Below are 176,550 nucleotides of genomic sequence, written 5' to 3' on the forward strand. Positions count from 1 at the left end.
AGAAAAGTACTCGCCGGACAAATGCTGAATATAATAAAAGAAACAAAATGAAAAAGATTATGCTAGTCTTCGGCACACGTCCCGAAGCAATAAAAATGGCTCCGTTAATCAAAGAATTTCAGAAACATCCTCATCTGTTCCAAACAGTCGTTTGTGTTACCGGACAACACCGGGAGATGTTGGACCAGGTCCTTCGCATCTTTGACATACATCCTGATTATGACTTGAATATTATGAAGCAGGGACAGGACCTGTATGACGTTACAGCCCGCGTACTTACCGGAATGAGAGATGTGCTGAAAGAATTCCGTCCCGATCTGGTGCTGGTACACGGCGACACAACCACGTCGACAGCGGCAGCACTGGCTGCCTTTTACCAGCAGATACCGGTCGGACATATAGAAGCCGGATTACGGACACACAATATATACAGTCCCTGGCCGGAAGAAATGAACCGGCAACTGACGGGTAGAATAGCATCTTATCACTTCGCTCCGACAGCCTTAAGCAAAAAAAATCTATTGGAGGAAGGAATAGATGAGAAGCAGATTACAGTAACAGGTAACACTGTCATAGATGCCTTGTATCACGTAGTCTCAGAAATAAAAAACAAGGATGAACTGAAGCAACTACTTGCCAGTGAACTGGAAAAGTCCGGTTATAAAACCTCCCGCCTGTCAGAACAAAGTAACCGGAAATTGGTTTTAATAACAGGTCATCGCCGGGAAAACTTCGGTAACGGTTTTATTTCTATGTGTAAAGCGCTCAAAACATTAGCAATCAAATACCCGGAGATAGACTTTGTCTATCCGATGCACCTTAATCCGAACGTCAGGAAACCGATAAAGAGTGTGTTTGGAGATATCCGTCTGCCAAATCTATTCTTCATCGAACCATTGGAATATCTGCCATTCGTCTACCTGATGGAACAGTCTGCTATTGTATTGACAGATAGCGGCGGTATTCAGGAAGAAGCACCCGGACTGGGAAAACCGGTCCTGGTAATGCGCGATACCACTGAACGTCCGGAAGCGTTAGACGCCGGAACTGTAAAATTGGTAGGAACAGATTTTATCAGGATACTCGATGAAACATCCCGATTAATTGAGGATAAAAAATATTACGACCAAATGAGTAAAGCCGTGAATCCTTATGGAGACGGTTTGGCTTGCCAACGAATTGTTACTAAAATAAAAGAGATTCTATGAAGACTTTAAACAAATGCATTCTTTGTTTCTTTTGCTCATTGTACTCTATCCTGGCAATAGCCCAGGTTCCGCAGGAGTTACTTGATAAGGCCAAGGCTGCCGGCATGACAGAAGAACAGATACAGCAGGAAATTACCAAACGTATAAACAGCAGCGGGACGAAACAATCAGTAATCCCGGCCAGCGAACAACCGGTAACCGACCGGATCATGATAACAAATGAGATCCCTCCTATCGACATACAACGGAAAGATAACACCTCTGAAGACAGTCTAAAAAACCAGGTCTTCGGACGTGAGATATTTTCCAATAAGAACCTGTCTTTTGAACCGAATATGAATATGCCTACTCCCAGAAATTATCCATTGTCAGCCGGTGATGAAGTACTTATTGATGTATGGGGGGATTCGGAGTTAAACCTGAAGCTGACTTTATCACCCGAAGGAACAATCATCATCCCCAATGTAGGGCCAGTCGCTTTAAGCGGGCTGACAATCGAAGAAGCTGAAAACCGGATCAAGCAAGAGTTGGGAAAAATCATGTGGAACCTGGTAGACGGAAAAGAGCCGAATACATTTGTCTCGGTCGGACTAGGGAAAATCCGGAGTATCAAAGTAAATATTGTAGGAGAAGCGGTTGCACCGGGTACCTACACCTTATCTTCGCTAGCCTCCTTGTTCAATGCTTTATACGCAGCAGGTGGGGTGAACGACATCGGTTCCCTCCGCAATATCCGGGTATATCGTGATAATAAGGAAATAGCCAATCTGGATGTATACGATTATCTGCTTAACGGAAAATATGATACCAATATCCGGCTGGAAGACAATGATATGATTATTATCGAACCTTATGAGCAACTGGTTAACACACACGGGAAAATAAAACGTAACCGTACATTCGAACTCCGTAAAGGAGAGACATTGGAAGAGCTGCTGAAAATGGCAGGGGGATTCACCGGAGACGCTTTTACAGAAGACGTGACAATCAAACGGAAATCTGGTTCCCGTTATCAGATTGCTACCGTAACCGCTGAAGAATTTCCTACATTTGTCCTTCAGGACGGCGACTCCCTGTTAGTAGACTCCGTAATCCCCTTTTATGACAACCGGATCACGATTACCGGTTCTGTATGGCGTCCCGGAGAATATGAATTAAGCCCGAAAGTTCATACCGTCAAACAATTGATCAAACAGGCGGCTGGGCTAAAAGGAGATGAATTTATAGGCAGGGCGCATCTTACCCGTCTGAATCCCGACTTCACCAGTACGGTTATTGCCATAGATATACAAGGTATAATGAACGGGGAAATCCCGGACATGGAATTACAGAAAGAAGACAAATTATATATACCTTCTTTATTTGAACTCCGGGAACCTTATACCGTCAAAGTCGGCGGAGCAGTCAATAACCCGGATACAGTTATTCCTTTCAGCAAAAATATGACGGTGGAAGATGCCATCATTCTTGCCGGAGGACTACAGGAATCCGCCTCGACAATCAATGTTGAAGTAGCCCGCCGGATCAAGGATCCTACGGCTGATAAAAGTACGAACCTGGTTTCCAAAGTATATACTGTTGCATTGAGCGATGAACTGCAACTGCCATCCAAATCATCCGGGGCCCATGCTGATACACTTTTTACTCTTGAACCGTTCGACGAAGTTTTTGTCCGTTTCTCTCCAGGATATGAAAAACAGGAAGTCGTAAAAGTAAATGGGGAAGTCACTTTTGCCGGTGACTATGCTTTACCTTATAAAAACACACGCCTGAGTGATATTATCGCTCAATCGGGAGGAGTAACTCCGGATGCTTATGTGAGAGGAGCTAGTTTAAAACGCCAGTTGACGGAAGATGAAATCCGCCAGGTGGAAACATTGTTGCAACTAAGTAATAACAACAAGCAGAGTAAGGATTCTATCGCCCTGTCGCTTACCAATATAAAGAACTATTCTGTCGGAATAGATTTACAACAGGCACTTGCCCACCCGAAAAGTACCTATGACCTGGTTCTCCGTGACGGGGATATCATTTATATACCTCAGTTACAGAGTACAGTGAAAATCAGCGGGGCCGTTACCTATCCGAACAGTATCACATATACCAAAGGAATGTCCGTCCGCGATTGCCTGTCACAGGCCGGAGGATATAACGATACTTCCCGCAAATATCCGATTGTAATTTATATGAACGGAAAAGTAGCGACCACCCGTAAAGTTGGTATTTTCTTTAAACGTTATCCAAAGATCGAGCCGGGTTGTGAAATAGTCGTTCCAAGTAAAAGCCAACGTGACAGAAGGGCGAACCTGGCTGAAATACTCAGCATCACAAGTTCCACGACTTCTATCGCTGCCATGTTGACTTCATTGATAAATTCTCTCAAATAAACTTTGTAGTAAAGGATGATAAACAAGAGTGAAAAAAAGACTGATAAGACAGAATTAGATATAGATATTATAGCCGTTATACAGTTCTTATGGTCAAAAAGAAAACTATTTCTGAAAAGTAGCGGAATAGCGGTGATTATAGGACTTGTCATTGCATTCAGTATCCCGAAAGAATACACCACAACCGTCAAACTGATGCCCGAAACAAACAATACGGCAAGTAAGATGGGGAATCTCGGAGGACTGGCAGCCATGGCTGGAATAGATATAAACAGCGGAAACAGCCAGGATGCTATTTCACCCGAAGTTTATCCGGATATTGTTCACAGTACTCCGTTTCTTCTGGAACTTTTCCCTCAGGAAGTAACGAATAAGAAGAAAACGTTGAAAATGTCTCTGTTCAATTATCTGAAAGGACATCAGAAAGAGGCATGGTGGAATCTGATCATACAAGCCCCGCTGAAAGGTATCTCCTATCTCGTCGAAATGCTGGGAGATGAAGATCACCAGCCTGACAAGATAGATCCTTTTTTTCTTACCAAAGAGCAAAAAGATATCATAAAGAAATTACAGGAACGGATATCGATCTTTGTAGATAAGAAAACGCAGGTAGTAACCGTTTCCGTCCGGATGCAGGATCCGGTTATCTCAGCACGAGTAACGGATAATGTAGTGGAAAAATTGAAAAAATATATCACCAACTACCGGACACAAAAAGCAAAAAAAGATCTGGAATTTACAGAGAAAGTACTAAAAGAGGCTCAGGATGCCTACTATAAAGCCCAACAAACGTATGCCGCATTTGAAGACGGTAATAAAAATATCGTTTCAGCCAGTTACCGGACAGAGTTAGAACGGTTGAAAAATGAGATGACACTGACATTCAATGTCTATAACACATTAGCGCAAAAACAGGAACAGGATAAATTGCGGGTACAGGAACAAACACCTGTCTATACCATTATAGAACCTGCTTCCGTCCCCCTGAAAGCTTCAACACCTAAAAAAGTACTGATCCTTATCGGTTGTATTTTTCTTGACCTGATAGCAATAAGCGGATATGTACTGATCAGAGACAGGCAAATATTCTGATCAGTACATATTCTTGTAGTCGGAGTTACGACCGGCTGATCTGCAACCCCTTATCGGAAAGGCTCATCTCAACGAAACGGGCATTCGGATTATGCGGCGAAGCAGTCAGCTGCCTGCGTATTTGTAAGGCCGCATCCGGATCTTTAGCGACGATATACAGATAACCGCCTCCACCTGCTCCGGGTAATTTATATCCCAAGGCATACTCTTTAATCTGGGTGATAAGTGCCTCTACTGCCGGAGGATTTGTTCCGGAATCGAGTGCTTTCTTTTGTTCCCAGGTCTTTGCGATAAGTTTGCCGTAGGTTTCAAAATTACCGCATTGGATGGCTTCAAACATATCCAGGGCATGTGTTTTCATTTCTGAGAGTAGGCGGAGATGAGTAGCACTGTTTAGGAACATCCCCTGCACGATCTCAGCCAGGATATTTTTTGCCGTACGGGTTATACCGGTATAATAAAGTAAATGACAGCCCTGATATTGCGAGTCTGTAAACAAATATTCCGGCAACCAGCGCACGGAAGGATTCTGGTTGAATCCCTCTCCTGTTTGTAAAAGTTTCAGACCGTGCAATACTCCGCCATACTGATCCTGCCAGCCTCCGCCGGTTGTCAGCAATTGTTCCAAGATCAATGTACGGTACCCTATCTTACTTTTATCCCAGGCCAGACCGCAAAAATCAGAGATTGCACCCAGAACCGTTGCTGCCAGGATAGAACTGGTACCAAGTCCGGAACCGGCAGGAATAGCCGCCAGTAAAGTTACCTCCAACCCGCAACCGAAACTCCTCAACTGATCTTCCAGCGAAGGATAATGCTCTGCTGAAAATTCCGGGACAAACCCGGCAAGTGCCAACGCAGCTTTCGGTATAGAGAAAGGAGAACCGATCTTTTTATAATCATGCAATTCATCCCAGGTTGAAACAACCTCCATAGCCCCCAGGTCTATGGAACGTAAAATAATTTTATATTCTTTCGATGGCTTGACATATACTTGCAACGGTGGCTGGCCATTCAGTTCGATAGCTACATTAACCACGTTTCCCCCGGCATACATACAGTAAGGAGGTGTGTCAGTCCATCCGCCAGCCAGGTCGATACGTACCGGACTACGTCCCCAAACAATCTGATCGCGATAGACATTCAGGAAAGGAGATTGCTTTTCACGGGAAACAGACCCGATCAGTCCTTCTCTCAACAATGAAAAAGCATCCTGTTGTTCCTCTTCATAAGGTTTCCCTTCCAGTTGCAATACACGAGCCCGGAACATCCGGTTATGTATCCGTTTCATTAAAGGAACTTCAGAGGAAAGCACCTCAGGTAAAGCCAGATTTCCACCGGCAAATTCACGTGCAGCATCAGCAAGGTCCAACTGATAGAAGACACTTTTCTCGTGATTAGCGGCCAGCATCGGCCAGTTGGCATAACGGAACTTTTCACGTTGGGCAAACAACCGATCCAGATTCGCATAATCAGATAATTCATTCGCCGACATTTTCCGGGAAGTTTCCCATATCTTACGGCCATTTTCCAGTCCGGGTTCGGAAACCATCCAGCGTATTACCAGTCCTAATTCGTCCACATTTTTACAAACGGGGAACAACGGGGCATTCTGTAAATCATCAAAAGGTTCGAATGTTACTCCCCTATCCTTTACCCATTGAATGACAGGACATCCCATGAAAAGCGTTTTCTCATTGTCAGATGCCCCTTTAAACGGATCATTAAAACCATAAGGACGTGCAGCCCAGTCTTGCTCACCGACCGGAACGACATCGATACAAACACCGGAGGGCAGATCCAATTCCCAGTTATTTGCCGGGACACCGGTTATTATATGGCGGTTATCCAGTTTCCAATTCTTTCCTATATAACTGTTTTCAATCCATAGCTCAGAGTTCTCGGCTGTCAGCGTCAAATCGATAGCTGCATTCTGCACGAACATGGCCGGGTGAGGTTTAACCTTCCGGTGCATAATTGCCCGCTGGTCACGTACCAGATTCTGAACGGCTAGTGTGGAAGAGATCAGTTCACGACTCGTGCCATAATGGTAAAACTCTCCTCCTTCCAATGGTAAAATAGCCACACTTAACTGATTCAGTTCAGTATCGGCAATACGGGGATGTTCTCCCAATGCCAGTCCAAATTCAGAATACAAATCGTAAGATTTCATAGTCTTCCCGTCGGCTGTATAAGAATGTTTCATCAGCAACTCCATTGCCCGGTCGCTAAGTAACCAAACCCCTATATCCATCAGGAAAAGATGTGTCTGTGCCAACTTCCCCAAATCATCCAAAGAAGGCTTCTGAAGCATAAAGTCCAGTTTATCGGGCGTCTGCCGGTCCGACACAAACACACCATGGTTGGTCGCCAAGGCAGGATCGACCCACAATCCGTAACAAACAACATCCACCTCCGGAATATCCTGTAACGGCTCACTGTTTCTTATATACACATCACCACTGGCAATCAGGGTATGGAGTGAATCCGGCGCTTTATGCATGATCTCCTCATATAAAGGAAGTTGCAGGGATAGCAGATTTTGTGATAACTTTTGCCCTCTCGCCCATCTGAAAACAGGTATCGGAGTCAAAATCTTTCCCGACGGGGCATATCCAGGTAACCGCCGGCTTTGACCTCCGGCATGCAACAAAATTCTTTTTTCTTTTGCCAGCCATTCCTTTACAGGTATTTGAGGTGCTTCATTTTGCCGGCATGCTTCGATCAACCAGGTTGTACCACCACCGGAACCAAGCCGTGCCCCTACCGGGTCGGAAGTACAAAACCATTCATCCACATTTACTTTCGCTATCTTGTGGAAACTATTCACCAAATTGGGCGGTAACGATAATAATTTCTTCATATTTATATATGTATCAGGAAACGATGAAATCATTCCTGCCTAGTTATTCTATCTTTATCACAAAAGTAGTTTTTCCTTCCATTATGATCACACGTAAGTTAAATTTTAATTTAATTTTACCATTCAATATGCCATTGGTTTAAATTATTATATTCATATTTGTAGTGAAAAGCAACTTACATATCCAGTTGACGATAAAAAACGTTGGTTTTTACTAATCACCCCCTATCATTTAGTTTTCTAACGTATCTTTAGTTATTCATTTAATATTCAATTGTATGATATACGGTTATGTAAGAGTCAGTACGGATAAGCAGAGTACTGAAAATCAGCGATTTGAAATTGAAAAGTTCGCAAAAGCCAAAAGCATGCGTATTGATCGCTGGGTAGAAGAAACAATCAGTGGAACAACAGATGTTGCAGAACGGCAACTAGGACGGTTAATCAAGCAAATCCGTAAAGGAGACATCTTGATTACAACTGAGTTATCCCGTTTAGGTCGTAACCTGATGCAGGTTATGAGCTTCCTCCATCAATGCATGGAGAGAGACATTTTCGTGATAACAGTAAAAGAACGCTATGAGTTGGGAAACAACATCAACAGCAAAATCCTGGCCTTTGCTTTCAGCCTGAGTGCCGAGATAGAACGTAACCTGATTTCTCAACGTACAAAAGAAGCGTTGGCACGAAAGAAAAAAGAAGGGACAAAACTAGGTCGTCCCAAGGGGGGAAAGTCGGAACAGTACAAACTGTCCGGTAAAGAAAATCTCATTCGTAAACTTCTGGAAGAAAAGAAAACCAGATTGTACATCAGTAAAAAGTTAGGAGTAAACAGACAAACTTTAAGAGATTTCATGAGGATGAACCCGGAGTTAGACTGATTATAGAAATATTAAGTTTTTTGTCGCCCGAAGAACATGTGTCCCAATTGTTAAACAATGCAATCCAGGTGAATAAAATCTAAGCTAAATTGTTTATTTATAGTTGTTTGTTCTAAATACATAAGAAAAATGTGTATTGAAACATCTAATATTAATACTGTTTGTGTTCTGAAGGAATATTTTATCCACCATTACACTCTCATTATGAAAACATTAGATACAATTATCGATCAACAAAAAATTAATTTTTAATGATTCACATATCAGAAGCAAATAACAGGCCGTCTTCGGACAAGACAGACATTTTTTTGAGAATAAAAAAAGAGATTGTAAAAATTACACCAAGAGAAAAAATTCAAGGAATAAAGTGATATGGATATAAGTATTTAAGTTAAAAGCTAAGAAGTTATTCTATTAGGCGCAGCAAGGAATAGAAAGAACAAGAACTCTGGGATTCTACTTTAGTAAATAATTACTTGTGTATTGAGAAAACTTCATTTTTTCATCTCACTTTTACACATTATTATACTATAATTTAACTAATTGTGAATAAATATACTATCTTTGGGATAAATTGCGCTAGTAGAAATATTCGTTGAACCTTATAAAAAGAAAAGAGTATGGAAAGAACACTTGTAATATTAAAACCATGCACCATCCAGCGAGGTCTGATTGGTGAAATAATTGCCCGTTTTGAAAAAAAGGGATTGATACTGGAAGGCATGAAAATGACCTGGTTGACGGATGAGATTTTAAGCGAACATTACGCTCACCTGAAAGAAAGGTCTTTTTTCCAAAGGGTTAAAGACGCAATGGCTGTATGCCCTGTGATTGTTTGTTGCTGGAAAGGAGTCGATGCGGTAAATGTAGTGCGTACGCTGGCCGGATCAACCAATGGAAGAAATGCCGCTCCGGGAACCATCCGCGGAGACTACAGCATGAGTGTACAGGAAAATATCGTACATGCCTCCGATTCACCGGAAACAGCCGCAATCGAATTGAAAAGATTTTTCAATGAGGATGAATTATTTAGTTATGAGACAAAAAACCTGCTCAGTCTTTATGCAAACGATGAATTCTGAGAGATAAAGTAAACAAAAAGCCGGAAAAGAGAAATCATAGACTCTTTTCCGGCTTTTTTATTTCTACGATATCATCCTATCCTCCCGAACCGGATGAACAACCTCATTACTAATCTAAAAATCTAATACCATGAAAAACACACTACATTATATAAACAAGCCCATTCCATGAAATGTTCCGAAAAAATAAAGAAATTACTTGCAGTTGTATTATTCCCGAATTGGACCTATATTTGTACTGTATTTTAAACACGAGTACAGACAAAAAATTAAAAGAAAACAATATGCACAGTTGGTTTGAATGTAAAGTCTCCTTTGAAAAAGTATTGGAGAACGGAATGCAAAAGAAAGTAACAGAACCTTATCTGGTCGACGCCCTCTCTTTCACAGAAGCGGAAGCCCGTATCATCGAAGAAATACGCCCGTTCATATCCGGCGAATTTACTGTTACTGACATCAAACGTGCCCGTCTTTCAGAATTGTTCTTCAACGAAAACGGCGACCGTTTCTACAAAATTAAAGTATATTTCATCACACTCGATGAAAAAAGCGGCGCTGAAAAGAAAACGGCTGCACAGATGCTTGCACAGGCTTGCACACTGAAAGAAGCCATCGCCGTACTGGAAGAAGGCATGAAAGGCACCATGGCCGATTACACAATCGCTTCAGTTACAGAAACCATGCTGATGGACGTATTCCCTTTCTCCGTCAATGATGACAAAACGCCCAAATCAGGAGAAGAACTGATTGCCGAACAGAAAAAACAGGCTGAGGACAAAGCACAGGAAGCATGAGTATCTCCCAGAACATAGTACAGTTAAAGGCATCGCTACCGGCAAACGTCACATTGGTAGCCGTGTCCAAGTTTCATCCGGCAGAAGCATTGATGGAGGCCTACAATGCTGGCCAGCGTGTCTTTGGCGAAAGCAGGGCACAGGAGCTGACGGCTAAACAAAAAGTACTACCGGGTGATATCGAATGGCATTTTATCGGTCCGCTGCAAAGCAATAAAGTAAAAGATATTGCGCCATTTATCCATACAATCCATAGCATCGACTCGCTGAAATTATTACAGGAAGTAAATAAACAAGCCGCAAAAAACAACCGTATAATCCGTGTATTGCTGGAGATACATGTTGCTCAGGAAGAGACCAAACACGGACTAAGTCCTGACGAGTGCCGTGAGCTTCTGCAAAACGAACAACTTGCCGAACTAGGCAATATTCAGATATGCGGATTGATGGGAATGGCAACCTATACCGATGACATTGCGCTCATCGAACAGGAATTTCACATCTTACATGAACTTTTCAGCGAATTAAAAGCTATATATTTCATAGGAAATGATAATTTTGCAGTACTATCTATGGGAATGAGCCACGATTATCCGGTTGCCATTCGCCAGGGTAGCACCATGATACGGGTTGGAACCAGTATTTTCGGCGAACGCGAGTACTAACACATTAAATTGAATCTGACATGATTGACATTAAAACCCAATATGCGGGACTAACACTTCGTAATCCGTTAATTGTAGGAAGTTCAGGTCTGACAAACAACCCTGAGCGAAACAAGGAATTCGAAAAGGCAGGTGCCGGAGCGATTGTTCTCAAATCTCTTTTTGAAGAACAAATTGAAATGCAGAGCGATTCGCTTATGCAGGATTCAGACTATCCGGAAGCTGCCGATTATATCCGCGGTTATGTAAAAGCAAACCAGGTAAACAACTATCTGGAACTGATAAAAAAGACAAAAGAACAGTGTACTATTCCTATCATTGCCAGCATCAACTGTTACAAGTCTGATGTGTGGATCGATTTTGCCCGCCAGATAGAGCTGGCAGGAGCCGACGCACTGGAACTGAATGTCTATTTTCTTGAAACTAGTCTGGAATACAATCCCGACGAGATTCGTGACCTTTACGTCAACATCATCCGGAAAGTAAAGGAAACGGTTTCAATACCCGTTATCATGAAAATCGGGAAGAACGTCGGAAACATTCCGGCACTGGTTAATACATTAAAGGTTAACGGGGCAGATGGCGTAGTGATGTTCAACCGCTTTTACCAGCCGGACATCGACATCAACAATATGCAGATAGTATCGGGCAACGTATTCAGCAACCATTCCGACCTGAGCGACACAATCCGCTGGACGGCAATCATTTCAGGTAAGGTTCCCGGAATAAGCATCGCTTCGTCAACCGGTATCCACGATTGGGAAGACGTTATCAAATGCCTGTTGGCAGGAGCTTCTGCCGTACAGATGTGCAGCGCATTATATACTCATGGCGGCGAAATCATATCACAGGTACTTACTTGTATTGAAGAATGGATGCACCAGACACATTATCAGAATCTGGCACAATTCCAGGGTAAACTGAATTATGCCAATATCCCCGATCCGGCCATGTATGAACGTTCACAGTTCATGAAATACTTCTCAAACAGAGACTAAGAAACAAATCTGATAAAACAGAAAAGAGACAGGGTTCCAGCCTTGTCTCTTTTTTATTTATTCCTTAATCATTGTCAGAAGCATTTTAAAACGTTGCACCGCTGTTAAAGCATGCGGTACATTGGCAGGAAGCACCAACGACTCCCCTGCTTTCATCCGGGAATGATTTCCATCGACAACGATTTCCATTTCACCTTCCAGTATTTGTACCAGAGCATCAAAAGGTGCGGTATGTTCACTCAGTCCTTCCCCTTTATCAAAAGAAAACAGAGTAATGTTACCTGCTGCACTTTTCACGATTTGTTTGCTGACAACCCCACCCGCTGAATAATCAACCAAATTGCTTAAATCGACTACAACTCCTTTTTGAAATAATTTTTCCATATCTTTTCTATTTACTGGTTTATAATAATCCATTCTGTTTTTCTTAAAACAACAGATGAAAAACATTTGTTCTCAACTACCCTTCAACAAGCCGGATAAAATATTTTCCACTAAACAATATCAATATTAAAAATATTATCTATCTTTGCATCATTAATAAAGAATACGACATGGAAGCAATCTGCGTAATCAAAGACATATACAAAACATTATATCAGTTTGAAAAGACTTTTTCAGACGTTCATGAAATTACAATCAACGAAGCAATGCTACTTTGCTGCCTGAAAGACAATCAGCCCAAATCAGCAGGCACCATCTGTGAATATATCGGATTATCGAACTCACGTGTATCCAAAGTAATCACTTCCGTTGAGAACAAAGGCTTTATCGACCGTACGATGAGTAAGGAAGATAAACGGCAGATGTTCTTTTCTCTTACCCCGAAAGGAAAAGAAAAAGTACAGAAAATGATGAATGCCGAATTACGTTTCGACGGCCTGTTCGGAAAACTGCAACAATGTATGGAAAAGGGATAATCCCTTTTTTTACTTATTTATTTTCCATTAGAAAATATGTATAATAACAATAATAAAGAAAGTAAGATGAAATATTTAGTAATCGGAGGAGTAGCCGGCGGAGCAACAGCCGCCGCACGTCTGAGAAGAATGGACGAAAATGCAGACATTATCCTGTTTGAACGGGGCAAATATGTATCATACGCCAATTGCGGGCTACCTTATTATATCGGTGGCGTCATTGCAGAGCGTGATAAACTGTTCGTACAAACCGCCGAAGGTTTTACCGCCCGTTTCAATATTGATATACGGACCGAGCAGGAAGTTACCGTTATCCATCCCAAAGAAAAAAACGTAGAAGTGAAGAATCTCCGCACCGGACAGTCTTATACCGAAAGCTATGACAAACTGGTGCTCTCTCCGGGAGCCGAACCTTTGCGTCCCGGCATCGAAGGTATCGACAGCAAAAAGATATTCACCCTACGCAACGTACCCGATACCGATACGATCAAAAAGTATATAGACCGGGAGCATCCCCGCCATGCAGTAGTTGTAGGCGGCGGATTCATCGGACTCGAAATGGCCGAAAACCTGCACGACCAGGGTCTTGACATCGCCGTTGTCGAGATGGCTAACCAGGTAATGGCTCCGCTCGATTATTCAATGGCCGCTATCGTACATCAGCAACTGATTGAAAAAAAGGTAGACCTGCGTCTGGAAGACGGCGTATTACGTTTTGAAGAGACGGACGGAGGTATCATCGTCCACCTGAAGAGCGGCAAACAGATTCCGACAGACCTGGTTATCCTCAGTATCGGTGTACGCCCTGAAACAAAGCTGGGCAAAGAAGCCGGACTGGCCATCGGAACCCTGGGAGGGATTGCCGTAAACGATTATATGCAGACCTCCGACCCGGACATTTATGCCCTGGGAGATGCTGTCGAAGTGCTCAATCCGGTAACAGGCAAACCGGCTTTAATCCCGCTGGCTGGTCCGGCGAACAAACAGGGACGTATCGTAGCCGATAATATCGTATTCGGCAATCGCGAAACTTATAAAGGTACGATAGGCACTTCTATTGCCAAAGTGTTTGATATTACGGTCGCTGCCGCCGGTGCCAATGCCAAGTTACTGAAACGGGAAGGCATCCCCTATCAGTCATCATACACCCACTCGGCTTCGCACGCCGGTTATTATCCGGGAGCCGTTCCGATGTCTATAAAAATAGTATTCTCACCGGACAACGGACAGTTATACGGTGCCCAGATTGTCGGATTCGACGGAGTAGACAAACGAATCGAAATGCTTGCCCAGGTAATACAACGCAAAGGAACAGTCTACGACCTGACCGAACTGGAACAGGCCTACGCACCTCCTTATTCGTCAGCCAAAGACCCCGTCAACATGGCTGGTTATGTTGCAGAAAATATCCTTACCAAAAAGGTCGAAACCATTAACTGGCGCGACATAACACAGCTGGGCAGCAATACCCTGTTGGTCGATGTACGCACTGCCGACGAATATAACCTGGGTTCCATACCGGGAGCTATCAATATCCCGGTCGACGAACTGCGCAACCGCCTGCCGGAACTGCCAACCGACAGACCAATCGTAGTGACTTGTGCCATCGGATTACGCGGATATCTGGCTTACCGCATTTTGGTTCAGCATGGTTATAAAAATGTAAAGAACCTGTCGGGAGGATTCAAAACATGGAGTGTAGCGACAGCCGGAATAGCTTCCAAACAAACAGAAGGCAATTCCCAAACAGCAATGACACCAAAAACGTCTACCGCCGCCGCATCTTCTTCTCCCTCACAACAGACTATCCGGATTGATGCCTGCGGTCTTCAATGCCCCGGTCCAGTCATGCAGCTGAAAAAACATTATGCTGAGATAAATACAGGTGACCGTCTTCTGATAACCGCCACCGACCAGGGATTCGGGAAAGATGTAGCCGCCTGGTGCAATATGACCGGAGCACAGCTGGTCGGAGTTGAGAATAAATCGGGAGTCATCCATGCCACAATCGAAAAAGGCGAACCTAAAAGTTCCTGTAAGATGGTGAACGGTACGGACAACAAGACGTTGATTGTATTCAGTGACGACCTGGATAAGGCCCTTGCCTCCTTCGTTATTGCCAACGGAGCCGCCTCGACCGGCAAGAAAGTAACCATGTTCTTCACTTTCTGGGGACTGAATGTCATCAAGAAACGGCAGAAACCGTCTGTTTCAAAAGATATATTCGGCAAAATGTTCGGTTGGATGCTTCCCGCCCACAGCGGTAAACTGAAACTATCGAAAATGAACATGGGTGGTGCCGGAAGTTGGATGATGCGCCTCATCATGAAGAAAAAGCATATCGACAGCCTGGAAAGCCTCATCGCTCAAGCCGCTGAGAATGGTGTCGAAATGATAGCCTGCACCATGAGTATGGATGTGATGGGTGTCAAAAAGGAGGAACTGATGGACAATGTCACACTTGGCGGAGTAGCCACTTATCTTGAACGGGCGGAAGATGCAAATGTAAACCTGTTCATCTAAACATTTCGGTTATTTTCCAAAGGGTATATATCCCATAAAAAAAGCATATATGTTTTGCGTTTAAAACATATATGCTTTGCTTACAAAAGTCCCTTATTTTGATTTCAAAAGTCCTATGCTTTTTTCTTGACAAATAAAGACCTCTATTTCAGGGGCAATGTCGTTACGTCGACATCCGGAGCTGTTCCATTCGGCTGACGTGTAAAAACAGATTTGAACTCTGTATTATCATTGAAGAAACCGCCGTTACGGAGGAAGAACATATTATCTTCCACCCCACCGGCATAATCCTGACGGACACCGGCACGGGCGGTGGCATCATAAGTGAACATGCCTTCGGTAAGTTCTTTCCACTCTCCTTTAGCCGTACGGGCCCATTGGTTTCCAAAATGGACACTACGTTCCAGATAACCTTGCCCGGGCATAAAGTTTTCAAGGAAAGAATGTGCTCCGGTGTACCATGCGTTTGTCTGCGGCCGCAGAAAACCGGCTATCAATCGCCACTCGCCTTCTTCAGGAGCAAAGAACCAGGCATAATAGGCCGTATTCCCTTTACCGTCCGGATGAACACGGGTAATGACACGATAAGTTTGTCCGGCTTTCCAGGGATATTTCAGATAACTCTGTCCCCCCGACCCTTCGTTACCGAACTCTCCGATATGTACATCTTTTCCCTGCGCCAGCAGCTTGATGCGGTGGTCTTCCGGTATCGCTTTCGGGTCGTCCGTTTCAAACGGGCTCCATACGGAAAACAAGACACGGCGTTCCGCATCGCTATTCGCCTGGATACCGCAATAACCTTCACCGAAACCATTCGTCATAAAATAACTGCCAATCTTATCTTCTCCCTCCGGAACCGTTATTTCATTGTAGAAATATTCGATCGATTCTTCCGGTAATGTATATTTCATATGTACGGAAGGTCCGCGCATTCCCCAGTAAGGTTCAAAGTTACGCACAAAATAAAGAGGTTCCTGCGCAGCCGGCCCGTCTATCAGCAGTTCGGAGATATTGGCAAACTGAGCGCCTTCTTTCTCTTCTCCCTGCAAATCCACACGGATATACCCCGGTTCCGTAACGGATACCTTCCCTACCGGAATAACCGTTTCCTCTGCTTCCGTCACTTTTACGGTAAAACTTTTACCACCGAAAGTTACCTTTACAGTCGACGGTCCGTCTGCCGCTTTCCCTTTCAGGAAAAGATTCAAATCACCGGGCTGGCTGGTTTTAAACCACGCCGACAAGACGGCATCCGTCCCCGTCCACGATTTGATACCATCGGTCGAAACCTTCGCACTCTCTTTTCCGGCAGTCACATAAGTGTTTCCGCCTAACGGAACCGATACCGCCTCAGCCGAAGGTTCCATCTGCTTACTCTGGCAGCTGCACATCAGGACAGCTATGCCGAACAGGATAATTTGTTTAATCTTATTCATTCTTATTTTAGATTTAAAGCAAAAACGGGACAGAAGTAAACCTCGCTACTTTCTGTCCCGTTTTTCTATTTATTGTCCGTAGATAAACTAAGGTAATTATTTAATCATATCGAAACCTGTATAAGGAATCAACGCTTTCGGAATGCGGATACCTTCAGGTGTCTGATTGTTTTCAAGCAATGCAGCAACGATACGCGGCAAAGCCAAAGCACTGCCATTCAGTGTATGGCACAGTTGTGTCTTTTTGTTCTCATCACGATAACGGCATTTCAGACGGTTAGCCTGATAATTATCGAAATTGGATACGGAACTTACTTCCAACCAACGTTTCTGAGCTTCCGAATATACTTCGAAGTCGAAGCAAAGAGCGGCAGTGAAACTCATGTCGCCACCACACAGACGCAGGATACGGTACGGAAGTTCCAGCTTCTGGAGCAGGCCTTCCACATGGTCCAGCATTTCCTGATGAGACTGCTTAGAATGTTCCGGTTTGTCGATACGAACCAGTTCCACTTTAGAGAACTCGTGCAGACGGTTCAAACCGCGTACATCTTTACCATAAGAACCGGCTTCGCGACGGAAACATTGTGTATAGGCACAGTTCTTGATAGGCAACTGTTTTTCATCGATAATCACATCACGGTAGATATTGGTTACCGGCACTTCGGCAGTCGGTATCAGATAAAGGTCGTCCACTTCACAATGGTACATCTGTCCTTCCTTATCCGGAAGCTGACCGGTACCGAAGCCGGAAGCGGCATTTACCACGGTCGGCGGCATGATTTCCATATAACCGGATTTGCGTGCCTCATCCAGGAAGAAGTTTATCAAAGCACGCTGCAACTGAGCGCCCTGTCCTTTATAAACCGGAAAACCGGCACCTGTAATCTTCACACCCAGGTCGAAGTCAATCAAATCATATTTTTTAGCCAATTCCCAATGAGGCAGTGCGTCCTTCGGCAGTTCTGTTTCCATACCACCCATTTTTTCTACCACATTGTCCTCAGCAGCAACGCCTTCGGGCACTTCATCGTAAGGCACATTCGGAATTGTATAAAGCAGGTTCTGCATCTCTTCCGCAGCCTGGTCCATTTCTGCCTGAATGCCCTTGCTCAGTTCCTTGATTTCGGCAACACGCTTTTTAGCAGCTTCGGCTTCTTCTTTTTTGCCTTCTTTCATCAGGCCACCGATTGTTTTCGACAGCGAGTTAACCTCTGCCAGGTTTGTATCTAATTGATTCTGTGTACTACGTCTTTTATCGTTCAGTTCAATCACCTTAGCGATGCTTTCTTTTGCACCCTTAAAGTGTTTCTTCTCCAGACCACGAATCACGCGGTCTGTTTCTTCCGTAATCATTTTAAGCGTCAACATACTTGCTCTATGTTTATTTATTTTGAAATGCAAAGATACATAAAAAAGCAACTTCCGCTCAGATGTTTACAAAAATATCTCACTTCACCCGTCCTCCCGTTATCCAGCTCCGGGTATAATAGGGTTCGCTCAGGCTACTGACCATTACTCCCCTGGAAGTACTGGTATGGATAAACTTCCCGTTCTTCAGATAAATTCCTACATGGTTAGGCGTCTTTTTCTTGCCTCCTCCTGTTTTAAAAAACACCAAATCGCCTTCCTGCAATTTGCCACGACTGACCTTCTTACAATTATATTTCAGCATATCCGCCGACGAACGTGCCAACTGTTTTCCATAAACCTCGCGAAACACAATCGCCACAAACCCGGAACAATCCACGCCCCGCTTGGTACTTCCTCCCATCCGGTGAGGTGTCCCCAGCCATTTCGCCCCTTCATTATAAAGAAAGATATTATCATCCGGCGTAATACGCACACCATATAAACGTGACAATTCCTTCGGCCCTTTAAAATCAGCCGGAAGCGCCACACGTTTCTTACTGCCGCAGGATGTCAGGACCAGTACAAACAAAAACAGCCAAAGGCTGAATATAGGATTTTTATATATCATGATTTATTTATTCTCTTTCTGTAGTTGGAGCAATACGATGAACCGTTTCTTTTACTTGCTTTACAACATCTACCCCATCTCATACTTATTAGGATTGATTCTTATAATGCAAATATACATATTTTTCAACACCATTCGAAAAGTTTTTAGAAAACACCATCACATTCCAACGATCGATTCAAAGTAAGGATTCAGTTTGTGCTGGTTATAATTAGCTTCCGCTATCATTTTTGAAGAGTTTGCATAACAATACTCACATTTATGCGGACAGGTATATTTGTTCAACCCCATCAACCCTCTCGCCAGATACTCCATATCATCCTTCTCAAAAAGCCGGTAATTAATATGATTCTTTTCCAGATTCGCTTTTACCTTCTTATATTCCAGAATATCAGCAAAACTGAATACCAGCTTCTTCGTATACCCTTTTAACTGATTTCCGATACGCTCAACCTTTTCCAGTAAATCATCTTTAGAAATCCGGTCAGTCAGCACCATCGGGTCAAAGCGCCAGATAACCCGGTCGCTATCCAGACGGTCAACCAATCGTTTAAACGTATCTATCAACTGACTTATTCCTTCTCAAAATACAATTGTTTTTAATTGCAAATACAACTGTTTTTGTTTCTAAATACAATTGTATTTGTATTCAAATACTTAAGTCTATGAAATAGAGAACATTTTGAATATTTGTTTTCTTAGAGTTGAAAGAAGATTATTTCACCTACTGACATACTGTTGTCACCACAATAGTCTATATTTGTAACCTTACTATCAATATTGCAAAATGAAAACAGAAAAGCCATTAGTAGACAAAGATTACGTATTAGATAAAATTGAAAGTTGGACATTTGTCGAAATACCGGAAATCCCAATGCCTAAGACTCCTTTTGGAATGCTAAAAGTAAAAGGAAAGATAGATAACTATGAATTTTCCAATGTACACCTGATGCCTATCGGAAACGGACATATAGGTCTGGCTGTAAAATCGGAAATAAGAAAAAAAATAAAAAAGCAAGCTCCTGATATCGTACATATTACACTGTATGAAGATAATACGCCATTAATAATACCCGAAGAATTATTGTTGTGCATGGAAAATGAGGAAGGCCTCTTAGATAAATTTGAAAAATATAAGCATGGTCAAAAAAAAGCATTTATAGATTGGATTAATTCTGCAAAAACAGAACAAACCAAAGCCAACCGCATTGCCAAAACGATAACAATGATACAAAAGAATGAAAAGATTTAACAGTAGAAACCTGATCGATAGAATACGATCCACTCCTGACTCTTATGGAAATATCACCTGATGATAAATCCATAAAAGACTGGAGCGAACGTAAATGGGCGTTATGACAGGACTTTACTTCAAAAACATAGGCAAGTGAACAATAAAGACTATATCCAAAGTCTGTACATACTTTCTCTTGGATACGAATTACTCCGTCTTTATAGACTTCACCGGATTGTTGAGAGCCGCTCTTAACGATTGGAAACTAACCGTCAGCAAAGCAATCAGGGTTATCAGCAAGGCCACTCCTGCAAAAATATCCCAACCGAGTGTAATCCGGTAGGCATAATCCTTCAGGTAGTGGTTAGCGGCATATAAAGAGACAGGAATACCTATTACAAAAGAAATAAGTAAAAGTACCATATACGCTTTTCCCAACAAAAATAGTATATCTATTATTTTAGCCCCCAATACTTTGCGGACACCAATTTCCTTTGTTCGCTGTTCGGCAGAAAAGGCACTTAATCCCAGTAACCCCAAACAGGAGATAAAAATTGCCAGCATGGCAAATAAGGCAGACAACTTTTCTACCAGATGTTCATCCTCAAACAAATCATCGAAACGGTCGGTCATAAAGGTCGGCTCAAACGCATGATAGGGTGTAAAAGAACGCAATACCGTCTGTACCCGCCCTATCGCTTCATACGTATCGATATCCGGTTTCAGACGAACAAACAATATATACGTTCTTTGAGGATCATAGAAAAACAAAGCAGACGCCGGCTCAAGTGTATAAAAATCATCGAACACGAAATCTTTCATAATACCAACTATCTCCCATTTGTGATCAGGCGACTGGCCGATTTGTCCTCCTACACGGCCTTCCCTTCCCATTCTTTTTGCCAGAGTCTCATTGATAAGGATTCCTGCCCCTCCCTTATTATTTTTCTTAGCCGGATCGATATCCGTTCCGTCAAGCAGTTTTATCCCGGCAGCATCTATCAAACCTTCCGACACAAAATTAAAAGAAATATAGGCATCATCTTCCGGATCTTTTCCATTCCAATACCAGGGATTGGTACGCATACTCGATTTCAGAATCGGACTGGCTGAAAACCCACAATTTTCTACTACACCGGTATTGATCAGCTCATTCCGCACAGCCGAAGACGCATTACACAATTCTTCGGTAGCCGGAAAACTTACCAGATTTTCTTTTTTTATTCCGATATCCCGTTTTTGTACCAGCTGTATCTGAAGATAAATAACGAAAGTACTACAAATCAGGATAAATGCCATCGTAAATTGAAAGATAACCAACCCCTGACGTATCCATGCGGCACTTCCCCCTTTACTCACTTTCTGCATTTTCAGCGTAGTCAACGGATTGAAAGAAGACAGATACAACGCCGGATAACTACCGGCCAGAAAAGTACAAAACAATCCGATCGCCACCAGTCCGGTCACAATCGTCGGATCGAGCAGACTAAAGGATAATTGAACGCCTATAAATTCATTAAACCAGGGAAGACTCAGCCAGATCAATCCGACCGACAGCAAAAGAGCTATCGATGTTATCAACCCCGATTCTACCAGAAATTGCCGGATCAGGTGTTTTCGTTTGGTTCCGAAGGTTTTCCGCACTCCGACTTCCAACGCCCGTTTTTGGGAACGTGCAGTCGATAGATTCATAAAATTGATACAGGCAATCAAGAGTATCAACACTCCGATCAGAAAGAAAAGGGAGACAGTCTTTATGTAGCCGCCACCAGTTTCTATCCCATCTTTAAACTGACCATACAAAAGCATTTTATTAAGAGGATAAAGGAATATCTGAATACTCTCACAAGCCGGCCCGGCTTTACGAAAAGCGAGTCCTTTCAGCTTCTCATTCAACTGCTCCAGATCCACTCCCGGTTCCAACTCGACATAAGTTTGCAGCCAGGAAGCCCCCCATTCGTTTACATTAAATACTTTTTTCATTTCCTCTACGAAGACACGAAAAGGTATCAGCCATTCAAATTGGAACGAAGTATTATCGGGCATATCCTCAAACACACCCGTTACTTGATATATAACTCCTTCATGAATCAACCCCTTTCCTATCGGATCTTCTTTGTTATATATCTTTCGAGCCATCGACCGGCTGAGGACAATGGAATATTGCGGTTCGAAAACGGAAGAGGCATCACCACTTATGAACTTCATACCGATCAGATTAAAGAGAGTGGAATCGGCATAAGCTCCCTTTTCTTCAAAAGAGTCTGTTGTATTTTCAGGGACAAAAACGACTGGCTGAGCACTATATCTGCTACAACTCTTCACTTCCGGAAATTCGTCCTCCAAAACTTTTGACAGCATAGAATTTGATTCGAAGCTTGTTATACATTCATTCGAGACAGGAAAATAATGAGATGCACTGACATATATATTTCGGGAATTAGGGATTGCCTTGTTGAAATTCACTTTACTTTCCACCCAGAGAAAGATAAGTGCAGCCGAAGTAATTCCGATTGCCAGCCCCAGGATATTCAGAAAACTATATATTTTATTCCGGAAAATAATCCGGAGAGATCTTCTTATATTCATTGTGTAAGTTTTTTAGTTTGCGGTATAAGCTAATTCTTTCAGGAAATTTTCCGAAACAGGTTTCCCATCCAGCATATGAATAATCCGGTGGCTGTAACGGGCATCGTGTTCACTGTGTGTTACCATAACGATCGTGGTTCCGGCATCATTGAGCATAGTCAGCAGATCCATTATTTCCAAGCCGTTGCGACTATCCAGGTTTCCGGTTGGTTCATCTGCAAGGATCAGTTTCGGATCATTGACAATTGCCCGGGCAATCGCCACACGCTGCTGTTGTCCGCCCGAAAGCTGCGACGGGAAATAGTTACGGCGATGATTGAGAAGGACGCTTTTCAAGGCTTTCTCTACTTTCATTTTGCGGAGGGAGGCTTTCATTCCACAATTTTCCAACGGCAATTCGATATTCTCAAATACAGTTAACTCTTCTATCAGATTGAAATTCTGGAAAACAAAACCGATATTCTCCCTTCGCAAATCGCAACGTTTGTCTTCATTTAATCCGGTAACCTCAACCCCATTAAAAAGATAGGAACCCGAATCAGGATCGTCAAGCAATCCCAGTATATTCAGTAAAGTAGACTTTCCACATCCCGACGGTCCCATAATGGCAACAAACTCATGTTCCTTTACATGAAGCGACATATTATCCAAAGCAATTGTCTCCACCTCTTCCGTCCTATAGACTTTCCTCAAATCATTTATTCTAATCATAGTCTTATGAATAATTTAGCATGTTACATATAAATCCGGAACAATTGATATGCCAAAACAGCAATCCCCAATATATTAACCCATTAACAAAACGACCGCCCTTGAATAGTGTCCATAAACGGACACCTTATGTCTGCCTACAGACAAAAAACAGGAACAGCTTGGGCATTCACTTCATTCTTGATATATTTGCAACCTACTAACAAGAGTAATTATGAACTTACACCAGGCAAATATACTGATTGTTGATGATGATAAAGACGTTCTGACCGCCGTACGTTTTTTGCTGAAGATGGAAGTGAAAACAATACTGACAGAAACAAACCCGGACAACATTCATAAGCTGGTCACAGAGAATGACATAGACATTATTTTGTTGGATATGAACTTCAGAAGCTCCATCAACACCGGCAACGAAGGTCTGTTCTGGCTGAAAGAAATAAAGAAACGGAAACCTTCCCTGTCAGTCATTATGATTACAGCCTATGCAGATATAGACCTAGCCATCAAAAGCCTAAAAGAAGGGGCCGCAGACTTTATCGTCAAACCCTGGCATAACGAGCATCTGCTGAATATCCTGTCGGAGACACTTCGGAAACAGGCAACTCCAGACAGTAAAGAGAAAACAAATAAAAGAAATACTGATATAGAGATTATCGGAAACTCGGAAAGCATGCAGCTTTTGTTCCATAAATTGCAAAAGATAGCACCTACCGATGCTAATATATTGATCCTGGGAGAAAACGGAACAGGAAAAGATCTTGTTGCCCGCTACATCTATCAGTCATCCCTTCGCCGGAATCAGCCATTTGTAAAAGTAGACGTAGGTTCCCTGACGGAAACCCTTTTCGAGAGCGAACTTTTCGGACATAAAAAGGGAGCATTTACAGATGCGCGTGAAGATCGTACCGGTCTAATCGAGGCGGCAGACAAAGGAACACTTTTCCTGGATGAAATCGGAAATATAACTTTGCAACAGCAGGCCAAACTGCTGACCGTGCTGCAAAACCGTGAAGTGACCCGCCTCGGAGCCAATACACCGATGCCGGTAGATATCCGTCTGCTGTCAGCAACCAACCTGCCATTACGGGAGTTAGCCAACGAAGCAAAGTTTCGTAAAGACTTGATTTACCGGATCAATACAGTAGAGATAACCGTACCGCCTCTACGTGAACGAGGCGAAGATATCATCCTGCTGGCAGAACATTTCCTGAAAATGTATGAGAAAAAGTATTTCAAACAAAAGTTCCGTTTAGCCGACTCAGCCAAAAAGAAACTGATGTTGTATCATTACCCCGGCAATGTACGCGAACTGCAATACACCATAGAAAGAGGCGTTATCATGGCCGACAGCGATGTGCTGAAAGCGGAAGACATTACCTTCTCTCCCTTAGAGCAACAGGAAGAAAATGCCCAACCGATACCGACACATAATCTGGATGATCTGGAGAAGACAGCCATTGAACAGGTCATTCAAAAACATAACGGAAACATATCGCAAGCGGCGAAAGAACTGGGATTAACCCGGGGAGCCTTATACCGCCGGCTAGAAAAACACGGACTATGACGATCGCCCTATCCATCCTAATCGTTATACTTCTGCTATATATAATATATGTACGCAGGAAAACAAAACAGGATATCGACGAATTTGCCGAGTCCATCATTAACAGAGATTTTTCAAGGAAATATCCCCGGTTCCAGTCTATCGCGGATACCTTCGTGAATCTGGCAGCCGAGAAAGAAGCGCAGCAGCATTACCTGAAAGAGATGCTGGAACTGGTCGATACTGGTATCCTCGCCTATGATATGGAAACCCATGAATCACTATGGATGAATGACTCTTTTACGACCCTGCTCAACATTCCTCATATCAAGAATATCAACTGGCTGAAAAAGCAAAACGAAAACCTTTTCAATGAACTGCTCGATATCCCGGTAAACAAAAGTACCCTGATAACGATCCATGCCCGAAAACAAACCATCAAAACAATGACAAACGCTTCCGTCTTTCAAACCGGAGGAAAAACCTACAAACTGATCGCATTCCATAATGTAAGCGCAACGATGGAAGAAGTCGAATCGGGTGCCTGGAAAGGATTACTCAATGTAATGACTCATGAGATTATGAATTCTATCGTCCCCGTCTCATCCCTCTCGGATACGCTCAGAAGAAAAATACATACATTGAAAGAAAATGTATCCGAACCGTCTACTACGGATCTAGAAGATATGGAACTGGCGATGGACACAATTCACCGGCGAAGTGAAGGCCTACTGCGCTTTGCCGAAACCTATCGCAATCTAAGCCAAAAGATAGTACCTGATATGAAATCATATAATCTCTATAATTTGCTGAGTTCTGTTCATTCCCTGATGAATCCTTCCCTTCAACAAAAAGGGATCGCTTTCACGCTAAAAACAAACGCTCCGGAAGTTACCGCCTTTATGGACAGGGATTTGATAGAACAGGTTATCATCAATTTTATAACCAATGCCACCTATGCCACAAGTGAAAAAGAGAATCCGCAAATACATCTTTTCTCCGGGTATGACTCAGAAGGACATCCTTACATCACCGTTGCCGACAATGGCAAGGGCATCCCCGACTCAATCCGCGACAAGATTTTCATTCCATTTTTCAGTACCAAGAAAAACGGCAACGGCATCGGCCTGAGCATTTCCCGGGAAATCGTCAAACTGCATAACGGAAAGCTGCACGTGCAAAGCCAGGAGAAAGAAGGAAGTGCCTTCACTATTTTATTCAGTCCCTAAGCCAGCATTTGTTTCATTAGGAAGAAACAAGTGTTTCTACCGCATGAAACAGTTGTTTCCCCTGCATGAAACAGGAAGCGAAACCACATAAAAAAAGCGAAACCTCCTTTCGGAATTCCGCTTTTCTTATTTTCTTCGAGTAAAGCTATCTTATGCTTCTGCTACAACTTCCTGGATAGAAACGAATGATCTGTTTTCTTTACCTCTACGGAAAGTAACAACACCATCTTTCAATGCATACAACGTATGATCTTTACCGATACCAACGTTTACGCCCGGATGATGAACTGTACCTCTCTGGCGAACCAAAATGTTACCAGCTTTAGCAACTTCACCACCAAAAAGCTTAACACCTAATCTTTTACTTTGTGATTCACGGCCGTTCTTTGAACTACCCACACCTTTCTTATGTGCCATTTCTTCTTTTCTCCTTTAAACGTTAAGCAACAATTTCTTTAATACTCACTTCAGTGAACTGCTGACGGTGACCGTTCAGTTTACGATAACCTTTTCTTCTCTTCTTGTGGAAGATCAGCACTTTATCACCTTTTACCAGCGGAGACAGTACTTCACATACTACCTTTGCGCCTTCTACTGTAGGAACACCTACTTTTACATCACCATTGTTGTCAACCAACAACACTTTGTCAAACTCAACAACAGCACCGCTTTCTGCGTTCTGAATGTGCTGAACGAACAATTTCTTACCTTCTTCAGCTTTGAACTGTTGTCCGTTAATTTCTACGATTACGTACATCTGTCTTTTTATATTTAAACAGGTTATGTCCCGGGGGTGGATACATATTCCATATCACTTGTTTACCCTCTGCGGAATTTCAGACTGCAAAAGTACTGTTTCCGAATATATTATGCAAGAATTGTCGTAATTTTTTTATCTAAAACTTTTTCAATTCCTGATACAACCGTTGCACCGGCAACCCCATTACATTATAGAATGAGCCGTTGATAGCCTCTACCCCGACATAACCGATCCATTCCTGTATCCCGTAACTACCGGCTTTATCGTACGGACGGTATTTATCTACATAATAGATAATGTCATCCTTTTCAAGTTTGGAAAAGGCGACTGCCGAAGAGACGGAAAAAGAAACCGTTTTCTGTTTAGTCGTCAGGCAAACGCCGGTGATGACTTCATGTACATGGCCCGACAGGTGGCAAAGCATCTCGATTGCTTCCTCACGGTCGGCCGGTTTACCCAGGATACGACCCGGTTGTCCATAAGTGACGACAATCGTGTCAGCCGTAATGAGCAATTCGTTATCAGTCATTTTTTCCAGATACGCTTCTGCCTTTTTACGGGCGATATAAGCAGGTATCTCGTCTGCCGTCAAGTCATCAGGATATGATTCGTCAATGCCGGGAATTACTTCGACCTCGAATTTGAGGTCAAGTCCGGCCAATAATTCTTTTCGCCGGGGTGAGTTAGATCCCAGCACGATTCGGTAATGTTGTAGGTTAGTCAGCATAATTATTTTTCATTGTTATTACCATCCGAACGCTTCTGCGCTCATCCAATGGCCTTGTGCTTTCATTGTTTGTTCTATCACATCGCGGGCAACACCCTCACCCCCTTTGCATAAGGAGATATATTTCGCTATTTGCTTGATTTCCGGGGCTGCATCCGCCGGAGCAACCGGCAAGCCTACCCGCTTCATCACATCATAGTCGGGGATATCGTCTCCGGCATACATGACTTCTTCAGGCGTCAATCCCGTCTTTTGCAGGAAATCATTGAAATCGTGTATCTTTACGGCACTCCGCATATATATATGTTCGATACCCAAGCGGGAAAAACGGATTTGCACAGCCTCCGTATAGCCACCGGTAATAATCCCGACCTGGTAACCTTTCTTTACAGCCAGTTGCAGGGCATAACCGTCTTTGATGTTGACTGTGCGCATCGGATCGCCGTTGGGATGAAGTGATACCACATCGCACGACAGCACACCGTCTACATCAAACACAAACGCTTTTATCTTTGTCAGGTCATAATTGATACTACTCATTTTGGGCCTCCTTATGTATACTTTGGCTAAGAAGCCGGTAGATCGCTTGCATATCCGGATCGTCCAGCATAGCCAGGTGTTTATTGATCACATTTTCATCATACCGGATTGCGGGCCCGGTCTGAGCCGCAGCAGGCGGCATGGAATGTATTTTCGATACTGTCTCATCGATAAGCGGCAAAAGGACATCTGCCGGAATGGATTCGTTTTCCAGTAACTTATAAGATAATGTATAAATATGATTGGTAAAATTACAGGCAAAGACAGCCGCCAGATGCAAACTCCGGCGTTTTTCCGAAGACATGAAACGAACATTCTCAGAAAGAGCGCTGGCTATATTCTTTAGATAATCCGCATTCTTATCCGTGTTTGCTTCCAGAAAAATGGGAATCACATCAAAATTCACATTCCTCCCCTTACTGAATGTCTGCAAAGGATAAAGGACTCCGAAACGTTGGGCATATCCTTCAAATACGCTCATCGGCATACTTCCCGCCGTATGGACCCACATACCGTTATTCGGTTTGACCTTCGATATTACATCCGACAAGACAGTATCCTTCAGTGAAAAGACATACAGATCGCCATCTTCCTGCAAAGCGGATAAATCATTCGTCCACGGACACCCCAGTCGTGTTGCCAACTGACGGGCACTCGCCTCTGTATGGCTGTACACCTGACCAATCTGCATACCAACCCGTTGCATGGCGAGCGACAAACGTGTCGCCAGATTTCCGGCACCGATAAAAACTATTTTCATGCTTCCTTGTTTTCTTCCGGCATTTTATAAGTGCCCAGGTGAATCTTTTCCCATTGCAAATGAGCTTCGTCAAACGGTTTGCGTTCCTGGTCCTTATAACCGAAACCGATAATCGAGAGCACCTCCAGCTGATAAGGAATATCCAGCAGGCTACGGACATACACATTGGCATCCGCATCATCTTCCGTTTGCCGGTTACGTATCTGGCACCAACAGCTGCCCAGACCCAGATCTTCCGCCTGAAGCTGCATATAGATAGAAGCGATCGAGGCGTCTTCCACCCAGACATCACTATCCATTACATTCGCCATCACCACAACAGCCAGTGCACAACCTTCAAGAAACGAAGCTCCGGCCGGCTTACAACCAGCCAGTTTTTTCAACATTTCCTTATCTTCCACCACAACGAACTGCCAGGGATTTTTACGCTTGGAAGCGGGTGCCATCAATGCTGCCTTTAAAATCATTTCGACTTGTTCAGGTGAAAGCAACTGGTCGGTAAACTTACGCGTGCTTCTTCTATTCTTTATCAGTGTTGCAAAACTCTCCATTTTTATCTTATTTTGTAGCTGTTAATTAATCATCTTCATTCTGTAAGGAAGATATTTCTGAACAGGACAAAGATAAATATTTTTTACACGCTGAATATACGCTTCCTTCATTTTTCGCGTTAGTAAAGCTATAACATTATTAATTATGAAGATTCGTGCGATAGCTGCACTGCTATTTATATTAGTCTCAATCAGCGCTTTTGGACAAAAGCATGTTAAAATCACGGGATATGTTCGGGATGCCGACGGTAGTCCGCTTGAACTTGTGCTTGTTCAGATAAAGAATACGCTGAACGGGGCAATGACCAATGAAAAGGGTTACTATTCGATCACCACGTCGCCGGGCGATTCCGTAGCGGTTATTTTTTCTTGCCTGGGATATAATAAGGCAGAACGTATTCTACCCAGCTTGCAACAGGACATGCGGCTGAATGTACAGATGAACTACACGAGTATCGATCTGGGGGAAGTTGTTGCTGTAGGTACCCGTTACCAAACCAGTACCCTTCAAACCATGAATGCAGACCGTGTCAAGCTCCTCCCCGACCCTGCCGGCGGAAGCATTGAAAGCCTCGTGGTCACTTTTGCCGGAGTTTCATCCAGCAACGAATTAAGTTCCCAATATTCGGTTCGCGGCGGTAGTTACGATGAGAACATAGTATATGTAAACGGCCTGGAAGTATTCCGCCCGTTACTGATCCGTTCCGGCCAGCAGGAAGGTCTGAGCTTTATCAATCCCGACCTGACCGAAGCGGTCAATTTCGCAGCCGGAGGATTTGAAGCACGGTACGGAGATAAAATGAGTTCTGTTCTTGACATCACCTATAAAAAACCCAAGTTATTTGAAGGATCGGCCTCCGCCAGCTTACTGGGAGCAAACGCCTATGTGGGCAGTTCCATCGGCAAGTTCACACAAATAACCGGTGTTCGTTATAAAACAGGACGTTCGCTACTAAAAACAATGGATACGGACGCCGAATACCAGCCGGATTTCGTCGATCTGCAATCATACATGACTTATCAGTTAGCTCCGAAATGGGAAGTAAACTTTCTGGGGAACCTGGCGTCCAACACGTTCAAATTCACCCCGCATAAACGGGAGACAAACTTCGGTACGGTAGAAAACGCCCAACGGTTTGAAGTGTATTTCCCCAACAGCCGTGAGCGGGATAAGTTCCAGACAATCTTCGGCGCACTGACCTTGAAACACAATCCGAACGAGAAAACAGAACTGGGCCTTCAGGCATCCGCTTTCTCCAGCAAGGAAATAGAAACCTACGACATCACCGGTGAATACTGGCTGGGCGATGCAACAACAGAAAACGACAATAACCAGAATGCCCTTGAAATAGCCCGCTACCATGAGCATGCCCGCAACCGTTTAAGTTCAACCATCATGAATGTAGGACATTACGGCAGCAGCAAGATCAAAAACAACACACTGAAATGGGGAGCTACCGTACAGATGGAAAAGATAAACGACCGCATCAGCGAATGGGAAAAACGCGACTCGGCAGGTTATTCACTTCCTCAAACGGGGAACGGGGTAAACGTGATCTCCAATCTTTATTCAGACAATGATTTGTCGACTACCCGGGTATCGGGATATTTGCAGGATGTTTTCAAGTTCCGTACCAAGCAAGGTATGTTCACACTCATCGGCGGTATCCGCGGGAGCTACTGGAGCTATAACAAAGAATTCATTTTCAGTCCGCGCGTTTCTTTAGGTTTTATCCCTAATTTCGATCAGAATCTGACCTTTCGTGCAGCGACAGGTATCTACTACCAGTCACCGTTCTATAAAGAATTACGAACCACCGTGCAGGATGCCGCAGGCAATGATATTATCGAACTGAACAAAGATATCAAATCGCAACGTTCCATCCATTTCATTCTCGGTGGCGATTATACGTTCCGGGCAGCCGACCGTAACTTTAAAGTCAGTGCCGACCTCTATTACAAGAAACTGGACGACCTGATTCCTTACACCGTCGACAACGTAAAGATCCGGTACTACGGAGAGAACTGTGCCAAAGGCCATGCAATGGGTATCGATGTTAAATTCTTCGGTGAATTTGTACCCGGAACCGATTCATGGATCAGTTTCTCGCTTATGAAAGCAGAGCAAACAATCCGTGACATGGTAACCGTTCCCATGCCCAACAGCCAGGGATATAACGTATCGTTATTCTTTCAGGATTATTTTCCCGGATACAAACGTGTAAAACTGAATCTGAAAGGCGTCCTCTCCGGCGGACTTCCTTTTATTGCACCACGCACGAAATACGAAGATGTGAAGAGTACTTTCCGCACGCCGGCCTACAAACGTGTCGACCTCGGTTTCTCTTACCAGCTGGCCGGAGGAACCGATGCGATCATGGACCGCGGCGTCTTTCGTCACCTGAAAAATATCTGGATCGGAGTGGACGTATTTAACCTGTTCGATATAAAAAATGTCAGTTCCTATTACTGGATCACCAACATCGACAACCAGCAATATGCTGTACCGAATTACCTGACAGGCCGACAACTCAATGCACGACTGATTGTCGATTTCTAAGAATATGCCAATAAGATAATTTGCCAATATGCCGATAAAAAACAGGATTTGCCAATGAGAAGTCAAGGCTTTCATTGGCAATTTTGCATATTAGCAAATTGCCAAATTATTATTAATGAAATATTTCTTGATTCTTCAAAAAGAATGTACCTTTGCCATCAAAACAAAAAGCATTTATCAATTATTAAATTCTTATTGACATGGAAATTACACATATTGAACATCTGGGAATTGCAGTAAAAAGCATCGAAGCTTGTCTGCCGTATTATGAAGAAATTTTAGGCATGAAATGCTACAACATCGAAGAAGTTGCTGACCAAAAAGTAAAGACTGCGTTCTTTAAAGTAGGCCAAACAAAAATCGAATTACTTGAACCGACCAGCGAAGACAGCACTATCGCCAAATTCATCGAAAAGAAAGGCGAAGGTATTCACCATATCGCATTTGCTGTACCTGATGTACAGGCTGCATTGGACGAAGCTGAATCAAAAGGTGTCAAACTGATCGACAAAGCTCCCCGCGGTGGTGCAGAAGGTCTGAACATTGCATTCCTTCACCCGAAATCAACTTGCAGCGTATTGACTGAACTTTGCATGCCGGGTAAAAAATAATTAATCAGTTCATTTCTAACAACAAATCAGAAATACAATGAGTAACCAACTTGAAAAAGTAAAAGAGCTTATCGCTCTTCGCGAACAAGCCCGTTTAGGTGGTGGAGAAAAAAGAATCGAATCTCAGCACAAGAAAGGCAAGTACACAGCACGCGAACGTATCGCCATGTTGCTTGACGAAGGTAGTTTCGAGGAGTTTGATATGTTCGTTCAGCACCGTTGTACTAACTTCGGTATTGAAAAAACAAAATTCCTGGGTGATGGTATCGTAACCGGATATGGTACGATCGACGGCCGTCTGGTCTACATCTTCGCACAGGACTTCACCGTATTCGGAGGAGCTTTGTCAGAATCACTGGCCATGAAGATTTGTAAGGTAATGGATCAGGCCATGAAGATGGGTGCCCCTGTCATCGGCTTGAACGACTCAGGTGGAGCACGTATCCAGGAAGGCGTTAACGCCCTGGCAGGATATGCTGAAATCTTCCAGCGTAATATCCTTGCATCCGGTGTTGTACCTCAGATTTCAGGTATCTTCGGTCCGTGTGCAGGTGGCGCAGTTTATTCTCCGGCGCTGACTGACTTTAACATCATGACACGTGGTACCAGCTACATGTTCCTGACAGGTCCGAAAGTAGTAAAAACAGTTACCGGTGAAGACGTAACTCAGGAACAACTGGGTGGCGCAAGCGTACACACAACCAAATCGGGTGTTGCCCATTTCGCTGTCGACACAGAAGAAGAAGGTCTGCAACTGATCCGCAAATTGCTCAGCTTCCTTCCGCAGAACAACCTGGAAGAAACTCCGCTGATCGAATGTAAAGACCCGATCGACCGTCTGGACGATGTATTGAACGACATCATTCCTGACAACGCTAACCAGTCATATGACATGTATGAAGTAATCGGCACAATCGTTGACAACAACGAATTCCTGGAAGTACATGCTGATTATGCTAAAAATATTATTGTTGGTTTCGCACGTTTCAACGGCCAGTCTGTTGGTATCGTAGCTAACCAGCCGAAAGTAATGGCTGGCTGTCTGGACAGCAACGCTTCCCGTAAGGCAGGCCGCTTCGTTCGCTTCTGCGACGCTTTCAACATTCCTTTGGTGACATTGGTAGACGTACCGGGATTCCTTCCGGGAACAGGCCAGGAATACAATGGTGTAATCCTTCACGGAGCCAAATTGCTTTACGCTTACGGCGAAGCAACTGTGCCTAAAATCACTGTTACATTGCGTAAATCTTACGGTGGTGCTTACTGCGTGATGAGTTCTAAACACCTGCGTGGCGATATGAACTACGCATGGCCGACAGCTGAAATCGCAGTTATGGGTCCGAGCGGTGCTGTAGAAGTTATCTTCGCAAAAGAAGTTGCCGCATCCGAAGATCCTGCAAAAGCAACAGCCGAAAAAGAAGCAGAATACAAGAAGGCATTCGCTAACCCGTACAACGCAGCTCAATACGGTTATATCGACGATGTAATCGAACCGCGTAATACCCGTTTCCGTATCATTCGTGCTTTACAACAATTGCAGACGAAAAAGTTAAGCAATCCTGCTAAGAAACATGACAATCTGCCTCTATAATTCTTAAAACAGGAAAATGAATATGACTAACAAAAGATTTGGAGTATTGCTGCTGTTCATCCTGCTCGTATCATTCGGGGCACAGGCACAGCGTGCAACCTCCATGCGAATAAATGAAGTGCTGGTCATCAACGAAGATAATTTCGTTGACGACTATGGCAAACGTCACGGCTGGATAGAATTATTCAATACTTCTGCCGGAACGGTTAATATTGCAGGTTGTTTCTTGACAGACGACAAGAACAATCCTAAAAAATATCCGATCCCCAAGGGTGACGTACTAACTCAGATCCCCCCCCATCAACACACTCTGTTCTGGGCGGATGGTGAACCTAACCGTGGTACTTTTCATGTCAATTTCACGTTAGACCCGTCAAAAGAAAATTATATAGCACTTTATGACGCCGATGGTAAATCCTTGATCGACGAAATAACAATTCCGGCTGCACAAAAACCGGATGTTAGCTATGGTAGAATTATTGACGGAAAAGAAGAATGGGCACAACTCACAAAAGTGACTCCCAGCACAAACAACCTGACGTTAGATTCTAACGAAAAGATCGAAAACTTTAAGACAAATGACTCTTTGGGTATCGGTATGACTATTACAGCTATGGCTGTTGTTTTTCTAGGCTTGCTCCTTCTTTTCCTGATCTTCAAACAAGTCGGAAAAGCAGCTATCGCAGCCAGCAAACGTAATGCTCAGAAAGCAGGGGCACCTGTTAATGTAAATACACCGGACGAAGTTTCGGGCGAAGTTTTTGCAGCAATCGCTACAGCTTTGTATGAAATGAGTGATGACAATCACGATATCGAACATACAGTGCTTACAATCCGCAAAGTTCGCCGTGCATATTCTCCATGGAGTTCTAAGATCTATAGTTTACGTGAAACTCCCAGAAAGTGATTATCTCTAAAAACAAACAAGAATGAAAAGTTTTAAATATACCATCAACGGTAACGTATATAAAGTACACATCAATTCAGTGGTCGACGATATCGCTGAAGTAGAAGTAAACGGTACTCCTTATAATGTAAAAATGGAGAAACCGGCGAAAAAACAAATGGTTACACTCAAACGCCCGGCACAGGCTCCTACTACAGCCAGCGGCGAACCGGTTGTTACTCGTCCGGCAGCATCTACAACCCAGGGCGCCGTTAAAACTCCGCTTCCAGGTGTTATCCTGCAAATCAAATGCAATGTAGGCGACACTGTGAAGAGAGGACAAACTTTACTTATCCTCGAGGCTATGAAGATGGAAAACAACATCAACGCTGACCGCGACGGTAAGATTATTGAAATTAAAGTACATAAGGGAGACTCCGTACTGGAAGGTGCTGATCTCGTCGTAATCGGATAAGAGTATGCAAGAGAGTTTTTTATCATTCCTGGGTGACAACCTACAGTTGTTCCTCACCTATACAGGAGTATATAATGCAACTCCGGGCCATATCATTATGATATTGGTTGGTTTGCTCTTTATATTCCTTGCGATTAAATATGAATTTGAACCCATGTTGCTGATCCCTATCGGATTCGGTATCCTGATCGGTAACATTCCTTTTAAAGATGCAGGGCTTCAGGTAGGTATCTACGAACAAGGGTCTGTACTTAACATCCTCTATCAAGGGGTAACCTCCGGATGGTATCCGCCGTTGATCTTCCTCGGTATCGGGGCGATGACCGACTTCTCCGCTTTGATTTCCAATCCAAAGCTGATGTTGATCGGTGCTGCCGCCCAGTTCGGTATCTTCGGTGCTTATATTATCGCTCTTCAGATGGGATTCGAACCGAACCAGGCCGGTGCTATCGGTATTATCGGTGGTGCTGACGGTCCTACGGCTATCTTCCTGTCTTCCAAGCTGGCCCCTAACCTGATGGGTGCTATTGCGGTGTCGGCCTACTCATATATGGCATTGGTACCTATTATCCAGCCGCCGTTCATGAGACTGCTTACAACAAAGAAAGAACGTCTGATCCGTATGAAACCGCCGAGAGCCGTTTCTTCTACAGAAAAGATCATCTTCCCGATCGTAGGTCTGTTGCTGACTTGCTTCCTTGTACCTTCAGGTCTGCCCTTGCTGGGTATGCTGTTCTTCGGAAACCTGTTGAAAGAAAGTGGCGTAACCCGTCGTCTGGCTGAAACAGCCCGCGGTCCGCTGATCGATACAATCACCATCCTGTTAGGTATCACAGTAGGTGCTTCTACACAGGCAACTCAGTTCCTGACACTGAACTCTATCAAGATCTTCGGTTTAGGTGCGTTGTCATTCGTGATTGCAACCTGTGCCGGTGTATTGTTCGTTAAGTTCTTCAACCTGTTCCTGAAACAAGGCAACAAGATCAATCCGCTTATCGGTAATGCCGGTGTATCTGCCGTTCCCGACTCAGCACGTATCTCTCAGGTTGTAGGTCTGGAATATGACCCGACCAACTATCTGTTGATGCACGCCATGGGTCCGAACGTAGCAGGTGTAATCGGTTCTGCTGTAGCAGCCGGTATCCTGTTAGGATTCTTAGGATAATAAAACAAGTGACAGTTGATAGATGGCAAGTGACAGATAAATAGAATCTTTTCTAAATCTGTCAACTGTCACTTATCAACTGTCAACTTTTTATACATTTTGTTCGACCTCCATCGGATTTGTTTCCGGATTAGTTACTTCTTCCAATGTCGTCCCCACAAACAACCATACCATCAAAAGGACAATCGCAATAATAACCCCGATGATCAACCATAGATTTTTCTTTTTCATACCTTCGTAATTCTGATTTTGTTTTATATGAGCATAAAACAACAGAAACAAGTCTTTGGTTTAAAAAGATCTATGAGTAAAATACGAAACCTACTGCCATACTATCATAGTTGACAAATATTCATCCGATTACAAATGATTTAGCACCATACTCTCATACGCAATTCATATAATAATAGACTGTAAAACACAAAGCTGGAATACTTTCTCAAACATTGTTTTATTTGCCGGAATAAACTAACTTTGTCTCTATATCTTAAAAAGTATCCAACATGAGCCAAGTAAAAGGAATACCATACGGAATATCTGATTTCAAACGGTTGAGAAACGAAAACTTTTATTACGTAGACAAGACGATGTATCTGCCGCTGATCGAAAAGATGCCCAGCTACTTGTTTCTTATCCGTCCCAGACGATTCGGAAAAAGTCTGTTCCTTAGCTTGATGCGTACATATTATGATATATTGCAAAAGGATAATTTCGAAAAGTATTTCGGCGATTTATGGATTGGCAGCCACCCGACCGACCAGCGCAACCGCTTTCAGGTGCTTTACTTCGATTTCTCAAAAGCCGGTTGTTCGCAACCGGGAACCGATATGATGACCAGCTTCAACGACTATTGCGGTCTGATCATCAATCAGTTCGCACATGAATATGCATCCTATTACGATGCCGATTATAAAGCTACGATCGAAAATATAGCAAGTGCCAAAGCAAAACTGTCGTACATCGAGATAAAAGCAAAAGAAAAAGGGTATCCGCTTTATCTTATCGTAGACGAATATGACAACTTCACAAACGTCATACTGAGTGAACACGGACAGAAAATGTTTCACGACCTAACACATGCCAGCGGTTTCTACAGGGAATACTTTAGTTCAAAGGGATGTTCGACCGGATTTTCCTGATGGGGGTCAGTCCTATCACTTTGGATGATTTATCGAGCGGTTATAACATCAACTGGAATATCTCGACTGACGAAACTTTTAACGCAATGATGGGATTCGATGAAACAGATGTTCGTGAAATGTTTCATTATTACCGGCAAAACGATATGCTGACAGGAGACATAGATACAATGATCGCAGAAATGAAACCGTGGTATAATAATTATTGTTTCGCACGAATGGCATTGGATAGTGACCGGGGGTTCAATTGTGACATGATTTTGTATTATTTACACAATCAGGTAAATTTCCACCGTGCCCCGGAAGAGATGGTAGACAAAAATATTTGCATAAATTACAGCAAACTAAAAAAGCTAACCGGTATCAACCATAAAAGTTTACACGAAGATAGCTGTATGAATACTATCAAAGATATTGTCGCAAAAGGAGAAGTGCTAGTCGACCTGCACACCTCTTTCCCGGCTGAAAAAGTAATGGATATCGATAATTTCCGAAGTCTACTTTATTACTACGGACTGCTTACTATGTGCGGTACACACGGAAAACTATTAAAAATGTGTATCCCCAATAATTGCGTACGTGAACAATACTTTGGTTTCCTGCGCGATTATTATCAACAGTTTCATACAATAAACCTTTCTCATCTGAAAGATTTAATAGACGACTTCGCTTACGACGGCCAATGGAAACCGTTTTTCGAATCCATCGCCCTTGCCTATCGTGAAAACTCTTCCGTACGTGATGCTATGGAAGGAGAAAGAAATCTGCAAGGCTTTCTGAAGGCATATCTGGCACTCGCTTCTTATTATCTGGTAGAACCGGAACTGGAAATGAATTACGGTTACTGCGATTTCTTTTTATTACCTGACAAAAAGCGGTATCCCGATATCGGACACAGCTACATATTGGAGTTAAAGTACGCTGGACGTACCACCACCGACACGGAACTCGAAACGCAAGCAGAAGAAGGACGCCGCCAACTATTACAATACAGTAAAGACAAAATCGCTTTACAGTTGGCCAAAGATACAACGCTCCACTTGATACTGCTTCAATTCCGGGGTTGGGATTTGGTTAAGTGTGAAGAAATAGCTTCCTGCTAACAATCTTCACCGGATGATAGCTTTCAAAACGCTATCATCCCAACACCTTATTCTTAGCGATTGTTGCCTGAAATTCTTTCAGGTAGAACGGCTCAAAGTAGGCGACATCCTCAAATCGACTTTCGGCAAATGCTTTTTCAGACAAGGTTACCATATTAACAGCCAACGGGTGGATATTATCAATAAAGAGCGCATTCGGAGAAGTAATCACCTCCCGACATTTGGCTGCACCGTTCCCAAAGAAACAAACTTTCCCTTTTTCCAGCCAGGAAGCATAAGTTTCTGCATCTACAATATCAGCAGACGTTTCGCGAACCGTCTTCAAATTAACATCATAGATAGCTGCATACACCTCCATCCGACGGGCATCGAGCATGGCGCAATACAAACAGTCGGACGCATTATTTTGCTGTTCCAATGCGGCAACAGCCAACACTTCCAGCGTAGGAATACTGATCAGAGGTATGCCGTAACCGAAACACAAACCTTTGGCTACCGATACGCCGATACGCAATCCGGTATAAGATCCCGGACCGCTGCTGACAGCTACTGCATCCAGCTTCAATCCTTTTTCTTTGGTCACCGCAATAGCCTCTTCCACATAAACACCCAACAAAGCGGCATGCGACGGACCTTCAAATGAACTCTTTTCAAAAAGCACCTCACCATCAGCCGATAAAGCGACGGAACACACCGAGGTTGATGTTTCAATATTTAAAATACAAGACATAATAGTTGACAGTTGACGGTTGACAAGTGACAGATATTTTTCAATAGAACTCCGCTGTTCATCAACCGGATTAATTGGTCGCAAAAGTACAAAAACGTCTTTATACGAATGAGAAAATAACGAACTTTTTCTCTATCAGGACGAAGAATTATCAACTGTCAACTGTCAACTATCAACTGAATAAGCTATCTTTGCACAAATTTTTAGAACAATGATACAATCAATGACTGGATTCGGTAAGGTTACAGCCGAACTTCCTTCAAAAAAGGTAACCGTAGAAATAAAAGCACTCAACAGCAAACAACTGGATTTATCAACCCGCATCCCTTCTATCTACAAAGATAAGGAAATGCAAATCCGTAGCCAGCTGCTTCAGTCGCTTGAACGGGGTAAGGTCGATTTCAGCATTTATATCGAATATATAGGAAAAGATACTCCTACCCAGATCAACCTTACCGCTTTTGAAAGTTATTACAGCCAGGTTAAGGATATTGCAGAAAAACTGAATATTGCACTTCCGGCTGACTGGTTCCAGACATTACTAAAAATGCCGGACGTTATCAAATCTGAAATTGTAGAAGTAGACGAAAGCGAATGGGAAGTTGTTTTCAATGCGGTAAAGGGAGCCATCAAACATCTTTGTGACTTCCGCATCCAGGAAGGCGCCATGCTGCAAAAGTTATTTGAAGACAAAATCGGTAATATCGCCCGCCTGCTGACCGAAGTGGAAGAATATGAAGGCGAACGCATCGAAAAGATCAAAGCCCGTATCATGGATAACCTCGAAAAGGTAGCCAACCAGGATTACGACAAGAACCGCTTCGAGCAGGAAATGATCTATTACATCGAAAAACTGGATGTGAACGAAGAAAAGAACCGCCTCGACAACCATCTGAAATATTTCATCAGCACGATGAAAGACGGACACGGACAAGGCAAAAAGCTCGGTTTCATCGCTCAGGAAATGGGCCGCGAAATCAACACGCTCGGTTCGAAAAGCAACCATGCGGAAATGCAGAAAATTGTCGTTCAGATGAAAGACGAACTGGAACAAATCAAGGAACAGGTACTAAACGTATTATAATATGGCTGGTAAATTAATTATATTCTCCGCCCCGTCAGGCTCAGGTAAATCAACCATCATCAACCATCTGCTAAAACAGAACCTGAACCTGCATTTCTCTATCTCGGCAACAAGCCGTGCACCGCGCGGAACAGAACAGAACGGTGTGGAATATTATTTCCTGACTCCCGACGAATTCCGGGCCCGTATCGCTGCCGGTGATTTTTTGGAATATGAGGAAGTATATACCGATAAATACTACGGCACATTGAAAAGTGAAGTGGAACGCCAACTGAACGAAGGCAACAATGTTATATTCGATGTGGACGTTGTCGGCGGATGCAACATCAAAAAGTTTTATGGTGACCGTGCTCTTTCAGTATTTATCCAGCCGCCCAGCATCGCCCATCTGCGTGAACGTCTGGAAGGTCGTGGCACGGATGCTCCCGAAGTGATCGACAGCCGTATCGCAAAAGCGGAATTCGAACTGGGATTTATTCCTCATTTCGATGTCTGCATCGTAAACGACGACCTTGCGACAGCACAGGCCGAAGCAGTGGAAGTTATAAAAGATTTTCTGTCTAAAGAATGAATAACAACAGACAATTATCACGTAAATGGGGATATATTTTCGCACTGACCGGAATCGCGGCATTGGGAACCTGCATTGCAGGCCTCATTTATAAAGAATATCTCATTGCATTTGCAACCGGACTCGTATTCGGCGTACAGGCATTCAACTTTATAATGTGGAAGAAACAACGGTAAAGGAAAACAACAAACTGAAAACCGGAATCTTTTCCGGTTCTTTCAACCCGGTTCACATCGGTCATTTGGCCCTGGCCAACTGGCTGTGTGAGTTTGCGGGGCTGGATGAACTCTGGTTTGTTATCACGCCTCATAACCCGCTGAAGAAACGCGACGACCTGATGGATGACCGGCTCCGGCTCGAACTGGTCGAAGCTGCCATTGCCGGATATGCTAAATTCCGTACCAGCGATATCGAGTTTACGCTTCCCCAACCGACTTACACGATAGACACTTTACGTACCCTCGACCGTACATATCCCGACCGCGAATTTCATTTTATAATGGGAGCCGACAACTGGTCGTCAATCAATCGCTGGAAAGAATCGGAAACGTTAATTACCAGCTACCCTATCCTGATTTATCCGCGTAAAGGATACGAAATCAACATCCCCGACAACCTTCCCGACATCCGTAAAGTCGATGCTCCGCTGATGGAAATATCCTCCACTTTTATACGCGAATCACTGGCAGCCGGCAAGGATATACGTTTCTTCTTACCGGAAGCAATACGTAACCATAAGTGCTTTTCTAATATATAATTAAGTAAACTACTACTCACTTTTATCCTATAAGTGAGAAAAATTTTGTACTTTTGCGCCGTATTATACAAAATAATAGCGTAATGAATCTATTAGAACTGAGTGAACAGGAAATCATAAGACGCAATAGCATGGAGCAATTGCGCCAAATGGGGATAGAACCGTATCCCGCTGCTGAGTACGTAACAAACGCATATTCCAAAGAAATAAAGGCATCTTTTAAAGACGATGCAGAACCCCGTCCTGTAACTATTGCAGGCCGTATCATGAGCCGCCGTATTATGGGTAAGGCTTCATTCATGGAGTTGCAGGATTCGGAAGGCAGAATACAGGTATATATTTCCCGTGATGATATCTGCCCGGGTGAAGACAAAGATTTATATAACGTCGTTTTCAAGAAGTTGCTCGATATCGGAGACATTGTAGGAATCAAAGGTTTTGTATTCCGTACGCAAATGGGTGAAATCTCCGTCCATGCACAGGAATTGACGGTATTATCCAAATCACTCAGACCGCTGCCTATCGTTAAATACAAAGACGGTGTAGCTTATGACGGATTTAACGATCCCGAACTACGTTACCGTCAGCGTTATATCGACCTGATCGTAAACGATGGCGTAAAGGATATTTTCATGAAACGTGCAAAAGTGATCAAAACAATGCGCGCCGTACTCGACGAAGCCGGATATACGGAAGTAGAAACTCCGATCCTTCAGTCTATCGCCGGTGGTGCAAGTGCACGTCCGTTTATCACGCATCATAATTCATTAGATATTGACCTTTATCTGCGTATCGCTACCGAACTGTATCTGAAAAGACTGATCGTCGGCGGTTTCGAAGGGGTTTACGAAATCGGGAAAAACTTCCGTAACGAAGGTATGGACCGGACGCACAACCCGGAATTTACCTGCATGGAATTGTATGTCCAATATAAGGATTACAACTGGATGATGAGCTTCACGGAGCAGCTGCTGGAAAAAATATGTTTGGCTGTCAACGGTACATGCGAAACCGTAGTCGACGGCAAGACTATCAGCTTCAAAGCTCCTTTCCGTCGCTTACCTATCCTGGAAGCCATTAAGGAAAAGACCGGCTACGACCTGGAAGGCAAGAACGAAGATGAAATCCGTTCAATTTGTAAAGAATTGAAGATGGAGATCGACGAAACAATGGGTAAAGGCAAGTTGATCGATGAAATCTTCGGAGAGTTCTGTGAAGGTACATTCATCCAGCCGACATTCATTATCGACTATCCGGTTGAAATGAGTCCGCTGACTAAAATGCACCGCAGCAAACCGGGACTGACCGAACGTTTCGAATTGATGGTGAACGGAAAAGAGTTGGCAAACGCTTACAGCGAGCTGAACGACCCAATCGACCAGGAAGAACGTTTCAAGGATCAGTTGAAGTTGAGCGAAAAAGGGGACGACGAAGCGATGTTCATCGACCAGGATTTCTTGCGCGCACTGCAATTCGGTATGCCTCCTACATCCGGTATCGGTATCGGTATCGACCGTTTGGTCATGTTGATGACCGGCCAGACTACTATTCAGGAAGTATTGTTCTTCCCGCAAATGCGTCCGGAAAAAACAGTAAAGAAAGATGCTGTCGATAAATACGTAGCATTAGGTATCGATGAAGCCTGGGTGCCGGCATTACAGAAAGCCGGTTATCTGACTGTCGACACGCTGAAAGAGGTGAACCCTAACAAGCTGCGCCAGGAACTTTGTGAGATGAACAAGAAGTATAAGCTGGAACTGCAAAATCCTGCGGCCGAAGAAGTGGAAGCATGGATTGCCAACGCAGCCAAATAAAAGGGAATGCTATGAAATTACCCGGTAAAATTGCAATAATGGGAGGTGGTAGCTGGGCTACCGCCTTAGCCAAGATTGTACTTTCTACACAGGATAGTATTAACTGGTATATGCGCCGGCAGGACCAGGTTGACGACTTTTTAAAGACAGGACATAACCCCAGTTATCTGTCTGCCGTAAAGTTCGACACGGACAAAATAAAATTCTACACGGATATTAACGATGCGATTAACGATTCCGATACGCTAATCTTCGCGACTCCATCTCCGTTCCTGAAACAACATTTAATGAAGGTGACAACCCCGCTGAATGATAAATTCATCATCTCGGCCATCAAGGGGATTGTACCGGACGAGAACATGCTGATTGCCGACTATTTCACGGAATATTATAATGTACCTATGGAAAACATCGCAGTAATCGGCGGTCCGTGTCATGCGGAAGAGATTGCGCTCGAACGTCTTTCCTATATTACATTAGCCTGTTCCAATATCGACAATGCACGTGCCGTCGCCCATGTATTCCAGAATCAATATCTGAACAACTATTGTTGTAAAGATGTTAGAGGAATAGAATATGCTTCTGTTTTAAAGAATGTATATGCGATTGTTGCCGGTATCTGTCACGGGATGAAATATGGAGACAACTTTCTGGCAGTATTCATCTGTAACGCAATCGAAGAAATGCGTAATTTCCTCAATTCCGTACACAGCCTGGAACGCGACGTAACCGACTCGGTTTATCTGGGAGACTTGCTGGTGACAGCGTATTCCCGTTTCAGCCGTAACCGTACGTTCGGGACGATGATTGGAAAAGGATATTCCGTCAAGATTGCCCAGCTGGAAATGGAAATGATTGCCGAAGGATACTACGGGACCAAATGTATCCACGAGATAAATGAAAAGTATAAGGTAAACATGCCGATTCTGGACGCCTTATACGATATATTATATGAAAGAAAATCGCCGACTACCGTTATACGGCAGTTGACAGAAACATTTAAGTAGGTATGAAAAACATCAGTATTAACATTGACAAAGCACTGGGCGCTGTTACAAAAGAACAGGTTTACGCACAGGAAGCCAAGGCAAACGAATGTATTGCCACTTTACATAACGGAAACGGAGCTGGTAACGATTTTCTGGGTTGGTTACATCTCCCCTCTTCTATCACGGATGCTGAATTAACAGACATCGAGAACACGGCCAACGTGCTTCGTTCTAAATGTGAAGTTATCGTTGCCATCGGTATCGGCGGAAGCTATCTCGGCACAAAAGCCGTTGTCGAAGCATTGAACAACAGTTTCGACTGGTTGCAGTCTGACCGTAAGAACCCGGTTGTTCTCTATGCCGGACAGAATATCGGCGAAGATTATCTGTATGAGCTGTGTGAAATACTGAAAGGTAAACAATTCGGTCTGATTAACATATCCAAATCGGGAACAACAACAGAGCCTGCCCTGGCATTCCGTATGCTGAAGAAGCAACTGGAAGACGCAGTCGGCAAGGAAGAAGCAAAACATCGTATTGTTGCCATTACTGATGCCAAAAGAGGTGCCCTTCGCACATTGGCAGACCAGGAAGGTTACAAGACATTTATCATTCCTGATAATGTAGGCGGACGTTTCTCCGTACTGACTCCGGTCGGTTTGCTGCCTATCGCAGTAGCTGGTATCAGTATCCGCGACCTGGTTGCCGGTGCCGTATCTATGGAAAAGGCTACAGGTATTGAAATTCCTTTCAATGAAAACCTGTCGGCTATCTATGCTGCAACCCGCAATGAATTATATAAAAGCGGCAAGAAGATTGAAATCCTTGCTAACTTCCATCCGAAACTTCATTACATCGGCGAATGGTGGAAACAGTTGTACGGCGAAAGCGAAGGTAAAGACGGAAAAGGTATTTTCCCGGCTTCTGTCGACCTGACAACCGACCTTCACTCAATGGGCCAATGGATTCAGGAAGGCGAACGCATCATCTTCGAAACAGTTATCTCTGTTGAAACTCCTTCACACAAAGTTGAAGTCCCAACTGACGAAGCCAATCTGGACGGCTTGAACTTCCTTGCCGGAAAACGTGTAGACGAAGTAAATAAGATGGCAGAACTGGGTACTCAGCTGGCACACGTAGACGGTGGTGTTCCAAACATCAAAATCACGATGCCGGAAGTAAATGCTTATTACATCGGCCAGTTGTTCTACTTTTTCGAGAAAGCCTGTGGAATCAGTGGTTATATGCTGGGCGTTAATCCGTTCGACCAACCGGGTGTCGAAGCATACAAAAAGAACATGTTCGCGCTGCTGAACAAGCCAGGGTATGAAAAGGAAAGCGAAGCAATCCGCAAGAAACTATAATAGTTGACAGAAACAGTTGACAGATGACAGTTATTTCGGCTTTCAGCCGAGTGGTTTCGCGAAGCCTAACTGTCACTTGTCAACTGTCAACTGATTTTACATTCTATACCGTATCCCCGCCATTGCCGTTCCCATGTGGCCGAAGCCGACTTCTACAAAACCTGCAATCTGGCGTCCTACTTCGATACCGATAGGGGAAACCTGATACATAAAGAATGCCTTAACCTTTGTTTCTTCATCCGGTTTGTTCTCGTCGTTTATAAAAGAGGCTTTTGCTGTTGCAATGGCTACACCTGCATTCAAACGGGAATATAATGTAATAAAATTATAATTATACCAGTTATACTTAAATGAAGGACAGATGGAATGAAAAGAACTTACGAAATCGCCGACAATCTTCTCATTGGCAATAATACGCTTATCGCTGTTTGTATAAGAATAAACCAACCCGATTCCCCATTCTTCATCCGGATAAAAGATATAACTGATATTCAACGCACCGAACTTACCTTTATCATCATATAAATTGACCGATTCGGTAGAAGGGTCAAAGTAATTTTCATAATGATGCAACAGGTCAGCTGCCGGAAGACCACCATAACTCAAAGAAACTTCATGCTGCAAGTCGGTCCAGTCCTGGGCCTTGCTCTGAAAGCAGACAACGAACAGCATCATCGCTAATACTAGTAAAATCTTCTTCATGCTCATCAGTTTTTATTGTTATTACCATACCCGGTTTTACGGGTTGTTCACATCAAAGATAGGAAATAAGTATAAGAAATTTCGTAACTTTGCAAAGATTATTAAGGATATAAATAAAATGATACAAGAAGCTATCAACCGTTATCTGCTTAGGACTAAGCAGAATTCTCTTTCTCCCAAAGCTGTACTTTTCGATATGGATGGTGTCTTATACGACTCCATGCGTTTTCATGCCCGTGCCTGGAACGAAACAGCGATACATCATCAGCTCCAGGCTAAAGAGGAAGACTTTTACATGTTTGAAGGCCGTACCGGTGACAGTACGATCAACGAATTGTACCAGCGTACCTTTCAGCGTGATGCGACCGATGAGGAAAAACGGGAACTATATGAAGAGAAAGCAACACTTTTCAATAAATATAATGATGGTAAAGCAATGACAGGCGCCGCAGAAGTACTGGCAGCCGTTAAAGCGAACGGACTACAAACATTAGTCGTGACCGGTTCCGGCCAGCACAGCCTGATTAACAAACTGGAACATACCTATCCCGGCTGTTTTACCCGCGAAAAGATGGTTACGGCTTTTGACGTAAAATATGGCAAACCTCATCCCGAACCTTATCTGATGGGATTGCAAAAAGCCGGAGTCCATGCCAACGAAGCATTTGTCGTAGAAAACGCCCCGATGGGTGTCGAAGCCGGTGTTGCTGCGGGCATCTTCACGATTGCAGTCAATACCGGTCCCCTCCCCGACAAAGTGTTATTGGATGCAGGCGCCGATTTACTGTATCCGGATATGGCAAGCCTGGCAAAAGACTGGGATAATATAATGAGGTGTATAGGATAGAGCTTTTAATATCAGTTATTGCCCCGATTTAATCATCGTAACTATACACCAATTTATCCTGTTGGATGAATAAAAGAATTCATTTTTATTTCCGTATAATAATATCCTAAAACTTTTTGTACAGAGGTACGTCTAATTAGATTTTGACGTACCTCTGGCAAAAGGATCATTAGATGTCTGACACAATCTACCAGTTTATTTATTCATATAATTATAATCATACATTTGAATTATATGACCTCCATAATCCTTGCGATTCACTAATCGTCCATAATTATCGTATTCATAATTTATTTTTATTCCCTGAGGATCTATCATCGAAATAACACCTACCAACGGCTTATAGACATACGTAGTTACCATCACACCTGGTAAGGAACTTCTTAAAGCATCAATCGGTGATATATTTGGACTGGCCGATGAAGCTATAGAATTGATTGTGTTTACCCCACCAGAAATCGTTTGCACCACCTGATCATAAGTTGCATTTTCTATTTTTCCCACGATATACTGATAATTATATCCCCACAAATATACAACCTTCTTAGAGTTATCTTTAGATACATATAATACATTTCCTTTTGAATCATAATTATGATAAGTAATTCTCGTTTCTTTGGGACCAGTCCCCTGCTGTTCTATAACATCTGAAGGCGCAATAAACGAATTTGCCCAAGAAGAATAAGCCGTTTGAGTTTCCTGTAGAAACTCGTTATTTATATAAGTTGTTGTAACAATGACAGGAGAAAGCATGTTCTTTTCCACCATACTCTTATAAATAGTTGTATTTATATCTTTAGGGTATTTAAAATTCTTTTTCAACACAGAACCATCACTCCTGGTTTGTTGAAGAGAGGTTATTTCATACTGGTTATCCAACCGGTCATAGGCATAAGTTGTAGTCTGAATTACAGATTGCCCACCAAAATAACTTATATCTTCTACTTTGGTCAGTTTAACCAATCCGGTTTCTGCTGTAATATCAGAATACTGAAACAATTCATTTGTAGATACTTTTGAATTATTATAAGGAGATGGTAAATTATGATTAGCAGGAAGAAAGTTTGGATATGATTTAAAACCAACTACACCACTTTGTTTTTTATATGTCGTATAGGTATAATTTATTCGTTTTGCTAAAGAGAATGAACTCCCTATTTTGGTATAAATGTCCTTACGTGACATTCTTCCTCTTGTCCATCCCCTATCAATAAACATATAGTCAAATTTAGGGATAAACTGATATCCACCCGAATAAACACTAGGAATTATGCACGGAGATTGACTGATGTATTCAACATCATTTGATGAATAAAGATAATAATACTCTGTTTTACCATTACTTACTTGCGGCGTTCCTTCAAACTCTATTACCTTCCCATAATATACAGAAGCTCCACCACTATGTGACAATGGTACATTCGGCTCAGACATATAATAATCGTATAACAACATTTCCGTACCATAAATAGTACTTGATACGCTTTTACCTTGTGTATATAATGCTCCTTGAATTTGTGACCATCCTGTCATATTATTCATTCCTTGTTCATATTGATAACTATGCACTTCTGGAGATGCATCCGATAGAGAATAAGAAGTAAGACTCTGTATCCGAAGTCCTCCTGCTGCATTTCCCGAAGAATATTTATTACCTTCATACTTAAATTCAGTATATCCTCCTGTCGGATATGTTATTTTCTTTAGAATACATGCCTGAGTATAAGTTGGATTCACTGATCTGTCAGCCTGTACTTCCTTCAAATTATAGGATTGCTTTCTTGCATATGTAAAATAATTCTTATTGGTAGTAACACCATTATAATATCCCCAATAATCCTGTCCGAAATACCTTTGTTTATCACCTGTGGCATAAGGTGTTATTGATAATGCATCTAAATATGCGGGTAATAATACACTTGAATTATAATCTAGATCATATATTCCCACTACACTACGTTGATTATTCAGAAGTTTAACTTTATTCAATTTCAATCTGTAATTATAACTTGCATTATAGTTTGTAGCAGGTTGTACCTGACTGAAACTTAAAACAGTTGAAGGAGAAAAATACCCATGTTCCAATGAATAAGCCTTTACCAATTGACTATTATTTTTAATATCAATGCCAGTCAATCTGTATTTTCTGCGGTCAGCTCTGTCTCCACTGTAGTTAAAGATAATAGTTCCATCTGGAAATTTAATTGATTTAACCAATAACGTATTATCGACTAGTGAATTTTGGGTAGCACATTTTAAATTACTTAAGTTCGGGGTATTCTGCGGAACCTCTAATACATAGTTCACATAACGATCGATATAAAGAGTATTATCCGTCATATATTCAAAATCAATCTCCCGATTATCTGTTGTTTTTATCCAAGTCAAATACCAACTGGATGTATACTTATTTTCTGTTGCTTGAATACTACTAAATTCCTTACTCTCAAATCCATAAATTGTTCCATCACTTCCTGTTATTTGAAACACATCTCTGCCCGAATCGTACCTAATATTATTATTAGTTAAAGGTATCTGGATCAGATTGTTATTTATATCAAATCTAAAACTTCCGGACATGCCTGCTACATTATAATAATAAATATCAGATTCAGAGTCATAAGTTCCGGTAAGACCCTGACTATAAATATTATCTAAATGATTAAGCCTGACATCCTCAGAAAGATTTACAGCCCATTGTTTGTTATGAATTGTTCCAGAAGCACCAAAATTTTTATCTGGAGCACCTTTTACTGAACGCGTTATAACCCCTCCGGCATTCAGGACCCATCCCAAACCGACCGTTGTAGAAATATCATTCACTTTTATACCAGAAGCATGATAAGAAATTGTTATCGGCACACTGGTCAAAGGCAGCTGAATTGTATAAATCGGAATATCAATTTGAACTAATCCGTTATACAAAGACACTGGATATTGTCCATATTTTCCAAGAGCTGCAGCATCCGGAGAAGGAGGTACGGATGGAAGAGACAAATCTTCTGATCTCATTATATTGAAATTGCAGAAGATCATAATCAGTAGATAAATAAATTTTGTCTTCATGGTTCGTTTCATTTTATTATTAAGGAAAACACATAATCAAACGTAAAATCACATCTTCAACCTACTATAACAGCAAGTAGAATCCTCAACAATACTAAAATGACAAATATAAAAATATTTTTAGTAAAAAATATCATTAAAACATATTTGTTTTAGAACACATCTTTATATACTTTTTTATACCCAATAGCGACTAAATCTATCTTTCAACAGATATATAACTCAATAAAATATTTTTCCATATATTAAATTCAGATTTTATGATGATTCATTTTAATATTTTGATTAATTTTGTAAACAAAGATATTTGTTATCATATTCAGGATATCATAGCAAACAAACTTTTAAGATACAAGAGACAAATTCATATTTATCATTTATCTAATATTTTGAATCTTATGAAAAAAAACGATCTCTCTTTTAAAGTATTAATTCTATTGTTGACTTTATATCTCCCCCCCATTTATCTATCTGGGCAAATAGACTGGTCTACAAACCGCCCCCGTAGTGGAGATAAAGTAATAAAAAAACAAATTAATTACATTGAACCTGGAGAATCAGGTGAAAATGTAACATGGGACTTAAGTCGATTGGAAGATACCGATACAAAATTCATCCAAAATTATACCTCTCCAAAACTAATTGCAGACAGTATTTATATAATGGGGACGGATACCTTTTTAAAAGAAGATGTATTGCCGGAAGAACTGGTCATTGGCATCGAAAATTACACCGTTTACTATTATCGCGTCCGCAATGAAGGAATTACTTTACTAGGATTTGAAAATCCGGTAACAGAAATACATTATCAAAACCCTTTGTTACAAATCAATTACCCGTTCAATTTAAACGATTGTGATAGTATGACATTTGAAACGACAGGACTTTATTCAAAGGAATTGCCTTTAAAATCACTCGGAGACATCCGCATAGAATCGGATGCCAAAGGACAAATCATTTTGCCTTCAGGGGATACACTATATAACGTATTACGCATGAAAACCATCCAGAACATTCGCGATACCTCATCAATGAATATGACTCAAACATCCTATAATTGGTTCGCTGAAGGTTATCGTTATCCCGTGTTGGAAACACTCCACACGGAAAATAACACAAGCGACGGTACGCAGGAAGTATTTAGAACCTCTTTCTTCTATCCTCCCGAACAACATCAATATTTAGAAGATGATATAAACAACCAGCAAGTATTGAATCGTTCCTCTGAAAAAGGAACAGTCCCCCCATCCTCCATTGCCCCCGGCTTTGCCGATTACTCAATCAAAGGAGACGGATGGGGTTGCAATGTCTATCCTACTCCCATCGAAACAAATCTGAATCTGGAATACAAAACAGAGAAAGAGGCTAAGGTAAAAATTTCACTCTACGATATGGGAGGTAAATTACTCTATTTATCCCCCACCCGACATCAGCAATCCGGTTATTATACGGACTTAATCGATTGCCGTAGTCTGACAACCGGCAACTACGTGTTGAGGATTATGGTCGGAGAAGAAGAAATGAGTCGTATTATCACTAAAAAATAAAACAGCTATGAAAAGTCGAATAATAATCCTGTTTAGCTTGTTATCCACCGTTTTTATGCAATACTCACAAGCTCAAACCAGCAGCCAAAATTATATCAGGACACGTACCATGACGAATGAAAGCGGAACATCATTCGTGGAACAAGTTGATTATTATGATGGATTAGGACGACTTCTAGAGACTGTGCAAGCGAAAGCCGGAGGTAATTCTCAAGATTTGATCGTATTGACTGATTACGACAGTTATGGCCGTAAAGATAAAATTTGGCTTCCGGTAGCTGTAAACACCAATAACAGCAATTACGTTGCTCCCTCTACACTTCGCAGTAACGCGCCAGGTTTTAATGCCAACGACAGCAAACCTTACTCACAAATTATTTATGAAGCATCACCGTTAAACCGGACAATGAAAGAGTTCGGACCTGGAAACAACTGGTACGCCAACAACAGGGCGATCCATACTACATACCTGACCAATAACAGTAGCTATCCGTGTGCTTTGTTTTCTTCCTCGAGCAACGGCACAACAATCAGTATTACACGTTCAGGGACTTATGCCAATAACACTTTATTTGTTACTAAATATCAGGATGAAGATAATAATATCAGTTACGAATTCAAAGACAAACAAGACCGCATCTTATTAACAAGACAGGTCAATGGTTCGACTAATTTCGATACATATTATATATACGATGATTATGGTAATCTGAGAGTAGTTTTATCACCTTTAGCTTCCGATGTTTTTACCAGCAATACTACATGGAACGAATCCAATGCAACTTTACAAAAATATGCTTATCTATACAAATACGACAACCGCAATCGGTGTATCGCCAAAAAATTGCCAGGTGCAGATTGGACGTATCATGTGTATGATAATGCAGACCGACTAATCTTTAGTCAAGACGGGGAACAACGTTTACGCAGCGAATGGAGTTTTAACATTCCGGATAGATTCGGACGTATCGCCATCAATGGCATTTGCAAAAACTCGTTCAGTTATAGTAGTAATCCTCTAAATGGGAAAGTGATCAATGCAGTCTGGGCTACTAATGGAACAGGAACTTACAAAGGTTATAATCTGGAAGGAGGCATTAGCCTAACGAATGCAATCATTCAAAATATCAACTATTATGACTCTTATGAATTTATTGGAAAAAACAATGTACCTTCCTCATTGACATTTGAATCCCGTAGCGGATATGCCACCACATATTTATCAACACCGAAAGGACTTCTAACCGGACAAATTACATCGGAACTGGGAAATAACAGTACTTTGTATTATTCAGTCAATTATTATGACTCCCGAAGCCGCCTGATACTGAACAGATCGACCAACCATCTGGCTGGAATCGATAAAGAATTTCTATCATACGCTTTCGATAATAACGTTGAAAAACGGTGCCACATACAAACTGTCTCAGGAAAGACCCAAACGGAGGAATATGCTTATACCTACGATCAGGCCCGGCGTCTAAAAAACACTTCTCATACATTAAATGGAGGTAGTTCGCGAATGTTATCGGAAAAAATTTATGATGATTTGGGACGCCTTCAAAGTGAGAAACTAGGAGGTTTCGATATGTTGAAAGCAGCCTATAACTATGATGTCCGTAATCGTCTGATAAGAAATTGGTGTGCTCAAATGGGGGAAGTACTGACCTATACATACGGTAGTAATGTCCAAACACAATCTATTGCCCTGGGAACCGGTACCCGTATATATGAATATGCCTATGATGGTTTATCCCGTGTGACCAGTGGAGCTTACACCTCCGGCCCCGGTGATTATACATCATCTTATAGTTATGATAAAAACGGAAATCCTTTGACGGTAAAGCGTAACGGACTAATCTCAACAGGAGTGTTCGGAATCGTGGATAACCTGACTTTCAGTTATGATGGAAATCATATTGTAAGCATTAATGATGCTGCAGGAAATATAGCCTATAATTTTTCGCACGATTTTAAAAATTACAGTAATCAATCCGTGGAATATATCTATAATGCAAATGGCTGCATGACAAAAGATTTAAACCGTGGAATTTCGGAGATTCAATATAATTCATTAAATTTACCAAGTCGTATAGATATCAAAAGTCCAGTAGGTGAAGCTCGCAATGAATACCTCTATAGTAGTGATGGTCAAAAGTTGCGTGTGAAGCACAGCTGGAATCCTAATTATTCGTCAAGTCCGATCATCGGGTCGGGAGTGACGGTCTCTTCTTTGAGCTCAATCGAAACTACAGATTATATAGGTGATTACGAATATGTCAACAATACGTTGAAACGAATCCGTACCGAATATGGTTATATCGAAGGCGGAGTCTATCATTTTTATGTAAAGGATCATCTGGGTAGTAACCGTTTAGTTGTTTCTGAACCGATGAGTTCCCAGGCCGTAAACTACTACCCATTCGGAATGGCGAATGGCGACCAACGTGCAGCCGACTTGCAGTCATATAAATATACTGGTAAGGAGCTGGACATGAAACAAGGTCTGAATTTGTATGATTATGGGGCGAGGTATTATGATCCTGCAAGCTGTCGTTTTACAACAATGGATCCAATGGCAGAAATGTATTATTCGATCAGTCCGTATGCTTATTGTGCAAATAATCCGCTGAATGCGGTAGATCCTTCAGGGATGGCTATTGACTGGTATGGTTTAGATGAGTTTACAGGAGTATTGAAAAAAATAAAAGAAACAACCGATGATTTTGATTTGATAAAGTCAGGAACTTTTGATCAAAAGGATAATTTTCTAGAAAATAATTCAGTAGACCCTCTAAAAATATCAAAAGGACAGCTAATAGGATCACTTCATCAAGATATATCAAATAAAAAAATAACCTTTAATAATATTGAAGAAGGAGTAGATTTTATGAAATTTGTTTCATGGAATTCTTATAAAGAGACAAATGCGTGGGCTTACAAAGAAAATAACTCAGAGAAATTGGACATTGGAGCATGGGATAAAAATACAGAAAAAAAATCCTTTCAACCTTCTTATCCTCGAAATCCAATCTTTAATATTCATACACATCCAGGTACAAGAGATGGGTATGGAGGAGAGTCTAGACCCTCTACTTCTGATTGGGAAGCGTACAGTAAACATCCTTATAACACATATTACATTTTAACACAAAAACATGGTTTAATTATTTACGGAATAATAAATGGAGTCAAGGGATATTTTACTCCACTGAAAAAAAACACCCCTAAACATTTAGCAAAATTCCGCTTAAAATAAAAAAAAAATGAAAAACATCCTATTGTATAATTTAAAAATATTATTAATATTATATTTTCTGTTCTCTTGTGATTCACAATCAAAAATTGAAAATGAAAAGACATTAAAAGAAATATCTTCGATATTTATAGAAGAAAATGGAGTTGAAATGATCAAATGGATGATGATGGATAGTATAAATGTTATGAAGGTTGCAATAAAGAAAGAGGAATATTTAACCTCAAATGAGACACAACCACCTCCTGTTGGAGAAGAACCAATAAAATTTTTTTACCCTAATTTGAATTTATATACATTTTATTATAGCATGGGAGTTGTTGAAGGTGATGACAATCTGCCTTCTAATATGTTTTATGTAGATGGTTACCCTATTTTTTTATATGATGATAAAAAACCTTTTATGGATAAAAAAAATATACCACAATATTTATATAGATATAAAAAAATATGGGTTAATGATGATTATTGGTTGGTTGCCATTTGTCGAAAAAGTCAAAAATACATAATATTTAGGGAGTACTGGAAATTAGGAGATGAAGCACTAGATAAACTTAAAAAATTTAATGACAAGTGTTTTGATGTCAGCTAATTTATTGCAATCTTTTATAAAACATAAAACAAGTCGTTAAAAATAGATATTTAAAAGTGTTTGGTTTTCTATATTCAAAAGAGACTACAATCTTTTTTAAGCAACCAAGGAGCAAATAAGAACTGGTTTTACACTTCTGTAAAAGGTATTTTTCCGGGATTTACAGTAGATTATGATTACAACACCTCTGGGATTTTTACGACAAATGGATATTGAATTTTCAGACATAGAGATTAATATATTAAATGGTAGAGGAGGGGAAGATATCGTCCCATTAAATAGAGTAAATAATAAGAGAATGAAAACATTAACGATAGAAATAGTTAGTCCACCAGATAAAGAAAACCTGGTTGCAGAAATTTGGCAAGATGATCAAATGATTGCAGAAATAAATCAAGAAAAAGAAACACTTGAATTGGAAATTTATATTAACAAAACTGGTAAAATAAAATTAGAATTTAACAACTTTATAGACACTCTAAAAAAAGCAAAAAAGATACTGAGTGGGGGATAACCAATTTCTCGTTAAATATGACTCTTATAAAGAGACAAATGTGAAGGCTTACAAAGATAATAATACAGAGAAATTGGATATTGGAGCATGGGATGATGACAAATAGCAGAAATTGAATGAATATTCAAATAGACAAAAAGGAGTATTTAACACCAAGAGATACACCACCTCCCCGAGTAGGAGAAGAGCTAACTAAATTTATTTCTAATACATTGGACTTATATATATTTAATTACACTATGAGTTGTGTTGAATGTGATAATGATCTTCCTTCAGGCTTATTTTATATAGATGGTTATCCTGTATTGTTATATGATAATAAAAAAACATCTATACAAAAGAAGATGATTGGTTGGTTGCTATTTATCGAATAAAATCAAAAATATATAATATTTAGAGAGTATTGAAAATCAAGAGATGAGGTATTAGATGAATTAAAAAAATTTGATAGCAAGTACTGTGAAAGTAATTAATTTATTGTCTTCTTTACTTGAAAATGAGCGACACTAGATATTACGAATATGTCAACAATACGTTGAAACGAATCCGTACCGAATATGGTTATATTGAAGGCGAAGTCTATCATTTTTATGTAAAGGATCATCTGGATAATAACTGTTTGGTTGTTTCTGAGCCGATGAGTTCCCAGGCAGTAAACTACTACCGTTCGGAATAGCGATTAGCGTGCAGCCGACTTGCAGTCATAAAATATACAGGATAAGGAACTAGACATGAAACAAGGTCTGAATTTGTATGATTATGGGGCAAAGTATTATGATCCTGCAACCTGTCGTTTTACGGCAATGGATCCAAGGCAGCTATCACATTAGGTTTACCTCCCAGTTTAGTACGTATAGGACAACAATATATAAAATTTCAGCCATAAAAAATATTATGATAACAGTTTTATTTACTCTGTTTTATGCTATAAGTATGGCACAGACAAATTGCTCTCAGGACTCTACAAGGTATTTAGATGCATATAATTATATTATTCAAGAATCTGCAAATCAAGAAAAAACAATAGAAGTATCAGACTCAATTGTAGATTTAGATAGATTTTGGTTTTCGCAGGATATCGCAGATTATCCTACTGAAAAGGAAATATTGGGTTTGTAGAAAAACAACGATGCCGAAAAATTTATTGTTTTTTTCAAAAATAGAAGATAATGTGTTTAGGGCGGATCTCCTCCCTTATAAACAACAATTTAATAAGTTTGATTATAAGAAAATGACTATCCAGAATGTTGGACAAATCTACCTGTTCATCTTTAATAAAGATGGTTCTCTCAAATTTGCTTTTAGCCATGAGATAACTTTTGATTAGTTGACAAATCTGTGTTTTGACCTTATCAGAACTAAATAAACAGACAAAAAATCGATGGTCTGGAAATGATTATAAAATATGAAAAAAGTAATATTATATAGCTTGAATATATTGACTATTTTATCTTTTGTATTGTCTTGTGATTCGCAAATAAAAGTTAAGAATGAAGACACACTAAAAAAAATATCTTCAAAATTCATTGAAGAGAACGGGGTTGAAATGATCAAATGGATGATGAATGACAGTATAAATCTTATGAATATTGTAATATATAAAGAAGAATATTTAATTTCTAAAGACACACCACCTCCCCCTCCATTAGGAAAAGAACCAACTAAATATATTTTTCCAGCATTGGATCTATATTTATTTTATTATAGTATGGGATGTATTGAGTGTGATAATTGTTCTCTTCCTGCAAGTTTATATTATATAGATGGCTATCCGGTCTTATTATATGATAAGAACAAACCTTCTATAGAAAAAAAGAAGTGCCACAATATTTATATAAATCTAAATATTTACATACAAAAGAAGTTGATTGGTTAGTTGCTATTTGTCGAAAACGTCAGGAATACATAATCTTTAAGGAGTATTGGAAATTAGGAGATGAGGTGTTAGATGAACTTAAAAAATTTAATGATAAGTGCTCTGAAGATAATTAATTTGTTGTCTTCTTTCATAAAATATGAGACAAGTCATTCGAAATAAATATTTAAAAGGGTTTAGCTTTTTATCTCTAAGAGAGGCTCTAACCTTTTTAGACAACCAAGGAGTGAATAAAAGTTTATCTCTTGAGGAAACATTTGGAGAAAATTACTACTGTTATATATGCTATCATTCATTGACACAAGAGATATTATTTTCTTTATCTTTTAGCAGTGATGAAAGTGAAGATAATTTAAATATTATGTATTGGAATGATCTGATAGTCCTAGATATAGGAAAAATAATTTATTTAATTGACGATTTTTTAGAAATAAGATCGTCAATTGAAATCACAACACCTTTGGTTGGGTTATATGTAATAAACGACGAAAGATTACTTGTATTGGAAGAGGCTTTTGTAAGAGTAATAAACAACAAAGGAGAAGTTGTAAGAGCCGAATTGACAGACCTTATAGAGGATTTCAGCGTAAAAGATAATTTATTGTTTATACAAACAAATGAAGAAAATAAAATAATTGAATTAAATTAAAATAGGATATTCAACAAGAACAAACATATAGATAATTACGTTAAAATAAAGCTTTAGCAATGATGAGTTTATTAACTGCAAATTATATTCCTTGAAATGACCTCTACGTTGGATATTTTAGTAATCAGCTTAACAACAGTTCCATCTACTCGTTCCAATCTAAATTGACCCAGGAGTTTATGTAGATTAAAGTAGAGCCCTATAGGGCTGATTACAAACATCATATATATTTTATCATTTGCCACATATCAAACAAAAAAGCTGACATATTACTTTTTTTGATAATTATAATTATACGTTTTAACAATTCTCTTGATATTATTATCCAAAATATATGTTTCTTTCAATTGACCAAAATCATCGTAAGCGTAGTAAGTTGTAAGACCTGACGGATCAGTTTGAGAAGCCATCCCCACAAAAGGCTTGTAAGTATAAGTCACAACTATAGCTTTAGGAAGTGCTTTCTGCAAACTACCATCCCTCAATTTCGTCTCATTCGGTATAGATAATACAGAAAGTGCATCAGCGCTAGTTATAGAAAAAACAGTCTTTATGGCTGATTCAACTTCATTGAAAGTCGCATTTTTAATTTCAGCTATTTGATATTGATTATTATATGACCAAAGATAAACCGTTTTCATTCCATCAGCAGTTGTAAACTGACGTATATTACCTTTAGTATCATAAAGATTGTATGTTATATCTGTATGCAAATTATTTATCCCGGAGGTAGATGACTGAATCTTCTCCGGCAAAATAAGATTATTTGTCTTTGATATATCTCTAAAATAATTATTTTTTTTCCGATCTATTTCCTTGTTATTATAAGTAGTTATTGATTCTATAACAGAGGATAGTCTATTTTGAAGTATCATTTCAGGAAAAGGTGAGGTTGTATAATTATAAGGATAAGTATATTGGTAGGTATACACGTCCGCTCCATTCAATCTATTTTCTACTTTCATCAACTGATTATTAGAATCGTACTCATATACGTTTGTAACAGTTACAGGATTATTATTTTCAAAATATTTTTTCATCTGTTCCTCACCAAGAAGATACTTATAAGTAAATATTTTATATGCACCTCCAAGAGCTACTTGACTAGACACAGTCTCTAAGGGACTCAACAGGCGAGAAATAAAAAAATCAATATATTTTATTGACTGATTAGATAATTTCTTATATTTCAAAAGTCTCTCATTTAATAATGAACCTTCCCTATTATATATCTTTACACTAATCAATTTTCCTCTTTCCAAATGTTTTGAAGAAACCGGAATATAATTGTTAAGAATATTTGCAAGCCCTAATCCTTTGACAGAAGAGATTGGGTGAAACGTTTCATTAAGTCTAGACAGGGGCATTTCATCTAGATGAGATTCTCCCCAAATATCTGAATTAAAATTCGTAAACTTATACTCTGTATATCCATTTATATTTCCATTATTATCTTCCTGCGATTCAACAATTGTCGAATATCCAACATTATACCCAGGTTTACAATAAATATAATTATTAAAACCATTTGTTGAAAACAGGTCAAACTCTCTTACATAATTATTATCTCCTAATGGAACAATTGATCTATAAGCCTTTATCCGTTGGACATACTTTGGTAAAGACGAAATAATACCTGAGTTTGAACCCGATTTAGTTCTAGGATTAAAAGAGTTTACATAATAATAATTTTTTGCATTATGAAATGTTCCATCTTCTAAATAATTTGAAATTCTTTTTACTCTAATTCCTCCCGGATATATCAAATTTTGAGGTTGATAGTTTTCGATCATAGTCTTCTGACTCGTCAAAGACATATACCGATTAACTTGATGTGTTTCATAATCAAATATAACATACCCTCCTACTGGGTAACTTATTCTCTCCAAAATTTCTGATTTAAAATAAGCGCCTGATTTATCAGGTTCTCTTGACGCTCTAAAGCTTTCTTCAACACTAGCATCTAAAAAATCATTCGAATTTACTGTATAATATTTAAAAAAACCATCTTTTAATACGAATTGATGATCTTTCCCATTATAAAAACCCTGATGATCACCCAAAGAAGCCCAATAGTCAGGAAATCTCCCAGTGTTATATTTAAACTCATATTTAGCGACAGAATTGTTACTTAAGTCTCTTTTTTTCATACTCAATAGTTTCAATCTGTCATTTTCTGTATTAGTATACTGAAAAATATATTCAAAGCTGTTATTAATGTTTACTTTAGACAATTGTTCCCACTGTATCTCGGAGAATGCTTTAATAAATGGATTACTACCAAATTTATCTATAAATACATTTTTTTCTCTTATCCCCGGAATAATAGTATTACTGTATTTCTTTTGTATGCTATTTTCATATGTAAAATCTATATCAAAAGAATTGTATTTGATTGATTTTAAAAGGCAAGACATAATCAGATCCGAAGAAACATACTGACTAGCATATGTTTCCATAAAATTAGATTGATATAAAAGGTTATAAGTTATATCCATTTTAGGTTTGGATACTACATAATTAAAACTGATAGTTTCTCCTGTATAAAGAATAATTTTTGACAGATGCCAACTAGTTGCGACGGGTCTGTCACCATCAATCCGAACTAAAGGTTCAAAATAGGCGTATGTATAATCAATTGCAGAAGGATTATCACCAAAGATAAACACTGTTCCATCTTTAGCAGTCAACTTGAATTCAAAAAAAGAACTGATTCCCTGATACGATTTTGGTTGATTTATCGGAGATCTCGCATTTGACAATGTTTTAATTGTATACTCAATTTTAAAATCATCATCCGACAATATTTGCCACTGACCATTTTCATTTAAATAAAAGCTCCCATTATATCCTAGAAAATCAAAACTAAATATATCCGGATAATAATCTTCACTTCCGCGGCCAAGAAGGTTTTTGGTATTGATTTTTGATGCGGCTAACTCCCATACAAAATTCTCTTGGTTCCATTCTCCTTTACCCCATTCGTCAAACCCATAAAGTTCCTGCATATTTTTAGATTCCCTTTCATTATAAAACTTATAGTTTTGCCATATGAAACCTAGCTTTATAGGTGGATTACTTATAGTATATCCATCAATCGGAAGAAATGCAAATTCATCAGGATGCCCCTTTACAGTCCTATGTATAGCCCCTCCAGCCTGAAGAGTCCATCCTAAACCAACTATACCTGGATGAATATTAGGTTTAACTTTATTCAAATTATATTGAAGACCTATCGGAATTCTAATATTTTTAATCTTTAGTTCATATAAAGGAATATCTATATGCAAATCTCCAGTATACATGTCAACGCCAAGATCATTCGTTGTAGAGATCATATTGGTTAGTGCAACTTGCGGAAATATCCCATACTCATTTTTACTCTGTGAGGAAATAATTGAACCCTGTCCAACTACATTTAATCGAATCATCAATAAAAAGAATATAAAAATACTATTTTTCACATGTTTCTTCATAATATCAATACTATTAATGTTGGACTAAAAAACAAAAAATTCCTATCACTTATATTTCCTGTATTACAATTATATTATTACCAGAATAACGCATATAAAGATAAATATAAAAAAAGAGATTAATACATCTATAATGAATATATTTCAGTCTATACTCAATTATTATATAATAATAATGTATAAAGTATGATACAATGAGGAAACATTTGTCACAAAAAAAGGTTACTTGTATGAAAGCAACCTTTTTTGTGACAAATTCATAAATAATCACTTTACATAATTCGCCTTGTTCAGGAAGTTGAAACTTTCTTTACAGCTGGCTACAGGATCATTGTTTGTATATTGTTCTACTTCAACGTACCAGTCTCTTACATTGTTTGCATACATCTGGTCAAAGATCGGTTTGAAGTCAATCTTACCGCTGGCACCGATTTCCATGTCATCCTTAATATGGATCGTCTTGAACTGGCTCGGACGGGATTTCAGATAAGCCACGGGATCACCACCACCTTGTGTCACCCAATAAACATCCATCTGGAAGAATACATGATTAGGACTTACATTGTCCAGCAAGAAGTCGTAGATCAACTTATCTTCTATCTTACGGAATTCAAATGCATGGTTATGATAACCGAAAGCAATACTGGCTGCAGCCGTTTTGTAACCTACCGTATTGAAATAATCGCAATACATCTTCAGGTCATCCAAGGTTGTTTCATCATTCACCGGCATCCAGGGCTGAACCATATATTTAACCCCCAATTCGTTGTGAGCAGCAATTGCCTGGTCCCACCAGTTCATTACTTCTGCTTCCTTTTCTTTGGTAAAAGCCTGTCCCAAATGGGCACTTGTACACTTCATACCCAAGTCGTTACACATTTTCTTAAATTCAGCAGGAGCTAAACCATAAATTTTACCATTGTCATAACCGGCTGTTTCTAAATTGGTATACCCCATTTTAGATGCTGTTTCCAACACTTTTTGAATGCCTTCGTCTTTTACAAGGTCTCTCAAAGAATATAACTGTAAACCGATATGTTTCTTTTCGGCACAAGAAGATAACAACTGAGGTGCAACTAAACCTCCCGCAAGCAACATTGAGGCTTGCTTTAAAAAGTCACGTCTGTTCTGCATAGTACTAAAAATTAAGTTTGATTGAGAATTTGTACAAAAGTAAGACTATATTCGATGGATTCTAACATTATTTCGTTAAAATCAATAAAAAGATAAATTACTTTTGCCTTAACATTCGTTGCATCTTCATGTATCGATATTGTTTTATGATCAATTTCCGGCTACGCATAATCTGATACCTGTAAATAATGCAAGCTGTAATAAAATAGATACCGGCCTGTATCCAAAGCGTACGGTATTCGTGAGCCACTTCATTTAAAGAGGCTCCTGCCGTATTGATACGGATAAATCCCTGTATTCCAGGTGTGGAAGGAAACAGATAGCCAACCGCTTTCCAGAAGGGAGGTATCGCTTCTTTGGGCCAGGACACGCCGGAGATAAACAACAGAATAACCGAAGTAAAGACAAAGACCAGCATCGGCGCCTCACGGCTTGTCATAAAACCGGACAAGGTCATCGACAAAAAGATGGACGCGAACAGATAAGGCAGAACAAACAACATAACAGTCCACGGCTCTCCCACCTGCGGCAATGAAAATAATTTCGGAACCACCCCTAATGCCCAGATACAAACGACTATATATAACAATATATAAGTAAGCGACTTGCCGAACACGATACGCAACGTCCCATTAAAATGACGGCTTATCGGAACCAGGCTGTGGAAACGGTTCTTTTCGCGTGCCGTTCCTCCCAACATACCGATACCCAGAATCAGCGTCTGCTGGATAACCAGAATAAGGATAGCCGGCACAAGGAAGCTGGCAAACCCGTTCTGCGAATTGAACAGGGCTACCGATTCATACGGAATAGGATTGATCGTTATCTTTTCCTGTTCTATCGTCGACGACGGATTATTCTGCGCCCGTAGTTCTTTTCCTATCTCGAGCGAAACTTCAGTCGTTGCCAACAGGAAGGCTTTATAAAACAACAAAGCACTCATATCACAATAAAGCGAAACCGTCGCCTGCTTTCCTTTATGTATATTTTTGCTGAACTCACTGGGGAAATACAGGATTCCGTATGCTTCTTTCGCATCCATCATCCGTTTTGCCTCTTCCATATCCGAACAGACGGCAACAACCTTTACATCTGCCGTTGCATCGACCTTCCGAATATATTCGCGACTCAGATAAGAATCCGACTGGTCCACCACCACCATCTTGGCATTGTGAACCACCTCATTATTATAGATAAACGCATACAAAAGCGGATAGATGAAGGGGACCAGGAAGAAAAAGATCATGACTCCCGAATCCTTGAAGACGTTCTTCAATTCATCCTTCCAGATAAAAAAGGTATCCAGTATACCTTCTTTAATTATATATCGTAAACGATGTTCTCTTTTCATTACTTTCAGTTTTACGGAATATACTTAAAGTACAGCAACGCATTCTTCAGGTTCTTTCCTATCAAGAACGGTAAGATAAGGAAGCCAGCCAACCAGACATATTCACTCCATGAATAGAACAAATCCCTACCGTTCAACGCCTGATCCACATAAATCAGAAAATAGTGACGAAGCGGGAACAGGTCGCTCAATGCCTGCAAAGTCGGATCCATCCCTAACACGGGAAAAGAAAATCCGACAATAGAGAAAGCAATCATACCGAACAAACTGGCAAAACTCAATCCCAGACGCAAAGTTGGCAACACACCGATCATAAACACACCGACAGCCTGCGAAGCCAGCACCAACAGGATTATTGCCGATATCATCGGCATCCAACCACTATTCAGCGGGAAAGCATTGAAACCGTACAAAGCGGCACAACACATCAACGCCACAAGAGTAAAAATAACAGTTTGCGGGAGTAACTTCCCCAACAGACTAGTCGTCAAGGAGTTCCCTCCCGTCTGCAGCCACTGGCGGGCGGTCGAATATTTTATTTCTGTACCGATACTGAACACCGTCACCAGGAAGATCATCAACTGAAGCACGCCCGGCAAAATCGTGTTATTCAGATAGACGGAATAGTTCAGCCAGGGATTACCGATCGCATGAGTATCCACTACTACCGGCTGAAGCTGTCCCATAATCTGGTCGGTCGTATATCCTTTCGCCAGTCCGGTCTGCAAGCCGACCGAAGCACCAGCCAGGACAGACATGGTCTTCATATCCCTGAAAAGCAGGGAAGCTGCGATTAGATAAGTACCGTTCGTATAGAAAGACAATGTAGGTTGTTTTCCCGTTGTTGCCTCCACTGCAAAGTTCTTCGGTATATAGAAAATACCGTATATGTTTCCTTTTTGCATCTCCCGGCGAGCATCATCGAACGTAGCGGTCTTATAAACAACCTCCGTCTGTTCAAAAGCATCCAACTGCCGGATCAGGTTACGGGAAGTGGCTGAACCATCCATATCGACCACGGCAATCGGCAGATTGGTTGGCAAGCCATCTTGCATCAGTGACAGGAAGAAGACGACACAGAGAGCCGGAGCGATCAGCATACAGAAGAAATAGATCGGCTTCGATGTAAGCCGCTGTATCTCCCGCTTCGCCACATTCCAGATACTATGTAAACTCTGCTTCAATGTCATAATATTTCGTTTCCTTTTTTCTTCATTACGACAGACATTCCGGGACGTAAGTCTGCTATTTTTTCCTGCGGACGGGCACGGACTTCAAAGGTCTTCGAATCGAATTGTCCGGTTGTCTTTGTAGCTTTCCAGGCAGCATACGAACCCATGTCCTTCATATAATATACTTTCAGCTTTACCGGCTTATTGTCGAGTGCCGGAATAAAAGCATTCAGTTCGGAACCGATCTTGATATCCTTCAACAGGTCTTCACGAACACTGAATGATACCCACATATCGTTCAAATCCGTAATATTCATAATTGGCGCACCGGTACCGACCAACTCTCCCACTTGTGGGAAACGTTCGGATACCTCTCCGTCGATAGGTGAAACCAAAGCCGACTCTTTCAAATAAGATTCCACTTCGGCAACAGCGCCGCCGGCCTGTTGAACCAGGGCAGCCGCAGCAGCCTTATCTTCCGAACGGGCACCGTCCCGAGCCATATCATACTGTGACTTAGCCGCTTTTTCGGTAGCGACCATCGCTTTATAGTTTGCCTCAGCCTCATCTCTTTTCTGAGCAGACATGACTCCCTTGTCATATAAGTTCTGAACACGGGTATATGATTTTTTGGCAATCTCCAAACCTGCTTGTGCCTTCTGCCACATCTCGTAAGCACCGGCTATTTCCTGTGCACGGGCTCCTTTAAGAGCTTTGGCATTCTGTGCTTCGGCAGCTTTTTGAACGGCTTCTGCCTGTTGCAGTTTTGCCAGGACTTCCGGAGTATTCAGATACACCAACGTATCACCGGCTTTTACTTTATCTCCTTCATCAAAACGATACATTTCGATTCGTCCGGGTACTTTTCCGGAAATACGAACCTGATTGGCTTCAGCCTGCCCCATAATAATATCGTCGGGAGGAGTAAGCAAAAAGAAACCGGTCAATGCGACTAATCCAATCACGACCAATACCGTGATAAATGCCAACATCATGTTGCTGATCGAAAACTTTTTATTCTCGTTCATCTTTGTATATTTTTATTGTTATTACTTCTGTTTATCTACCGACAGTTTACCCATTGCCTTCGACAGGTAAACTTCCGTTAATTTCACTTCTATCTGAGCATCAATCAGGCTGGAACGTGCCGATACCCAAGCCGTCTGAGCTTCCATCAGGTTTAAGGCCGGAATAACACCTTCCTCAAAACCCAGATTGGCATGGCGAAGGTTCTCCTCCGCATTCTCCATATTCCGCGAAGAAGCGGTCAGTTTCTTATTGGCTTCATTCACCTTATAAACGGATTGGTTTACCTGCAACTCAACCTTTTCGCGGGCTTCCATCAGTTGCAACATCTGGATACGTGTCTCAGCACGGGCGGAGTTTCTTTTATAAGTACCCTCCCACCAACCGGACAAAGGCACTTTCATCATCACACCGACATTAAACATTCCGGCAAATTCATTCTTAAAACCGTTGAAAGCATTCGGGTTCGTTACCAGATAGTTGGCCGACAAAGCCACATTGGGTAACATGTCCGCCAGGACTATCCGTTCTTTCTTCTGATAAATCTTAGCTGCCAGTTCCAGGCTTTTCAACTCATCGCGATTGGCAAACGCTTCATTCACATTTGCGGTAGCATCACTGGAATGGACGGGGAAGTTCTCTATATTTTCATCTGCCAGCGCCAAAGGTTCATCTAATGGCAAACCGCAAATCTGGGAGAGCAGCATACGCGACAAAGCCAGACCGTTATCCACTTTCGTCTGCGCCATTTCCGCCTCATTCAGTTTTACCTTTACCGACAGTCCATCTGCCTGGGTGGCAACTCCTTCGGCGATCATGGCTGTCACGTCACTGTCCATCTTCCTGAGTAACCCGACATACGCATCGGCCAGCTTTTTCTTATTGACCAGCGAAATCACCTGCCAATAAGTTTCGTCGGTTTTATAAATGACTTCCTGCAATTGGAGGTCGTTCATCGACTCGGCCAATTCACGGGCATATTTGGTAATCTGATTATAGGAGACAATCTTTCCTCCCATAAAGACCGGTTGAACCAACGAAACGCCTCCCACCCAAATATTCTGCACATCCAGATGTTGCACATCGTCAATTCCTCCCATTAATTGTCCGAAAACAGGAAGTTGGGCTAGCGGTCCCAGGGCGGAACCGAGTTTGGCACTCAAAGCGTCCATATCCAGCAGATTGATATCTTTCTGATTCCACATATATCCTCCCATAGCGGAAAGCTGCGGAAAATATTTAGTAAAAGCCGCTTTGCGTTCTTCATTGGCCGCCTTTACCTTTTCGCCGGACATCTGTAATTCCTTATTATTCTGAATAGCTAAGTTTCGACATTCTTCCAATGTCAAAGTCTGTTGGGAACTTGCATAACCAGAACAGACCAACAATCCTACTAATACAATAATCCGTTTCATCTTTTTATTGTTTTTTCATCCGGAGACTTTATTTTACCACTAAAACAACTTATCACCTTTATCTAAATAAAAAACAACCGGTTATCTCCTATTGTTTATATTCGATAAACCTATATTCTTCGTACACAAACAAAAGTACGATTTATCGGTGCAAAAGTACTGGTTTAGTTTAAATATAAAATTGAATTAATTCAATTAAAGATGCGTTTTTTCAGCTTGCAGTACCAGGCATTGCTGATTCCCATATATTGGGCAATATATTTGTCGGGAACACGCTGCATGATCCACATGTAATGATTATAAAGGTATTTGATAAATTCTTCTGCCGTACACGACTGACGGATGGCAAACATAGAATAAAGTTTTGATATGATAGTCAGCATCGCATTCTGGTAATACGATGCAAATAGCGGATAACGCAGGGAAAGGTCCTCGATATGGGTACGTGATAGCCTTAGCAGTTCACCGGCTTCGAGCGCCTTAATCTCGAACTCGGAAGGCGCCTGGGTAAAATAACCGATAGCGGAAAGGAAAGGATATTGATAGTCGGATGAAAAACCGGTTACGCATTCATTGCCTTTTTCGCTTACATATAAATTAATGAACAGTCCTTTATTGATGAAGTAGGCATCCTGACAAATCTCACCGGTACGAAGCAGGTAATCCCCTTTATCGACAGCAACCACTGTAGTGATATTCTTCAGTTCACTCACAAAGACTTCGTCGCGGGCCAGAGATTCCGGGAGATCCGCTAAAAACTTCGCTAAGTGGCCGTCTGTTTCCATTCGTTAATCTTCCAACGTGAAGTTTCTCTTCCCGATCAGGTTTCCGTCAATAAAGATATCTACACGGTAAGTTCCCGGAGAAAGAAATTCTTCGATATCCCAATACATGGTAACGGGATATTCTTCCCCGTCATATTCGATCAGTTTCTTCATCGAGTAGTTGATATCCTTTCCTTCGAAGGGGAAAACATCGGCACGGCTCTTTACCAGCACATCATCGTCCGGTTTCATAATACGCACATATACAGTCTTCTCACCAACGGGAGCGGTAATATTCTTGGCGATACGGAAATCGACTACGAAACGTTCCATACGTTTGATCTTCTTTGCCAGCTTTCCACGCGAATTGACCGGAGTAACCGTGATGCCGGTAGCATCCAGGCGGCTTGCAATAGTAACGCGTTCTGCCAACTTTTCTTTTTCTTTCTTCAGGGTAGCAGCTTGCGATGTGGCACGCTGGTATTTCTGAACAGCTTCTTTCTTTTCTACCTGCAACTGTTCGTTCGCTCGGTTCAAAGAGTCGATCTGAACAACATAATTACGCATGATCTTACGAAGCGTTTCCAGTTCTTTCTTCAGACGGGCAATTTCTTTGGTATTTGTCGCCTTCACCGTACGGAGTTCTTCCATCAGGCGCTGAACCTTTGCCTGCTCTGTGGATAACAAATTCATCAGGGAATCATTGCCTACCTTGAACTGGTATCCCTCATATTGCATAGAGAGTTCATTAAACTCATCTTCAAGCGTTTGCTTATCCAGGTCATAAGCCTCAACCAAATCATTCATCTGCTGTTTCTGCTGATAAATATAATAACCTGCACCAGCGATAATCAGTATCAACACGACTACCGCCATGATTAATAATGAGAGTTTATTTATTTCCTTCGTTTCTTTCTTTTCTGTATCCATACGGTTCCTTCTAAAAATGAACGTACAAAGGTAATGTTTAATCAGATGTATTAAAACATATCCTGTCCGTTTATACATTTTTTAAGAACTTAACCATCCTTTCAACATATACCGACACCTTTTTAGTTTCATTCGGATGAAAATACAGTTTCTTTCGGGAGAAAACACAGTTTCTTTCGAATGAAACTTTTGTGAAATCATAAAAAATATATTGAAATCTCCTCATCAATACCTTTATATATAGGATGAGCTTTACAGATTTTCTAAATAAAATTACTACCTTTGCGCCACTCAATTAAATAATAACACTGCATGCACGAGAAACTTATTATTCTTGATTTCGGCTCGCAAACAACTCAATTGATTGGCCGCAGGGTCAGAGAGTTAAACATGTATTGCGAGATCCTTCCCTACAACAAATTTCCGCATGATGCAACCGATGTGAAAGGGGTTATCCTTTCAGGAAGTCCTTACTCCGTTTACGACGAAAATGCTTTCAAGGCAGACCTGAGCGAGATTCGTGGAAAGTATCCGATTTTAGGTATTTGTTACGGGGCTCAGTTTCTGGCTTATACATCCGGAGGCAATGTGGAACCGGCCAACTCACGTGAATACGGACGTGCCAATCTATCCTACATTAATAATGAAGATCCTCTATTGAAAGGCATCGACACCGGTTCTCAGATCTGGATGTCTCATGGAGATACAATCACTGTATTGCCGGATAACTTCAAAGTGATCGCCAGCACCGACGATGTGAAAGCGGCAGCTTATCATGTAGAAGGCGAACAGACCTGGGGCGTACAGTTCCATCCGGAAGTATTCCACTCTACAGACGGTACAAAGTTATTAGACAATTTCCTGAATATCTGCGGATGCGCCAAAGACTGGACACCGGCTTCTTTCATCGAGTCGACGGTTGCCGAACTGAAAGAGCGACTAGGTGACGACAAAGTGATCCTGGCCTTATCGGGCGGCGTAGACTCTTCCGTTACAGCGGTATTGCTGAACAAGGCGATCGGCAAAAACCTGACCTGTATCTTCGTAGACCACGGTTTGCTGCGTAAGAATGAGTTCGAAAACGTAATGAAAGATTACGAACACCTGGGGTTGAACGTGATCGGAGTAAACGCAAAAGATAAATTCTATAAAGAACTGGCGGGGGTTACCGAGCCGGAACAAAAACGTAAGATCATCGGCAAAGGTTTCATCGACGTATTCGACGAAGAAGCTCATAAGCTGAAAGATATCAAATGGCTGGGACAAGGTACGATCTATCCGGACGTTATCGAGTCTTTATCCATCACCGGAACAGTCATCAAGAGTCATCATAATGTAGGCGGACTGCCTGATACGATGAAGTTGCAACTGGTTGAGCCGCTTCGCCTTCTTTTCAAGGATGAAGTTCGCCGTGTCGGTATCGAACTGGGCATGCAGCCGCATCTGATCAAACGTCATCCGTTTCCCGGTCCTGGTCTGGGTATCCGTATCTTAGGCGATATCACACCAGAGAAAGTACGTATCTTACAGGATGCCGATGATATTTATATGTCGCTGATGCGTGAATGGGGTTTATACGACAAGATCTGGCAAGCCGGAGTCATCCTGCTTCCTATCCAGTCGGTCGGTGTTATGGGTGACGAACGTACCTATGAAAATACCGTTGCCTTGCGTGCCGTAACTTCTACCGATGCCATGACAGCCGACTGGGCACAACTGCCTTACGAGTTTCTGGCAAAAGTATCCAACGAGATCATCAATAAGGTAAAAGGTGTGAACCGCGTTGTGTACGACATCAGTTCCAAACCACCAGCAACTATAGAGTGGGAATAAAAAATCACAAGAAGGATAATCTAATTAACTTAATAATTTTAGGAGGAATACGATGAAACAAGATATGATCGTTATTTTAGACCTGGGAAGTCATGAAAATACGGTATTGGCAAGAGCAATCCGTGCATTGGGTGTTTACAGTGAAATTTATCCTCACGACATCACAGTAGAGGAACTGAAAGCACTGCCGAACGTAAAAGGTATTATCATCAACGGTGGTCCTAACAATGTGATCGACGGCGTTGCCATAGATGTAAATCCGGGTATTTACTCGCTGGGTATCCCCGTAATGGCTGCCGGCCACGACAAAGCATTATGTGAAGTAAAACTGGGTGAATTCACCGACGATATAGAAGCTATCAAAGAAGCTGTGAAGTCTTTCGTTTTCGATAGCTGCAAAGCGGAAGCGAACTGGAATATGACAAACTTTGTCAACGACCAGATCGAACTTGTCAGACGTCAGGTAGGCGATAGAAAAGTCCTGTTGGCCCTGTCAGGCGGAGTTGACAGTTCGGTTGTGGCTGCCTTGCTTCTGAAAGCGATCGGCGATAAACTAGTTTGCGTACATGTAAACCATGGTCTGATGCGTAAAGGTGAATCGGAAGATGTAGTGGAAGTATTCAAAAATCAGTTGAATGCGAACCTGATATATAAAGATGTTACCGACCGTTTCCTGGATAAACTGGCAGGAGTTGCCGATCCGGAAGAAAAACGCAAGATTATCGGTGGCGAATTTATCCGTGTATTCGAAGAGGAAGCTCGTCAGCTGGATGGCATCGATTTCTTAGCACAAGGTACGATCTATCCGGATATCGTGGAAAGCGGTACAAAGACTGCCAAGATGGTAAAATCTCATCACAACGTAGGCGGTCTGCCCGAAGACCTGAAGTTCGAACTGGTTGAACCGCTGCGTCAGTTATTCAAAGACGAGGTTCGTGCCTGCGGTCTGGAACTGGGCTTGCCTTATGAAATGGTTTACCGTCAGCCGTTCCCTGGTCCCGGACTGGGTGTACGTTGTCTGGGAGCTATCACCCGTGACAGACTGGAAGCTGTTCGTGAAGCTGATGCCATCTTACGTGAAGAGTTCCAGCTTGCCGGACTGGACAAAAAGGTATGGCAATATTTCACTGTTGTTCCTGATTTCAAATCAGTTGGCGTACGGGATAATGCCCGTTCTTTCGACTGGCCTGTTATCATCCGCGCTGTCAACACCGTAGATGCCATGACAGCCACCATCGAACCGATAGACTGGCCTATCCTGATGAAAATCACCGACCGTATCCTGAAAGAAGTAAAGAACGTAAACCGCGTTTGCTACGACATGTCCCCGAAACCCAATGCGACTATTGAGTGGGAATAAGATATAGGATTTAATAATATGAAAAGGAGTTGTGTCGAAGGATGCAACTCCTTTTTTATATTATCTATAGCAACCTTCCTCCTTTACAAAAAACAATCGAACAAATATTATCCGATATAGACAATCATTCATAACCCAGGAATGACAAATATATTTTCTTTGTTTTATAGGGGGCAGCAAAAAGTTTGTCATAACTCATTTTCAGCAGATTACAAAGAAAGCAGCTTACAACCAGGGGTAAAAAGTACCTACTTTCGCTCTCGAGTTTGTCATAATTAACATTTATCATTTTTATATCACTCCAATAAAGATCAAAGCAGGTTGCATTTCACTAATAATGAGTTTATCTCCTTTATGGATATAGACTCCCGGTCACTTTTATCATAAATAGTAACCAAATTGATTACACCTTCATCTAAAGATGTTTTTATTAAATAAGTAATAACCCTGGCACCTCCACTTTTTCCCTTATTCTTAGAACAAATGCGCATACGTATCTTCCGGATATTATTACCCAAAGAAATACCTAATTCAGGATTTTCCAGCAACTCATTCTGCAAAACTGATAAATCATCCTTCATCGAAGGATATCGTTTAGCAAGAAGTTTTGCTTTTTCGGCAAAAACCGCCGTCGGTATGATTTTAAAGTTCATCGATTAAATCCTGAAGAGTTTTCTGTTTGCCCTGGATATGCCCGGCTTTTCGTTCTCCTAATTCTCTCAAACCGTCAATAACAGACTCATGTACCATATAAGTCTCCTCTTCTTCCAATTCAACACATACTGAAACCGAATTACTAAGAGCACGCAAATAACGCAAGGCTTTGTCCAATAGTTCCTCACCCTGAAGGCCCATAATTGCTTCCACTGCTTCCATTTTTAGTATAGCCTCACGAGCATTTACATAAACGGCAACAGGCTCTGATACATTTTCCACTGTTGGATCTGGCTGTGAATATGGTTTAGCTTTCTTCATGCTATAATCTATTTATTTCTTTACAAAGATAGAGATATTCGTTTATTATTCACACGTCTGACAATTTTTAACCCAGCTTCTCCCTCCTATTTTTTCCCGACAATCTTCAGAAAACGTCCGGAAGTAATATTCACTTCTTTTATTTCGAAATAATCTTTTAACTGCGTAGCACTCACCCGTTTATTAACAGGCAGACCGACTTTGCGGTAAGCAGCCGTCAGGATTACAGACAAATCTGAACGCGAATAGGTCTCTCCTACCCGGAACTGCTTCTCCACGATCTCCTTCAGTTGCTGCTTTTTACGGAAGACAGTGGTGCCGGCTTCCTCTACTGCCCGTTTGATTTCGCTGTCTTTGAAGTCGACACTCCGGATATAATCGGCACCTTTGCGGAGGTAACATTCATGGAACATGCAATCGTATTCGGAAGAAAGGATACGCGCCAGGTAACGGCTGTAACGGTCCTGGTCTTTCTCGTCGGGAGAAAAACGCAGGTAAGCGATCCGTTCGAACTGCTCGAGGAGAAATATACGACGCTGTTTACGGCTGGTCTGCCGATGACGTGCCAAACGGTCGTTGTCGGTCAACGGATACTGTTTGTCTTCATGCGTCACCTCAAAAAACGGGACATCCCGGTAGGCATTGAACAAACTGTCCGCCGAGCGGTACAAGCTCTTTACCCGTTCCTGCTCACGGAAATTATCCTGCCGGAAATAATTATCCTTTCCATTCTGATAGACATACTGCTGATAGGTAAGATTGACGGCTGCCTCCATATACGTCTCCCGGTATCCGCGCCGCTTATCCTTTTTACTCTTTTCCCTGATCTCCGTCATGGCCAGCCGGGCACTCTCCAGCCACTCGTCTACCTCCGACGCATTCATTGCCTCCAGCGACGGCTTGATACTGGTTATATGCGTCAGGCTGCGAAAACCGTTACGGAAACGGCCGGCTATCTGTATCGCTTCCGTCCGCGGATCGATCACCGACTGCTCCGCTCCGTAAAGGTCGGAAAGCAGGATGATATCCGGCTTACATCGCACATCGATATCGACTGCCGAAAAGAAACGGCTGGTGAAAAAGTTATACCGTTTCAACTCTTCGATCCGGTCGTGCATGCTCCGGTCTTTCACATGCCTCAGCTTCGCAATGCCCTGGGTACTACAAAAAGTAGCAGAGTTTTGCAACTCCGCCATATCCTTATAAAGCGATTCGATCGTATCGATGGAATTGACGAAAATACAAACTTTACTCTTACATTCGGGCAGCACTTCCGCCAACGCTTCCACCACATTATTGGTCGTAATCAGACGGAGCGGCTTGCGATACGGATAAGCCGGCTCGATACGTAGTTCGGTGAAACCATGTTCCTCAAACCTCGGATCGCGGGGCAGGATCGGCGTGGCACTGACAAATGCCATCTGCCGGAAAAGAAAAAAGTCGTCGAGCGGCGCCTCTATCGTCTCGCGGAAATCGTTATCCTGGATAATCTTCTCGCATTCGTCGAACAACATGAAAAAGTCCTTATACATATCGACACCTTCATCCTCCATCGCCTGCTTTACCTTCCAGAAACTTTCGGGTGTCACCATGATCTTGCAGCAGCCGGGATATTTGCGGATATGGCGCGCCACCTCATCAGTCTTGACACCGCGGTAAATACCCAGCAGGTTCTTATGTTTCTCCATCTTCCCGACGATCACCGGCACGTTCGGTTCGATGATAATAGAAGAACGGGGAGACATGATCTCGCAATAGGTAGCTCCCAATCCGGGCAATACCTTGTTCAGTATCACCCGTGTCGGTATATTTTCTTTTCCGTGGCGACGAAGGGCATCCGACAGATACTCCCCTTTCCGAATATCCAGTTTAACGGTACGTATCATCACATTATTCCCTTTCAAATTGTACGGACCTCAGGCGTTGCATGAGTTCGGGTGAAACTTTAAACACGACATCTTTCACGGAGATAGATCCGGCGCGTATCTCTTTGGGATCTTTGACCAGCCTCGACTGTGCCGTCAAAGTAAATGTTCCCAGCCCACTGATCGACACGCTGTTGCCATCTTCCAGCAGGCTGATGATCCCTTCTTTGATTTGTTCGATTGCTCCGAGCATAGCGGCGCTGCGGAATCCATGATCGCCGGTCACATAAGAAGCCAGTCCTTTTGAATCGACATTGTCCGAACGGATCACCTGCGGATAGAAGCCGTCTTCGATATCTTTGGAGAGATTGGTCGGGCGTTTGCGTAGTCTATATTTTACAGCCATTGTTTTGTATTGCTTAAGGTTATTCTTCCAAAGATAGGACATATAATCGAGAAAAAGGCGGTTCCCGATGATTAGTTATGAAAAAAGGCAGCCAGCCGGATTATCACCCCGGTGACAATGGAATATCATCGGGATGATGTCGGGACGTCACCGAGGTGACAGTTTGCAAAAGTAATAGGCTTTGCCGTTAAAGTATTAAGCTTTTAGGGTTAGATACTATAGCTTTTGAGGTTAAGGGCAAAAGGGTATGATCTATTGAATACCAGACATGCTTATTCTTTTAAAAGTGGCATTTGATTAAGCATATTTTTTATTTTTATTGCCACACGGGGCATTGGTTCAGCAATTGTTAAACCAACTACGTCATATTCTTTTGCTATATCGTTTATCACCCTTACGACGGTTTCAATCTTTAGTCCATCAGGATCAGTGCCAATGGCTGCAATAATCTCAGCCGGATCTAAAGCATCCAGATCAAAATGAATAACCACTTTCGAAGCACCGGTAGTTTTAAGCCAATCAAGAACAGCCGTACTATTTTGAGCAACATGGGCAGGCGAAAGGCTCTCTACACCGATTTCCTCCTGACGCTCTTTTGAAGCGTTTGTATCATTCCAGGCACGCAAACCAACAATAATCGATTTTGACGGATTGAGTTTAGCGGGAAACAGATCTACAATCTCCTTGTCACCCATACCAAAACAAGCGGTCAATGCCATTGCATGATAACCTGTATAACTATCACCGGGTAAATTTAAGTCGGGGTGAGCGTCTATCCACACAACCGCAACATCATCAGGATATTTTTCTGCCAGGTAGGTAAACGGCACCACACTAACCGAGCACTCTCCTCCAAGTGTCACAATACGGTCGGGATTTTCTCTTCTAATCAAATCCAAAGCATCTTTACTTTGTTTAATAATAGCACGATAACCGCTAATACCCTTTTCCTCTTTGTGACTTTCCATATCGAGAGAAATGGGGACTTCAACAGTTTGTTGCTTACTTTCGGGTGCAAGCACTTGCAGTAACTGCGCCCCAAGAAAATAACCACGTGAAACATCATTGGCGGGAATGTCGGGCATCCAGCTTGCAACCACTCCTCCCTGCCATTGAGGATAGATTAAGCGAAGTGTTTTAGAATTTGTTTTCATCTCATTCGATTTTGCATAGGTTGTGCCTATAATAAGGCTAAGCACAACAAATAATAAGAACTTGTGTTTCATTTTTAATGCAAAGTTACTGTGTATATACAGATCACACAAGTACTGATAAACCCTCATCCCTATTATTGAGCAAATAGAAAAGTGGGGAGATAATTTTCGACCTCAAATGAAAGAAATCCTTGGAATAGAAGAATAGAAAAATACGTTTCAGGATGACAAAAGCAATAACTCAAGACCTTGTCTTAGCCGATGTCCTATACTCATTCGGTGAACATCCGATAACCCGTTTGAAGGCTCTGCTGAAATATTGGGGATATTGATAACCCAACGCATAAGCAACGTCACTGATCGACTTGGACGGATCGGCTAATAGTTCTTTGGCAACAGCCATCGTTTTTACCAAAATATATTCCTGGGCGGACGTTCCGGTTTCTTTCTTGATTAAGTCACTTACGTAGTGAGACCTTATATTCCGGCGGTTGCCTGGGGAGAAGTTTCTTTCTATTCATGGATGGGATCGACTACCACCAATCTGATCAATCTGCTGACCGCTTATCTGTGGGTAATCATTGTAATAGAAGTTTATCGTTCACAAAAAGTACAACGGGCCGTAGAACCGTTGGTCAGTTACGGCCGTATGGGGTTGACAAACTATATCGTACAGTCTGTGGCCGGTGTCTTCATCTTTTCCGGTTTCGGATTGGATTGGAGTCATTTGGGAGTTTTCCAGAGCGTATTGGTTTGCCTTGCTTATACAGGCATACAAATCGCAATTAGTCATTATTGGCTGAAAGGTTTCCGATATGGCCCAATGGAATGGCTGTGGAGAACGGGAACCTATATGAAATGGCAACCGCTGGTACGCTAACTGTAAGTTTTTATATCTCCATCTGAAAAAACATCGTTCCGCTGATCATCAAGTATCACCGGAACGATGTTTTTTTGAAATCACTTTATCTCTTTGACCACCCGGCAAGGATTCCCTACCGCCAGTACATTCGATGGAATATCTTTTGTTACCACACTGCCGGCACCGATCACGGTATTATCACCGATGGTTACTCCCGGCAGGATATTTACACCGGCACCGATCCATACATTATGTCCGATAGTTACGGGACGGGCATATTCAAGACCACGGTTTCGCTGCTCTGCATCCAACGGATGACCAGCGGTATAGATACCAACGTTCGGGGCGATAAAAGCATTGTCACCGATACAGACCTTAGCTCCATCCAGAATAACCAGGTTTACATTGGCATAGAAGTTCTCTCCTACTTCAATATTATATCCGTAATCACAAGCAAAAGGCGGTTCGATGATCAGGTTGTTTCCTGTTTTACCCAAAAAGGATTTCAGCAATTGCATCTTTTCTTCCTGCTGAGAAGGGCGCAGACGGTTATAATCGTAAAGCTGTTCTTTCGCTTTCTCACGATCCGACAACAATTCAGCATCGTAGTTGGCATCATACAACAAACCCTGACGGCATTTTTCTTTCTCTGTCATCTTGTTTATTTTATTTGTTATAACCGAATCCTTATTTCCTGTCGGTCACTAATTCAGTACATGTATCGTATGACAAGCCACCAACGCAGCTGTCTCCGTACGAAGACGGCTCTCTCCTAATGAAATAGGTTCAAAACCCTGCTGTAAAGCCAGTTCTATCTCTTCCGGGCTGAAGTCTCCTTCGGGGCCGATCAGTACTAAAGCGTTTTCACCCGGACGATACGTTTGTTTTAATAATATTTTATCTCCATCCTCACAATGAGCAATAAACTTACGACCGTCAAAAGGTTGGCTGACAAATGATTTGAAATCAGTCATTCCTTCCAGCTGGGGTAGTGTCGCCTTTTGCGACTGCTTCATGGCACTGACCAGGATCTTTTCCAGACGGGCTGGTTTTATCTCCCGGCGTTCTGAGAAACGACAATTCAGGCAGGTAATGGCATCAATACCGATCTCGGTCGCTTTCTCTGCAAACCATTCCATCCGATCCATATTTTTTGTCGGAGCAACTGCGATATGAAGGTGGAAGTTCCATAAAGCCGGTTGCTGCCAACTCTCCAGAATGGACACTTCGCAATGTTTATGATGGGCACGACTGATAGCCGCCTTATAAAAAGTTCCTTTACCATCAGTCAGTAAAATTTCATCGCCTTCGGTCAGACGAAGTACACGAATACAGTGACCTGCCTCCTCTTCCGGCAGTTCCGGATTCACTGCAATATCCGGCGTATAAAATATCTGCACGTCTCTTTAATTTTCAATTTATAATTTTCAATTACCCGAGTATCATCCCTATAATCGTGGCTGACAACACAGAAACCAAAGCACCGGCAATCATGGCCGGAAAACCGAAACGGGTTATCATTTCCTTCTTCTCCGGAGCCAGCACTCCCATTCCGCCTAACAGAATCCCGATAGACGAAATATTAGCAAAACCACATAATATATAGGTAGACATTAAAATCGACTTTTGATACATGAACATCCCGGCATCTTTCCACTCCTGCAACTGGAAATAAGCCACAAATTCATTCAGGATCGTTTTCTGTCCCAGCAAAGAACCGACAAGCATAATATCCGGTGACGGAATACCGATCAGCCACATAAAAGGAGCCAGAATAACTCCGAGAATAAACTGGAACGTCAATCCCTGCGCTTTACCGTCAGTCACCGAAACGATCCATTCATTCAAACCGGTATAACGCCCCAGCAATCCTTCCAGAAGATAATTCGCCAAAGCGACCAGCGCAATGAATACCAAAAGCATTGCAGCTATATTGACCATCAGGCGAATACCGGTAGATGTTCCGGCAGCCAAGGCATCCAAAGCCGTCGGATGGGAACTTCCTTTTTCCAAAGTGGCTGCCTGATCAACGGCAACTTCCGTCTGCGGACAAAGCATCTTTGCCAAAACGATCGAGCCGGGTGCAGCCATCAACGACGCCGAAATCAGATGCTTGGCAAACAACACCCTGGCTACAAGGTCACCCCCCGATAACATACCAATATAAGTTGCCATAACCGTTCCGGCGATAGTCCCCATTCCGGACACCATAACCAGAAAGATCTCCGACTTATTCATCGCCGGCAAGTAATTCTTAATAAGCACGGGAGATTCAGTCATACCCATAAATATATTTCCGGAGGTAACTAATCCTTCCGCACCCGATATATTCATAAACTTTCGTAGCAACCAGGAAAAAGCTCCCACAACACGCTGGATAATTCCCCAGTAATAAAAGAGGGAAACCAATGCTGAAAAGAAAATGACAACCGGTAATGAATGGATCAGGAATATAAACCCATTACTTTTGGTTGCGTACGGTCCTAATAAAAAGCCAACTCCCGCCTGGGTAAAGTCCATCAGTTTAATGAACGCCTTCCCCATCCATTCCAAAGCTGTTCCCACGAACGGTATATAAAGAACTGCCAGGGCAAATATGACCTGCATAATCAATCCACCTCCTATCAACTTCCAGTCGATACGTTTCCGGTCATAACTCAAGGCATATGCCACAGCCAGAACTGTCACGATCCCCAGTATTCCACGTAAAAGGGATTCCAGACTAATCCCGCTCTGTTGATCTATCATTTGGCACTTCCCTCCTCTTCTTCACGACGGCGAATCTCGTCTTTGTACATCTTTGCATACTCATAGTTCTCATCAGCTACAGCTTCTTCCATCCGTTCGCTCAATTCTTCTTCATCCAGAAGAGAAAGCCATTTCTTCAATTCCGCCTCATCTTCTATATCTTCCGGTTCTTTGTCCAGCAAAGCATAATCGTTGTCATCCATTTCATCCGGCATCGAGGATTCTTCCAGCACGACTCCGCATTCTGAAACGATATGTTCTGTCGTATAGATGTCGCATTTCACCCGAAGAGCAATTGCAATGGCATCCGATGTCCGTGAATCGAGGCGTACCTGAGTTATGCCATCATCAAACAACAGCTCGGAATAGAAAACACCGTCTTCGAACTTATAAATGAAAACCTCCCGTAGCTGAATGCCGAAAGCCTGGGCAAAAGTCATAAATAAATCATGAGTAAGAGGCCTGGGAGGCGTAATATGTTCTAATGCAATAGCAATGGATTGTGCTTCCGATGTCCCTACTATAATAGGTACGCGACGAGCTCCGTTTTCTTCCGCCAGTATCAGGGCATATGCTCCCGACTGAATCTGGCTATTAGTCAGCCCTTGAACCCGTAATTTTATTTTTGTATCCACACCACATAAATTTTATAGTACTGATACAAAAGTAATATTATTTCGGAATTAAAAGAGGGAAAGTGGACAAATGATGATCGGTAAAGTCTATAAAAAAGAAAAGGTTGTCATCCCGACAACCAATCTTCATTGCTAACCTTAAATCTAATACCATGAAAAACACAGTGCAAATATAAGCACTTTATGTTATTCAGCATAGTTTTATAGCACAATTCATACTTATTTTAGCAATAATTTAGTAGAACACCTTATTTGACAAGGTATATTAACAATCAATTCTTATCTTTCATATATTCATCCGCTTTCTCCTTCATCCGTTCAACACGTTTAGCTGTTTCAGGATGGCTTGAAAACATCTGGCGAAATTTGGATGATTTCGGTGCATCTTCACTCAAACTCATCAGTTTATTCAATGAATTATGCATGCTGTACGGATCAAGGCCATTGGCTACACTAAACTCAAAGCCGTAATCGTCTGCTTCATTTTCCTGTTTTTGAGAATATTGTGCACCGGCCAATGCTGTTGCCAGGTCGCCTAACTGGGAATCCGATAATTTAGCTACGACATCACTGGTTGCTCCTGCGGCATTTTTTGCAGCCGAAGTCAGATAAGCGTTCTTCATGGCATCTTTCGAATCGGAATGGAGCACATGACCGATTTCATGTCCGATAACAGCCATTACTTCATTGTCGTCCATCACTTTCATCAATCCGCCGCAAACACGGACACTACCGTCGCCACAGGCAAAAGCATTTACGTCGATAACATTGTATACCTTAAAATTCAGATCCAGTCCGTCAACTTTGATATCCTTTGTCAGACGTTCCAGACGCTGTCCCATCTCCGTATCGGGGCCGGCCACTTCATTATGGGTATCCATCCATTCGATATATTCACGACTCATGGTCACTATATCGGCATCACTAAGTGTGATAGCCTTAGCAACATCGGTAGCGGCGCTAACCACTTTCTTGGTGTTAATTGTTTTCCCTCCGATTTTAAACTGCGCAGAAGCAGTCAGGCTGACACCAGCCAGCAAGATTACTGATAATAACGTTGTTCTCATACTCAATTTGTTATTTACATACATTAGTTTGTTTGCATTTGCATAAATTCCATCAACTGGTTAAATGTGACATCTTTTAGTATAACTTTTTTCGTCTTATCCAACAGGTAAAGGGTTGGAATTGCTTTCAGATCATATATCTCATCATTTTTAAGGCTTACCGTATTATCATAGGAGTTTATCCAGGCTGCCGGTACATCAGGGATATGTTTCCGCCAGGCTTCCAGATCCTCATCGGGATAGACAGCCAGAATCTTTAGTTTCTTATCAGACATCATCCGGCCGATCAACGGATCACCCGACAACTGTTCCGTAATTTCTTTACAGGCATGACAATCCGGATTGTAGAAGAATAACAAAAGATAATCAGCCTTTACATTATATAATGTACCGGTTTTCCCATCAGCCAAGGTATAAGTAAAGTCGATTGCCGGCTCACCTACCCTGTTCTTTAATGCCAGTTCCAGTAAATGGGCAGGACGGATTTTATTTACTTCATCGAGGACCGGTGCGGCCAGGACGGATTCGAGTACAGGGATATACAAAGATTCATCGCGCATCGGAGAGTTAGGATCGTAAAGATACTTTTCATACAGACCGGCCATATGAGCAAAGAAGCTGCTGTCAGCCGCAGCCTTGTGCATCATACCTTTGATGGAAGAGGTCGCAACTTCCGGAGTCACATATTTCATCAGGTCGATATAGTTGGTAAGTGCCTGTTCCGTAATATCCGGCAGATGGATATACGCCGTATCGGTAAAATCAAATTTATCCCAATAATGCTGGACCAGATATTTGGCTCGTTCGCCCGGATCGGTAATCATACTGGGAACGGCAACCATTTCAAAGGTTCTCGGCGTTGTATCCTCTTTCTCTGTTTTTGCTGTCTGCTGGCCGTGACATGAGTTAAAAATCAACGCAAATGCCAGCAAGCAAAGTATTCTGACTATCATATCTTTATGTTTTTACATGCAAATATAATAGTTACTACAGTTTCAGATATCACTTTAGCCAATTATTTTATAGAGAATCCCTCCTGACTCTACTTTATAAATCAAAAAGTCAGGAGGGAGGGAGCGGTTAACATTCAATTTTAACGTATAATCACCTTTTCGGTTTTTTGCCGGTTGCGGGTGGTTACAGTAACCAGAGTAACTTGTTCAGGAATAAACACATCGAGAGAAACAGTACTTTGACGAATAGCTTGCTTATTATATATCAGTCTACCGTTTAAAGCATGTATTTTTACAGATTCAATCGGATCATCAACAGAACTGCTTACTACGACCCGGCCGTTGCTGACAGCAATACGTATATCCGAATCCGGAATGTCATTCTCCTCTATTTCACCTATCCGCAGGAACAACCGTCCTTCTACAAAACCTGTCTGATTATCAAATGTATATTCAGGATTCTCCCTCATATTCTGCAATGTTCCCGTAAAAGTATCCTGCAGATAAATATCCTGAGCCGTATCAAAAGTTTCCATTCCGGATAAGCGAAGGGTCAACTCACCTTTGACATCGGTACGGATACCCAGTTCAATGGGTTTCGATAAATCGCCCAATGTACGGATAGAAGCCGCCTTTCCATCCAGTAACGTATATAAAACAGCCGGTTCTGTATTCTCTTCCGAAAAGAGAGTCCACATATCTTTGCGTGCATTATACCGGTTTTCTTCAAGCGGAACATATTTCAGACGAATATGACTCTGGGCTACCTGATTCCTCAACACGTCCATCTTCAGCGTTGCCTCTTCCATTCTGCGGGAGGAACGCAGGGTGATGTCAGACGTTGTTGTCGACATCATGAAATTGAATTGAAGCTCAGATATCTGTCCTATCTTTTCTACAATAAAGGATTGCATAGGTGCAATAAGATACGGATCATTTGAAAAAACCCCTGGGTTATAAGCTTCAAACGTTTCATTATCCGTCCATATATAATAACCGCCAGTTATAGCCTGATTGGCTGCTTTAAATTGATTGAAATTCAGATGTGACATAAAAGGATTGCCTAACAAAGCTGTCGTATAGCCTGTTTGATCGTTTTTCACAGTCACATTAAAGTTCTTATTTTCATTATCTAATGGTCGGTTACCTTCCATCTCTTCTATACACTGCTCATAAGTAAACCGCCCTATACCGGTACGATCCATTGTCTTTGTTTCGCCCAGATAAACACCATGATAATTCCACATTGAATAGGTAACGCTATCCTTTGGGAAACGGAAAGACTGCAGTTCTGCTTCGATGTCTTCTCCATCATAGACTCCGATAGCATATCCGAGCCCCAGAGACAAATCTTCGGTCAGCGTATTGAAAGGATTCGAGAAGTCGCCTGTCACCTTTGCCGGTGTATCTTGTGTCTGTGGATTGGTGGTATTATATTTCATCATATAAACTGTTGGATTCTGACGCTTTATATTTCCTTCGACAAAATAATCACCGGAATACATTGCACGTAAAGGAGCCGAGACAGTATACCAACGACCTGGTTTCACATCAAGATCCACTTCTGCAAATCTGTAGTTCAAATAATTCGTACGAGCCACTCCGCCCCCCATCTTGAAGGTTATCGTATCGCAAGCTGGGCGGAGAGAAAAGAATCCGTCATTCTGCTTTTCTTTCTGTTGATTCAGATATAACTGACTATTGGTATAATCATTTACCACATTCAATGAGTCTACTGTCGGCTTTATCAACAGAGGATAATGACCTAACAGATTGGTTTGATCCACTTTGATTGATTCATTGGGGATGATCACATTAGTACAGTATCCGGGTACACCGTTGTCCCAGTTTCTGAAATCATTCCAGTTGTTTGCTTCACCATTACCGGTCCAGGTGGTTACTTTGGGGAATAGTACAAACTCATGCATAGAAGCCTCAGTACATCCCACGGAATTATTGGCAGTCAACGAAACCGTATAAAATCCCGGAGCATAATCGTCCAACTTTATTTTCAAAGCTTTTGCTGTAGTATCGGAAACGACCGTCCCACCGACCATCCAGGTATAACTTGCATAAGGATTATTATCACTCACTTGCGTATCCTGGTTGGTTATAGTGATATACCCGTCTCTATCTACATCGGAATAGCAGAAAGCTGTTCGGTTACCGGCCAGCGAAGGTGTAGGAATCTTATCTATAGAGGCTGCAAAAAGTAATTCACGAGGCTCTGACACAGCCATACAGGCATAATTCGGAATACCGGCAAAACCTCCCGACTGAGCTACTACTAAACGATAATATCCATTGTTGGCTGCTGTAAAAGGGTAGATTTCGAATTTTGATTTATCAGTCGTGATCACTCCTGAAGTCACCTCTCCGATAACACTGGCAAGGGGTTGCCACGGACCATCTTTTCCGGTAGGACTAAACTCCCATCGATAGTCCAAATAGTTTCCTAAGGTACCGTCATCCGTATAAGTTCCTTTCAGGATAAGCACTCCCTCATCTTCTGCACAAACATAACCGTTTACAGACGGCACGAGGGTCACGGGAGGGATAACCAGATAAATTTCAATATCATCCATCAACACATCATTTCCCCCTCCGGTACCAAAGTTGTTATTGACAACTTCCAGAGTTATACTGGTTACATTCTCCGGAACAAGGAACCTGAATCCGAATTGTCTCCAATTATTACCTTCCCCATCAAGCATATTTCCGGAAAGATATTCTGCTAATATATCTCCTGTTTCTGTGTTTGTCAATATAAATTTAAGATTCACTTTCTCCAGTCCGTTCCATTTTACAAAGCTGGTAAACCATCCTGTAATAACTAATTCGATATTACGGCATGAGCCCAGGTTCGTTAATTGATGAGTATAGAAACGTCCGGGAGTCTCTGTAGCGTTTACAGCGACCAAATAACCATGAGTTTCATTAGGCTGGTCTTCATAAATATGGTCTGTCATAGCCATCCAGCCATTAGAACTCCCTGCGGGACTTTTCTTCGTAATCATATAACCGCCTTCCGGCAAATTGCCATCACCGGATTTATACTGTTCGTAATCAATCGTAATATAATCGATTGGCTCTTGTTTTATATTCGGATCTCCGGGAACTGTTCCCCCAAAGTTCTCCCTGTGTATACGGCGGGCATTTGCCGGAGAAATAGCAGCATCTACGCTACCACACAAATAACCAGGCAGTAAATAGTATGCGACTCTCTCATCCAAAAGGGGAACTCCGTTCATATCACATATCTCTACCCAATAGGTTCTTGCTTTAAACTGTCCGCCTGTATTTCTTTCGTTCTGGACAGACAGGGTATGTGTCTTTCCGTCAGACAGTATTACAGGATCCTCTATGGCTTGCGTAGAAGAATATTTCTGATCATAATCATACTCATCCTGATCAGGCAGTAGATCTTCCGTACCTCCGTCTTTACTAGTGTACCATTTATACGTAACTCCAGTTATTTCTGGGGCCTCCATATGAATAAGCGAAGGCAAATAACCTGGTTCACCCAAACTCACCATTCCTGGAAGATATTCACCACTTCCCCTATAAACTGTAGCTTGATCTTTCGTCATGTTATCCGGACATACGAAATAGGTTTTCGATTTAGATGCATCTTCCGGTATAAATTTAACCGAATCAGAATAGACAGATACATTATCTCCTGTTACCACAAAACGATAATAAATAGTCTCATGAATGGCATTTGTTGTATAATCGGTCGTAAAATTTCCATTTCCGACAATACCGGTAGCTCCCGTTCCACTACTATTGATCCACCCTCCGGTCTCAAGACGTTGCTGCCATTGATAGGTGAGCGAGCCTGTCAAACTACCGCAGGCATACCCCCCTGTCAGGGTTTCTTTCTTACCGGATAACACAATCATCTCCGTCTTTGTTGGTGTAAATATCTGTGCCGGGCTCAATAATTTTATTTCAATATCATCCAATGCAACCCCCTTACCCCAGTCCCAGGCTCCTTCCGTAAATAGGGAAAGTGTAGCGGTAGTAGCACCTTGCGGTACAAAAAAGTCAAATCCATATTGTTTCCAGAGACTATTACTTCCTCCGCGAATATCTCCTGTCGTATATTCTTGGGTATCTCCGTTATCGAAACCGACAAGAAATTTGAAATTCTGCTTGGTATTGGTGTTTTTCTCCAGATTGGCAATCCAGGCTTTAAACGATAGTTTCGAACCACCACAAAGATTGGAAAGCGTCGTTTTATAAAATGGCATACTTTCACCATCCGACGTACCCCTGGCGTGAACCAGCAGAAAGTAACCGTCTTTACAACTGGAATGATCTGTTACATCCGTATTCCAGTTTGTCGTACTTTCAGAATTATCCTCATTTGTCCAGTAATTCAGGTATACTTGATTCGTTATTATATAGTTACCGCTGCCGGGGTTGGGTCTTACGATTCCCTCCGACACCTGGGTATATTCATATCCGGGAATAACATATTGATTGTCGGCTTTATAAATAAAATCCTGTGTAGAACCACACCCTCCAAAGTCTTCTCTGATCAGGTAATTGGCATCCCGAAACAGTCGCACAGGTTCTGAGGCCAGAGCTTCCGTAAAATCTGTATCACCACCATTCCCCTTGATTACCAACACTCTGTAATAGTAACCGTCTACCACCGCTGGTATAGTCCCGGTAAAAGTTCCGCTGTTACCTGTCGCCGTACCGTCCGATCCTGCAATATCTGCCCATCCATTACCATCGGCACTTCTTTGCCACCTGTAATTGATAGAAGGACTGATATATTTATAATCCACCATAAAATCCACATTGAAACCGACAGTACTTCCCGACACTGGAGATTTGATAGTTATAAATGATTCATATCCGGTGAGGGAGATATCATCTAATCCAAGCCACAAATTATCACCTACAGATGATATACGTATTTTAATATCATCGTCCTGATAACTAAGAGGAATGTAAAACAATAATTTTCTTTCTTCCCATTCGTCGCTTACCTTAAACTTTGCAGAGTCCATCACAATACCTCCAGCATCTTCAACTTCCAACTTAAACTGATAGGGAAGAGTATCGACCCTCCCCCACAAGGCAACCTGCCATGTACTGAGAGAAAAGGTTTGTCCCAACATGTCTGTTGTTACCGGAATACTGGCTTCATAAACAGTCTTCTCTGTATTTGTACGGTTCACAGCGTACATAAAATAACCTTTTGAATTGTCTCCAGGGATACTGTGATCCTCAAAGCCACCTTTACCGCCACCGTCTCCGTCTCCCCAATTCCACTCTACACCCGGAAAACCGGGGATAGACAACTTCCATCCGGCCAGTTTTGTGATTGCATAAGTGGCAGCGCCTCCCTGATCCAGTTTAATCGGTCTTTCCCCGTAAGCTTGTTCGGCTTTGTCCCTGTTGTAGGCTCTGTCATCGGGGAGTCCGTAAGTAAAATCCGTTGTTATTGTTGGATGCGGACCAGCAGCAAGCCACCAGTCGCCCGAAGCTCCTGCCTGGTTTGTCGAATCGGTAGAGGGCCAGTTTCCACCAAAGTCCTCCTTCAACAGATATTCGACCGCTGTGTACTCTACAGTAACTATATCCGAATACAAAGTTTTACTACCTGCCGTGACTACAAGCCGGTAATAGACAAGACCTTCCATACTTTCCGCCGCAGGAGTGAATTCTGTTGTAAAAGATGTTCCATTAGCTCCTCCTGTCGCTCCCGTACCAGTGGCCTGAACCCAAGAACTACCGTCATATTTCTGCCATACATAGGAATAAGCTTCACTTCCTAAAGGATTGTTATATTTTGCCAGAAAAGGAGCAGCAACCTGTGTGTTGACTTTCGTATAGGTGTATAAAGAAGCAGGAGATGCCATCTGTATCGCCTTCATGTTCACCGTTATATCATCCACCCCAAATTTGTGCTTCTTATTTTCATATCCATATTTATCAACAAGACTGAAAGTAATCGCTCCATCCTGGGTAGCTGTAACAGAATGAGACCAATAAATCCATCCGCCATTCGAATTTGCATAGTTGGCCGAAGTTTTAGCCTGACCGCCAAGTCCGGTTCCCGTAGCTTGTATTTCAAAATTATATCCGCCATCCACATCGTCATAATAAACGCCAAACTTAACAATCTCTCCTTTCTTTACATAAGAGATTGTAGCAGCATAGATTTTTTTAGGATCGGTACCTGCTTCCTTCACGACAAAAAGATAATATCCGGTTCCTGTGGTATGATCGGGATGTGGCCATTGTGGAGGTTCACCGTGACCAACAAGGTTTGAATTTTTAGTAATGATACATTTTCCGGCATCATCGGCCATAGGTACAGTGGCAGCATACGTGAAATCATAGTAACTCCATATTCCCGGATTAGGATCTATGTAGTTACCGCTAAATTCGGGTCTCTCAAAATCTTCATTGATAACGTTTACTTTTGTTGCCTGTTGTGCTTTCACCTGTCCACCGACCAATAATAGTCCCAGAAATACGATGAGTTGCATCTGCTTAATACAGATTGTCTTTTTTGAAATATTTGTCATAACCCTTATGCTTATTTAGAATATGATTGACTGATTTCTGATCAGAATATTCGAGTTACTTTTTACCTCCGGTACAGCAGACCGGGTAACAGTCTCTATAAACTCTGGTTTGGACTCCAGCAGAACAGGCGATCCGATAGAGATCATTTTTTCTATATTCAGTTTGTACCAGTTATTCCGTACCACACCGAAACGTCCGTATTTTCCGATACCTTGTGCTTCTGCAACGGAAAAATGTTCTATTGGTACCTCATAATACATTTCACCGTTTTTATAAAATGAAAGATTGGCAGATTCTGCCGGTTTTTCGTTTCTCCAATTAGAAAAGTTAAAATCAGGATGGTCCTCTTTAAATTGTCTGATCGCTTCGAGAATACCCTTCCGAAGATATATATGAATATGTTCTGTTGTAGAGGCCGAGGCGTAGATCTCCACATCCTCCGGACGGAGAATAAAAAAAGTGGTATTGTCTTTATTATAATTATTGTATTTATAATTTTCGATATCCGTATTTCCTCCTTTAAATACAAAGAACCCCTCGATCGGTTTTAACGGAAGCTCCGGATTCACCTCTGTACTCTTCTCACCAAACTGCTCTCTTTTAAGAACCGCTTTAAAGATAACCCTAGTCACGACATCTTTCTTTTGTTCATTTTGAACCATGGTATTTTCGGGTATGTACACCGGTTGAGTGTCTCCCTTTTTCCATGACCAGTAATTATAATATTTATAATCGGAGAGTTGAGGATACAGCTTTTTAGCCGTACTATTGGTACCCGGATTTAATTCTGTGCCATCCAATACATAGCTGAAATTTTGTTTTTTCGCATCTGTTCCTGAAAAGCCAGAGAAGTTAGGGTCTTCAGCGTAAAAATATTCCCGGTCGATATCTCCCTGTTCTTCGATTACCGTTCCTCCGGCTTTATATGTAAGATGTCTGAGCCAATAGCTTTTTTTATTGACTACATCGATTTCCCAGGTAAGGTCAGTTGCAACCATATAACGCACCCGATCGGAAACAAGTCCCAGGCCATCATATGTATGAAGATAAGGTTTGGCACTACACTGTTTCGTTTTCCGGTTAAATGTACCGGTGCAACCTTGCACCGGACATTTAATACAATCTTCCGGTATATCGTATCCTTCATCACCCCAGGGAGCTTCTGATTGGTTATTATAATCCAGCAACATCACAAATCGTCCGTAGGGAGCTACTGCAGTAGATTTGGTATTTGCGGTACCAGCATAATCACAAGTGACTTTTGCTGCCACACGTTCCAGATTGATGAAAGCCGGATTGTTCTCTGCTTTTTCTTTAGTAGCATAGAAGTTTCCGGGTATTAGTTCGACAAGTTTTTGGGAATTCATCATCAGGAAATAAGCCGGTTCTTCGTATGTTCCCTCTTCTCCGATCACGGTACGGGAACGGAACATACCGATAGTAGTATTGAATGCAACATCCAATGCGGTGACATGTTCTCCTTTTTCCGTTTTTGCCTTAATCGAATCATTGGGATTGATCACGATTAGCATATCATAATTGCTCCGTTCAAATGTGCGTGCTATTGTCTGAATGAAGATTCTGTTCCCATCAGTGGTCCAATTATAGAGATCACTTCCGGTAACTTTAAAATCATTGTTATCGGGCTGCACCTGTATATCCAGATCCAGACAATATTTAACAACACCACCTTCATAGAGAACCATTCTTACTCCATCTATCAGTATTTCTGAAATACTCCCCCTGTCTACTCCTTCATAGGCTTTCGTACCCATATAATCATTTGGCAAAGGTATTCTCATTGCCAGCGAAAACATATTCCCTGTACCGCTGGGAATACTTTCTTCTGGGATATTTCCAAGATCATCGATAGGGGTTTCTGTACCCGTACAAGAGACAAGCCATAAGGCTAATCCCAACATCAAAAAAATACGATATACATACTGCTTCATTCTTCTTTCACTAAAATTAATCGCTTAACACGCCCGGTAGAATTTAAGTAAACCAGGTTTCCGCACTCACAACTTCAAACTTTATCTATATGCTGTCAAAGTTCTATCCCCTGCCCCCTTTCCACCCAGGGAAGAATAGTAAATTCAACAGATAACCAAGATTTATCTTTGTCATCCGGTTCGGGTCTGTCTTTCGGTATTTCACCCGTACCATAATTCTTTATACTGGTCAGTAACAGATTATACCAACTATTGCGGACAACTCCATAGCGACCATATGCCATAGACTCACTTTGAAGTTCGTCTCTGAAATGGCGGATAGGCACATAGTAATAATTAGGTGCACCTGCCGCAAAAAAACTTACTGTTCCATTCGATTTAACAACATCTTTCGACGTATCGGGAACGTCTGTATATCCATTAAAGTCCTCAGAACCTTTCATACGATCCAAAATAGCAGGTAAAACAATAATACTGGCATTTGTAGCCTCCTCGGTAAGTACCTTCCATGTTTTACCAATACTGGTAATAATTGTCTCCGGATTATTATAAGCTGCATGAATCTGCTGTATATCCGTAAAAGTGAAAGCCATATTACGAAATAAGAAATATGGAGCACCCGGTAGTAAGGATGTGCCAAAATACGTTGTTTTAGGAGTTATAACCGCAGATATCAGAACACAGGTAGTTACATCCTCCCATTGCTCCGATGCGACCATTGTGTTTTCTGTGACATATGTTTCAGTAGGTTCATCAGATGTTGAAGGTTTAAAGGGAAGAGCTATAGTTCCGGATTTATAAATAAATTCATTTGTAAGCGAAGCTATAAGATTTGGATTACGACTATGGCTGAATCCATTCCAGTTAGGATCTGTGGCATACATATATATTCGATTCGTCGCAATAGCGACTTCAGGGATTGTTTGTGTAACAACACCGGATGAAATAGAGTTTTTGTCAAGCATAGGAGCCGCATTTCTCATCCAGAATGTTTTCCTGTTAATAACATCGACATCCCATTTAATCTCACCGATATTCGCACCCAGTGTCGCCGAAGCGGCATTAAGATTATCAGCTACGCTCAAAGTCACTTTAGCCACTGCACGTTCAACGTCTAATTTTACAGGTGCAGCTTCAGCCTTGGCCTCGGTATCATAAATATCACTCTTATCCACCTCAACTAAGCCAGCAAAGTTACTCATCAAAAAGTTGTCCCTTATCTGTTCTCCCATAGTAAGCTGGTCAACAGTGACTTCAGCCGCAGCAGTCATAATACCTAATTTTTCACCTTTGCCCGTTAAGCCCTTCAGTACGGCAGGAGGATTAATAAATACCGTAAGTTTATAATTATCTTTTATAACTTCCTTCGCTTTTATTCTGTATGTAGTAGTATTCGTCCCCTGTAATATACTGTGGATGTCATTACCCGGCGAAGTCGGAGTACCTATATCCGTCAGCACAAACTGATACTTCACCTCACTAGTAACCGGATCATCACCATTATACAGGACAATCAGGATTGACTTCACTTTATTTTCATCCGCAGTTCCATAATGCAGAGAGTCCAGAGTTTTTGTCTCCGTACCGCGAACACTGCTATTGCTCAGTACAAGGGAGATATAACCAACCGGGCCGTCATTATCGTCTGTTTTACCCTGATCGTTTATTTCATTAGAGCAGGAAGTAAAGATTGCTCCAGCCATCAAAATAGTCAAAACTATTTTTTTGATATATATAATTTTTATAAGAATCCTCTTAATTACGCAAGCTATCATATAGTTTTTACTCTATCTAACCGTTCCAGGTTATGAATAATCATTTCTTGCAGACATGGGAGGATTTCTCCTGGTGTTCGTACTGATAGTTATAAAACTAAAATCAGGCATTTATGCCTCTACTAAAGCACCTCGATACTTTTTCGACTTTTCTAAATTTCTATTAGTGGATTAAAAACAATATTCATTAATGTGGTCTCCACTCCATGTCGCATCCATTAAACACTCATTTTTTACTCTCAATCAAATAACAATTCCTTACTTTGCTTTGTTGAGTATCAGACAAACTTAGATAAAAAGACAGATTAAAACGTACCTTATAAAAAAGTTTTTTATTTATCCTTGTTTGCTATAATAATTTAAGACTACTGTCTTAATGTAGACAAAGATAATATATAGATGTCTTTATAAAGATGTATTGAACTTAAAAAAGGTAGAAATTCAGCAATTTAATATCTATTTGCTTTTGTTAATTATAAACAAAATTGTCGACAGTTATCAGTAACATGACTGAAAACTATCGACAATCGATTTATTGGGAATATAATTTTGTCTAGTATCTATGCTAAACAAATTACATCAGGTTCTATTAAGTTTTTTATTTAATACGTCCCGTGCCATCCAGAAAGTTCAGGTAAGCCTTCTGGCCTGCCGATACGCTTATGGCTTCAGGATCACCTCCGTTCTTCCGGTATTCTATTTTATTGTTCAGGACAATAAACTCACTGCGCCACCAGTCGGTAGACGGCAACTTAACACACATACGTAATGTGCCACCGGCAACAAAAGCAGGTGAAACAAATTCACCTTCCCCGGAAGGTACTGTAAATTTACGGGCTTCATCAAATGTATCCCAACCGCCGGATGGATCACCGGTCACATAGACATTGGGAGTAAGAAATTCAAGCGTATAAACCAGATTCTTTCCATCTACAACAGTTGTCACTACCAAAATATACCAGCCGGCATTTTTAACACCGATATTCTGTCCGCCACTGCCGTCATCTACACCGGACACTCCGGCTAAAGAGGCCGATGCCGCCGGAACAAGACCTTCGGAATAAGCGACCTGATTACCGTCCCATAAAGGTTGCGCATTGAACTTCATTTCGTTATTACCGCCAAAATACTGCATGGACCAGAATTTACCCGGAGTATCCGTTACCGGGATCATTTCAACCCATTTACCCCAACTGCTTCCGGAGGCAAAATCACCTACCAGGTACATCTGTCCCGGCAAAGTGACAGGAGGTTCCACATTATAACCCAACACTTTCGGTAGTTCGATGACATTGGACGTGATTTGTCCCGCTCCATTATTCGTAAGGGAAGCGTTCAAACGAATATAAACCGGCATGGGTGTCTCCGGCAATTCGGTATTATCGTTCGAAGCCTTCCACAAATCCAACAAAGCCATGGCAAAGTCAACGGCGTCTATATTCAACTCTGGCAGTGGGTAAGCCGGGGATAAGGTGGCATAATTTGCTTTTGTACCGGCTGCCTCATCGGCCTCCTTAAAAGTTTCTTCCAGAGAGAGCTGTACTTTATAGGTGGTAGAAGCCACGTATCCGTAATTAGGTTGCGTACAGGTCAGTTCAATGGAAGAAAGATTCTTCAGATCATATACTTCATTTGCCTGTGCCGGTGTATTCAGGTTGAACTCAGTTGGTTCCTGAAAAACCGGATTATCGTCTCTGTCTTCTCCGCAACCGGTCCAGCATAATGAACCGGCTAAAAGGAGCACATATATATTCAGTTTCTTCATTTGTTTACAGATTTGGAAGTTATTATTTTAATGATTCATATCCCGGGTTTTGCACCAGGTTCGGATTGGCTGTCAGGTCGCGGTCGCTGATCGGATAGATATTGAAGCGACTGTCGATATTTGCAACGCCTTCCAGTGTACCCCCTTTATATGCCCAGGCATAATCCTTAGTGAATTTTCCGAAACGTACGAGGTCGGAACGACGCTGTCCTTCCCAATATAATTCGCGGGCACGTTCATCGAGAATAAAATCAAGAGACAGGTCAGAGGCTGTAATATTGGCACTCTTATCACCGTTAGCACGTTCACGCAGTTGGTTTACATACTCAACGGCCTGTTCCTTATTGGTTCCGGCAGCATTGCGTACGGCACATTCCGCATAAATCAGGTAGATGTCTGCCAGACGGAACAACGGGAAGTCGGTGTTCGGATCGGGTGTCGGAGTTACTGCTGCGCCGTCCCAGCCCAGATTCGTAAATTTATGGCACAGGTAGCCGGTGTTCCAGTCCTGCATTTTCGATTCAGGAGTACGCGTTCCGGCACCATCATAGAAAGCATAACGTTTATCTTTCTTAATCAGGCTGCCGTGGCTGTCGGTTCCCGCATCCGGACTTTCGTTGAAGAATCCGATCATCTGCTGTGTCGGCTTCAGGCAAGTCCACGAAGAAGACATTCCGAACCAGGTCTGGTCCATATCGCCGCCATAGGCAGCAGCTGTCAGCATAATTGTACTACCATAGCTTTTTGCATTGACATTATCGAAAGGAATCGCGTAGATAATTTCATTCTTATGCATACCCGTCAGATGGTTTTCACCACAGAAGAGGTTGGCATAATTATCTTCCAGACCGAACCCGGCGTCAATTACTTTCTGGGCATATACAGCAGCCTTGTCATACATCGGTTTGCCGGTATAAACTTCTGCATTCAGATACATTTTGGCAAGAAGCGTGTTAATAACCGGTCTGGTTACACGACCGTACGTTACCATAGAAGGCGTTTCGTCCAGATTACCATTTTCGGAAAGATCGATCAATTCGGCTATGATCTTGTCAAACAATGCCTCCGCCCCTATCTGTGACGGTTTCCACGACTTATCGTCTGTCGGGCTGTCATCCCAAACAACACCCGGATTGCGATAAAGGTCGATCAGGTAATAATAATTCATTGCCCGGAGTCCGCGCACCTGGTCACGATATTTCTGAATATCCGGAATGTCGCTGTCTGCCGCATAAACGTCCAGGAATTCCTTGCAGTAACGAACATTCAGCATGGCACGCTGGTAGAATGAATAAGCATAAGGCAATGTATAATCCCAATTCAGCTGACATAACTCCACAATACCTTCGTCTGCCCAGTTCCAGATCGCTTCATCGGAAGGGAACAATTGCAAGGAGAGCAATCCGCGGAGAAAAACCAGCGAACCCTGGTCACCCCCCTGCAAGTCCGGTTCGACATTCGTATCGGAAGAGTTTCCCGACAAGCCGAAACCGGAATAGATTTTAGCCAGAAAGGACTGGCAGTCGGCTTCATTATGGATAGAACTGCTGGATTTATCCAGTATCGGCTCCTGATCGAGGTCGCCCAGACAGGAAGTAGCCCATACACAACATAAAGAGGCAAGGCCCAATGATATATATTTTTTCAGTTTCATGATAGATGCATTTTAGAAATTGATGTTAACTCCGAATAATACTGTTATCGGACGCGGATATACGTTGTTATCCATACCGTCGTTCACTTCAGGATCGAGACCGTCATACTTGGTTATGATGATCGGGTTCTGCACGGTTGCATAAAAGCGGGCATTCCAGCTACTTTTGATAAACTTGTCGACATTATATCCCAATGTAATATTGTCGATCTTCAGAAACGAAGCATTCTGGATATAGTAATCCGACAAACGCTGGCGTGACTGGAATCCGGTTTTCAAAGCTGATATAGGTTTATTGCTCAACGCATTGTTCCCAAACAATTCGTTGACGCCCAATGCTGCATTGGCGGCCGTCGAGTTGAAATTGTAATTGCCCAGGCTGACACGTCCGTTGAAACCTAAATCCCACTGCTTATACGTGAATTTGGAGTTGAAGCCCATCAACACGTCTGCGGTCGGTTTCTTATAACGATAGAGGTCGTTATCGGTAATTACACCGTCACCGTTACGATCCACATACTCACCTTCGATCGGGTTTCCGTCGGCATCATACACTTGCTGGAAAACATAGAATGTACCCGGAGCATAGCCGACGCTATGGATCTTCAGACGCAAACCACCGTCACCACCTGTCGATTCAAAGCGTTTACCCGGTGAGTCGGAATTATCGTTATAAGTCAGTTCCGTAATTTTTGTCTTGTTGTAAGCGATATTGAATCCCAGGTCCCAACTAAAGTCACGACTTACTATCGGACGGGTATTGATAGAAAATTCAACCCCTTTGTTTTCGAGCGAACCGATATTCGAAACAACATATTCGGCAAAGTCAGTTCCGGCCGGCACATTCACTTCCGCATTGATAAGGTCTTTTGTCTTACGGATATAACCATCCAAAGAACCGGTAATACGGCCGTTCAGGAATCCGTAATCGATACCGACATTATAGGTCGTCGTTGTCTCCCATTTCAGATTCGGGTTGGCGGCAGTCGGTGCCAATACATTTATCCAGGTCACATTTCCGGCAGCATCATAAACAGGATACATGGCTCCCCCTTTTCCTTCCCGGTAAAATGAAAGATACGGATAATCGCCCTGGTTAATATCCTGCTGCCCGGTAACACCCCAGCCTAAACGCAACTTCAATTCATCCAGGCTACTGAAATCTTTCATAAAACCTTCTTCATTCATCTTCCATCCCAAAGCCAGCGAAGGGAAGAGTCCCCAGCGTTTATCTTTGGCAAAACGGGAAGAGGCATCATCACGCAAGGTGAAAGTCAACAGATATTTATCCATCAACGAGTAATTCATACGTCCGTAGAAAGAGGCCAGTACATATTTGGTATCTGTTTCCTTATATTCGTTGCTTACGGTCGTATTCTGTCCGAACGTTTCCGGCTTGCGCGACAAATAATAAGTCACATTATCCGTCTGCGTCTGGTAACTCTGATAAGAATAACCAGCCATGATGTCGAAACGGCTGGCTACCGACGGTAGTTCTTTGGAATACTGTGCATAGAAATCAAACAGTTTGTTTTTATGTGTACTATTATAGATACGGTTACTTCCGGTGGCGTCATCGTCCGGCTGATAAGAACCGGGAGCATTCGGATCTATATATTTCTTTCCTTCCACAGATGTATAATCGATACCCATATTCATATTAAAGCGTAAATCCGGCAAGAAGTGCAGTTTGTAATCGAACTGCGCATTTCCGATAAACGACTTGGCTGTCGAACGGTCATCGACCATTTCCAACATAGAAACAGGGTTGACTCCGGCTGAGGTCGCTCTGGTGCCGTCCGGTGTGTAATCGCCGGTCCAGGTAAAATAACCTCCGTATTTACTGCCGTTTGTTACCGGCTTGGTCGGGTCGAAGCTAACCGCGCTTCCCAAAGCACCCGTATCGGCAAAACGGTTTTTGATATAAACGCCTTTACCATTCAGGTTTACATTCAGGTGATCCTGAAAGAAAGAAGGAGTCAATGAAACACTTCCGGTATATCGCTGGAAATTAGATGTTTTCAGAATACCATTCTGATCAGTATAACCGAAAGAGACACGGTAAGGCATAAATTCTTTGACGGAACCGTAGGCACTGATATTATGGTCGGTCGAAATTGCCGTACGCAACACTTCATCCTGCCAGTCTGTGCTGACATTCGGGAAGAGATTCAACGCATTCAACATACCCTCCGTCGTGTTCGGAGCATTTGTGATATAATCACGGTATTCATCCCCGTTCATTACATCCACTTTATTACGTTTCGTGCTGACAGACACATTACCGCTGTAATTGATCTTGACACTACCGCTCTTTCCTTTTTTCGTTGTAATGATGATAACACCATTCGAGGCACGGGAACCGTAGATTGCAGTAGCCGATGCATCTTTCAGGACTGTAAAAGACTCGATATCAGAAGGGTTTATCGTACTCAGGGGATTGCTCAACCCGTCCGGGGCACTGTTACCCATAATCACACCGTCGATAACCACCAACGGATCGTTTTTAGCAGACAGGGAAGAACCGCCACGGATACGGATCGAAGAAGAGGAACCCGGTTGTCCGGTAGAAGAGGCAACGGATACACCGGCCACCTTACCCATCAACATATCCTGGGGACTGACCTGCAAGCCACGGTTCTTTTCATCCGGTTTAATGGCAATAACGGAACCGGTAGCATCATTCTTCTTAACCGTACCGTATCCGATCACGACAACATTCTCCAACATCTGGGAATCTTCTGCCAGAATAATATTCATATCAGAAGCAGCAGGCAACTCCTGCATCTTATATCCGATAAATGAAACAGAGATAATATCGCCTTTAGAGGCAGACAACAGAAACTTACCGTCTATATCGGTAACGGTCCCGTTCGTCGTTCCCTTTATAATAACATTCGCCCCGATAACCGGTTCTCCTGTAGAATCTTTCACAACTCCGGTCACTGTCATTTGCTGGGCAAAAACAGAAACGGACATACACAAGCCTGCGATCAGCATCAACAGTGCTTTAAACCTTAAACGTTTCATGTGCTTAAATTTAAGTTCTTTACAAGTTTACTTAATAACCTTAACAATCCTTTTACCTTATAGATTTTTTAACCCTTTTAACTCTTTCGGGTCGCTCACTTCCTGAATGCTGATGGCAAAGCCGCCGCCACTGGCTGCGTTCAAATTCAATTTGCTTTTGCTTGTCAACACACCTTTCTTTATAGTATATGCCTGCGGATTATTTTTCCAGTCGGCATCTTTAGCATCAGCATAAACTACGGCCACATATTTCTTTCCCGGATCGAGGAAGTCGAAAGACAGGCGGGATTCGTGTCCGTTCTCATCGGCCGTACAGCCAACGAACCAGTTACCTGTTCCTTTTGCTTTGCGGGCAATCGTGATATAATCGCCCGGCTCTGCTTCCAGGTAAAGCGATTTGTCCCAATCGAGAGCGACATCTTTAATAAACTGGAAGGCATCGGCATACTGTTCGTAATGTTCGGGGACATCGGCTGCCATCTGGAGCGGACTGTACATCGTTACGTAAAGTGCCAGCTGGCGTGCCAGTGTCGAACGAACCTGTGATGTGTTCGACGGATTCATCGCGCTGCAATGTGTTTCAAAGATACCCGGCGTATAATCCATCGGGCCACCGATCAGACGGGTAAAAGGAAGAATCGTTGTATGATCCACGTTATTACCTCCAAATGATTCATATTCTGTTCCGCGGGCCGATTCATTACCGATCAGGTTCGGATAGGTACGGCACAGGCCGGTCGGGCGTGTTGCTTCGTGAGCATTTACCATGATCTTGTAGTCGGCTGCTTTCTTCACTGCATACAGATAATGGTTACACATCCACTGTCCGTAATGATGTTCTCCGCGGGGAATGATATCGCCTACGTAACCGCTCTTTACACTGGTATAACCATTGTCTACCATGAACTGATAGGCTTGATCCATATGACGTTCGTAATTACGGACGGAAGCGGATGTTTCGTGGTGCATCATCATCTTTATTCCTTTGCTGGCTGCATAACGATGAATTTCCTGTACGTCAAAATCAGGATAGGGAGTAACAAAGTCGAATACATAGTCTTTGCTCTTGCCGAACCAGTCTTCCCAACCTTCGTTCCAACCTTCCACCAGGACGGCATCGAAACCGTTGGCTGCCGCAAAGTCGATATACCGCTTTACGTTCGTTGTATTGGCAGAGTGACGGCCGTTAGGTTTTGTTTTTGAATAATCGGTTTCCCCTAGTTTCACGCTGCTCAGTTCGTCGGTATAAGCCCATGTTCCTTTGTTGGTAATCATATCCCACCATACACCGATATATTTAGTCGGCTTGATCCAGGATACATCGTCCAGCTTACACGGTTCGTTCAGGTTCAATGTGATGCGGGATGCCAGGATATTACGGGCATCATCGCTTACGATAACCGTTCTCCACGGTGACTGGCAAGGTGTCTGCATATATCCTTTATCGCCTTTTGCATCCGGTGTCAACCATGATTCGAACGTCATCGTTTTGTCATCCAGATTCAGATGCATACAGGAATAATCAACTAAAGCGGCCTCATGCAGGTTGATATATAATCCGTTATCCGATTTCATCATTAACGGAGTCTGTACACCGGTCTGCGAGAAAGGTGTTTGTGATGAGTTGGGAGTAACAGCTTCTTTCATCAAACCGCGGATCTCGCTCAGGCGAGAGGTCATGGTACTATATTCCTGTGTATCGTAATCGCCCGGCAACCAGAATGTCTTATGGTCGCCTGCCATAGCGAACTGCGACTTTTCTTCCTTGATCACGAAGTAGTTCAACTCTTTCTGTTGCGGGAATTCATAACGGAAACCCAGTCCGTCGTTGAACAGGCGGAAGCGAACCACGATAGATCGGTCGTTGGAAGGTTGTTCCAGCGTTACAGCCAGTTCGTTGTAATTATTACGGATTTCTTTTTCCTCGCCCCAAACCGGTTGCCAGATTTCATTGAAGCTGGAAGTACGAGTATCCTTTATCCGGAAACCGTCATACAGATTCGTTTTCTTATCCAGTGCATCCACGTCCTTGCGTTGCTTGAACTCAAAGTCGACGGCGGCATCCGCATCTTCTTTCTTCAATTCCAATCCCAGATGGCTGGGTTTGATCACTTCTTTCCGTTTATAACTCAGGTCATAAACCGGTGCACCCTTTTCATCCAACCGGAAGTTCATTTCCAGGTTTCCGTCAGGCGACAACAATTGCTGTGCATAACTGATCGTGCTGCATCCGAGCAGGGCGATCCATATTAATACTTTACTTCTCATGGTGTTATTATATGATTTAATTAACTTTTCCGAATTCAAGGATCAGTACGCCTTTACCTTTCAGCGGTAAAGAGGTCTGCAAATCGATCTGCCGATCATTCAACAGGTCGTAAGCCCGACGGGCGGGAAGCACTTCCTGATAAGGAGCCAGATCGACCGTGCGGCCGGCATCAGAACCGTTCAGGAAAACGACAACGGAATGATTTCCATACTTACGTTCGTAAACGTATACTTCGTTCTGCGTAATAAAATGTTTGAACGAGCCTTTGGCTATCGCATCATTGCCTTTTCGCCAGTTGAGCAACTTACTTATATATGTATAAGCTTCGTTCTGCTGAGGGGTACGACCGGCCGGAGTAAATGCGTTTTGCTTGTCACCAGCCCATCCGCCAGGGAAGTCACGACGCAGAACACCATCACCTTCGGCTTTATCGGCAGCCATCAGTATTTCAGTGCCATAATAAATCTGCGGGATACCACGAACGGTCAGCAGGAAAGCCAAAGCCTGTTTGTAGCGGTTCAGGTCACCTGTAGGCGGTACTTTATAAAAACGGGAGGTATCGTGGTTATCGAGAAATACCAACAGATTCATCGGGTCGGCATACACGATATCCTGTGTCAGGTAATCATAGATATGTGCCAGTCCCCTATCCCAGCTGTTCGTCTCTTCATCGAATGCCGACGACATAATATTCATCAATGGGAAATCCATGACCGAAGGCAGGTAAGAGTTCCGGGGATAAGCCACTTTGCTGTCCTTCTGCCAGAAAGAGACACCTACATTATTTCCGATCCACGTCTCTCCTACGATATTGAAATCGGGGTATTCAGCATTAACAGCCCTACACCAGCGTGCCATCATATCGAAATCGGCATACGGATGCGTATCTTGTCGGATACCGTTGATCCCGGCATATTCAATCCACCAGATACTGTTCTGGATCAGGTAAGAAGCCACGTGCCGGTTACGTTGGTTCAGGTCGGGCATCGACTGGGTGAACCAGCCGTCTATATTTTTCACTTTGTCATAATCAGAACGGTAAGTGTCGGCCTGCGGCATCGTCTGGTAACCGGTCTGTACGAAATTATCCTGGAAGTTGAACCAGTTGTCGGACGGCTTATCGGTAAAGAAGAAATGTTCGCTTCCGCAATGGTTAAAGATCATATCCATTACGATCTTCAATCCTTTATCGTGGGCAGCACTAACCAGTTGGCGAAACTCTTCATTATCACCGAAGCGAGGATCGACTTCATAATAATCAGTAATGGCATACCCGTGATAGGAACCTTCGGTCATATCGTTCTTCAGGATAGGATTCAGCCAGATGGCGGTAACGCCCAGGTCGGAGAAATAATCCAGATGATCGGCTATCCCTTTCAGGTCACCTCCATGGCGGGCATACATATCCGTACGATCCACTTTCGACTCGCGCATTCCGGGAACGACATCATTCTTCGGATCACCGTTGGCGAAACGGTCGGGCATGATCAGGTATAAAACGTCTGAAGCATGGAAACCTTTCCGGACAGACGAATCCTTCTCGCGTTCTTTTATCTGATAAGGGATGATCGTTTGTTCCCCGTTCTTTGTCAGTTGAATGTTAAATTCTTGGGGAGCTGTTTCCGACAGATCCAGATAAAGCAGTAAGTAATTCGGATTTTGTAGCTTCACGATCTCTTTCACGCGAATATCGGAAGCAGTTATCGATACGCTATCGGTCGCGATATCCGTACCGTATAATAGGATTTGCAGTTCGGGATTCTTCATACCCGACCACCAGAAAGCAGGTTCCACTTTCTGTATTTTTACGCCTGACAAAACAGGCAGGCAAAAGCCCAGACATAATACAAAGGTTACAATTATCTTTTTCATGGAATGATTTGTTGGTGAACGATGCAAATGTAGCGGGATGGATTACCGGGAAAACGTATTAGAAAAAAAATCAAAACCTTAAAAACTCCTTTTTACCTGTAATACAACACAATAACACATTTCAATCAGGCAAAAAATCAAAACGCATTAGAAGGTATTTCAAATGTATTTCACTACCTTTGCGCTAGATGAATCAAATCAACAACATGAAAAACACGCTATATTCTCTTTTTCTACTCCTTTTGTCGATATTGCCGGCATATGCATCCGGCGATAAGCCGACGATCAAATCCCTGCTCAAAGAGCTGGATCGTACTATCGCAATGAAAGCCGACTTTCACAAACAGCGGGAACACGAGATAGACAGTATCCGGAAACTGGCACATGCCACTCCTTCGCCGGAGGAAAAATACCACCTGTACAGCTCCCTGTACGGAATCTACCTACATTACCAGGCCGACTCGGCACTGCATTATCTGGAAAAAAGGAAAGAGCTCCTTCCGTCTCTCCAAAATCCACAGTACGAGAACGATTTATGGATCGCAAGAGCCGAAGTTCTGGGAATCATGGGACTTTACAATGAGGTGGCCGCCCAACTGGAACAGGTACGCCGGGATCAACTGGACAACCAGACCCTGCTTTACTACTATTATACCTGCCGTACTTACTACGGTTGGATAGCAGACTACACCCGTACCGACGAGCGACATAAGTATATCGAAAAAACGAATGCCTACCGCGACTCCATCTTATCCCTCACAACCAACCAGCTTGACCACAGTGTGGTACTGGCCGACAAAATGATCGTAGAGGGACAAGCGGATAAAGCAATCGAACTGATCGATAAAGAATTGGCAGGGTTGGACAATCAGGAGTCACTTGTCTATCTGTTATACAACCTGTCGCAGGCCTATGCCCAGAAAGGCGACACCGAAAAACAAATCTATTACCTGGCACAAACCGCCATAGCCGACCTGAAAACAGCTAAACGTGAATATATCTCCCTGCAAAAACTGGCATTGCTGATGTTTGAAAAGGGAGATATCGAACGAGCCTACAAATACCTGAGTTGCTCGATGGAAGATGCCGTTGCCTGTAATGCCCGCCTCCGTTCGGTAGAAGTAACAGAGTTTTTCCCGATCGTGGATAAAGTGTATAAACTGAAAATAGAGAAAGAGAAACAGATATCGCGCACGTTACTGATCAGTGTGAGCTTTTTATCCTTCTTATTATTGGTAACAATCATCTACCTGTACCGGCAGATGAAGAAACTTTCCCTCATGCGAAAAGCAGTCAGTGCCTCCAATGAGCAATTACAGGAGATCAATAAAGAATTGAGCCAGGCCAGCAAAATAAAGGAAGAGTACATTGCCCTTTACCTGAACCAATGTGTCATCTATCTGGATAAACTGGATACGTACCGCCGTTCTTTAGCTAAACTGGCTATGGCCTCCAAACTGGATGACTTATTCAAAACAATCAAGTCCGAACAATTCATACGCGATGAACGGAAGAATTTCTACAATGAGTTCGATAAATCGTTCCTGAAGCTATTCCCCCATTTCATCAAATCGTTTAACGACCTGATGACGGAGGAAGGAAAGCTAAGCCCAAAATCAGGAGAGATATTATCTACGGAACTCCGTATCTTCGCCCTGATCCGCTTGGGAATCAACGACAGCAGCAATATCGCCCATTTTCTGGGTTATTCGCTGGCTACCGTTTATTCGTATCGCAGCAAAGTGAGAAGCAAAGCGCTCGACAAAGAGAAGTTTGAAGAGCTGGTTGCTTTGCTTTAAGTCTGAAGTGATTTAAAATCGATAACCCACCGACAAATTCATTCCCTGCAGGGTAAAGCTGTTTAGGGTATAGGTTGCCAGTTTCTTATTGGCACTGCCGGGTATGAATTCGTAGACATCGACGGTATCGCTACGGTAACCAGCCTGTAACCCCGCTTCAACATAGAAACCCCGCCAGATCGGTTGAAGCCAGCCCACGGAGATCCCGCCGCCATAGAACAAACCGGTACTGTTATCCTCCAGCTCCTTTATACGTACATTAAAACTCCCATACTGCCCGTACACCCCGGCATACAGTCCACGGAAACGACTGTCGCCCCACAACCACCAGCGCGGTTCTACCTCCAGACAGGTCATGCTGAACAGATTATACTGATCCCCTTTATTGTAAGGCATTGCATAGGCAAACGACACCTGCGCCGAGAAACGCTCCATAAAGTACACCTCCGCTGCCACATTCGCTACCGGCGAATACATCGACCCGTCGGGCAACAAACCGGCAGACAACAATGCATTCGTCTTTATCCCCAATCCGACAGTCCCCAGGAGGAAATGGCTGGCTGGTACAGATTTTGAGACAGACTTCGGCGCCGGTTCAGCCACAGTTTTCACCTTCTTCGTTCGGGGTTGCCCTGCTGTAGCCTTCTGCTTGCCGGACGGTTCCATATCTTCTTCGGAAGAACTTGAAACAACCGACTGCCGCTTCGTTACGACCGGATGTTTCTTTACTTCAACAATCACGCGGTTATCCAGATCGGTACAGGCATCGACATCGAGTTCAAACAGGTCGGGATCGTCCAGGCAGCAGCTTCCCGTCAGATACTCCTGCAAAAAGGTGGCCTGTCTCATCGCCAACTCGCGGGCGGCAGGGTCGTAGCGTTTTGAGACACTCTGAAGCGCTGTCAGTGAAACGGTATATTCGCCTGTTGACAGTTGGTGGCTGCAATCCGACAGCAGCGTGATCAGCTCTTCCAGGTTATTGGCCGTTTGCAGCCGTTGGTGATTGATACGTTCCGTTCCTTTGATAAAATGGATAGTGTAGCTCTGTCCGGCAGCTGTAAAGGCCAACAAACAGAGTATAGCCAGCAGTCCGGAGAATCGTGTACGTTGTTTCATTTCCGTATATTATTTGATTGATTGTTGTTTCTTTTCATTGTTTCGCCAGGCTTTTCGCCAGATTGCACGCTCGCTGCAACGATATGGGCTCGGTGGCATCTATTCCGTAGTCGACCGGACAGGGCAGTTCCAGTTGAATACCAGAGGGAAGAGCATCGAACGATGATGTATCGAGCGACGATAATACCCTTATATTCCGGTCATAGATATAGACCCAAAACACTTCTCTCCCATAATAAAGCCGTGCCAACAAACGTAGGGTCATCCCCGGTCGTGTAATGATAGAGGCCGGAATGACAGTCGCTTTCTTTTTACGCCGGGGCTGCATGACTTTTTTGACAGTCCTTGCAGCGGACGGACGGATAGTTTCCGGACGAGTAGTTTCCGGACTAACTGGAACATGTGCGGGTGGTGGTATAGATTCAGTTTGTAACAGGGATTCCTCCGTGTCCTCCGCATTGTTTGTGTCCTCCGTTTCGTCTGTGGTATCCGCATTGCTCACCTCATCCGATATCTCTTCAGCTACCCAGAAGCAGGTGTCCTCTTCGGCAGGTGGAACAGGCGGGGGATATTGAAAATCGGTTTCCTCCGGTACAGGCTGTTTCGTTTCCTGATTCCAGCTCGATACCCACAGGAAGCCGGCCAACAGCAAAAGGTTGGCTCCCAGCAGTACACCGCCCCAAAGCTTTATTCTCTGTTGTTCTTTCCGGATATAACTCAGTTCTTTGCTCTCTTTCCGGATGTTCTCCGAATTACGATCTTCTTCCCCCATCATTACGGTATGTTTTGCTATTAATACTATCAAATATCCTCAATCGTCCATACGATATTTCCTCCTGCCTCCGGTGTTGCCTTTATCCATAACGGATCAGCCTGGTATGCTTTTTTTGCTTGCGGATTTACTTTTAGCGTACGCTGTCCCGTAATATCCACCCCGCCGAACGTTTCCGCCGGATATTCGGCATCCAGCACCGGAACCACTCCCGTACGTCGGCTGGTTACTGTCGACAGCTTCCGGCAATTATAAAAGGCCCTCCGACCGATCATCGCCAGTGTTGCAGGCAGGTCAACTTCCCTAAAGCCCGTATCTTCAAAGGCGCTGGCAGCAATAAACGTCACACCCGAAGGAACCTCCAGTTTGTCAACGCTGGTCGACAAACTCGACAGGCTCTCTTTGAACACCTCCACACCGATTTCCGTCAAACGGCAGTTCGACAGGTCCAGTCCCCCCAACGCCGCACACCTCATAAAGGCACGATCGCCCAACTCTCTCAGGGAAACCGGCAGCACCAGCATCCCTGTCAGGTTTTTGCAATTATAGAAAGCCTCCGCACCGATCGTTGTCAGCGACTCCGGTAAATCAAGCGTTCCCGCCAGATTATAACATTCGCTAAAAGCCCCTTCTCCTATCTGCGACAAATTCACCGGTAATGTCAGTTTTGTCAATGTATTGCATGCCCGGAAAGCATCCTTACCGATCGTTCGCAGGCCGGAAGCCCCTACCAGATCCAGATCGTTCGATTCGCTCTCGGTGAATGCACCGGCAAAGGCACGCTCACCGATCGATTGCAGGTTGGAAATAAAAATACCATCCATCTTCAATCCGGAACACCCTTCGAAAGCCCGGTCACCGATAACCTGCAACACACGCGCCCCTGAATACTTGAGTTCTTTCAGGCGGCTACCTGCAAAGGCCGCATTTCCTACCGACAACAACCTTTCGGGTAATGTGATCTTCTGCAATGTACGGTTTCCTTCAAACGCACTCTCCGGCAGATTCACCATAGCGACACCGGCCAGGTTTATCTCTTCGACTGCCAGCTCTTTATTGCGCAACGTATTGATATCATCCGCATTGATCCCTTTCTGCGAAACCAAACGGATAGACTTATACCTATCCATCTTTGAGAAATCAATGAACGAAGCCAGTGTTCCCGGCCTGTTCAGTTCGATATAGGCTCCTTCGGTACCACTCTGGTTGATCCGGATCTCCACCGGCTCCTTATCTTCAGGTGCCAGGTGGATCACGGCGCTACGCTTGGCGGTCGCACTATTATCATCCACCCGGAAATGAAGTTTTCCGCCACTGGAATAAATATCATGTACCCAATTTGAAGGCTCTCCGGCATCATAGTCTATCGTTGCCCGAAAAGCGCCCAAATTCACCGGTACAGTTTCTATGACCACTCCCCCTTCCAGCAAATTATACAGGCGGGGAATAAACTCCGTGTCCGTTACTTTGGCTGCCGCCTGTGTAACGGTAATGGTCGCTTCGACAGGTACGTCGCTCTGCAAGCGCAGGACGATCACGGCCGTACGCGCTTCCGGCCGGGTATTCTCTTCGACCTTAAACCGCAAAGTGCCACCCAGTTGTACACCGGTCGACCCGGTCAACCAGGGAGCGTCTTTCGGCAACTCCACTTCAAAAGGGCCGCTGGCTACCACCGGGATATCGAATGTCTCGCCTGCTACCGCCGCTTCGTACGACTTTATTTCGGGCAGAAGTACATTCTCCCGTCCCCGCTGTACCAGTGTAAAGGTATCGGTCAACAGGGCACCTGTACTTGAATCGTTTATTACCAGGCGTGCCTTGCGCGGCTCCGTCTTAGTGTTGGGTTGAAGCGTCAACCGGATACGCTCCTCCGTCGGTACCGCCTTGCTACGAGGCGGCATGGTGATCCACGAAGCTTTGTCGAGCAGACGCAACCCGTTCGATGTCGTATTCTTCATCAGGGAGAGTTCGTACCGTGTATCGGTGGCTCCCACCGTGTCGCGACTAATCACGAAATACAAGGCTCCGCGTCCGCCCTGCGTTACCGTTACTTTTGAGGAGAGCGTGCCGCTGCTGACAGTCACCGTCGCGGTACGTGCATCATAGGTCGGATTCTCATCGTAGGCCAGCAGCAGCTTCTCTTCTTTCACCGCCTTCGTGGCGGAGGGTTTCAACCAGGCGGCATCGCTCGCAACCTCATAGTCCGCCTTGTTGGTGGCAAGGGTGAACTCCACAGAGCCTGCCGGCCAGGCCACGACAGCCGAGTTGCGGTCCAGTCCCAGTACATCCTGCTGCGCCTGCGACACTTTGATTGTACTGATTTTATGGCCTACCTGTATATCCACCTGCGCGCTTCGTGCCACCGTCGACGTATTGGCGGCCGCCGTCAATGTCAGTTCGTAGGTGCCTGCTCCGCCGCTATCCGGCGAGACAGTCAGCCAGGAACCCGACGAAACAGCCGTCCAGGCATGGCTTGTCGTAACCTTTACCGTCTGCGCTCCGGTGACCTGTGCAAACGACAGGTTTTCCTTTCCCGCTTCAATGCGTGCCGAGTGAGGCAATTCCTCCTGGCACCCAGCCAGCAGCAAGGCGATCAGGAGGATCGTTGCGAGTCGTTTTATATGTTTCATTTCCGATTGATTGTTTTGAGAAGGTCTTTACCAGGTTTAAAACCTACCGTTGTGCGCCCGTAAAACATAGCCGGAGCACCGGTCTTGGGGTTACGTACCGGGCGTGCATTTTGTTTACGGGGAGAAAAGCGGCCGAAACCCAAAAATAAAATATCTTCTTCACGTGCCAGGATTTCGGTGGTGAGTGTAAAAAAATCGTTTACGAATTTGTACATTTCAGTTACCGGCCGGTCGGTACGCTTTGCCAGCTCATTAATAAATTCCGTCTTGTTCATAACTTTATATTTTATGCTATTTTTAAATGTTGTTCATCCAGGCTTCGAACTGTTCCCGATAGCTGTTTATTTCTTCGGGTACGATTATTTCTATATATTCGTCTCCAACCAATGCGGTCATCCGGCCAGAAAGCGAGAACAGGCTAGCCGCCGGGAAATAGATATAGACAAACTTCACACCTTCGGAAGTACTGCCCCGTATCACTTCCAGCTCGGGAAAAAGCCAGGTAGCGAAATAAGCTGAGTAGCCAAAAGCCATCAGTCGATCTTCTTTCAGGTATAAAAAAATCCTGTCCGTATTGGTTCGTTCCTTTTCCAGGATGGTATCTATTCGGTTCATATTATTTGTCCTTCTGAGGTTAATAGTCTCTAACGCATCTATATTTATAAGAAGAGGTCTTTGCTGCGGAATCCGATTGCGGTGCAGCGGTTGTGAAATCCAGATACCAAGCCTCAACCGCCGTATTCTCCGTGGCGGTCCAATACGGGCTTGCGCTTAACTGTCCGCTGGAATAAATAACATCGATCCCTGCCTTGAACAACCACATCAGCATCATCTCCCGCTGCGTAGGCAAGCGCCAGCCACTGGGAAACTCGTCTGTCTTATAACTAGCACATCCACTTGTGATTACTGTTCCGTCCTGGCCGAGGTTCCTATTTGCCGATGCATCGATTCCCATGGCCGCTGCCCAGCTTACCTCTCCGTCTGGCCCGTCTACCGGAGCAATGATAAAGCGGAAAGGTACTTTGTCATTTACAGGGATATTCTTTCCGTTGCCTTTGTCATGAGTATGGCGGATGGTAGAGCCGTTTGTACCGTCTACATTCTTTACCAGTAACTTCATGCCCAGAGGCCAAACGGAACTTTCAGACATACCGTAAGAGTAGAATACGGCGTAATTGCTGCCAGGATTGCCAGGGTTGGTCCCTATCAGCTTCTCTTTTCTTAATTCCTGTCCGAAGGCGGTTGCGGCCGGAAGCAGGCTAAGTATAACTGCTGCTATGAATAATCTATTTATCATATATTCTGCTTTAAGGTTCATATCGATACTTTTATTTTGCGGTGTTTCCGGGGAGTAAATCTTTAACACATCTCAGGTAATACAAACCAGATGGAGATTCTCCCTTACTTCGACCGGTCCATATCTTTGTTGCCCATACATCCGTAGCATCAGTAGAAGATGTCCAGTAAGTTACATTATGCAATGTTTTGAGTGTGCTCGAACCGGATATGTAGATACCAAGCGACTGGCCGAATGAAGGCGTATACCATTCCAGGTTAGCGGAAGTTACCCCTACTCCGTTCAGGTCGATACATTTTTGTATCGCCGGATAGTCAGCTTTCTTATCAAACAGGTCCGTCGTATTCTTCTTTCCGTCCATAAGGCTATTGGCTGAGGGCATGGATTTACCGTCAGCCAGCCATACTCCATTTCCACTACCTACATCCGATATATAGACTTCGATGCGATTTACGTATCGCCAGGTGACGGTAGTGCGCGTGGCACTAGACGAGTCGCCATACTGGTCATACCCTTGGAGCTTCCCTCCGAAGTAACCGGGGATGAACTTAATAACGCGCGAGTCGTCGTCGTTTTCGCCGGTTATGGTGATGTTGTAGGTGTATGCATAGTTGGGTGAGACGCTGTAATCGTCGGTAAAATTACTTCCCAGATGGATCTGGTAGACCACGGATTTACTGATTGTACCGCCAGTAGTCGGTTCGATTCCCATAATCTGCAGATAGGTCGAATTGAAAGGAGCGTTGGTTACCCGCTTCTCCGGGGTTGTAAACGGAACCCCATGATGGAGGTTGACCGGCAAATTCGCGGTGATGGTTGCTGCGTACGATGATGAGGCAGAAAACGATATATCACCCAATGCATACTTGCCATACTCGACAGCATCTCCGGGAAAAGCCGGCGTACGCCCTATCGCATGATAAAAACTCGTCTTAGGGATACTCGCAAACTGGTAGTTCCATACAGAATAACCTTTATCTTGCATCTTATCCCCCAGCTTAAGATTAACCGTCACCTTAGCTGTCGAGCGATAGAGCATAATGTCGGCCTGTGTATTTTCTTTTACAATAATGTCGGTACTTCCGGAAAGGACAGGACGGGAGCTACCGTCGGAAAGACTGAACAATGGGAAGTCCGGTTGACTAAAGTTGATTCCCATATTGTTAAAATACTCCAGGCTGCAACTTCCATCGGTCAGCAAACTATTAAAGGTCTCCAAATCAGCATTTGCTATTACGATAATCCTGTTCTTCTCTCCCGATGATAGAGCCAGCGTAACGGTTTTTACAGAGTTGCCTGAGTAAAAATCAGCCTTAGAGAGTGTGCTTACAGGCTCCGTACCGTCAAACTGAAACACCCAGAAGTTCTTAACTTCGTCCATATCGGCTGCCCGCGTTTCCGGAGTTTTCACCAGGCTTATCTCCATGCCTTTACATACCTCTGTGGAGCTAACGGTCTGGCTACCGGCTTTAGTGTCGGCATCGAGGGGCGATTGCAGGGGTTGTACGTTCAGCGATAAATTTACGGGTACGGACTTGCCACGCTTACCGCCATTAGCGGAAAGTGTGTCGGTATAGGTTTCGTCCGTGCAGGCTCCTAGCAGGAGGAGCAGACTTATTGTGTATAGGATTTGTTTCATGTTTGTATAATGGAATTATTTTTGGGGTTTGGGCTTGTTTTTATCTCTTACGCAACGCACGTAAAAAGATTCTTGTTTAGAAAATTTCTTTGGCCAATAATCCGCTCCGCCTTCTTTTACTTTTACTATAGCATAACATTCCGTAGCGCTAGCTTCCGTAGCACTCCAATACTCTTTGCCATTCATGAGATTGGTAGGATAATTCAACATATAGCATTCGCTAATTCTGGGTAACCGCCAGTCTGTATATCCTCCTTCCCTGAGCTCAGCGCATGCTTGTTTAGCCAGAAGGGTTCCTGTTTCTTCATCTTTCCATGAGATTTGCGCTCCCCCTGCTGCTAAGCTATTGGCAGCCTCTAAAACAGCTTGAAAAGGTTCTTCATTTACAGCCCCTCTATATCTATTACCCAACATGCCGCTTTGGGTCGTAATATTTCTGTACTCCCCGTTATTATTTTCGGCCACTTCTCCCAGATAAGTATGGTATCTATAATCGTTAGGGGCTAATTTTTTAGGAGTCACTTCAGCTTCCTGTGTCCAAAGATCAACAAAACTTAGTGCCTTGGGGGTCACATTCGCCGTCCCTTCTCCCAGCATTGTTTCTTTGATGGTGGCTGTCTGCCAACCGGATAGCGAGAGGTTCATGGCCGAGTTATTGTAAACGATGTGATAGGTGTTGTGCATGCCTTTCTGGAAACCGTAGAGAGTGGTGCTGCCAGAATTATCCTGATTCAGATGCGATTGCGATAATGGGAAGGTGAGCACTTTTTCTTCCTCGGGAGTGTCAGCGCCAGCACTTTCGAGGGTCGTTACTTCGATCACGATATCGGAGTTCTTTATATCCGGACTCATAACAGGCGGAACAAGGAAATTGAATACAGCAGCTGAGGCGCCCGGTGCACCTTCCGTATCCAAAGCAATGGGCTGCGAACCCAGATCTATCTTCAGCGGTCCGGAAACGCTATTGACTATCTTACCTGTTTTCAGATTCAAATTTCCCTTATTTACAATCGTACCCTGCCCGGCATAGGCGTTTCCGATGTTTACGGCTTTCACTTTCACCGTGTTGTTCGATGACAATTGCAACAAATTGATCGTCACCCAGCAGAAAGCGTGGGAGAATTTCAAGGAAACAGGACCCATTCCATCGGTTATGTTCTGAGGATCGGTAGGGAATGATAAATAAAGCAGGTCTGTCCAATCCTGAGGGTCCGTGCTGCTCAGGTCGAAGGGGACGGCGGTGGCGGTGGCATCCGCTGTCCACGGATAATAGCCTTTTATGATGATGTTTTCTCCGTTGTTTGCAGCCAGGGAGATGGAGGTCATACCCGTTTTATCGGTATGGGTCCACGTTTGTGTGCTGCCGGACACCGTAAGTGTCGACTTCATATTATCACTCGAACCGTCAGCCAGGGCAGTTCCATCCTCGCGGGTGACGAACATACCGAATAGATGCTGCTTACCCTCGCTGAAGGCTTGTCCCGACGTAATCGTCGGCTGGGGTGGCTGCCCTGCTTTGGTGGAGGGGTTGTCGGAGATGGAGGCGGAAAAGCGCAGTTCGACTTTTGCCGCACCTTCCCCGCCTGCAGGCAACTCGCCATTGTCGCAGGCGGCGAGGTATATTCCCAGCGAGCATACGCCGATCATGGCGCATAGCCGGGTTGCTTTTTCTTTTATGGTCATATCTGTTTGCATATTTACGGTAGTTAGTTCTGTTTTCTTACTTGACGGACGCATCTTACTTTATAGGACTCCGATTTAGACACCAGCTTTATTTCCCCATCCCGGTTGACAGTATAGACCTTGTCGTTTTTTCCCTCGGAGCCGGTCCAATAAGTTTCGCCTGACTCGCCGAGCGAGGTAAAGCCTTTGGAACTGTTGATCGTTACTTTATTCATCCAGAGGAGCATCAGTTCCGAGAGCCGTGGCAGTCGCCAGTCGGACTGTCCCTGTCCGCGGTAGTCCCAGCAGACTTTTTTGGCATCGAGGATACGATCTTCTTTAGGAGCGTCCGCCCGTGTGCTTCGCCATACAACACCTTCAGATGCGTTGTCGGGGGCAATAATCAGTGTTGGGTAGGGGCCTTCCCTATCGAGCGCATCCTGCACATCCACATAGGTACCGCCGTTAGTCACTCCATTGAAGGTATTGTCACGGGCTTCCCCCATCATGCCGCTATAATTTAGAGGAATATACTTTATATTGCCATCATCCGTTTTAAAATGGTCTTTTTTCTTGAGGATAGTAAACGGTTTGCTAACTCCATTTTCAGACATATAATCTGCTACTACGGTCCCGTTTATCCCTTGGAAATTCAATCGCACGAACATATCCGGAGCGGGCGAGTCGAGGTCTTCAGTTTTCCAGTCGACAATATCGGCTGTAAAATCCAGTCCGACCGGTCTGCCTTTGTAGGCTGCCTCAGGAGTTGCGTATCCGGACTGGCTTACGTTGGTGATGGAGTAACGGTAGATATGGTTACGCAAGACATCGTGCAAGGGCACATTTGCCGCGTTGTACTTCTCGGTTGTGAAGTCGATGCGGTAGTAGTTAAGTTTACCCAGGTATGTGCCGCCGATGACGAGTGCCATGCGGTTCTCATGGTTTCTATCGTAGACGGTTGCTCCTTTGAGAGTGACTTCGGGGAGGTATATTTCGGCTTTGCAAGAGGTATTGTTTGTTATAGTGTATTCTATGTCAGCACTCTGATCCCCGACCTGCGAAGGGGCGGTGACGGAGGGGATGTCGTTTACATCGTATCCAAGATTGCTTAAAACCGGTATGAGCGTATACTTATTTTGAGGTTTGAATACGTAGATTTTTTGCAAATCGAAATTGACACCCCCTTTGTCCCATTCACCGCTTTCCTCCTTATAAGCTCCTACTCCCACGTCCACCCGGGCTACGGCACGCAGCAGGTTGGCGGAGAGTGGTGACATACCTTCCGTTATTTCCAGTGCTTTGTCGGGGCTGTTACCGGCAAAGCCGAACATCGGTATCCCGTGTTCAGCAAATGCCGGTGCAGCCCACTCCCCACTAGTCAAAGCTGCTTGTACCCCCTCGTATGTCATGCCAATATTTACCAGTGGATAAGGGTTTAGGTTAGCGACCAGGAGCAGCTTCGTATCGGCTGCTCCTGATACGCTTCGACGGAGGCTGAAGCTGAATTGTCCACCGCCACCGCCGCTTACCGGTCTCCCGGTCGCATAGTACTTCAGAAAAAAGGCTCCAGTCTCATCCGCCTGGAACGCAAGTATATATAGGTCATGGATAGAGTTCTCCTGCGTGTCGGTCAACCCTGCTTTGGTGGTGGGGTTTTGCTCGCCTGCGGCGGGGCCTGCCGAGAGGGTGACTGTCATGAGTTCACCCTCTTCGACATCCGGTATTCGCTCATAGTTGCAAGCGCATAAGAAAAGGGCGGCGCACAGGGCGGCAGCCTTTCTTAGTTTCAACAGGTGTGAATGTGTCGTGTGCATATCTTGTTTGTTTTTTATCTGAATGATTCTTCTATATCTTCTATGTCTTACGGGTAAGTTACATCGACGTCGCTCGATATCCAGCCGGGCGGTTTTACCTCTGCGCTGCCGTCGGCATTGAAAGCGATCGTCAGCTTCAGCTCCTGGCCTGTCACGGGGACGAGGGGGCGCCGGGTGCTTGTTTGCGTAAGTTCTTTCAGCAGCATCCCGTTGTGATAGATGCCGACCTTTATCCCTTTGTCATCGGGCGGGGGGAAGACACGGAAAGAGGGGATGATGTATTCTTTGCGGGAGTTGAAGGAGCCTGTAACCCGGTGGATGGCAGAGCCTGCGGTGGTCCCTTCGAAGTCGATGCGGGCGGCTGTGCGGCTCACCTCGACGGTGTAATCGCCGTCTGTCGTGCCGGTGGCTCTGGACAGTCCGCTGATCGTTATATGTATCGACGCCGTGGCGGGCCGCATTTCCATCGTGAAGGGGGCTCCGCGGGCGATCGTTTTGTTGTCTGTGTCGATGGCTCCCCTGAACAGGTCGGGAGGCGTGTTGAGGTATTGCGTTTCAGCCTTTACGGACGAAAGCGGTGTGAGGGCGAGATATGCTCCGTCGAGCAGGTCGCCTGGTTGCAGCGTCGGAAGCCTGAGGCTTTTGTCGTTGCTGTTACCCCATGCTATGTAGTGTAGGGGCCGGGTGGAAGGATAGTCGAGCGAGATGGTCTCGCCGATCGTGCCGGTGGCACGGTTGATCAGTTGTTGTTGGTCGTCAAATACAAACAGTTCTATCTCGCGGATGGCGTCGCCATCGGCAAGCGAAGTGCCGTGGAAGCTGAGCTTAAACTGCCTTTTGCCGGGCAGGCCATCCCTCCAGCAACCTGCGACCGTAAGGAAGAGCACGGCCAGGAACAGCAGCAACAGGTGTTGCAACCGCCACAGGGAGGAACCGGGATATGTGTGTTTGTTTTCGTTCATCTTATTCTTTATTTACAGATCGCGTATACCGGCTGTGATACCGGAGGGTGAGAGGAAGACCTGTCGGAAGCGCCATGACAGTATGTGCTTTCGACAGATCTTTTTTCAGAGGATATTATTCAAACGGTTTTTCTGTAGGTGCCGGATCCCACTCCGCCGGAGTCACCGTAACAGTTACATTCGCTTTGATATTCGGCTCATCCGGTTTATCTTCACCACCACCGGCGTTACCACCGGAAGTTCCCGGACGGAAGTCACCGCTGAATGACAAAGCTACATCGTAGGCTTTTCCTGCTTCGATGATACCCTTATCACCGGGTGCGAAGATTACGTTGAAATTTTTTAATGCATATACATCTTCAGGTATATCATCTCCATTAGCCTCTTTTTCTTTCCATTTAATCTGTACCGCAAGGATTGTCGGATTATCATCCTTGGTAGTAGAAGTCGGTTTATTCTCGAAAACATACCAGTGGGCCAGGTTTTCCACTGGTGTATTATCAACTATAGATGTAATAGCAAGTTTCTCCTCGAAATCTTTAACAATAGGAAGATTACTTGTTCCCCAAGCCTCCTCCCATGTTCCGTTTGCAAACGCCAGATCAGCAGTAGCAGGTAAATAAGTTGGGAAATAGTGAGATTTCGTCTGTACATTCAACAAATAGGCTTTTGTGAATACAAAATCCTTACCATCACCATATTCACCCTGTGCCTGATCTGTTACAGTGATACTTCTTAACGTGATTTTAGCAGCAATGTACTTCAATTCAACAGATGCTTCTGCAGTGAAAGGATCTGTAGGTATTCCACCGGGATTCATCTGTGAAACATCTCCTATGCCTGACATAAGAAGGTTGGTTTTTTCCTGAAAAGGAACCAAAGCTGGCGGCGTTCCGTCCTCGACTACCAGGTCTTGCAGTACAGCTTCAAGTTGAGCTCTGGTACTGACGTTGAGAGCTTTTCCTGTTCCGGTACGATCTTCTCCGATATTTGCAATCACCATTACCTGAGAGGCCGTAGTTCTTGTTTCCACGGTTGCCTTTTTATGTCCCGGATTCTGACCATCATCTGTTAAATCAGGTCCTGTAACAAATGTTCTGGAAACGATCTGGTCCGCACCATTCAGGAAGAATACGGTGATATCGGTGATCGTCTTCTCTTCCGTACCATCCGCTTCCGGAACGCCTGTCGCCTTTGTCATTTCACCGTTTCCAAGGGTGATGTCTACCAGCATCTTATCCCCTTCCTGTGGGCCGCCATGGGGGTCAATAAATTCTTGTCTTGAACAACTCGCTAATGCCGCTATCGCCAGCATCGACAGAAAAACTGTTTTCATTTTCATTTTTACTTTGCTTGATATTAATAATAGTGTAACTTAAAAAATACTCGATTACTTTTGAGTGACTCGCTCACTTCCTATTGAACGGGTCGCTCTCTTTCCTTTGAGCAGGCTGCTCAATTCATTCGATCTCCGGCCTGTCGCCACCACCGGGGGTATCGGGCACCTCGCCTACGACAAAGTTGTCCGGCATCGTTGCCGTGCGGGGCTCTTTCAGCAAAGTAGAACCGTTGCTGGTAAGCTGCGTGCAGAGTGTAACGCCCCAAACAGAGCCGTCGGCAGCCGTAGCAGGCAACACAAAGCCTACCTGCGTAGGGGTATTGGGGTAGAGCTTCGATGCGGGGAAGAAGAATGTTTCGCCGGAATCGCCGTCGGTACGACGGATAGTGACACCGATTTGTTCGCCTTCGCCGCCCACTTTGATATGTTTACCTTTAATGATACAAGTTTGTCCTGCACTAATCGGTACGCCTTCGCCACGGGCTGCGGCTTCGGGATTTTGTACATCTTGCGCACTCACCACGGTAAATAGCTGCGGACCACTGACCGATTTCTGTATTTCGACGTCGATTTCGGCATCGGCAAGTGCCTGGCGCATTTCCTGACTCATGGAGTAAGCGATGCCTAGTTTCAGGCGTTTGCGGTCTGGGGCCGACATGAGTTCGCTTTCGAGGAAAACACCCTGGGAGGTGGGGCGGAAATAGCCCAGCAGAGTCGTGATGCTATATCCGGAAGAGAGAAACCAGATCATACGGCGCAGGATCTGATCACCCGTACGGGCTATCTCTTCCACATCTTCCTGGCGGGTGCTGAGGGCAGCTACTTCGCTGGCAAGATCGTGCATATTCAGGCATTTCTGCAACTTGGGTTGCAGGTAACAATCGTTCGTAATATCCTGAGTAAGTGCCAAGTCAAGAGCTTTGAGCGTGAGCTTCGTCTTCTGAGTCGGGTCTTTTGCCATAATTGTCTGTTTTTTAGTTACTGATATATTGTACATATTTTTAGTTTACCAATTAGCCGGGACCCAAAGGATACTAAATTTATATCAGTAGCTCCCTAGTAGAAAAACAGGGATAAAACAGCCGTATTCTTTCCCCTTTTTGCTTTCAGGATGGTCTGACGTAAAACGTAACCACGTGTGCCCTAGTGCTTGCAATTCGTATGATAAAATGACCTAGTTCATTAGAAACTATGATATAAAGACTAAAAATCAAGGCTTATAAATAATCTTATATTATTAGCCAGTGATAAGTTAGATAGAAAATGGGAAGGTAGGCTATAACTAAAAGTATTCTCTTTTGGTACCCGGTTAGTATGAAAAAAATGAACGAATAAAGTCATATTTGTTCATTTTTTCTCTCACACGATGAATTTTAATCGCAGTTTATTATGATAATCAGATAATTTATATATCTTTGCGCAATCTTGACACAGTTTCTAATGTACTACGTCATTTTTTCTCCATAAAAAAAGAAAATCAAAGCGTTTCTAATTTGTAATGTTATTGCTGCCCAAGAGTATGGTAGCAAGGAAGTTTTCGTTCCATCAACACCTTTGAACAAGACGGACGGGACGGAAAAAATTGTAGATAAGAGTCTTTAAATAATTCTTTTTAGTTTCTTTGGATTTTGTCGGCAATCCCAGACAGCAACGATCTTTATAATATTCTTTTCTATACGATATATTAATTTATAATGCTTACAGGCAACTAAAGAACGATAATTCTTCGGATTTTCTTTTAATACATCTTCTTCTTTTCCTGCTAATGGGAAAGTTAATAAAGTATCTGCCGTATCAAGAAATTCATTATATACTTTTATTGCAGCCTGTTCATTTTTCTTAGCCAAGAAATCATAGATTGTATCAAGATGCTTGACGGCACGTTTCATCCATCTTAGTTTCATTTGTTGCATAACGGATGCTTTTTGCGCAACTGTTCAGTTGTGTAATACCGACTGTGACGATCATCGTCTTCCGATAATTCGATCTCTTCTTTCAGCTCTTCCACTGTAAAGCGACAAGGTGTATCTATATTCCTCTGCCTTATTTTACGCAAATAAGCAAGTGTTTTCCTCATCAACTCTTCGTTATCCATGATAGAGGCTATTTCTGTCAATATGGATGTTCTTAACTCGATACTTGTCATAATGGTAATTATTTTTGTCAATCACAAAGATAATTATTATTTCCGTTCCCTGCATGTCAAAGAGTCTTGTTTTGGAGACAAAATATCACTACATTTGTCACCCATTATATTAAGGAAGGAAATAAATGATCGATCAACCTACCATAGACCGGATACTTGACGCTGCAAACATTGTGGATGTTGTTTCGGAATTCGTTACCCTGCGCAAACGAGGGATAAACTATGTAGGATTATGTCCTTTTCATACTGATAAAACGCCCTCGTTCTACGTCTCTCCGGCTAAAAATATATGTAAGTGCTTTGCCTGTGGCGAAGGTGGTACGGCCGTTCACTTCATTATGAAGCATGAACAGCTGAACTATTTCGATGCCTTGCGTTATCTGGCCAAGAAATATAACATCGAGATACAGGAACGGGAACTGACCGACAAGGAGAAGCAAAGGAAAAGCGACCGCGAAAGTATGCTGATCGTCAATAGCTGGGCACAGCAATACTTTACCACCCAACTATACGAACATGTAGAAGGGAAAACGGTCGGACTCCGTTACTTTGCCGAACGTGGGTTCCGTGAAGACACCATCCGCAAATTCCAGTTGGGTTACAGTCTCGACAAGCGCGATGCATTATACAAGGAAGCAACCAAAAACGGTTATAAGAAAGAGTTTCTGGAAAAGACCGGTTTGGTTATTGCCTACGACAATGGAGGAGTCAATGACCGTTTTCGCGGCCGTGTGATATTTCCGGTACATACGTTAAGCGGAAAAGTCGTAGCCTTTGGCGGCCGTGTGCTCAAGAAAGACGAGAAAACAGCCAAATATGTCAACTCTCCGGAAAGTGAGATTTACCATAAGAGTAATGAGCTTTACGGTATCTATTTCGCCAAACAGGCGATTGTCAAGGAAGACCGTTGTTTCCTGGTGGAAGGTTATACCGATGTAATCTCCATGCATCAGGCAGGAATAGAGAACGTGGTTGCCTCCTCCGGTACGGCTCTTACACAGGGACAGATACGGCTTATACATCGTTTCACCAGTAATATAACCGTATTATATGACGGTGATGCCGCCGGTATCAAAGCCGCCCTGCGCGGTATCGACCTGCTGCTGGAAGACGGGATGAATGTGAAAGTGGTTCTCTTGCCGGACGGTGAAGACCCCGACTCGTTTGCCCGCAAACATAATGCCAGCCAGTTTTCCGAATTTATCAAACAAAGCGAAACGGACTTTATCCGTTTCAAAACCCGTTTATTACTGGATGATGCGGGAACCGACCCGATCAAGCGCTCGGCGCTGATTACGGATATTATCCGTACGGTTGCCATCATCCCCGATAATATTGCCCGTTCCATCTATATCCGCGAATGCAGCGCCATGATGGAGATAGACGAACAGGTCTTGCTGAACGAAGTCAATAAGATCCGGTTAAGCAAGGAAGAAAGGCAGAACATGCAGGGACAGGCAACTCCCCCGGTATCCAATACGATGAGTATGATACCGGAATATCCGGACCTGTCCGGTTACCAGCCGGTTGCCGGGGACAGTTTTCTGCCACCGGATGATACCGTGCCATTGCCGGACGATTATATGCCTCCACCACCCCCACCGGAAGAATATCCGATGGAAGAAACCGGGCCTATGGATGTTCCGCCTCCCGATTATCCGCCGGCACAACCGCCACAGACGGTTCAACCAGTACAACCGGTACAAACAGGCCAGCCGAAACGTTCGCCTTACGAGGTGTACGAACTGACGTTGCTGAAATATATCGTGCGGTATGGCGAACAAATCCTTTTCGATTATGTGGATGAGGAGACAAACGAACATATCGTGATGCGTGTGGCCGAATATATCCGTTACGACCTGGAGCGTGACGACCTGACTTTCTATACCCCGATCATTAAAAGCATGCTCGACGAAGCCGCAGACAAATGCAAGACCGAGGGATTTATTGCCAGCCGTTATTTCCTGGCCCATCCGGACCCGAACGTAAGCCGACTGGCCGCCAACCTGATCAGCGAAAAGTATCAACTGAGCAAGTATCACAGCAAATACCGCGAGTTGGAACAGGAACAGGATAAACTGGACCAGTTAGTCACCCGCGAAATATATGCGATGAAAGATGCCTATATCCTCCGGCAGATAAAGGAGACACAACTGGGCATCAAAGAGGCGCACGCACAAGGAAATGAAGATAAGGTGTTCGAGCTGATGAAACAACTCACACGCCTGAATGAAATAAAAAACGTATTGAGTAAGGAATTGGGAGAACGTATCGTATTAAAAATGTAACAACTTATAGCCTATGAACTTTTTGGAAACGGAAGATGTGGTTAAACAATATGCCAATCATCTAGCCCTGAACAAAGTCAGCATACAGGTGCCCGAAGGGAAAATATTCGGGTTACTCGGACCGAACGGTGCCGGAAAAACCACGCTGATTCGTATCATCAACCGCATCACCGCCCCCGACAGCGGCACCGTCCGTTTCAACGGACGCGAATCGAGACCGGAGGATATTTACCAGATCGGTTACCTCCCGGAAGAACGGGGATTGTATAAAAAGATGAAAGTAGGCGAACAGGCCATCTATCTCGCCCAACTTAAAGGACTGTCTTATTCCGAAGCCCGGACCCGTCTGACCCGTTGGTTTGAAAAGTTCGACATCATGCCCTGGTGGAATAAAAAGCTGGAAGAGTTATCGAAAGGGATGCAACAGAAAGTGCAGTTTATCATTACCGTTATCCACGAACCGTCACTGCTTATCTTCGACGAACCGTTCAGCGGTTTCGATCCGGTGAATGCGGAAAGGTTGAAACAGGAAATCCTGGAACTGAAAGAGAAAGGACATACGATTATTTTCTCTACCCACAATATGGCTTCGGTGGAAGAGATATGCGATAACATAGCTCTGATCAACAAATCGCAAGTGGTATTATCAGGAAATGTGGCAGAAGTCAGAAACCGTTTCCGGAACAATACATTTACATTACGTATCTCATCCGATAGTGTCCTTTCAAACGTTCCGTCGGATACCTTCACGCTGCTTTGCGAAAAAGAACAAAGCGGAATACGCGAACTGCAAATCCATAAAGCCGACGGGATCAGTAATTCCACTTTACTGTCTACTCTGTCCGAACAGGTCGAAATCCTGTCGTTTGCAGAGGAACTTCCCTCCATGAATGATATATTTATTAACACCGTATCGGGCACAAACACCACACAGGCATGAATAAAATAGGACTTATTATCAAAAGAGAATATCTGCGCCGGGTAAGCAAAAAGTCGTTTATCCTGCTTACACTTCTGACTCCGTTTTTGTTTGCCGCACTGGTATTCGTACCGTTATGGCTATCGACAATCAAAGGGGATGAAGTACGTAACGTTGCCATCATCGATACGACCGGGAAATATGCCTCGCTGTTCGAGAATAACGAGAGTTTTCATTTCATCCACAGCGATAAAACGTTAGACGAATATCGCCAGGGTGAAGATAAGGAAGTATTCGCCTTCCTGAGTATCACAGACGATTTGCTGAACAATCCTAAAGCAGCAACCCTTTACTCAGAAAAACAGGTTCCGGCCGAACTGAGCCGTTTGGTCAACCAGACACTCAGCAAGCAGTTGGAAAGCGAAAAACTCGCCTCTTTCAATATCCCTAACCTGAAAGAGATCATCCGGGAAAGCAAAATCAATTTCAACGTACAGACCATAAAATGGAGTGAAGACGGAAAAGAAAGTGCTTCATCGGCAACCGTCGCTTCGATCATCGGGATGGTGTTCACGTTCATTATCTATATGTTTATTATGATGTATGGTGCAATGGTGATGCAGGGGGTTATGGAAGAAAAGACCAACCGTATCATTGAGGTGATGATCTCGTCCGTTCGTCCGTTCGACCTGATGATGGGGAAAATTATCGGTATCGGTTTTGTTGGTCTTACACAAGTATTCCTATGGGGTATTATCACGACCATACTGGTCAGTGTAGGAGGTTTTATGTTCTCCGGTGGAGTCGATGTGGCATCCCTGCAAGCTGGGCCTCAAATGGGGATGATGGATGCAAATGTTTTAGCCTCTTCTTCCGGGAATGAAATCATGGGAATCATCAATTCAATCAATATTGCAGAAATCGGTATCTCTTTTATTATCTATTTCATTGGAGGTTATATGTTGTATGCATCCATATTTGCGGCTATCGGCTCGGCGGTAGACAGCCAGGAAGATACCCAGCAGTTTATGGCTCCGGTCACGATCTTTATGATCTTTGCATTATATGCCGGAATTTACAGCATGGAGAATCCGGACGGACCACTGGCATTCTGGTGTTCGATGATTCCGTTCACTTCACCGATCGTCATGATGGTACGTATTCCTTTTGAAATTCCTTTATGGGAAAAATTACTATCAGTCTCTTTATTATATGCCTCTGCCATCGGCATAGTCTGGCTATCCGCCAAAATATACCGGGTAGGTATCCTGATGTACGGTAAGAAACCGAGTATCAAGGAAATGGTGAAATGGATTAAATATAAATAAGATGGACTCAACAATCTCACTTATATTAAGCCGTCATGGAGAGACGGAAGAGAATAAATTGCGTATTATGCAGGGACAGATGCCCGGGCATCTGTCTGAGTTGGGCAAACAGCAGGCGGAACAGTTGGCCGACCTGCTGGAAGAGGAAGAAATCGACGTTATTGTCAGCAGCGACCTGGCCCGGAGTTACGACACCGCTATGGCTGTTGCCCGCCGCAAAGGATTGGAGCCTGTCCGGACACCGCTGCTCAGAGAAATGGATTGGGGTATCTATACCGGAAAAGTGGCCAATGAAATGGATTTCAAGAATCTGCCGGAAAGCGTGGAAAGCGTGGAGGCTTTATATAAAAGAGCCGGAGAGTTCCTGCAATTCCTGCAAACGAACTTTCCGGGAAAACGTATCCTGGCTATCGGGCACGGAGGTTTCAACCGTGCCATTATCGTCCGTATAGAAAAAAGGCAGCAAGAGGAAATCCTGAAGCTGCCAATCATGAAAAACACAGCTTGCCTGCGTTTTTCGCTCTAAATGATATTTACTTTACACCTGGGGCTGCACGACACTGAATGTACCGGATGCTTTGCTGACCAGTTTATCGTCGCAATAAATCTCACATTCACTGAAATGGACGTGCCGTCCCGGTTTGATAACCGTTCCTCTAGCGATCAGTTCCTTTCCCCAGGCAGCCCTTAAAAAGGATACTTTCAATTCGGCTGTCAATACGTCTTTATCGAGCGGCGTCATCGTATAGGCTGCAAAACCGGCTATCGTATCTGCCAAAGCCGCCAATACACCACCATGAATAACGCCGCTATATTGGCGTTGTTCATCATGCAAAGGCATACGCGCCTCAACGATCCCGTCTTCAACAGTAGTGAACTGTACCCCCAAATGATTCACATAAGGGTTTGTCTTCACCCTGTCGAGTAATCTTTCTTTTACTTCTGCATTCATTATTTTTACTCAATTAGTTGGTTTCTTTCTAGCGGATAGTAATCTTACAATCATCCAGATTGTCGATAATAGCCAGGCTTTCCACATGGATACCCGACTCACGCAAGGCTTTTCCTCCATCCTGAAAGGCTTTTTCTATAATAAAGCCCATACCGGAAATGGTTGCACCCGCCTGCTCTGCCAGATCAATCATTCCCAGGGCAGCATTACCGAAAGCCAGAAAATCGTCTATAAAAAGAATATGATCGTCTGCCGTCAGGAAGTTATTACTGATACAAACCGTATAATCACGGTCTTTCGTAAAAGAATGGACTACCGTACTCAGCATGTTCTCCATCGTCTTCGGTTGCTTCTTCTTTACAAATACGACCGGCAACTGCAAAATATATCCCACCATAATAGCCGGAGCAATACCGCTGGCTTCGATCGTTACAATCTTATTAATATGTTCGCCTTTAAAACGATTGATGAACTCTTCGGCAACCTTGTACAGAAGCATCGGGTCCATCTGATGGTTAATAAAACTATCGACTTTCAGGATACCTCCCGGATAACATCTGCCGTCTTGCAGAATACGCTGTTTAAGTAATTCCATGTGTTTTATTCTGTTTTATCTACTTGATCTTCCTTTACTCTTATCAAAACATTGGCTATGATAGCTGTTAATCCGCCAGTTGTTATACCTGAAGAAAAGATACCTTTAATCGCTTCGGGAGCCGTTTTCAGAATATCGGGCATCAACTCGACACCGAGTCCCAACGACAAACTGACTGCCAGCACCAGCGTAGCTTTCCGGTTGATTTCCTGTGCGGCAATAATACGGATACCGGCCGCTGCCACCGTACCGAACATCAATAAAGTCGCTCCCCCAAGGACCGGATCGGGCATCAAAGAGAAAATAACCCCGACAACCGGAAATAACCCCAACAGGATCAACATTCCGGCAATATAATAACCGACATATCGGCTGGCAACACCTGTCAACTGGATAATCCCGTTATTTTGTGCAAAGATAGAGTTTGGAAACGAATTAAAGACACCTGCGACGAAAGAATTCACGCCATCCGCCAACACACCGCCGGATACACGTTTCAGATACCCCTCTCCTCCAATCGATTTACCGGAAATCATGGAGTTGGCAGTAACATCGCCGGTCGCCTCGATCGCAGTAATCAGGTAGACCAGCCCAATCGCAATAAAGGAAGATATATTAAAATCCAACCCATACTTAAAGGGTACCGGAATATTGAATCCGCTCAGATTTTGTGAAGCGGCAGCGCTCATATCCACCATGCCCAAAGCAAAGGAGAGTCCGTAACCGATACACAGCCCAAGAACAATCGAGCTCATCCGCAGGTATTTATTCTTACAACGGTTGAAGAACAGGACGCTCAACAACACCGTCGCCGCCACTCCCAGATTCTCCAAACTACCGAACGTTCCGTTATCCATCGCTGCAAAGCCACCTCCGCAGGAAACAACCCCCACTTTAATCAAGCTCAAACCAATCAACAAGACAACGATACCGGAAACCAACGGTGTAATGATAGAACGCATATACTTAAATGTACGGCTGATAATCATCTCGACCGGAGCGGCAGCCATACAAACACCAAAGATAAGCGGCAACCCGCCAGCCAGGCCGGCAGAGATGATCGGTCCGATAAAAGAAAAACTCGTACCCTGTATACAGAGCAACCCTGCCCCTACCGGACCAATCCGCTTACATTGTATGAAGGTCGACACACCGGAAGCAAAAAGAGCCATCGACACCAAAAATCCGGTTGTTTCGAGATCCAGCTTCAATGCCCCCGCAATAATCAAAGGCGGAGTAATGATTGCGACAAAAATGGCTAATAAATGCTGCAAAGCGGCAAATAACGTCTCCTTTAAAGGCGGACGGTCATCGATGCCATAAATCAAATCTGTTTCTTTTACCGGGATAATAGTCTCTTCTAACTCCTCTGTGTTAATCTTCATCTTTACTTTATATATTGATATATTCTATTACAGTTTCAAATCCTGCAAGGTTTCGCCTTTGGCATTCAATACACGCAATGTCATTTCCTTTCCTTTCTTCTGAAGAACCATCACTGTGGCACCGTCCATCCGGTATCCTCCTCCCACCATAATAGGAAAGTTGTTACCGTTGGCAGTACCTTTCGGATAATAGGCATGGCGGTGCGTATGTGCATTGATACAAATATTAAACGGTGCTTTTGCCAGCAGACCTCCCCATAACTCCAAACACGGATTATAACGATCCACCTCCTTACCATAAATAGGTATATGATGGATTAAGACACGTTTTGCAGCCTGTTTGAATAGTTTCGAGGCCAGTTCTTCTTTCAGAAAACCGACCTGTGCTTCGCGCAAAGCCGAAAAATCATTCAAGCCATAATATACCCAGTGGTCATCCGGTTTGTCTTCGCCACAGTCGAGCATAACGATACGGGTATCGCCCCAGTTGAATGCTCCATACGTTTTATCACCTACATAATCGAACAAACTGCGCAGCCCGATTGAATAAGCATTTCTAATCTCATGGTTGCCACGCAGATAAAAAACAGGAACATCAGCAGCACCGACAGTCTCGTTCAGTTCCGAAAGGAAATGAGTCGCTTCGTCATGATCTTTCGGGTCATCGATGCAGTCACCATTAAAGATCACGAAATCATAGTCTACATCCTTCACTTGTTTGTATAGGGCTTGTAATGTCTCTGAATGTTTGTGCAGGTCGTTGAAGATAATAGTTGTAAAATCAGCATCGGAAGAAGCCGGTAAGGTGAATGAATGAAAATCGGAAACAGCCGTTTCGCCGAATACTTTCTTATAGGCCTGATAAAGCATTATTTCCTGTGAGCAAACACGATAATAATACGTCTTGCCCGGTTCCAGATCGTTCAGTCTTACTTTATTTTGCAAGTCATTGCAAATAACCTGTCCATCCACGATCGTACGTGCTTTTTTCAACTGGTTCTTATCGGTTCCGTATTCCACCCAGCTATAAGCAGGCACCGTTGTCTGCCACATAACCGTGATACCGTTTCCTACCGGGTTCTGCAAATAAGGTTCCGTACGGAATATCTGTGCGGCAGGCTGCATAAAAGCAATCTCCGCCACAATCGGACGATGATCGGAGGCAGCCGGCTCATTCACGACATAAGCAGAAAGGCGGGTAAATGCCGTTGTGTCCTTGGCATAAGCAGCGATATAATCGATTGTTTCCGTAGGTTCGTCGGCCGGGAAAGTCGGTTGCTTGGTGTTTGTCAGGATAACGAAATCCTTTTGAACCTCCTGTATGACTTCCGAATCAGGATGGGCATTGAAATCGCCGGCTATGAATAAAGGCTTATTGGCTTTTGCCGCTTCCTTACGGATGATATCCAAGGAGGCCAGACGATCTTCCCCTGTCAGCGACAGGTGGGTGCAGCAATAAATATATTTCTCAAATTCAACGATCAGCAAAGCACGTTCTTCCTCTCTTCCCGGAAGAGCCAGATAACGGTAACTAAGCGGTTTCTCTTTACTCAGCATCCCAATGCCGTATTTACCGCCGTCATAATTTATTGCGGGAGCATAAACGGGAAACATAAGTGTCTTATCAGCCAATACACGCAAGATGTCGGTCTGGCCGCTTCTGCCCGTTACACTGTCCACTTCCTGAACAGCGACAACATTCGGACGCACCTTATTGATTACATCAGCCGTACGTTGAATATTGGAGACATTATCCAATCCTCTCCCGTTACGGATATTATAACTCATGATACGCAAGGAGTTATCCTCCCTTGCCCCTTTCTCCTGTGAATAAATATTACATAACGGCAATAACATAAAAAGTATCGCCATGAACCTACTCCCGTGTCTCATCTGTTTATTATTTAGTGATTAACAGAGGACAAAAGTAAGAAAAAGGAATGATTTTCCCTTTAGAGGTAGGTCTAATTTCATTTAGAGGTAGGTGTAAATCGATTTAGACGTACCTCTAAATTCATTTACACCTACCTCTTTTCTCAAAAGGGATGGTAGAAAAAACGAGAATGTTCTAAATATCCCGAAATTATTCTCCCATTATTTCTTTCAAATCCTGTTCGAACTGTGCAATATCTTCACCGGTCGTATCCCACGAAGTAACCAGGCGGGCCTCGTTATTTTCTTCGTTCCACATATAGAAGAAATAACGGTCCTGCAATTTCTTCAGCGGTTCTGCTGGGATGGTGAAGAATATCTGATTGGTTTCAACCTTCTGGGTAAACTGTATCTGGGGATATTGTTTGAGTGCCTCAGCCAGTTTAGCTGCACTGATATTGGCTTTCATCGCATTTTCAAGCCAAAGGTTGTTTTCAAGATAAGGAATAAACTGTGCAGACAGATAACGCAACTTGGAGGCCAACTGAGCCGATTGTTTCCGGTAATACTGCAAATTCTCCGTGATCTCAGGACGGAAGGAAACGACAGCCTCCCCCATCATCATTCCGTTTTTGGTCCCCCCAAAACTCAGGATATCCACACCGGCATCTACCGTTACCTGTTTCATGGAACAATTCAGATATGCACAGGCATTTGCCAGACGGGCACCGTCCATGTGCAGATACATATTGTGGGCATGCAGCAAATCGGCAATGGCTTTTACTTCTTCTACCGTATAGACCGTTCCCAGTTCAGAAACCTGGGAGATATAAACAGCTTTCGGCTGGGAATGATGGCAAACGCCGAAGTTATGCAAACGCGGTTTTATCAATTCGGGAGTAAGTTTGCCGTCGGTTGTCGGAATAGTAACAACCGCACAGCCGGTCATCCGGGCCGGAGCTCCGCATTCATCTACATTAATATGTGCCGTCTCAGCACACAAAATACTGTTGAAAGGACGCGTCACAGCCTGTAAAGCCACCGAATTAGCACCGGTACCGTTAAAAACAAAGAACGGAGAGGCTTCTTCACCAAATATGCTTTTAATCTTTGCCACTGCGGCACTTGTCCAGGGGTCGTCGCCATATCCGATTGCGTGATCCTCATTTGCTTTTATCACAGCCTCCATTACGAATGGATGGACGCCCGAATTGTTATCGCTTGCAAAACTTCTCATTGTGTTTTAGTATTTTGCGGCAAAAGTACGGATTTATTCATTAATATGTCATTTTTATCATCTATATATTAAAAAAGAAGAGGCCTCCAACCGGAAGCCTCTTCTTTTTATTAACTTGTTTATTAGAATATTAACCACTAACTCAGGCGAAAATCCTTCAAAACTTTCTGCAACTCCTGGCGGGCAAAGAAGATACGGCTCTTTACCGTTCCCAGTGGTACATTCAATTTGTCAGCGATCTCATTATATTTATAGCCACTTAAAAACATGGAAAAAGGAACTTTCAATTCATCATTCAATCCATTAATGGCTTTTGTGATTTCCTGAATCTGATAAGCTCCGTCCGGAGAATCAAATCCCGAATCATTCACGACGTCCAAATTATACAAATCAACACCCTGATCAACAACGGTTTGCGTACGAACAATCTTATGATAATTGTTTATAAAGATATTACGCATTACGGTCAAGACCCAGCCTTTAAAATTAATATTGTCAACAAACTTTTCCTGATTGTCTAAAACCTTCAGCGTTGTGTCTTGCATCAAATCCTGGGCGTCATCCCGATTTGCGGTGAGCATCAATGCAAAATTCATCATGTTTTCTTGCATGCTCAATAATTTTTTCTGAAATTGCAACGCATTCATATTACTTACTATTTATAAAAGGTTAATACCGGTTAAGTATAGCCCCTCACTATTGAGAGACAATACAAATGTAGGAAATATTATTGATACTGGATGACGCTTTGAGGAATATTAATATTAAAAATCGTAACTTAATATATTTATAACAAATTCAGCTGAAAATGAACAGCTTTTACAAGTTTACAACTTGAAGAATTTCAAAATTCACAAGTTGTATGTTACAATTTTCAATTAAGTATAAAAAGTATAGCTAATTAGATAAAATGATGAAAAATTCAGGATTCTTATTATTACTGTTATTTATAGCGATAACAACCTTTAAATCAACAGCTAAAGAACAAAAACTAGTCTATCAAATCGACATAAAGAAAGAGATTGATAATACTACCCGCTTATACCTTCGTAACGGATTGGAAGAAGCGAAATCATTGGGGGCCGATGCCGTTCTTCTTCATATGAACACCTATGGAGGATTGCTCGAAGCAGCGGATTCAATGCGTACCGCAATCTTGTACAACCCTGTTCCCGTCTACGTTTTTATCGATAATAATGCTGCTTCGGCCGGAGCGCTGATATCGATTGCGTGTAAAAAAATCTTTATGAGGAAAGGCGCCAACATCGGTGCCGCGACTGTCGTTAACCAAACCGGAGCCGCTTTGCCTGATAAATATCAATCATACATGCGTTCGATGATTCGATCGACAGCCGAAGCACACGGAAAAGATACGATCATCCAGGGAACGGATACTACATACAGATGGAAAAGGAATCCGCTGATAGCCGAAGCCATGGTGGACGAACGTGTCATTGTTCCGAATCTGATCGACTCGGGCAAAGTGCTCACCTTCACTGCCGACGAGGCACTGGAATGGGGCTATTGCGACGGCATTGCGGAAACACCCGGTGAAGTGATCACAAAGTATCTGGGATACAACAATTATGAACTGAAGACATACGAACCGTCCTGGTATGACGACCTGAAAGGTTTCCTGATGAATCCGATGTTGCAATCGCTTCTTATCATTATTATTATAGGGGGTATCTATTTCGAAATGCAGACGCCGGGACTCGGCTTCCCGTCGGCAGCCGCCATCGTCGCCGCGATTCTTTATTTCGCTCCTTTATATATGGACGGACTGGCACAGAACTGGGAAATACTGGTCTTTATCATCGGACTACTGTTAATTGCAGCGGAGATATTTATCATCCCGGGATTCGGTATAGCGGGCATCAGCGGCATCATCTTTCTGGTTGCCGGATTGACACTCAGCCTGCTGAATAATACGGATTTCAACTTCGAAGCAGTTTCTTCCAAAGAAATCGGAGAAGCGGCATTGACCGTCCTGATCGGATTGGGGCTGGGCTTCGTGCTGATGATCTGGTTATCCAACAAAATCGGGACAAAAGGTATGTTCCGGAAAGTAGCGCTCCACAAAGACCTTGAAGACGCCCACTCCTCCCCTTCATTGACTCCGCTGATCGGGAAGGAAGGAACAGCTTTCACCGTGCTCCGTCCTTCGGGTAAAGTAATGATCGACAACGAACTCTACGATGGTGTATCGGATTCCGGCTTCATTGAAAAAGGGACAAAAGTGAAAGTGGTCCGTTTTGAGAATGCACAGGTATATGTGGAAACCTCCGATCTATAACGCCAGCTTATCGTTGCCGGGCACCCGTTGATAAAAAATACGTTTATCAACGACCACATATTGCAGGGCATCGATCGCCAGCAAATCGCTCAGAATATTTTTGGCCGTGTAATAATTTACATGGCCAATACGGCAAAGCTGACCTGCATTGATATAAGGATATTGCTCCAGGTAAGAGAACAGCCGCTCTACCGGCTTGCTGATCTTCACCAGTGTCCCGTCTTTCCGGCGCTTCTTCTCCCACGAAAGAACCAAAATCTCATTTGCCAGGATATTCTCGTCGGCTACACGGATATAGGCTTTATACTTATCCTCTTTATCAGGCGCCAGATGAGGTTTGTCCGCACTGGGCGCTATATAGATTTCCAAAACGGTTTTCCCGTTTATTTCCCAGCGGGTAGCCTCGAAAGGGACTTCCGGCTGAGTGTACATTTTAGATGCAGCCTCAATCATATAATACTCTTCCTCACTGTGGACACCGGAGATATTCCCGTTGTCTTTCACCCCAATCAGCAACCGACCGCCATCGGTATTGGCAAAAGCAGACAAGGTGCGGGCAATCTTCTTACTGTCGCTCACTTCGAACTTAAAATCGAGTTGTTGATGCTCGCCCTGTTCAATCAATGCTTCTATCGGATGTTTCTTCTTCATTTTGGCTCATTATTTGACCTGCAAAATTAAAATAAATGTCTAACTTTGCCAACCGAAAAAGAGTGAAAGCATGTCACAGATCCCTTCATTAATTTCAGACCTGGCAGTAATACTGATTTCTGCGGGGCTTGTTACTTTGCTTTTCAAGAAATTAAAGCAACCGGTCGTACTTGGCTATATTGTTGCCGGAATTCTGGCAGGACCAGCCATTAAAGAAATCCCTACCGTTACAGACGTAGAAAGTATCCGTATCTGGGCCGACATCGGTGTCGTGTTCCTGTTGTTTGCCCTGGGACTGGATTTCAGTTTTAAGAAACTGATGAAAGTCGGAGGCACCGCCGTTATCGGAGCGGTCACCGTCGTTATCGGGATGATGACGTTCGGCTATATCACCGGATTGTCGCTCGGCTGGGGGCACATGAACAGTCTTTTCCTGGGCGGAATGCTTTCCATGTCGTCCACGACAATCATATTCAAGGCTTTCGACGATATGGGACTACGCAACCAACGGTTTGCCGGAGTGGTGTTCGGGATATTGGTGGTGGAAGACTTATTTGCCGTCCTGTTGATGGTTTTGCTTTCCACGCTTGCCGTCAGTAAACATGTCGAAGGGATGGAGTTGCTCGACAGCGTGATCAAACTGGGGGTATTCCTGCTCTTCTGTTTTGTAGTCGGCATTTACCTTATTCCTTCTTTCCTGAAAAGAGCACGGACTTTCCTCAATGACGAAACCCTGCTGATCGTCAGTATCGGCTTATGTCTGGGGATGGTCATGATCGCGACTAAAGCCGGATTTTCTTCTGCACTTGGCGCTTTCGTGATGGGGTCTATCCTTGCTGAGACAATCGATGCGGAACATATAGAACATATCGTAAAACCGGTAAAAGACTTGTTCGGAGCCATTTTCTTCGTTTCCGTCGGCATGCTGATCGACCCGGTATTACTTTGGGAATACAAAATACCGATCCTGATACTGACACTTGTCGTCATGGTCGGACAGATACTTTTTGCCACCTTCGGCGTACTATTATCGGGACAGACTGTCAAAGTCGCCATCCAGTCCGGTTTCTCGCTGGCACAAATCGGTGAGTTCGCTTTTATTATCGCCTCTTTGGGACTGACGCTCAAAGTAACGGATAATTTCCTTTACCCGATCGTTGTGGCCGTATCTGTCATAACGACCTTTTTTACGCCCTATATGATACGTATGGCCGAACCGGCTTATAAAATAGCTGAACGAGTCATCCCGGCAAGCTGGATGAGTTTTCTGGAACGTTATTCTTCTGGCTCCAACACGATCCGGCAGAAAAGTGCCTGGGACAAACTGCTGAAAGCATTGGTGCGTATCGTCGGCACCTATACAGCTGTCACGCTGGTACTGATCTTTATCTGGTTGCAATTCGTCGCTCCGTTCATTATCAATCAGCTACCGGGACTGCAAGGACAAATCATTTCCCTGGTTCTGATCCTTCTCCTAATCTCACCGATGCTGCGTGCCATCATGATGAAAAAGAACCATTCCGTAGAATACCAACAATTGTGGCACGACAGCAAATATAACCGTGGTCCGTTGGTTTCCCTGATTGTGCTCCGTATTATATTATGTATAGGGCTCGTCATGCTGCCGATCGCACGCCTGCTGAACACTGCTGTCGGAATAGGGCTCGCCATCGCAGCCACCGTCATAGCCCTGGTTATCTTCTCTAAGCGGTTGAAGAAGCAGTCGATCCTGATGGAACGCCATTTCTTCACAAACCTGACGGCACGTGAACTGGAGAACGAACGGAACGCTCCCATCAACCAACGGTTCGCCAGCCACCTGCTGGAACGCGACCTTCACCTGGCTGATTTTGAAGTGAAGCAAAACTCCCCCAGTATGGGCAAGACACTCAAAGAACTTAATTTCAGGCAGAAATGTAATGTGAACATCGTTACTATTATCCGGGGAAGCAAGCGTATCAACATACCGGGAGGAAACGAACGGCTTTATCCGTTTGATAAGCTGGTCGTAGTCGGTGCGGATGACGACCTGGCCCATTTCCGTCAATACATAGAGGAGCGTTATAAAGAATCGCTGAATAACCTCCAGGAGACTAAGGAGGTGAATATGGAACAATTCTTTATCAGTGAAGGCTCCGGACTTATCGGCCGGACCATCCTTGAATCCGGAATACGCGATAACTCCGGCTGCCTGGTGATCGGCATCGAACGAGATGCCCGTTCAATCAAAAACCCGCCTCCAACAACCGTATTCGAGCAGGGAGATATTGTATGGATCGTCGGCGAACATGAAAAAGTGCTTCGTCTCAGCGAAGGTAAAACAGTAAAATAATTAACTAACGAATAAAAACAACCGGAGTATGAAGTTTATAGGAATAATACCGGCAAGATATGCCTCCACCCGCTTCCCGGGGAAACCTTTGGCCGACATGGCCGGCAGGCCCATGATACAGCGTGTGTATGAACAAGTGAAGGATGTACTGGATGCCGTTTGTGTAGCCACCGACGATAGCCGTATCGAAGCTGCCGTGAAAGCATTCGGCGGAAATGTCGTTATGACTTCCGACCAGCACCGGAGTGGCACCGACCGTGTTTACGAAGCCTACACTAAAGTTAGACAAGGATACGATGTCGTTGTCAATATCCAGGGAGACGAACCTTTCATCCATCCGGAACAGATCGAGACGTTAAAAGCATGTTTTACTGATGTCGGCACGCAGATTGCCACACTGGTAAAACCATTCCGTCCGGACGATGACTTCGAAACGACATTATTCAATGCAAACTCACCGAAAGTCGTTCTCAACAAGAATAACGAAGCAATGTATTTCAGCCGTTCCATCATTCCTTATATGCGCGGCAAAAATTACCAGGAATGGTTACCCAACCATACGTATTACAAACATATCGGTTTGTATGCTTACCGGGCCGATACGCTGAAAGAAATCACCCACCTGCCCCAATCACCGCTGGAGCTTGCCGAAAGCCTGGAACAACTCAGATGGCTCGAAAACGGCTACAAGATAAAAGTCGGCATCACCCAGCAGGAGACAATCGGTATCGACACGCCTGAAGACATGGAGAAAGCACTTGCTTTTCTCAGCCAACAGCATGGCTGAACGCAGTAAGCGCCAGCAATACCAGTAAAAGTCCGGAAGTGACAGATACAGACCATACACTGATTTGCATATACCGGACTTTCTTAAACTGCGTAGCCACCAACACACAAGCCAGCATGATAGCCGGGAAAAATGCCGGAAGCCATGCCTGTGGATATTGATATGCCTGTTCTTCTGAAAGTGAATACAGTTCTTTCAGGAATTCAGGCAGCACAGTACCCGTTATCAATAGCAAAGCCCAATACACCCAATGCTTCTCTCCTATTTCCGCCTCGTACAACAGTACAAGGATTACAAAAATAAACAACCGGCTCCCCACCATACAATAAACCGCAAACAACAAAATAAACCCTGTCACCCAGGAGAGCCATTTTACCTTGATCTGTATATAACCACAAAATATATACAAAACAATAACCAAAGAAAGAATAGAATTCAAATGATAATAAGGACTACAATAGGTCCCCCACTCCATAACAACCGGAAACAGAGCATACAAAGGAGCCATATCCCCTACATTGAATTTCCGCAGAATAAATAAAGAAGCCCACCATTCCAGCATCAACACGGCCGTAATCAAAACAGCCCCGCCACCGACAGGAACAAACAAAGACGTAAGTACTTTCGCCATTGAACAAGCCAGCCATGCAGGTTTCCCCCAATAGCCGACCAACACTTCCGGCAAACTCGCAACACTTACCACCTCTTCCTTCAGGAACAAATGATCCGAATCAAAAAACTGGAAAAAGATAACGCATAGCAATGCAAAGAGTCCAGCTACCCTCTTTTGCAAAAGCTTTTCTTTCTTATCCATCAGTGAACTATTTTTATACCTATTAAACTCAAAACGTAAAGCCGGTACTTGCTATTCCGACCGGATAAGTCGTCAACGTAAGCATAATCATCAATAGTTGACTTATATATCAATAGTGCAAATATATAAATATTTTAATACAACGCACGCCACATTTCTTCAAATTCAAGCGATTGTACAAAATATACAACTTATTGCGCAATCCGGACACAAAAAAGGCGTGCCTGAGTCTTTTCCGGACCGGCACGCCTCTCTTTTATTTATCTTGCAGAAAAAGCTGTTATCTTTTCTTTTTCTGATCCTGTTGTTTCTTCAACTGCTCCTGCTGCATACGCTGCGCTTCTTCCAGACGTTTCATGAAACCTGATTTCTTCTGAGGCTTCTTCTTGTTGGCTTCCAGCTTAGCCAGCAGCTTATCTTCATTAATCGTATAACGGAACACCAATGTCTGAACAATCGTGATCAGCGTAGAAATGAAGTAATAGTAAGTCAGACCCGATGCATACTGGTTGAAGAATACCAAGAACATCAGCGGCATCATATACATCATCGCCTTCATACCCGGCATCTGTTGCTGTCCGGTATTGGTCATTTCCATATTATACTTGGTATAGATAACGTTGGTGATTGTCATCAGCAGACAGAACAAACTGATGTGGTTACCAAAATACGGAGTGATAATAGGAATGTATTTGTTCCAACTGAAAATAGCATCGTATGTTGACAAATCGTGCGCCCAAAGGAAACTCTGGTGACGCAGTTCGATTGCCGACGGGAAGAACATGAACAAGGCGATCAAAATCGGCATCTGCAACAGCATCGGGATACAACCTGCCATCGGGCTTGCCCCGGCTCGGCTATACAATTCCATAGTTGCACGCTGGCGTTCCACCGCTTTATCCTGTCCCGGATATTTGGCATTAAGCTCTTCCACCTGCGGACGAAGCACACGCATCTTCGCTGACGACATATATGATTTATATGTCAACGGGAATAAAATCAGTTTCACGATAATCGTCATCAACAGGATGATCAGACCGTAACTCTTGATATATTTACCCAGGAAGTCAAACATCGGAATGACGAAATACTGGTTCACCCAACGGAAGACACTGGCACCCAGCGGAACCAAACGTTCCAGATCCAACTGCTGGTCCGAAGCAACCCCTTTGTCATACGATTTCAGCAACGGATAGCTGTTCGGTCCGAAGAAATAACGGAAAGTCGTTGCCTCATTGCCTCTCAGGTCAAAAGGAACAGCTGTTGTAGTCTTAAACTCTTTAACGATACCGTCTGCCTCAACCATCTTTGAATCGAAAGTAGCGCTTTCAAAACCTTCATCGGCAATCATCACCGTCGAGAAGAATTTATCTTTATAAGCAATCCATTTCAGACGACCCGACACCTTCTTGTCTTCGCTCTTGCTTTCGCTCAGCTGCTCCACATCATCGGACAGGAATTTATAATACAAGGCAGTATATCTGTTTTCATATTTGATACCCTGTTCCTGCTGGCGGATTTTCTGACGCCATACCATATCCAAAGCTGTCGTACTCGGAGCCAGGACACCGTTCAGGCCCGTTCCCTTAATATCGAACTGAACCATATAATCGTCCGGCTTGACTGTATAGATAAAGTCCAGTGAACTACCTTCACCTGTATTCAGTCGCATCACCAACCGGTTCGGGTCCTGTGTTTTCACCGGAGTGAAATACAGGTCGGCTGTGTTCAATACGCGGTTGGTTGCTGTTACCAGGGTAAAGTCAAGCGAAGCCTCTTTTCCTTCAAACAGGATGACCGGCTTATCATCATACGTTGTATAATCCTTCAGGCGGGCATATGAAATACGTCCTCCCTTATTACTGATATGCAGTTCGATCAGATCATTTTCCAAAACAGTTACATCATCTGTACCTGTCATTGCTTCAGCGAATACACCGAAACTGCTCTTCAGCCGGGCATCTCTCGCAGAATCCGGCAAGCTATCAAAAGAATTATCGGCAGTGCTTTTGCTGTCTTCGCGTTGCAACTCCGCCTGTTTAGCCAGTTCGATCTGAGCGATCGAGTCCTGATAACGGCGCTGGGCTTCCAACTGCTCAGGCGTCGGTTTGTTAAACCAGCTGAATGCAAATAAAACAATACCAATAAGCAGAAAACCAATTAATGTGTTTTTATCCATCTATAACGTTGTTATTTATTATCAATAGCGGCTTTCACAAAGCTCACGAAAAGTGGATTCGGATTAACTACCGTACTGTTGTATTCCGGATGGAACTGAACACCAACGAACCATTTCAACGCAGGAATTTCTACCACTTCCACCAGACCGGTTTCCGGATTCTCGCCTGCACATTTCATGCCGGCTTCTTCAAACTGTTCGCGATACTGGCTGTTGAATTCGAAACGGTGGCGGTGACGTTCCTGGATATGTTCTTTTCCATAAGCCTCATAGGCTTTGGAACCTTTCTTCAGGATACAGTCGTAAGCTCCCAGACGCATAGAACCTCCCATATTGGTAATGTTCTTCTGTTCTTCCATCAGGTCGATCACCTTAAACGGCGTATTCGGCTCCATCTCGGTCGAATTGGCATCCGTCATACCCAAAACGTCGCGGGCAAATTCAATCACCATACATTGCATACCCAGGCAGATACCCAGGCAAGGCACATCGTTTTCGCGGGCATATTTCAAGGCAGCGAACTTTCCTTCGATACCGCGCTGTCCGAATCCCGGAGCAATCAGGATACCATCCATGTCCTTCAACTGTTCAGCCGCATTGGCTTCAGTCAGTTTTTCCGAATGGAACAAATGAAGATCCAGTTTGCGGTCGTTGTAGATAGCAGCCTGCAACAATGATTCGTCGATTGACTTATAAGCATCCTGTAATTCCACATATTTACCAACCAGACCGATCTTAACTGTTTCGGTAGCATCCGTCTTTTTCTTCAGGAACTCTTTCCAGGGTTTCATTTCCGGAGTCGGCCCTACTTCCAGTCCCATCTTTTTCAGGATAGTTACATCCATGTTCTGACGCTGCAATACCAGCGGAACTTCATAAATAGTAGGAACGTCGACCGACTGCACTACAGCGTCGGCGTCTACGTTACAGAACAAAGCAACCTTGCGGGTAATATCATTACTCAGCAAATGTTCAGTTCTCAAGACCAGTACATCCGGCTGGATACCCAGTTCCTGCAACTGTTTTACAGAATGCTGTGTAGGTTTCGTTTTAAATTCTTTCGCAGCTGCGATATAAGGTACATAAGTAAGATGTACGCACATACAGTTCTTACCCAGTTCCCATTTCAGCTGGCGAACGCTTTCGATGAAAGGCAGCGATTCGATATCGCCTACTGTTCCACCGATTTCCGTGATCACAAAGTCAAACTTGTACTTCGATCCCAGCAGCTTCACATTTCTCTTGATCTCGTCGGTGATATGAGGAACAACCTGCACAGTCTTGCCCAGATAATCGCCCTTGCGTTCCTTATTTATCACACTCTGATAAATACGACCTGTCGTAATATTGTTCGAGCGTGTAGTCGGAACATTCAGGAAACGTTCATAATGTCCCAGGTCCAGGTCCGCTTCATGTCCGTCTACGGTTACATAACATTCACCGTGCTCATAAGGGTTCAATGTACCCGGATCGATATTAATGTAGGGGTCAAACTTTTGGATAGTAACCTTGTAACCTCTCGCCTGAAGGAGTTTACCCAATGATGCAGCAATAATTCCCTTACCTAAAGAAGAGACTACGCCGCCCGTAACGAAGATGTACTTTGTATCTGCCACGATAGTAATATTTTAATTGTCTTTAATTGCTCACTCGCATTTCAAAACTGCAAAGTTAGTCATTTTCATTCAGACAGCAAGTGTCTCGGATATTTTTTCAAAGCACATTCATCCGCATTCCGGTTTCCCTATTAGTTCAGATTGTTATATGATGTGAAAGATTAGTAGATTTCATACTTTTTATCTAATTTCGCACCGTAGATACTTATAGATTGTAAATAAAAAGGAATTATGGTTATCAAGAGATACTTCATTCTATTTTCTATACTTTCATTATTGACAAACCTGGCAAATGCACAGGAAGTGACAACTATTACCGGAACCAATCTTAAAGATACAGTACAGAGTAATGCGGCTGATACTATCCCAATGATTGAAATCGAAGATCTGGACCTGGATAATATCATAAGCCTGCGGGCACAATTCGAGAAACAAAACCAGTCATATTCAGCACCGGTCACACCGAATGAAAATCTGCTTCGCTTCCTGAAAAAAGACGAAGTGGAACTGTCGGACGAAGCCATGTACTGGGCACGTCTGGTGCGCGATGCTTCCACTATCTTCGACGCGAATATGACATTTCAGGATACAGTCATAGCAGACCCGCTGTTTTTACCGCTCATATTCAAAGGGAAACTCCTTCCGAAAGATCTTTCCTTCTACGATGAAGATGCATGGAAAAATAAAATCGATATCCCGCAACCTTTTATTCAGGACACCATATTTAAAGAAGAGGTGTTCAGACAGCAGTTCCGCGAGAAAGCACAAAGAAATATAGAAGCCAACCATCCTGAATATTTCCGTTATTCAATGAGGGATCTACCTCAGGACAAAGTAGTTGCCAAAGTGATCAGAAAGCCGACCTACCAACCGGACCTGATCAAGGTAGAAAGCGAAGCAGACTTCAGTGACGTGGATGCACCGGTAAAATTCATTCCCGAAAGACGTTACTGGACGTCACATTTCGAAAGTTCTTTACAGTTTGCTCAGAATTACATCTCTCCGAACTGGCATAAAGGGGGTGTAAGTACGCTGAACCTGACCAACCGCGAACTGTTTACATATAATTATAATAAGGAAAAGATAAAGTTCGACAATTCACTGGAAATAAAGAACAACCTGTATACCGCTCCCAAAGATACTTTGCGCGATTACAAAGTCGGAGATGACGTGTTCCGTATCTACAGTAACTTTGGTTATAAGGCATTCAACAAATGGTACTACACACTGGATCTTGACTTCAAAACCCAGCTTTTCAGCAGTTATGCCGAAAACCAGAACGTTAAACTGGCCGGACTGCTCTCACCTTTCAGTATTAATTTCGGTCTTGGTATGAAATACGACCTGGATAAAACGTTCGCGTCGTCCAAACACAAAAAAGTAACGTTAAGTGCCAACCTTGCACCGTTATCTTATACGTACGTTCGTACATTAGATAAAGACATCGACCTGGGCCGGCATTTCCAGAAGAGAGACGGAGAAGAAGAGTTTCCTTACAAACAAAGCCTGTTCGGTTCTACCGTCAACGCAACTATGACATTCCAGTTCAGCCGGAATATCATCTGGTATTCGCGTTTCTATTACATGACAGATTATAAGCGTATCCAGGGAGAGTTCGAAAACCGTCTGAATATGGCAATAAGTCGATTCTTCTCGACTATCATCTCGCTGAACTTACGTTATGATGATGGTATCTCCAAGCATGAAGACTTCGACAGCTACTTACAGATTAACGAGTTGTTGAGCTTTGGCTTTAATTACAAATGGTAAGCTGAACACGATTATTTCTGTAATAAACTTTGTTAATCGTGACATAATATCCAAATAATCCTTACTTTTGCCCCTGATTTTGCAATGTCGAGATTACAAACATGAGTGAAAGTATCAATCACAACGGAATAATAGAGAAGATCGATGGCAATGCGGTCTTTGTCAGAATCATTCAACAATCGGCCTGCTCCGGTTGCCACGCACAAAGCATGTGCAGCGCATCTGAAAAGAAGGAAAAGATCATTGAAGTGAACGACAATAACCCCGGCAGATTCCATGTGAACGAAGAAGTAACCCTATGTGGCCAGAGTTCGCTCGGCCTGCAAGCGGTTTTTCTGGCCTTTGTGCTTCCTCTGATTGTTGTAGTTGCGGCGATTGTAGCAGGAAGCTGTTTGCAATGGGACGAAACAACCAGCGGGTTAACCGGTCTATTACTACTAGTTCCCTACTACAGTATATTATACTTTTTACGCGAGAAACTGAAAAGAAAATTTATATTTACCTTGAAAAAACTTAATTGATCAAATATCATGATTTTAATTGCCGTTATTTCATTAGGAGCCATTGGAGCCATCGGCGCAGTATTCCTCTACGCCGCCTCCAAGAAGTTTGAAGTATACGAAGATCCTCGTATCGCAGAGGTCCAGGAGGCATTGCCCGGAGCCAACTGCGGAGGTTGCGGTTACCCCGGTTGCGGTGGTTTTGCGGCAGCCTGTGTAAAGGCCGATTCACTGGAAGGACTGCTTTGTCCGGTCGGTGGCGCCGAAACAATGGGTAAGGTCGCATCCATCCTCGGTATGGAAGCTGCTACAGCCGAACCAATGGTAGCAGTTGTCCGTTGCAACGGAACCTGCCAGGCCCGTCCGCGTACCAACCAGTATGATGGCGTAAAAAGCTGTGCCATAGCATCCTCTTTGTACGGAGGCGAAACGAACTGTACGTTCGGTTGCCTGGGTTACGGCGACTGCGAAAGTGCCTGTACCTTCGACGCCATCCACATCAATCTGACAACCGGACTACCGGAAGTGGACGAGGACAAATGTACTTCATGCGGAGCCTGCGTCAAAGCTTGTCCGAAAAACATTATCGAACTGCGCAAAAAGGGACCGAAATCACGCCGTATCTTCGTCAGCTGTGTAAACAAAGACAAAGGAGCTGCTGCCCGTAAAGCATGTGCGAACGCTTGTATCGGTTGTGGTAAATGTGTGAAAGAATGTCCGTTCGAAGCAATTACGCTCGAAAACAACGTGGCTTATATCGACTACCGCAAATGCCGTCTGTGCCGTAAATGCGTAGCAGTATGTCCGACCGGAGCAATTCACGAATTGAACTTCCCGCCCCGTAAAGAAGCCGCCCCTGCTGTGGACGCCGACAAAGTAAAGCCAGTAACGCCTAAAGCTGCACCGGCCCCTAAAGCCGAAGCACCGACAAAAGTCGAAGTTGCACTGGCAACAGCGCCTGAAACAATAACAAAAGAAGAAACAACTCAAAAATAAAAATCTAATAGTATGCTAAGGACATTTCGAATCGGAGGTATACATCCACCCGAAAATAAATTGTCTGCCGGGAAGAAAATAACCGGACTGGCTATACCCAAGCAGGTTATTATACCGCTAAGCCAGCATATCGGGGCTCCTGCCCAGGCTGTGGTAAAGAAGGGTGATACGGTTAAAGTAGGTACGCTTCTCGCCAAAGCCGGAGGTTTTGTATCGGCGAATATCCACTCGTCGGTATCCGGTAAAGTAAACAAGATAGATAACGCTCTCGACGCAAGCGGATACAAACGTCCCGCTATCTATATTGATGTGGAAGGTGACGAATGGGAAGAGTCGATCGACCGCAGCGAAACGCTCGTGAAAGAGTGCCCGCTTCCTTCCAAAGAGATCGTAGACAAGATCGCCGCAGCCGGTATCGTGGGTCTGGGTGGTGCGACATTCCCCACACAGGTCAAACTGATGCCGCCTCCCGGAAGCAAAGCCGAGATCATCATTATCAATGCCGTAGAATGTGAGCCGTATCTGACTTCCGACCATTCATTGATGATGGAGAAGGCAGAGCAGATTCTGGTCGGCGTTACGCTGTTGATGAAAGCTGTAAATGTAACAAAAGCAGTGATCGGTATCGAAAACAACAAGCCTGACGCCATCGCTCATCTGAGTAAACTGGCTACAGCCTATAAAGGTATCGAGATTATGCCGCTGAAAGTACAGTATCCGCAAGGAGGTGAAAAGCAATTAATCGATGCTGTGATTCGCCGTCAGGTGAAGAGCGGTGCACTGCCTATTTCCGCCGGAGCTGTAGTACAAAATGTAGGAACTGCTTTTGCAGTGTATGAAGCGGTAATGAAAAACAAACCTTTGTTTGAACGCGTCGTTACCGTGACAGGTAAAGCTGTTACCAATCCTTCCAACTTCCTGGTCCGTATGGGTACGCCTATCAGTGCACTGATTGAAGCTGCCGGTGGTGTTCCTGAAAATACAGGAAAGATAATCGGTGGCGGCCCGATGATGGGAAAAGCCCTGATTGCTCCGGAAGTACCGGTAACGAAAGGTAGTTCAGGCGTATTGCTCCTGACAAAAGAAGAGTCTGTCCGCAAACCGATGCGCGACTGTATCCGCTGTGCCAAATGTGTCAGCGTTTGTCCGATGGGCCTCAACCCTACCCTGCTGATGAATGCAACAGAATTTGCAGAATGGGATTTGGCCGAGAAGAATTATATCACCGACTGTATCGAGTGCGGTTCTTGTAGTTATACCTGCCCGGCCAACCGTCCGTTGCTGGATTATATCCGTTCGGGTAAAGGAAAGGTAATGGGTATCATACGGGCACGAAAGTCATAAAAACAGAGCAATATGGAAAATAATTTAATAGTATCTCCTTCGCCCCATATCCACGGCGGCGATAGCATAAGCAAAAATATGTATGGTGTACTGATTGCCCTTGTTCCGGCTTTCCTGGTATCCCTCTACTACTTCGGGTTGGGTGCGCTGATCGTTACTGCAACATCGGTCGTAGCCTGCGTCCTCTTTGAATATCTGATCCAGAAGTTCCTGATGAAAAAGGAACCGACCGTATGTGACGGTTCGGCTATCCTGACCGGTGTACTGCTGGCATTCAACCTGCCGTCGAACCTGCCTGTATGGATCATCCTGATCGGTGCACTGGCAGCAATCGGTATCGGTAAGATGTCGTTCGGCGGACTGGGTAACAATATTTTTAACCCGGCATTAGTCGGACGTGTATTCCTGCTGATCTCTTTCCCGGCACAGATGACGATGTGGCCGGAAGTCGGACAGCTGACAGCCTACACCGACGCAACCACCGGTGCAACTGTTTTATCACTGATGAACGAAGGGGCACTCGACAAGTTGCCTACCCTGGTAGATATGTTGTTAGGTAAAATGGGCGGCAGCCTTGGTGAAGTAAGTGCACTGGCATTGCTGCTGGGACTCGTCTTTATGTTATGGAAAAAGATTATTACCTGGCAGATTCCGGTTTCTATCCTGCTGACCGTATTTGTATTCACAGGTATTATGCACCTGGTTAATCCGGTACAATACGCAAGTCCGTTCGTTCACCTGCTGTCGGGAGGTCTGATGCTGGGAGCCATCTTTATGGCAACCGACTATGTGACTTCGCCCATGAGTAAGAACGGTATGCTGGTTTACGGTGTCGGTATCGGTATTCTGACCACCGTTATCCGTCTGTTTGGTTCTTATCCGGAAGGTATGTCGTTTGCTATTCTTATTATGAATGCATTTACCCCGCTGATCAACAGTTATATCAAACCTAAACATTTTGGAGGGAAATAAGCATGGCAAAACTAAAATCAACATTACCCAATATGCTCTTGTCGCTTACCATCATCTGTTTGGTTGCGGGAGCGATATTAGCCGGAGTAAATATGTACACTACCGGCCCGATTGCAGCCTCCAAAGCTGCTGCGCTGGAAGCTGCTATCAAAGCTGTTACACCTGAATTCGACAACAAACCGTCAGAGGACGCTTATATGGCAGTTACAGGCGACGGCGATTCCCTGAAAATCTATCCGGCTACCAAAGGCGGAGAGTTCGTAGGTGCAGCTGTCGAAAGTAATACAAAAAAAGGATTCAGCGGAGAGATCAAAGTGATCGTCGGATTCGATAAGGAAGGCAAGTTATTGAACTATTCCGTATTACAGCATGCAGAAACTCCCGGTCTGGGAGCTAAAATGCAGGAATGGTTCAGTACGGACAAGAATAAACAAAGCGTTTTGGGACGCAGCCTGTCCGCCGGACCATTAAAAGTAACTAAAGACGGTGGCAACGTGGATGCTATCACAGCAGCAACCATCACCAGCCGTGCATTTCTGGATGCGGTGAACCGTGCTTACAGCGCATTCGCCGGAACTGACGGAGTAACCGGTGCAACAACCGCTAACACTAACGAGGGAGGAAACGACAATGAGTAATATGAAAGTATTGATGAACGGTATCATCAAAGAGAACCCGACATTTGTCTTGTTGCTGGGTATGTGTCCAACTCTGGGAACAACTTCTTCAGCATTGAACGGTATGAGTATGGGACTGGCAACCATGTTCGTTCTGATCTGTTCCAATATGGTTATTTCAGCCTTGAAGAACCTGATCCCCGACATGGTACGTATTCCGGCCTTTATTGTCGTAATCGCAACATTCGTAACCGTCGTGCAGATGTGCATGGAAGCATTCGTTCCGGCTCTTTACGCCAGCCTGGGATTGTTCATCCCGCTGATCGTTGTAAACTGTATCGTGTTGGGACGTGCGGAAGCATTTGCCGCTAAAAACGGAGTGATCCCTTCCGCATTCGACGGATTAGGTATGGGACTCGGCTTTACGTTGGCACTTACCTTGCTCGGAGCTACCCGCGAACTGCTGGGAACAGGTAAACTGTTCGGCCTGACCCTGATGCCCGAACAATATGGTTCGCTGATCTTTGTATTGGCTCCGGGTGCCTTTATCGCGCTGGGTTACCTGATTGCTATTGTTAATAAATTGCGTAAAGCCTGATATTAAAAAACGAAAGATATGGAATATATACTAATATTTATCGCAGCCGTATTCGTCAACAACGTAGTGTTGGCGCAGTTCCTGGGTATCTGTCCGTTCCTGGGCGTATCGAAGAAGGTGGAAACGGCAGCCGGTATGGGTGCAGCAGTAACATTCGTGTTGACGATCGCAACCATCGTTACTTTCCTGGTGCAGAAATATATCCTGGATAAGTTCGGATTGGGCTTTATGCAGACCATCAGCTTTATCCTGATCATCGCCGCGCTGGTTCAGATGGTCGAGATCATCCTGAAAAAGGTTTCTCCGGCTCTTTACCAGGCACTTGGCGTGTTCCTGCCGCTGATCACCACCAACTGTTGTATTCTGGGTGTCGCCATCCTCGTAATACAAAAAGAATATAATTTATTGGAATCTGTTGTATATGCAATATCAACAGCTATTGGATTTGCGCTAGCTTTAGTTATCTTTGCAGGGATAAGAGAACAGTTGGCTTTGACACGTGTTCCCGAAGGTATGAAAGGTACCCCTATTGCGCTGATAACAGCCGGTTTACTGGCAATGGCGTTTATGGGATTCTCCGGAATCGTATAATTTAATCTAAATAGAGACTAGCATGAAAAAGAAAATCTTAGTAGCAGGTGGAACCGGATATATTGGCTCACACACTACAGTTGAGTTGCAGAATGCAGGTTATGATGTTGTTATCATCGACGACCTGTCAAACTCCAATATCGAAGTGTTGGATGGCATTGAAAAGATCACAGGTATCCGTCCTGAATTCATCAAACTGGATTTAAAAGATAAAGAAGGAACCCGCGAAGCATTGAGGGCTCATCCGGGTATCAACGGTATCATCCTTTTCGCAGCAAGCAAAGCTGTTGGCGAATCGGTTCAGCAGCCGCTGAAGTACTACCGTAACAATGTTGTTACGCTGGTAAACCTACTGGAACTGATGCCGGAATTTAATATCGAAGGTATTGTATTCTCTTCTTCCTGTACCGTTTACGGACAGCCTGATCCCGAAAACCTGCCTGTAACAGAAGATGCCCCGATCAAACCGGCTACTTCTCCTTATGGCAACACCAAACAGATCAACGAAGAGATCATTCGCGATACTATTCACGCAAATGCTCCGTTCAAGAGCATTATCCTGCGTTACTTCAACCCGATCGGTGCTCACCCGAGTGCAGAAATCGGCGAATTGCCTAACGGTGTTCCCCAGAACCTGATCCCGTATCTGACACAGACTGCAATCGGTATCCGCAAGGAACTGAGCGTATTCGGTGATGACTATGATACACCTGACGGCTCTTGTATCCGCGACTATATCAATGTAGTCGACCTGGCAAAAGCACACGTAATCGCTATGGACCGTATGCTGGGTGGTAAAACTGAAGAAAATGTTGAATATTTCAACCTGGGAACCGGTAACGGTGTAACGGTGTTGGAACTGATCAATACATTCGAAAAAGCTACCGGTGTAAAAGTTCCTCACAAAATCGTAGGTCGTCGCGAAGGTGATATCGAAAAAGTTTGGGCTAATCCGGAACGTGCCAATAAGGTATTGGGATGGACTGCTAAAGAAACATTGTCCGATACATTGGCTTCTGCCTGGAAATGGCAGGAAAAACTGCGCGAACGCGGTATCCAATAAAAGAAAAGTCTTTTTTAAATAAGCATGCCGGAAGATTCTCCAGAGATTTCTTCCGGCATTTTTCTTGATCCCCCACATTGCAACCGGAACTTATCAATGAAACGTCAACTGAGCTTCAAAACCAACATCAGACATCAAAACAGGCTCGTCGGAGGACCGGATTCGTCAAATAGCAGAAAAAAGCATACATTCCTATTGAATTATAACGTTTTTTCCATCTCCATATATATTTTTTATCTACTTTTGGGGATTCCTTTCGTAACAGACAGATGATTTGTTATATAAATGGCGATAAAAAACATGACAAGCGAATATAAAGAGAAGTTACAAGCGTACGGAGTTAACCTGGACAGTGCATTAAACCGTTTCATGGATAATGAACAGTTTTATGAAAGAATACTCTCCAAATTCCCTATGGATGAAAACTTCATCCTGATGGAAAGAAGCCTCAATGAGAATAATATTTCCCAGGCTTTCAGACATGCCCATACATTAAAAGGACTGGCGGCAACGCTTGACCTGACAAATATATCGGACATATTGATCCCGATGACGGAAAAACTCAGAGCCGGAGAGAGTGAAGGTATACAAGACCTGTTTGATCAGTTGAAAGTACAATACAAACTAATCTGCGACCTGATTACCGAACACAAAGCAAGATAATAAAACAAACTGCATGGATAAGAGGCTTACATCAAATAAATCATTGGCTAACTACCAATACCTCATGGATACTATCTGGACTATCTACCTGGAGGACGGAAGTGTCGAAATACAGAAAGACTCCATGATTCCGGAGTTGGAAAATACGAAACATGATTACGTCATTCTCAATAACACGATAAAGAATGATGTCTATCCGCCTGACCATATTTTATGGGACGAAACAGTTTCGCTTGAAGCCTTCCATAAAATGATAGCCGAAGGATGTTTCCACAAAAAATTCGACATGCGTTTCTGTAACAAACATTTCGGTTTTGAATGGCACGAAGCCTTTATAGATATCTTGACTAACAAAGAAGGCATACCCGACAGGGTTGTCCTCTCCAGCCACAATGTTAATGATTTCAGGAAATCACAAATCATTGAAACAGCCGTAAAAGCAGAATACGACTATGTGATTTATATCGAAGCATCTAAAAACAGTTATGTCATGTACACTTCCGGTACGGAAAGCGAAACTCCTCCTCCGGTAGCCAGCAGTAACTATGAAGCGGTAGTTGCAGAGTACAACCGACAGTATATGGAACCGGAATTTTGTGATGCAATGACCGAGAAAATGAGTATCGCCCACGTCGATCCGATACTGCGACAGCATGGAGAGTATATTTTATATGGTACCATGATAGAAAACGGTGAAAAACGTGAAAAGAAAATGCGATTCAGCTACTTCGACAGGGAACAAAACATCTGGTTGATGACCAGGACCGATATAACTGAAATCAAGGAAGAGAGAAAACAGAAGCTATTGTTGCAGGAAGCCCTACAGAGCGCAACTGCCGCCAACCGTGCCAAGTCAGACTTCCTGTCACGAATGAGCCATGACGTACGTACTCCCATAAATGCAATCGTGGGTATGACGGCAATAGCCGGTCTTCATATGAACGACCAGAACCGCATAGCCGATTGTCTGAAGAAGATAACCATATCTTCCAAGCTCCTGCTCAACCTGATAAACGAAGTACTGGATATGTCGAAGCTCGAAAGCGGTAAGATCATGCTGACGGAAGAGACATTCAAACTCGATGAACTGCTGGAAAGTTTATTTATCATGGTGCAGTCGGCCTTTGAAGCAAAAAAGCAAAAGTTAGTAATACACAGCAAAGTAAAGCACGAATGCCTGATCGGTGACGTACAACGCATACAACAAGCACTGTTGAATATGCTGACAAATGCAATCAAATATACCCCAAACAAAGGACTAATACAAATTTCAGTCGAGGAGAAACCTTCCGTTTATAACGGTTACGGGCAATTTGAAATAGCCGTCACGGACAATGGCATAGGGATGAAACCTGAATTCTTAAGCAAAGTATTCGAGCCGTTCGAACGGTCGGACGATAAAGTCATCCGCAATATCCAGGGTACCGGACTCGGTATGGCGATCAGTCGTCATATCGCCCAGATGATGAACGGGGATATCCTGGTAGAAAGCGAATATGGAAAAGGTTCCAAATTCACCATGAGATTCCATGTCAAACTGGGAGGCATGGATGAATACGACAACAATCTATTAATAGACCTGCCGGTATTGGTTGTGGATGATGATGATATATCCTGCGAAATAGCCTGTGAAAACCTGCAAGAATTAGGGATGAAGCCGGAATGGGTTCTTTCCGGTCAGGATGCCGTACAGAAAGTAAGCGACGGGAACAAGTATTTTGCAATCATCATAGACCTGATGATGCCCAACATGAATGGCATTGAAACAACCTACAAAATACGGGAATGCGTAGGACCGGATGTTCCTATCATCATCATTTCGGCTTACGACTATTCCGACTACGAAATCGAAGCCTTGAAAGCTGGGGTCAACGGTTTCATCTGTAAGCCTATCATGAAGTCCAAACTGTTCCTCCTGATGAAAAAGTTTGCCACAAACAAAAAAGAGGAAGAAGAGGTCACTATCGTACCATCTATCGTCGCCTCTTTCCCAGGCAAACGGATACTCGTTGTGGAAGACAACGACCTGAACCGTGAGATCGCTTATGAATTGCTACAGGAAACCGGTGCTGAAATTGAAACAGCCAGCGACGGGCTGGAAGCCGTAAACAAGGTTTCCGCTTCCCCTGAAGGATATTACGATTTCATAATTATGGATATACAAATGCCTGTCATGGACGGTCTTGAAGCCACCCGGCAAATCCGTCTTCTCGACCGGCAAGACACCAAGGACTTACCGATCGTAGCCATGTCGGCCAACGCTTTTGCCGAAGACGTGCGGCTAAGCCTGGAAGCCGGAATGAACGAACATATCGCCAAACCCATAGAAATAGACAGGCTTTACAGTGTTATGGGAAAGTGGTTCCGTTGAATACCCCCAATCGGTTTATTTCAACAGCGCATCGATAGCTTCACGCCAATCTTCCCTGTTTTGGGGTTGGTAGGTGATGAAGCCCAATGTACGTCCTACTTCGATATTGCTTTTACCATCATCCACAAAGAGCGTCTCTGCCGGAATCAGTCCGCTGTCTTTGATCATATAGTCAAAGATACGCCGGTCGGGTTTCGTTACGCCGACTTCATACGAGGTGTACATTTTGTCAAAATAGGCACCGATCGGACGACCTGCCGGAGTAAACTCGTTTGTCCTTGCCCACCCTTCCTGGATGATGGGATTGGTATTGCTCAACAGATAAACATTGTAGTGCTCGCGAAGTTTCAACACATAATCGAGCTTATATTGAGGCGTATCGGCGATAAATCCCAGCCAACCGGATTTTATATCTTCATACGTCAGGTCCTTCCCCGTATGCTCCTGAAGCTTTTGGCAAAACTCGTCAGCACTGATCGTACCGTTTTCTACTTCCAGAAAGATACCTTTCTGCTCATAAGGATCCAGCAACTGTTCCGCATCCTCCACCCCGATCTCTTTGAAACGACGAACTGCCTGATCATGGTCCAGGTCTATAAAAACTCCTCCTAAATCAAATACAATGTTTTTAATCTTTGCCATAATTATCTCTTTTTACATCTATCTTTATCTCTACTTCCTGACAAAGATAAGCATAATAAGTGTAAAGCAACAACTATTCGAATGACTGCAACTGTTTTTGCCAAAGACACTTAGTACCCGAGTGTAAATCGCTCCTGATGATGCTTTTCCTGTTCCAGTTCATCAATCATGGCTACAGCGAAATCTTCTACGGAGATATTGCTATCCCCACTTTCATCGACAATCAGTTCATCTTTTCCCAGACGGAACTTTCCGGTACGCTCTCCCGGTGCCATATTAGCCGCAGGACTCAGGAAAACCCAATCCACCGACTTTTCCGGCAACAACAAATCGGTATAAACCTTTGCCATCCCTCGTATTCCCGGTAAAAGTTTCTTGGGAACGTCCGGTTCATCCATCAGCTGACGACCGGGAGCCACCAACAAACTGCCTGCTCCGCCAACCATCAGGAAACGATGCACACCGGAGTTGCGAACGGCACAAAGGATAGAGCCATAGCCTTCCAGTGTCTCTTCATAAATATTGGGATTCGACCAGCCCGGATTAAAAGCACTGATCACCGCATCCGACTTAGCCAGTTCGCGGGATAAAAAGTCCGTATCGGTCACACTCCCTCCCACGACTTTCAGATGCGGATGGATTAAAGTCAGTTTCGACGGATCTCTGACGATGGCTTTTACTTGATGCCCTCTGCCTAATGCTTCTTTCAGAATAGCGGATCCGACATAGCCGGTCGCGCCTATGATAACTATTTTCTTCATGACTGTATGTTGTTTGATTACTTTCTATAGAACAACATACGATGGCAAACTGTTCCCGTGCCTGACACGGGATCGCAAAGGCACCGCCCATATATCCTATTATCAATTGATACAGACAGCCCTTATGCGGTCCCGTGTCAAGTACGGGGACTAGTTACTTTTGAAATACTTTCGTCGATTTGATCATAACATCCCGGATAGGCCGATCATTCTTATCTGTTTTCACCAGCGACATTTTCTCTACGATATCGAAACCGTCCACCACTTCTCCGAAGATCGTCACGGAACTATCCAGGTGGGGCACTCCGCCAACCGTCTTATATACTTCGCGGTGTTCGGCGGGAATAACATACGGGCCCAGGTCAGCCAATGTATCCTCCACCATAACCAAAGCACGGTTTGTCAGTTCCGTTTCCAAAGAGTCGGCAGCCAGTGCCGGGTCTTCTTTCTTCAACCGGTCCAGAAATTTATAATATAACCAGTTACGGCGAATCTGGTTGATCCGTACCTCTTTCTCATCCAGTTCAGCATCAGTATGTTTCTTCCCCTGCACAAAACAAAACTGAGTTCCGGCCGATGCACGTTCGGGATTTACATCATCGCTTTCCTTGGCATCGATCAGAGCACCTCGTTTATTGAAATGGTTGGGAAGTATCTCGGCAGGAACGGTATAACCTCCATCACCGTCTCCATACAAAACACCTGGTTCATGGGCTTTGCTGGTCGGATCACCGCCTTGCACAACAAAGTCTTTAATGATACGGTGAAATAGCATCCCCTCATATTCACCCGACTGGCACAACCGGATGAAGTTATCACGATGCAAGGGAGTGTCATCATACAACAGGACAGTAACATCTCCCATAGTCGTTTTCACTGTCACATAAACGGGTTTCGAAGGGTCCAGCGGTTTATCGCCACAAGAGATCAAAGTAAACAAGACGAGTAAAAAGGCGAATAGTTGTTGTTTCATAACGAGTCGTTTTTATTATTAATGCAGTCATTATCAGAATTGATTGTTACTTTTGACTAGGTGCTTCATACACCAGCATCTGACACCGCTTACAATCAAACTGCAACCTCAGCCGAGTATCCTTATATAAAAGGTAATAGGGTTCCTTATAAGGTGACTTCTCTTTCTGATACGTTGGACACCATCCCATGCTATACCGCAAGCAATGCTTGCTAAACATCAACGGAACATCTTTCTCCGGTTTTAATTCGAAAACATCTGCAACCGTCTCTACTCCATGCGCCTTATAAAAAGCTTCCGCCCGGCTATTTGATACATTCCCCAGATAAGTCAACTGGCGTTCCGGAAAAGGAACCTCTTCCGCAGGTTCAACCTTACGCGAGAGTTCACGCTGATAACGGATCATACGATCTGACTGCAACTTCTCTACGGCCTTGCGACGCATATCCGCCAGAAGAGACGACGGGACGAACCAGTTTTCCCCCATTCCTATATGTACTTCCGATGCTTCAAACGGCGTGTTCCCCAACTTGGCAAGTTGCGTCCGGATATTGTCGGCCTGGTCACGACGTGCCAGCTCTTTATCGAACGGCTCGGTCAGCATCACACGTGCTCCCGTTTCATCTTCCATCACCAATGTAAAACCGAAAGGATTATCCAGGAATTCGATCTTTACAGCCAGCTTACGTTCGGCAGAAGGTTTCGCCAACTGCTTTTCAAAAACCTGGTCAAAGTTACGATACAAAGGCGTCTTGGGCTTTATATCCGGCATATCCAGCGGAAAGACACGATTCGCCTCTACCCTGTTGACACGAAACCCTTCCAACTCACCGCGACTATTGAAGAATACCAAGCCATCCCCATTATTCAGTTGCTTCACTCCGGCGATGGTAAACGAATTGCCTTTCAGTTCCTTGACGGTTCCGACAGGTTCACCTAACGATTTCGGAGTATTGAAAGCTGCTATATCTTTTGTACGTTCATGCAGGAAGAAAGGAGTAAATCCCCGGTTGAAACTTTTCTCGGCTACCGGCTCAAACTCATAGGTACTCTTACCCGCCGATGCACGGCAATATTCCGGACGACGTGCTAGGATAGCATCCAGTTTCTTCCGGTAATAAGCCGTTATATTCTTTACATAAGTGACATCTTTCAAGCGCCCTTCTATTTTAAAAGAAGAAGCACCCGCATCCAGCAGGGCTTCCAGTTGGTCGGAACGGTTCATATCCTTGAGTGATAACAAATGTTTGTTATGAACGATTTCCGTCCCGTTCGCATCCACCATCGAATAAGGCAACCGGCAATATTGCGCACACTCTCCCCTGTTTGCGCTTCGCCCGCTCAAAGCCGCACTCAGATAGCACTGCCCGCTGTAACTCACACATAATGCGCCATGCACAAAAACCTCCAGCGGGACAGAAACCTGTTCCGATATGCGGCGAATCTCATTCAACGACAATTCGCGCGCCAGAACCACCTGTGTAAAACCGGCTGCCTCCAGAAACTTCACCTTTTCAGGCGTACGGTTATCCGTTTGTGTGCTGGCATGCAGCGGGATAGGTGGCAGATTCAAGCGAGTGATCCCCATGTCCTGCACGATCAGAGCATCGGCTCCTGCCTGATAGAGTTGCCGGATCAGTTGCTCCGCTTCCGGCAATTCTTCTTCCCGCAGAATGGTATTTAAAGCCACATAGATACGGGCATTATATAAATGAGCATATTCACAAAGAGCACGAATATCCTCCAACGTATTTCCGGCAGCGGCACGGGCCCCAAACTTCGGCGCACCAATATACACGGCATCAGCCCCATGATTAATGGCTTCAATACCACAGTTCAGATCTTTAGCCGGCGATAATAATTCTATGCGGCGGGGTTTTATTGGCATATTGTTATTTCAGATTTATCAAAAAAGTACAACTCACAAAACAAATTCGCGCATTGCCTCCGGTTGCCAGCCACGGTAAACAGCGGCTAGCAGGCGTAAGCGGGTGTTACCGGTGCTACTGAGTATCTTCTCGTCAGTAGCGTAACGGCGCAATTGTTTTTCGGCTTCCTGCAATAAGGCTTCCACATCGGTTGTCGTATCATCCCGTTTCAGGAATTTCAACTCTACCAAATAGGAATATTGCATATCCGGATAGTTTGCCAGGTTGGGCATCAGGTAAAGATCGGAGAAACCACGGCCCGCTTCAAACTCAGGCCAGATAATAAAGTAATCCGTCAACCCCATATAAGCAACCATCAGTGTTTTAATGGTCGACTCCTGATAGATCACATCACGAAGAACCGCTTTCTTATCAACCTGACGGGCAAAAAAGTCCAAAGCAGCTTCCCACTCCCCGAAATAAGCCATACGCCGCATCCGGTCGGACAAGTCCATAAAAGGAAAAACGACCGACTCACGTTCTTTCATCGCTTCCACCAGATAACTGTAAATCTGTTCGCGGACGGCCAGGTTGGGTACTTTCATGATCGTTTCGCCATATTCCATCCGGTCATAAGTCAGCAAGCCGAAATAGTAAAGCAGTGAGGTAAAGTTACCCGGATCGGCCAGGTTCTCTGCTGGAAAACTGTCTTTTATCACGTTTCCGTTCACTTCGCCAGTATCGATCAACTTTGTAATGACCGAACAACCTTCTTCCTGCATCCTGTCGATACGGATAAAATGGCGCAATTTGCTGTAATCCGTCCGGATATTACGGTCGACCATTTCGGAAGGCGGACGTTTCCTCTGCAAATAATTATTCAGGAAATAGAGCACCATATCCGAATTATACATCGTCTTCCCGATACATTCTTTGGCAAAACAGTAATTATCGTACCAGGGTTTCATCATCCGGACAATATCATCGATAGAATCGACCAGCATACCTTCCGATTGGTAATAAGATAACATCTCATGCAGTTCCGATTCGCTGAAACCGACCATCGAATTAAACCGTTCATCTGTCGTTATATTCGTCCCGATATTGAAACCACTCGTCACATCATCCAACGTAACAGGCGATACACCGGTAATGAACATTCGTTTCACAGGGGCTTCCGCTCCGGTGGTAACACCTTTTACCACATTAAAAAATGAGCGATAGAAACCTGAATCGTGCGTCAAAGAATGATACACATCATTTCCTTTAGAGGATAATATCGTATTAGTAAAATTATCGTATTCGTCGATCAGCAAGTAGATAGACAACCCTTGTTCTTTGGCACACAGGCAAATATATTCCAAACGTCCGGCAGCCTCCGGAATCAATTTTAGCTGTTCCTGGAAATCAGGTTTAAAATAAGAAGCATATACGCTGGCAAAATACGCTGTTTCCAGACTGATATGCCGGTTGAAGGCAGCTTCCAGTTTATCGTCCGTAGCCCTTACCATGCTGAAATTAAAACGTAAAACCAGGTATTTACCCTGTTCAGCAGTCGGATGCTTGCCGATGTATTGATTGCCGAACAGTTCCTCAAAACGGTCGGCATATTTCACATCGTAATAGCAGTTAAGCATATTCAGGAACAACGATTTCCCGAAACGGCGCGGACGGATCAGAAACAGGAAAGCTGCTGTCTTTTCCAGATCTTCAATATATTTCGTCTTATCCACATAGTAAAAATCTTCTGTTACAATACGAAAATAATCCGTTAATCCGTAAGGTATTTTCTTTGCCATATATACTCTTTATTTAATCGTTTCGTCAGCCCCTTTCGGTAGCAATATTTACAAACTCCCCAAATTCTTTATATCCTCAATATTGAACGGAGTTGCCTGGTAAACGTAATAGTTCAGCCAGTTTGTGAACAACAGGTTCGCATGGCCGCGCCAACGGACTACAGGGCCCTGGGCCGGGTCGTTGTTGCGGTAATAGTTGTGAGGAACGGAAATAGGAAGGCCTTTATTCAGGTCGCGGATATATTCATCGCTCAACGTATAAGGCGAATATTCGGAATGGCCCGTAATATAAAACTCACGTCCGCCGCGCGACATCGCCATATAAACGCCCGACTCCTCGCTCTCCGAAAGAAGCGTCAACTCCGGCACCTTCCGGATATCTTCGCGACGTATTTCGGTATGACGGCTGTGAGGCACATAAAACTCATCATCGAACCCGCGGAATATCGGCAGATAAGGCTCACGCAACGTATGCCGGAACACACCGAACATCTTTGCCGGCAAATCATATTTAGGCACACCATAGAAATGATACAATCCCGCCTGCGCCGCCCAACAGATATATAATGTAGAGGTTACATGCGTACGCGCCCAGTCGAAGATCGTCGTCACCTCTTCCCAGTAACTGACATCTTCAAAAGGCATCTGTTCTACCGGAGCGCCGGTAATGATCATTCCGTCGTAATAATCTTTCTCTATATCGTCGAAGTCTTTATAAAACTCCTGCATATGTTCGATCGGAGTATTCTTTGGGGTATGGCCCTTTATCTTCATAAAGTCCAGCTCCACCTGCAAAGGGGTATTACTCAACAGACGGATCAAGTCTGTCTCTGTCGTGATCTTCAACGGCATCAGGTTCAGCACTACGACACGTAGCGGACGAATATCCTGGGATGATGCACGCAAGGAATCCATCACAAAGATGTGTTCCTTCTTCAGAAGCTCGATAGCGGGTAAATTCTTTTGTAAATTTAATGGCATTGCAATTCCTCTCTATTTATTTTTCAGAAGTACAAACTTAAACAAAATATACGATTCGGTAGCGTATCCCAGACAAGATTTTTTTATTACGACTTTACTCTTTCTGAAGGGGGAAAATAAATTCGAAGAACAAATAACAGAATTTTTATATAATAGTTCTTAATGAACTAATCTTTTATTAACCGCCACAAATACAGGAAGAAATATTGATATACAAAGAGTATAACAATTTATTTCATTATAAATAAAATCACTCAAAAGCATACCGAATTAACTATTTTTCAGATTCTAAGTATTGATTTATAAGACTTTGGATATTCATAACTTACCATAGTTCATTAAGAACTATGATAAAATACATTCATTATGGCAACAAACGATCCTAAAAAACACAGCATTACCGGCAATCTAGTAGCAAATATGCTGACAGAGCGTGAAGATGATTATACTTTCAATGTCACCTACACAGCCAATCGAACAATCAAAGACCTTTGCAAATTGGCCGCCAAAGGTAAAAGTAAATTCACAGCCTCCGAACTAGAAAATGCCTACAACGATCTTGAGGAACAGGCAAAGATAGAATTATTCAATGCCGCTACTGTCGAGTTTGGTCTTGCCAACAATTCATTAGGCGTTGACGGTTCATTTATCGGACCGGGAGCTAAGTTCGATCCTAACCGCAACAGCGTCACACTGCGCTGTTCCCCACGTGCCATATTAAAAGAAGAGCTGGAAAGTATCAGTGTCATAGTCGGCCAGGTATCGGAAGGATTGCCAACCATTACCAAAGTAACCGATGTAGTCACAGGCGAAGTAAATGGCCGGATCACCCCGGGCGGCAGTCTCAATGGCGAAGGAAAGCGCGTACGTATTGTCGGTGAAGAAGGCAAACCCATCGGTTTCTTCTTTATCAAGACAAGCGACGAGACCGAAACGGCCGTTCCTATGACAGCCCTTTCGCGCAACGATCCTTCCTACTTCTCATTTATCATTCCCCAACTAGCCGATGGGACCTATTATCTGGAAGTAGCTACCCAGGCGGGAACCAACAGCAAGACACAGGTAAAAGAAGTGCGGCGCAACCGTTTTCTCTATGTCCTCACTGTCGGCAACGGCGGAAGCGATCGCCCCGAAATAGAATAATACGCTCTACCCTCTTTGACGGTCATCGTCAACGATCGTTGACGGCGACCGTCAAAGAGAACCGACGACAACCGTCAACACGGGTTGATGCCCTCCGTCAAAAAAACATTCGAATACGCAATTAAAAGTAAACAATTTTCTCAGACTTATGAATAAATCAGACTTAGCCAACCATGTGGCGAAACGCCTGCACATCAGCCATAGCGATAGTCTACGCTATCTAAACACACTGATAGAAGAAGTGGAAGCGATTCTGGCCGGGAACGAATATCTCACGATACAGAATTTCGGAACATTTTCACCCTGGCACCAGGCGGCACGTCCGGGTCGGAACCCGAAAAACGGAACGAACCATGCGATACCGGCACGTACCAGCGTGAAATTCAAACCCAGAAAAAGAATGCTTGAAAAGCTGAACCCGACGCTCCGAGCCATCGCCTGCCTGCTATACCTGTCGGTCATGGCAGGATGTTCCGTCGAAGAGCAACCGGCAACCGGGGAATGGATTCCGGTAGAGGTCAACATAGGCGGCATCGAGCAGATAGAGGTCAGCCCGATGGGGACGAAAGCCTGGGATACCGAGCTACCTCCCATCGTTAAAACAAAGTTTAATACAGGCGATGAGATCAAGCTGACTTATACACTGGACGGCACCCCTGTAACTGTCCCCTTTGTATTAAACGCCGAGGGAAAGTGGGAAAAAGCAGACGGCACTACATTCTTTCTCCCTGCAACCGCAGACAACAGCGCCCCGGTGGAGATAAAAGCGGAATACGGTAACCCGATACCGGACAATCCCGGTTATAGCACTGAGGAATACCTGATTGCCGATGCAGTTACGACTTACGATTCACACTATTATAATTGCAATTTCGGCCAGTTCAAACGTCCGGCAGATTATACCTGTTTATATATAAAAATCCTGATCCTTAATCCTCCCATTCAGGCGGGCGACAGAACTTTATATTTCACAAATGCTAAATTCTACACTACCCCAGACTGGACGGGAGGAGGAGAAACGACACCCGTGTTTCCGATTACCGATGAAACCATCAATGTATTTTACAAAGGTTCCTTTACAGCCTACGGTGTCTATCTGACCCCGATGGAGTCAGGTACACACGACGATATAGATATCCCGTTGTTCAACGCATATGACGAGAGTACTTATATAGAATTCAATTCCGGTATCATCACCCCGGTTCAATTAATAATTCCATTCACGCCTGAATCATGAAGTTTTACTACCTGTCTATCATCATCCTGCTGACAGTAAGTTGTTCGAACGAACTGGCAGAGAAACCGCATGCCGGAGGAACTCCCATCGGTATCGGAGAGATCAGCACACGCGCCGACGGAACGCCCACGTGGGTGTGGCTGCAAAACGATCAGTTGACCGCAACCGTCAACGGCCTGACAGCTGTCTACACCCGTACTGGCTCCGGAGGATGGACATGCGGCAATACAGGTTTCACCAAGGAAGCGCTCGGCACAGTGGCCGCCAACGGCATCGCCCTCACGTTCGGCACACAGGCGCTCACCACCGACCAGACATCTCCGGAGAGCTACCGTCTGGCCGACTATATGACAGGTAACGGATCGCTCGATTTCCTGACGATCGACGGTACCCTCTCCCATCGATACACAGACCTGGTGATCGAAATAACCGAAGGCAACGGCTGGACCGAAGGACAGTTTGCATCGACAATGGCAGACGCTTCCGAGTTAACGGTAAACGTGTCGAACCCGGCCGGCCGGGTATCCGCCTGTCATAATGCGGCTACTTTCCGTGCCATCATTCCCCCCGCCAATCTGCCGAAAGGCACGGGCGTGTCACTGGCAACCCTCACCCTGGGCTCAGGCAGCGGAACGCCTGCCTCCCTGAAAGGGCAAACGGCTACCATTACTTACAACAATACAAACAACGAAGCAGACCTGGAAGGCAAACGCCTTACGCTCACCGTCTCACTGGATATCTCACTCGATGTTACGATAACCGTGACCGGTATCACAATCGCAGACTTTTACTATCAGCCTGTCGGTTCAACTTTCACCCCCGATTAATATCCATACAATAATACAGATCAGCAATGAAATCATATCGCATACTCAGTAAATGCATAGCAGGGATATTGGCACTGACAGGTGCCTTGTCTGGTTGCACACACGAAGAAACAGAGGACGGATCCAAAGTACCCCTCAGTATCTCCGCATCCTTTCAGGCCTATACCGGCGAGGTCAGTTCCCGTGGTGCAGGTAATCCGACGGTCACGATAGCGTTGAATACCACTCCGGAGGAATATAGCACCTACGGTAAAACATATCAGGTAACCTCCACCTCCCCTATCACCTTCACACCAGAGACTCAGGGAGAAGCCTTGACGATAGCAGGCAGCGCCGCCTCCACACCGCTTACCATATACGGATGGCTGGACGAAAACACACCGGTCTGCTACACCAACGACAACATATCCGTCAGCAACGGAAACATAACAAACGTCCAGCTCTCACCCGCCTATGCCTGCATCGGCGTATGCATAAAGAAAGACGATCAGAGGGAAGCAGCCGGAAAATATACGATCGGGAGCGCTTTGCAGAGGATAGGAACATACTCGACAAACAAGAACTGGAATACAGAACAAGCGAAACCGCAGTTAATCGGTGTTTCGGGATCGTCAACGATCCTAAACACCGATATATCACCCTCCAGGGGTGACTTGGCAACCGATCTCCCCTCCGAATATTTTATGCGGATAGTTCCACAGCAAGTGTCGGCGAATTTCCAAAACCTGTTTACCGTTACCCTTCCGGACGGAACAACACTGAGCGTTCCTTCCGGTAGCAGAGACTTTTCAGCCTTCGAGCCGGGCTACTGCTATCTGTTCAACGTGAACATTAGTCGTGATGCCGAATTACAGATCGAAGGGATCGAAACAATAACCATGAATAGCAGGGTAGATGTAGCGGCTATTGATGTCCAAAAAGCCAGGTTGGGTATTTATACGTTGGAAGATTTGAAAGCATTCAGGGATGCGGTGAATAATCGTGGTGATCTCGCCAGATGGACTAGTATAGATACTGAGACTGGTAAAGATGTTATCAACTTATATATGGATATCGATCTGAAGAATGAAGAATGGATACCGATCCAAAGCTTTGATGGCACTTTCAATGGCAATGGGCATACGATATCTAATCTGAATTTATCGGCGACGAAACCTAGTGTGTACTTAGGATTCTTCAGCGCAGCTAATTCAAACAGTGAAATAAAAGGACTTACGATAGACGGAGTTACTATGACCGGTGACAATCGTCCAGTGGGAGCTATTGCCGGACAATCATATGGATCCATTACCGATTGTCATCTAAAAGGTCGTATTCAACTTATCGCCGGTCAGTATGCCGGAGGAATAGTGGGAATATATGAAGGGAATTATATGGACAGGAAAATTCTTGCTGCATGTACAGTACAAGCGGAAGGAGGGAGCATAACAGGAGGAGCTTATCAGGGTGCCGGTTGTATAGTCGGTAGTGTAGGACAATACTCATATGTTATAGGTTGTATTGCGCATGATATCACTTTATCCATACAGCAGAATGCCTCGCTGGCAGCGATTGCAGGGGTAAATTCCGGTTTGATTTATTGTTGTCTGATGTACAATTGCCAGGCTGATAATACCTATAATACCGGAGCAGTTACCCACAGAATGAATTATTGCTATTACTATAATGTCTTTGAGCAAAGTGACCAGTATATGAAATCATCACTCGAAGAACTCAGCGAGGATTCTTTTATTCATGATCTAAATCGCTATATAGAGGATCTAGGTCTTTTTGCCTGTCACTACAAAGCCTCACCCACCCCGTCTGAAACAGGTCCGACTATACACATGAAATATTATTATGAGTAGGTCCTGATCATATTAAAGCCGATTTGCAAACAATTGATATAACATAATATTGGAAGAGAACATGCATACATTGAAATATCCCGTATTTACAAACTGGAGAAAACTCCTGACAGTATTCGCACTGTCAGGAATTGGGTTGTTGTTTGTCGCTTGCGGCAAAGATGATCCGGAACCGGGACCTGTGCCGCCGGACCCTGTACCTCCCACACCGCCAACACCCGTTGTGCCGGATGCTCCGCGTGCGGTGGCTCTCCGCCTGCTGGCCCTTCCAGCCGGAGATAATCCCGAACCGTGGTCGGTAGCCGATACACTGCATCTGGTGCTGGCGGAGCCCAATGGCCGCACGGCTCTGGGCGATACCGCTTTATATCGTTATGCTTTCGGGGAGGGTGCGGATCATCCGGGACGCTTCCTACCCGTATCCGTAGCCGACAGTGCATTCCTGCCGTCCGATAGCAGTGAGGTAGACCTGATGGCCTACCGTCCGGCTTCGGCCGCCCTGCAATCCGACAGGCTCCGGCTACCGGTAGACAGCCGCGAACTGACAGCCCTGGGACGCCCCCTGATGACGGCGGCACGTACCGCTGGAATCCATGCCGGACAGCCCGAAGCAAGCATTATGCTGGTACATCGGCTCACACGGTTGTATGTAAGTCTGAATAAAGCGAGCAAAGCTAATCTCCAAAGAAGCAGTGTCTCCGCTACGAAAGCAGACGAAACGACCATCACATTCCATGGTAACCCGGCACAGGGTATCTGGAGCCTGCCCGACGAGGCATTCGTGGAATATGGCGAGCCTGTCTCCCAGCCTTTTATCGTACAATCCGACGGAACGGGCGGATACCTGTATGCACTGCCGGGATGGCCCGGACAGCCGGATGGGCAAAAGCCGGAACTGTCGCTGACCGTACAAATTCCGGAACATGATCCACTGGAAATTCCCTTGAATAAATATCTGCCGGAAGGACTACTGGAAGCAGGTATTTCCATCAACATACAGATAGAGGTACCGGAAGTTCCTGTGCCCGCCCCGGATATTCTCCGTATTCAGGTCACCCTGAGCGATTGGGAGAATATCATTTACGATGTATCCCTTTTACCGGACAGGAACCATAGAGATGTGAAACACTAGCAGTATAAAACAATTAAATAACAGTATGATATGAAAACAACATTATTCACACATGTAACCGTGGCCTTTAGTTGTTGCCTGGCAACATTCACCGCTTATGCAGGCCCCGAAACCGAGATTGATCCGATCGGAAACGCTCCTGTAACTATCTCCGCTTCCATAAGCGGAGAGGTGGTAACCAAAGCGGATAACAATTACCAACCGGCAGAAGGAAACAAGAAAATCTTTCTGTATTATAAGGACGGAAGTAATGTAAAGGCACACGAAAAGGGAGTCTATTCCTATAGCGGAAGTTGGACGGCTGAACTGTCAGGAAACAGCATCTTTTGGGATGATCTCGAAGATGTAAACGGGGAATATCCATTCTTCGCCGTTTCGCCCACAGACCTGGACAAGGCAACGACTGGCTCTATCGTGCAAAACCAAAGTGCCAACGCCGACTTCGCCAATTCCGACCTGCTGATGGCATTCTCTGAAGTGGCTGCCAAAAAGGCTAAAGTCCCTCTTATCTTCAAACACATGCTGGCTAAGCTGACGGTGAAGGTGAAAGTGGGTACTATAACCAACTTTACGAGTTCTACGGTTACTATTCAAAATGCAAAAAAGGAGTTTACGGTTAATTATACATCTCCGGCACCTACCGCCGCTGTTCCGGCTACAGTCGTAGTTAAGTCTGACGCAACTACGACAGAACTCACGCCGCATAGCGAAGCTGACGACTCCTATGAGGATAACGGAGTAAAAACGATAAAGGTCTATTCCATCATTCTTCCGGCGCAAGAGATCAGTAACAGTGGTGCAAAAGTAAAAACCACCATTACAGCCGGAACAGCTACCAATATATATACCTATGCCCCCGTAATTCCTGTCAGTCTGGCAAATGGGACACATACCACCCTGACGCTTACGGTAAAAGGTACAGGTGTCGAGCTGGATGATGTGAAGGTAACCGACTGGACAACGGCCGCGGCAGACGGCAATATAACTATCGATACCCCGTAAACCTGATCACTATAACATATTATTCACTAGTTAAATATTAAGATTATGAGAACAAAACAAATCGTAAGCGGTACAGCCGCTTTAGCGCTAAGCGCATTGTTATTCACCGCATGTAATAACGAGAATGACCCAACGCCTGCCATCAGCAGCAAGTATGTAATGATTGTCCCCACCGTGACCGGTGAAGTGATCACAAAGGCAAGCAGCTCTTATGGGCAGACAGGCGACCAACTGTATCTATATTACAATACGGCCGGAAATACAGCTACCGGCCAGTATGCCGATTTCCGTTACGATGGAGCCATCTGGGATTTGAGCGCGGATAAGATGAAGTGGGCCACAATACATGCTGCTGCTACCGGTTCCATTCCTTTCTATGCAACAGCCCCTGTTGCTGCTCCAACTACAGCCAAAGTGGAAACGAATCAAAGTACAGCCGACAAGTATAAAAACTCGGACTTGCTGGTTGCTTACATCGATAGCTAAAGCCGCAAGTGACGACAAATACACAGCGCTGTCTCTCGACTTAAAGCATGCGTTAGCCAAGCTGACCATCGAAGTAAATGCAACAGCGATAGATAATCCCGTTATCAAATCGGTGACAATCAAAGATGCTATAGCTGATTATACAGTTACTTACAATGGTTCTGATCTAACTCCGGCTACAACAACTGTTAGCGGATCCAATAAAGTGAATATCAAACCGCTGGCAGACAGAAGTGTTTTCAGTGCTGTTCTACCAGTACAGACCATCCAGGATGTAAATGGAATCACAATCGTTATTGAAGTCGGCAATGCTACATTTACTTACAAGCCAGCAACTGCCATTAATTTGATACAGGGTAAGAACACCACGCTAAAACTTCGCCTGAACGGTGAAGGAGTAATCCTGGGTGATGTCTCTGTTTCCGACTGGGGTACAAGCGATATTAAAAATGATAATATCACAGCAGACTAGGGTTGTAAAAGGGATGCTTTTTAACTTTTCGCCCCACTCCGCCTTTACAGGTGGTAGCGGGGCGAAATTATTTTAAGATATCTATTGTTCCTGATAACCTCCTCCCAGCGCTTTATACAGATAAACTACCGACAGCAGTTCATCCAATACCGCATTATTCAGGCTGATCTGGGCATCCAAATAACCACGCTGGGCATCCAACACATCAATATAATTGGTTACTCCGTTTATATATTGCAGTTCTGCCAGTTGCACGTACTTTCTTGAAGCAGCTTCCAGTTTTTCCTGCGAGCGACGGATGTCTTTTGCCATATGGATAGTTACGATTGCATCGTTCACTTCTTTGAAAGCGCCGATCACACTTTTCTGATAGCTATACACTTCCTGTTCGTAACGAGCTTTTGCAGCCTTCAGTTTCGCTTTGTTCTTACCCATAGCAAAAAGTGGTTGCAGCAGATCGCCGGCCAAAAACCAGGCCGGACTTTTCAGCAGGTCGCCCAGTTCTTCACTTTCCGCTCCTAAGTTACCGGTTAGACTGATCTTAGGGAACAGGTCGGTATAGGCAACTCCTACTTTAGCATTCGCTTCACGTAACTTCAACTCCGCCTGGCGCATATCGGGACGACGTTCAAGTAACGCCGAAGGCAGTCCTACAGGTAGGGCGTCCGGCAAATGCTGTTCACTAAGAGACAAGCCACGGGGGATATATCCCGGATACTCGCCCAACAGGAGAGACAGGTCGCTTTCCTTTATCCGTATCTGACGTTCCAATGACGGGACGAGAGTTTCCGTACGTGCCAATTCTACCAGAGCCTGGTTATAAGAAGTCTCGGAGGTCAAACCGCCGTCATAACGAAGTTTGGCCAGGCGAACACCTTCCCTACGGGCATCGAGGGTTTGCTGAACAATATTCAGACGACGGTCGAGGGCACACAGTTCGTAATAAGCAGCGGCTACTTCGGCGACCAGTGTCAATTGTAAACTACGCTGTGCCTCTACTGATTGCATATAGGCAGCAATACCCGCTTCATTTGCCCAACGAAGATTACCCCATAAATCCAACTCCCACGATAGGGTGAGTTTAGCACCGTATTCAGGATCAGGTTTAGGGTTATCACCACCATAATTCAGCCGTTCTTTCTGACCGTAGATACGTGCACCGATCTCCGGGAACTGGTCGGCAAAAGTGATACGTTTGGCTGCAATCATTTCTTTGATCTTGGCGGCTGCTATCTTCATATCTTTATTATTCTCCAGGGCAGTCGTAATAAGCCGTTGCAAAGTGGTATCGGCATACAGGCTTTCCCAGGGAATATTATCCACGGAAAGACTGTCGGCACCGGCCTCCAGTTCAGTCGGAAGGTTCAACTCCGGACGGGCATATTTCTCTCCTAGTTTACAAGATGAAAAAGAGAAGGTAACAGCCGACGCAGCAACCATAAAAAAAAGCATCTTCTTTTTAGGTATTATCCGCGCAACACGATCCATCCGCAGCGTTCGTTTAATCTTATAAATCAGAACAAAGAAGAACGGCACCAATACAATACCTACCGTAATGGCAACCAACATACCAAAGAACACCCCTGTACCGATGCTATGGCGTGAAGCTGATCCCGGTCCGCTAGCCAACACCATTGGAAGCATACCTAATACGAATGCCAGGGAAGTCATCAGGATCGGACGGAAACGCATCCGCGCCGCATGGATAGCAGCCTGAACAACGTCTATTCCGGCATCGACCTGTACTTTGGCAAATTCGACGATCAGGATCGCATTCTTCGCCGCCAACCCGATCAGCGTGACAAGCCCAATCTGGAAATAGACATCGTTATGTAACCCGGTAGCCCAAATTCCCAGATAAGCACCCAAAGCGGCAACCGGCAAAGATAAGATAACAGCGATCGGAACGATCCAGCTTTCATACTGTGCAGCCAGGAACAAGAACACAAAAAGGAATACGAGTGCAAGCACCATGCCTGTCTGTCCGCCGGCCTTCTTTTCCTGATAAGACAGACCACTCCATTCCAAACCTATGTTATCGGGTAAATGTTCGCGGGCAATCCGTTGCATGGCAGCCATCGCTTCACCGGAACTATAGCCGGGGGCAGCCACTGCACTGATGGCAGCTGTCGAGAACATATTGAACTTCTTGATCGTACCCGGTCCGGTCGTATAGCTCGTCGTCCCCAAAGCGGTTAGCGGAACCATCGAACCGTTTTGTGCACGGACAAAGAACAGTCCTATATTATCACGAGTGGCGCGATAAGGGGCTTCTGCCTGGATATATACCTTATATATACGGTTGAACATATTGAAGTCATTCACGTAAACAGAGCCCAAATAGGCTTTCATCGTCGAGAAGATATCCGTCAGAGGGATACCCAGGAACTTTGCCCGGTCACGGTCTACATCAAAGTATAGTTGCGGAATCTCCGGTTGCAAGGCGGAAGATACGCCGGTCAGTTCGGGAGCTTTCGACGCATATAGCATAAATGTATCAGTGGCGCTTACCAAATTTTCCCAACTGGCTTCACCGCGGGCTTCCAACTGCATTTCCAAACCTCCGCTTTCTCCCAGACCGGGTATTACCGGCGGACGATTCAGATAAGCGAGTATCTCCGGATAATATTCAAATTCTTTACGGGCCACAGCCATCACATCTTCAACACCCATACCGGAAGACTTACGTTCTTCCCAGGGTTTCAGAATAACGGTAAGCGTGGAGCGGCTTTGCGAAGTTCCCACACGGGTACTGCTTCCCGTCACGTTCTGGACGTAAGCGACAGCCGGTTGTTTTTCCAGAAATTCTATCGCTCTGTCGGTTACTTTACGGGTACGCTCCAATGTCGCACCTTCGGGCATAACTAATTCCACTGTAAAAAATCCCTGGTCTTCCTCCGGGATAAAACTGGTAGGAATAATCCGGTTCAGTACAAAGATAAAAACAAGTACCATACCGAATCCGGCCAGAATTCTTTTGGGATTAGTAATCGCACGGGTCAGCAAATGGATATATTTATTATTCCCTTTATGCAGCCATATATTGATCTTCCGGAAGACGAAGTTTTTCTTCCCTACAGTCGGACGTAATATCAAAGCACACATCGCCGGGCTTAATGTCAAAGCAACGACAGTCGACAACAATACGGAAACCACGATCGTAATAGAGAACTGGCGATATAATGCTCCGGTAATTCCACTCAGGAAGCTCACCGGAACGAATACGGCTGCCAATACCATCGATGTTGCAATCAAAGCTCCCGATAATTCACGCATCGCTTTATGGGTGGCTTCGCGGGCTGTAAGCCGTTCTTCATGCATGATACGTTCCACATTCTCCACTACGACAATCGCATCGTCGACCACAATACCGATCGCCAGGATCAGTCCGAGCAAGGTCAGCATATTCAGGGAGAATCCCATGATGAGCATAAATCCAAACGTTCCGATCAATGATATGGGAACAGCGATAGTCGGGATTAAAGCGGCACGCCAGTTCTGTAATGACAGGAATACAACCAGTATAACCAGGAACAAAGCCTCAAATAAGGTTTTATAAACTTCGTGGATAGACTGTGATATATATTCGGTCATATCAAAAGGGAACTTATATTCCAGTCCTTCCGGGAAGTTCTGGCTGATCTCTTTCATTGCTTCTTTTACATTCGTTGCCACTTCCAGAGCATTGGCACCCGGTAGCATATAAATACCCAGGATAGCCGCATTCTTTCCGTTTATTCCACTCTCCGTAGAATAGGAAGAGGCTTCCAAAGATATTCTCGCGACATCGCGCAAACGGACAATCGATCCGTCAGGATTGGCACGGACAACGATATCTTCAAATTCTTTTACCGTAGACAGACGTCCGCGGGCAGTGATCGGCAAAGTGATATCCACGTCGATAACCGGCTGTTTACCTAATTCTCCGGCAGCGGATTCACTGTTCTGTTCTTTCAGGGCGGCCTGGATATCTTTTACCGTCAGTCCCATATTGGCCAGGCGATCCGGATATACCCATATCTGCATACCATAGTAACGGCTACCGATATTGGAGACACGCCCCACACCCGGAATACGGCGAAGTACGTCGAGCACATTAATCGTAGCGAAGTTACTCAGATAGATTTCATCAAAACGTGGGTCATCCGAACTCAGGCTTAACGTCATCAACTGGCTGGCCGATTGCTTTTCCACGGTGATACCATTCTGAACAACATCGGAAGGCAGACGCGATTCAGCCAGCTTCACACGGTTCTGTATTTCCACAGCAGCAAGGTCAGCATCGGCAGATACATCGAATGTGACTGTTATAGTCAAACCTCCGGAGTTCGTACTGCTGCTCTGCATATAGATCATACCCGGAGTACCATTCAATTCCTGTTCGATCGGTGTTGCAACAGCCTGCGACACCGTCAAGGCACTGGCTCCCGGATAAGAAGCACTGATCTTCACAACCGGAGGTGTGATCTGAGGATACTGGTCCACCGGTAACATCATCAATCCTATAACCCCGACAATAACGATCAATAAAGATAGTACGGTCGAGAATACGGGACGGTCTATAAAGAATCCCGGCTTCATTCTCCTGCCTCCTCTCTATATGCTTCGATGGCTTTGTCATCCCCCGCCTGAACCGGACGCACCAGCATACCAGGAACTAATTTATGATAGCCTTCGATAACTACTGCTTCATTTTCTCCCAGACCACGTTCAATAACGATGTTATTTCCGATTTCAGGTCCTGTTTGCACGAAACGCTTTTCCGCTACATTATCACGCCGGATAATATAGATGAAGACACCGCCTTGTTCTATGGAAATAGCCTTTCGGGGAACAACGATTGACCGTTCACGTACATCTAATAATAGTTTTACGCGGGTGAACTGTCCGGGAAGTAATTTCTGATTCGGATTAGCCAATTCTGCACGTACACCGAAAGTTCCTGTTTGAGGATCTACAATCGGATCGGCAAAGTCGACTACGCCTTTGACCGGATATTCGGAATTATCGGCCAGCGTCACGGTTACAGTCGGCTGCCAGGAACGGGTCGTATCCTGCTCACCGAACTTAATGTTACGGCGTTCGGCACGCAGATAATCCAATGCAGTCATTTTGAAGTCGACCAATACTGTGTCACTTTTTACCACGGCCGCTAATTTGGAGTTAACACCGGGACCAACCAGGGCGCCGACATCGACAAAACGCTCACTGATATATCCGGCAATCGGTGAAGTGACTGTTGTATAACCCAGCTCCAGTTGTGCCTGATCAAGGTCAGCTCTGCTCATTGCGATATTTGCTTCCGAATCATCCAGGGAAGCTAATGCGTTATCAAGATCCAACTGGCTGGCCGCATGCTGTTCGTACAACGGCTGTAAACGCTCTACATCTCTTTTGGCTTTTGCCGCCTGAGCTTCGTTCTTCTTTAACTGTGCTTTCGCTTTCTCTACGCGTGCCTTATAAAGTGCTGAATTTATTATAAACAAAGGTTCATTTTGTTTCACCTGTTTACCTTCTACAAACAGCATCCTTTCCAGATAACCTTCTACGCGTGCATGTATCTCTACATAACTTGCGGCACGAATACGGCCTACATATTCACCAAAAATTTGCACATCTTCTTTCTGAGGCTTGTCAACTATGACAAGGGGACGCAACGGCTCTTCTTTTTTTCGACATCCTGTTGCCAACATTAAAAGGGCGACTAATACGATACCTCCTTTTACTAATCTTTCTCCTACCATTACTAATATCTATAAATGACATTTAAATTTTCTATTGTTCTATCTCTATATTGTAAGAATGAAATAATCGTACCATTGTTCAATACAATCTGTTAAAAAACGCTATATCCCTAAATACTAACCATATAAATAAACAACCAAATAGAACAACTTCTTTATTAAAAACGGGGTTCGTAGAATTATTCCACAGACAAATGCTACATAATCCACAAAACAAATATAAACCAAATACAAATAATGTATTTATGGATAGTCAGAGTCATCAGCTATAAATGCAAAAAGGAACCAACCTTTCGATTGATTCCTTTCATTTGTTTGGAGTTCTTGACTCTAAAACGGCGGCTATCTACTCTCCCACTTTTAC

At 43.9% G+C, this 176,550-nt stretch carries 144 protein-coding genes and 3 pseudogenes (1 of these 147 cut by a window edge); 69 read left to right on the forward strand and 78 right to left on the reverse strand.

Annotated features, from left to right (window positions below; genetic code table 11):
* The 4 genes in view from DWW91_RS19260 to DWW91_RS19275 are tightly spaced (at most 15 nt apart) and all read left to right on the forward strand, a layout consistent with a single transcriptional unit that may run on beyond the window.
* Positions 1–51, forward strand: the 3' portion of a protein-coding gene (locus DWW91_RS19260; RefSeq protein WP_122328662.1) for a glycosyltransferase family 4 protein. The gene continues 1,161 nt to the left of window position 1, outside the view; only the last 51 of its 1,212 coding nucleotides appear in the window; its start codon lies off the left edge, out of view; the stop codon is at positions 49–51.
* Positions 48–1,208 (forward strand): non-hydrolyzing UDP-N-acetylglucosamine 2-epimerase, encoded by a 1,161-nt coding sequence (wecB, locus tag DWW91_RS19265; RefSeq protein ID WP_122328663.1) that lies wholly within the window; start codon positions 48–50, stop codon positions 1,206–1,208. The genes DWW91_RS19260 and wecB overlap by 4 nt, the downstream gene beginning before the upstream one ends.
* On the forward strand, positions 1,205–3,595 hold the full coding sequence (locus DWW91_RS19270; RefSeq protein ID WP_122328664.1) for an SLBB domain-containing protein: 2,391 nt from the start codon (positions 1,205–1,207) through the stop codon (positions 3,593–3,595). The genes wecB and DWW91_RS19270 overlap by 4 nt, the downstream gene beginning before the upstream one ends.
* A gap of 15 nt (positions 3,596–3,610) precedes the next feature.
* Complete coding sequence (locus DWW91_RS19275) at positions 3,611–4,687, forward strand: GNVR domain-containing protein (protein ID WP_122328665.1); 1,077 nt, start codon at positions 3,611–3,613, stop codon at positions 4,685–4,687.
* 25 nt (positions 4,688–4,712) lie between these two features.
* Here DWW91_RS19275 and DWW91_RS19280 read toward each other — a convergent pair whose 3' ends face one another.
* Entirely contained in the window at positions 4,713–7,550 is a 2,838-nt protein-coding gene (locus DWW91_RS19280; RefSeq protein WP_199722608.1) for a bifunctional fucokinase/fucose-1-phosphate guanylyltransferase, read from the reverse strand.
* Between the two features lie 278 nt (positions 7,551–7,828).
* On the opposite strand from DWW91_RS19280, the gene DWW91_RS19285 reads away from it, so the two are divergent.
* The 5 genes from DWW91_RS19285 (at position 7,829) to DWW91_RS19305 (ending at position 11,970) form a co-directional block, all read left to right on the forward strand.
* Positions 7,829–8,431, forward strand: a complete 603-nt coding sequence (locus DWW91_RS19285; RefSeq protein WP_007657826.1) for a master DNA invertase Mpi family serine-type recombinase — start codon at positions 7,829–7,831, stop codon at positions 8,429–8,431.
* A 620-nt stretch (positions 8,432–9,051) separates the two neighbouring features.
* The gene (ndk, locus tag DWW91_RS19290; RefSeq protein WP_007657824.1) at positions 9,052–9,513 is read left to right on the forward strand and encodes a nucleoside-diphosphate kinase; all 462 of its coding nucleotides are present in this window, start codon (positions 9,052–9,054) and stop codon (positions 9,511–9,513) included.
* Positions 9,514–9,797: 284 nt separating this feature from the next.
* The gene (locus DWW91_RS19295; RefSeq protein ID WP_044215177.1) at positions 9,798–10,307 is read left to right on the forward strand and encodes a DUF4494 domain-containing protein; all 510 of its coding nucleotides are present in this window, start codon (positions 9,798–9,800) and stop codon (positions 10,305–10,307) included.
* A complete protein-coding gene (locus tag DWW91_RS19300; protein WP_007657822.1) occupies positions 10,304–10,972 on the forward strand; it encodes a YggS family pyridoxal phosphate-dependent enzyme in 669 nt (222 codons plus the stop codon). The genes DWW91_RS19295 and DWW91_RS19300 overlap by 4 nt, the downstream gene beginning before the upstream one ends.
* 20 nt (positions 10,973–10,992) lie before the next feature.
* The gene (locus DWW91_RS19305; protein WP_007657821.1) at positions 10,993–11,970 is read left to right on the forward strand and encodes a dihydroorotate dehydrogenase-like protein; all 978 of its coding nucleotides are present in this window, start codon (positions 10,993–10,995) and stop codon (positions 11,968–11,970) included.
* A gap of 57 nt (positions 11,971–12,027) precedes the next feature.
* On the opposite strand, the gene DWW91_RS19310 is transcribed toward DWW91_RS19305, so the two are convergent.
* Positions 12,028–12,354, reverse strand: a complete 327-nt coding sequence (locus DWW91_RS19310; protein WP_007657820.1) for a cupin domain-containing protein — start codon at positions 12,352–12,354, stop codon at positions 12,028–12,030.
* A 170-nt stretch (positions 12,355–12,524) separates the two neighbouring features.
* Between DWW91_RS19310 and DWW91_RS19315 the strand changes: the two genes are divergently transcribed.
* Both DWW91_RS19315 and DWW91_RS19320 read left to right on the forward strand, forming a co-directional pair.
* On the forward strand, positions 12,525–12,890 hold the full coding sequence (locus DWW91_RS19315) for a MarR family winged helix-turn-helix transcriptional regulator (RefSeq protein WP_122328667.1): 366 nt from the start codon (positions 12,525–12,527) through the stop codon (positions 12,888–12,890).
* A 66-nt stretch (positions 12,891–12,956) separates the two neighbouring features.
* Positions 12,957–15,413 (forward strand): CoA-disulfide reductase, encoded by a 2,457-nt coding sequence (locus tag DWW91_RS19320; RefSeq protein ID WP_122328737.1) that lies wholly within the window; start codon positions 12,957–12,959, stop codon positions 15,411–15,413.
* 143 nt (positions 15,414–15,556) lie between these two features.
* On the opposite strand, the gene DWW91_RS19325 is transcribed toward DWW91_RS19320, so the two are convergent.
* From DWW91_RS19325 to DWW91_RS19340, 4 genes are all read right to left on the reverse strand, one after another.
* Positions 15,557–16,849, reverse strand: coding sequence for a DUF3472 domain-containing protein (locus DWW91_RS19325; RefSeq protein WP_122328668.1), 1,293 nt, complete (start codon positions 16,847–16,849; stop codon positions 15,557–15,559).
* Between the two features lie 96 nt (positions 16,850–16,945).
* The gene (serS, locus tag DWW91_RS19330) at positions 16,946–18,220 is read right to left on the reverse strand and encodes a serine--tRNA ligase (RefSeq protein ID WP_010800095.1); all 1,275 of its coding nucleotides are present in this window, start codon (positions 18,218–18,220) and stop codon (positions 16,946–16,948) included.
* A gap of 79 nt (positions 18,221–18,299) precedes the next feature.
* Positions 18,300–18,830 carry a C40 family peptidase gene (locus tag DWW91_RS19335; RefSeq protein ID WP_046146598.1) on the reverse strand — a complete coding sequence of 177 codons (531 nt, stop codon included), beginning with the start codon at positions 18,828–18,830 and terminating at the stop codon, positions 18,300–18,302.
* 159 nt (positions 18,831–18,989) lie between these two features.
* Positions 18,990–19,397 (reverse strand): DUF1848 family protein, encoded by a 408-nt coding sequence (locus DWW91_RS19340; protein WP_007657814.1) that lies wholly within the window; start codon positions 19,395–19,397, stop codon positions 18,990–18,992.
* A 220-nt stretch (positions 19,398–19,617) separates the two neighbouring features.
* Here DWW91_RS19340 and DWW91_RS19345 point away from each other — a divergent pair, with 220 nt between their 5' ends.
* Complete coding sequence (locus DWW91_RS19345) at positions 19,618–20,082, forward strand: YdeI/OmpD-associated family protein (RefSeq protein ID WP_007657813.1); 465 nt, start codon at positions 19,618–19,620, stop codon at positions 20,080–20,082.
* 189 nt (positions 20,083–20,271) lie between these two features.
* Here DWW91_RS19345 and DWW91_RS19350 read toward each other — a convergent pair whose 3' ends face one another.
* Together DWW91_RS19350 and DWW91_RS19355 are read right to left on the reverse strand one after the other, a co-directional pair.
* Positions 20,272–22,653 (reverse strand): ABC transporter permease, encoded by a 2,382-nt coding sequence (locus tag DWW91_RS19350; RefSeq protein ID WP_122328669.1) that lies wholly within the window; start codon positions 22,651–22,653, stop codon positions 20,272–20,274.
* A 12-nt stretch (positions 22,654–22,665) separates the two neighbouring features.
* On the reverse strand, positions 22,666–23,364 hold the full coding sequence (locus DWW91_RS19355; RefSeq protein WP_010800097.1) for an ABC transporter ATP-binding protein: 699 nt from the start codon (positions 23,362–23,364) through the stop codon (positions 22,666–22,668).
* Positions 23,365–23,578: 214 nt separating this feature from the next.
* On the opposite strand from DWW91_RS19355, the gene DWW91_RS19360 reads away from it, so the two are divergent.
* Positions 23,579–24,931: a sigma-54 dependent transcriptional regulator gene (locus DWW91_RS19360; protein ID WP_046146595.1), complete on the forward strand. Its 1,353-nt coding sequence runs from the start codon at positions 23,579–23,581 to the stop codon at positions 24,929–24,931.
* Positions 24,928–26,139, forward strand: a complete 1,212-nt coding sequence (locus DWW91_RS19365) for a PAS domain-containing sensor histidine kinase (protein WP_122328670.1) — start codon at positions 24,928–24,930, stop codon at positions 26,137–26,139. Before DWW91_RS19360 ends, DWW91_RS19365 begins: the two co-directional genes overlap by 4 nt.
* A gap of 150 nt (positions 26,140–26,289) precedes the next feature.
* On the opposite strand, the gene rpmA is transcribed toward DWW91_RS19365, so the two are convergent.
* From rpmA to DWW91_RS19395, 6 genes are all read right to left on the reverse strand, one after another.
* On the reverse strand, positions 26,290–26,556 hold the full coding sequence (gene rpmA, locus DWW91_RS19370; RefSeq protein WP_122328671.1) for a 50S ribosomal protein L27: 267 nt from the start codon (positions 26,554–26,556) through the stop codon (positions 26,290–26,292).
* A 22-nt stretch (positions 26,557–26,578) separates the two neighbouring features.
* A complete protein-coding gene (gene rplU / locus DWW91_RS19375) occupies positions 26,579–26,896 on the reverse strand; it encodes a 50S ribosomal protein L21 (protein ID WP_122328672.1) in 318 nt (105 codons plus the stop codon).
* A gap of 139 nt (positions 26,897–27,035) precedes the next feature.
* Positions 27,036–27,626 carry a Maf-like protein gene (locus DWW91_RS19380; protein ID WP_122328673.1) on the reverse strand — a complete coding sequence of 197 codons (591 nt, stop codon included), beginning with the start codon at positions 27,624–27,626 and terminating at the stop codon, positions 27,036–27,038.
* An 18-nt stretch (positions 27,627–27,644) separates the two neighbouring features.
* Complete coding sequence (locus tag DWW91_RS19385) at positions 27,645–28,166, reverse strand: HAD family hydrolase (RefSeq protein ID WP_007657803.1); 522 nt, start codon at positions 28,164–28,166, stop codon at positions 27,645–27,647.
* Complete coding sequence (locus DWW91_RS19390; RefSeq protein ID WP_010800117.1) at positions 28,159–28,926, reverse strand: Rossmann-like and DUF2520 domain-containing protein; 768 nt, start codon at positions 28,924–28,926, stop codon at positions 28,159–28,161. The genes DWW91_RS19385 and DWW91_RS19390 overlap by 8 nt, the downstream gene beginning before the upstream one ends.
* A complete protein-coding gene (locus DWW91_RS19395; RefSeq protein WP_007657793.1) occupies positions 28,923–29,477 on the reverse strand; it encodes a nitroreductase family protein in 555 nt (184 codons plus the stop codon). The genes DWW91_RS19390 and DWW91_RS19395 overlap by 4 nt, the downstream gene beginning before the upstream one ends.
* 145 nt (positions 29,478–29,622) lie before the next feature.
* On the opposite strand from DWW91_RS19395, the gene DWW91_RS19400 reads away from it, so the two are divergent.
* The 6 genes from DWW91_RS19400 to DWW91_RS19425 all read left to right on the forward strand — a co-directional run bounded on the left by DWW91_RS19400 (position 29,623) and on the right by DWW91_RS19425 (position 36,765).
* Positions 29,623–32,037, forward strand: coding sequence for a TonB-dependent receptor (locus DWW91_RS19400; protein ID WP_122328674.1), 2,415 nt, complete (start codon positions 29,623–29,625; stop codon positions 32,035–32,037).
* A 200-nt stretch (positions 32,038–32,237) separates the two neighbouring features.
* Positions 32,238–32,648 (forward strand): methylmalonyl-CoA epimerase, encoded by a 411-nt coding sequence (gene mce, locus DWW91_RS19405; protein ID WP_007657779.1) that lies wholly within the window; start codon positions 32,238–32,240, stop codon positions 32,646–32,648.
* A gap of 37 nt (positions 32,649–32,685) precedes the next feature.
* Positions 32,686–34,239, forward strand: a complete 1,554-nt coding sequence (locus tag DWW91_RS19410) for an acyl-CoA carboxylase subunit beta (RefSeq protein ID WP_007657778.1) — start codon at positions 32,686–32,688, stop codon at positions 34,237–34,239.
* 22 nt (positions 34,240–34,261) lie between these two features.
* A complete protein-coding gene (locus DWW91_RS19415; RefSeq protein WP_046147543.1) occupies positions 34,262–35,146 on the forward strand; it encodes a lamin tail domain-containing protein in 885 nt (294 codons plus the stop codon).
* 22 nt (positions 35,147–35,168) lie between these two features.
* Positions 35,169–35,600 carry a biotin/lipoyl-containing protein gene (locus DWW91_RS19420; RefSeq protein WP_046146586.1) on the forward strand — a complete coding sequence of 144 codons (432 nt, stop codon included), beginning with the start codon at positions 35,169–35,171 and terminating at the stop codon, positions 35,598–35,600.
* Positions 35,601–35,604: 4 nt separating this feature from the next.
* The gene (locus tag DWW91_RS19425; protein WP_046146585.1) at positions 35,605–36,765 is read left to right on the forward strand and encodes a sodium ion-translocating decarboxylase subunit beta; all 1,161 of its coding nucleotides are present in this window, start codon (positions 35,605–35,607) and stop codon (positions 36,763–36,765) included.
* Between the two features lie 90 nt (positions 36,766–36,855).
* Here DWW91_RS19425 and DWW91_RS27880 read toward each other — a convergent pair whose 3' ends face one another.
* Positions 36,856–36,996, reverse strand: coding sequence for a hypothetical protein (locus DWW91_RS27880; RefSeq protein WP_165364434.1), 141 nt, complete (start codon positions 36,994–36,996; stop codon positions 36,856–36,858).
* A gap of 272 nt (positions 36,997–37,268) precedes the next feature.
* Between DWW91_RS27880 and DWW91_RS19430 the strand changes: the two are divergent.
* Positions 37,269–39,007, forward strand: a pseudogene (locus DWW91_RS19430) (ATP-binding protein).
* 34 nt (positions 39,008–39,041) lie between these two features.
* On the opposite strand, the gene tsaB reads toward DWW91_RS19430, so the two are convergent.
* A complete protein-coding gene (gene tsaB, locus DWW91_RS19435) occupies positions 39,042–39,737 on the reverse strand; it encodes a tRNA (adenosine(37)-N6)-threonylcarbamoyltransferase complex dimerization subunit type 1 TsaB (protein ID WP_199722609.1) in 696 nt (231 codons plus the stop codon).
* A gap of 211 nt (positions 39,738–39,948) precedes the next feature.
* Here tsaB and DWW91_RS19440 point away from each other — a divergent pair, with 211 nt between their 5' ends.
* The 7 genes from DWW91_RS19440 (at position 39,949) to DWW91_RS19470 (ending at position 46,316) form a co-directional block, all read left to right on the forward strand.
* Entirely contained in the window at positions 39,949–40,821 is an 873-nt protein-coding gene (locus DWW91_RS19440) for a YicC/YloC family endoribonuclease (protein WP_010800122.1), read from the forward strand.
* 1 nt (position 40,822) lies between these two features.
* Positions 40,823–41,392 (forward strand): guanylate kinase, encoded by a 570-nt coding sequence (gmk, locus tag DWW91_RS19445; protein WP_007657745.1) that lies wholly within the window; start codon positions 40,823–40,825, stop codon positions 41,390–41,392.
* Positions 41,389–41,568, forward strand: a complete 180-nt coding sequence (locus tag DWW91_RS19450) for a hypothetical protein (protein ID WP_007657744.1) — start codon at positions 41,389–41,391, stop codon at positions 41,566–41,568. The genes gmk and DWW91_RS19450 overlap by 4 nt, the downstream gene beginning before the upstream one ends.
* The gene (gene nadD / locus DWW91_RS19455; protein ID WP_122328676.1) at positions 41,550–42,149 is read left to right on the forward strand and encodes a nicotinate (nicotinamide) nucleotide adenylyltransferase; all 600 of its coding nucleotides are present in this window, start codon (positions 41,550–41,552) and stop codon (positions 42,147–42,149) included. The genes DWW91_RS19450 and nadD overlap by 19 nt, the downstream gene beginning before the upstream one ends.
* 83 nt (positions 42,150–42,232) lie before the next feature.
* Complete coding sequence (gene lysS, locus DWW91_RS19460) at positions 42,233–43,963, forward strand: lysine--tRNA ligase (protein WP_122328677.1); 1,731 nt, start codon at positions 42,233–42,235, stop codon at positions 43,961–43,963.
* 11 nt (positions 43,964–43,974) lie between these two features.
* Positions 43,975–44,970, forward strand: coding sequence for an NAD(P)H-dependent glycerol-3-phosphate dehydrogenase (locus tag DWW91_RS19465; RefSeq protein ID WP_010800125.1), 996 nt, complete (start codon positions 43,975–43,977; stop codon positions 44,968–44,970).
* Between the two features lie 2 nt (positions 44,971–44,972).
* A complete protein-coding gene (locus DWW91_RS19470) occupies positions 44,973–46,316 on the forward strand; it encodes a glucose-6-phosphate isomerase (protein ID WP_122328678.1) in 1,344 nt (447 codons plus the stop codon).
* A 96-nt stretch (positions 46,317–46,412) separates the two neighbouring features.
* Here DWW91_RS19470 and DWW91_RS19475 read toward each other — a convergent pair whose 3' ends face one another.
* Complete coding sequence (locus DWW91_RS19475; protein WP_007657736.1) at positions 46,413–47,018, reverse strand: hypothetical protein; 606 nt, start codon at positions 47,016–47,018, stop codon at positions 46,413–46,415.
* 118 nt (positions 47,019–47,136) lie between these two features.
* On the opposite strand from DWW91_RS19475, the gene DWW91_RS19480 reads away from it, so the two are divergent.
* Positions 47,137–47,865: an HAD-IA family hydrolase gene (locus DWW91_RS19480; RefSeq protein WP_007657731.1), complete on the forward strand. Its 729-nt coding sequence runs from the start codon at positions 47,137–47,139 to the stop codon at positions 47,863–47,865.
* A gap of 195 nt (positions 47,866–48,060) precedes the next feature.
* Here the strand turns inward: DWW91_RS19480 and DWW91_RS19485 are convergent, their stop codons facing one another.
* The gene (locus DWW91_RS19485) at positions 48,061–50,931 is read right to left on the reverse strand and encodes a hypothetical protein (protein WP_122328680.1); all 2,871 of its coding nucleotides are present in this window, start codon (positions 50,929–50,931) and stop codon (positions 48,061–48,063) included.
* 398 nt (positions 50,932–51,329) lie between these two features.
* On the opposite strand from DWW91_RS19485, the gene DWW91_RS19490 reads away from it, so the two are divergent.
* The 9 genes from DWW91_RS19490 to DWW91_RS19535 all read left to right on the forward strand — a co-directional run bounded on the left by DWW91_RS19490 (position 51,330) and on the right by DWW91_RS19535 (position 59,365).
* A complete protein-coding gene (locus tag DWW91_RS19490; RefSeq protein ID WP_158599471.1) occupies positions 51,330–52,478 on the forward strand; it encodes a T9SS type A sorting domain-containing protein in 1,149 nt (382 codons plus the stop codon).
* 7 nt (positions 52,479–52,485) lie between these two features.
* Positions 52,486–55,737: a DUF6443 domain-containing protein gene (locus tag DWW91_RS19495; RefSeq protein WP_122328682.1), complete on the forward strand. Its 3,252-nt coding sequence runs from the start codon at positions 52,486–52,488 to the stop codon at positions 55,735–55,737.
* A gap of 7 nt (positions 55,738–55,744) precedes the next feature.
* Complete coding sequence (locus tag DWW91_RS19500; protein WP_122328683.1) at positions 55,745–56,326, forward strand: hypothetical protein; 582 nt, start codon at positions 55,745–55,747, stop codon at positions 56,324–56,326.
* Between the two features lie 172 nt (positions 56,327–56,498).
* A complete protein-coding gene (locus tag DWW91_RS19505; RefSeq protein WP_122328684.1) occupies positions 56,499–56,840 on the forward strand; it encodes a hypothetical protein in 342 nt (113 codons plus the stop codon).
* A 116-nt stretch (positions 56,841–56,956) separates the two neighbouring features.
* Positions 56,957–57,214, forward strand: coding sequence for a hypothetical protein (locus DWW91_RS19510; RefSeq protein ID WP_122328685.1), 258 nt, complete (start codon positions 56,957–56,959; stop codon positions 57,212–57,214).
* Between the two features lie 122 nt (positions 57,215–57,336).
* A complete protein-coding gene (locus DWW91_RS19515; protein WP_122328686.1) occupies positions 57,337–57,516 on the forward strand; it encodes a hypothetical protein in 180 nt (59 codons plus the stop codon).
* Positions 57,517–57,734: 218 nt separating this feature from the next.
* Positions 57,735–57,959 carry a hypothetical protein gene (locus DWW91_RS27560; protein ID WP_158599472.1) on the forward strand — a complete coding sequence of 75 codons (225 nt, stop codon included), beginning with the start codon at positions 57,735–57,737 and terminating at the stop codon, positions 57,957–57,959.
* A 286-nt stretch (positions 57,960–58,245) separates the two neighbouring features.
* Entirely contained in the window at positions 58,246–58,716 is a 471-nt protein-coding gene (locus DWW91_RS19530; RefSeq protein WP_122328689.1) for a hypothetical protein, read from the forward strand.
* Positions 58,717–58,855: 139 nt separating this feature from the next.
* Positions 58,856–59,365, forward strand: a complete 510-nt coding sequence (locus tag DWW91_RS19535) for a hypothetical protein (RefSeq protein ID WP_122328690.1) — start codon at positions 58,856–58,858, stop codon at positions 59,363–59,365.
* Positions 59,366–59,634: 269 nt separating this feature from the next.
* Here the strand turns inward: DWW91_RS19535 and DWW91_RS19540 are convergent, their stop codons facing one another.
* The 8 genes from DWW91_RS19540 to DWW91_RS19575 form a co-directional block, all read right to left on the reverse strand.
* Positions 59,635–62,841: a hypothetical protein gene (locus DWW91_RS19540; RefSeq protein ID WP_122328691.1), complete on the reverse strand. Its 3,207-nt coding sequence runs from the start codon at positions 62,839–62,841 to the stop codon at positions 59,635–59,637.
* A 267-nt stretch (positions 62,842–63,108) separates the two neighbouring features.
* Positions 63,109–63,975, reverse strand: coding sequence for a sugar phosphate isomerase/epimerase (locus tag DWW91_RS19545; protein WP_122328692.1), 867 nt, complete (start codon positions 63,973–63,975; stop codon positions 63,109–63,111).
* A gap of 97 nt (positions 63,976–64,072) precedes the next feature.
* Positions 64,073–65,326, reverse strand: a complete 1,254-nt coding sequence (locus tag DWW91_RS19550) for an ABC transporter permease (protein WP_048314502.1) — start codon at positions 65,324–65,326, stop codon at positions 64,073–64,075.
* An 11-nt stretch (positions 65,327–65,337) separates the two neighbouring features.
* On the reverse strand, positions 65,338–66,516 hold the full coding sequence (locus tag DWW91_RS19555; RefSeq protein WP_046146577.1) for an ABC transporter permease: 1,179 nt from the start codon (positions 66,514–66,516) through the stop codon (positions 65,338–65,340).
* The gene (locus tag DWW91_RS19560; RefSeq protein ID WP_007657723.1) at positions 66,513–67,526 is read right to left on the reverse strand and encodes an HlyD family secretion protein; all 1,014 of its coding nucleotides are present in this window, start codon (positions 67,524–67,526) and stop codon (positions 66,513–66,515) included. The genes DWW91_RS19555 and DWW91_RS19560 overlap by 4 nt, the downstream gene beginning before the upstream one ends.
* Before the next feature lie 21 nt (positions 67,527–67,547).
* Positions 67,548–68,939 (reverse strand): TolC family protein, encoded by a 1,392-nt coding sequence (locus tag DWW91_RS19565; protein ID WP_007657716.1) that lies wholly within the window; start codon positions 68,937–68,939, stop codon positions 67,548–67,550.
* 191 nt (positions 68,940–69,130) lie between these two features.
* Positions 69,131–69,724: a Crp/Fnr family transcriptional regulator gene (locus tag DWW91_RS19570; protein ID WP_122328693.1), complete on the reverse strand. Its 594-nt coding sequence runs from the start codon at positions 69,722–69,724 to the stop codon at positions 69,131–69,133.
* Positions 69,725–69,727: 3 nt separating this feature from the next.
* Positions 69,728–70,633, reverse strand: coding sequence for a hypothetical protein (locus DWW91_RS19575; RefSeq protein WP_044215181.1), 906 nt, complete (start codon positions 70,631–70,633; stop codon positions 69,728–69,730).
* Between the two features lie 312 nt (positions 70,634–70,945).
* Between DWW91_RS19575 and guaA (DWW91_RS19585) the strand changes: the two genes are divergently transcribed.
* Positions 70,946–72,466 (forward strand): glutamine-hydrolyzing GMP synthase, encoded by a 1,521-nt coding sequence (gene guaA, locus DWW91_RS19585; RefSeq protein ID WP_122328694.1) that lies wholly within the window; start codon positions 70,946–70,948, stop codon positions 72,464–72,466.
* A gap of 52 nt (positions 72,467–72,518) precedes the next feature.
* Complete coding sequence (gene guaA / locus DWW91_RS19590; RefSeq protein ID WP_122328695.1) at positions 72,519–73,826, forward strand: glutamine-hydrolyzing GMP synthase; 1,308 nt, start codon at positions 72,519–72,521, stop codon at positions 73,824–73,826.
* 311 nt (positions 73,827–74,137) lie between these two features.
* Here the strand turns inward: guaA (DWW91_RS19590) and DWW91_RS19595 are convergent, their stop codons facing one another.
* The 5 genes from DWW91_RS19595 to DWW91_RS19615 all read right to left on the reverse strand — a co-directional run bounded on the left by DWW91_RS19595 (position 74,138) and on the right by DWW91_RS19615 (position 78,355).
* On the reverse strand, positions 74,138–74,479 hold the full coding sequence (locus tag DWW91_RS19595) for a hypothetical protein (protein WP_044215167.1): 342 nt from the start codon (positions 74,477–74,479) through the stop codon (positions 74,138–74,140).
* Positions 74,469–74,801 (reverse strand): hypothetical protein, encoded by a 333-nt coding sequence (locus DWW91_RS19600; RefSeq protein WP_010800136.1) that lies wholly within the window; start codon positions 74,799–74,801, stop codon positions 74,469–74,471. Before DWW91_RS19600 ends, DWW91_RS19595 begins: the two co-directional genes overlap by 11 nt.
* An 86-nt stretch (positions 74,802–74,887) precedes the next feature.
* On the reverse strand, positions 74,888–76,687 hold the full coding sequence (locus DWW91_RS19605) for a DEAD/DEAH box helicase family protein (RefSeq protein ID WP_046147542.1): 1,800 nt from the start codon (positions 76,685–76,687) through the stop codon (positions 74,888–74,890).
* 4 nt (positions 76,688–76,691) lie between these two features.
* A complete protein-coding gene (locus DWW91_RS19610; RefSeq protein WP_007657701.1) occupies positions 76,692–77,072 on the reverse strand; it encodes an HU family DNA-binding protein in 381 nt (126 codons plus the stop codon).
* Between the two features lie 272 nt (positions 77,073–77,344).
* The gene (locus DWW91_RS19615) at positions 77,345–78,355 is read right to left on the reverse strand and encodes an arginase family protein (protein ID WP_370449599.1); all 1,011 of its coding nucleotides are present in this window, start codon (positions 78,353–78,355) and stop codon (positions 77,345–77,347) included.
* On the opposite strand from DWW91_RS19615, the pseudogene DWW91_RS28150 reads away from it, so the two are divergent.
* Positions 78,348–78,434: pseudogene (locus DWW91_RS28150) on the forward strand (transcriptional regulator); the annotation flags it as partial. The gene DWW91_RS19615 and the pseudogene DWW91_RS28150 sit on opposite strands and share 8 nt — an antisense overlap.
* 33 nt (positions 78,435–78,467) lie before the next feature.
* Here DWW91_RS28150 and DWW91_RS19625 read toward each other — a convergent pair.
* Positions 78,468–78,695 (reverse strand): annotated as a pseudogene (locus DWW91_RS19625) (helix-turn-helix domain-containing protein); the annotation flags it as partial.
* Here DWW91_RS19625 and DWW91_RS19630 point away from each other — a divergent pair.
* Positions 78,696–79,106 (forward strand): DUF418 domain-containing protein, encoded by a 411-nt coding sequence (locus DWW91_RS19630; protein ID WP_048314505.1) that lies wholly within the window; start codon positions 78,696–78,698, stop codon positions 79,104–79,106.
* Between the two features lie 80 nt (positions 79,107–79,186).
* Here the strand turns inward: DWW91_RS19630 and DWW91_RS19635 are convergent, their stop codons facing one another.
* The 14 genes from DWW91_RS19635 to DWW91_RS19700 all read right to left on the reverse strand — a co-directional run bounded on the left by DWW91_RS19635 (position 79,187) and on the right by DWW91_RS19700 (position 105,360).
* Positions 79,187–79,744 (reverse strand): sugar O-acetyltransferase, encoded by a 558-nt coding sequence (locus DWW91_RS19635; RefSeq protein ID WP_007657691.1) that lies wholly within the window; start codon positions 79,742–79,744, stop codon positions 79,187–79,189.
* A 48-nt stretch (positions 79,745–79,792) separates the two neighbouring features.
* Positions 79,793–80,488 carry a 16S rRNA (uracil(1498)-N(3))-methyltransferase gene (locus DWW91_RS19640; RefSeq protein ID WP_122328696.1) on the reverse strand — a complete coding sequence of 232 codons (696 nt, stop codon included), beginning with the start codon at positions 80,486–80,488 and terminating at the stop codon, positions 79,793–79,795.
* Positions 80,489–80,519: 31 nt separating this feature from the next.
* Complete coding sequence (locus tag DWW91_RS19645; RefSeq protein ID WP_046146573.1) at positions 80,520–81,836, reverse strand: NupC/NupG family nucleoside CNT transporter; 1,317 nt, start codon at positions 81,834–81,836, stop codon at positions 80,520–80,522.
* Positions 81,833–82,471 carry a bifunctional nuclease family protein gene (locus DWW91_RS19650; protein WP_007657688.1) on the reverse strand — a complete coding sequence of 213 codons (639 nt, stop codon included), beginning with the start codon at positions 82,469–82,471 and terminating at the stop codon, positions 81,833–81,835. Before DWW91_RS19650 ends, DWW91_RS19645 begins: the two co-directional genes overlap by 4 nt.
* Positions 82,472–82,743: 272 nt before the next feature.
* Complete coding sequence (locus tag DWW91_RS19655) at positions 82,744–83,538, reverse strand: M48 family metallopeptidase (protein WP_007657687.1); 795 nt, start codon at positions 83,536–83,538, stop codon at positions 82,744–82,746.
* 23 nt (positions 83,539–83,561) lie between these two features.
* Positions 83,562–84,491: a DUF5106 domain-containing protein gene (locus DWW91_RS19660; RefSeq protein ID WP_010800153.1), complete on the reverse strand. Its 930-nt coding sequence runs from the start codon at positions 84,489–84,491 to the stop codon at positions 83,562–83,564.
* Positions 84,492–84,631: 140 nt separating this feature from the next.
* The gene (locus tag DWW91_RS19665; RefSeq protein WP_122328697.1) at positions 84,632–91,042 is read right to left on the reverse strand and encodes a hypothetical protein; all 6,411 of its coding nucleotides are present in this window, start codon (positions 91,040–91,042) and stop codon (positions 84,632–84,634) included.
* 15 nt (positions 91,043–91,057) lie between these two features.
* Complete coding sequence (locus DWW91_RS19670) at positions 91,058–92,995, reverse strand: fimbria major subunit (protein WP_122328698.1); 1,938 nt, start codon at positions 92,993–92,995, stop codon at positions 91,058–91,060.
* Positions 92,996–93,090: 95 nt separating this feature from the next.
* A complete protein-coding gene (locus DWW91_RS19675; RefSeq protein WP_122328699.1) occupies positions 93,091–94,770 on the reverse strand; it encodes an Mfa1 family fimbria major subunit in 1,680 nt (559 codons plus the stop codon).
* 598 nt (positions 94,771–95,368) lie between these two features.
* Complete coding sequence (locus tag DWW91_RS19680; RefSeq protein ID WP_122328700.1) at positions 95,369–96,535, reverse strand: SusF/SusE family outer membrane protein; 1,167 nt, start codon at positions 96,533–96,535, stop codon at positions 95,369–95,371.
* Positions 96,536–96,557: 22 nt separating this feature from the next.
* Positions 96,558–98,189: a RagB/SusD family nutrient uptake outer membrane protein gene (locus DWW91_RS19685; RefSeq protein ID WP_122328701.1), complete on the reverse strand. Its 1,632-nt coding sequence runs from the start codon at positions 98,187–98,189 to the stop codon at positions 96,558–96,560.
* 12 nt (positions 98,190–98,201) lie between these two features.
* Positions 98,202–101,219, reverse strand: coding sequence for a TonB-dependent receptor (locus DWW91_RS19690; RefSeq protein ID WP_122328702.1), 3,018 nt, complete (start codon positions 101,217–101,219; stop codon positions 98,202–98,204).
* 57 nt (positions 101,220–101,276) lie between these two features.
* Complete coding sequence (locus DWW91_RS19695) at positions 101,277–103,487, reverse strand: glycoside hydrolase family 97 protein (RefSeq protein WP_122328703.1); 2,211 nt, start codon at positions 103,485–103,487, stop codon at positions 101,277–101,279.
* A gap of 16 nt (positions 103,488–103,503) precedes the next feature.
* Positions 103,504–105,360 (reverse strand): glycoside hydrolase family 13 protein, encoded by a 1,857-nt coding sequence (locus DWW91_RS19700; protein ID WP_122328704.1) that lies wholly within the window; start codon positions 105,358–105,360, stop codon positions 103,504–103,506.
* 206 nt (positions 105,361–105,566) lie between these two features.
* Between DWW91_RS19700 and DWW91_RS19705 the strand changes: the two genes are divergently transcribed.
* Positions 105,567–107,159 carry a DUF6377 domain-containing protein gene (locus tag DWW91_RS19705; protein ID WP_199722610.1) on the forward strand — a complete coding sequence of 531 codons (1,593 nt, stop codon included), beginning with the start codon at positions 105,567–105,569 and terminating at the stop codon, positions 107,157–107,159.
* Positions 107,160–107,171: 12 nt separating this feature from the next.
* On the opposite strand, the gene DWW91_RS19710 is transcribed toward DWW91_RS19705, so the two are convergent.
* From DWW91_RS19710 to DWW91_RS19775, 14 genes are all read right to left on the reverse strand, one after another.
* Positions 107,172–108,275, reverse strand: a complete 1,104-nt coding sequence (locus DWW91_RS19710; RefSeq protein WP_122328706.1) for a DUF3575 domain-containing protein — start codon at positions 108,273–108,275, stop codon at positions 107,172–107,174.
* A 34-nt stretch (positions 108,276–108,309) separates the two neighbouring features.
* A complete protein-coding gene (locus DWW91_RS19715) occupies positions 108,310–109,050 on the reverse strand; it encodes a hypothetical protein (protein WP_233584533.1) in 741 nt (246 codons plus the stop codon).
* Positions 109,051–109,076: 26 nt separating this feature from the next.
* On the reverse strand, positions 109,077–111,677 hold the full coding sequence (locus DWW91_RS19720) for a BACON domain-containing protein (RefSeq protein ID WP_122328708.1): 2,601 nt from the start codon (positions 111,675–111,677) through the stop codon (positions 109,077–109,079).
* A complete protein-coding gene (locus tag DWW91_RS19725; RefSeq protein ID WP_007657667.1) occupies positions 111,674–111,952 on the reverse strand; it encodes an HU family DNA-binding protein in 279 nt (92 codons plus the stop codon). Before DWW91_RS19725 ends, DWW91_RS19720 begins: the two co-directional genes overlap by 4 nt.
* Positions 111,953–111,974: 22 nt before the next feature.
* Positions 111,975–112,292, reverse strand: coding sequence for a hypothetical protein (locus DWW91_RS19730; RefSeq protein WP_122328709.1), 318 nt, complete (start codon positions 112,290–112,292; stop codon positions 111,975–111,977).
* 19 nt (positions 112,293–112,311) lie between these two features.
* Positions 112,312–112,974, reverse strand: coding sequence for a DUF1566 domain-containing protein (locus tag DWW91_RS19735; protein WP_233584534.1), 663 nt, complete (start codon positions 112,972–112,974; stop codon positions 112,312–112,314).
* Positions 112,975–113,005: 31 nt separating this feature from the next.
* Positions 113,006–114,613 (reverse strand): DUF4906 domain-containing protein, encoded by a 1,608-nt coding sequence (locus tag DWW91_RS19740; RefSeq protein ID WP_122328711.1) that lies wholly within the window; start codon positions 114,611–114,613, stop codon positions 113,006–113,008.
* 15 nt (positions 114,614–114,628) lie between these two features.
* Positions 114,629–116,296, reverse strand: a complete 1,668-nt coding sequence (locus tag DWW91_RS19745) for a fimbrillin family protein (protein WP_232312595.1) — start codon at positions 116,294–116,296, stop codon at positions 114,629–114,631.
* A 23-nt stretch (positions 116,297–116,319) separates the two neighbouring features.
* Positions 116,320–118,089: a DUF1566 domain-containing protein gene (locus DWW91_RS19750; protein WP_122328712.1), complete on the reverse strand. Its 1,770-nt coding sequence runs from the start codon at positions 118,087–118,089 to the stop codon at positions 116,320–116,322.
* Positions 118,090–118,136: 47 nt separating this feature from the next.
* Complete coding sequence (locus tag DWW91_RS19755; RefSeq protein ID WP_122328713.1) at positions 118,137–119,051, reverse strand: FimB/Mfa2 family fimbrial subunit; 915 nt, start codon at positions 119,049–119,051, stop codon at positions 118,137–118,139.
* A 115-nt stretch (positions 119,052–119,166) separates the two neighbouring features.
* Positions 119,167–120,387: a fimbrial protein gene (locus DWW91_RS19760; RefSeq protein ID WP_010800173.1), complete on the reverse strand. Its 1,221-nt coding sequence runs from the start codon at positions 120,385–120,387 to the stop codon at positions 119,167–119,169.
* Positions 120,388–120,511: 124 nt separating this feature from the next.
* The gene (locus DWW91_RS19765; RefSeq protein WP_122328714.1) at positions 120,512–121,351 is read right to left on the reverse strand and encodes a DUF4469 domain-containing protein; all 840 of its coding nucleotides are present in this window, start codon (positions 121,349–121,351) and stop codon (positions 120,512–120,514) included.
* Between the two features lie 637 nt (positions 121,352–121,988).
* On the reverse strand, positions 121,989–122,303 hold the full coding sequence (locus DWW91_RS19770; RefSeq protein ID WP_224264592.1) for a type II toxin-antitoxin system RelE/ParE family toxin: 315 nt from the start codon (positions 122,301–122,303) through the stop codon (positions 121,989–121,991).
* A complete protein-coding gene (locus tag DWW91_RS19775) occupies positions 122,291–122,536 on the reverse strand; it encodes a hypothetical protein (protein WP_122328715.1) in 246 nt (81 codons plus the stop codon). Before DWW91_RS19775 ends, DWW91_RS19770 begins: the two co-directional genes overlap by 13 nt.
* 125 nt (positions 122,537–122,661) lie before the next feature.
* Here DWW91_RS19775 and dnaG point away from each other — a divergent pair, with 125 nt between their 5' ends.
* Genes dnaG through DWW91_RS19795 form a run of 4 tightly spaced genes read left to right on the forward strand, consistent with a single transcriptional unit; the run spans position 122,662 to position 127,597 of the window.
* Positions 122,662–124,824 carry a DNA primase gene (dnaG, locus tag DWW91_RS19780; RefSeq protein WP_122328716.1) on the forward strand — a complete coding sequence of 721 codons (2,163 nt, stop codon included), beginning with the start codon at positions 122,662–122,664 and terminating at the stop codon, positions 124,822–124,824.
* A 13-nt stretch (positions 124,825–124,837) separates the two neighbouring features.
* Positions 124,838–125,764: an ABC transporter ATP-binding protein gene (locus DWW91_RS19785; RefSeq protein ID WP_007657637.1), complete on the forward strand. Its 927-nt coding sequence runs from the start codon at positions 124,838–124,840 to the stop codon at positions 125,762–125,764.
* A complete protein-coding gene (locus DWW91_RS19790) occupies positions 125,761–127,071 on the forward strand; it encodes an ABC transporter permease (RefSeq protein ID WP_122328717.1) in 1,311 nt (436 codons plus the stop codon). Before DWW91_RS19785 ends, DWW91_RS19790 begins: the two co-directional genes overlap by 4 nt.
* Before the next feature lies 1 nt (position 127,072).
* Positions 127,073–127,597 carry a histidine phosphatase family protein gene (locus tag DWW91_RS19795; RefSeq protein WP_122328718.1) on the forward strand — a complete coding sequence of 175 codons (525 nt, stop codon included), beginning with the start codon at positions 127,073–127,075 and terminating at the stop codon, positions 127,595–127,597.
* Positions 127,598–127,609: 12 nt separating this feature from the next.
* Here the strand turns inward: DWW91_RS19795 and DWW91_RS19800 are convergent, their stop codons facing one another.
* The 6 genes from DWW91_RS19800 to DWW91_RS19825 form a co-directional block, all read right to left on the reverse strand.
* A complete protein-coding gene (locus tag DWW91_RS19800) occupies positions 127,610–128,023 on the reverse strand; it encodes a PaaI family thioesterase (RefSeq protein WP_007657632.1) in 414 nt (137 codons plus the stop codon).
* A 28-nt stretch (positions 128,024–128,051) separates the two neighbouring features.
* Positions 128,052–128,618 carry a xanthine phosphoribosyltransferase gene (xpt, locus tag DWW91_RS19805; RefSeq protein ID WP_007657631.1) on the reverse strand — a complete coding sequence of 189 codons (567 nt, stop codon included), beginning with the start codon at positions 128,616–128,618 and terminating at the stop codon, positions 128,052–128,054.
* A 5-nt stretch (positions 128,619–128,623) separates the two neighbouring features.
* Positions 128,624–130,003, reverse strand: a complete 1,380-nt coding sequence (locus DWW91_RS19810; protein ID WP_122328719.1) for a nucleobase:cation symporter-2 family protein — start codon at positions 130,001–130,003, stop codon at positions 128,624–128,626.
* A 27-nt stretch (positions 130,004–130,030) separates the two neighbouring features.
* Complete coding sequence (locus tag DWW91_RS19815) at positions 130,031–131,860, reverse strand: endonuclease/exonuclease/phosphatase family protein (RefSeq protein WP_199722612.1); 1,830 nt, start codon at positions 131,858–131,860, stop codon at positions 130,031–130,033.
* A 226-nt stretch (positions 131,861–132,086) separates the two neighbouring features.
* Entirely contained in the window at positions 132,087–133,112 is a 1,026-nt protein-coding gene (locus DWW91_RS19820) for a low specificity L-threonine aldolase (protein WP_007657625.1), read from the reverse strand.
* Positions 133,113–133,249: 137 nt separating this feature from the next.
* Complete coding sequence (locus DWW91_RS19825; protein WP_007657623.1) at positions 133,250–133,759, reverse strand: RNA polymerase sigma factor; 510 nt, start codon at positions 133,757–133,759, stop codon at positions 133,250–133,252.
* A 263-nt stretch (positions 133,760–134,022) separates the two neighbouring features.
* On the opposite strand from DWW91_RS19825, the gene DWW91_RS19830 reads away from it, so the two are divergent.
* Positions 134,023–135,408: a nodulation protein NfeD gene (locus DWW91_RS19830; RefSeq protein WP_199722611.1), complete on the forward strand. Its 1,386-nt coding sequence runs from the start codon at positions 134,023–134,025 to the stop codon at positions 135,406–135,408.
* Here DWW91_RS19830 and DWW91_RS19835 read toward each other — a convergent pair.
* Positions 135,403–136,059: a helix-turn-helix domain-containing protein gene (locus tag DWW91_RS19835; RefSeq protein ID WP_010800180.1), complete on the reverse strand. Its 657-nt coding sequence runs from the start codon at positions 136,057–136,059 to the stop codon at positions 135,403–135,405. The two genes, DWW91_RS19830 and DWW91_RS19835, sit on opposite strands and share 6 nt — an antisense overlap.
* A 70-nt stretch (positions 136,060–136,129) precedes the next feature.
* Between DWW91_RS19835 and DWW91_RS19840 the strand changes: the two genes are divergently transcribed.
* Together DWW91_RS19840 and kdsB are read left to right on the forward strand one after the other, a co-directional pair.
* Entirely contained in the window at positions 136,130–138,391 is a 2,262-nt protein-coding gene (locus DWW91_RS19840; RefSeq protein ID WP_007657617.1) for a cation:proton antiporter, read from the forward strand.
* Between the two features lie 28 nt (positions 138,392–138,419).
* Positions 138,420–139,178, forward strand: a complete 759-nt coding sequence (gene kdsB / locus DWW91_RS19845; RefSeq protein WP_122328721.1) for a 3-deoxy-manno-octulosonate cytidylyltransferase — start codon at positions 138,420–138,422, stop codon at positions 139,176–139,178.
* Here the strand turns inward: kdsB and DWW91_RS19850 are convergent.
* From DWW91_RS19850 to DWW91_RS19860, 3 genes are all read right to left on the reverse strand, one after another.
* Positions 139,159–139,992 carry a DUF6057 family protein gene (locus tag DWW91_RS19850; RefSeq protein ID WP_007657615.1) on the reverse strand — a complete coding sequence of 278 codons (834 nt, stop codon included), beginning with the start codon at positions 139,990–139,992 and terminating at the stop codon, positions 139,159–139,161. The genes kdsB and DWW91_RS19850 overlap by 20 nt on opposite strands.
* Before the next feature lie 280 nt (positions 139,993–140,272).
* Positions 140,273–142,171: a membrane protein insertase YidC gene (gene yidC, locus DWW91_RS19855; protein WP_007657613.1), complete on the reverse strand. Its 1,899-nt coding sequence runs from the start codon at positions 142,169–142,171 to the stop codon at positions 140,273–140,275.
* A gap of 11 nt (positions 142,172–142,182) precedes the next feature.
* Entirely contained in the window at positions 142,183–143,787 is a 1,605-nt protein-coding gene (locus tag DWW91_RS19860; RefSeq protein WP_007657611.1) for a CTP synthase, read from the reverse strand.
* Between the two features lie 231 nt (positions 143,788–144,018).
* Here DWW91_RS19860 and DWW91_RS19865 point away from each other — a divergent pair, with 231 nt between their 5' ends.
* The 11 genes from DWW91_RS19865 to DWW91_RS19915 all read left to right on the forward strand — a co-directional run bounded on the left by DWW91_RS19865 (position 144,019) and on the right by DWW91_RS19915 (position 155,272).
* Positions 144,019–145,557 (forward strand): DUF3078 domain-containing protein, encoded by a 1,539-nt coding sequence (locus tag DWW91_RS19865; protein WP_046146559.1) that lies wholly within the window; start codon positions 144,019–144,021, stop codon positions 145,555–145,557.
* Positions 145,558–145,658: 101 nt separating this feature from the next.
* Entirely contained in the window at positions 145,659–146,078 is a 420-nt protein-coding gene (locus DWW91_RS19870) for a SoxR reducing system RseC family protein (protein ID WP_007657607.1), read from the forward strand.
* 9 nt (positions 146,079–146,087) lie between these two features.
* The gene (locus DWW91_RS19875) at positions 146,088–147,053 is read left to right on the forward strand and encodes a Fe-S cluster domain-containing protein (RefSeq protein WP_122328722.1); all 966 of its coding nucleotides are present in this window, start codon (positions 146,088–146,090) and stop codon (positions 147,051–147,053) included.
* A gap of 12 nt (positions 147,054–147,065) precedes the next feature.
* Positions 147,066–148,397: an electron transport complex subunit RsxC gene (gene rsxC, locus DWW91_RS19880; RefSeq protein ID WP_007657605.1), complete on the forward strand. Its 1,332-nt coding sequence runs from the start codon at positions 147,066–147,068 to the stop codon at positions 148,395–148,397.
* A 12-nt stretch (positions 148,398–148,409) separates the two neighbouring features.
* On the forward strand, positions 148,410–149,369 hold the full coding sequence (locus DWW91_RS19885; RefSeq protein WP_122328723.1) for an RnfABCDGE type electron transport complex subunit D: 960 nt from the start codon (positions 148,410–148,412) through the stop codon (positions 149,367–149,369).
* Positions 149,370–149,371: 2 nt separating this feature from the next.
* Complete coding sequence (locus tag DWW91_RS19890; protein WP_121719513.1) at positions 149,372–150,007, forward strand: RnfABCDGE type electron transport complex subunit G; 636 nt, start codon at positions 149,372–149,374, stop codon at positions 150,005–150,007.
* Positions 150,000–150,584 carry an RnfABCDGE type electron transport complex subunit E gene (locus tag DWW91_RS19895; protein ID WP_028728844.1) on the forward strand — a complete coding sequence of 195 codons (585 nt, stop codon included), beginning with the start codon at positions 150,000–150,002 and terminating at the stop codon, positions 150,582–150,584. Before DWW91_RS19890 ends, DWW91_RS19895 begins: the two co-directional genes overlap by 8 nt.
* Before the next feature lie 18 nt (positions 150,585–150,602).
* Positions 150,603–151,175, forward strand: a complete 573-nt coding sequence (rsxA, locus tag DWW91_RS19900) for an electron transport complex subunit RsxA (protein ID WP_007657600.1) — start codon at positions 150,603–150,605, stop codon at positions 151,173–151,175.
* 22 nt (positions 151,176–151,197) lie between these two features.
* On the forward strand, positions 151,198–152,238 hold the full coding sequence (gene galE / locus DWW91_RS19905; protein ID WP_010800189.1) for a UDP-glucose 4-epimerase GalE: 1,041 nt from the start codon (positions 151,198–151,200) through the stop codon (positions 152,236–152,238).
* A gap of 300 nt (positions 152,239–152,538) precedes the next feature.
* Positions 152,539–152,901 (forward strand): Hpt domain-containing protein, encoded by a 363-nt coding sequence (locus DWW91_RS19910; RefSeq protein ID WP_007657596.1) that lies wholly within the window; start codon positions 152,539–152,541, stop codon positions 152,899–152,901.
* Between the two features lie 13 nt (positions 152,902–152,914).
* Positions 152,915–155,272 carry a hybrid sensor histidine kinase/response regulator gene (locus tag DWW91_RS19915; protein ID WP_122328724.1) on the forward strand — a complete coding sequence of 786 codons (2,358 nt, stop codon included), beginning with the start codon at positions 152,915–152,917 and terminating at the stop codon, positions 155,270–155,272.
* Between the two features lie 15 nt (positions 155,273–155,287).
* Here the strand turns inward: DWW91_RS19915 and DWW91_RS19920 are convergent, their stop codons facing one another.
* From DWW91_RS19920 to metA, 6 genes are all read right to left on the reverse strand, one after another.
* Positions 155,288–155,914, reverse strand: a complete 627-nt coding sequence (locus tag DWW91_RS19920; protein WP_122328725.1) for an HAD family phosphatase — start codon at positions 155,912–155,914, stop codon at positions 155,288–155,290.
* A 110-nt stretch (positions 155,915–156,024) separates the two neighbouring features.
* The gene (locus tag DWW91_RS19925) at positions 156,025–156,675 is read right to left on the reverse strand and encodes an NAD(P)-dependent oxidoreductase (RefSeq protein WP_007657590.1); all 651 of its coding nucleotides are present in this window, start codon (positions 156,673–156,675) and stop codon (positions 156,025–156,027) included.
* Positions 156,676–156,829: 154 nt separating this feature from the next.
* Positions 156,830–157,648, reverse strand: coding sequence for a peptidylprolyl isomerase (locus tag DWW91_RS19930; RefSeq protein WP_007657588.1), 819 nt, complete (start codon positions 157,646–157,648; stop codon positions 156,830–156,832).
* 46 nt (positions 157,649–157,694) lie between these two features.
* Entirely contained in the window at positions 157,695–159,536 is a 1,842-nt protein-coding gene (locus DWW91_RS19935; RefSeq protein WP_122328726.1) for a U32 family peptidase, read from the reverse strand.
* Positions 159,537–159,569: 33 nt separating this feature from the next.
* Positions 159,570–161,315: an ATP-binding protein gene (locus tag DWW91_RS19940; protein ID WP_122328727.1), complete on the reverse strand. Its 1,746-nt coding sequence runs from the start codon at positions 161,313–161,315 to the stop codon at positions 159,570–159,572.
* 48 nt (positions 161,316–161,363) lie between these two features.
* Entirely contained in the window at positions 161,364–162,296 is a 933-nt protein-coding gene (gene metA / locus DWW91_RS19945) for a homoserine O-succinyltransferase (protein ID WP_010800193.1), read from the reverse strand.
* A gap of 366 nt (positions 162,297–162,662) precedes the next feature.
* On the opposite strand from metA, the gene DWW91_RS19950 reads away from it, so the two are divergent.
* The 8 genes from DWW91_RS19950 to DWW91_RS28160 all read left to right on the forward strand — a co-directional run bounded on the left by DWW91_RS19950 (position 162,663) and on the right by DWW91_RS28160 (position 170,442).
* Positions 162,663–163,439: a DUF4469 domain-containing protein gene (locus DWW91_RS19950; RefSeq protein WP_122328728.1), complete on the forward strand. Its 777-nt coding sequence runs from the start codon at positions 162,663–162,665 to the stop codon at positions 163,437–163,439.
* 148 nt (positions 163,440–163,587) lie between these two features.
* Positions 163,588–164,676, forward strand: a complete 1,089-nt coding sequence (locus DWW91_RS19955) for an HU family DNA-binding protein (RefSeq protein WP_122328729.1) — start codon at positions 163,588–163,590, stop codon at positions 164,674–164,676.
* Positions 164,673–165,503 (forward strand): hypothetical protein, encoded by an 831-nt coding sequence (locus DWW91_RS19960; protein WP_122328730.1) that lies wholly within the window; start codon positions 164,673–164,675, stop codon positions 165,501–165,503. The genes DWW91_RS19955 and DWW91_RS19960 overlap by 4 nt, the downstream gene beginning before the upstream one ends.
* Positions 165,504–165,529: 26 nt before the next feature.
* Positions 165,530–167,350, forward strand: a complete 1,821-nt coding sequence (locus DWW91_RS19965) for a hypothetical protein (RefSeq protein WP_122328731.1) — start codon at positions 165,530–165,532, stop codon at positions 167,348–167,350.
* Between the two features lie 61 nt (positions 167,351–167,411).
* On the forward strand, positions 167,412–168,482 hold the full coding sequence (locus DWW91_RS19970) for a fimbrillin family protein (protein WP_122328732.1): 1,071 nt from the start codon (positions 167,412–167,414) through the stop codon (positions 168,480–168,482).
* Between the two features lie 30 nt (positions 168,483–168,512).
* Positions 168,513–169,484, forward strand: coding sequence for a fimbrillin family protein (locus DWW91_RS19975; protein WP_122328733.1), 972 nt, complete (start codon positions 168,513–168,515; stop codon positions 169,482–169,484).
* Between the two features lie 45 nt (positions 169,485–169,529).
* Positions 169,530–169,970, forward strand: a complete 441-nt coding sequence (locus DWW91_RS28155; RefSeq protein WP_233584535.1) for a fimbrillin family protein — start codon at positions 169,530–169,532, stop codon at positions 169,968–169,970.
* Positions 169,951–170,442, forward strand: a complete 492-nt coding sequence (locus tag DWW91_RS28160) for a fimbrillin family protein (protein WP_233584536.1) — start codon at positions 169,951–169,953, stop codon at positions 170,440–170,442. The genes DWW91_RS28155 and DWW91_RS28160 overlap by 20 nt, the downstream gene beginning before the upstream one ends.
* Positions 170,443–170,523: 81 nt before the next feature.
* On the opposite strand, the gene DWW91_RS19985 is transcribed toward DWW91_RS28160, so the two are convergent.
* Entirely contained in the window at positions 170,524–175,023 is a 4,500-nt protein-coding gene (locus DWW91_RS19985; RefSeq protein ID WP_122328734.1) for a multidrug efflux RND transporter permease subunit, read from the reverse strand.
* On the reverse strand, positions 175,020–176,186 hold the full coding sequence (locus DWW91_RS19990) for an efflux RND transporter periplasmic adaptor subunit (protein WP_046146546.1): 1,167 nt from the start codon (positions 176,184–176,186) through the stop codon (positions 175,020–175,022). Before DWW91_RS19990 ends, DWW91_RS19985 begins: the two co-directional genes overlap by 4 nt.
* Positions 176,187–176,550 lie beyond the last annotated feature (364 nt).

Origin of the sequence: Parabacteroides sp. AF17-3 (genome assembly GCF_003635445.1) — a bacterium.
Taxonomy (GTDB): Bacteria; Bacteroidota; Bacteroidia; order Bacteroidales; family Tannerellaceae; genus Parabacteroides; species Parabacteroides goldsteinii.

Coding starts and splice junctions, on each gene's coding strand:
- DWW91_RS19560 (WP_007657723.1), bottom strand. CDS start 67,526: ATGAACGAGAATAAAAAGTTTTCGATCAGCAACATGATGTTGGCATTT.
- DWW91_RS19830 (WP_199722611.1), top strand. CDS start 134,023: ATGATGAAAAATTCAGGATTCTTATTATTACTGTTATTTATAGCGATA.
- DWW91_RS19785 (WP_007657637.1), top strand. CDS start 124,838: ATGAACTTTTTGGAAACGGAAGATGTGGTTAAACAATATGCCAATCAT.
- DWW91_RS19480 (WP_007657731.1), top strand. CDS start 47,137: ATGATACAAGAAGCTATCAACCGTTATCTGCTTAGGACTAAGCAGAAT.
- guaA (WP_122328695.1), top strand. CDS start 72,519: ATGAAACAAGATATGATCGTTATTTTAGACCTGGGAAGTCATGAAAAT.
- DWW91_RS19275 (WP_122328665.1), top strand. CDS start 3,611: ATGATAAACAAGAGTGAAAAAAAGACTGATAAGACAGAATTAGATATA.
- DWW91_RS19960 (WP_122328730.1), top strand. CDS start 164,673: ATGAAGTTTTACTACCTGTCTATCATCATCCTGCTGACAGTAAGTTGT.
- DWW91_RS19705 (WP_199722610.1), top strand. CDS start 105,567: ATGAAAAACACGCTATATTCTCTTTTTCTACTCCTTTTGTCGATATTG.
- gmk (WP_007657745.1), top strand. CDS start 40,823: ATGGCTGGTAAATTAATTATATTCTCCGCCCCGTCAGGCTCAGGTAAA.
- rsxC (WP_007657605.1), top strand. CDS start 147,066: ATGCTAAGGACATTTCGAATCGGAGGTATACATCCACCCGAAAATAAA.
- DWW91_RS19360 (WP_046146595.1), top strand. CDS start 23,579: ATGAACTTACACCAGGCAAATATACTGATTGTTGATGATGATAAAGAC.
- DWW91_RS19730 (WP_122328709.1), bottom strand. CDS start 112,292: ATGAACCGAATAGATACCATCCTGGAAAAGGAACGAACCAATACGGAC.
- galE (WP_010800189.1), top strand. CDS start 151,198: ATGAAAAAGAAAATCTTAGTAGCAGGTGGAACCGGATATATTGGCTCA.
- DWW91_RS19425 (WP_046146585.1), top strand. CDS start 35,605: ATGCAAGAGAGTTTTTTATCATTCCTGGGTGACAACCTACAGTTGTTC.
- DWW91_RS19305 (WP_007657821.1), top strand. CDS start 10,993: ATGATTGACATTAAAACCCAATATGCGGGACTAACACTTCGTAATCCG.
- DWW91_RS19605 (WP_046147542.1), bottom strand. CDS start 76,687: ATGATACGTACCGTTAAACTGGATATTCGGAAAGGGGAGTATCTGTCG.
- DWW91_RS19615 (WP_370449599.1), bottom strand. CDS start 78,355: ATGAGGGTTTATCAGTACTTGTGTGATCTGTATATACACAGTAACTTT.
- DWW91_RS19695 (WP_122328703.1), bottom strand. CDS start 103,487: ATGAGAAGTAAAGTATTAATATGGATCGCCCTGCTCGGATGCAGCACG.
- DWW91_RS19765 (WP_122328714.1), bottom strand. CDS start 121,351: ATGGCAAAAGACCCGACTCAGAAGACGAAGCTCACGCTCAAAGCTCTT.
- DWW91_RS19810 (WP_122328719.1), bottom strand. CDS start 130,003: ATGAAGATTAACACAGAGGAGTTAGAAGAGACTATTATCCCGGTAAAA.
- DWW91_RS19680 (WP_122328700.1), bottom strand. CDS start 96,535: ATGAAGAAACTGAATATATATGTGCTCCTTTTAGCCGGTTCATTATGC.
- DWW91_RS19565 (WP_007657716.1), bottom strand. CDS start 68,939: ATGAAACGGATTATTGTATTAGTAGGATTGTTGGTCTGTTCTGGTTAT.
- rplU (WP_122328672.1), bottom strand. CDS start 26,896: ATGTACGTAATCGTAGAAATTAACGGACAACAGTTCAAAGCTGAAGAA.
- DWW91_RS19635 (WP_007657691.1), bottom strand. CDS start 79,744: ATGACAGAGAAAGAAAAATGCCGTCAGGGTTTGTTGTATGATGCCAAC.
- DWW91_RS19310 (WP_007657820.1), bottom strand. CDS start 12,354: ATGGAAAAATTATTTCAAAAAGGAGTTGTAGTCGATTTAAGCAATTTG.
- DWW91_RS19390 (WP_010800117.1), bottom strand. CDS start 28,926: ATGAAAATAGTTTTTATCGGTGCCGGAAATCTGGCGACACGTTTGTCG.
- DWW91_RS19690 (WP_122328702.1), bottom strand. CDS start 101,219: ATGAAACGTTTAAGGTTTAAAGCACTGTTGATGCTGATCGCAGGCTTG.
- DWW91_RS19545 (WP_122328692.1), bottom strand. CDS start 63,975: ATGCAGAACAGACGTGACTTTTTAAAGCAAGCCTCAATGTTGCTTGCG.
- guaA (WP_122328694.1), top strand. CDS start 70,946: ATGCACGAGAAACTTATTATTCTTGATTTCGGCTCGCAAACAACTCAA.
- dnaG (WP_122328716.1), top strand. CDS start 122,662: ATGATCGATCAACCTACCATAGACCGGATACTTGACGCTGCAAACATT.
- DWW91_RS19790 (WP_122328717.1), top strand. CDS start 125,761: ATGAATAAAATAGGACTTATTATCAAAAGAGAATATCTGCGCCGGGTA.
- DWW91_RS19665 (WP_122328697.1), bottom strand. CDS start 91,042: ATGACAAATATTTCAAAAAAGACAATCTGTATTAAGCAGATGCAACTC.
- DWW91_RS19685 (WP_122328701.1), bottom strand. CDS start 98,189: ATGAAACTGAAAAAATATATATCATTGGGCCTTGCCTCTTTATGTTGT.
- DWW91_RS19870 (WP_007657607.1), top strand. CDS start 145,659: ATGAGTGAAAGTATCAATCACAACGGAATAATAGAGAAGATCGATGGC.
- DWW91_RS19420 (WP_046146586.1), top strand. CDS start 35,169: ATGAAAAGTTTTAAATATACCATCAACGGTAACGTATATAAAGTACAC.
- DWW91_RS19675 (WP_122328699.1), bottom strand. CDS start 94,770: ATGATAGCTTGCGTAATTAAGAGGATTCTTATAAAAATTATATATATC.
- DWW91_RS19645 (WP_046146573.1), bottom strand. CDS start 81,836: ATGATAGATCAACAGAGCGGGATTAGTCTGGAATCCCTTTTACGTGGA.
- DWW91_RS19840 (WP_007657617.1), top strand. CDS start 136,130: ATGTCACAGATCCCTTCATTAATTTCAGACCTGGCAGTAATACTGATT.
- DWW91_RS19660 (WP_010800153.1), bottom strand. CDS start 84,491: ATGATAGTCAGAATACTTTGCTTGCTGGCATTTGCGTTGATTTTTAAC.
- DWW91_RS19325 (WP_122328668.1), bottom strand. CDS start 16,849: ATGAATAAGATTAAACAAATTATCCTGTTCGGCATAGCTGTCCTGATG.
- DWW91_RS19990 (WP_046146546.1), bottom strand. CDS start 176,186: ATGGTAGGAGAAAGATTAGTAAAAGGAGGTATCGTATTAGTCGCCCTT.
- DWW91_RS19485 (WP_122328680.1), bottom strand. CDS start 50,931: ATGAAGACAAAATTTATTTATCTACTGATTATGATCTTCTGCAATTTC.
- kdsB (WP_122328721.1), top strand. CDS start 138,420: ATGAAGTTTATAGGAATAATACCGGCAAGATATGCCTCCACCCGCTTC.
- DWW91_RS19300 (WP_007657822.1), top strand. CDS start 10,304: ATGAGTATCTCCCAGAACATAGTACAGTTAAAGGCATCGCTACCGGCA.
- DWW91_RS19750 (WP_122328712.1), bottom strand. CDS start 118,089: ATGCACACGACACATTCACACCTGTTGAAACTAAGAAAGGCTGCCGCC.
- DWW91_RS19470 (WP_122328678.1), top strand. CDS start 44,973: ATGAAAAACATCAGTATTAACATTGACAAAGCACTGGGCGCTGTTACA.
- DWW91_RS19610 (WP_007657701.1), bottom strand. CDS start 77,072: ATGGCTGTAAAATATAGACTACGCAAACGCCCGACCAATCTCTCCAAA.
- DWW91_RS19700 (WP_122328704.1), bottom strand. CDS start 105,360: ATGAAAAAGATAATTGTAACCTTTGTATTATGTCTGGGCTTTTGCCTG.
- DWW91_RS19770 (WP_224264592.1), bottom strand. CDS start 122,303: ATGCAACAAATGAAACTAAGATGGATGAAACGTGCCGTCAAGCATCTT.
- DWW91_RS19760 (WP_010800173.1), bottom strand. CDS start 120,387: ATGAAAACAGTTTTTCTGTCGATGCTGGCGATAGCGGCATTAGCGAGT.
- DWW91_RS19715 (WP_233584533.1), bottom strand. CDS start 109,050: ATGATGGGGGAAGAAGATCGTAATTCGGAGAACATCCGGAAAGAGAGC.
- DWW91_RS19490 (WP_158599471.1), top strand. CDS start 51,330: ATGAAAAAAAACGATCTCTCTTTTAAAGTATTAATTCTATTGTTGACT.
- mce (WP_007657779.1), top strand. CDS start 32,238: ATGGAAATTACACATATTGAACATCTGGGAATTGCAGTAAAAAGCATC.
- DWW91_RS19950 (WP_122328728.1), top strand. CDS start 162,663: ATGGCAACAAACGATCCTAAAAAACACAGCATTACCGGCAATCTAGTA.
- DWW91_RS19495 (WP_122328682.1), top strand. CDS start 52,486: ATGAAAAGTCGAATAATAATCCTGTTTAGCTTGTTATCCACCGTTTTT.
- DWW91_RS19825 (WP_007657623.1), bottom strand. CDS start 133,759: ATGAATGCGTTGCAATTTCAGAAAAAATTATTGAGCATGCAAGAAAAC.
- DWW91_RS19815 (WP_199722612.1), bottom strand. CDS start 131,860: ATGTTATTGCCGTTATGTAATATTTATTCACAGGAGAAAGGGGCAAGG.
- DWW91_RS19385 (WP_007657803.1), bottom strand. CDS start 28,166: ATGAGTAGTATCAATTATGACCTGACAAAGATAAAAGCGTTTGTGTTT.
- DWW91_RS19755 (WP_122328713.1), bottom strand. CDS start 119,051: ATGAACGAAAACAAACACACATATCCCGGTTCCTCCCTGTGGCGGTTG.
- DWW91_RS19535 (WP_122328690.1), top strand. CDS start 58,856: ATGAGACAAGTCATTCGAAATAAATATTTAAAAGGGTTTAGCTTTTTA.
- DWW91_RS19575 (WP_044215181.1), bottom strand. CDS start 70,633: ATGGATACAGAAAAGAAAGAAACGAAGGAAATAAATAAACTCTCATTA.
- DWW91_RS28155 (WP_233584535.1), top strand. CDS start 169,530: ATGAGAACAAAACAAATCGTAAGCGGTACAGCCGCTTTAGCGCTAAGC.
- DWW91_RS19320 (WP_122328737.1), top strand. CDS start 12,957: ATGAAATATTTAGTAATCGGAGGAGTAGCCGGCGGAGCAACAGCCGCC.
- DWW91_RS19955 (WP_122328729.1), top strand. CDS start 163,588: ATGAATAAATCAGACTTAGCCAACCATGTGGCGAAACGCCTGCACATC.
- DWW91_RS19970 (WP_122328732.1), top strand. CDS start 167,412: ATGCATACATTGAAATATCCCGTATTTACAAACTGGAGAAAACTCCTG.
- DWW91_RS19795 (WP_122328718.1), top strand. CDS start 127,073: ATGGACTCAACAATCTCACTTATATTAAGCCGTCATGGAGAGACGGAA.
- DWW91_RS19450 (WP_007657744.1), top strand. CDS start 41,389: ATGAATAACAACAGACAATTATCACGTAAATGGGGATATATTTTCGCA.
- DWW91_RS19600 (WP_010800136.1), bottom strand. CDS start 74,801: ATGAAGAAAGCTAAACCATATTCACAGCCAGATCCAACAGTGGAAAAT.
- DWW91_RS27880 (WP_165364434.1), bottom strand. CDS start 36,996: ATGAAAAAGAAAAATCTATGGTTGATCATCGGGGTTATTATTGCGATT.
- DWW91_RS19555 (WP_046146577.1), bottom strand. CDS start 66,516: ATGACATTGAAGCAGAGTTTACATAGTATCTGGAATGTGGCGAAGCGG.
- DWW91_RS19540 (WP_122328691.1), bottom strand. CDS start 62,841: ATGAAGAAACATGTGAAAAATAGTATTTTTATATTCTTTTTATTGATG.
- DWW91_RS19885 (WP_122328723.1), top strand. CDS start 148,410: ATGGAAAATAATTTAATAGTATCTCCTTCGCCCCATATCCACGGCGGC.
- DWW91_RS19820 (WP_007657625.1), bottom strand. CDS start 133,112: ATGAGAAGTTTTGCAAGCGATAACAATTCGGGCGTCCATCCATTCGTA.
- DWW91_RS19985 (WP_122328734.1), bottom strand. CDS start 175,023: ATGAAGCCGGGATTCTTTATAGACCGTCCCGTATTCTCGACCGTACTA.
- DWW91_RS19515 (WP_122328686.1), top strand. CDS start 57,337: ATGAGCGACACTAGATATTACGAATATGTCAACAATACGTTGAAACGA.
- tsaB (WP_199722609.1), bottom strand. CDS start 39,737: ATGTCTTGTATTTTAAATATTGAAACATCAACCTCGGTGTGTTCCGTC.
- DWW91_RS19910 (WP_007657596.1), top strand. CDS start 152,539: ATGACAAGCGAATATAAAGAGAAGTTACAAGCGTACGGAGTTAACCTG.
- DWW91_RS19530 (WP_122328689.1), top strand. CDS start 58,246: ATGAAAAAAGTAATATTATATAGCTTGAATATATTGACTATTTTATCT.
- DWW91_RS19510 (WP_122328685.1), top strand. CDS start 56,957: ATGAATATTCAAATAGACAAAAAGGAGTATTTAACACCAAGAGATACA.
- DWW91_RS19595 (WP_044215167.1), bottom strand. CDS start 74,479: ATGAACTTTAAAATCATACCGACGGCGGTTTTTGCCGAAAAAGCAAAA.
- rpmA (WP_122328671.1), bottom strand. CDS start 26,556: ATGGCACATAAGAAAGGTGTGGGTAGTTCAAAGAACGGCCGTGAATCA.
- DWW91_RS27560 (WP_158599472.1), top strand. CDS start 57,735: ATGATAACAGTTTTATTTACTCTGTTTTATGCTATAAGTATGGCACAG.
- DWW91_RS19285 (WP_007657826.1), top strand. CDS start 7,829: ATGATATACGGTTATGTAAGAGTCAGTACGGATAAGCAGAGTACTGAA.
- DWW91_RS19925 (WP_007657590.1), bottom strand. CDS start 156,675: ATGAAGAAAATAGTTATCATAGGCGCGACCGGCTATGTCGGATCCGCT.
- DWW91_RS19270 (WP_122328664.1), top strand. CDS start 1,205: ATGAAGACTTTAAACAAATGCATTCTTTGTTTCTTTTGCTCATTGTAC.
- DWW91_RS19895 (WP_028728844.1), top strand. CDS start 150,000: ATGAGTAATATGAAAGTATTGATGAACGGTATCATCAAAGAGAACCCG.
- rsxA (WP_007657600.1), top strand. CDS start 150,603: ATGGAATATATACTAATATTTATCGCAGCCGTATTCGTCAACAACGTA.
- DWW91_RS19940 (WP_122328727.1), bottom strand. CDS start 161,315: ATGGCAAAGAAAATACCTTACGGATTAACGGATTATTTTCGTATTGTA.
- DWW91_RS19400 (WP_122328674.1), top strand. CDS start 29,623: ATGAAGATTCGTGCGATAGCTGCACTGCTATTTATATTAGTCTCAATC.
- DWW91_RS19890 (WP_121719513.1), top strand. CDS start 149,372: ATGGCAAAACTAAAATCAACATTACCCAATATGCTCTTGTCGCTTACC.
- DWW91_RS19965 (WP_122328731.1), top strand. CDS start 165,530: ATGAAATCATATCGCATACTCAGTAAATGCATAGCAGGGATATTGGCA.
- DWW91_RS19365 (WP_122328670.1), top strand. CDS start 24,928: ATGACGATCGCCCTATCCATCCTAATCGTTATACTTCTGCTATATATA.
- DWW91_RS19735 (WP_233584534.1), bottom strand. CDS start 112,974: ATGATAAATAGATTATTCATAGCAGCAGTTATACTTAGCCTGCTTCCG.
- DWW91_RS19720 (WP_122328708.1), bottom strand. CDS start 111,677: ATGAAACATATAAAACGACTCGCAACGATCCTCCTGATCGCCTTGCTG.
- DWW91_RS19915 (WP_122328724.1), top strand. CDS start 152,915: ATGGATAAGAGGCTTACATCAAATAAATCATTGGCTAACTACCAATAC.
- DWW91_RS19710 (WP_122328706.1), bottom strand. CDS start 108,275: ATGAAACAACGTACACGATTCTCCGGACTGCTGGCTATACTCTGTTTG.
- DWW91_RS19280 (WP_199722608.1), bottom strand. CDS start 7,550: ATGAAGAAATTATTATCGTTACCGCCCAATTTGGTGAATAGTTTCCAC.
- DWW91_RS19655 (WP_007657687.1), bottom strand. CDS start 83,538: ATGAGAACAACGTTATTATCAGTAATCTTGCTGGCTGGTGTCAGCCTG.
- DWW91_RS19975 (WP_122328733.1), top strand. CDS start 168,513: ATGAAAACAACATTATTCACACATGTAACCGTGGCCTTTAGTTGTTGC.
- DWW91_RS19505 (WP_122328684.1), top strand. CDS start 56,499: ATGATTACAACACCTCTGGGATTTTTACGACAAATGGATATTGAATTT.
- DWW91_RS19345 (WP_007657813.1), top strand. CDS start 19,618: ATGAAAACAGAAAAGCCATTAGTAGACAAAGATTACGTATTAGATAAA.
- DWW91_RS19415 (WP_046147543.1), top strand. CDS start 34,262: ATGACTAACAAAAGATTTGGAGTATTGCTGCTGTTCATCCTGCTCGTA.
- DWW91_RS19315 (WP_122328667.1), top strand. CDS start 12,525: ATGGAAGCAATCTGCGTAATCAAAGACATATACAAAACATTATATCAG.
- DWW91_RS19410 (WP_007657778.1), top strand. CDS start 32,686: ATGAGTAACCAACTTGAAAAAGTAAAAGAGCTTATCGCTCTTCGCGAA.
- DWW91_RS19865 (WP_046146559.1), top strand. CDS start 144,019: ATGGTTATCAAGAGATACTTCATTCTATTTTCTATACTTTCATTATTG.
- DWW91_RS19380 (WP_122328673.1), bottom strand. CDS start 27,626: ATGCTGACTAACCTACAACATTACCGAATCGTGCTGGGATCTAACTCA.
- wecB (WP_122328663.1), top strand. CDS start 48: ATGAAAAAGATTATGCTAGTCTTCGGCACACGTCCCGAAGCAATAAAA.
- DWW91_RS19355 (WP_010800097.1), bottom strand. CDS start 23,364: ATGATTAGAATAAATGATTTGAGGAAAGTCTATAGGACGGAAGAGGTG.
- DWW91_RS19440 (WP_010800122.1), top strand. CDS start 39,949: ATGATACAATCAATGACTGGATTCGGTAAGGTTACAGCCGAACTTCCT.
- DWW91_RS19930 (WP_007657588.1), bottom strand. CDS start 157,648: ATGAAACAACAACTATTCGCCTTTTTACTCGTCTTGTTTACTTTGATC.
- DWW91_RS19875 (WP_122328722.1), top strand. CDS start 146,088: ATGATTTTAATTGCCGTTATTTCATTAGGAGCCATTGGAGCCATCGGC.
- DWW91_RS19550 (WP_048314502.1), bottom strand. CDS start 65,326: ATGAAAAGAGAACATCGTTTACGATATATAATTAAAGAAGGTATACTG.
- DWW91_RS19500 (WP_122328683.1), top strand. CDS start 55,745: ATGAAAAACATCCTATTGTATAATTTAAAAATATTATTAATATTATAT.
- DWW91_RS19465 (WP_010800125.1), top strand. CDS start 43,975: ATGAAATTACCCGGTAAAATTGCAATAATGGGAGGTGGTAGCTGGGCT.
- DWW91_RS19935 (WP_122328726.1), bottom strand. CDS start 159,536: ATGCCAATAAAACCCCGCCGCATAGAATTATTATCGCCGGCTAAAGAT.
- lysS (WP_122328677.1), top strand. CDS start 42,233: ATGAATCTATTAGAACTGAGTGAACAGGAAATCATAAGACGCAATAGC.
- DWW91_RS19570 (WP_122328693.1), bottom strand. CDS start 69,724: ATGGAAACAGACGGCCACTTAGCGAAGTTTTTAGCGGATCTCCCGGAA.
- DWW91_RS19670 (WP_122328698.1), bottom strand. CDS start 92,995: ATGAAGCAGTATGTATATCGTATTTTTTTGATGTTGGGATTAGCCTTA.
- DWW91_RS19350 (WP_122328669.1), bottom strand. CDS start 22,653: ATGAATATAAGAAGATCTCTCCGGATTATTTTCCGGAATAAAATATAT.
- DWW91_RS19295 (WP_044215177.1), top strand. CDS start 9,798: ATGCACAGTTGGTTTGAATGTAAAGTCTCCTTTGAAAAAGTATTGGAG.
- ndk (WP_007657824.1), top strand. CDS start 9,052: ATGGAAAGAACACTTGTAATATTAAAACCATGCACCATCCAGCGAGGT.
- DWW91_RS19775 (WP_122328715.1), bottom strand. CDS start 122,536: ATGACAAGTATCGAGTTAAGAACATCCATATTGACAGAAATAGCCTCT.
- serS (WP_010800095.1), bottom strand. CDS start 18,220: ATGTTGACGCTTAAAATGATTACGGAAGAAACAGACCGCGTGATTCGT.
- DWW91_RS19335 (WP_046146598.1), bottom strand. CDS start 18,830: ATGATATATAAAAATCCTATATTCAGCCTTTGGCTGTTTTTGTTTGTA.
- DWW91_RS19395 (WP_007657793.1), bottom strand. CDS start 29,477: ATGGAGAGTTTTGCAACACTGATAAAGAATAGAAGAAGCACGCGTAAG.
- yidC (WP_007657613.1), bottom strand. CDS start 142,171: ATGGATAAAAACACATTAATTGGTTTTCTGCTTATTGGTATTGTTTTA.
- metA (WP_010800193.1), bottom strand. CDS start 162,296: ATGCCATTAAATTTACAAAAGAATTTACCCGCTATCGAGCTTCTGAAG.
- DWW91_RS19800 (WP_007657632.1), bottom strand. CDS start 128,023: ATGAATGCAGAAGTAAAAGAAAGATTACTCGACAGGGTGAAGACAAAC.
- DWW91_RS19920 (WP_122328725.1), bottom strand. CDS start 155,914: ATGGCAAAGATTAAAAACATTGTATTTGATTTAGGAGGAGTTTTTATA.
- DWW91_RS19835 (WP_010800180.1), bottom strand. CDS start 136,059: ATGAAGAAGAAACATCCGATAGAAGCATTGATTGAACAGGGCGAGCAT.
- DWW91_RS19745 (WP_232312595.1), bottom strand. CDS start 116,296: ATGACCATAAAAGAAAAAGCAACCCGGCTATGCGCCATGATCGGCGTA.
- DWW91_RS19475 (WP_007657736.1), bottom strand. CDS start 47,018: ATGAAGAAGATTTTACTAGTATTAGCGATGATGCTGTTCGTTGTCTGC.
- DWW91_RS19725 (WP_007657667.1), bottom strand. CDS start 111,952: ATGAACAAGACGGAATTTATTAATGAGCTGGCAAAGCGTACCGACCGG.
- DWW91_RS19850 (WP_007657615.1), bottom strand. CDS start 139,992: ATGGATAAGAAAGAAAAGCTTTTGCAAAAGAGGGTAGCTGGACTCTTT.
- xpt (WP_007657631.1), bottom strand. CDS start 128,618: ATGGAATTACTTAAACAGCGTATTCTGCAAGACGGCAGATGTTATCCG.
- DWW91_RS19740 (WP_122328711.1), bottom strand. CDS start 114,613: ATGAAACAAATCCTATACACAATAAGTCTGCTCCTCCTGCTAGGAGCC.